General features: G+C 71.5%; 196 protein-coding genes, 1 tRNA gene and 1 pseudogene (1 of these 198 only partly in view). 125 read left to right on the top strand and 73 right to left on the bottom strand.

Features of this window, described 5'->3' with window-relative positions; translation table 11 throughout:
- A protein-coding gene (locus FHS22_RS15315) for an ABC-F family ATP-binding cassette domain-containing protein (RefSeq protein ID WP_184942224.1) crosses the window boundary here: on the bottom strand, positions 1-128 show its beginning. Its footprint begins 1,555 nt before the window's first position; 128 of the gene's 1,683 nt are visible here — the first part of the coding sequence; the start codon lies at positions 126-128; its stop codon lies beyond the left edge, outside the window.
- A 98-nt stretch (positions 129-226) separates the two neighbouring features.
- Here FHS22_RS15315 and FHS22_RS15320 point away from each other — a divergent pair, with 98 nt between their 5' ends.
- From FHS22_RS15320 to FHS22_RS15330, 3 genes are all read left to right on the top strand, one after another.
- Positions 227-979 (top strand): TetR/AcrR family transcriptional regulator, encoded by a 753-nt coding sequence (locus FHS22_RS15320; protein WP_184942226.1) that lies wholly within the window; start codon positions 227-229, stop codon positions 977-979.
- A gap of 307 nt (positions 980-1,286) precedes the next feature.
- On the top strand, positions 1,287-3,626 hold the full coding sequence (locus FHS22_RS15325; RefSeq protein ID WP_184942228.1) for a rhamnogalacturonan lyase family protein: 2,340 nt from the start codon (positions 1,287-1,289) through the stop codon (positions 3,624-3,626).
- A 186-nt stretch (positions 3,627-3,812) separates the two neighbouring features.
- Positions 3,813-4,958, top strand: a complete 1,146-nt coding sequence (locus tag FHS22_RS15330) for an acetyl-CoA C-acetyltransferase (RefSeq protein ID WP_184942230.1) — start codon at positions 3,813-3,815, stop codon at positions 4,956-4,958.
- Positions 4,959-5,150: 192 nt separating this feature from the next.
- Here FHS22_RS15330 and FHS22_RS15335 read toward each other — a convergent pair whose 3' ends face one another.
- The 6 genes from FHS22_RS15335 to FHS22_RS15360 all read right to left on the bottom strand — a co-directional run bounded on the left by FHS22_RS15335 (position 5,151) and on the right by FHS22_RS15360 (position 11,131).
- Positions 5,151-5,324, bottom strand: a complete 174-nt coding sequence (locus tag FHS22_RS15335; protein ID WP_184942232.1) for a hypothetical protein — start codon at positions 5,322-5,324, stop codon at positions 5,151-5,153.
- 314 nt (positions 5,325-5,638) lie between these two features.
- On the bottom strand, positions 5,639-7,513 hold the full coding sequence (locus FHS22_RS15340; protein ID WP_184942234.1) for an acyl-CoA dehydrogenase family protein: 1,875 nt from the start codon (positions 7,511-7,513) through the stop codon (positions 5,639-5,641).
- Positions 7,514-7,545: 32 nt separating this feature from the next.
- The gene (locus FHS22_RS15345) at positions 7,546-8,952 is read right to left on the bottom strand and encodes a sensor histidine kinase (protein WP_184942236.1); all 1,407 of its coding nucleotides are present in this window, start codon (positions 8,950-8,952) and stop codon (positions 7,546-7,548) included.
- Positions 8,952-9,647 (bottom strand): response regulator transcription factor, encoded by a 696-nt coding sequence (locus FHS22_RS15350; protein ID WP_184942238.1) that lies wholly within the window; start codon positions 9,645-9,647, stop codon positions 8,952-8,954. Before FHS22_RS15350 ends, FHS22_RS15345 begins: the two co-directional genes overlap by 1 nt.
- Positions 9,648-9,776: 129 nt before the next feature.
- On the bottom strand, positions 9,777-10,292 hold the full coding sequence (locus FHS22_RS15355) for a hypothetical protein (protein ID WP_184942240.1): 516 nt from the start codon (positions 10,290-10,292) through the stop codon (positions 9,777-9,779).
- A 128-nt stretch (positions 10,293-10,420) separates the two neighbouring features.
- Positions 10,421-11,131, bottom strand: coding sequence for a class I SAM-dependent methyltransferase (locus tag FHS22_RS15360; protein ID WP_338047761.1), 711 nt, complete (start codon positions 11,129-11,131; stop codon positions 10,421-10,423).
- A 408-nt stretch (positions 11,132-11,539) separates the two neighbouring features.
- On the opposite strand from FHS22_RS15360, the gene FHS22_RS15365 reads away from it, so the two are divergent.
- The 3 genes from FHS22_RS15365 (at position 11,540) to FHS22_RS15375 (ending at position 13,717) form a co-directional block, all read left to right on the top strand.
- Entirely contained in the window at positions 11,540-12,163 is a 624-nt protein-coding gene (locus tag FHS22_RS15365; protein WP_184942243.1) for a hypothetical protein, read from the top strand.
- Positions 12,164-12,267: 104 nt separating this feature from the next.
- Complete coding sequence (locus tag FHS22_RS15370) at positions 12,268-12,855, top strand: RNA polymerase sigma factor (RefSeq protein ID WP_184942245.1); 588 nt, start codon at positions 12,268-12,270, stop codon at positions 12,853-12,855.
- Positions 12,842-13,717, top strand: coding sequence for a hypothetical protein (locus FHS22_RS15375; RefSeq protein ID WP_184942247.1), 876 nt, complete (start codon positions 12,842-12,844; stop codon positions 13,715-13,717). The genes FHS22_RS15370 and FHS22_RS15375 overlap by 14 nt, the downstream gene beginning before the upstream one ends.
- A 61-nt stretch (positions 13,718-13,778) precedes the next feature.
- Here the strand turns inward: FHS22_RS15375 and FHS22_RS15380 are convergent, their stop codons facing one another.
- Positions 13,779-14,798, bottom strand: a complete 1,020-nt coding sequence (locus FHS22_RS15380; RefSeq protein ID WP_184942249.1) for an adenosine deaminase — start codon at positions 14,796-14,798, stop codon at positions 13,779-13,781.
- Positions 14,799-14,896: 98 nt separating this feature from the next.
- On the opposite strand from FHS22_RS15380, the gene FHS22_RS15385 reads away from it, so the two are divergent.
- Both FHS22_RS15385 and FHS22_RS15390 read left to right on the top strand, forming a co-directional pair.
- Entirely contained in the window at positions 14,897-15,148 is a 252-nt protein-coding gene (locus FHS22_RS15385) for a sigma factor (RefSeq protein WP_184942251.1), read from the top strand.
- 203 nt (positions 15,149-15,351) lie between these two features.
- Positions 15,352-17,295, top strand: a complete 1,944-nt coding sequence (locus FHS22_RS15390; RefSeq protein ID WP_184942253.1) for an ATP-binding protein — start codon at positions 15,352-15,354, stop codon at positions 17,293-17,295.
- A 102-nt stretch (positions 17,296-17,397) separates the two neighbouring features.
- Here FHS22_RS15390 and FHS22_RS15395 read toward each other — a convergent pair whose 3' ends face one another.
- On the bottom strand, positions 17,398-18,603 hold the full coding sequence (locus FHS22_RS15395) for a pyridoxal phosphate-dependent aminotransferase (RefSeq protein WP_184942254.1): 1,206 nt from the start codon (positions 18,601-18,603) through the stop codon (positions 17,398-17,400).
- Between the two features lie 254 nt (positions 18,604-18,857).
- On the opposite strand from FHS22_RS15395, the gene FHS22_RS15400 reads away from it, so the two are divergent.
- The 51 genes from FHS22_RS15400 (at position 18,858) to FHS22_RS15650 (ending at position 58,479) form a co-directional block, all read left to right on the top strand.
- Positions 18,858-18,930, top strand: a tRNA-Trp gene (locus FHS22_RS15400).
- Between the two features lie 75 nt (positions 18,931-19,005).
- A complete protein-coding gene (gene secE / locus FHS22_RS15405; protein ID WP_184942256.1) occupies positions 19,006-19,260 on the top strand; it encodes a preprotein translocase subunit SecE in 255 nt (84 codons plus the stop codon).
- A gap of 86 nt (positions 19,261-19,346) precedes the next feature.
- A complete protein-coding gene (gene nusG / locus FHS22_RS38070) occupies positions 19,347-20,180 on the top strand; it encodes a transcription termination/antitermination protein NusG (RefSeq protein ID WP_184942258.1) in 834 nt (277 codons plus the stop codon).
- A 114-nt stretch (positions 20,181-20,294) separates the two neighbouring features.
- Complete coding sequence (gene rplK, locus FHS22_RS15415; protein ID WP_184942260.1) at positions 20,295-20,726, top strand: 50S ribosomal protein L11; 432 nt, start codon at positions 20,295-20,297, stop codon at positions 20,724-20,726.
- Positions 20,727-20,816: 90 nt separating this feature from the next.
- Positions 20,817-21,530: a 50S ribosomal protein L1 gene (gene rplA / locus FHS22_RS15420; RefSeq protein ID WP_184942262.1), complete on the top strand. Its 714-nt coding sequence runs from the start codon at positions 20,817-20,819 to the stop codon at positions 21,528-21,530.
- 153 nt (positions 21,531-21,683) lie between these two features.
- Positions 21,684-22,505, top strand: a complete 822-nt coding sequence (locus FHS22_RS15425) for an SCO4651 family lipoprotein (RefSeq protein WP_260407969.1) — start codon at positions 21,684-21,686, stop codon at positions 22,503-22,505.
- Between the two features lie 310 nt (positions 22,506-22,815).
- On the top strand, positions 22,816-23,340 hold the full coding sequence (gene rplJ, locus FHS22_RS15430; RefSeq protein ID WP_184942266.1) for a 50S ribosomal protein L10: 525 nt from the start codon (positions 22,816-22,818) through the stop codon (positions 23,338-23,340).
- Positions 23,341-23,423: 83 nt separating this feature from the next.
- Positions 23,424-23,816: a 50S ribosomal protein L7/L12 gene (gene rplL / locus FHS22_RS15435; protein ID WP_184942268.1), complete on the top strand. Its 393-nt coding sequence runs from the start codon at positions 23,424-23,426 to the stop codon at positions 23,814-23,816.
- Positions 23,817-23,999: 183 nt separating this feature from the next.
- Positions 24,000-25,001 carry an ABC transporter ATP-binding protein gene (locus tag FHS22_RS15440; RefSeq protein ID WP_184942269.1) on the top strand — a complete coding sequence of 334 codons (1,002 nt, stop codon included), beginning with the start codon at positions 24,000-24,002 and terminating at the stop codon, positions 24,999-25,001.
- Between the two features lie 92 nt (positions 25,002-25,093).
- The gene (locus FHS22_RS15445) at positions 25,094-25,576 is read left to right on the top strand and encodes a hypothetical protein (protein ID WP_338047762.1); all 483 of its coding nucleotides are present in this window, start codon (positions 25,094-25,096) and stop codon (positions 25,574-25,576) included.
- A complete protein-coding gene (locus FHS22_RS15450) occupies positions 25,573-26,088 on the top strand; it encodes a hypothetical protein (RefSeq protein ID WP_184942271.1) in 516 nt (171 codons plus the stop codon). Before FHS22_RS15445 ends, FHS22_RS15450 begins: the two co-directional genes overlap by 4 nt.
- Positions 26,089-26,635: 547 nt before the next feature.
- Positions 26,636-30,106, top strand: a complete 3,471-nt coding sequence (gene rpoB, locus FHS22_RS15455) for a DNA-directed RNA polymerase subunit beta (RefSeq protein WP_184942273.1) — start codon at positions 26,636-26,638, stop codon at positions 30,104-30,106.
- Between the two features lie 26 nt (positions 30,107-30,132).
- On the top strand, positions 30,133-34,017 hold the full coding sequence (locus tag FHS22_RS15460) for a DNA-directed RNA polymerase subunit beta' (RefSeq protein WP_184942275.1): 3,885 nt from the start codon (positions 30,133-30,135) through the stop codon (positions 34,015-34,017).
- Positions 34,018-34,609: 592 nt separating this feature from the next.
- Positions 34,610-34,981 carry a 30S ribosomal protein S12 gene (gene rpsL, locus FHS22_RS15465; protein ID WP_012887826.1) on the top strand — a complete coding sequence of 124 codons (372 nt, stop codon included), beginning with the start codon at positions 34,610-34,612 and terminating at the stop codon, positions 34,979-34,981.
- 2 nt (positions 34,982-34,983) lie between these two features.
- Positions 34,984-35,454, top strand: a complete 471-nt coding sequence (gene rpsG, locus FHS22_RS15470) for a 30S ribosomal protein S7 (RefSeq protein WP_068896530.1) — start codon at positions 34,984-34,986, stop codon at positions 35,452-35,454.
- A 36-nt stretch (positions 35,455-35,490) separates the two neighbouring features.
- Entirely contained in the window at positions 35,491-37,584 is a 2,094-nt protein-coding gene (gene fusA, locus FHS22_RS15475) for an elongation factor G (RefSeq protein WP_338047763.1), read from the top strand.
- 89 nt (positions 37,585-37,673) lie between these two features.
- Entirely contained in the window at positions 37,674-38,867 is a 1,194-nt protein-coding gene (gene tuf, locus FHS22_RS15480) for an elongation factor Tu (protein WP_184942276.1), read from the top strand.
- 326 nt (positions 38,868-39,193) lie between these two features.
- Positions 39,194-39,502: a 30S ribosomal protein S10 gene (gene rpsJ, locus FHS22_RS15485; RefSeq protein ID WP_012887830.1), complete on the top strand. Its 309-nt coding sequence runs from the start codon at positions 39,194-39,196 to the stop codon at positions 39,500-39,502.
- A 14-nt stretch (positions 39,503-39,516) separates the two neighbouring features.
- Positions 39,517-40,170, top strand: a complete 654-nt coding sequence (gene rplC, locus FHS22_RS15490) for a 50S ribosomal protein L3 (protein ID WP_184942278.1) — start codon at positions 39,517-39,519, stop codon at positions 40,168-40,170.
- The gene (gene rplD, locus FHS22_RS15495; protein WP_184942280.1) at positions 40,167-40,814 is read left to right on the top strand and encodes a 50S ribosomal protein L4; all 648 of its coding nucleotides are present in this window, start codon (positions 40,167-40,169) and stop codon (positions 40,812-40,814) included. The genes rplC and rplD overlap by 4 nt, the downstream gene beginning before the upstream one ends.
- A complete protein-coding gene (gene rplW, locus FHS22_RS15500; protein WP_184942281.1) occupies positions 40,814-41,113 on the top strand; it encodes a 50S ribosomal protein L23 in 300 nt (99 codons plus the stop codon). Before rplD ends, rplW begins: the two co-directional genes overlap by 1 nt.
- Before the next feature lie 93 nt (positions 41,114-41,206).
- Entirely contained in the window at positions 41,207-42,043 is an 837-nt protein-coding gene (rplB, locus tag FHS22_RS15505; RefSeq protein ID WP_184942283.1) for a 50S ribosomal protein L2, read from the top strand.
- An 11-nt stretch (positions 42,044-42,054) separates the two neighbouring features.
- On the top strand, positions 42,055-42,333 hold the full coding sequence (gene rpsS / locus FHS22_RS15510; protein ID WP_184942284.1) for a 30S ribosomal protein S19: 279 nt from the start codon (positions 42,055-42,057) through the stop codon (positions 42,331-42,333).
- Positions 42,334-42,372: 39 nt separating this feature from the next.
- Complete coding sequence (gene rplV / locus FHS22_RS15515) at positions 42,373-42,726, top strand: 50S ribosomal protein L22 (RefSeq protein WP_184942285.1); 354 nt, start codon at positions 42,373-42,375, stop codon at positions 42,724-42,726.
- On the top strand, positions 42,726-43,577 hold the full coding sequence (rpsC, locus tag FHS22_RS15520; protein ID WP_184942287.1) for a 30S ribosomal protein S3: 852 nt from the start codon (positions 42,726-42,728) through the stop codon (positions 43,575-43,577). Before rplV ends, rpsC begins: the two co-directional genes overlap by 1 nt.
- Positions 43,578-43,579: 2 nt before the next feature.
- Positions 43,580-43,999: a 50S ribosomal protein L16 gene (rplP, locus tag FHS22_RS15525; RefSeq protein WP_184942289.1), complete on the top strand. Its 420-nt coding sequence runs from the start codon at positions 43,580-43,582 to the stop codon at positions 43,997-43,999.
- On the top strand, positions 43,999-44,235 hold the full coding sequence (rpmC, locus tag FHS22_RS15530) for a 50S ribosomal protein L29 (RefSeq protein ID WP_068928352.1): 237 nt from the start codon (positions 43,999-44,001) through the stop codon (positions 44,233-44,235). Before rplP ends, rpmC begins: the two co-directional genes overlap by 1 nt.
- Complete coding sequence (rpsQ, locus tag FHS22_RS15535) at positions 44,228-44,509, top strand: 30S ribosomal protein S17 (RefSeq protein WP_184942291.1); 282 nt, start codon at positions 44,228-44,230, stop codon at positions 44,507-44,509. The genes rpmC and rpsQ overlap by 8 nt, the downstream gene beginning before the upstream one ends.
- Before the next feature lie 204 nt (positions 44,510-44,713).
- Entirely contained in the window at positions 44,714-45,082 is a 369-nt protein-coding gene (gene rplN, locus FHS22_RS15540) for a 50S ribosomal protein L14 (protein WP_068896541.1), read from the top strand.
- Between the two features lie 9 nt (positions 45,083-45,091).
- Positions 45,092-45,382, top strand: a complete 291-nt coding sequence (rplX, locus tag FHS22_RS15545) for a 50S ribosomal protein L24 (RefSeq protein WP_221473706.1) — start codon at positions 45,092-45,094, stop codon at positions 45,380-45,382.
- Positions 45,382-45,951 carry a 50S ribosomal protein L5 gene (gene rplE, locus FHS22_RS15550; protein WP_184942295.1) on the top strand — a complete coding sequence of 190 codons (570 nt, stop codon included), beginning with the start codon at positions 45,382-45,384 and terminating at the stop codon, positions 45,949-45,951. Before rplX ends, rplE begins: the two co-directional genes overlap by 1 nt.
- Positions 45,952-45,953: 2 nt before the next feature.
- Positions 45,954-46,139 (top strand): type Z 30S ribosomal protein S14, encoded by a 186-nt coding sequence (locus FHS22_RS15555; RefSeq protein ID WP_012887844.1) that lies wholly within the window; start codon positions 45,954-45,956, stop codon positions 46,137-46,139.
- Between the two features lie 140 nt (positions 46,140-46,279).
- Complete coding sequence (rpsH, locus tag FHS22_RS15560; RefSeq protein ID WP_184942297.1) at positions 46,280-46,678, top strand: 30S ribosomal protein S8; 399 nt, start codon at positions 46,280-46,282, stop codon at positions 46,676-46,678.
- A gap of 18 nt (positions 46,679-46,696) precedes the next feature.
- Complete coding sequence (rplF, locus tag FHS22_RS15565) at positions 46,697-47,239, top strand: 50S ribosomal protein L6 (protein WP_184942299.1); 543 nt, start codon at positions 46,697-46,699, stop codon at positions 47,237-47,239.
- A gap of 2 nt (positions 47,240-47,241) precedes the next feature.
- Positions 47,242-47,625: a 50S ribosomal protein L18 gene (gene rplR, locus FHS22_RS15570; RefSeq protein WP_184942300.1), complete on the top strand. Its 384-nt coding sequence runs from the start codon at positions 47,242-47,244 to the stop codon at positions 47,623-47,625.
- Positions 47,626-47,659: 34 nt separating this feature from the next.
- Positions 47,660-48,292: a 30S ribosomal protein S5 gene (gene rpsE, locus FHS22_RS15575; RefSeq protein WP_184942302.1), complete on the top strand. Its 633-nt coding sequence runs from the start codon at positions 47,660-47,662 to the stop codon at positions 48,290-48,292.
- A 3-nt stretch (positions 48,293-48,295) separates the two neighbouring features.
- Positions 48,296-48,478: a 50S ribosomal protein L30 gene (gene rpmD / locus FHS22_RS15580; protein ID WP_068896549.1), complete on the top strand. Its 183-nt coding sequence runs from the start codon at positions 48,296-48,298 to the stop codon at positions 48,476-48,478.
- Between the two features lie 2 nt (positions 48,479-48,480).
- Positions 48,481-48,936 carry a 50S ribosomal protein L15 gene (rplO, locus tag FHS22_RS15585; RefSeq protein WP_184942304.1) on the top strand — a complete coding sequence of 152 codons (456 nt, stop codon included), beginning with the start codon at positions 48,481-48,483 and terminating at the stop codon, positions 48,934-48,936.
- 174 nt (positions 48,937-49,110) lie between these two features.
- Positions 49,111-50,427, top strand: a complete 1,317-nt coding sequence (secY, locus tag FHS22_RS15590) for a preprotein translocase subunit SecY (RefSeq protein ID WP_184942306.1) — start codon at positions 49,111-49,113, stop codon at positions 50,425-50,427.
- Positions 50,427-51,077 carry an adenylate kinase gene (locus tag FHS22_RS15595; RefSeq protein ID WP_184942308.1) on the top strand — a complete coding sequence of 217 codons (651 nt, stop codon included), beginning with the start codon at positions 50,427-50,429 and terminating at the stop codon, positions 51,075-51,077. Before secY ends, FHS22_RS15595 begins: the two co-directional genes overlap by 1 nt.
- Before the next feature lie 129 nt (positions 51,078-51,206).
- Positions 51,207-52,034 (top strand): type I methionyl aminopeptidase, encoded by an 828-nt coding sequence (gene map, locus FHS22_RS15600; RefSeq protein ID WP_184942310.1) that lies wholly within the window; start codon positions 51,207-51,209, stop codon positions 52,032-52,034.
- A 32-nt stretch (positions 52,035-52,066) separates the two neighbouring features.
- On the top strand, positions 52,067-52,504 hold the full coding sequence (locus FHS22_RS15605; RefSeq protein WP_184942311.1) for a DUF1707 SHOCT-like domain-containing protein: 438 nt from the start codon (positions 52,067-52,069) through the stop codon (positions 52,502-52,504).
- Between the two features lie 110 nt (positions 52,505-52,614).
- Positions 52,615-53,085, top strand: coding sequence for a hypothetical protein (locus FHS22_RS15610; protein ID WP_184942313.1), 471 nt, complete (start codon positions 52,615-52,617; stop codon positions 53,083-53,085).
- Between the two features lie 324 nt (positions 53,086-53,409).
- Positions 53,410-53,631 carry a translation initiation factor IF-1 gene (infA, locus tag FHS22_RS15615; RefSeq protein ID WP_012887858.1) on the top strand — a complete coding sequence of 74 codons (222 nt, stop codon included), beginning with the start codon at positions 53,410-53,412 and terminating at the stop codon, positions 53,629-53,631.
- A 24-nt stretch (positions 53,632-53,655) separates the two neighbouring features.
- Complete coding sequence (gene rpmJ / locus FHS22_RS15620; RefSeq protein ID WP_003956441.1) at positions 53,656-53,769, top strand: 50S ribosomal protein L36; 114 nt, start codon at positions 53,656-53,658, stop codon at positions 53,767-53,769.
- Positions 53,770-54,034: 265 nt separating this feature from the next.
- Positions 54,035-54,415, top strand: a complete 381-nt coding sequence (gene rpsM, locus FHS22_RS15625; protein ID WP_184942315.1) for a 30S ribosomal protein S13 — start codon at positions 54,035-54,037, stop codon at positions 54,413-54,415.
- Positions 54,416-54,463: 48 nt separating this feature from the next.
- A complete protein-coding gene (gene rpsK / locus FHS22_RS15630; RefSeq protein WP_020542285.1) occupies positions 54,464-54,868 on the top strand; it encodes a 30S ribosomal protein S11 in 405 nt (134 codons plus the stop codon).
- Positions 54,869-54,888: 20 nt separating this feature from the next.
- Positions 54,889-55,515 (top strand): 30S ribosomal protein S4, encoded by a 627-nt coding sequence (gene rpsD, locus FHS22_RS15635; protein WP_184942317.1) that lies wholly within the window; start codon positions 54,889-54,891, stop codon positions 55,513-55,515.
- A 101-nt stretch (positions 55,516-55,616) separates the two neighbouring features.
- Positions 55,617-56,630 carry a DNA-directed RNA polymerase subunit alpha gene (locus tag FHS22_RS15640; protein ID WP_184942318.1) on the top strand — a complete coding sequence of 338 codons (1,014 nt, stop codon included), beginning with the start codon at positions 55,617-55,619 and terminating at the stop codon, positions 56,628-56,630.
- A 144-nt stretch (positions 56,631-56,774) separates the two neighbouring features.
- A complete protein-coding gene (gene rplQ, locus FHS22_RS15645; protein WP_184942320.1) occupies positions 56,775-57,311 on the top strand; it encodes a 50S ribosomal protein L17 in 537 nt (178 codons plus the stop codon).
- A gap of 79 nt (positions 57,312-57,390) precedes the next feature.
- Positions 57,391-58,479, top strand: a complete 1,089-nt coding sequence (locus tag FHS22_RS15650; protein ID WP_184942322.1) for a tRNA pseudouridine synthase A — start codon at positions 57,391-57,393, stop codon at positions 58,477-58,479.
- On the opposite strand, the gene FHS22_RS15655 is transcribed toward FHS22_RS15650, so the two are convergent.
- The 3 genes from FHS22_RS15655 to FHS22_RS15665 form a co-directional block, all read right to left on the bottom strand.
- The gene (locus FHS22_RS15655; protein ID WP_184942323.1) at positions 58,469-60,550 is read right to left on the bottom strand and encodes a hypothetical protein; all 2,082 of its coding nucleotides are present in this window, start codon (positions 60,548-60,550) and stop codon (positions 58,469-58,471) included. The two genes, FHS22_RS15650 and FHS22_RS15655, sit on opposite strands and share 11 nt — an antisense overlap.
- A 103-nt stretch (positions 60,551-60,653) precedes the next feature.
- Complete coding sequence (locus FHS22_RS15660; protein ID WP_184942324.1) at positions 60,654-61,709, bottom strand: hypothetical protein; 1,056 nt, start codon at positions 61,707-61,709, stop codon at positions 60,654-60,656.
- 35 nt (positions 61,710-61,744) lie between these two features.
- Positions 61,745-62,470, bottom strand: coding sequence for a CAP domain-containing protein (locus FHS22_RS15665; RefSeq protein ID WP_184942325.1), 726 nt, complete (start codon positions 62,468-62,470; stop codon positions 61,745-61,747).
- 424 nt (positions 62,471-62,894) lie between these two features.
- Between FHS22_RS15665 and rplM the strand changes: the two genes are divergently transcribed.
- The 3 genes from rplM (at position 62,895) to glmM (ending at position 65,299) form a co-directional block, all read left to right on the top strand.
- Positions 62,895-63,338 (top strand): 50S ribosomal protein L13, encoded by a 444-nt coding sequence (gene rplM / locus FHS22_RS15670; protein WP_184942326.1) that lies wholly within the window; start codon positions 62,895-62,897, stop codon positions 63,336-63,338.
- A gap of 70 nt (positions 63,339-63,408) precedes the next feature.
- Entirely contained in the window at positions 63,409-63,930 is a 522-nt protein-coding gene (gene rpsI, locus FHS22_RS15675; protein WP_184942327.1) for a 30S ribosomal protein S9, read from the top strand.
- Between the two features lies 1 nt (position 63,931).
- Entirely contained in the window at positions 63,932-65,299 is a 1,368-nt protein-coding gene (gene glmM, locus FHS22_RS15680; RefSeq protein ID WP_184942328.1) for a phosphoglucosamine mutase, read from the top strand.
- A gap of 226 nt (positions 65,300-65,525) precedes the next feature.
- Here glmM and FHS22_RS15685 read toward each other — a convergent pair whose 3' ends face one another.
- From FHS22_RS15685 to coaA, 6 genes are all read right to left on the bottom strand, one after another.
- The gene (locus FHS22_RS15685) at positions 65,526-65,954 is read right to left on the bottom strand and encodes a PAS domain S-box protein (protein ID WP_184942330.1); all 429 of its coding nucleotides are present in this window, start codon (positions 65,952-65,954) and stop codon (positions 65,526-65,528) included.
- A gap of 72 nt (positions 65,955-66,026) precedes the next feature.
- The gene (locus FHS22_RS15690) at positions 66,027-66,743 is read right to left on the bottom strand and encodes an ABC transporter permease subunit (protein WP_184942332.1); all 717 of its coding nucleotides are present in this window, start codon (positions 66,741-66,743) and stop codon (positions 66,027-66,029) included.
- 2 nt (positions 66,744-66,745) lie between these two features.
- Positions 66,746-67,660 (bottom strand): ABC transporter ATP-binding protein, encoded by a 915-nt coding sequence (locus tag FHS22_RS15695; protein ID WP_184942334.1) that lies wholly within the window; start codon positions 67,658-67,660, stop codon positions 66,746-66,748.
- A complete protein-coding gene (locus FHS22_RS15700) occupies positions 67,657-68,619 on the bottom strand; it encodes an ABC transporter permease (RefSeq protein ID WP_260407970.1) in 963 nt (320 codons plus the stop codon). The genes FHS22_RS15695 and FHS22_RS15700 overlap by 4 nt, the downstream gene beginning before the upstream one ends.
- On the bottom strand, positions 68,612-69,517 hold the full coding sequence (locus FHS22_RS15705; protein ID WP_184942336.1) for an ABC transporter ATP-binding protein: 906 nt from the start codon (positions 69,515-69,517) through the stop codon (positions 68,612-68,614). The genes FHS22_RS15700 and FHS22_RS15705 overlap by 8 nt, the downstream gene beginning before the upstream one ends.
- 148 nt (positions 69,518-69,665) lie before the next feature.
- Positions 69,666-70,601: a type I pantothenate kinase gene (gene coaA / locus FHS22_RS15710; RefSeq protein WP_184942338.1), complete on the bottom strand. Its 936-nt coding sequence runs from the start codon at positions 70,599-70,601 to the stop codon at positions 69,666-69,668.
- Positions 70,602-70,812: 211 nt separating this feature from the next.
- Between coaA and FHS22_RS15715 the strand changes: the two genes are divergently transcribed.
- On the top strand, positions 70,813-72,228 hold the full coding sequence (locus FHS22_RS15715; protein WP_184942340.1) for a PhoX family protein: 1,416 nt from the start codon (positions 70,813-70,815) through the stop codon (positions 72,226-72,228).
- A gap of 112 nt (positions 72,229-72,340) precedes the next feature.
- On the opposite strand, the gene FHS22_RS37345 is transcribed toward FHS22_RS15715, so the two are convergent.
- Entirely contained in the window at positions 72,341-72,517 is a 177-nt protein-coding gene (locus FHS22_RS37345) for a hypothetical protein (protein ID WP_221473687.1), read from the bottom strand.
- Positions 72,518-72,748: 231 nt separating this feature from the next.
- On the opposite strand from FHS22_RS37345, the gene FHS22_RS15725 reads away from it, so the two are divergent.
- Entirely contained in the window at positions 72,749-73,621 is an 873-nt protein-coding gene (locus FHS22_RS15725; protein WP_184942342.1) for an NmrA/HSCARG family protein, read from the top strand.
- 234 nt (positions 73,622-73,855) lie between these two features.
- Positions 73,856-74,665, top strand: a complete 810-nt coding sequence (locus FHS22_RS15730) for a PHP domain-containing protein (protein WP_184942343.1) — start codon at positions 73,856-73,858, stop codon at positions 74,663-74,665.
- A 225-nt stretch (positions 74,666-74,890) separates the two neighbouring features.
- On the opposite strand, the gene FHS22_RS15735 is transcribed toward FHS22_RS15730, so the two are convergent.
- The gene (locus FHS22_RS15735; RefSeq protein WP_184942345.1) at positions 74,891-75,484 is read right to left on the bottom strand and encodes a superoxide dismutase family protein; all 594 of its coding nucleotides are present in this window, start codon (positions 75,482-75,484) and stop codon (positions 74,891-74,893) included.
- A 241-nt stretch (positions 75,485-75,725) separates the two neighbouring features.
- Between FHS22_RS15735 and FHS22_RS15740 the strand changes: the two genes are divergently transcribed.
- The 11 genes from FHS22_RS15740 (at position 75,726) to tsaD (ending at position 84,599) form a co-directional block, all read left to right on the top strand.
- Entirely contained in the window at positions 75,726-76,172 is a 447-nt protein-coding gene (locus tag FHS22_RS15740; RefSeq protein WP_184942347.1) for a hemerythrin domain-containing protein, read from the top strand.
- A gap of 104 nt (positions 76,173-76,276) precedes the next feature.
- Entirely contained in the window at positions 76,277-76,627 is a 351-nt protein-coding gene (locus FHS22_RS15745) for a holo-ACP synthase (RefSeq protein ID WP_184942349.1), read from the top strand.
- A gap of 71 nt (positions 76,628-76,698) precedes the next feature.
- Positions 76,699-78,243 carry an NAD(P)H-hydrate dehydratase gene (locus FHS22_RS15750; RefSeq protein ID WP_184942351.1) on the top strand — a complete coding sequence of 515 codons (1,545 nt, stop codon included), beginning with the start codon at positions 76,699-76,701 and terminating at the stop codon, positions 78,241-78,243.
- The gene (alr, locus tag FHS22_RS15755; RefSeq protein WP_260407972.1) at positions 78,240-79,367 is read left to right on the top strand and encodes an alanine racemase; all 1,128 of its coding nucleotides are present in this window, start codon (positions 78,240-78,242) and stop codon (positions 79,365-79,367) included. Before FHS22_RS15750 ends, alr begins: the two co-directional genes overlap by 4 nt.
- Positions 79,368-79,389: 22 nt before the next feature.
- Positions 79,390-80,448, top strand: coding sequence for an alpha/beta fold hydrolase (locus FHS22_RS15760; RefSeq protein ID WP_184942353.1), 1,059 nt, complete (start codon positions 79,390-79,392; stop codon positions 80,446-80,448).
- 34 nt (positions 80,449-80,482) lie between these two features.
- The gene (tsaE, locus tag FHS22_RS15765) at positions 80,483-80,896 is read left to right on the top strand and encodes a tRNA (adenosine(37)-N6)-threonylcarbamoyltransferase complex ATPase subunit type 1 TsaE (protein WP_184942539.1); all 414 of its coding nucleotides are present in this window, start codon (positions 80,483-80,485) and stop codon (positions 80,894-80,896) included.
- Positions 80,897-81,122: 226 nt separating this feature from the next.
- A complete protein-coding gene (locus tag FHS22_RS15770; RefSeq protein ID WP_184942355.1) occupies positions 81,123-81,782 on the top strand; it encodes a hypothetical protein in 660 nt (219 codons plus the stop codon).
- Between the two features lie 6 nt (positions 81,783-81,788).
- Complete coding sequence (locus FHS22_RS15775; RefSeq protein WP_184942357.1) at positions 81,789-82,352, top strand: class F sortase; 564 nt, start codon at positions 81,789-81,791, stop codon at positions 82,350-82,352.
- A 54-nt stretch (positions 82,353-82,406) separates the two neighbouring features.
- A complete protein-coding gene (gene tsaB, locus FHS22_RS15780; protein ID WP_184942541.1) occupies positions 82,407-83,099 on the top strand; it encodes a tRNA (adenosine(37)-N6)-threonylcarbamoyltransferase complex dimerization subunit type 1 TsaB in 693 nt (230 codons plus the stop codon).
- A 44-nt stretch (positions 83,100-83,143) separates the two neighbouring features.
- Positions 83,144-83,575 carry a ribosomal protein S18-alanine N-acetyltransferase gene (rimI, locus tag FHS22_RS15785; protein WP_184942542.1) on the top strand — a complete coding sequence of 144 codons (432 nt, stop codon included), beginning with the start codon at positions 83,144-83,146 and terminating at the stop codon, positions 83,573-83,575.
- Positions 83,568-84,599: a tRNA (adenosine(37)-N6)-threonylcarbamoyltransferase complex transferase subunit TsaD gene (tsaD, locus tag FHS22_RS15790; protein WP_184942358.1), complete on the top strand. Its 1,032-nt coding sequence runs from the start codon at positions 83,568-83,570 to the stop codon at positions 84,597-84,599. Before rimI ends, tsaD begins: the two co-directional genes overlap by 8 nt.
- A gap of 21 nt (positions 84,600-84,620) precedes the next feature.
- Here the strand turns inward: tsaD and FHS22_RS15795 are convergent, their stop codons facing one another.
- Entirely contained in the window at positions 84,621-85,691 is a 1,071-nt protein-coding gene (locus tag FHS22_RS15795) for an alkene reductase (protein WP_184942361.1), read from the bottom strand.
- 108 nt (positions 85,692-85,799) lie between these two features.
- Here FHS22_RS15795 and FHS22_RS15800 point away from each other — a divergent pair, with 108 nt between their 5' ends.
- Positions 85,800-86,294 (top strand): MarR family winged helix-turn-helix transcriptional regulator, encoded by a 495-nt coding sequence (locus FHS22_RS15800; protein ID WP_184942362.1) that lies wholly within the window; start codon positions 85,800-85,802, stop codon positions 86,292-86,294.
- A 121-nt stretch (positions 86,295-86,415) separates the two neighbouring features.
- Entirely contained in the window at positions 86,416-86,670 is a 255-nt protein-coding gene (locus FHS22_RS15805; protein WP_184942364.1) for a hypothetical protein, read from the top strand.
- Positions 86,671-86,725: 55 nt separating this feature from the next.
- Here the strand turns inward: FHS22_RS15805 and FHS22_RS15810 are convergent, their stop codons facing one another.
- The 3 genes from FHS22_RS15810 to FHS22_RS15820 form a co-directional block, all read right to left on the bottom strand.
- A complete protein-coding gene (locus FHS22_RS15810) occupies positions 86,726-88,177 on the bottom strand; it encodes a coiled-coil domain-containing protein (RefSeq protein ID WP_184942365.1) in 1,452 nt (483 codons plus the stop codon).
- Positions 88,178-88,354: 177 nt separating this feature from the next.
- A complete protein-coding gene (locus tag FHS22_RS15815) occupies positions 88,355-89,530 on the bottom strand; it encodes a class I SAM-dependent methyltransferase (RefSeq protein ID WP_184942367.1) in 1,176 nt (391 codons plus the stop codon).
- Between the two features lie 25 nt (positions 89,531-89,555).
- Positions 89,556-90,047, bottom strand: coding sequence for a MarR family winged helix-turn-helix transcriptional regulator (locus FHS22_RS15820; RefSeq protein ID WP_184942369.1), 492 nt, complete (start codon positions 90,045-90,047; stop codon positions 89,556-89,558).
- A gap of 109 nt (positions 90,048-90,156) precedes the next feature.
- On the opposite strand from FHS22_RS15820, the gene FHS22_RS15825 reads away from it, so the two are divergent.
- Entirely contained in the window at positions 90,157-91,011 is an 855-nt protein-coding gene (locus tag FHS22_RS15825) for an NAD-dependent epimerase/dehydratase family protein (protein WP_184942371.1), read from the top strand.
- Positions 91,012-91,062: 51 nt separating this feature from the next.
- Here FHS22_RS15825 and FHS22_RS15830 read toward each other — a convergent pair whose 3' ends face one another.
- Positions 91,063-91,758 (bottom strand): Uma2 family endonuclease, encoded by a 696-nt coding sequence (locus FHS22_RS15830; RefSeq protein WP_184942372.1) that lies wholly within the window; start codon positions 91,756-91,758, stop codon positions 91,063-91,065.
- 367 nt (positions 91,759-92,125) lie between these two features.
- Between FHS22_RS15830 and groES the strand changes: the two genes are divergently transcribed.
- From groES to FHS22_RS15850, 4 genes are all read left to right on the top strand, one after another.
- On the top strand, positions 92,126-92,437 hold the full coding sequence (groES, locus tag FHS22_RS15835) for a co-chaperone GroES (RefSeq protein WP_184942374.1): 312 nt from the start codon (positions 92,126-92,128) through the stop codon (positions 92,435-92,437).
- Between the two features lie 94 nt (positions 92,438-92,531).
- Positions 92,532-94,148, top strand: a complete 1,617-nt coding sequence (gene groL, locus FHS22_RS15840; protein ID WP_184942375.1) for a chaperonin GroEL — start codon at positions 92,532-92,534, stop codon at positions 94,146-94,148.
- 319 nt (positions 94,149-94,467) lie between these two features.
- Positions 94,468-95,106 (top strand): sigma-70 family RNA polymerase sigma factor, encoded by a 639-nt coding sequence (locus tag FHS22_RS15845; RefSeq protein ID WP_184942377.1) that lies wholly within the window; start codon positions 94,468-94,470, stop codon positions 95,104-95,106.
- Positions 95,107-95,162: 56 nt separating this feature from the next.
- The gene (locus FHS22_RS15850) at positions 95,163-95,306 is read left to right on the top strand and encodes a hypothetical protein (RefSeq protein ID WP_184942379.1); all 144 of its coding nucleotides are present in this window, start codon (positions 95,163-95,165) and stop codon (positions 95,304-95,306) included.
- Here FHS22_RS15850 and FHS22_RS15855 read toward each other — a convergent pair.
- Together FHS22_RS15855 and FHS22_RS15860 are read right to left on the bottom strand one after the other, a co-directional pair.
- On the bottom strand, positions 95,267-95,644 hold the full coding sequence (locus FHS22_RS15855) for a DUF5319 domain-containing protein (RefSeq protein WP_184942380.1): 378 nt from the start codon (positions 95,642-95,644) through the stop codon (positions 95,267-95,269). The two genes, FHS22_RS15850 and FHS22_RS15855, sit on opposite strands and share 40 nt — an antisense overlap.
- 62 nt (positions 95,645-95,706) lie before the next feature.
- Positions 95,707-96,732 (bottom strand): helix-turn-helix transcriptional regulator, encoded by a 1,026-nt coding sequence (locus tag FHS22_RS15860; protein ID WP_184942382.1) that lies wholly within the window; start codon positions 96,730-96,732, stop codon positions 95,707-95,709.
- A gap of 553 nt (positions 96,733-97,285) precedes the next feature.
- Here FHS22_RS15860 and guaB point away from each other — a divergent pair.
- Positions 97,286-98,767, top strand: a complete 1,482-nt coding sequence (guaB, locus tag FHS22_RS15865; RefSeq protein WP_184942384.1) for an IMP dehydrogenase — start codon at positions 97,286-97,288, stop codon at positions 98,765-98,767.
- A 68-nt stretch (positions 98,768-98,835) separates the two neighbouring features.
- Positions 98,836-99,954, top strand: coding sequence for a GuaB3 family IMP dehydrogenase-related protein (locus FHS22_RS15870; protein WP_184942386.1), 1,119 nt, complete (start codon positions 98,836-98,838; stop codon positions 99,952-99,954).
- Positions 99,955-100,041: 87 nt separating this feature from the next.
- On the opposite strand, the gene FHS22_RS15875 is transcribed toward FHS22_RS15870, so the two are convergent.
- The 4 genes from FHS22_RS15875 to FHS22_RS15890 form a co-directional block, all read right to left on the bottom strand.
- A complete protein-coding gene (locus tag FHS22_RS15875; protein WP_184942388.1) occupies positions 100,042-100,866 on the bottom strand; it encodes a class II fructose-bisphosphate aldolase in 825 nt (274 codons plus the stop codon).
- A gap of 86 nt (positions 100,867-100,952) precedes the next feature.
- The gene (locus FHS22_RS15880) at positions 100,953-101,984 is read right to left on the bottom strand and encodes a 1-phosphofructokinase family hexose kinase (RefSeq protein ID WP_184942390.1); all 1,032 of its coding nucleotides are present in this window, start codon (positions 101,982-101,984) and stop codon (positions 100,953-100,955) included.
- Positions 101,985-102,040: 56 nt separating this feature from the next.
- Positions 102,041-103,183 (bottom strand): N-acetylglucosamine-6-phosphate deacetylase, encoded by a 1,143-nt coding sequence (gene nagA / locus FHS22_RS15885; RefSeq protein ID WP_184942392.1) that lies wholly within the window; start codon positions 103,181-103,183, stop codon positions 102,041-102,043.
- Positions 103,180-104,085 (bottom strand): SIS domain-containing protein, encoded by a 906-nt coding sequence (locus tag FHS22_RS15890; protein WP_184942394.1) that lies wholly within the window; start codon positions 104,083-104,085, stop codon positions 103,180-103,182. The genes nagA and FHS22_RS15890 overlap by 4 nt, the downstream gene beginning before the upstream one ends.
- A 102-nt stretch (positions 104,086-104,187) precedes the next feature.
- Between FHS22_RS15890 and FHS22_RS15895 the strand changes: the two genes are divergently transcribed.
- Together FHS22_RS15895 and FHS22_RS15900 are read left to right on the top strand one after the other, a co-directional pair.
- Complete coding sequence (locus tag FHS22_RS15895) at positions 104,188-104,958, top strand: DeoR family transcriptional regulator (RefSeq protein ID WP_184942395.1); 771 nt, start codon at positions 104,188-104,190, stop codon at positions 104,956-104,958.
- A 189-nt stretch (positions 104,959-105,147) separates the two neighbouring features.
- Positions 105,148-106,884 carry a glycerol-3-phosphate dehydrogenase/oxidase gene (locus tag FHS22_RS15900; protein ID WP_184942397.1) on the top strand — a complete coding sequence of 579 codons (1,737 nt, stop codon included), beginning with the start codon at positions 105,148-105,150 and terminating at the stop codon, positions 106,882-106,884.
- A gap of 140 nt (positions 106,885-107,024) precedes the next feature.
- Here FHS22_RS15900 and FHS22_RS15905 read toward each other — a convergent pair whose 3' ends face one another.
- From FHS22_RS15905 to FHS22_RS15940, 8 genes are all read right to left on the bottom strand, one after another.
- The gene (locus FHS22_RS15905) at positions 107,025-109,958 is read right to left on the bottom strand and encodes a M36 family metallopeptidase (RefSeq protein ID WP_338047765.1); all 2,934 of its coding nucleotides are present in this window, start codon (positions 109,956-109,958) and stop codon (positions 107,025-107,027) included.
- A gap of 174 nt (positions 109,959-110,132) precedes the next feature.
- A complete protein-coding gene (locus tag FHS22_RS15910) occupies positions 110,133-111,341 on the bottom strand; it encodes a TIGR04500 family putative peptide maturation system protein (RefSeq protein WP_184942399.1) in 1,209 nt (402 codons plus the stop codon).
- Entirely contained in the window at positions 111,338-112,330 is a 993-nt protein-coding gene (locus tag FHS22_RS15915; RefSeq protein ID WP_184942401.1) for an MvdC/MvdD family ATP grasp protein, read from the bottom strand. The genes FHS22_RS15910 and FHS22_RS15915 overlap by 4 nt, the downstream gene beginning before the upstream one ends.
- 271 nt (positions 112,331-112,601) lie before the next feature.
- Entirely contained in the window at positions 112,602-112,754 is a 153-nt protein-coding gene (locus FHS22_RS15920) for a hypothetical protein (RefSeq protein WP_184942403.1), read from the bottom strand.
- Between the two features lie 51 nt (positions 112,755-112,805).
- Entirely contained in the window at positions 112,806-112,949 is a 144-nt protein-coding gene (locus tag FHS22_RS15925; RefSeq protein ID WP_184942405.1) for a hypothetical protein, read from the bottom strand.
- A gap of 46 nt (positions 112,950-112,995) precedes the next feature.
- Positions 112,996-113,145, bottom strand: a complete 150-nt coding sequence (locus FHS22_RS15930) for a hypothetical protein (RefSeq protein ID WP_184942407.1) — start codon at positions 113,143-113,145, stop codon at positions 112,996-112,998.
- Between the two features lie 43 nt (positions 113,146-113,188).
- On the bottom strand, positions 113,189-115,462 hold the full coding sequence (locus tag FHS22_RS15935) for a peptidase domain-containing ABC transporter (protein ID WP_184942409.1): 2,274 nt from the start codon (positions 115,460-115,462) through the stop codon (positions 113,189-113,191).
- Between the two features lie 146 nt (positions 115,463-115,608).
- Positions 115,609-117,792 carry a beta-propeller domain-containing protein gene (locus FHS22_RS15940; RefSeq protein ID WP_184942410.1) on the bottom strand — a complete coding sequence of 728 codons (2,184 nt, stop codon included), beginning with the start codon at positions 117,790-117,792 and terminating at the stop codon, positions 115,609-115,611.
- Positions 117,793-117,877: 85 nt separating this feature from the next.
- On the opposite strand from FHS22_RS15940, the gene FHS22_RS15945 reads away from it, so the two are divergent.
- Positions 117,878-119,443 carry a succinic semialdehyde dehydrogenase gene (locus FHS22_RS15945; RefSeq protein WP_184942413.1) on the top strand — a complete coding sequence of 522 codons (1,566 nt, stop codon included), beginning with the start codon at positions 117,878-117,880 and terminating at the stop codon, positions 119,441-119,443.
- 55 nt (positions 119,444-119,498) lie between these two features.
- Complete coding sequence (locus FHS22_RS15950) at positions 119,499-121,196, top strand: GMC oxidoreductase (protein ID WP_184942415.1); 1,698 nt, start codon at positions 119,499-119,501, stop codon at positions 121,194-121,196.
- A gap of 36 nt (positions 121,197-121,232) precedes the next feature.
- Here FHS22_RS15950 and FHS22_RS15955 read toward each other — a convergent pair whose 3' ends face one another.
- From FHS22_RS15955 to FHS22_RS15970, 4 genes are all read right to left on the bottom strand, one after another.
- A complete protein-coding gene (locus FHS22_RS15955) occupies positions 121,233-121,529 on the bottom strand; it encodes a type II toxin-antitoxin system RelE family toxin (RefSeq protein ID WP_221473691.1) in 297 nt (98 codons plus the stop codon).
- The gene (locus FHS22_RS15960) at positions 121,526-121,828 is read right to left on the bottom strand and encodes a type II toxin-antitoxin system prevent-host-death family antitoxin (RefSeq protein ID WP_184942417.1); all 303 of its coding nucleotides are present in this window, start codon (positions 121,826-121,828) and stop codon (positions 121,526-121,528) included. Before FHS22_RS15960 ends, FHS22_RS15955 begins: the two co-directional genes overlap by 4 nt.
- A gap of 305 nt (positions 121,829-122,133) precedes the next feature.
- Entirely contained in the window at positions 122,134-122,838 is a 705-nt protein-coding gene (locus tag FHS22_RS15965) for an alpha/beta fold hydrolase (protein ID WP_184942419.1), read from the bottom strand.
- 35 nt (positions 122,839-122,873) lie between these two features.
- Positions 122,874-124,127, bottom strand: coding sequence for an MFS transporter (locus tag FHS22_RS15970; RefSeq protein WP_184942421.1), 1,254 nt, complete (start codon positions 124,125-124,127; stop codon positions 122,874-122,876).
- 200 nt (positions 124,128-124,327) lie between these two features.
- On the opposite strand from FHS22_RS15970, the gene FHS22_RS15975 reads away from it, so the two are divergent.
- Positions 124,328-125,323: a LacI family DNA-binding transcriptional regulator gene (locus FHS22_RS15975; protein ID WP_184942423.1), complete on the top strand. Its 996-nt coding sequence runs from the start codon at positions 124,328-124,330 to the stop codon at positions 125,321-125,323.
- 217 nt (positions 125,324-125,540) lie between these two features.
- Here the strand turns inward: FHS22_RS15975 and FHS22_RS15980 are convergent, their stop codons facing one another.
- From FHS22_RS15980 to FHS22_RS16010, 7 genes are all read right to left on the bottom strand, one after another.
- Positions 125,541-126,173 carry a DNA alkylation repair protein gene (locus FHS22_RS15980; RefSeq protein WP_184942547.1) on the bottom strand — a complete coding sequence of 211 codons (633 nt, stop codon included), beginning with the start codon at positions 126,171-126,173 and terminating at the stop codon, positions 125,541-125,543.
- Between the two features lie 265 nt (positions 126,174-126,438).
- On the bottom strand, positions 126,439-127,017 hold the full coding sequence (locus FHS22_RS15985) for a hypothetical protein (protein WP_184942425.1): 579 nt from the start codon (positions 127,015-127,017) through the stop codon (positions 126,439-126,441).
- A complete protein-coding gene (locus FHS22_RS15990) occupies positions 127,005-127,508 on the bottom strand; it encodes a hypothetical protein (RefSeq protein ID WP_184942427.1) in 504 nt (167 codons plus the stop codon). The genes FHS22_RS15985 and FHS22_RS15990 overlap by 13 nt, the downstream gene beginning before the upstream one ends.
- A 104-nt stretch (positions 127,509-127,612) precedes the next feature.
- A complete protein-coding gene (locus FHS22_RS15995; RefSeq protein ID WP_260407973.1) occupies positions 127,613-127,840 on the bottom strand; it encodes a hypothetical protein in 228 nt (75 codons plus the stop codon).
- Between the two features lie 101 nt (positions 127,841-127,941).
- The gene (locus FHS22_RS16000) at positions 127,942-128,355 is read right to left on the bottom strand and encodes a type II toxin-antitoxin system VapC family toxin (RefSeq protein WP_184942429.1); all 414 of its coding nucleotides are present in this window, start codon (positions 128,353-128,355) and stop codon (positions 127,942-127,944) included.
- Positions 128,356-128,592 (bottom strand): type II toxin-antitoxin system Phd/YefM family antitoxin, encoded by a 237-nt coding sequence (locus tag FHS22_RS16005; RefSeq protein ID WP_184942430.1) that lies wholly within the window; start codon positions 128,590-128,592, stop codon positions 128,356-128,358.
- A gap of 187 nt (positions 128,593-128,779) precedes the next feature.
- Positions 128,780-129,526, bottom strand: coding sequence for an SDR family NAD(P)-dependent oxidoreductase (locus FHS22_RS16010; protein ID WP_184942432.1), 747 nt, complete (start codon positions 129,524-129,526; stop codon positions 128,780-128,782).
- 81 nt (positions 129,527-129,607) lie between these two features.
- Between FHS22_RS16010 and FHS22_RS16015 the strand changes: the two genes are divergently transcribed.
- The 3 genes from FHS22_RS16015 to FHS22_RS16025 all read left to right on the top strand — a co-directional run bounded on the left by FHS22_RS16015 (position 129,608) and on the right by FHS22_RS16025 (position 133,480).
- Positions 129,608-130,450, top strand: a complete 843-nt coding sequence (locus FHS22_RS16015) for an SDR family NAD(P)-dependent oxidoreductase (protein ID WP_184942434.1) — start codon at positions 129,608-129,610, stop codon at positions 130,448-130,450.
- A gap of 73 nt (positions 130,451-130,523) precedes the next feature.
- Positions 130,524-132,098, top strand: a complete 1,575-nt coding sequence (gene guaA / locus FHS22_RS16020; RefSeq protein ID WP_184942436.1) for a glutamine-hydrolyzing GMP synthase — start codon at positions 130,524-130,526, stop codon at positions 132,096-132,098.
- A 146-nt stretch (positions 132,099-132,244) separates the two neighbouring features.
- A complete protein-coding gene (locus FHS22_RS16025; RefSeq protein WP_184942438.1) occupies positions 132,245-133,480 on the top strand; it encodes an acyltransferase family protein in 1,236 nt (411 codons plus the stop codon).
- On the opposite strand, the gene FHS22_RS16030 is transcribed toward FHS22_RS16025, so the two are convergent.
- Complete coding sequence (locus FHS22_RS16030; protein ID WP_184942440.1) at positions 133,460-134,302, bottom strand: polysaccharide deacetylase family protein; 843 nt, start codon at positions 134,300-134,302, stop codon at positions 133,460-133,462. The two genes, FHS22_RS16025 and FHS22_RS16030, sit on opposite strands and share 21 nt — an antisense overlap.
- A gap of 288 nt (positions 134,303-134,590) precedes the next feature.
- On the opposite strand from FHS22_RS16030, the gene FHS22_RS16035 reads away from it, so the two are divergent.
- From FHS22_RS16035 to FHS22_RS16055, 5 genes are all read left to right on the top strand, one after another.
- Positions 134,591-135,289, top strand: coding sequence for a class I SAM-dependent methyltransferase (locus FHS22_RS16035; RefSeq protein WP_184942441.1), 699 nt, complete (start codon positions 134,591-134,593; stop codon positions 135,287-135,289).
- Positions 135,290-135,574: 285 nt separating this feature from the next.
- A complete protein-coding gene (locus FHS22_RS16040) occupies positions 135,575-137,824 on the top strand; it encodes a hypothetical protein (RefSeq protein ID WP_184942442.1) in 2,250 nt (749 codons plus the stop codon).
- 78 nt (positions 137,825-137,902) lie between these two features.
- Entirely contained in the window at positions 137,903-140,230 is a 2,328-nt protein-coding gene (locus tag FHS22_RS16045; RefSeq protein WP_184942443.1) for a hypothetical protein, read from the top strand.
- Positions 140,231-140,345: 115 nt separating this feature from the next.
- Positions 140,346-141,500 carry a dTDP-4-amino-4,6-dideoxygalactose transaminase gene (rffA, locus tag FHS22_RS16050; RefSeq protein ID WP_345096918.1) on the top strand — a complete coding sequence of 385 codons (1,155 nt, stop codon included), beginning with the start codon at positions 140,346-140,348 and terminating at the stop codon, positions 141,498-141,500.
- Between the two features lie 83 nt (positions 141,501-141,583).
- Positions 141,584-142,348 carry a formyltransferase family protein gene (locus FHS22_RS16055; RefSeq protein ID WP_184942445.1) on the top strand — a complete coding sequence of 255 codons (765 nt, stop codon included), beginning with the start codon at positions 141,584-141,586 and terminating at the stop codon, positions 142,346-142,348.
- A 72-nt stretch (positions 142,349-142,420) separates the two neighbouring features.
- Here the strand turns inward: FHS22_RS16055 and FHS22_RS16060 are convergent, their stop codons facing one another.
- Positions 142,421-143,386, bottom strand: a complete 966-nt coding sequence (locus FHS22_RS16060; RefSeq protein WP_184942446.1) for a glycosyltransferase family 2 protein — start codon at positions 143,384-143,386, stop codon at positions 142,421-142,423.
- 98 nt (positions 143,387-143,484) lie between these two features.
- Between FHS22_RS16060 and FHS22_RS16065 the strand changes: the two genes are divergently transcribed.
- From FHS22_RS16065 to FHS22_RS16125, 13 genes are all read left to right on the top strand, one after another.
- The gene (locus FHS22_RS16065) at positions 143,485-144,021 is read left to right on the top strand and encodes a GtrA family protein (RefSeq protein WP_184942447.1); all 537 of its coding nucleotides are present in this window, start codon (positions 143,485-143,487) and stop codon (positions 144,019-144,021) included.
- A 52-nt stretch (positions 144,022-144,073) separates the two neighbouring features.
- Positions 144,074-145,141 (top strand): glucose-1-phosphate thymidylyltransferase, encoded by a 1,068-nt coding sequence (locus FHS22_RS16070; protein ID WP_184942449.1) that lies wholly within the window; start codon positions 144,074-144,076, stop codon positions 145,139-145,141.
- A complete protein-coding gene (rfbB, locus tag FHS22_RS16075) occupies positions 145,138-146,115 on the top strand; it encodes a dTDP-glucose 4,6-dehydratase (RefSeq protein WP_184942450.1) in 978 nt (325 codons plus the stop codon). The genes FHS22_RS16070 and rfbB overlap by 4 nt, the downstream gene beginning before the upstream one ends.
- Complete coding sequence (locus FHS22_RS16080; protein WP_184942452.1) at positions 146,112-147,635, top strand: hypothetical protein; 1,524 nt, start codon at positions 146,112-146,114, stop codon at positions 147,633-147,635. Before rfbB ends, FHS22_RS16080 begins: the two co-directional genes overlap by 4 nt.
- Before the next feature lie 207 nt (positions 147,636-147,842).
- A complete protein-coding gene (locus FHS22_RS16085) occupies positions 147,843-149,333 on the top strand; it encodes a hypothetical protein (RefSeq protein ID WP_184942454.1) in 1,491 nt (496 codons plus the stop codon).
- A 235-nt stretch (positions 149,334-149,568) separates the two neighbouring features.
- Positions 149,569-151,518 carry a glycosyltransferase family 2 protein gene (locus tag FHS22_RS16090; RefSeq protein WP_184942456.1) on the top strand — a complete coding sequence of 650 codons (1,950 nt, stop codon included), beginning with the start codon at positions 149,569-149,571 and terminating at the stop codon, positions 151,516-151,518.
- Positions 151,518-153,182 carry a glycosyltransferase family 2 protein gene (locus tag FHS22_RS16095; RefSeq protein ID WP_184942457.1) on the top strand — a complete coding sequence of 555 codons (1,665 nt, stop codon included), beginning with the start codon at positions 151,518-151,520 and terminating at the stop codon, positions 153,180-153,182. Before FHS22_RS16090 ends, FHS22_RS16095 begins: the two co-directional genes overlap by 1 nt.
- Before the next feature lie 4 nt (positions 153,183-153,186).
- Positions 153,187-156,621 (top strand): bifunctional glycosyltransferase/CDP-glycerol:glycerophosphate glycerophosphotransferase, encoded by a 3,435-nt coding sequence (locus tag FHS22_RS16100; protein ID WP_184942459.1) that lies wholly within the window; start codon positions 153,187-153,189, stop codon positions 156,619-156,621.
- Between the two features lie 295 nt (positions 156,622-156,916).
- Complete coding sequence (locus FHS22_RS16105; protein WP_260407974.1) at positions 156,917-157,879, top strand: CDP-alcohol phosphatidyltransferase family protein; 963 nt, start codon at positions 156,917-156,919, stop codon at positions 157,877-157,879.
- 142 nt (positions 157,880-158,021) lie between these two features.
- Positions 158,022-159,068, top strand: coding sequence for a sulfotransferase family protein (locus FHS22_RS16110; protein ID WP_184942463.1), 1,047 nt, complete (start codon positions 158,022-158,024; stop codon positions 159,066-159,068).
- A gap of 116 nt (positions 159,069-159,184) precedes the next feature.
- Complete coding sequence (locus tag FHS22_RS16115; protein ID WP_260407975.1) at positions 159,185-160,057, top strand: CDP-alcohol phosphatidyltransferase family protein; 873 nt, start codon at positions 159,185-159,187, stop codon at positions 160,055-160,057.
- 71 nt (positions 160,058-160,128) lie between these two features.
- Complete coding sequence (locus FHS22_RS16120) at positions 160,129-161,139, top strand: sulfotransferase family protein (protein ID WP_184942467.1); 1,011 nt, start codon at positions 160,129-160,131, stop codon at positions 161,137-161,139.
- A 2-nt stretch (positions 161,140-161,141) separates the two neighbouring features.
- Positions 161,142-162,188 (top strand): sulfotransferase family protein, encoded by a 1,047-nt coding sequence (locus tag FHS22_RS16125; protein ID WP_184942468.1) that lies wholly within the window; start codon positions 161,142-161,144, stop codon positions 162,186-162,188.
- On the opposite strand, the gene FHS22_RS16130 is transcribed toward FHS22_RS16125, so the two are convergent.
- Complete coding sequence (locus FHS22_RS16130) at positions 162,178-163,329, bottom strand: glycosyltransferase (protein WP_184942470.1); 1,152 nt, start codon at positions 163,327-163,329, stop codon at positions 162,178-162,180. The genes FHS22_RS16125 and FHS22_RS16130 overlap by 11 nt on opposite strands.
- A gap of 230 nt (positions 163,330-163,559) precedes the next feature.
- Complete coding sequence (locus FHS22_RS39260) at positions 163,560-166,340, bottom strand: CDP-glycerol glycerophosphotransferase family protein (protein ID WP_184942471.1); 2,781 nt, start codon at positions 166,338-166,340, stop codon at positions 163,560-163,562.
- Positions 166,341-166,528: 188 nt separating this feature from the next.
- On the opposite strand from FHS22_RS39260, the gene FHS22_RS16140 reads away from it, so the two are divergent.
- Positions 166,529-168,220: an ATP-binding protein gene (locus FHS22_RS16140; RefSeq protein WP_184942473.1), complete on the top strand. Its 1,692-nt coding sequence runs from the start codon at positions 166,529-166,531 to the stop codon at positions 168,218-168,220.
- A 73-nt stretch (positions 168,221-168,293) separates the two neighbouring features.
- Here FHS22_RS16140 and FHS22_RS16145 read toward each other — a convergent pair whose 3' ends face one another.
- The 8 genes from FHS22_RS16145 to FHS22_RS16180 all read right to left on the bottom strand — a co-directional run bounded on the left by FHS22_RS16145 (position 168,294) and on the right by FHS22_RS16180 (position 176,660).
- Positions 168,294-169,091 carry an SRPBCC family protein gene (locus FHS22_RS16145; protein ID WP_338047766.1) on the bottom strand — a complete coding sequence of 266 codons (798 nt, stop codon included), beginning with the start codon at positions 169,089-169,091 and terminating at the stop codon, positions 168,294-168,296.
- A 183-nt stretch (positions 169,092-169,274) separates the two neighbouring features.
- Positions 169,275-170,159 (bottom strand): FAD binding domain-containing protein, encoded by an 885-nt coding sequence (locus FHS22_RS16150; RefSeq protein ID WP_184942477.1) that lies wholly within the window; start codon positions 170,157-170,159, stop codon positions 169,275-169,277.
- Positions 170,156-172,615, bottom strand: coding sequence for a xanthine dehydrogenase family protein molybdopterin-binding subunit (locus tag FHS22_RS16155; protein ID WP_184942479.1), 2,460 nt, complete (start codon positions 172,613-172,615; stop codon positions 170,156-170,158). The genes FHS22_RS16150 and FHS22_RS16155 overlap by 4 nt, the downstream gene beginning before the upstream one ends.
- Positions 172,612-173,097, bottom strand: a complete 486-nt coding sequence (locus tag FHS22_RS16160; protein WP_184942481.1) for a (2Fe-2S)-binding protein — start codon at positions 173,095-173,097, stop codon at positions 172,612-172,614. Before FHS22_RS16160 ends, FHS22_RS16155 begins: the two co-directional genes overlap by 4 nt.
- Positions 173,098-173,192: 95 nt before the next feature.
- Positions 173,193-174,272 (bottom strand): pyridoxamine 5'-phosphate oxidase family protein, encoded by a 1,080-nt coding sequence (locus FHS22_RS16165; RefSeq protein WP_184942482.1) that lies wholly within the window; start codon positions 174,270-174,272, stop codon positions 173,193-173,195.
- A 26-nt stretch (positions 174,273-174,298) separates the two neighbouring features.
- The gene (locus FHS22_RS16170; RefSeq protein WP_184942484.1) at positions 174,299-174,742 is read right to left on the bottom strand and encodes a VOC family protein; all 444 of its coding nucleotides are present in this window, start codon (positions 174,740-174,742) and stop codon (positions 174,299-174,301) included.
- Between the two features lie 273 nt (positions 174,743-175,015).
- On the bottom strand, positions 175,016-175,582 hold the full coding sequence (locus FHS22_RS16175) for a hypothetical protein (protein ID WP_184942486.1): 567 nt from the start codon (positions 175,580-175,582) through the stop codon (positions 175,016-175,018).
- Positions 175,583-176,087: 505 nt separating this feature from the next.
- Entirely contained in the window at positions 176,088-176,660 is a 573-nt protein-coding gene (locus FHS22_RS16180) for a DUF6461 domain-containing protein (protein WP_184942487.1), read from the bottom strand.
- Between the two features lie 122 nt (positions 176,661-176,782).
- On the opposite strand from FHS22_RS16180, the gene FHS22_RS16185 reads away from it, so the two are divergent.
- Positions 176,783-177,469 carry a class I SAM-dependent methyltransferase gene (locus FHS22_RS16185; protein ID WP_338047767.1) on the top strand — a complete coding sequence of 229 codons (687 nt, stop codon included), beginning with the start codon at positions 176,783-176,785 and terminating at the stop codon, positions 177,467-177,469.
- Positions 177,470-177,577: 108 nt separating this feature from the next.
- On the opposite strand, the gene FHS22_RS16190 is transcribed toward FHS22_RS16185, so the two are convergent.
- The gene (locus FHS22_RS16190; protein WP_184942491.1) at positions 177,578-178,243 is read right to left on the bottom strand and encodes a type 1 glutamine amidotransferase domain-containing protein; all 666 of its coding nucleotides are present in this window, start codon (positions 178,241-178,243) and stop codon (positions 177,578-177,580) included.
- Positions 178,244-178,313: 70 nt separating this feature from the next.
- Here FHS22_RS16190 and FHS22_RS39265 point away from each other — a divergent pair, with 70 nt between their 5' ends.
- Positions 178,314-178,676 carry a LysR family transcriptional regulator gene (locus FHS22_RS39265; RefSeq protein WP_338047768.1) on the top strand — a complete coding sequence of 121 codons (363 nt, stop codon included), beginning with the start codon at positions 178,314-178,316 and terminating at the stop codon, positions 178,674-178,676.
- On the top strand, positions 178,595-179,338 hold the full coding sequence (locus tag FHS22_RS16195; protein WP_338047769.1) for a substrate-binding domain-containing protein: 744 nt from the start codon (positions 178,595-178,597) through the stop codon (positions 179,336-179,338). Before FHS22_RS39265 ends, FHS22_RS16195 begins: the two co-directional genes overlap by 82 nt.
- A 92-nt stretch (positions 179,339-179,430) precedes the next feature.
- Here the strand turns inward: FHS22_RS16195 and FHS22_RS16200 are convergent, their stop codons facing one another.
- Genes FHS22_RS16200 through FHS22_RS16210 form a run of 3 tightly spaced genes read right to left on the bottom strand, consistent with a single transcriptional unit; the run spans position 179,431 to position 181,995 of the window.
- Positions 179,431-180,006: a CGNR zinc finger domain-containing protein gene (locus FHS22_RS16200; protein ID WP_184942493.1), complete on the bottom strand. Its 576-nt coding sequence runs from the start codon at positions 180,004-180,006 to the stop codon at positions 179,431-179,433.
- Between the two features lie 35 nt (positions 180,007-180,041).
- Complete coding sequence (locus FHS22_RS16205) at positions 180,042-180,260, bottom strand: hypothetical protein (RefSeq protein ID WP_184942555.1); 219 nt, start codon at positions 180,258-180,260, stop codon at positions 180,042-180,044.
- A complete protein-coding gene (locus FHS22_RS16210) occupies positions 180,250-181,995 on the bottom strand; it encodes a PspC domain-containing protein (protein ID WP_184942495.1) in 1,746 nt (581 codons plus the stop codon). Before FHS22_RS16210 ends, FHS22_RS16205 begins: the two co-directional genes overlap by 11 nt.
- Before the next feature lie 142 nt (positions 181,996-182,137).
- On the opposite strand from FHS22_RS16210, the gene FHS22_RS16215 reads away from it, so the two are divergent.
- The 6 genes from FHS22_RS16215 (at position 182,138) to FHS22_RS16240 (ending at position 187,662) form a co-directional block, all read left to right on the top strand.
- The gene (locus tag FHS22_RS16215; protein ID WP_184942496.1) at positions 182,138-183,382 is read left to right on the top strand and encodes an ATP-binding protein; all 1,245 of its coding nucleotides are present in this window, start codon (positions 182,138-182,140) and stop codon (positions 183,380-183,382) included.
- A gap of 130 nt (positions 183,383-183,512) precedes the next feature.
- Complete coding sequence (locus tag FHS22_RS16220) at positions 183,513-184,151, top strand: response regulator (protein ID WP_184942548.1); 639 nt, start codon at positions 183,513-183,515, stop codon at positions 184,149-184,151.
- 40 nt (positions 184,152-184,191) lie between these two features.
- Positions 184,192-185,658, top strand: a complete 1,467-nt coding sequence (locus FHS22_RS16225) for a glutamate-cysteine ligase family protein (protein WP_184942498.1) — start codon at positions 184,192-184,194, stop codon at positions 185,656-185,658.
- Positions 185,659-185,862: 204 nt separating this feature from the next.
- Complete coding sequence (locus tag FHS22_RS16230; RefSeq protein ID WP_184942500.1) at positions 185,863-186,126, top strand: WhiB family transcriptional regulator; 264 nt, start codon at positions 185,863-185,865, stop codon at positions 186,124-186,126.
- Positions 186,127-186,133: 7 nt separating this feature from the next.
- Complete coding sequence (locus FHS22_RS16235) at positions 186,134-186,889, top strand: CPBP family intramembrane glutamic endopeptidase (protein WP_184942502.1); 756 nt, start codon at positions 186,134-186,136, stop codon at positions 186,887-186,889.
- Positions 186,890-187,203: 314 nt separating this feature from the next.
- Complete coding sequence (locus FHS22_RS16240) at positions 187,204-187,662, top strand: hypothetical protein (RefSeq protein WP_184942504.1); 459 nt, start codon at positions 187,204-187,206, stop codon at positions 187,660-187,662.
- A 126-nt stretch (positions 187,663-187,788) separates the two neighbouring features.
- Here the strand turns inward: FHS22_RS16240 and FHS22_RS16245 are convergent, their stop codons facing one another.
- Positions 187,789-188,538, bottom strand: a complete 750-nt coding sequence (locus FHS22_RS16245; RefSeq protein WP_184942505.1) for an ABC transporter permease — start codon at positions 188,536-188,538, stop codon at positions 187,789-187,791.
- A 51-nt stretch (positions 188,539-188,589) separates the two neighbouring features.
- Positions 188,590-189,309, bottom strand: coding sequence for a PIG-L deacetylase family protein (locus tag FHS22_RS16250; RefSeq protein ID WP_184942507.1), 720 nt, complete (start codon positions 189,307-189,309; stop codon positions 188,590-188,592).
- Between the two features lie 123 nt (positions 189,310-189,432).
- Between FHS22_RS16250 and pcrA the strand changes: the two genes are divergently transcribed.
- Positions 189,433-191,679 (top strand): DNA helicase PcrA, encoded by a 2,247-nt coding sequence (gene pcrA, locus FHS22_RS16255; protein WP_377296525.1) that lies wholly within the window; start codon positions 189,433-189,435, stop codon positions 191,677-191,679.
- A gap of 42 nt (positions 191,680-191,721) precedes the next feature.
- Here pcrA and FHS22_RS16260 read toward each other — a convergent pair whose 3' ends face one another.
- The 5 genes from FHS22_RS16260 to FHS22_RS16280 all read right to left on the bottom strand — a co-directional run bounded on the left by FHS22_RS16260 (position 191,722) and on the right by FHS22_RS16280 (position 196,913).
- Positions 191,722-192,678 (bottom strand): oxidoreductase, encoded by a 957-nt coding sequence (locus FHS22_RS16260; protein WP_184942508.1) that lies wholly within the window; start codon positions 192,676-192,678, stop codon positions 191,722-191,724.
- Between the two features lie 118 nt (positions 192,679-192,796).
- Complete coding sequence (locus FHS22_RS16265) at positions 192,797-193,717, bottom strand: hypothetical protein (protein ID WP_184942509.1); 921 nt, start codon at positions 193,715-193,717, stop codon at positions 192,797-192,799.
- A gap of 111 nt (positions 193,718-193,828) precedes the next feature.
- Positions 193,829-194,650 (bottom strand): hypothetical protein, encoded by an 822-nt coding sequence (locus tag FHS22_RS16270; protein WP_184942510.1) that lies wholly within the window; start codon positions 194,648-194,650, stop codon positions 193,829-193,831.
- A 286-nt stretch (positions 194,651-194,936) separates the two neighbouring features.
- On the bottom strand, positions 194,937-195,806 hold the full coding sequence (locus FHS22_RS16275; protein WP_184942512.1) for a hypothetical protein: 870 nt from the start codon (positions 195,804-195,806) through the stop codon (positions 194,937-194,939).
- A 252-nt stretch (positions 195,807-196,058) separates the two neighbouring features.
- Complete coding sequence (locus FHS22_RS16280) at positions 196,059-196,913, bottom strand: hypothetical protein (protein ID WP_184942514.1); 855 nt, start codon at positions 196,911-196,913, stop codon at positions 196,059-196,061.
- Between the two features lie 421 nt (positions 196,914-197,334).
- On the opposite strand from FHS22_RS16280, the gene FHS22_RS16285 reads away from it, so the two are divergent.
- From FHS22_RS16285 to FHS22_RS38085, 3 genes and pseudogenes are all read left to right on the top strand, one after another.
- The gene (locus tag FHS22_RS16285; protein ID WP_184942552.1) at positions 197,335-197,742 is read left to right on the top strand and encodes a coenzyme B12-dependent isobutyryl CoA mutase small subunit; all 408 of its coding nucleotides are present in this window, start codon (positions 197,335-197,337) and stop codon (positions 197,740-197,742) included.
- A 175-nt stretch (positions 197,743-197,917) separates the two neighbouring features.
- Positions 197,918-199,099, top strand: a complete 1,182-nt coding sequence (gene sucC, locus FHS22_RS16290; RefSeq protein WP_184942516.1) for an ADP-forming succinate--CoA ligase subunit beta — start codon at positions 197,918-197,920, stop codon at positions 199,097-199,099.
- Positions 199,099-199,199 (top strand): annotated as a pseudogene (locus FHS22_RS38085) (succinate--CoA ligase subunit alpha); the annotation flags it as partial. The gene sucC and the pseudogene FHS22_RS38085, both read left to right, overlap by 1 nt.

The raw sequence follows: 199,199 nt of genomic DNA on the forward strand, positions 1-199,199 counted from the left end.
CCCGCGCCGTTCGGCCCCACCAGCCCGGCCTTGACCCCGTCTCCGACGCGGAACGACACCTCGTGCAGGAGCAGCCGCCCGTCCGGCAGCACGTAGGTCAGCCGGTCCGCCTCCACATGTCCCGCCACGGCCGTCGCACCTCTTCCCGGAACCTGGGTCACCGGATCGATGTTCCGGTGACCGGACCAACGATCCGGTACTCGACCAGGATACTAGACTGGCCTCCGTGGACACCGACGGGACGGAACAGGACCGGGGACCGCGCACCGGGGCGGGGGGCGTGTGGCTCCGGCCGGCCGGGCGGGCGCGGCGCGAGGCTCCCCCGCTCAGCCGGGACCGGATCGTCGAGGAGGCCGTCGCGATCCTGGACGAGGAGGGCGCCGGCGGGCTGACCATGCGGCGGCTCGCCGAGCGGCTCGGCACCGGCTCCACCACCCTGTACTGGCACGTGAGGACCAAGGACGACGTCCTCGACCTCGCGCTCGACGCGATCTTCGCGGAGGTCCCCATCCCGCGGGGGGAGTCCCGCGGCTGGCGCGCGGACGTCACCGCGCTGATCAACGAGTGGCGCGCCACCCTTCTGAGGCACCCCTGGTCGGCGGCGCTCCTGGGCCGCCCGATGCTGGGTCCCAACGTGCTCGCCCGCAGCGAGTTCCTGTACGCCGCCCTGCTGGGAGCCGGGATCACCGGCCCGCACCTCACCGCCGCGGCGTACGGGCTGTCCAACTACGTCATCGGCTCGGCGCTGATGCAGGCGACCTGGCCGGCCGACACGGAGCAGGCGGTACGGCGGGCCGCCGGGGAGCGGCTCCGCGCCGACCGCGAGCGTTACCCGGTGCTCGCCGAGCACGGTCCCCTCGTCGCGGACGACGACCGGGACGGCGGCTTCGCCCTCGGCCTCGCCTGGCTGCTCGACGGGATCGAAGCAGGCGCCGGGAGCGGAGGCGGACCTCGGCGGCCGGGCGTCCCCGCGATGTAAGTTTCAGCCTCCGTATCCGGGCGCGGAGGCTCCGACCTGGTCTTTCTCCCTGCGGTAAGCGCTATCCACGCAAACGGGCCGCCGCGGCCGGCCGGTCTCCGCATATTCTCGTCCGGACGTGCCCGGGGGCGGCCCGCAGGGGGGCGGACCCGGCCGCGAACGGGCCCGGTGCCGCTTCCCCGTCCCCCGCCGCCGGGCGCGGACGGCTCCGTACGGGATCGAAATCCGGAGGGCTTTGCCCTAGAGTGTGGCGCACATTTCGGACATATGGAAAATAGTTAACAATCCTTCACAAAGAGGAGGAAAGATGGCGTTATCTGGCTTTATACGCCGAACATCCATCGCCACGCTGGCCCTGGCGACCCTCGGCGGCGCCCTGGCGGTGGGAACCGCGGCGGCGGCGTCGGCTCCCGCGGCCGGGCCGTACACGCTTGTGAACGCTAACAGCGGCCTGTGTCTGGACGTCAACGCCAAGAGCACCGCCGACGGCACGCAGCTCGTGCAGTACCCCTGCAACGGCGGGAGCAACCAGACCTGGGCCCTGTCCGACACCTCCGGCGGCAGGCGCCTGACCGCCGCGCACAGCGGCAAGTGTGCCGCGATCAAGGACGACAGCACCTCCGCGGGCAAGGCCGTCATTCAGCGGACCTGCGTGGAAAGCGCCTTCCAAAGCTGGAGGCTCGAAGCGGTGAGCGACTCGGCCTACCGCGTCGTCAACACCGGCAGCGCCAAATGCCTGAACGTCAAGGACGGCTCCACCGCGACCGGCGCCGCCGTCCAGCAGAACTCCTGCGACAGCGCCGCCAGTAAGCGCTGGACGCTGAAGGCCGCCGGAACCGGCCCCACCCCCACCCCGACACCCACCGCGACACCCACGGTGACGCCCACCGCGCCCCCGCCCGCCGAAGCCAGGCAGGTCGAGAACCTGGACCGCGGCCTGATCAGCGTGCGATCCGGTTCGGGGAACCTGGTGTCGTGGCGGCTGCTGGGCACCGAGGCCGCCTCGACGGGCTTCAACCTCTACCGCGGCGGCACGAAGGTCAACTCCTCGCCGATCACCGGCTCCACCAACCACCTGGACGCCGGCGCCGCCGCCGACGCGGTCTACACCGTGCGGGCCGTGACCGGCGGCGCCGAGCAGGCGGACTCCGCGCCGTCGCTGCGCTTCGCCGACGGCTACCTGGACGTCCCCATCCAGGCGCCCTCCGGGGGCACCACCCCGGACGGGGTCGCCTACACCTACGCCGCCAACGACGCGAGCGTCGGCGACCTGGACGGTGACGGCCGGTACGAGTTCGTGCTGAAGTGGGACCCGTCCAACGCCAAGGACAACTCCCAGTCCGGCTACACCGGAAACGTCTACGTGGACGCCTACCGGCTCGACGGCACCCGGATGTGGCGCATCGACCTGGGCCGCAACATCCGCGCCGGGGCGCACTACACCCAGTTCCAGGTCTACGACTACGACGGCGACGGCCGCGCCGAGGTGGCCATGAAGACCGCCGACGGCACCAGGGACGGCACCGGCAAGGTGATCGGCTCCTCCTCGGCCGACCACCGCAACTCCTCCGGCTACATCCTGGCCGGGCCGGAGTACCTGACCATGTTCAACGGCCGGACCGGCGCCGCGATGTCCACGGTGAACTACGACCCGCCGCGCGGGACCGTCTCGTCCTGGGGCGACTCCTACGGCAACCGGGTGGACCGGTTCCTGGCCGGGACGGCCTACCTGGACGGGCGGCGCCCCTCGCTGATCATGTCGCGCGGCTACTACACCCGCGCCGTGATCGCCGCCTGGGACTTCCGCAACGGCGCCCTGGCCAAGCGCTGGACCTTCGACTCCAACTCCGACACGGCCTACGCCGGGCAGGGCAACCACAGCCTCACGGTCGGCGACGTGGACGCCGACGGCCGGGACGAGATCGTCTTCGGCGCCGCCGTCGTCGACGACGACGGCTCGCCGCTGTGGAACACCCGCAACGGCCACGGCGACGCGGCGCACCTGGGCGACCTGAACCCCTTCCGGCCCGGCCTGGAGTACTTCAAGGTCAGCGAGGACTCCTCCAAGCCCGGCTCGTGGTTCGCCGACGCCCGCACCGGCCAGGTGCTGTGGTCCACCGCCTCCGGCGGCGACAACGGCCGCGGCGTCTCGGCCGACGTCTGGGCCGGGAGCCCGGGGGCGGAGTCGTGGTCGGCGATGGACACCACGCTGCGCAGCGCCACCGGCGCGTCCCTGGGCCGCGAGCCCTCCTCGATCAACTTCCTGGCCTGGTGGGACGGCGACCCGGTGCGGGAGCTGGTGGACGCCACCCGCGTCGACAAGTACGGCACCGGCGGGGAGACCCGGCTGCTGACCGCCTCCGGCGTGCACTCCAACAACGGCACCAAGTCCACCCCGTCGCTCTCCGGCGACCTGTTCGGCGACTGGCGCGAGGAGGTCGTCTGGCCGACGAGCGGCAACACGGCCCTGCGCGTCCACAGCACGACCCACCAGACCGACCGGCGCATCCACACGCTGATGCACGACACCCAGTACCGCGTCGCCGTCGCCTGGCAGAACACGGCCTACAACCAGCCGCCGCACCCGAGCTTCTTCATCGGGTCCGGCATGGCCGCCCCGCCGCAGCCCGAGGTCTACGTGCGCTGACGGATCCGCACGAGGTCCGCGCCCTCCCCGGCCCCGGCTCCCGGCGGGATCGTGAGTGTTACGGCAATCACAATCATCCTCCCCGGGGAGGGCGTAGACGGATGTTCTGTTGTAACCTCCTACTGACCGAATGTTGCTCGGTTTCTATCGTCCGAGCTGATTCAGGGACGGAACCCAGGAGGCACTGTGGCAGAGGCGTACATCGTCGGGGCGGTCCGTACCCCGGTCGGAAAGAAGAAGGGCGGCCTGTCCACCGTCCACCCCACCGATCTGGCCGCGCACACCCTCAAGGCGCTCATCGACCGGACCGGCGTCGACCCGGCCGCGGTCGAGGACGTCATCATGGGCTGCGTCATGCAGTTCGGCCCGCAGAGCATGGACATCGCGCGCAACGCCTGGCTCTCGGCGGGCCTGCCGGAGAGCGTCGCCGGCGTGACCATCGACCGCCAGTGCGGCTCCTCCCAGCAGTCGATCCACTTCGCCGCCCAGGGCGTCATGTCCGGCACCCAGGACCTCGTGGTGGCCGCGGGCGTGGAGTCCATGAGCATCGTCCCCATGGGGTCGAGCATCACCGCCGCCCTGGAGAAGGGCATGCCCTTCCCCTTCGGCGACAAGTGGGTCGAGCGGTACGGCAAGCAGGAGATCTCCCAGTTCCGCGGCGCGGAGCTCATGTGCGAGAAGTGGGACCTCAAGCGCGAGGAACTGGAGCGCTTCGCCTACGAGAGCCACCAGCGGGCGGCCAAGGCGATCGCCAACGGCTACTTCAAGGACCAGATCGCCCCGATCAACGGCGTCGAGGACGACGAGGGCCCGCGCCCCGACACCACGCTGGAGAAGATGGCGGAGCTGAAGACCCTGCGCGAGGGCGGCCAGATCACCGCGGCCACCTCCTCGCAGATCTCCGACGGCTCCGGCGCGCTGCTGATCGCCTCCGAGCAGGCGGTCCGCGACCACGGCCTGACCCCGCGCGCCCGCATCGTCACCCTCGCGCTCACCGGCGACGACCCGGTCTACATGCTGACCGCGCCGATCCCGGCGACGCAGAAGGCGCTGAAGAAGGCCGGCCTGTCGATCGACGACATCGACGTCACCGAGATCAACGAGGCGTTCGCCCCGGTCCCGATGGCGTGGCTGAAGGAGCTCGGCGCCGACCCGGCGAAGACCAACCCCAACGGCGGCGCGATCGCCCTGGGCCACCCCCTCGGCGGCACCGGCGCGATCCTGATGACCAAGCTCCTGCACGAGCTGGAGCGCACCGGCGGCCGGTACGGCCTGCAGACGATGTGCGAGGGCGGCGGCCAGGCCAACGTCACCATCATCGAGCGGCTGTAGGACGCGCTCCGCGGCCCCGGCGGCGGGGCCGGAGCGCCTGGAACGACGGGCGGTGCCGGGGCTGGCGGGCCCTCGGTGCCGCCCGTTGCACGTCCGGGGGAGGCCGCCGCGTGCGCATGGAACCGCCGCGTGCGCGGCGGGCAGGCGGACGCCGCGTCCCGCGTAGTGGGCGCGGGACGCGGCGTCCCCTCTTCAGCGGCCGCCCTTGCCGGGAATCCGGCGCGGCTGCTGGGTCGGCCTCACCGGCAGGTGCGGTCTGGGCACCTGCCGGGGCACTGGCGGCATCGACCGCTCGGGGAGCGGGAGATCGTGGCTCTTGCCGGGCTTGCTCTTCCCGGCGCGCTTGTTACCTGAGCGGATTCGCATAGGGGACTCCTTGAAGATCTGTGACGACGCGGCGCCGCGCAGGGCCGTGCCGGAGAAACTCAGCTGCCGCGTCAGACGAACGGGGCCGGAGGGCTGAGTGCGGGCGGACCAGCGAGGGCTGATCGACGCCGGCTTCTAGGAGTTAATCCACATGGCGTCGACGGTACGGCGCAGGGCCGAGCCGTGCAAGCCATTTGATTTCCCGTCCTGCTCCGGCGATCCGGAGGCAGACGATCCGGGCGCGTCGCGGACGGGCCGGGGTGCGAGCGGGTGCGGGTACGGCGGGGCGCAGGCCGTACCCGCACGTTCCGGAGTCAGCGGATCGGCCGGTGCACGTTCTCCGCGGCCGACGGACCCGGCTCGGCCGCGGCGATCCACGGCCCCTCCACGGAGGCGTCGAGGATCCCCTCCTCCAGGAAGCCGTAGCGGCCCTGGAGCAGGTAGCCCGCCAGCCGTACGTCCCGGTCGTCGGTGTTGTCCCAGAGCCGGTCGAACAGCGCGTCGGCGCGCAGCCGCGCCTGGTGGCAGAAGGTGTCGGCCGGCTCGGCGGCCTTGTGCCCCAGCTCGGCCGCGTCCTCGCGGGCCCGCACGCACGTGGCGGTGATCGCGAACAGCTCGGCCCCGATGTCCACGATCCGGCCCAGGAAGCCCTGCCGGTGCTCCAGCCGCCCCTGCCAGCGGGACATGCCGTAGAACGTGGACCGGGCGAGCTTGCGGCTGGTCCGCTCCACGTAGCGCAGGTGCCGGGCGAGCGGGCCGAACTCGGCGTAGGCGCCGGGCCGGTTGCCCGTCCCCGCCACCAGCGTGGGCAGCCAGCGGGCGTAGAACCCGCCGGCCCGGGCGGCGGCGCGGGCCCTGTCGCGGCCCTTCACCGAGGGGTCGATGACGTCCCCGGCCGCCGCCAGGTGCGCGTCCACCGCCTCGCGCGCGATCAGCAGGTGCATGATCTCGGTGGAGCCCTCGAAGATCCGGTTGATCCGGACGTCCCGCAGGAGCTGCTCGGCGGGCACGCCGCGCTCGCCCCGCGCGGCCAGCGACTCGGCGGTCTCGTAACCGCGCCCGCCCCGGATCTGGACCAGCTCGTCGGCGACCTTCCAGGCCATCTCCGAGGCGTACAGCTTGGCCAGGGCGGCCTCGATCCTGATGTCGTTGCTCTCGTCGTCGGCCAGGCGGCAGGACAGGTCCATCACCGCCTCCAGGGCGTAGGCCGTGCCGGCGATGAAGGCGAGCTTGCGGGCCACGGCCTCGTGCTCGCCGATCGCGCGGCCCCACTGCACCCGCTCCACCGCCCACTCGCGGGCGATCTTCAGGGCCCACTTGGCGTTCCCGGCGCAGGAGGCGGGCAGCGAGAGCCGCCCGGTGTTCAGCGTCGTCAGCGCGATCTTCAGTCCCTGGCCCTCACGGCCGATCATGTTGGCGGCCGGGACCCGGACCCCGTGGAACCGGGTCACCCCGTTCTCGATGCCGCGCAGGCCCATGAACGCGTTGCGCCGCTCGACGGTGATGCCGGGGCTGTCGGCCTCGACGACGAACGCGGAGATGCCCCGGCCCGTCCGGGCCATCACCACCAGCAGGCCCGCCACGACCCCGTTGGTCGTCCAGAGCTTCACGCCGTCGAGCACGTAGTCGTCGCCGTCGCGCACGGCCGTGGTCGCCAGACGCGCGGGGTCGGAGCCGACGTCGGGCTCGGTCAGCAGGAAGGCGGAGATCTCGCCCTTCGCGCACCGGGGCAGGAAGGCGCGCTTCTGCTCCTCGGTGCCGAACAGCTTCAGCGGCTGCGGCACGCCGATCGACTGGTGCGCCGAGAGCAGGGTGCTGATCGCCGGGCAGTACGAGCCGGCGAGCATGAGCGCCCGGCCGTAGTAGAGGTGGCTGAGCCCCAGCCCGCCGTACTCCTCCTCGATGGTGATCCCGAACGCGCCGAGCCCGGCGAGCCCCTTGACGACCTCGTCCGGGATCTGCGCGGTCCGCTCGATCAGCGCCGGGTCCACCCGGGAGTCCAGGAAGCGCCGCAGGGCGCGCAGGAACTCCTCGCCCTTCTTGGTCTCGGAGTCCGCCAGGGCGGGGGCGGGATGGACCAGGTCCAGGCGGAAGTCGCCGAGGAACAGCTGCCTGCCGAAGCTGGGCCTGGCCCACTCCTTCTCCCGGGCCTGCTCGGCGACCTCGCGTGCCTTGGCGTAATCGGTCATCGTGACCTCCTCGGGCGCGGATGACTCCGACGTTACGCCTGGGGGACGGGTCCGAGAAGGCGCGGGCGGGCGGGAAGCACCACGTGCACGCAGGTGCCCTCGCCGGGGGCCGAGGTGATCCAGCAGCGGCCGCCGTGCGCGTCGGTGATGGCCTTGACGATCGACAGACCGAGGCCCGCGCCGTCCGGGACCCGCTCCTCTCCCCGGTGGAAGCGGTCGAACGCCCTGGCCGCCTGCTCGCGGGACATGCCCGGGCCGTCGTCCCCGACCTCGATGAGCACGCCGTCGCCGGGCGCGTGGGCGAGCCGTACGGTGGCCGTGGTCCCCCCGGGCGTGTGCGCCCGCACGTTGGCCAGGAGGTTGACCAGGATCTGGCGGATCCGCGCCTCGTCGACGACGGCCGGCAGCGAGGCGGGGGCGTCGACGATGATCGGCGTGTCCAGGTCGATCGCCGCGTGGTCCGCGCTCACGTCGCGCACGACCGCGGCCAGGTCGGTCTCGGCCGGCTGGAGCGCCGCGCTCCGGTCCAGGCGGGCCAGCTCCAGCATCTGGCCGACGAGCTCGCCCATCCGGATCGCCTCGTTCTCGATCCTGCCCATGACCCGGGGAAGGTCCCCGGCGCCGAGCGCGCCGGTCCGGTAGAGCTCGGCGTACCCCTGGATCGCCGCCAGGGGGGTCCGCAGCTCGTGCGAGGCGTCGGCGGCGAAGCGCCGTACCCGCTCCTCCGACTCCCACCGGTCCCTGAAGGCGCCGGCGATCCGTTCGAGGAGCAGGTTGACCGCGGCGCCGAGCCGCCCGACCTCCGAGGGCCCCTCGGGCATGCGGACGGACAGGTCGCCGTGGCTGGCCATGCCGTAGGCCGTGCCGGCGATCCGCGCCAGCGGGGCCAGGCCCCGGGTGATCAGCGAGCGGCCGGCGAGGGCGAGCAGCAGGATGAGCAGGCCGCCGGTGAGGAGCTCGGTGACGACGAGGCGGCGGATCGGCGCGTCGACCGACTCCAGCGGGACGGCCACGATCACCAGCCGGTTCCCCTGCCGGCCCTCGGCCGCCCGCGCGATCAGGCGATACTCGCCCGCCGGGTCGAGGGCGAAGCGCTCCTGCGCCGCCGCGTAGTCCTTCAGCCGGTCGCGGCCCAGCCGCTCCACCAGGTGGGGGACGACGGTGGCCTCCGGGGCGTCGCCGTTGACGAGCCGGGCGCGGCCCGTGGCGAGGTTCAGCGTCGCCACCGCGTAGGTGGAACCGGTCAGCGTCTGCGAGAGCGCCCCTCCGGGAGAGGCCGCGATCCGCTTGGCGGCGGCCGCGGTGGCCGCGCGGAGCTGCCCGTCGACCCGCTGGAGCAGGTGCTCGTGCAGGACGAGCACGCTCACCCCGGACAGGGCGAGCAGCAGGACGGCGCTCACCGCCAGCAGGCCCGCCAGGAGGCGGGCGCGCAGGGACATCAGGAGACCTGGGGCGGGCGCAGGGTGTAGCCGACCCCGCGCTGGGTGTGGATCAGCGGCGGGCCCAGCGGGTCCAGCTTGCGGCGCAGGTAGGAGATGTAGGTCTCGACCACCTGGGAGGGGCCGCCGTAGCCCCAGACGCGTTCGAGGAGCTGGCGCTTGGTCAGGACCAGGCCGCAGTTCTCCATCAGGACCGCGAGCAGCCGGAACTCGGTGGGGGAGAGGTCCACCACCGCGCCGGCCCGCCGTACCTCCCACCGTGACTCGTCCAGTTCCAGGTCCGCCACCCGGAGCACGTCGCCGGCGGGCTCCGCCCCCGCGGGGACCGCCGCCCGGCGCAGGACCGCCCGGACGCGGGCGACGAGGGCCTCCACGGAGAAGGGCTTGGTGATGTAGTCGTCGCCGCCGAGCGTGAGGCCCTGCACGGTGTCGGACGTGGTGTCCCTGGCGGTCAGGAAGATCACGGGGGTGTGCCGCCCCCGGGCGCGGATCGTGCGGCACACCTCGAACCCGTCGAGGTCGGGCAGCATCACGTCCAGCACGATCAGGTCGGGCGGGTCGCGGTCCACCTCGGCCAGCGCGTCCCTGCCGGTGGTCACGCCGCGCACGCGGAACCCGTGGAAGCCCAGGGCGACCTCGACGATGTCGCGGATGTTGGGGTCGTCTTCGACGACAAGAATGGCCATCTCACTCATGGGGGGTTAATTCTCGTCCATCCATGCCCTTGGGAGCATATCCATCGAAAAAGGGAACGGCTCGCTCCTTCCGCGGCATGCGAAGCGGTGGGGACCCGGCGCATCCCGCGGGCCCCCACCGCCCCCCGATCAGCTGCCCGGCGCGGGCGGCGGGGCCGGCTGGTCCAGGATGGCGCGGTTGCGCGGCACGAACACCGCGGCGGCGGTGGGGTCGCCCGCGGTCGGGACGCCGATCACGAAGACCCCGTCCCCGACGACCAGCTTGGAGAGGTCGGCGCGCGCGCCGAGCCTGCGGATCCTGGTCGTCGGGTCGAGGTTCCAGTTCCAGAGGACCCCGTCCTTGCTCTTGATCGTCAAGCGGCCGTCGGCCTTGGCCGCGATGACGCCGCGCTGCCAGGTGTAGTTGATGAACACCGACTTCTTGTCACGGACCGTGGCCTGTCCGTGGATGCCCACCACCCAGAGGTTGTAGTGGTTGCGCAGACCGGGCCCGCGCAGCGTGGAGTCGGCCTTCAGCAGCTGGTCGGCGATCGCGGTCACCCCGGCCGGCACGGGCTCGGCGCTCTCGGTGGCCCAGGCGCCGGAGGTGGTCAGCATGATCGACGCGGTGATCGCGGCGGCGCCGAGTGCCAGTCTTCTCTTCATGGTGCTCCTTGTGAGGGTGCCTCGTTGCGGGAGGTGCGATCAGGCAACCGCCCGGCGCTGGGACCATCGGAGGAGAACCCTGGGAGTTCCATGAGAGGCGGGCGCCCGCTGCCGGACGCCCGCGTGCGTCAGTGCGGGACGCGGGCCACGCAGAAGACCGTCTGGCCGAAGGGCGGCCGGACGAAGCGCTCGATGAAGCGGGTGGCCGGGACGACCGTGCGGTCGTAGATCTTGACCAGGCGGGGGTCGGGGTAGCCGACGCCGCCGCGGCGGACGGCCGCCCACCAGGCGATGCCGCCGAGGAAGTTGATCGGCTTGAGCACGTCGATGTCGAGGCCGGCCTTCGAGACCGTGCTGCGCAGGGTGGCCGGGGTGTAGCGGGTGACGTGGCCGACCTTGCGGTCGAAGTCGCCGTAGAGCTGCATGTAGCCGGGGACCCAGATGACGATCCGGCCGCCGGGGAGGGTGACCGCGGCGAGCGAGCGCAGCGCCTCGACGTCCTCCTCGATGTGCTCCAGGACGTTCATGAGGACGACGGTGTCGACCTTCTCCCCGATGGGGATCTCGGTCGGCAGGCCGAACTGCAGCACGTCGACGTCGTCGTGGCCGGCGAAGCGCTTGTTGAGCTGCTCCACGCAGTAGGGGTCGAAGTCGCTGACCACCAGCCGGTCCAGGCGGGGCCGGAACTGCTCGGCGAAGTGGCCCAGACCCGAGCCGATCTCGAGCAGGGAGCGGCCCACGTGCGGGGCGACCATGTCGAACTCGTACTGCCGGTAGTTCTTGGCCTCGTCGCCACCGAGGTGGTTCTCCAGGGCCTCGTCGCCGGCCGCGGGTTGCACTACGCGGTCATACCCAGACATGCGGTTCCGTCCAGCTCGCAGAAAACCGTGGCGCGGCGGCCACGGTTACGGACAGGGCGAGTCTAGTAGTCCTTCCCCCCGGGCGATCCCGTGAACCCTTTTCCGATCTTCGGAGGGACCGCCGGAGGGCGGTGATCGGCCAGGTCCGGTGAGGCGCTCGGCGGCGGACCGTAAGGTCGCCATTTTCCGGATCCATTGTCGTTTTAGCTGTATAGGGCGATAAATACGTTTGATTGTGATCTCCGCGGCGCACGGGGGAAGTTCGGCCTCATTACGAGATGAGATTTCCTCTCCGGGAGGAAGAATCCACACCCGAAAACGGCCCTCCGGCCCGGCCGTGATCCTGACCAGGTGTTATGGCTCTCAGAAGAAGGAGGGTGGACACCAATGACCGTCAGCGAGCCGCTCGCCCTGGTGACCGTGGCGATGGCGGCCACCTGCCAGGGTGATTTCGCCAAGGCCGTCACCCTGCTGGAGGAGACGCAGCGCCGCTGCACCCACGGCGAACCGGCCGATCACGGCGAGCGCCGCTGCGCCGACCAGGGCGAATGCCCGCGTGCCGACCAGGGTGAGTGCCGCTGCGCCGACCACGACGGATGCCTCTGCGCCGACCGCGGCGAGCTCTGGGCCCGCGCCTACGGCGACTACGTGCTCTCCATCGCCCACCTCGGCCTCGGCCGGGTCGAGGACGCCGAACGGGCCGCCAGACGGTCGCTGGAGGCCGGGTGGCGGCTCCGCGAGTCCGCCGGGACGGCACTGGCGCTCGACCAGCTCGCGGTGATCGCCGCGGTCCGGGGCGACGGGCACCGTACGGCCCGGCTCCAGGGAGCGGCCATGCGGCTGTGGACCACGAGCGGGGTGCGGGGACCCTGCCCGGAGGGCATGTCGGAGCCGAGGACCGTGGCCGAGCGCACCGCCCGGCAACTGCTCGGCGACGGGGCCTACGACGCGTCCTTCGCCACGGGCCGCGACGAGGACCTCGACGACACGGTGGCCCACGCCCTCGCCTGACCGCGCGGACGCGGCGGACGTCTCCCGGCGTTCCCCGGCGCCTCCCGGCGAGGACCGGCGTACGGCCGGCCGGTCCCGGGTCTTCCGCCGGGGGCCGCGATGCGGTGGAATCTGTCGGGACATCCGAAGGAGTCCCGACGGACGACGACGAGGCCATCGCCCGCTCCCTGGCCGGCGACCTGACCGCCTACGAGGCGCTGGTCGCCCGCTACAGCGTGCTCGCGCACCGCACCGCGGCCATGCTCGGCGCCGGGGACGAGGCCGAGGACGTGGTCCAGGAGGCCTTCGTCAAGGCCTACCGCCACCTGGCCTCCTTCCGCCGCGACGCGCCCTTCCGGCCCTGGCTGCTGCGGATCGTCGCCAACGAGACCCACAACCTCACCCGCTCCCGGGGCCGCCGCGCCGAGCTCGCGGTGAAACTCACCGGTCTCGTCCCGGCGGGTGCGGACGGCGCAGGAGACCCCGGGGACCCCGAGAACGCCGCCGTCGCCACCGACCGGCGCACCCGCCTCCTCGACGCGGTGCGTAGGCTTCCCGAGCGGGAACGCCACACCGTCGTCTGCCGGTACTTCCTACAGCTGTCGGAGGCCGAGACCGCCCAGGTGCTCGACCTTCCGCTCGGCACCGTCAAGTCGCGGACCTCCCGCGGCCTGGCCCGGCTGCGCGAGGAGGTGGACCGTGACCTCACCTGACGAGCCCGGCGACACCGGGTCCCGGCCCCCTTCCGGCGAGCCGGAGTCCCGGCCCTCTTCCGATGAGCTGGAGTCCCGGCTCCTCGCGCTCGGCGACTCCGTCGAGGTGCCCTGCCCGCCCCCCGCCGACGTGGCGCGGGCCGTACGGGCGCGCCTCGAAGCGCTCCCCGCCCGCTCCCCGCAGGAGGAGGCGCCCGGTGCGGACCCGGCCGGTCCCGCACGCCGGTCCCGCCGCCCGCGGGCGCTCCTCCCCGCGCCGCCGGGACGGGCACGGCCCGCCGCGAGCAGGAGGCGGCGCGCCGCGGCCGCGGTGGTCGTCGTCCTCACCGCGCTGTTCTTCGGCGCCACCCCCGCCGGGCGGGCGGCCGTGGTCCAGATCCTCAGACTCGCCGGCGTCGAGCTCCGCATCGGAGACCCCGGCCCGCTCCCGTCCGGAATGCCGGCCCCGCTCCCCGGCGAGGAGCGGACCACCCTGGAGGAGGCCCGCGAGCGGGCCGCGTTCCCGATCGCCGTCCCCGCGGAGCTCGGCGAGCCCGGTGACGTCAGGGTCGGCGACGGGGGCAGGGTCGTCTCGCTGCTGTGGCCCGGCGTCCGGCTCGACCAGTACGACGGCACGCTCGAAGTCGTCTACCGCAAGGATCTGGGCCCGCCCTGGCCCGAGGAGGCCGACGTGGACGGCTCCCAGGGAACGTGGATCCCGGCGCACCACGGACTGTCCTACCTGCCCCGCGAGGGAGGAGCACCGGTCGCCGCCCGGATCGCCGGGCCCACCCTCGTCTGGCAGCGGCGTCTGGTCGGCCTGCGCCTGGAGGGCGTCACGGACCGGGCACGGGCCGTGCAGATCGCCCGGTCGCTCCGCTGACCTCCCGGCGGCCCCGGCCCGGCCCGCCGTACCGGACCCGCGGGCTCGTGGGCGGGCCCGGTCAGGCCGGCGAGGCCAGCCAGTCGTCGATCCCCCGCAGCATGTCCTTGCGCGCCGTCTCCGGAGCCGCCGACCCCCGGACCGACTGCCGCGCCAGCTCGGCCACCTCCGCGTCGCCGAACCCGTACACCCGGCGGGCCAGCTCGTACTGGGCCAGCAGCCGCGAGCCGAACAGCAGCGGGTCGTCGGCGCCCAGCGCGATCGGCACCCCCGCCTCGAACAACCGCCGCAGCGGCACGTCCTCGGCCCGCTCGGCCACCCCGAGCCCGACGTTCGACATCGGGCAGACCTCGCACGTGATCCCCCGCTCGGCCAGCAGCTCCATCAGCCGCGGCGACTCCGCCGCCCGTATCCCGTGCCCCACCCGGTTCGCGCCCAGGTCCTCGACGCACTCGGCCACGCTCGCCGCGCCCAGCAGCTCCCCGCCGTGCGGCACCGCCAGCAGCCCCGCGCCCCTGGCGATCCGGAACGCCCGGTCGAACTCGCGGGCCCGGCCCCGCCGCTCGTCGTTGGAGAGTCCGAACCCGACCACGCCCCGGTCCATGTACTGCACCGCGAGCCGGGCCAGCGTCCTGGCGTCCAGCGGGTGCCGGGTCCGGTTGGCGGCCACCACCACGGCGATCCCGATCCCCGCGTGCTCGGCCGCCTCGTCCACGGCGTCCAGCATCAGCTCCATCGTGGCCGTGAGCCCGCCGAACCGCTGGGCGTACCCCGAGGGGTCCACCTGGATCTCCAGCCAGGCCGACCCCTCGGCCGCCTCGTCCTCGGCGGTCTCGCGCACCAGCCGGTAGATGTCCTCCGGGCGGCGCAGCACCGACCGCGCGATGTCGTACAGCCGCTGGAAGCGGAACCAGCCCCGCTCGTCGGTGGCGCGCAACCTGGGCGGCCAGTCCTGCTCCAGCGCGTCCGGCAGGTGCAGGCCGTGCTCGCGGGCCAGCTCCACCAGGGTGGTGTGCCGCATGGAGCCGGTGAAGTGCAGGTGCAGGTGGGCCTTGGGCAGCTCACTGAGCGGACGTGGCATCTCCATATGGTGCCGTACCCGCACCGCCCCGCGGCGGTCATCGCTCTCAACCCGGCGGCGTCCCCGCGCGTTGGGGAGGGGCGAAAGGGGATCCTCGCATGACGGAAGAAGACGAGGCGGCCTTCGACGAGTTCCTGGCCGCACGGAGTACGGCGCTGCTGCGCACCGCGATCCTGGTCTGCGGCGCGTCGCAGCACGACGCGGAGGACCTGGGGCAGCACGCGCTGGAGAAGGTCTACCGGCACTGGGACCGGATCCGGCACGACAACCCCGAGGCCTACGCCCGCAGGGTCGTGGTCAACGCCGCGATTTCACCGCGCTCACCGGGGACCGGGCGGGGAAGGAGCTGAGGAAGATCGTCGAGGGGGTCGTGCCCACGGGCCGACCCTCCGGCGCCGGGACCCCGGAGGAGGGCGCGGGAGGCGCTCCCGCGGACGGGACGATGTCCGCAAAGCGGTCAAGAGTCGGGGGAAATCGGCCGACGGGGTTCCGCGCGCACGTGCATTCGTGCGACGGTGAGTACACCAACAGTTATGACGACGCCGGGGCTGCTATGGGAGCGGACGTCTTCGTCGGCAGGCAGACGGAGCTGGCCGATATCTGCGGACTGCTCGGAAGGGCACGCCATGTCACCCTGACCGGCCCCGCCGGGGCGGGCAAGAGCCGTCTCGCGCTGCGCCTGGCCGAGACCCTCGAACGGGACTCGCCCGGATACGTCCACATCGTGGACCTGTCCGAGGCCCCCGACGACCTGCGCTCCCTGACCCGGATGATCGCCGACGCGGTCGGCGTCCGCGGGCGGCCGGGCATACCCGTGATGACCTCCCTGATCGCCGAGCTCGCCGCCGGCCGGGGACTGCTCGTCCTGGACGGCTGCGACCGGGTCGCCGCCGCCGCGGGCATCCTCGTCGACCGGCTCCTGTGGTCGGTCGACGGCCTGCGCGTCCTGGTCACCGGCAGGCAGCGGCTCGGCTTCCCGCGCGAGCAGGCCTACCCGATCGGGCCCCTGCCGGTGGCCGACGCCGTCGACCTGCTCGTCACGCTCGCCGGGGACGGGCTCGGCGGAGCCGATCCCGCGGAGGTCTGCCGCCGGCTCGACAACCTGCCGCTGGCGATCGAGCTCGCGGCGGCCGACCCGGCCGGCCTCTCGGCGGACCCGGACGGGCTGCACGGCTCGTTCGCCGTGAGCCACGAGCTGTGCGACCACGCCGAACGCCTCGTGTGGGCACGGATGTCGGTCTTCTCCGAGGGCTTCGACGCCGAGGCGGCCCAGTACGTCTGCGCGGGCGGCGAGCTCACCGGGCCCCAGGTGCTGGACGCCCTGCTCGCCCTGACCGACAGGTCCGTCCTCGACCAGGAGAAGGACGGCCCGGGCGTCCGCTACCGCCTGCTCGGCACCGTCCGCCGGTTCGGCGCCGCCCGGCTCGACGAGCTCGGCGAGAGCCTCGCGACCCGCCACCGCCACCGCGACTTCTTCCTCGGCCTGTCCGCCCGCGCGGCCGAGGGCTGGCGGAGCGACCCCCTCGGCTGGTACCGCAGGCTCGTCCCCGACCTCGACAACCTGTACCAGGCGATCGAGCACTGCTACGCCCGCCCCGGAGACCGCCGCAAGGGCCTGGAGCTGGTCGCCCACCTGTGGTACCTGTGGGTCTGCTGCGGCCGCTACGCCATCGGGGACGACCTGCTCCGGCGCGGGCTGGAGGGGGAGACCGAACCCGGCCCCGAGCGGCTCAAGGCGCTGTGGCTGCACGCCTGGATGTCGATCCAGCGCGGCGACCTCGACCACGCCGAGCACACCCTCGCCGCGTGCACGACCGCCACCGGAGACTGGGACGCCACCGCCTACCTCAGCCACTTCCGGGCGCACATCGCCGTGGCCAGGGGCGAGGTGGGCGAGGCCATGCGGCTCATCAAGGAGGCCCGGAGCGGCCACCGCTCGTCCGGCGACATCTTCCCCGGCTTCCTGCCGACCTACATCGTCGTGGCCAACGTCCTGATGCTCGCCGAGCGGCACGAGGAGGCCGTCTCCGTCCTGCACGAGGGCCGTGAGCTCTGCGGCTCCTGCGGCGACTACTGGACCCGCGCCCGCCTCGACCTGCTCCTCGCCCAGGCCGAGCACCTGCTCGGCAACGTCGCCGCCGCCACCGCCTCCGCCCGGGAGGCGCTGCGCGGGGCCCGGCTGTTCGACGACGGCATCTCCCTCACGGAGGGGATCGAGACCTTCGCGGTGATCGCCGAGAACGACGGGGACGACGCGCTGGCCACGGTCCTGCTGGCCGCCGCGGCCGCCGGCCGCAGGGCGGGGACGCTCGTCAGCCGCTCGCCCCTGCTGGCGGACCTGCTGGAGCGGTCCGAGGCGAGGCTGCGGGGCCGCACCGACGAGAAGGAGTACGAACGGCTCGTCGAGCTGGGGCAGGCGGCCTGCCTGGGGACCGCGGTGGAGTACGCGCTCCAGGGCGTCGTCGAGAGTCCCGGCGGTCCGGAGCCCGAAGACTGAAACCGCGCGGGCGCGCGGCAGGCGGGCCGTACGCACGCAACAGGCCCGGACCGGGGATCCGGGCCTGCCGCGGCGCTCACGGCGGCGCGCGCCGCGGTACGGCTAGCGCGCTCCGGACAGGAACTTGGCGACCCGGCCGACGCCCTCGGCGAGGTCGTCGTCGCCCAGGGCGTAGGACAGGCGGAAGTAGCCCGGGGTGCCGAAGGCCTCGCCGGGGACGAGGGCGACCTCGGCCTCCTCCAGGATGAGCTCGGCGAGCTCGGCGGACATCTGCGGGCGGCGGCCGCCGAAGTCCTTGCCCAGGAGCTCCTTGACCGAGGGGTAGGCGTAGAACGCGCCCTTCGGCTCGGGGCAGAGCACGCCCGGGATCTCGTTGAGCATGCGGACCATGGTCTGGCGGCGGCGGTCGAAGGCCTCGCGCATCCGGGCCACGGCCGACAGGTCGCCGGTGACGGCGGCGAGCGCGGCGGCCTGGGCGACGTTGGAGACGTTGGAGGTGGCGTGCGACTGCAGGTTGGTCGCGGCCTTGACGACGTCCGCCGGGCCGATCAGCCAGCCCACCCGCCAGCCGGTCATCGCGTAGGTCTTGGCGACGCCGTTCAGGACGACGACCCGGTCGCCCAGCTCGGGGACCGCGGTGGCGATGCTGGCGAAGCTCGCGTCGCCGTAGGTGAGGTGCTCGTAGATCTCGTCGGTGACGACCCACAGACCGTGCCCGGCGGCCCAGCGGCCGATCGCCTCGACCTGCTCCGGGCTGTAGACCGCGCCGGTCGGGTTGGACGGGGAGACGAACAGCAGGACCTTCGTGCGCTCGGTCCGGGCGGCCTCCAGCTGCTCGACGGTCGCGAGGTAGCCGGTGGTCTCGTCGGTCACGACGTCGACCTGGACGCCCCCGGCCAGCTTGATCGCCTCGGGGTAGGTCGTCCAGTAGGGGGCGACGACCAGGACCTCGTCACCCGGGTCCAGCAGCGTGGCGAACGCCTGGTAGACCGCCTGCTTGCCGCCGTTGGTGACCAGCACCCGGGCCGCGTCGACCCGGTATCCGGAGTCGCGGAGCGTCTTGTCGGCGATGGCCTGCTTGAGCTCGGGAAGGCCGCCGGCCGGCGTGTACTTGTGGAACCTGGGGTTCCGGCAGGCCTCGACGGCGGCCTCGACGATGTAGTCCGGGGTCGGGAAGTCCGGCTCGCCGGCGCCGAAGCCGATGACCGGGCGGCCCGCCGCCTTCATCGCCTTGGCCTTGGCGTCCACGGCGAGCGTGGCGGACTCGGAGATCGCGGAGATGCGCGCGGAGATGCGAGGACGGGTCATGCCTCCATGGTTACAGACCCGTCCCGCCGTTCCGGTGCTTATCCGCCATCCGGACGGGGCGTGTACGGCTCGCGGGCCCCGCCGTACGGGCGGCCGGGAAGGACTTGACCTGCATGATCGGCTTCCGGTTCGACGTGGCGGCCATTCGTGCGTAGACTCCGGCATGGCCTCGCCGCCGAGTGCGTGATCGGCGGTCAAGGCTGATGAGCCACGGACAAACTTCGGGCCAACCGAGGTATGGTGGTTCATGTCTTAGGGCACTAGCGCAATTGGTAGCGCACCGGTCTCCAAAACCGGCGGTTGGGGGTTCGAGTCCCTCGTGCCCTGCGAGGAGCGGTCCGCGCATCAGGGCGTCTAGCGCGCCGCAGATATGCGTTGGATACGACGGATCGGGTGAGGACTGTGGCGATCGACACGCGCGGCGAAACCGCAGACAAGCCGAGCGGTGAGAAGAAGACGAAGCGCACTTCTCCCGCCCTTTTCTATCGGCAGATTGTCGCCGAACTGCACAAGGTCATCTGGCCGACGCGCAAGGAACTCATCTCTTACACGATCGTCGTCCTGGTCTTCGTTCTGATCATGGTCGGGATCGTGGCTGGGCTCGACGCGCTGTTCACCGAGGGCGTGCTGAGGATCTTCGGCGGATCCGGGTCCTGAGCAGGCGTCCGGCGGGTGCTCCCGCCGCGTGGCCCCTCCCCTCCGCAAAACCAGTCAGCCCATCGACGAAAAGAGAAAGAGTCACCGTGTCCGAGTCTTCGCAGCCGGCCGGCGAGTCCCGCGACGAGTGGGAGGGCGAGCCGGAAGAGGCCATCGACGCCGCGGGGGATTCGCTCGACGAGTCCGATGAGACGGACGCCGAGGTCGCGGAGGATTCGTTCGACGAGTCCGACGAGGCGGACGCCGAGGCCGAGGATGAGACCGACGCCGGGGACGAGGCCGAGGAGGCCCCGGCCGGCGTCGTCGACGAGGACGGTGACGTCCTGCCGGACGTCGACCCGGTCGAGGAGTTCAAGCGCCAGCTGCGCGGCCAGTACGGCGAGTGGTACGTCATCCACTCCTACGCCGGTTACGAGAACCGCGTGAAGGCCAACATCGAGACCCGCACGCAGTCCCTCAACATGGAGGACTTCATCTTCCAGGTCGAGGTGCCCACGCACCACGTGACCGAGGTGAAGAGCGGCAAGCGCCAGCTCGTCAAGGAGCGGGTGCTCCCCGGCTACGTGCTGGTCCGCATGGAGCTGACCGACGAGTCCTGGTCCGCGGTGCGCAACACGCCCGGCGTGACCGGCTTCGTCGGCCTGTCGAACAAGCCGAGCCCGCTGAGCATCGACGAGGTCGCCAAGCTGCTGGCCCCCGAGCCCAGCGAGGAGACCAAGAAGACGACCGCCAAGGCCTCGGCCGCGACCGTCGACTTCGAGGTCGGCGAGTCCGTCACGGTCATGGACGGCCCCTTCGCCACGCTGCCCGCGACGGTCAGCGAGATCAGCGCCGAGTCGCAGAAGCTCAAGGTGCTGGTGTCGATCTTCGGTCGCGAGACCCCGGTCGAGCTCTCGTTCAACCAGGTCTCGAAGATCTGACGCTGTCGCCTAAACTAAGACGTTCGGTGGCCGTGCCTCGCGAAGCACGGCCTTCCGACATGCTTCCCGTGTCTGCGGGGAGCCGCATCATCCGATGAGGACCCGGAGAGAATCATGCCTCCTAAGAAGAAGATCGCGGCACTGGTCAAGGTCCAGCTCCCCGCTGGCCAGGCCACGCCCGCCCCGCCGGTCGGTACCGCCCTCGGTCCGCACGGCGTCAACATCATGGACTTCGTGAAGCAGTACAACGCTGCCACCGAGGCCCAGCGCGGCAACATCATCCCCGTTGAGATCACCATCTTCGAGGACCGCAGCTTCACCTTCATCACGAAGACGCCCCCGGCGCCCGAGCTGATCAAGAAGGCCGCCGGTGTGGCGAAGGGCTCGCCCGTCCCGCAGAAGGACAAGGTCGGCAAGCTCACCCGCGAGCAGCTGCGCCAGATCGCCGAGACCAAGATGCAGGACCTCAACGCCAACGACATCGAGGCGGCGGAGAAGATCATCGCCGGCACCGCCCGGTCGATGGGCATCACCATCGCCGACTAGCCGTCCACGGCGCTCGGCAGCACAGACCTCGAACCGAGTGGAAGGGCCGGCGCGGCCCGCACCACGAACACTCAGATCAGGAGTGAGCAAGTGAAGCGCAGCAAAGCACACCGCGACGCCGCGGTGAAGGTGAACCGCGAGAACCTCTACAGCCCGGTCCAGGCGGCCAAGCTGGCCAAGGAGACGAGCGTCACCAAGTTCGACGCCACCGTGGAGGTCGCCCTGCGACTGGGCGTCGACCCGCGCAAGGCGGACCAGATGGTCCGCGGCACCGTCAACCTCCCGCACGGCACCGGTAAGACCGCCCGGGTCCTGGTCTTCGCGACCGGTGACCGTGCCGAGGAGGCCCGTGCAGCGGGCGCCGACATCGTCGGCGCCGACGAGCTGATCGACGAGGTCGCCAAGGGCCGCCTCGACTTCGACGCCGTCGTCGCCACCCCGGACCTCATGGGCAAGGTCGGCCGCCTGGGCCGCGTGCTCGGTCCGCGTGGTCTGATGCCGAACCCCAAGACCGGCACGGTGACCCCGGCGGTCGGCAAGGCCGTCACCGACATCAAGGGCGGCAAGATCGAGTTCCGTGTCGACCGGCACGCGAACCTGCACTTCATCATCGGCAAGGTCTCGTTCGACGACCGTCAGCTGGTCGAGAACTACGCCGCCGCCCTGGACGAGGTGCTGCGTCTCAAGCCGTCGGCGGCCAAGGGCCGTTACCTGAAGAAGATCACCTTCTCCACGTCGATGGGCCCCGGCATCCCGGTCGACCCGAACGTGACGCGGGCGATGACCGCGGAGCTCGAGGGCTGACCCCTCAGACGTCCGTTGCGGGAAGGCCTCGACCGAATGGCCATTCGGTCGAGGCCTTTCTCGTTCCTTCGGACGACGCGGCCCGTTTTCCCGGCGCATAGTCTCTAAGAGAAGGTTGACCGGGGATATGAGAGGGTGAGACGGATGCGCCGAATGGCTCCCGCGCTGGTACTGGGGGCGGCCGCGCTGGTCGCGGTCACGGGATGCGGCGCGCAGAGCGCCGCGCCCCTCGGGAACGTGAAGCTGGTGGCGGCCGAGGCGGTCCAGGAGAGCGCGCAGAAGGCCGAGGAGGTCACCTCCTACTCCGCGGACGTGGTGTTCGACGTCGCCGGCGGCCGGGAGGAGACCGGGAAGGTCCAGGGCCGGGTGGTCTACCAGGGCAAGCCGGAGCTGGCGACCGACATCACGCTGGACACGCTCTCCTTCGGCGCGCGGAACGTGCCCGGCGGGGTGCGGGCGATCCTGGTGGGCGAGACGGTCTACGTGAAGTCCGAGCTGCTCACCCAGCTGGCCGGCGCGACCAAGCCGTGGGTCAAGGTGTCGGTCGGCGACCTCGACTCCGGTGGCCAGGGGGAGGTCAGGGAGCTCATGGCCCAGGCCCAGCAGTTCGACCTGGCCGACACGGTGAAGCTGCTGACCGCGTCGGACGACGTCAAGGCGGTCGGCACCGAGACGGTCGGCGGCGTGGACACCACCCACTACAGCGGCACCTTCCCGGTGGCCGAGGCGGTCCAGGCGCTCGACCCCGCCGAGCGCGAGCGGGTGGAGAAGCAGTTCGCGAGCGCCAAGGACGTGAAGTTCGACCTGTGGGCGGACGGGCAGAGCCTGCCCCGCAAGGTCACGCTGAGCGGCTCCGAGCAGGGGACCACGTTCTCGATGGCCGTGCACTTCCAGGACTTCAACGAGCCCGTGTCGATCGTGGCTCCCCCCGCGGACCAGGTGGGCGACCTGCCGGAGCGGCAGGGCGGCAACTGAGGCCCGGTACGGCCCGCGCCCCGGGGCTGTCCGGCCGGGGCGCGGGCCGTACCGTGAGAGTGCGGCGCCGCCGGGAGCACAGCGATTTGGCATGTGCGGCGGCGGCGCGTAAGCTGTCAGCGCCGAAGACCGCCGGTCGTCGTCCCGCCTCATGGTTGGACGGCCCAAGGATCCACTCAGTGGACGGCCCGCGTAGGTGTGATGTGAGTTTCCATCTGGACTGCCGTCCTCATGTGAGCCCCGTGCGCCTGCGCCGGGGCTTGTTCTCTTTTCAGGAGCCTTTGCCGGCGGCACATCTGGAAGGAGGCCCATGGCGAAGGCGGAAAAGGCAACGGCTGTAGCCGAGCTGAAGAGCAGCTTCGAAGGCTCCAACGCTGCCGTTCTGACCGAGTACCGCGGTCTCACCGTCGCTCAGCTCAAGCAGCTGCGCGTCTCTCTCGGTGAGAATGCGAAGTTCGCCGTGGTGAAGAACACGCTGACCAAGATCGCGGCCAACGAGGCCGGGATCAACCAGCTCGACGACCTGCTCGCGGGTCCGTCGGCGATCGCGTTCGTCAACGGCGACGTGGTCGAGGCTGCCAAGAGTCTGCGTGACTTCGCCAAGGCCAATCCCCTCCTGGTCATCAAGGGCGGTGTCGTCGACGGTAAGGCGATGACCCCGGCCGAGATCAGCAAGCTTGCCGACCTTGAGTCGCGTGAGGTCCTCCTCGCGAAGCTGGCCGGTGCCATGAAGGCGAAGCAGGGCCACGCGGCCGCCGTCTTCAACGCGCTGCCCACCAACATGGCTCAGCTCGCCGAGGCTCTGCGCGCCAAGCGTGCGGAGGCCGGCGAGTAGGTCCGCGCAGGCGGTCCCAGGGGATTAGCGCATACGTACCGCGGTCCCAGTTCTTAGTTAGTTAGATTCATACGGAGGAAATCATGGCGAAGCTCAGCACCGACGAGCTGCTCGACGCTTTCAAGGAGATGACCCTCCTCGAGCTGTCCGACTTCGTGAAGCTCTTCGAGGACACCTTCGACGTCAAGGCTGCCGCCCCGGTCGCCGTTGCCGCCGCCCCCGCCGCCGGTGGCGCCGCCCCCGCTGAGGAGGCCGAGGAGCAGGACGAGTTCGACGTCGTGCTCGAGGCCGCCGGCGACAAGAAGATCCAGGTCATCAAGGAGATCCGCGCCCTGACGAGCCTGGGCCTCAAGGAGGCCAAGGACCTGGTCGACGGCGCTCCGAAGCCGGTCTTCGACGGCAAGGTCAACAAGGAGCAGGCGGAGAAGGCCAAGGCCGCCCTCGAGGCCGCCGGCGCCACCGTCAGCGTCAAGTAGTTCGTCTCGCCGAGAAGAGCGGGTCCACCAGGTGCCGGTGGCCCGCTCTTCTCGTGTTCCCGCCCTCTTTTGTTGGACGGTTGGTCTTATAACCGTGTCGTAACGATCGCCCGATCGTATTGGAACCCCCTCCGATCCAGGCGATCGTCGCTACGTCGGGTGAACCGGTCTTCTGGAGGGCGCGTGGGCGTCGAAGTCGTGGTCGAGGGACTGACCAAGTCGTTTGGCAAGCAGGTCATCTGGGAGGACGTCACCCTGACGCTGCCCGCCGGGGAGATCTCCGTCCTGCTCGGCCCGTCCGGCACCGGTAAGTCGGTCTTCCTCAAGTCCCTGGTGGGCCTGCTGCGGCCCGAGCGCGGCCACATCTGGATCGACGGCCACGACCTGGCCAACTGCCGCGAGGACAAGCTGTACGAGCTGCGCAGGCTGTTCGGCGTGCTCTTCCAGGACGGGGCCCTGTTCGGCTCGCTCAACCTCTTCGACAACATCGCCTTCCCGCTGCGCGAGCACACCCGCAAGAGCGAGACCGAGATCCGCCGGATCGTGATGGAGAAGATGGACCTCGTCGGCCTGGGCGGGGCGGAGGGCAAACTGCCCGGGGAGATCTCCGGCGGCATGCGCAAGCGGGCGGGCCTGGCCAGGGCGCTGGTCCTCGACCCCGAGATCATCCTGTTCGACGAGCCGGACTCCGGTCTGGACCCGGTCCGCACGGCCTACCTGAACCAGTTGATCGTGGACATCAACGCGGACATCGAGGCGACGTTCCTGATCGTCACGCACGACATCAACACGGCGCGGACGGTCCCGGACAGCATCGGCCTGCTGTTCCGGCGCGAGCTGGTCATGTTCGGGCCGCGCGAGATGCTGCTGTCCAGCGACGAGCCGGTGGTGCGGCAGTTCCTCAACGCCCGCCGGCACGGCCCGATCGGCATGTCGGAGGAGAAGGACGTCTCCGAGCTGGAGGCCGAGGCGCAGCTGGGGCACGACCCGGGAGGGCTGCCGCCGATCCCGCCGCAGCTCATGCCGAGCGCGAACCGGCTCCGCCGTACCCAGCGCCCGCCGGGCGAGTGGCTGGCCGCGAACGGGGTCATCCCGCCGCCGAACTCCTTCGTGGACGAGCGGGGCCGGAACTGGCTGGAGGAGTATCCCCGGCTCGTCGCGGCCCATCTCAACGGCGTGCGATGAGTTCGATGTTCCATCGGTGCTGATCGGTGCGCGTTCGCTATGGTTGATGGCGATCGACCGTGACGGTGACAGCCGAGCTGGGAGATCGAACCGTGCTGAGGAGACTCCTGCCCTGGCTGCTGGGCCTGCTGATCGCCGCTCTGGCGGCCACCGCCTTCTGGGTGGGCGGGCAGCTGCGTGACGCCCAGACGGCGGCCGACGACCGCGAGGCGGCGCTGCGGGCGGCGGGGGCGCACGCGGTCAGCCTGCTCTCGGTCGGCCACCGGACGGTCGACGCCGACATCGAGCGGATCCTGGACACCTCCACCGGTGAGGCGAGGGCCGAGTACGCCCGCAACGCCGCGGCGCTGAAGGAGACCACCACCGCCGGCCGGATCCTGCAGACGGGGGCGCTGCGGGCCGTGGGGCTGGTCTCGCTGGAGGGGGCCACGGCGCGGGTCCTGGTGGCCGGGGACGCGGTGGTCCGGCGGGACGGGAGCGGGGACGCTCCGCAGGAGCGGTTCTACCGGTGGAGCATGCACGTCACCAGGGTCGGGGCGGCCTGGCTGGTGTCGAAGGCGGAGCTGGTCCCGTGAGGCGGCGGTCCCTGCTCGTCACCGGGGTGCCCGCGGCGGTGGCGCTGCTGCTCGCCGCGGCGGTCGCCGTCATGCTCACCGATCTGGGCCGGTTGCGCTCCCACGAGACCGCGGGGCGGGAGGCCCTGGCGGTCGCCAGGTCGGTCGCGCCGGACATGCTCTCCTACGACCACCGCACGATCGAGGAGGACTTCGCCAGGGCCGGGGGATACACCACCGGGGAGCTCACCGGGCACTACAGGCTGCTGCTGACGACCCTGGGGCCCCGGGCCAGGCAGCAGCGCGCGGTGCAGTCGGCGACGGTCACCGGGGCGGCGGTGGAGTCGGCCCGGCCGGACCGGGTGGAGGTCCTGCTGTTCGTGAACATGAGCACGGTGAAGGCCGTTCCGGGGGAGGAGAAGCCCCGGCGGCAGGTCAGCCAGGGCCGGGCCCGGTTCGTGATGGCGAGGCAGGACTCCCGCTGGCTGGTCGCCGGGCTGTCCACGCTCCTGGGGGACGCCCCTCCGCTCTGACCGTGCCGCCGGCGCGGCCCGGAGGGCCGGTGACCGGGGCCTTTCCCGTCGCCCGCCGGCCCCGCCCTCCGGCCCGGAGGCCGCAGACTCCTCGGGTCTCTCCCGGGGCGTGGCGCGTTATCTAATTGTTAGCAAAGTCTATGTTTGAAGCAGGTTTTGCCGCGGGTAGATCGACCATGGCAGCGTCGATCGTCGGCCGGTTGTCGGCCAGCGCTCGAACCGCCGGATGGTCGGTGTGTCAGTCGTTCCAGGTCGGGGTAGTGTCCTGGAGCCGGTGGTGGCACGGGTCAACCGGCGGGAAAACTCGCAGCTTCAGGGCTGTTCTTCGACTGAAATGTCGGCTTCCGGGCTTGACGTTTCGCCGCCGACGGGCGATGCTGCGACCAACGTGGAGCATGCAGCGAGACTGAGGTGGACAGGCGTGTGCCGTTCGGCTACACTGCCCCTTTGCGCTGCCCTTTGACGACCCGCTTCTTTTGGTGCTCTGATGCATGGTCGTCTGGCGTGCGTGTAGTCAGTCCGCCGCGAGCCCTCGGAAGGACATCTGTTGGCAGCCTCGCGCAACGCCTCCGCCGTACCCGCTGGTCCCCGTCGTGTCTCTTTTGCACGTATTCAGGAGCCGCTCGAAGTTCCTGACCTTCTCGCCCTGCAGACCGAGTCGTTCGACTGGCTGCTCGGAAACGAGAAGTGGAAGGGGCGGGTCGAGGCGGCTCGCCAGGCCGGGCGCAAGGACGTTCCGGCCCAGTCGGGTCTCGAAGAGATCTTCGAAGAGATCAGTCCCATCGAGGACTTCTCCGGAACCATGTCCCTGTCGTTCCGGGACCACCGGTTCGAGCCGCCAAAGTACTCAGTCGATGAGTGCAAAGACAAGGACATGACCTACTCCGCCCCGATGTTCGTCACGGCGGAGTTCATCAATAACACCACTGGTGAGATCAAGAGCCAGACCGTGTTCATGGGCGACTTCCCGCTCATGACCGGCAAGGGCACGTTCATCATCAACGGCACCGAGCGTGTCGTGGTCTCCCAGCTGGTCCGGTCCCCGGGCGTCTACTTCGATCGCAGCATCGACAAGACCTCCGACAAGGACCTCTACGGCTGCAAGGTGATCCCCTCCCGGGGGGCCTGGCTCGAGTTCGAGATCGACAAGCGCGACAGCGTGGGCGTGCGCATCGACCGCAAGCGCAAGCAGGCCGTCACGGTCCTGCTCAAGGCGCTCGGCTGGACGAACGAGCAGATCCTCGAGCGTTTCGGTCAGTACGAGTCGATGCGCGCGACCCTGGAGAAGGACCACACGGCCGGCCAGGACGACGCCCTTCTCGACATCTACCGCAAGCTGCGTCCGGGCGAGCCCCCGACCAGGGAGTCGGCGCAGACCCTGCTCGAGAACCTGTACTTCAACCCCAAGCGCTACGACCTCGCCAAGGTCGGCCGCTACAAGATCAACAAGAAGCTCGGCGTCGACGCCGAGATCACGCAGGGCACGCTGACCGAAGAGGACATCGTCGCCACCATCGAGTACATCGTCAGGCTGCACGCGGGCGAGGTCTCGATGCCGGGCGCCGAGGGCCGTGAGGTCGTCGTCGAGACCGACGACATCGACCACTTCGGCAACCGCCGCCTGCGCACGGTCGGCGAGCTCATCCAGAACCAGGTCCGCCTGGGCCTGGCCCGCATGGAGCGCGTCGTCCGCGAGCGGATGACCACCCAGGACGTCGAGGCGATCACGCCGCAGACCCTGATCAACATCCGCCCGGTCGTGGCGTCGATCAAGGAGTTCTTCGGCACCTCCCAGCTCTCGCAGTTCATGGACCAGACCAACCCCCTGGCCGGCCTGACGCACAAGCGTCGTCTGTCCGCGCTGGGCCCCGGCGGTCTCTCCCGTGAGCGGGCCGGCTTCGAGGTCCGTGACGTGCACCCCTCGCACTACGGCCGCATGTGCCCGATCGAGACGCCGGAAGGCCCGAACATCGGCCTGATCGGCTCGCTGGCCTCCTTCGGCCGGGTCAACTCCTTCGGTTTCGTGGAGACCCCGTACCGGAAGGTCGTCGACGGCCGGGTCACCGACCAGGTCGACTACCTCACCGCCGACGAGGAGGACCGCTTCGTCATCGCGCAGGCGAACACGCCGATCAGCGCTGACGGCACCTTCCTGGAGGACCGCGTGCTCGTCCGCCGGAAGGGCGGCGAGTTCGAGTCCCTGCGGGCCACCGAGGTCGACTACATGGACGTCTCGGCGCGCCAGATGGTCTCCGTCGCGACCGCGATGATCCCGTTCCTGGAGCACGACGACGCCAACCGCGCGCTCATGGGCTCCAACATGCAGCGCCAGTCCGTGCCGCTGCTCAAGAGCGAGGCCCCGCTGGTCGGCACCGGCATGGAGTACCGCGCCGCCACCGACGCCGGTGACGTCATCACCGCGGACAAGGCCGGCGTGGTCGAGGAGGTCTCCGCCGACTACGTCACGGTCATGAACGACGACGGCACCAGGACCACCTACCGCGTCGCCAAGTTCAAGCGTTCCAACCAGGGCACCTGCTTCAACCAGAAGCCGATCGTGGCCGAGGGCGACCGGATCGAGGTCAACCAGGTCATCGCCGACGGTCCCTGCACCGACAACGGCGAGATGGCGCTCGGCAAGAACCTCCTGGTGGCGTTCATGCCGTGGGAGGGCCACAACTACGAAGACGCGATCATCCTGTCCCAGCGCCTGGTCCAGGACGACGTCCTGTCCTCGATCCACATCGAGGAGCACGAGGTCGACGCCCGCGACACCAAGCTGGGCCCCGAGGAGATCACCCGGGACATCCCGAACGTCTCCGAGGAGGTCCTCGCCGACCTCGACGAGCGCGGCATCATCCGGATCGGCGCCGAGGTCGTCCCGGGCGACATCCTGGTCGGCAAGGTCACCCCGAAGGGCGAGACCGAGCTGACCCCGGAGGAGCGCCTGCTCCGCGCGATCTTCGGTGAGAAGGCCCGCGAGGTCCGCGACACCTCCCTGAAGGTGCCCCACGGCGAGCAGGGCAAGGTCATCGGCGTCCGCGTGTTCAGCCGGGAGGAGGGCGACGAGCTCCCCCCCGGTGTCAACGAGCTGGTCCGCGTCTACGTGGCCCAGAAGCGCAAGATCACCGACGGTGACAAGCTCGCCGGCCGCCACGGCAACAAGGGCGTCATCTCCAAGATCCTGCCGGTCGAGGACATGCCGTTCCTGGAGGACGGGACCCCGGTCGACATCATCCTCAACCCGCTCGGCGTGCCCGGCCGTATGAACGTCGGGCAGGTCCTGGAGACTCATCTGGGATGGATCGCCGCACGGGGCTGGGACATCTCCGGCATCGAGGAGGCGTGGGCCGAGCGCCTGCGCGACAAGGGCTTCGGCGAGGTCGAGGCGCGCACCAACGTCGCCACCCCGGTGTTCGACGGCGCCCACGAGGAGGAGATCATCGGTCTCCTCGACAACACCCTGGTCAACCGGGACGGCGGCCGCATGGTCGGCCCGAACGGCAAGGCCCGGCTGTTCGACGGCCGCTCCGGCGAGCCGTTCCCGCACCCGATCTCGGTCGGCTACATCTACATCCTGAAGCTGCTCCACCTGGTCGACGACAAGATCCACGCTCGCTCGACCGGCCCCTACTCCATGATCACGCAGCAGCCGCTGGGCGGTAAGGCCCAGTTCGGCGGCCAGCGCTTCGGTGAGATGGAGGTGTGGGCGCTGGAGGCGTACGGCGCCGCCTACGCCCTCCAGGAGCTGCTGACGATCAAGTCCGACGACGTCCTCGGCCGCGTGAAGGTCTACGAGGCGATCGTCAAGGGCGAGAACATCCCCGAACCGGGCATTCCCGAGTCGTTCAAGGTCCTCATCAAGGAAATGCAGTCGCTGTGCCTGAACGTCGAGGTGCTCTCCAGCGACGGCATGTCCATCGAGATGCGCGACACCGACGAGGACGTCTTCCGCGCCGCGGAAGAGCTCGGCATCGACCTGTCCCGGCGCGAGCCGAGCAGTGTCGAAGAGGTCTGATCTAGAAGCTGAGGAGGGGAAAACACATGCTGGACGTCAACTTCTTCGACGAGCTTCGGATCGGCCTCGCGACCGCTGACGATATCCGCCAGTGGTCGCACGGCGAGGTCAAGAAGCCCGAGACCATCAACTACCGCACCCTCAAGCCCGAGAAGGACGGACTCTTCTGCGAGAAGATCTTCGGTCCGACCCGGGACTGGGAGTGCTACTGCGGCAAGTACAAGCGCGTGCGCTTCAAGGGCATCATCTGTGAGCGCTGCGGCGTCGAGGTGACCCGCGCCAAGGTGCGCCGTGAGCGGATGGGCCACATCGAGCTGGCCGCGCCCGTCACGCACATCTGGTACTTCAAGGGCGTCCCGTCCCGGCTGGGCTACCTGCTCGACCTGGCCCCGAAGGACCTCGAGAAGGTCATCTACTTCGCGGCCTACATGATCACGCATGTCGACAAGGACCTGCGTGAGCGCGACCTGCCGTCGCTCGAGGCGAAGATCTCCGTCGAGCGCCAGCACGTCGAGCAGCGCCGCGACGCCGACGTCGAGGCCCGGCAGAAGAAGCTGGAGACGGACCTGGCGGAGCTCGAGGCCGCCGGTGCCAAGGGCGACCAGCGCCGGAAGGTCCGCGAGGGCGCCGAGCGCGAGATGCGCCAGCTCCGCGACCGGGCCCAGCGCGAGCTGGACCGGCTGGACGAGGTCTGGAGCCGCTTCAAGAACCTCAAGGTCCAGGACCTGGAGGGCGACGAACTGCTCTACCGCGAGATGCGCGACCGCTTCGGCCGCTACTTCCGCGGCGGCATGGGCGCCCAGGCCATCCAGGAGCGCCTGTCCAACTTCGACCTCGACGCCGAGGCCGAGAACCTGCGCGAGACGATCCGCAGCGGCAAGGGCCAGAAGAAGGCCCGCGCGCTCAAGCGCCTCAAGGTCGTCTCCGCGTTCCTGAACACCCGCAACTCGCCCAACGGCATGGTCCTGGACTGCATCCCGGTCATCCCGCCGGACCTGCGCCCGATGGTGCAGCTCGACGGTGGCCGGTTCGCGACCTCGGACCTGAACGACCTGTACCGCCGGGTGATCAACCGCAACAACCGCCTCAAGCGTCTGCTCGACCTCGGCGCACCCGAGATCATCGTGAACAACGAGAAGCGGATGCTCCAGGAGGCCGTGGACGCGCTGTTCGACAACGGCCGTCGCGGCCGCCCGGTCACCGGTCCCGGCAACCGCCCGCTGAAGTCCCTCAGCGACATGCTCAAGGGCAAGCAGGGCCGCTTCCGGCAGAACCTGCTGGGCAAGCGAGTCGACTACTCCGGCCGTTCGGTCATCGTCGTCGGCCCGCAGCTGAAGCTGCACCAGTGCGGCCTGCCCAAGCAGATGGCGCTGGAGCTGTTCAAGCCGTTCGTGATGAAGCGCCTGGTCGACCTGAACCACGCGCAGAACATCAAGTCGGCCAAGCGCATGGTGGAGCGTGCCCGCCCGGTCGTGTGGGACGTCCTCGAAGAGGTCATCACCGAGCACCCGGTGCTGCTCAACCGTGCGCCCACCCTGCACCGCCTGGGCATCCAGGCCTTCGAGCCGCAGCTGGTCGAGGGCAAGGCCATCCAGATCCACCCGCTCGTCTGCACCGCGTTCAACGCGGACTTCGACGGTGACCAGATGGCCGTGCACCTGCCGCTCTCGGCCGAGGCGCAGGCCGAGGCCCGCATCCTGATGCTGTCGACCAACAACATCCTGAAGCCGGCCGACGGCAAGCCGGTGACCATGCCCACCCAGGACATGATCATCGGTCTCTACTCGCTGACCACGATCAAGGACGACGGCGAGGGCGTCGGAGAGGGACGGGTCTTCGGCTCGGTCTCCGAGGCGCTCATGGCCTTCGACCGGCGCGAGCTGGACATCCAGGCCAAGATCCAGATCAGGATGAAGGGCGACGTCCCGCCGCCCCGCGGCTGGTCGGCCCCCGAGAGCTGGGAGCCGGGCGACTCCTACCGCCTGGAGACCACGCTGGGCCGGTGCCTGTTCAACCAGACGCTGCCCGCGAACTACCCGTACGTGAACTCGCAGGTCGGCAAGAAGCAGCTCTCGGTCATCGTGAACGAGCTGGCGGAGAAGTACCCCAAGGTCGAGGTCGCGACCGCGCTGGACGCGCTCAAGGACGCCGGCTTCTACTGGGCCACCCGCGCCGGTGTCACGATCTCGATCGAGGACGTCGTCGCGCCGCCGAACAAGGCCGAGATCATGGAGTCGTACGAGCGCCGGGCCGACAAGGTCCAGCGGGAGTACGAGCGGGGTCTCATCACGGACGAGGAGCGCCGTCAGGAGCTCATCGAGATCTGGACGCACGCGACCAGTGACGTGACCGAGGACATGCAGAAGGCGTTCCCGAAGACCAACCCGGTCTGGATGATGGTCCAGTCGGGCGCCCGAGGAAACCTGATGCAGGTCCGCCAGATCTCCGGCATCCGCGGCCTGGTCTCCAACACCAAGGGTGAGACGATCCCGCGTCCGATCAAGGCCTCGTTCCGCGAGGGCCTGTCGGTGCTGGAGTACTTCATCTCCACCCACGGCCAGCGGAAGGGTCTGGCGGACACCGCCCTGCGGACCGCCGACTCGGGTTACCTGACCCGTCGTCTGGTGGACGTCGCGCAGGACGTCATCGTCCGCGAGATCGACTGCGGCACCGACCGCGCCGTCCCGCTGCACGTCGGCGAGCGTGACCCGCAGGGCAACCTGGTCAAGGCGGAGAACGCCGAGAGCAACGTGCACGGCCGCATCCTGGCCGAGGACGTCGAGGTGGACGGCAAGGTCATCGCGAGCGCGGGCGTCGACATCAACGACACCCACGTGACCGCGCTGGTCGAGGCCGGCGTGGAGACCGTCAGGACCCGCAGCGCCCTCGTCTGCGAGGCCAAGATCGGTGTCTGCGCCACCTGCTACGGCCGCTCGCTCGCGACCGGCAAGCTGGTGGACGTCGGCGAGGCGGTCGGCATCATCGCCGCCCAGTCGATCGGCGAGCCGGGCACCCAGCTGACGATGCGCACCTTCCACACCGGTGGTGTGGCGGGTGCGGACATCACCCACGGTCTGCCCCGTGTCCAGGAGCTCTTCGAGGCGCGCATCCCCAAGGGCGTCGCTCCGATCAGCGAGGCCGAGGGCCGGGTCCGCATCGACGAGACCGACAAGACCCGCAAGATCGTGATCACGCCGGACGACGGTTCCGACGAGATCGCGTACCCGGTGTCGATGCGGTCGCGCCTGCTGGTCTCCGAGGGGCAGCGGGTCTCGGTCGGCCAGCAGCTGATCGCCGGTGCGGTCAACCCCAACGAGGTGCTGCGCATCCTCGGCCCCCGGGCCGTGCAGCTGCACCTGGTGGCCGAGGTGCAGCAGGTCTACCGCTCGCAGGGTGTGTCGATCCACGACAAGCACATCGAGATCATCGTGCGCCAGATGCTCAAGCGCGTGAACGTCCTCGAGTCGGGTGACACCGACATGCTTCCCGGCGAGCTGGTCGAGCGGCCGCGCTTCGAGCGGATGAACCGCGAGTGCGTGGCGGAGCAGGGCACGCCGGCCTCCGGCCGCCCGGTGCTCATGGGCATCACCAAGGCCTCGCTCGCGACCGAGTCGTGGCTGTCGGCGGCGTCCTTCCAGGAGACGACCAGGGTGCTCACCGACGCGGCGATCCACGCCAAGTCGGACTCGCTGCTCGGTCTCAAGGAGAACGTCATCATCGGAAAGCTCATCCCGGCCGGTACCGGCATGCCGCAGTACCGCAACATCCGGGTCGAGCCCACCGAGGAGGCCAAGGCCGCGATGTACACGGTCGGCGGCTACGACGGCTCCGCGGCCGACTACACCTTCGGCTCGGGCTCCGGTGAGGCCGTGCCGCTGGAGGAGTACGACTTCGGCCAGTACAACCGCTAGCCGGCGCTGTCACCGGGGTCGCGCGCCATCGCGGCGCGACCCCGCCGGTCCCCGCCGGCCGGGGGCCGGTGTTGACACCGCTTGACGGGTTCCCGACGGCACCCGGATCCTCCCCGGGATCCGGGTGCCGTTTCCGTTGCGCGGTTTGGGCGGGTCTTTGCGGCGCAGGCCGTACGTTATGAGAGAACGGCCGGAAAAGCCGGCCGCAGAAGGTAAACTTGTTCCGGGCCCAGCAGCGGCCGGTCGCCGACCGGTCGCGGGAGCCGTGACACGGATCGGACGCTTGTGACAGCGCCCGGCAGGCGCAGCCGTTTTGACGAGTTGCGATGCCTCGCGTAGTCTCTTCCTTCGTGCCCATGGCTTCGTGGGCTCTCATGCGTGCGCGTCGACAGGTTTCCCGTTGGGGAGTCGGCAGGGGCGCCGCGTGGCCTCCTCCGCAGGGCCGGCTCACCGGGGAAGTGGCGCGACAAGAGCGCGACACGCCCGACCGCGTGGGTCGGAGCGGGTGGAGAAACAGCAGGTCATGACACCGGCAGTACCTGCGAAATGCACAACCTCATTCGAACTACCGGCAAGCACGAACGGAGACGCGGTGCCTACGATTCAGCAGCTGGTCCGCAAGGGCCGCCAGGACAAGGTCACCAAGACCAAGACCCCGGCGCTCAAGGCCAGCCCCCAGCGACGCGGCACCTGCATGCGCGTTTACACCACGACCCCCAAGAAGCCGAACTCCGCGCTCCGCAAGGTCGCGCGTGTCCGGCTCACCAACGGCATCGAGGTCACGGCCTACATCCCGGGTGTCGGCCACAACCTCCAGGAGCACAGCATCGTGCTCGTCCGCGGTGGTCGTGTGAAGGACCTGCCGGGTGTTCGCTACAAGATCATCCGCGGCTCGCTCGACACCCAGGGTGTCCGCAACCGCAAGCAGGCCCGTAGCCGTTACGGCGCGAAGAAGGAGAAGTAAGAATGCCTCGCAAGGGTTCTCCTGGCCGTCGTCAGCTCATGGCTGACCCGGTCCACAACTCGCCGCTGGTCACCGCGCTCATCAACAAGGTGCTCCTGGACGGCAAGCGCTCCATCGCGCAGTCGATCGTCTACGGCGCCCTTGAGGGCTGCAAGGAGAAGACCGGCAACGACCCGGTCGTCACCCTGAAGCGCGCGCTGGACAACGTCAAGCCCACCCTTGAGGTCCGCAGCCGCCGCGTCGGTGGCGCGACCTACCAGGTCCCGGTCGAGGTGCGCGCCGCGCGCAGCACCACCCTGGCCCTGCGCTGGCTGGTGCAGTACTCCCGCGCCCGCCGCGAGAAGACCATGACCGAGCGCCTGATGAACGAGCTGCTCGACGCCAGCAACGGCCTCGGCGCCTCTGTCAAGAAGCGCGAGGACACCCACAAGATGGCCGAGTCCAACAAGGCCTTCGCCCACTACCGCTGGTAACAGCGGGTTCGACGAGACGACGAGGACGCGAGAGAAGTGGCCACCACGCTTGACCTGGCCAAGGTCCGAAACATCGGCATCATGGCCCACATCGACGCGGGCAAGACCACGACGACCGAGCGCATCCTGTTCTACACCGGCATCACCTACAAGATCGGTGAGGTCCACGAGGGCGCAGCCACGATGGACTGGATGGAGCAGGAGCAGGAGCGTGGTATCACCATCACCTCCGCCGCTACCACCTGCGAGTGGCTCGGCCACACGATCAACATCATCGACACGCCGGGTCACGTGGACTTCACCATCGAGGTGGAGCGCTCGCTGCGCGTCCTCGACGGCGCCGTCGCCGTGTTCGACGGTGTGGCGGGTGTCGAGCCGCAGTCCGAGACGGTGTGGCGTCAGGCCGACCGTTACGGCGTGCCCCGCATCTGCTTCGTCAACAAGATGGACCGGGTCGGCGCGGAGTTCCACCGCTGCGTCGACATGATGGTCAGCCGCCTGAACGCCACCCCGGCCGTCATCCAGCTTCCCTGGGGCGTCGAGGCCGGCTTCAAGGGCGTCATCGACCTGGTCAAGATGAAGGGCCTGCTCTGGAGCGCCGAGGCGGCCAAGGGCGAGATGTACGAGACCGTGGAGATCCCGGCGGACCACGCCGAGATCGCCCGCGAGTGGCGTGACAAGCTCGTCGAGACCGTCGCCGAGAACGACGACGAGCTGATGGAGCTCTTCCTGGAGGGCGTCGAGCCCACCGAGGAGCAGCTGGTGGCGGCCATCCGCCGCGCCACGCTGGCCAGCTCCATCAACCCGGTCCTGACCGGCACCGCGTTCAAGAACAAGGGCGTGCAGCCCCTGCTCGACGCGATCGTGGCCTACCTCCCCGCCCCGACCGACATCCCGGCCTTCAAGGGCCACGCGGTCGGCAAGGAGGAGGAGGTCATCGAGCGTCACGCGGACGTGAACGAGCCCTTCTCCGCGCTGGCTTTCAAGATCATGAGTGACCCGCACCTGGGCCGCCTCACCTACATCCGCATCTACTCGGGCACGCTCGAGACCGGCACCGCGGTCGTCAACGCGGTGAAGGGCAAGAAGGAGCGGATCGGCAAGATCTACCAGATGCACGCGAACAAGCGCGAGGAGCGCCCGTCCGCGCACGCCGGTCAGATCGTCGCCGTGATGGGCCTGAAGGACACCACCACCGGTGACACCCTCGCCGACATCGCGAACCCGGTCGTCCTGGAGTCGATGAACTTCCCCGCTCCGGTCATCAACGTGGCCATCGAGCCCAAGACCAAGAGCGACCAGGAGAAGCTGAGCACCGCGATCCAGCGCCTGGCCGAGGAGGACCCCTCCTTCCAGGTCCGCCGGGACGAGGAGACCGGTCAGACGGTCATCTGGGGCATGGGCGAACTCCACCTGGAGATCCTCGTCGACCGGATGCGCCGCGAGTTCAAGGTCGAGGCCAACGTCGGCCGGCCGCAGGTGGCGTACCGCGAGACCATCCGCCGCAAGGTGGAGAAGGTCGACTACGTCCACAAGAAGCAGACCGGTGGTTCCGGCCAGTTCGCCAAGGTCATCATCGACATTGAGCCGCTGGGCGAGGGCAACGACGGGTACGAGTTCGAGAACAAGGTCTCCGGTGGCCGTATCCCGCGGGAGTACATCCCCTCGGTCGACGCGGGCGCCCAGGAGGCCGCCGAGTTCGGTGTTCTCGCCGGTTACCCCATGGTCGGGGTGAAGGTCACCCTGCAGGACGGCGCCTACCACGAGGTGGACTCGTCCGAAATGGCCTTCAAGATCGCTGGATCGATGGCCTTCAAGGAGGCCGCGCGCAAGGCGGACGCCGTAATCCTGGAGCCGGTGATGGCCGTCGAGGTCACCACCCCCGAGGACTACATGGGTGACGTCATCGGTGACCTCAACGGTCGCCGCGGGCAGATCCGGGCGATGGACGAGCGCGCAGGCGCCCGTGTCATCCAGGCCTCCGTCCCGCTCTCTGAGATGTTCGGCTACGTGGGTGACCTGCGTAGCAAGACGCAGGGACGCGCGAGCTTCAGCATGCAGTTCGACTCCTACGCGGAAGTGCCCCAGCACATCGCCAAGGAGATCGTCGCGAAGGTTCGGGGCGAGTAGTTCCCGCCGGCCGGCCCCGACGGGGCCGGCCTTCCGAGCCCGAGTGAAAAAGACGCAAGTCAAGTCAGAATCTCTAAGGAGACAGACCAGTGGCCAAGGCCAAGTTCGAGCGGACCAAGCCGCACGTAAACATCGGCACCATTGGGCACATCGACCACGGCAAGACCACTCTGACCGCGGCGATCACCAAGGTGCTCCACGAGCGTTACCCTGAGCTCAACGAGGCGACTCCGTTCGACAAGATCGACAAGGCGCCCGAGGAGAAGGCTCGTGGTATCACGATCTCCATCGCGCACGTCGAGTACCAGACCGAGAAGCGCCACTACGCCCACGTGGACTGCCCCGGTCACGCCGACTACGTGAAGAACATGATCACCGGTGCGGCTCAGATGGACGGCGCGATCCTCGTGGTCGCCGCCACCGACGGCCCGATGCCGCAGACGAAGGAGCACGTCCTCCTGGCCCGCCAGGTCGGCGTCCCCTACATCGTCGTCGCCCTCAACAAGTCCGACATGGTGGACGACGAGGAGATCCTGGAGCTCGTCGAGCTCGAGGTCCGCGAGCTGCTCTCGGCTCAGGAGTTCCCCGGCGACGACCTGCCGGTCGTGCGCGTCTCCGCTCTGAAGGCCCTCGAGGGCGACCAGAAGTGGGGCGACAGCATCATCGAGCTGATGACCGCCGTCGACGAGAACGTGCCCGAGCCGACCCGTGACGTCGACAAGCCGTTCCTCATGCCGATCGAGGACGTCTTCTCGATCACCGGTCGCGGCACCGTCGTCACCGGCCGTATCGAGCGCGGCATCGTCAAGGTCAACGAGACCGTCGACATCATCGGCATCAAGACGGAGAAGACCACCACCACGGTCACCGGCGTCGAGATGTTCCGCAAGCTGCTCGACGAGGGCCAGGCCGGCGACAACGTCGGTCTGCTCCTCCGCGGCATCAAGCGCGAGGACGTCGAGCGCGGCCAGTGCATCATCAAGCCGGGCACGACCACCCCGCACACCGAGTTCGAGGCCCAGGTCTACATCCTGGCCAAGGACGAGGGCGGCCGTCACACGCCGTTCTTCAACAACTACCGTCCGCAGTTCTACTTCCGTACGACTGACGTGACCGGTGTCGTGAACCTGCCCGAGGGCACCGAGATGGTCATGCCCGGTGACAACACCGAGATGACCGTCCAGCTCATCCAGCCGATCGCGATGGAGGAAGGCCTCAAGTTCGCGATCCGTGAGGGTGGCCGGACCGTCGGCGCCGGTAACGTCACCAAGATCCTCAAGTAGTTCGACCGCGGAGTGGCGGCCTGCCCTCGTCGCAGGGCCGGCCGCCACACCACGAGGGGCTCCGCGGAGCCCCTCCGCTCGACCCACGAACCGTGATCTCGCAGTTGGTCCGGTCGCGAAAGTGACCGAAGTAACTGCCAGATCACGGAAGAAAGTGCAGGCCACAAGCGTCTGCTACGTGGGAGACGGGGCGGGGAAGCCGAGCCGGGCGCGGCCGGGACGTCGAGAAGACGGGCCGGTGCGAGGCGGGTGGACCCGGCCCTGACACAGCGGCCACCGGCCGCACGTAACTTTTTCAGACGACAGCGAAGGACACCGAGGCCATTATGGCGGGACAGAAGATCCGCATCCGGCTCAAGGCCTATGACCACGAGGTCATCGACAGCTCGGCCAAGAAGATCGTCGAGACGGTGACGCGGACTGGCGCTAAGGTCGCGGGCCCGGTTCCGCTGCCGACCGAGAAGAACGTGTACTGCGTCATCCGCTCGCCGCACAAGTACAAGGACAGCCGCGAGCACTTCGAGATGCGCACGCACAAGCGGCTGATTGACATCATCGACCCGACGCCGAAGACGGTCGACTCGCTCATGCGACTCGACCTCCCCGCCGGCGTTGACATCTCGATCAAGCTCTGAGGGAACGCACTGACATGGCTAAGCAGATCAAGGGCGTCCTGGGCAAGAAGCTCGGCATGACCCAGGTCTTCGACGCGGACAACCGGATGGTCCCGGTGACCGTCGTCGAAGCTGGTCCGTGCGTCGTGACCCGCGTCCGCACCCCGGAAAAGGACGGCTACTCCGCCGTTCAGCTCGGCTTCGGGCAGATCGACCCGCGGAAGGTCAACAAGCCGCTCGGCGACTACCTGCGCAAGCACGAGATCACCCCGCGCCGTTACTTCACGGAGATCCGTACCGACGACGCGAGCGAGTACACCCTCGGTCAGGAGCTCCTGGCCGACACCTTCGAGGCCGGCCAGTTCGTCGACGTGACGGGCAAGAGCAAGGGCAAGGGCTTCGCGGGTGTCATGAAGCGGCACGGCTTCGGCGGTCTGGGCGCCTCGCACGGTACCCAGCGCAAGCACCGCTCGCCGGGTTCCATCGGCGGCTGCGCCACCCCGGGCCGCGTCTTCAAGGGCCTGCGCATGGCCGGTCGGATGGGCAACGTCCGCACCACCGTGCAGAGCCTGAAGGTCCACGCCGTGGACGTCGAGAAGAACCTCATCCTCATCAAGGGTGCGGTTCCCGGCGCCAACGGCAGCCTGGTCCTCATCCGCACCGCTGCCAAGAAGGGGGCTGCCAAGTGAGCACCATTGACGTCCTCGACGTGAGCGGCGCGAAGACCGGCACCGTCGACCTGCCCGAGGACATCTTCGGCGCCAAGGTCAACATCCCGCTGATCCACCAGGTGGTCGTGGCCCAGCTCGCCGCTCGCCGGCAGGGCACCCACAAGGCCAAGACCCGCGGCGAGGTCAGCGGTGGCGGCAAGAAGCCGTACCGCCAGAAGGGCACCGGCCGCGCCCGCCAGGGTTCGACCCGCGCCCCGCAGTTCACCGGCGGTGGCACCGTCCACGGCCCGGTCCCGCGGGACTACTCGCAGAAGACCCCCAAGAAGATGAAGGCGGCCGCCCTGCGCGGCGCCCTCTCCGACCGGGCGAACGGCGGCCGCGTGCACGTGGTCAGCACTCTGGTCACCGGCGAGACCCCCAAGACCAAGGCGGCCCTCGAGTCGCTGCGGAAGGTCACGCAGGCTCGCAGCGTCCTGGTCGTCGTCGACGAGGGTGACGAGCTCACCTGGATGAGCCTGCGCAACGCTCCCGAGGTCCACCTGCTGGACGCCGGGCAGCTGAACACCTACGACGTGCTCTGCTACGACGATGTCGTCTTCACGCAGGAGGCGTACGACCAGGTCGTCGCGCGTCTGAGCAAGAGCGGGAAGGAAGACGCCTGATGCAGAAGATCGCCGACCCGCGCGACATCATCATCAAGCCGGTTGTCTCCGAGAAGAGCTACGGCCTGATCGACGAGCACAACAAGTACACGTTCCTGGTGCGGAAGACGGCCAACAAGACGCAGGTGAAGATCGCCATCGAGCAGATCTTCGGCGTCAAGGTGGCCAGCGTCAACACCATCAACCGCCAGGGCAAGCGCAAGCGGACCAAGTTCGGTTACGGCCAGCGCCCGAGCACCAAGCGCGCGATCGTGAGCCTGGTCGAGGGCGACCGGATCGACATCTTCGGTCAGGGCTGAACCCGCTCGCTCAGTAAGTGACGCGCCGGACGCCCCTCGCCGGGAGGCGGGGGGCATTCGGCCGGATTAACCGACGAAGGATGAACGAAAAAGATGGGCATCCGTAAATACAAGCCGACGACCCCGGGTCGCCGCGGCTCGAGTGTCTCGGACTTCTCCGAGATCACCCGCAGCACGCCCGAGAAGTCGCTGCTTGCTCCCCTGCACAGCAAGGGCGGCCGCAACGTCCACGGCCGGGTCACCACCCGCCACCAGGGCGGCGGTCACAAGCGCGCCTACCGGATCATCGACTTCCGGCGCCACGACAAGGACGGGATCCCGGCCAAGGTCGCTCACATCGAGTACGACCCGAACCGCACCTCCCGGATCGCGCTGCTGCACTACGCGGACGGGGAGAAGCGCTACATCCTCTGCCCGACCGGCCTCAAGCAGGGCGACAAGATCGAGAACGGCCCCACGGCCGACATCAAGCCGGGTAACTGCCTCCCGCTGCGCAACATCCCGACCGGTACCTTCATCCACGCGGTGGAGCTCCGTCCGGGCGGCGGCGCCAAGCTGGGCCGGTCCGCCGGCGCGCAGATCCAGCTCCTCGCCAAGGAGGGCCAGTACGCCACGCTGCGTATGCCGTCCGGTGAGATGCGCCAGGTCGACGTCCGCTGCCGGGCGTCCATCGGCCAGGTCGGCAACGCCGAGCAGAGCAACATCAACTGGGGTAAGGCCGGCCGTATGCGGTGGAAGGGCAAGCGCCCCACCGTCCGCGGTGTCGCGATGAACCCGGTCGACCACCCGCACGGTGGTGGTGAGGGCAAGACCTCCGGCGGTCGCCACCCGGTCAACCCCAAGGGCAAGCCCGAGGGCCGGACCCGTGCGGCGAACAAGGCCAGTGACCGCCTGATCATCCGTCGTCGGACCAAGCGGAAGAAGCGGTAGGAGTAGCCGAAATGCCACGTAGTCTTAAGAAGGGTCCCTTCGTGGACGACCACCTTCAGAAGAAGGTGGACGCTCAGAACGAGAAGGGCACCAAGAACGTCATCAAGACGTGGTCGCGGCGCTCCATGATCGTGCCCGACATGATCGGTCACACGATCGCCGTTCACGACGGCCGCAAGCACGTCCCGGTGTTCGTCACCGATGCGATGATCGGCCACAAGCTCGGCGAGTTCGCGCCCACGCGGACGTTCCGCAGCCACGTCAAGGAAGACCGCCGCAGCCGGCGGTAAGCGCCTTAAAGCGAAGCAGAAGGTTAAGAGGAGTAAGCGATGGAAGCCAGGGCTCAGGTGCGGTTCGCGCGCCACACGCCCATGAAGGCCCGCCGCGTGGTGGACCTCATTCGCGGGCTGCCCGCTTCGGAGGCGCAGGCCGTGCTGCAGTTCGCTCCCCAGTCGGCGAGCGAGACCGTGTACAAGGTGCTGTCGAGTGCCATTGCCAACGCGGAGCACAACTTCAACCTCGACCGCGACACGCTCTTCGTGAGCCGTGCCTGGGTCGACGAGGGCCCGACGCTGAAGCGGTTCCGTCCGCGTGCCCAGGGTCGTGCCTATCGGATCAACAAGCGGACGAGCCACATCACCGTGATCGTGGAGTCCCGCGAGCCGAAGGGGAGGACCCGCTAGTGGGTCAGAAGGTCAACCCGCACGGGTTCCGCCTCGGCATCACGACCGACTTCAAGAGCCGGTGGTATGCCGACAAGCTCTACAAGTCGTACGTCGCCGAGGACGTGGCGATCCGCCGCATGCTGAAGAAGGGCATGGAGCGGGCCGGCATTTCCAAGGTCGAGATCGAGCGGACCACCGACCGGGTTCAGGTCGACATCCACACCGCCCGTCCGGGCATCGTCATCGGCCGCCGCGGCGCCGAGGCGGACCGGATCCGCGGTGACCTCGAGAAGCTGACCAAGAAGCAGGTCCAGCTGAACATCCTCGAGGTCAAGAACCCTGAGATCGACGCTCAGCTCGTCGCCCAGGGCGTGGCCGAGCAGCTGTCCAGCCGTGTCTCGTTCCGCCGGGCCATGCGCAAGGCGATGCAGTCGGCGATGAAGAGCGGCGCCAAGGGCATCCGGGTGCAGTGCTCCGGCCGTCTGGGCGGCGCCGAGATGTCCCGCTCGGAGTTCTACCGCGAGGGCCGCGTGCCCCTGCACACGCTCCGCGCGGACATCGACTACGGCCTGTACGAGGCCCGTACCACCTTCGGCCGCATCGGCGTGAAGGTGTGGATCTACAAGGGCGAGGCTCCGACCAGCCGCGCCGAGCGCGAGGCGGCTGCCGCCGGCGCCCGTGCGGGCCAGCGTCGTGAGCGTGACGACCGTCGTGGTGGCGGCGCCGACCGCCCGCGTCGTGGTGGCGGCGCCGGTGGCGACCGTCCCCGTCGCGGTGGCCGCGGCGACCGCGCCCCCAGGACCGAGGCGGCCTCGCAGGCTGCCCCCGAGACCGGCCCGGCTGCGCAGCCGGGTGCTGAAGGGAGCTGACCATGCTGATCCCGCGCAGGGTCAAGCACCGCAAGCAGCACCGGCCCGACCGCAGTGGCGCCGCCAAGGGCGGCACCCGCGTCGTGTTCGGCGAGTTCGGCATTCAGGCGATTGAGCACTCCTATGTGACCAACCGCCAGATCGAGTCGGCTCGTATCGCCATGACTCGGCACATCCGCCGTGGCGGCAAGGTGTGGATCAACATCTACCCGGACCGTCCGCTCACCAAGAAGCCGGCCGAGACCCGCATGGGTTCCGGTAAGGGTTCGCCGGAGTGGTGGATCGCCAACGTCAAGCCCGGCCGCGTCATGTTCGAGCTCTCGGGTGTCGCCGAGCCCGTGGCCCGCGAGGCCATGCGCCGTGCGATGCACAAGCTCCCGATGAAGTGCCGGTTCGTCAAGCGTGAAGTGGGTGAGGCGTGATGGCTAAGGGCCTGACCGCCGGTGAGCTGCGGGCTGAGGACCAGGACACCCTGGTCCAGAAGCTGAAGGAAGCCAAGGAGGAGCTGTTCAACCTCCGCTTCCAGGCCGCGACCGGTCAGTTGGAGAGCCACGGGCGGCTGCGCGCCGTCCGCCGCGAGATCGCCCGTATCTACACCGTGATGCGCGAGCGGGAGCTCGGCATCGTGACGGTTGAGAAGGAGTCGATCGATGGCTGAGACCACGGAGAGCACGACCGAGACGCGGAACTACCGCAAGACCCGCGAGGGTCTGGTCGTCAGTGACAAGATGGACAAGACCGTCGTCGTCGCTGTCGAGGACCGCGTCAAGCACCCCCTGTACGGCAAGGTCATCCGCAGGACGACCAAGTACAAGGCGCACGACGAGGCCAACAGCTGCGGCGTGGGCGACCGCGTCCTGCTGATGGAGACCCGGCCCATGTCGGCGAGCAAGCGCTGGCGGGTCGTCGAGATCCTCGAGAAGGCGAAGTAGCGAACGCGCCTCGTGGGGGGTGGCCGGAAGGCCTGCCCCCCACGACGGTGTCCAAGGGCGCGGAGGTTCCCCTGCGGGGAGCCCCCGCGCCGCCCGCGGCGGCGGTCCGGTCCAGGCCGGGGCTGACGCCGGGGGAAAAAGACCACAGTAGGTTCCGCAAGGCTCACCCGAGGGTGAGAACCAGCGAGACAAACAGGAGTACACGTGATCCAGCAGGAGTCGCGACTCAAGGTCGCCGACAACACGGGTGCGAAGGAAGTCCTCTGCATCCGCGTTCTCGGTGGCTCGGGTCGGCGCTACGCGGGTATCGGCGACATCATCGTCGCCACGGTGAAGGACGCCATTCCCGGCGGCACCGTCAAGAAGGGTGACGTCGTCAAGGCTGTCGTCGTGCGCACCGTCAAGGAGCGTCGCCGGCCCGACGGCTCCTACATCCGCTTCGACGAGAACGCGGCGGTCATCATCAAGGACAGCGGTGACCCTCGTGGCACGCGCATCTTCGGTCCCGTCGGCCGCGAGCTGCGTGACAAGAAGTTCATGCGCATCATCTCGCTCGCGCCGGAGGTGTTGTAAATGCCGAAGCTGCATGTGAAGAAGGGCGACCTGGTCCAGGTCATCGCCGGCAAGGACAAGGGTGCCAAGGGTCGTGTGATCGCCGCCCTCCCGCGCGAGGACCGCGTGGTGGTCGAAGGCGTCAACATGATCAAGAAGCACGCGAAGGAGACCCACCAGGGCCCGCGCGGCGCCAAGACCGGCGGCGTGCAGACCATGGAGGCCCCCATCCACGTGAGCAACGTCAAGAAGCTCAAGGATGACGAGAAGCCCGCCAAGAAGGCCGAGAAGAAGGCCGACGAGACGGGTGAGGACAACTGATGACTGCGACTTCCGAAGAGCGCACGCTCCCCCGCCTCAAGCAGCGTTACCGCGAGGAGATCATCGCGAAGCTGCACGAGGAGTTCGGGTTCGAGAACATCATGCTGGTCCCCACGATCACCAAGATCAAGGTGAACATGGGTGTCGGCGAGGCCGCCCGCGACTCGAAGCTGATCGAGGGCGCCGTCCGCGACCTCACGGTCATCACCGGCCAGAAGCCGGCCGTCGTCCGGGCCCGCAAGTCCATCGCCCAGTTCAAGCTGCGCGAGGGCATGCCGATCGGCGCGCACGTCACGCTCCGCGGCGACCGCATGTGGGAGTTCCTGGACCGGCTGCTCTCCCTGGCGCTGCCGCGTATCCGTGACTTCCGGGGCCTGTCGCCCAAGCAGTTCGACGGCAACGGCAACTACACCTTCGGTCTCACCGAGCAGGTCATGTTCCACGAGATCGACCAGGACAAGGTCGACCGGCAGCGTGGCATGGACATCACGGTCGTGACCACCGCCAAGACCGACGACCAGGGCCGGGCGCTGCTGAAGCACCTCGGCTTCCCCTTCAAGGAGGCCTGATCATGGCGAAGACGTCGCTCAAGGTCAAGGCTGCTCGCAAGGCCAAGTTCGAGGTCCGGGCCTACACCCGGTGCTCGCGCTGTGGTCGTCCCCGCGCCGTCTACCGGAAGTTCGGCCTGTGCCGCATCTGCTTCCGCGAGATGGCGCACCGGGGCGAGCTGCCCGGCATCACCAAGTCGAGCTGGTAGCCTCCCGCGCGGGCCGATGACCATCAGCCCGCGCGGCGCCGGCCGTACAAGATAGTCGTATTCACCGGGCGCTGCCTCGCAGAGCCCATGACCACACCGTAGGTCCCTTGCGGAAACCGCGGTGAGGAAGGCCACCGGCCATGACGATGACCGACCCGATCGCAGACATGCTGACGCGTCTGCGAAACGCGAACTCGGCTTACCACGACACCGTGGCCATGCCGTACTCGAAGATCAAGGCGCACATCGCCGAGATCCTCCAGCAGGAGGGTTACATCCAGGCCTGGAGCGTCGAGGACGCCAAGGTCGGAAAGAACCTCGTGGTGGAGCTCAAGTTCGGGCCGAGCCGTGAGCGGTCGCTCGCGGGCCTGCGCCGGGTTTCCAAGCCCGGCCTGCGGGTCTATGCAAAGAAGGACAACCTGCCCCGGGTCCTGGGCGGGCTGGGCGTCGCGATCATCTCGACGTCCGCCGGTCTCATGACCGACAAGCAGGCCGGCAAGCGTGGAGTGGGCGGGGAAGTCCTCGCCTACGTCTGGTAACGAGGGGAGGAACACAGCATGTCGAGAATCGGACGGCTGCCCATCCCCGTACCGGGCGGTGTGGATGTCACCATCGACGGCCGGGATGTCACGGTCAAGGGCCCGAAGGGCACGCTCTCTCACACGGTCGCTGAGCCGATCGAGGTCGCCAAGGGCGAGGACGGTGTCGTCACCGTCACCCGTCCCAGCGACGAGAACAAGGTCCGTGCGCTGCACGGGCTCTCCCGCACTCTGATCGCCAACATGGTGACGGGTGTGACCCAGGGGTACACCAAGACCCTGGAGATCGTGGGTGTCGGTTACCGCGTGCAGGCCAAGGGCCCGACTCAGCTCGAGTTCGCCCTGGGCTTCAGCCACCCGGTGATCGTGGACGCCCCCGAGGGCGTCACCTTCCGCGTCGAGAAGCCGACCCTGTTCCACGTGGACGGCATCGACAAGCAGAAGGTCGGCGAGATCGCCGCGAACATCCGCAAGCTGCGCAAGCCCGACCCGTACAAGGGCAAGGGCGTGCGCTACCAGGGCGAAGTTATCCGCCGCAAGGTCGGAAAGGCTGGTAAGTAGGCATGGCTGGCAAGACTGCGTTCGGCAAGCACACGGCCGCCCGCGCCGTCTCGCGGGCCCGCCGCCACGGCCGCGTCCGCAAGAAGGTGGTCGGTACGGCCGCGCGTCCGCGCATGGTCGTCAACCGTTCCACGCGGCATCTCTTCGTCCAGATCGTCGACGACAGCCAGGGCCACACGCTGGTGAGCGCCTCCACCATGGAGAGCTCGCTGCGCACGGCGGACGGCGTCAAGACGGACAAGGCGAAGCAGGTCGGCGAGCTTCTCGCTCAGCGGGCCAAGGCTGCCGGGATCACCGCCGTCGTCTTCGACCGCGGTGGCAACCGCTACGCGGGCCGCATCGCGGCCCTGGCGGACAGCGCCCGCGAAGGTGGGCTGGAGTTCTGATGGCCCGTCTTACGAATGAGAAGAGGAACCACTGATGGCTGGAGCTCCGCGTCGCGGTGGCGCCGCCGGTGGCGAGCGGCGTGACGGTCGTCGTGACGACCGCCGCGGTGGCAGCGCTGACAAGGGCGTCTCGTACATCGAGCGCGTCGTCAAGATCAACCGAGTGGCCAAGGTCGTGAAGGGTGGTCGTCGCTTCAGCTTCACCGCCCTGGTTATCGTCGGTGACGGTAACGGCCTGGTCGGCGTCGGCTACGGCAAGGCCAAGGAAGTCCCCGCGGCCATCGCCAAGGGTGTCGAAGAGGCGAAGAAGCACTTCTTCAAGGTGCCCCGCATCCAGGGCACCATCCCGCACATCGTGCAGGGTGAAGAGGCCGCGGGCGTCGTCTTCCTCCGTCCGGCCTCGCCCGGTACCGGCGTCATCGCCGGTGGCCCGGTGCGCGCCGTCCTGGAGTGCGCCGGCATCCACGACGTTCTGTCCAAGTCGCTCGGCTCGGACAACCCGATCAACATCGTGCACGCCACGGTGGCCGCTCTGAAGGGCCTCAGCCGCCCCGAGGAGATCGCGGCCCGCCGCGGCCTGCCGATCGAGGACGTCGCCCCCAAGGCGATGCTCAAGGCTCGTGCCGAGGGCCTCGCCGAGGCCGCGGCGGCGAAGGCGGTGAGCTAGTCGATGGCACGTCTGAAGATCACCCAGGTCCGCTCGAAGATCGGTGGCAAGCAGAACCAGCGTGACTCGCTGCGCTCGCTCGGTCTGAAGCGAATCGGTGACGTCGTCGTCAAGGAGGACCGCCCGGAGATCCGCGGCATGGTCTCCGTGGTGACGCACCTCGTCACCGTGGAAGAGGTCGACTAGTCATGGCAGAGAACACTCCGCTCCGCATCCACCACCTGCGGCCGGCTCCCGGCGCCAACAAGGCCAAGACCCGCAAGGGCCGCGGCGAGGCGTCCAAGGGCAAGACCGCAGGCCGCGGCACCAAGGGCACGACGGCCCGGAACACGGTTCCCCTCGGCTTCGAGGGTGGCCAGGTTCCGCTCCAGCGCCGCCTGCCCAAGTACAAGGGCTTCAGCAACGCCCTGTTCAAGACGACCTACCAGGTCGTCAACCTGGACAAGCTCGGCGAGCTGTTCCCCGAGGGTGGCGACGTCACCGTCGAGACGATGGTCGCCAAGGGCGCGGTCCGCAAGAACCAGCTCGTGAAGGTTCTCGGAACCGGCGAGATCTCCGTGGCGTTGAACGTGCAGGCGCACGCCTTCTCCGCCAGTGCCAAGGAGAAGATCGCCGCTGCCGGGGGCTCCGTCTCCGAGCTGTAGGCATGAAACGAGGCGCGGGGGCTCGCAATGGGCCCCCGCGCCCGTAGTGCGTTAGAGTTCGCTGGACATGAGTGTCAACTCGTTTACACGGGCTCGTTGACTTGAGATAGCAAAGATGGACCACCCCCGCACCATCGCTGACCGACCTCGCCTTTCAGGCGCGCAGGAGGGACCGTGCTGACCGCGTTTACCCGAGCGTTCCGTACGCCGGACCTGCGTAAGAAGCTGCTCTTCACACTGGGCATCATCGCGCTGTTCCGTCTCGGCTCGGTTCTTCCGACTCCGGGTGTTCACACTGAGAACATCGCCCTGTGCCTGAAAGAGGCGCAGGCAGGCGATGCGAACAACATCTATGGCATGGTGCAGCTCTTCAGCGGTGGGGCACTGCTGAAGCTGTCGGTGTTCGCGCTCGGCATCATGCCGTACATCACCGCGAGCATCATCCTGCAACTGCTGGTCGTGGTCATTCCCCGCCTGGAAGCCCTCAAGAAGGAGGGCCAGGCCGGCCAGAGCAAGATCACGCAGTACACGCGCTACCTGACGATCGGCCTGGCGATCCTCCAGTCGACCGCCTTCATCGCCCTCGCGCGCAGCGGGCAGCTCTTCCCCGGCTGCCAGCAGGAGATCCTGCTGGACAAGGACGACGTCTTCGGCATCATCACGATGGTGCTGGTGATGACCGCCGGCACCGGCGTCATCATGTGGCTGGGCGAGCTCGTCACCGACCGCGGCGTCGGCAACGGCATGTCGATCCTGATCTTCGCCCAGGTCATCGCGGTCTTCCCGGCCGAGCTGCTCCGCATCGGCCAGCAGAAGGGCGCCTTCGTCTTCGCCGTCGTCATGGCGGTCGGCATCGCGATGATCGCCCTGGTCGTCATGGTCGAGCAGGCCCAGCGCCGGATCCCGGTGCAGTACGCCAAGCGCATGGTCGGCCGCCGCATGTACGGCGGGACCTCGACCTACATCCCGCTGAAGGTGAACCAGGCCGGCATCATCCCGGTCATCTTCGCCTCCTCGCTGCTCTACCTCCCGCAGCTGGTCACGAGCCTGTTCAGCAACACCCAGGAAGAGCCGAACGCGGTCATCCAGTGGATCAACCAGAACCTGGTGACGGGCGACACCCCCGCCTACATGATCACGTTCTTCCTGCTGATCGTCTTCTTCACCTACTTCTACGTGTCCATCACCTTCAACCCCGTTGAAGTCGCCGACAACATGAAGAAGTACGGTGGTTTCATCCCGGGCATCCGCCCGGGGCGCCCCACGGCCGAGTACCTCAGCTACGTGCTCTCGCGGCTCACGGCTCCCGGATCGCTCTATCTGGGCCTGATCTCCATGGTGCCGATCGTCGCGCTGGCGCTCGTCGGGGCGAGCCAGAACTTCCCGTTCGGAGGCACGAGCATTCTGATCATGGTGGGTGTCGGTCTTGACACCGTGAAGCAGATCGAGAGCCAGCTCCAGCAGCGCAACTACGAAGGTTTCCTGAAGTAGTGCGTCTCGTCCTGGTGGGGCCCCCCGGAGCGGGTAAGGGGACGCAGGCCCAGTTCATCGCATCGAACCTGTCCATCCCGAAGATCTCGACAGGTGACATCTTCCGTGCCAACGTCTCGGGCGGCACGGAGCTCGGCAAGCTTGCCAAGGAATACATGGACCGCGGTGACCTCGTGCCCGACGAGGTCACCATCGCGATGGTCCGCGACCGCCTCTCGGAGGACGACGCGCAGGAGGGTTTCCTGCTCGACGGCTTCCCCAGGAACGTGCCCCAGGCCGAGATCCTGAAGAAGATGCTCGCCGAGTTCGGCGTCGCGCTGGACATCGTGCTGGAGCTCGTGGTCGACGAGGACGAGGTCGTCCGCCGGCTGGCCGGCCGCCGTACCTGCAGCCAGTGCGGCCGTATCTGGCACGTCGACTTCGACGACAAGAAGGACGACATCTGCGACGCCTGCGGCGGCAGCCTCTACCAGCGTGACGACGACAAGGAGGAGACCGTCCGGCGCCGGCTGGAGGTCTACCAGGAGCAGACCGCTCCGCTCGTGTCGTACTACGCCGAGGAGGAGCTCCTGGTCGGGGTGGACGCGGCGGGCCCGGTGGAAGAGGTCACCCGGCGCGCGATGGAGGCCCTGGCGCCCCACGCGGACTAGCGATTCTCATCCGGCACGCCATCCACGGGTCGCCCGTGGGTGGCGTGCTGTCGTTAGGAGAGCTCCTAGGGCACAATCGGGGGAATTGAGCTCCCGACTTGCCCGTTTAATCACCCCGGGGGTGTACACGTGTTCAAGAAGAACAAGCACGGGATCCAGATCAAGACGCCCGAGCAACTGGAGAAGATGCGGGCCGCGGGCCTGGTGGTCGGCCGGACGCTGCAGTTGCTCAGGGAGAGCGTACGGCCCGGCCTGACGCCGCTGGACCTCGACGCGATCGCGGAGAAGGCCATCCGGGACGAGGGCGCGATCCCCTCCTTCAAGGGCTACCAGGGCTTCCCCGCGACGATCTGCGCCTCCGTCAACGACGAGGTCGTCCACGGCATCCCGGGCGGCAAGCGGGTGCTCCAGGAGGGCGACGTCATCTCCATCGACTGCGGCGCGATCCTGGACGGCTGGCACGGAGACTCGGCGATCACGGTACCGGTCGGCGAGGTGGCCCCCGAGCTCACCGAGCTGATGCGGGTCACCGAGGAGGCCATGTGGCGCGGGATCGCCGCGCTGACGGTGGGCCGCCACCTGTCCGACATCGGCTACGAGGTGGAGCGGTACGTCCGCTCCCAGGGCCGCTACGGCATCCCCAAGGAGTACGGCGGGCACGGGATCGGCACCGAGATGCACATGGACCCGTGGGTGGCCAACCACGGCAGGCCGGGAAAGGGCCCGAAGTTCGAGCCGGGCATGTGCTTCGCGGTCGAGCCGATGGTCAACCTGGGCACCGACCGCACCAAGGTGCTGGCCGACGACTGGACGGTCGTCACGATCGACGGCAAGGCCTCGGCGCACTTCGAGCACAGCGTCGCCGTGACACATAATGGTCCTTGGGTACTGACCGCCCTGGACGGGGGGAAAGAGCGGCTTGCCGACCTGTTGGGAGACGACGCGGGCCGGGTGTGAGCGGCCCGCCGCGGTGAGCGGATGTGGTGACGATGGCGGCTGACCCCAAGATGCGGGCCTCGGACGACGACAGGGACAGGGTCGCCTCGGCGCTGCGGGAGCACTACGCGCAGGGCCGCCTCACCGTCGAGGAGTTCGACGAGCGGCTGGAGCAGTTGTACGCGAGCAAGACGTACGGCGAGCTCGCCGTCCTCACCTCCGACCTTCCCGGTGTCGACCTGCGCAAGCTGCCGGAGCCCGCGGCGCGCACGCCCAAGCGGCGGGAGGGCGAGGACCTGAGCCCGCTGGCCGCCATGTGGGCGCCCTGGGCGATAGCCGGCGGGGTCAACTGGGTCATCTGGTTCATCATCGGCGCGGCGAACGACCTCGACTTCCCCTACCCCTGGCCGCTGTGGGTGATGGGCCCCTGGGGGGCGCTCCTGCTGGTCGGCACCGTCATCATGAAGCTGAGCAAGGACGGAAAGCCGTAATAGTGCACGCTCGGTGTCGAGTGTGCATTCCTCCGCAGAAAGGCGGATCGAATCTTCCTAACGTAAGCGGTGTCCGAACAGCGAGGACCCCTCACAGGAGGAAGAAAGAAATGAGCAAGATCCGCACTCTTCTCGTCGGCACCGTTCTGGCCGGCTCCCTGGCCGCCGGTCTGGCCGCCGCTCCGGCGCAGGCCGCGACCGCGGGCACCGCCACCGCCGCCTCCGCTTCCGAGCAGGGGCCGAAGAAGCACTTCTTCGGCCCCTACTACTCGAAGTTCGGCGGCGGCGAGAGCTTCGGCAAGCGCTCCTACTTCAAGGGCTACTGGTACAAGGACGACGGCCGCTACTGGTTCTTCGGCGACCTGTCCGACCGCGACCGCGACCGCGAGTACAGCTACGTCTGGTTCAAGTGGCACGACCGGTTCGGCCACCACACCAAGTACTACAAGACCTTCGGTGGCAAGCACTTCCACAAGTTCGGCGGCTTCAAGGGCAGCAACGGCTTCGACGACTTCAAGATCCGCGTCTGCGAGGGCGACAACCGCTTCGACGACTGCGGCAGCTGGGGCGACGCCTTCTGAGTCGGCCCGACCCGGCCAGGGGGGAAGCCCGGTCCGGGGGGACGATCTAGGGGGAAGCCGACTTCGCCGAGCCCGCCGGTGACCTGGTCACCGGCGGGCTCTTCGCACGTTCACCCTGCACAGGGGGTATGCTGGTTAGCGGTTGTGTCGAGGCACCGGCCGTCTGTTTCGCATTTCCTCGCCCGGTGCCGTACACTCCTTTTTCGGTTCACTATGACCATTGCGCGTCGGCGGTGTCGCTACCGCCGCTCTCATCGAAGCGCGTGGTCGCGGCTGCTTAGTGTTCCGAAGCCTCAGACGACCGATCAGTGAAACGCGAGGGACATGGCCAAGAAAGACGGCGCCATCGAGATCGAGGGCACTGTGGTTGAGTCGCTCCCGAACGCGATGTTCCGGGTGCAGCTCGACAACGGCCATAAGGTCCTGGCCCACATCAGCGGGCGGATGCGCATGCACTACATCCGCATCCTCCCCGACGACCGGGTCGTCGTGGAGCTGAGCCCCTACGACCTCAGTCGTGGGCGGATCGTCTACCGATACAAGTAAGCGTCTGAGGGACGAATAAGGACTATGAAGGTCAAGCCGAGCGTCAAGAAGATCTGCGACAAGTGCAAGGTGATCCGCCGGCACGGTCGCGTCATGGTGATCTGCGACAACCTGCGCCACAAGCAGCGCCAGGGTTAGTCGCAGAGACAGGTCTTGCAAGAGTCCGCTCCACGAGGCGGGCTCGTTCCATGTGAGGCCACCGGAAGGGGAAACCGCCCGTCTCCGCACGGAGCGGCGGATCCGGCCGGTCGAACGGTAATCGCGTTTCACACCTGCGCAGGCGGTCCGACAGGGCCGTACCCCGCAGGAGACCCCCGGTCGGAGGCCGGGGCCCTCACCCCGGGCATTGGGGAGGGGCGGTGAAGCGTAGGACCTCCGCCACAACGAAGGAGAATGCCCGACCATGGCTCGCCTGGTTGGCGTCGACCTCCCCCGCGACAAGCGGCTGGAGATCGCTCTCACCTACATTTTCGGAATCGGCCGCACCCGCGCCCTCGAGACCCTGAAGGCCACCGGCATCAGCGGTGACCTCCGGGTCCACCAGCTCACGGACGAAGAGCTCGTGCCGCTGCGTGACTACATCGAGGCCAACTTCAAGATCGAGGGTGACCTCCGCCGCGAGGTCCAGGCCGACATCCGCCGCAAGATCGAGATTCAGTGCTACCAGGGCATCCGGCACCGCCGAGGCCTCCCCGTGCACGGTCAGCGCACGCAGACCAACGCGCGCACCCGCAAGGGCAAGAAGAAGACCGTGGCCGGCAAGAAGAAGCCCGGCAAGAAGTAGTAGTCCGCGCAGCCGCAGGACCGAAGACCTCAGGAGTGAAGGCAAAACATGCCTCCTAAGAGCCGCCAGGGTGCCCCGAAGAAGGTGCGCCGCAAGGAAAAGAAGAACGTCGCTCACGGGCACGCCCACATCAAGAGCACGTTCAACAACACGATCGTTTCGATCACCGACCCGAACGGGAACGTGATCTCCTGGGCCAGCGCCGGCCACGTCGGGTTCAAGGGCTCCCGCAAGTCCACCCCGTTCGCCGCGCAGATGGCCGCCGAGAACGCCGCCCGCCGCGCCATGGAGCACGGCATGCGCAAGGTCGACGTCTTCGTCAAGGGCCCCGGCTCCGGCCGTGAGACCGCGATCCGTTCGCTGCAGGCGACCGGTCTCGAGGTGGGCTCCATCCAGGACGTCACCCCCGTGCCGCACAACGGCTGCCGCCCGCCCAAGCGCCGCCGCGTCTGAGCTCCAGGAGATAGAGAGAAATGGCTCGTTACACGGGTGCGGACTGCAAGCTCTGCCGCCGGGAGAAGGTCAAGCTTTTCCTCAAGGGCAAGAAGTGCGAGTCCGCGAAGTGCCCCATCGAGATCCGTCCTTACCCGCCGGGTGAGCACGGCCGCGGCCGTCCGAAGGAGTCTGAGTACCAGCTCCAGCTTCGTGAGAAGCAGAAGACCCGCCGCATCTACGGCGTCCTCGAGAAGCAGTTCCGCAACTACTACGAGGAAGCCAACCGCAAGGGCGGCAAGACCGGCGAGAACCTCCTCCAGATCCTGGAGAGCCGTCTCGACAACGTGGTCTACCGCGCCGGTTTCGCCGAGTCCCGCGACGCCGCCCGCCAGCAGGTGCGCCACGGCCACATCCTGGTGAACGGCAAGAAGGTCGACATCCCGTCGTACCGCGTCCGCGAGCACGACATCGTCGAGGTCCGCGAGCGCTCGCGCAACCTGCTGCCCTACGAGGTGGCGCGCGCGACCTCCGGGGACAAGACGTTCCCGGCCTGGCTGGGCGTCGCTCCGGACTCCATGCGCATCCTGGTCCACCAGCTGCCGGTCCGTCAGCAGATCGACACGCAGGTCCAGGAGCAGCTGATCGTCGAGCTCTACTCCAAGTAGCGGCTCCCGTAGGTGCCGTACGGCCTGGCCGTACGGCACCTATGCTGTTGTTATCGAGCGGCGTCAAATAGCGGGCGCCGCGCGTCAAGGGGAGAACCCACATGCTGATCGCTCAGCGCCCGACCCTCCTCGAGGAGAACCTCGGGGACATCCGCTCCCGGTTCATCATCGAGCCGCTGGAGCCGGGCTTCGGTTACACCATCGGCAACTCGCTGCGGCGCACGCTGCTGTCGTCCATCCCGGGCGCGGCGGTGACCAGCATCCGCATCGAGGGCGTGCTGCACGAGTTCTCGACCGTGCCGGGCGTCAAGGAGGATGTCACCGACATCATCCTGAACCTCAAGGACCTGGTCGTCTCCTCCGAGCACGACGAGCCCGTGGTCATGTACCTGCGCAAGCAGGGCCCCGGTGACGTCACCGCCGCCGACATCGCGCCCCCGGCCGGGGTCGAGGTGCACAACCCCGAGCTGCGCATCGCCACGCTGAACGGCAAGGCGAAGCTGGAGATGGAGCTGACCGTCGAGCGCGGTCGCGGCTACGTCTCCGCCGCGCAGAACAAGCAGCCGGGCCAGGAGATCGGCCGGATCCCGATCGACTCCATCTACTCCCCGGTGCTCAAGGTCACCTACAAGGTCGAGGCGACCCGTGTCGAGCAGCGCACCGACTTCGACCGCCTGATCCTGGACGTCGAGACCAAGCCGTCGATGAAGCCCCGCGACGCGGTGGCCTCCGCCGGCAAGACCCTGGTCGAGCTGTTCGGTCTCGCCCGCGAGCTGAACGTCGAGGCCGAGGGCATCGACATCGGCCCGTCGCCGACGGACGCGGCCCTCGCCGCGGACCTGGCGCTGCCGATCGAGGAGCTGAACCTCACGGTCCGCTCCTACAACTGCCTCAAGCGCGAGGGCATCCACACCGTGGGTGAGCTCGTCGCCCGCAGTGAGCAGGACCTGCTGGACATCCGCAACTTCGGTGCGAAGTCCATCGAGGAGGTCAAGCAGAAGCTGCACGAGATGACGCTCGCGCTCAAGGACTCCCCGCCCGGGTTCGACCCGACCGCGGTGGCCGGCAGCTACGACGACGACGACAGCGCGTACGTCGAGACCGAGCAGTACTGACTCTGCGGGGGCTCAGCCCCCGCGACCTCCCGGAGGGCGCCGCCCCTTCGGGACTGTTCGCCACGTGGGAACCGCTCGCGGTTCCCACGGCCCGACCCCGGTACCTGACACGGCCGGGGCGGGTTGACTCTCAAGGAGAACGAAATGCCCAGGCCCACCAAGGGTGCCCGTCTCGGCGGCAGCCCGGCCCACGAGAAGCTGATCCTGGCGAACCTCGCCACCCAGCTCTTCCAGCACGGCCGGATCAAGACCACCGAGGCGAAGGCCAAGCGCCTGCGCCCGCTGGCGGAGAAGCTGATCACGAAGGCGAAGAAGGGCGACATGCACAACCGTCGCCAGGTGCTGACGGTCGTCCGCGACAAGAGCGTCGTCCACCACCTCTTCACCGAGATCGCGCCGACCTTCGCCGAGCGCCCCGGTGGCTACACCCGGATCACCAAGGTCGGCGTCCGCAAGGGCGACGCCGCCCCCATGGCCGTCATCGAGCTGGTGTCCGAGCCGCTGAACCAGGTCCGCGTCGCCAAGACCCCGGTCGCCGAGGCCGCTCCGGCTCCGGCTCCCGCCGCGGCCGAGGCCGTCGAGGAGACGACCGAGGAGGTCACCGAGGCTCCGGCCGAGGAGACCGCCGAGGCCACCGAGGCTCCCGCCGAGGAGACCGAGGACAAGAAGGACAACGCCTGATCTCTCAGGCAAGGTGAACGGGTCCGGCATCCCCGCGTGAGGGGCGCCGGGCCCGTTCCCGTTCTCCGGGAGGAACATCGTGGTACGGCTGCGCCTGGATCTCGCCTACGACGGCACCGACTTCTCCGGCTGGGCCCGGCAGCCCGGCAGGCGGACGGTGCAGGGGGAGATCGAGGAGGCGCTCGGCAAGGTCCTGCGGCTTCCCGAGCCGCCCGCGCTGACCGTGGCCGGCCGGACCGACGCCGGGGTGCACGCCCGCGGGCAGGTGGCCCACGTGGACGTGGAGCCCGAGGCGCTGGCGGTGCTGGAGAGCCGCCGCAGGACGGGCGCGCCCGCGCAGCCCGGCCGCGCCGGGCAGGGAGGACCGGAGGCCGCGGCGCCGGGACCCGGGAGACCGGCCGGAGGCGCGGCACCGGGGGCGGAGCCGCTGGACGGTCCCGCCGCATCCGGACCGGAGCCGCTGGGCGACATCGCTGAGCGGCTCTCTGTGCTCCGCAGGAGGCTGGCCGGCATCCTCGACCTCGATGTGAGGGTTCATCGCGTCACGGTGGCTCCTGAGGGCTTCGACGCCCGCTTCTCCGCGACGTCCAGGCGGTACGCCTACCGGGTCTGCGACGCCCCCGGGGGCGTGGACCCGCTCCGCCGCCGCGAGGTCGTCTGGTACGCCCGCCCGCTCGACCTGGGCCGGCTCAACGCGGCCGCGGCGCACCTGCTCGGGGAGCACGACTTCGCGGCCTTCTGCAAGAAGCGGGAAGGTGCCACGACCATCCGCGAGCTGCAGCGGCTCGACTGGATCCGGGAGGACGGCGGCCTGCTCGTCGCGACCGTGGTCGCCGACGCGTTCTGCCACTCGATGGTGCGGGCGCTGGTGGGCTCGCTGCTCGCGGTGGGGGAGGGCCGGCTGCCGGTGGAGTGGCCCGGGCAGGTGCTGGCGCGGGCCGTACGGGACTCCGGGGTGCACGTCGCACCCGCGCACGGGCTCTGCCTGGAGGAGGTGCGCTATCCCGAGGCCGCGGAGCTGGCCCGGCGGGCCGCGGCGACCCGCCGGGTGCGTACGCTCGGTGCCGCCGGTGCCGCCGGTGCCGCCGGTGCCGCCGGTGCCGCCGGTGCCGCCGGTGCCGCCGGTGCCGCCGGTGCCGCCGGTGCCGCCGACGGTGTCATCCGGTGACGCGGCGCTCGACGGCCTTGGCGGTCTGGTCGCGGAACGCGCCGCTCACCTTGCCGAGGCCCTTCTCCTTGGCGGTCGGGGTGTGCCCGTCGGCGAAGGTCGCGTAGCTGAACACGATGTAGCGGCCCCACACCAGCCCCGCCGCGTAGCCGCCCGCGATGTGCACCCGCTCGGCCCCGGTGCCGGCGGTACCGGGCAGCCCGCGGAACCACAGGTTCTTCTCCAGGTTCTTGGCCTGGTCGGCCGTGACGGCCGACTCGCGGGTGGGCAGCACGGCCACGCCCGTGGTCACGGCGTACCGCTTCTTGCTGTCCACGTAGGTGGCCCGCAGCACGCGGCGGCAGTCGCCGGTGCGCAGCGCGGTGGCGAACGCGCCCGCCGCGGCCTTGTCGCACTCCTGGGTGAGGTGGGTCTTGACCCGGGTGAACCTGGTCCCGCCGATGGTCACCTTCTTGCTGAAGGCGTCGGCCACGGTCATCCTGCCCGGGTCGGTCAGCTCGGAGTCGAGCATCGCGGTGTCGGCCAGAGCGGGTTCCTCGGGCTCGTCCACCGGGCTCTCGGTGGGTTCGGGGACCGAGGTGACGGCCGCGCCGGGCGCCGGTCCGGAGTCGGCCGACGGGTAGGCGAGGAAGGCGCCGACGCCGATGCCGCCCACCACGATCGCCACGGCGGCCGCGATCAGCGCGGTCCTGCCCCGGTTCCGGGCGGGAGAGGCGGGGGAGGGCTTGGCCGGTGCGGTGGGCCCGGCGTCGAGAGCCGAGACCGGCTGGAACGGCCCGCGCTCCCTGACCGGCTCACCGGCCGGGGGGACCGGCGGGCCGCCGGGGAACGCGGCCGGAGGGCGGGCGCCCGCGGACGGGAGCGGGGCGGACCGGTGACCGCCGGGGACGGCCGGCGGGAACGGGCCGGCCGCCCGGTCGCCCGGCGCGGCGGGAGGGATCAGAGCCGAGGGGGAGACCACGGGGATGCCGCCCGGCGGGGTCGGGTGGTCGGCCGCACCCGGCCCGTGGAAGGGCGCGGACGGGTCCGGCCCCGCGGCCGGCGGCACGGCGGGGGCGGTCTCCCGGGGAGGCGCGGGAGGCGCGGGAGGTGCGGACCACGACTCCACGGGGGTCGCGGACCACGGCTCGGCGGGAGGTGCGGGCCACGGCTCGGCGGGGGTCGCGGACGTCACCGCGCCGGAAGCGGGCGGCGCGTCGTGCGGCGCCGCATCGGGAACGGGCCGCTCACCGGAGACCGGGCCGTCGGGCTGCGGAGCCGCGGCGGAGGACGGCGCACCGGGCGCGGGCTCCGCGGCCTGCGCGACCGGGCCGCTCTCCTGCGCGACCGGGCCGGTCTCCTGCGGGGGCAGGCCGGTCCACGGGGCGGGGTCGGGCCCGGAGGGCGGCGGCGGGGCCGGCTCCCGGTGATCGGGGGCGGGGACGCGGACCTTGACCGTGTCGTCGCCGGGTTCCTCCGCGAGGAGGTCCGGCGGCCAGACGGGCACGTCACCGGGCTCGCCGGGGCGGGCGCGGTCCTCCAGGTCCGGCCAGGAGGTCTCCCCCACCGGTTCGCCCGTGGCCGCGGGCCACGGCGGGTCGCCCGGGACGCCCGAGGCGGGGGACGGCCACACGTGCATGCCCGCGGCCGCGGCGGTGAACGCCGGCGGCGGCTGCCACGAGGGCGTCCCCGGTGAGACCGGCGCGCCGGGCAGCGGCGGGTTGTCCAGCGGGACGGGCGCCGGAGGCCCGTCGCCCAGCGGGTGGCTCACCCACGGCCCGTCGGGCGGTCCGGCCGCGGCACCGGGAGGGGAGGGCGCGAGGTCGCCCGGGACCGGCGGGGCGCCGCCGGGCTCGGGGTCGGCCAGCCAGTCGTAGGGCGTCCCGTCGTCGACGGGAACCGTCCAGGGCTGGTCCGCCAGCGGAGGCTTCGGCTCCGGCCATGCCGGAGGGAGGTGGGGCTGCTCGTCGGCTGCGGGGTCGGTCTGCGGCACGGACGGCGAAGGCCGCCCGAAGCTCGGCGGCGGCGTCGCCGGTGCGGCCGAACCGTCGGTTTCGTGCTCGGACTCGGACCCGGTTTCCTGGCCACGCATACACGGAAGAGTAGCGACCGCTGAAGATCGCCATGCGGGTATGGGCGTTCCTGGCCGTATCGCCCGCCGGTTTTACGGAGGAAAACGCACGAAAAAATCTTCGTCAGGGACGCTTGCCGGTCAGCGAGCGGGACTCCAGAGCGGGCGTGACGGTCGCGTCGGCGACCCCGAACGCGGCCGTGTTGAGCTTCTTGGCCTCGCTCTTGGTCGGCAGGTGGCCGTCCTTGTACTGGAACCAGACCAGGACGGCGTAGTGCCCGTGCCGCCAGCCGCCGGCGAACGCCTCCCCCTTGCCGAGGAACTTGGTGGCGGAGTCCTTGCCGGGCAGCACCTTGAGGTACTCCTCCAGCTTCTTGCCGCTGACGGCCTTGACGACCTTGGCGGCGGCGGAGGAGGTTTTCAGGTTGGCCACCCCCACGGTGCCGATGATCTTCCCTGAGGCGTCCCGGAAGCTGGCGCGCATGAGCTGGGTGCACTTGCCCGCGGTGAGAGCCTTCTGCAGCCCGGCGCCGACCACGGCGTCCTTGCACTTCTTGTCGGCCCTGCGCGCGGTCAGCTGGTAGGTCTGGCTCCCGCCCCGAACCTTCCTGCCCCCGAACAGTTCGCCGAGGGTCAGGGCGTGCGGGTCGGTGGCGCGGGACTCGGCGAACCCGAACTCGCCGCCGGGCTTGACGGGGAACACGGGGCCCGTCGCCGTCGGGGAGGGGGAACCGGCGGTGGCCGGGGAGGCGTCCCCCGAGCCGACGAACAGGGCCAGGCCGATGCCCGCGGCGACCAGCACCACGACCACGCCGATCGCCACGAAGGTGGGCAGGAAGGAGCGCATCCCCTCCTCGTAGGGGCTCCACGCCTCCCGCTTCGGCCGCCCGGCGGACCGCGGCCCGGTCGGCGGTTCCGCGTCCGGGCGGCGCGCCTGCGGCTCCGTGTCCGAGTGGTGCGCCTGCGGCTCCGTGTCCGGGCGGCGCGCCTGCGGCTCCGCGCCCTGGCCGTACGGCGGGGACCCCGGGCCCCGGCCGTACGGCGCGGGCTGCCGGCCCTGGCCGTGGGCGGGCGAGGCGAACCAGTTCTCGCCCTGCGCGTCACCCCGGCCGGGCGGCGGCTGCGGCGCGTCGGGCCGGCCGTACGGCGGGCGGCGCGGCGAATCCCCAGGAAAACCCATGCGCTGAGACTAGCTCCGTATCGAGGCCGATCCGCTCACGAATACCCGAAATCCTGAGTCCACCAGGGCCCGCCGGGGCCGTACGCGACCCCGACGCCCGTGGCGGTGAGCGCGCAGTTGAGGATGTTGCCCCGGTGCCTGCTGCTCGCCATCCAGCTCCGCACCGCCTCCTCGGCGGAGGTGGAGCCCCTGCCGATGTTCTCCGCGCCCCCGTCGTAGTACCCGGCGTCCTCCATCCGGTCCCAGGGGGAGGCCCCGCCCGGGGAGTCGTGCGTGAACAGGCCGCTGGAGGCCATCTCGGCCGAGTGGACCCGGGCCGACCGGACCAGCCGGGCGTCGACCTTGAACGGGGCGCATCCGGCCTTCCTGCGGGCGGCGTCGGTGAGCCGGACGACCTCGCTCTCCAGCGCGCTCAGCGGCGGCTCGCCGGTCTCCTCCTGCTGGCCGCGGATGACGTAGCGGGAGCCGTCGTCCTCCCCGGCGGAACCGTCGATCGCGTTGCGGGGGCTGCTGGAGGCGCGCGGGGTGAGCCGGTCGTCCCCCTCGGGGACCGCGGTGGGCCGGGAGACCCGGCCCAGCGGGGCCCGCCGGGCGGTGACCCGCCGGCCGGTGGCCCGGTCCGCCCGCACCTCCCTGGTCGGCGAGGGCGCCGCCTGGGCGTCGTTCAGGTAGACCTGGTCGGCGACCTCCTCGCCGCGGCTCTCCCTGCCGATGACGAACCCGAGCATCAGCACCGCCGCCAGGCAGGCGAATATCCCCATACGGCGCAATCGGGCACGCTGGGTAAGCCTGAGGTAAGGGGACTGCCACATACCGCTATCAAAGATAGAGACGTTGAGATAGTTGAAGAAGGGAATGCGGAGAACGAGATGTAACCGTTCGCTGGGGAGCCGCATACCCGGCACCGGCGCTCCGATCCCCGGCCACTCCCCGCCCGCCGGTACACTGGCGGGGGACACAGGCGGGGAGTCGCGTGTTTTGACCCGCTCTCTTTGCGGCCTGTATCCTGCTACTTCGTTGTGTGCGAGTCGGTCTCTCATCGCAAGACCGATGCGCGGCGCGTCCGGCGTCATCTCCTTCGACTAGGGAGACGGGAGGTCCGGGCTGTCGTGTGCCCGCACCTACCGACCAAGCCGCTGCCGCTCCCGGCAGTCCCGAAGACGCGAGCAAAGAAGGCATACGACCGTGCGCACGTACACACCCAAGCCTGCTGAAGTCGAGCGTCAGTGGTATGTCATCGACGCCACCGACATCGTGCTCGGCCGGCTGGCCAGCCACGTCGCGACGCTGCTTCGCGGTAAGCACAAGCCGATCTTCGCGAACCACGTCGACACCGGTGACTTCGTCATCATCATCAACGCCGACAAGATCGCACTGACCGGCAACAAGCTCGAGCAGAAGAAGGCTTACCGCCACTCGGGCTACCCGGGCGGTCTGCGTTCCGTGACCTACGCCGAGCTCATGGACAAGCGTCCCGACCGCGCCGTCGAGAAGGCGGTGAAGGGCATGCTGCCGAAGAACGCCCTCGGCCGGAAGATGATCAAGAAGCTCAAGGTCTACTCCGGTTCCGAGCACCCGCACCAGGCGCAGCAGCCGGTGCCCTTCGAGATCACCCAGATCGCCCAGTAGTCGCACAAGCCGCTGTCGCCGGCAGCGTCGGCCGACGGCCGGCGCCGAGTAGGAAAGTTTGAGGAGAACCGTGGCTGAGCCCACCGGTGTCGAGACGCCCATTGAGGGCGAGCTGGACGACTACAACGCGGAGGAGTTCCCCTCCGAGTACACCAGCGAGTCCTCCGCCGTCGGCGGCGAGGCCGTGCGCAAGCCCATCACCCTGGGCAACTCGTACGGCACCGGCCGCCGCAAGGAGGCCGTCGCCCGCGTGCGCATCGTGCCGGGCACCGGCAAGTGGACGATCAACGGTCGCCCGCTTGACGTCTACTTCCCGAACAAGGTCCACCAGCAGATCGTCAACGAGCCCTTCGTGACGCTCGGCGCCGAGGACCAGTTCGACGTCATCGCCCGCATCGACGGCGGCGGCGTCACCGGCCAGGCCGGTGCGCTGCGCATGGGCCTGTCCCGCGCCCTGGCGATCCTGGACGTCGAGGTCAACCGCCCGCCGCTGAAGAAGGCCGGCTTCCTGACCCGTGACGCCCGCGCCACCGAGCGCAAGAAGTACGGCCTCAAGAAGGCCCGTAAGGCTCCGCAGTACAGCAAGCGTTAAGTTGGGGCGCCTCTTCGGCACCGACGGGGTACGTGGGGTCGCTGGTCGCGACCTCACGGCCGAGCTCGCCATGGACCTGTCCGTGGCCGCGGCTCATGTCCTCGGCGATGCCGGGGCGTTCACTGCCGACGACGGGCGGTCCGGCTCCGCGCCGCACCGCCCGATCGCAGTCGTAGGCCGGGACCCCCGGGCTTCAGGAGAATTCCTGGAGGCCGCGGTGGTCGCCGGCCTGGCGTCGTCCGGCATGGACGTTCTCCGGCTCGGCGTGCTGCCCACCCCGGCGGTCGCTTACCTGACCACGGCTCTCGGAGCCGACATGGGCGTGATGCTCTCCGCCTCCCACAACCCCGCCCCGGACAACGGGATCAAGTTCCTCAACCGGGACGGCTACAAGCTGCCCGACGCGGTGGAGAACGAGATCGAGCAGCGGCTCGGCGAGAAGTGGGACCGCCCGGTCGGCGGTGCGGTCGGCCGCGTGCGCGACGCGTACGGCGAGGCCGACCGCTACGTCTCCCATCTCCTGTCCACCATGTCCGGCCGGCTCGACGGCCTCAACGTCGTCGTCGACTGCGCGCACGGCGCCGCCCACATCGTGGCGCCCGAGGCGCTGATGCGGGCCGGCGCGAAGGTCGAGACCATCGGCGCGCGCCCGGACGGCCTGAACATCAACGCCGGGGTCGGCTCCACGCACCTGGACAAGCTCCAGCAGATCGTGGTCTCCCGCGGCGCCGACGTCGGGATCGCCTACGACGGGGACGCCGACCGCTGCCTGGCGGTCGCGCACACCGGCGAGGTGATCGACGGCGACCAGATCATGGCCGTGCTGGCCATGGCCATGCGCGCCGACGGGAGGCTCGCCGGAGAGACCGTCGTCGCGACGGTCATGTCCAACCTGGGCTTCAAGCTGGCGCTGAAGAACGCCGGGATCGACGTGATCGAGACCGCCGTCGGGGACCGCTACGTCCTGGAGGCCATGCGGGCGGGCGGCTACAACTTCGGCGGCGAGCAGTCGGGGCACGTCCTGATGCTCGACCACGCGACCACCGGCGACGGCCTGCTGACCTCGCTGCACCTGCTGTCGGTCGTGGCCCGCGAGGGCCGGCCGCTGGCGGAGCTGGCCGCGGTGATGACCCGGCTCCCGCAGGTCCTGGTCAACGTCAAGGGCGTGGACCGGGCGAAGGCCTCGGTGCCCGAGCTCGCCGAGGCCGTCGCGGCGGCCGAGGCCGAGCTCGGCGAGAGCGGCCGGGTGCTGATCCGGCCGAGCGGCACCGAGCCGATGATCCGCGTCATGGTCGAGGCCGCCTCGGCGGAGCAGGCCCAGCAGCTGGCCGACCGCCTGGCGGACGTCGTCCGTACCGCCTGCGTCTGACCCGTCGGCCCCGGTTCCGGTTCCGAGAGGACCCGGAACCGGGGCTTTCCGGTTTTCCGGCGCGGCTCCGTCTTTGGCATTCGCCTCATCTTGCGCGCGGGTCTGTTGCCGTGAGGGAACCAGTGTTTCCAAAATCGGTGTGACATCCCCCGCACGAAAGTCTGGTGAAGTGTCATGCGCACATGGTTGTCCAGGTTGTGCGTCACCCTCGCGGCCCTGCTCCTGATCACGGCGACCCCGGCGGACGCCCCGGCCGCCACCAGGCGCAGCACCTCGCTCTGCAGCCGGCCCAGCGCCGGGGCCTCGGGGCGACCTCGTCCAGCACGGCCACCGCCCGCCAGGGCAGCCCGTTGCGGCGGGGCTCGACCGAGGCGCTCACCCGGGCGACGATGACGGTCCCGTCCCCGCTGACCAGCCGCGTCCACGCGCGGTAGGCGTCCAGCCGCCCGGTCGCGAGCAGGCGCCAGTGGGGCCACTGCGCCTCCCGCTCGCCGGGGGCGAGCAGTTCCTCGGCCGGGTGGCCGCGCAGTTCGGCGGCGCTCCGGCCGAGCGCCGCGTGGAAGGCCGGATTGCTCTCCCTTATCCGGCCCAGCCCGTCAACGGAGACGATCGGCACCCGGGCGCGTTCGAAGTAGACCTGGTAAGGGCCCTTCACCGCTTGAACGGTAGGCCATCGGCCGGGATCCGGCCAGAGGCGTTCCCGCTCCTGCCGGGTGGCCGCGGGAGGTCACTCGTCGCCGGTGAGGGAGAAGCTCCGCAGGCGCTGCCCGGCCCAGACGACCCCGCCGGCGGTCACGACCGCCAGCGCGGTCGCGGCGAAGCCCAGGCCGATCTCGGTCGTCAGGAAGGACGAGGTCGAGATCTGGTCGGCCACGGTCTGGGCCCACTGCTGGACGGAGAACCGGCGGGCGCCGGGGACGAGGTTGCCGACCAGGCCCTCCCAGATCACCGCGTAGGCGATGCCGATGGTGACCGCGTGCCGGGTGACCACGCCCAGCAGCATGAACAGCGCCGCGTACGCCACGCCGCCGATGAGCGCGCCCAGGGTGAAGCCGGCGGCGACCCCGGACTCCAGGCCGACCAGCAGGTAGGCCGCGAGGAAGGTCGGCACGGCGGCGAAGACGGCCACGACCGAGGCGGCGACCAGGAACTTGGTCTGCGCGATCACCGGGCGGGGGATCGGCTTGGACAGCAGGTGGACGATCGTCCCGTCGTCGATCTCGGGGGCGATCACGCCGGTCCCCGCGATCAGGCCGAGCAGCGGCAGCATGATGCCGATGGCGAAGGTCTTCAGCAGTTCGACCGTGGCCCGCTCGCCGTCGGCGCCGACCGTGCGCAGCAGCACGGCCAGGGCGAGCAGTACCGCCGGGAGCAGGACGAGCAGCCAGATCCGGCGGCGCCCGAGCAGCGCCCGGTAGGAGATTCCGGCGATGACACCGTTCATGGTCAGCGGCTCCTGTTGATCAGGTAGGAGAAGACGCTCTCCAGGTCTTCGTCGGCCGGGGAGATCTGCAGGACCCGGACTCCGGCGTCCCTGGCCAGGCGGGGGAGCAGCCAGGTGAAGCGCCGGAAGTCCACCGCCCGCACCTCCAGCCCCGCCTCGGTGAGGGAGACCGCCCCGGCGGAGGCGTCGGCGATCAGGGCCGAGGCCAGCCGGCGGTCGTCGCTGGAGCGCACCCGGAACAGGTGCGGCCGGTCGGTCATCCGGCGGCGGATCTCGCGGAAGTCGCCGGAGGCGGCGTGCCGGCCGGCGACCAGGACCTCGATCTGCTGGGCGACGCGCTCGACCTCCTCCAGGATGTGCGAGCTGAACAGGATGGTCTTGCCCGCCGTCCCCATGGACCGGATCAGGTCCATCAGGTGCATGCGCTGGCGCGGGTCCATGCCGTTGAACGGCTCGTCCAGCAGGAGCACCTGCGGGTCGTGCACCAGCGCGGCGGCGACCTTCACCCGCTGGCGCATGCCCTTGGAGTAGGTCTCGATCCTGCGGTCGGCCGCGCCCTCCATCTCGACCGTGGCCAGCGCCTTGCGGGCGGCGTCCTCGGCGTCGGGCAGCTTGTGCAGGAGTGCGCTGGAGAGCACGAACTGCCGGCCGGTGAGGAAGCCGTAGACGGCCTCGCGCTCGGGGACCAGGCCGATCGAGCGGTAGATCTCGTGGTTGCGCCAGATCCGGGTGCCGTCGAGGGTGACGGTCCCGCCGGAGGGGGCGAGGAACCCGGCCATCATGTGCAGCAGAGTCGACTTGCCCGCGCCGTTGGGGCCGAGCAGGCCGGTGACGCCGGGACCGATGGTCATGGTGACGTCGTTGACGGCCACCACGTTCCCGTACCAGCGGGAGACCTGGGCCAGTTCGAGGTTCATCGCGAGGCCGCCTTCCGGTAACGCATGATCAGGGCGGCCACCGAGAGCACGGTCAGCCCGAGCACGGCCGCGATGGCGGCCGCCACGCCGATCCCGCCCGGGTAGGCGCCGGGCGCGGCGGGCTCCGTGCCGAAGATCCCCACCTGGACGGCCGCGTCCACCAGGAAGAACGGGTTGACCAGCCAGGCCCAGCCGGCGGCGGTGTAGTCGTTGACCGACTCCATCACCGCGGCCAGGACGGTCGAGACACCCGAGGAGAGCAGGTAGAGCGCGATGATCGAGGCCACGCCCAGCCCGCGCCGGGGAGTGAAGGAGGCGATCGCCACCCCCAGCGCGGCCAGCAGCACCGCGTACGCGACCGCCCCGGCCATGCTCGCCAGGTAGTCGGAGGTGAGCGGCGCCCCGGGCATGTCGATGAGGAGCTCGCCGACGAACAGCACGGTCAGCGGTACGGCCAGCAGCAGGAAGAGCGCGGCGGTCATCGCCGCGAGTTTCGCCCCCACGTAGTCCCAGAGCGTCACCGGACGCGACAGGTAGAGCGGGAGCACCCGGAAGCGCAGGTCCGGCGCGACGGCGTACGGCGACTGCGAGGCGAGGAAGATCGCGATGATCGGCTGCAGGGCGACCGCGTACCCGGGATAGGCCATCCCCCGCTGCTGGGCCAGAGCCATGATCGCGATGGAGACCACGGCCGGGAGCATCATGATCCCGAAGAGCCCGAAGGGGATGATCTTCGCGCGGGCCGGGCGGCCGAGCCCGAAGATCCCGCGCAGGCTGTGCACGGTCAGCGCCGCGGTCGCGTGGCCGCGGCCGAGCCGGGCCCCGTCGTAGTGCCGGTAGCCGATGTCGTGGATGACGCCCACGGGGGCGGCGGGGCCCGGAGGCAGGCCCGGGGCGGAGGGGCCTGCGGGCGGCGAGCCGCCCTCCGGCGCGTTCGGGACGGGGGAACGGTCAGACATCGGCGGGCTCCTTGAAGACGTCCTCGATGCGCTGGCGGCCCTGCTCGACCCGGACGAGGCAGAGGTCGAGGTCGCAGACGGCGTCGCGCAGGACGTCGTAGGTCTCCGGGGCGCGCACCTGCAGCAGGAGCGCACGCCCGGCGGCGGTGACGGTCTCGCCCAGTTCGGCCAGGCGGGCGGCCAGCAGCTCCTGGCCCTCCTCGACCTCGACCGTCACGCTCTGGGTGGTCTGGGTGAACTCGCCGATGGCCGAGGAGCGCAGCAGCCGGCCGCCGTCGATCACGATGACGTGGTCGCAGATGCGCTCCAGCTCGCCGAGGAGATGGGAGGTGACCAGCACGCTGATCCCGAACTCGGCGCCGATCCGGCGGATCAGCGCCAGCATCTCGTCGCGGCCCTGCGGGTCGAGGCCGTTGGTGGGCTCGTCCAGGAAGACCAGCCGGGGGTCGTGCACCAGCGCCTGGGCCAGCTTGACCCGCTGCTTCATGCCGGTGGAGTAGCCGCCCATCGGGCGGTAGCGCTCCTCGTACAGGCCCACGTGGCGCAGCACGTCGGCGGCGCGCTCGCGGGCGGCGGTGCGCGGCAGGCCGGACATGCGGGCCATGTGCACGGTGAACTCGGTGGCGGACAGGTCGGGCGGGAGGCAGTCGTGCTCGGGCATGTAGCCGACGACCCGGCGGATCTCGGCGCCCTGGACCGTCACGTCCATGCCGAGCACCTGCGCGCTCCCGGCGGAGGGGGGCAGCAGGCCCAGCAGGATCTTGATCAGCGTGGACTTGCCCGCGCCGTTGGCGCCGACCAGGCCGGTCACGCCCGGGCCCACGGTGACGGTGAGCCGGTCGAGGGCCGTCACCCGGGGGAAGCTCCTGGTGAGCCCCTCGGTGGCGAGGATAGTCATGATCGGAGGCTATCGACCGGAGGCCGTGATCGCCTCGGTCATACGAACGACTCACCCCTCATCCGCAAGGAGAGGGCGCGCCTCGCCGGGTCTCGGCCTTTCGGCCGGGTACCGCGGCGGGGAGGGGTCCGGCGCGTCCTGGGCGAGGTCAGATGCGGCGCAGCCGTACGCGCTTGATGGAGTGGTCGGGGCCCTTGAGCAGCACCAGGCCGGCGCGGCCCCGGGTGGGGGCGATGTTCTCCAGGAGGTTGCGCTCGTTGATGTCGCGCCAGACGTTCTTGGCGAACTCGGTGGCCTCCTCGCCGGACATCTCGGCCAGGTGCCGGAAATAGGACTTGGGGTCCTCGAAGGCGGTACGGCGGAGCTTGTGGAAGCGGTCGACGTACCACTCGCGGACGTGCTCGACCTTGGCGTCCACGTAGATCGAGAAGTCGAAGTAGTCGTTGACGGCCAGCGCGGCGGGCGGAGCGGGCTGCAGGACGTTGAGCCCTTCGACGATGAGGATGTCGGGGCGGTGCACGCTCTGCACGGCGCCGGGCACGATGTCGTACTCCAGGTGGCTGTAGACGGGGGCGCTCACCTCGGGCAGCCCGGCCTTGACGTCGGCCACGAACCTGACCAGGGCCCGCCGGTCGTAGCTCTCCGGGAAGCCCTTGCGGTGCATGATGTCCCGCTCGGCGAGGACCCTGTTCGGGTACAGGAAGCTGTCGGTGGTGATCAGCTCCACCCGGGGGTGCTCGGGCCAGCGGGCCAGCAGCGTGTGCAGGAGCCGGGCCGTGGTGGACTTGCCGACCGCGACGCTCCCGGCGATGCCCAGGATGTACGGCGCCGGCTCCCGGCCGGTGCCGAGGAAGGTGCTGACCGCGGCGTTGCGCTGCCTGGCCCCGGTGAAGTGCAGGTTGAGCAGGCGGGTGAGCGGCAGGTAGACCTCGGTGACCTCGGTCAGGTCGATCGGGTCGTCGACGCCGCGCAGTTCCTCCAGCTCGTCCTCGGTGAGCGTGAGCGGCGTGTTCTTGCGCAGCTCGCTCCACTGCGCCCTGCTCAGCTCGACGTACGGCGTCGCCGCGTCCCACCCGTTGGCCATAGCCCGCAAGCCTACTGACCGGTCACCGGCGGCCCGGCCCTGGGCTCCCCGCGATCTCCGGGCTCCCGTTCCCCGCCAGGTGGAGGAGGGCGCGGCGGCCCGGACGGGCGGGAAGTCCGCCCCATTCGAGGGAATTGGCGATTTATGCCATACAGCGAATCGATGAACGCGGATTAACGTGGCGTGAATCACTGATTCAAGGAGTGTCATCATGGATCGTCGTCGTTTCCTCGCCGGAACCACAACGCTGGCGGCCGCGGGAGTGGCAGGGCCGTTCGCCGGAGTCGCCCGGGCGGGGCGCGACGGGGAGATTCGGCGGGGCGGCGGCTACGGGCCGCTGGTCCCGGTCCCCGACGAGCGGGACGGGGCGGTCCGGCTCCACCTGCCGGAAGGCTTCCGGTACCGCTCGTTCAACCCCGCGGGCGAGGCGTTCACCGACGGCACGGTCACCCCCGGCAAGCACGACGGCATGGCCGCGTTCCGGGGACCGCGCGGCACCACGGTCCTGGTCCGCAACCACGAGATCAACGGCCCCGTCGGCGCGTTCGGCGACCCGGCCAGGGCCTACGACCCCGCGGCCGGCGGCGGCACGGCCACGCTGCAGGTCACCCGCGACGGCCGGGTGCTGAAGTCCGGGCCCAGCCTGACCGGCACCCAGATGAACTGCTCCGGCGGGCCGATGCCCTGGGGCGCCTGGGTGACGTGCGAGGAGACCGTCAACGGACCGGACACCGGCAACGACTTCACCGGCCAGGACAACAGCAAGCTCCAGCAGAAGCACGGCTACATCTTCGAGGTCCCGCTGAACGGCGCGCCGGGCGGGCCGATCAGGAGCGCGGGCCGCTTCGCCCACGAGTCGGCCGCGTTCGACCCGCTGACCGGGGCGATCTACCTGACCGAGGACAACTTCGCCTTCGCCTCGGGCTTCTACCGCTACCTGCCGCCGAAGAACCCGCTGCACGCGGGACGCATCCTGGACGGCGGCCGGCTCCAGATGCTGGCCGTACGGGACGAGCCGGGCAAGGACCTCTCGCTCGGCCAGCCCGCCGGGGCCTCCTACCGGACGACCTGGGTGGACATCGACGACCCGGACCCGGCCTTCACCGGCAGGCCGAGCTACGAAATCGCGATCCAGGCCGTCGGCAACCAGGGCCGGGCCAAGGGCGCGGCCCTGTTCTCCCGCCTCGAAGGCGCGATCCGGCACCACGGCACGATCTACTTCGTCTCCACCCAGGGCGGTGCGACCGCCCCCGGCGACACCCCGCCCGACGGGTTCGGCAAGGGACGCGGCCAGGTGTGGGCGTACGAGCCGTGGAGCGGAAAGCTGAAGCTGGTCTACGAGTCGCCGGGCGCGGTCACCCTCGACCTGCCCGACAACATCACCACCAGCCCCCGGGGCACCCTGGTGCTGTGCGAGGACGGCGGCAGCGACAACTACCTGCGCGGTCTCACCCGGAGCGGCGAGATCTTCGACTTCTCCCGCCTGGTCCCGGTCTCCGGCGACTCCGGCGCGGAGTTCGCCGGATCCACCTTCGGCCCCGGCGGCCACACCCTCTACGTCAACGTGCAGTCCTCCCAGGGCGTCAGCTTCGCCATCTGGGGCCCCTGGCACCGCGGCGGCTTCTGACCCCGCCCCTCGACCGTAAGATCGTTTTCCGGGAAGCGCACGTCCCCGAGGCCGGAGAAGCGTGCACCTCCCGGAAAACGATCACTTTCCCGTGTGTCCGGTGAGTGAGTGATCAGCCCGTCCGGAGATCCCCGGGCCGCCGGTCGGCGCAGCCGTCCACGTCCAGCCGCTCCAGCCGCTCCAGCCGCTCCAGCTGCTTCAGCTGCTTCAGCCGGTCGTAGGCGGTCAGCCGGCGGCACGAGGCGGCGTCGTAGAACCCGTGCCGGACCAGGTGCACGAAGCTCTGCACCGTGCAGGGCGCCTTGGCCGGGTCCGATGAGGCCGGCGTTATGGATCAAAGAACGTTGAGCGCATCGGGAGAACGGCGCCCGCTTCCGGGGGACGGCCGTCCGGCGCTTGACCTCAACTGTGGTTGAGATCCCAGAATCGCCGGCAGCGGGTGGTGCGGCCGGATGGGCCGGTCGGAGCGCGCCCGCATGTCCTGGACCGAACCCCGTCCCAAACCAGGGAGATGCCTGCCATGAGCAAAGTCGTCGTCATCGGTGCCACCGGCAAGCAGGGCGGTGCGGTCGCCGACCTGCTCCTGCAGCGCGGCCACGAGGTCGTGGCGTACGTGCGCTCGGAGGGGTCGCCGGCCGCGAAGGCGCTGTCGGCCCGGGGCGCGCGGCTCGCCGTCGGCGACCTCGCCGATTCCGGTGCGCTCCAGCGGGCCTGCACGGGCGCGGACGCGGTCTTCGGCCTGTCGGTGCCGTTCGGCGAGGGCGGTAAGGACGAGGAGGTCGCGCAGGGTCGGCTGCTCGTCGACACCGCCTCCCGCCTCGACGTCCACCTGGTGTACTCCTCCGTGCGGGGCGGCGACCGGCAGGTGGCCACCGGCGTCGACCACGCCGACAGCAAGCAGCTCATCGAGGCGTATCTGCGCGAGCGGCCGGTGCGCGCGACGGTGCTCGGCCCGGTGTACTTCATGGAGAACACGCTCAACCTCGGCTTCAGCCGGCTCGGCGACGGTGTCCTCGCCAACCCCTTGACTCCGGGCAAGCCACTCGACCAGGTGAGCGTCCTGGACATCGCCGGCATGGCCGTACACGCCGTCGAGAACCCCGGCGAGCTCGTCGGCGAGCGGATCGACATCGCGTCCGATCGCGTCACCGGGCAGGAGGCGGCCCGAATCCTGAGCGAGGTGCTCGGCCGGGAGATCCCCTACCAGCAGATGCCGCTGGACATGGTGCGGCAGTGGGCCGGCGAGGAGGTGGCCACGATGTTCGAGAACTTCGAGAACACCACCGACTTTCTCGACATCGAGACTCTGCACGCCAGCTACCCCGCCGTGCGCTGGCACAGCTACGCCGAGTGGGCCGAGACGGTGGACTGGGACAGAGTCCTCGCAGGCTAGACGAGCCCGCACCGGGGACGGACGGGCGCGGCTTCGGACAGCCGGGCCGGAGGCCGCTTCGCGCTCGGTACCCGGCCTCCGGCGGGCCGGTCAGGCGGAAGGGGCGCGGATCCGGGCGGACCGTGGCAGGATCGCCCCGAGAGACATTTGATCTTGTTGGTGTCCTGCCCCCGGACCGAGGCGGCCTCATTGAGTGCATCGGGAGAAACGGGTCCGCTCCCGGCGGACGGTCATGTGCACAGCGAATGGTCGTGGGACGCCGTGGCCGGTTCCATGGAGCGGACGTGCGAGCGGGCCGTCGAGATCGGCCTGCCGTCCCTGGCCTTCACCGAGCACGCGGACTTCACCCCGTGGACCCTGCGGGAGGGTGTCACGATTCCCGGCGCCTGGCGGACCCTGGTGAGCGGAAACGTGCTCACCCCTCCGGCGATCGACCTCGACGGTTACCTGGAGTGCCTGCGGCGGTGCCGTGACCGCTTCCCGGGACTGCGCATCCTGTCAGGTGTCGAACTGGGCGAACCGCACCGGCACGGTCACCGGGTCGGCGGCCTCCTCGCATCCGGGGAGTTCGACCGGGTGCTCGCCTCCGTGCACTCCGTGCCGGTGGACGGCGAGTCCGTCGACGTCTCCGACCTCTACCGCGACCGCCCGGCCGTCGAGGCGGTGCGCGTCTACCTCGCCGAGGTCCTGCGCATGATCGAGCGGTTCGACGGCTTCGAGGTCCTGGCACACGTCGACTACGCCGTGCGGTACTGGCCGGCCGGCGCCGGGCCGTACGACCCCGCCGGGTTCGAGGACGAGCACCGCGCGGTCCTGAGGGCCCTCGCCCGCTCCGGCAAGGCACTGGAGATCAACACCAAGGTGCCCCTGCCCCCCGTGATCGTGCGCTGGTGGCACCAGGAGGGCGGCCGGGCCGTCACCTTCGCCAGCGACGCGCACGACCCCGCCACCCTGGCCCGGGGCCTCCCCGAGGCGAGCGCGCTGGCCGAGTCCTGCGGATTCCGGCCCGGCGCGCACCCGGCCGACTTCTGGACACGCCGCTGACCAAGGTCGTTCGGTCAGGCGAACCTGTGATCGTTCGGTGAGAAGCCGACGTCTCCAGCCGCGTCCCGACGCCGACTTCTCACCGAACGACCTTCGTGCGCGGCGGGGCAGTCCCGGTGACACCGGATCAGAAGTCGAACTCGCCCTTCTTCGCGCCTCCGCTCTCCGCGCCCCCGTGGGAGAGCGTCCGCCGGGGGTTCTCCCACGATCAGTGGAGGGTTCGGCTCACCTGATAACGCCGCAGGCCACCCGCCCGCCGGCGTCGCCGGTCTTCAGGGTCGCCTCGTCGGGACCGGCCGGGCTGTACCGCTCGGGGATGTGGGCCAGGTTGTCGGGGAGCGCGTGGACGATGACGGCGCTGCCGTCGCCGTCGGTGAGGTGGCTCACCCGGAACCTGTCGGTGACGACGGAGGCCGTGCCGGTGCCGTCCCCGCCCGCGAGCAGCGGCGGCAGGTCGCCGGAGTGGCCGCCGTGGGAGCCCTTGCCGAGGTCGAAGTGGCCGCCCGCGGTGAAGAACGGGGTGACCTTCCCGGTCGCGGGGTCGACGGCCGCCGGGTCGCACACGCCGGTGGTGTGGATGTGGAAGCCGTGGAAGCCCGGGGCCAGGCCCTTCACCGTGACGGACACCCTGGCCTTGCCGTATCCCGCGTGGCTGATGGTGAGCCGCCCCACGGCCGTGCCTCCGGTGTCGCGGATGACGGCCGTGGCGTGGTGCCCGCCGCGCTCCGGCGCGGCCTCGGCGGCGGCGGAGACGCCGACGCCCGCGACACCTGCGGCGAGCACGGCGGCGACGGCCAGATGAGTCCTGCGCTGGATCATGGGCCTGACCTTCCATCGGGGGTTCCGCTCCTCCGCAAGACGGGAGCGGCACGTCCATCAGACCGGGTCTCCGGATGAATATCCACATACCGAATCACCGTGAGCCCCCGGTTATGGGACCGGAGACCTGGTCCCGAACGCAGGGACCAAAGACCCTGTCCCCGGGAGGCCGTCTCCCCTATCGGGTGCGAGGCTCCGGCGGGCATCCTGGAGTCACACGCCGGCATCGAGGGGTCACACCATGTGCAATTACTGCGGCTGCCGGGACTTCCCGCTGATCGGACGGCTCTCCGAGGAGCACTGGCGGATCGGGGAGAGCGCCGGGGAGCTGCGCCGGGCCATCGGCGAGGGCCGGTACGGCGACGCGGTCCCCCTCCTCGACGAACTGCTCGCGCAACTCGTCCCGCACACCGCCGCGGAGGAGAACGGCCTGTTCGCCGAGCTGCGCGCCGAGGGATCGCTGGCGGATGCGGTCGACCGGCTCTGCGCCGAGCACGACGAGATCCACGGGGTGTTCGGCGCGATCGACCGCGCGGCGCCGGACTGGCCCGCCGTACTGGAGGCGATCCGGAAGCTGCACCGGCACATCGACGGCGAGGAGCACGGCCTGTTCCCCGCCGCGGTGATCATGCTGCCGATATCCGCCTGGGACCGCATCACCCCGGAACGGCCGGCGGTCGGAGGGTGAGCGGGGCCGGCGTCGGCCCCGCCGCTCCGCCGGAGGGGACGCGCGAGGTCCCCGGCGCCCCGGCCCGCCGCCCGCGGCCCGGGACGTCCCACTACCCTGGGCGGGTGATCGTGGGAATCGGCGTGGACGTGGTGGACGTGGCCAGGTTCGAGGAGACGCTGGCCCGCACGCCCGGGCTGCGGGCGCGGCTGTTCACCGAGGGGGAGCGGGGCCTGCGGGCGGAGTCCCTGGCCGCTCGGTTCGCGGCCAAGGAGGCCGTGGCCAAGGCCCTGGGCGCCCCGCCCGGCCTGCTGCACGTCGAGGCCGAGGTGGTGACCGCCGAGCACGGCCGTCCCGAGCTGCGGGTGACGGGCCGGGCCGCCGAGGTGGCCGCGGCGCTGGGGGTGACCCGCTGGCACGTCTCGCTGACCCACGACGGAGGCGTCGCCGTCGCCTACGTGGTGGCAGAGGGATAGCCCCTCGGCGGCGCGCCGCCCGGACGGCCCCGCTACGAGGGGATCCGCGCGGCAGGACCTAGATTCGGGGTATGCGGATCGCGTACACCTCCGACCAGATCAGGGCGGCCGAGACGGCGCTGATGGCGGCCCTGCCCGAGGGGACCCTCATGCAGCGGGCCGCCGCCGGGCTCGCGACGGCCTGCGCCGGGATGCTCGCCGGCACGGCGGGCAGGGTGTACGGCTCCCGCGTCGCGCTCCTGGTCGGCAGCGGCGACAACGGCGGTGACGCCCTCTACGCCGGGGCGAGGCTCGCGGCCCGGGGGGCCCGGGTGCACGCGGTCCTCGCCGGGTCGCGGGTCCACGAGGCCGGGCTGGCGGCCCTGCGCCGGGCCGGCGGCCGGGTCGTGGACATCCGCGGTGGCGTGCCGGAGGAGGCCCGGCCGGTGATCGGCGCCGCCGACCTGGTCGTGGACGGGCTGGTCGGGATCGGCGGGGCGGGGGCGCTGCGGGAGCCGTACGCGGCGCTGGCCGGGATCACCCGCGACGTCCCCGGCTGGGTCGTCGCGGTGGACGTGCCGAGCGGGGTGGACGCGAGCAGCGGGCGGGTCGACGGGACGGCGGTCCGGGCGGACCTCACGGTGACGTTCGGGGCGCTCAAGACCGGGCTGCTGGTCGACCCGGGCGCGGAGCGCGCCGGCCGGGTGGAGCTCGTCGACATCGGGCTGGGACCGTACCTGCCGGACCCGGACGCGGTGGCGCTGACCGGGGAGGACGTCGCCTCTCTGCTGCCCAGGCCGGACGCCCGCTCCGACAAGTACCGCCGGGGCGTCGTCGGGATCGCCGCCGGGAGCCGCCGCTACACCGGCGCGGCGGTGCTGGCCGTGGCGGGCGCGGTCCGGGCCGGTGCGGGCATGGTGCGCTACGCGGGAGCGGCCGAGCCCGCGGCCCAGGTGCGCGCCCGCCGGCCGGAGGCCGTGGTCACCGAGCTGGCCCCGGACGGGGAGGCCGCGGGCACCGGTCCCGGGGAGGGGATCGCGGCGGCCGGCCGGGTGCAGGCGTGGGTGCTGGGTCCCGGCCTGGGCACCGGCGCCTGGGCGCACGACGTGGCCCGCGCCGTCCTGGCGAGCGACGTCCCCGTGCTGGTGGACGCCGACGGCCTGACGCTGCTGGCCGCCGACCGGTCGCTGCTGCGCCGCCGTACCGGGGCGCCCGTGCTGATCACCCCGCACGCCGGCGAGCTCTCCCGGCTGCTGGGCGTGCCCAGGGCGCGGATCGAGGCCCGGCGGCTGGAGCACGTACGGCGGGCCGCCGCGGACCTGGGCGTGACCGTGCTGCTGAAGGGCTCGACCACGCTGGTCGCCGAGGAGGGCAGGCCGGTCAGGGCCAACCCCACCGGCAGTCCCTGGCTGGCCACCGGCGGCACCGGCGACGTGCTGGCCGGGCTGGCGGGCACGCTGCTCGCCGCCGGGCTGGACTGCTACGACGCCGCCTCCTGCGCCGCGTACCTGCACGGAACGGCCGGCCGGGAAGGCCCGCTGGCCGCGGGAGACGTCGCCGAGGCGCTCCCCGCGGTCATGAGGTCGGTCACGAATCGGCCTCGGCAGCGGGAAGGAGCTGCCAAACTGGAAGGATGAGTTTCCCGATGACTCCTGCCGAGGCGCGGGTGGACCTCTCGGCGATCCGGGAGAACGTCGCGCTGCTGCGGAGCCATGCCCCCGGGGCTCTCACCATGGTCGCGGTCAAGGCCGACGCCTACGGGCACGGGCTCGTCGCCGGCGGGCGGGCCTGCCTGGAGGGCGGCGCCGAGCGGCTCGGCACGGCCTACGTCCGGGAGGCCCTGGAGCTGCGGGCCGCGGGGATCACCGCGCCGATCCTGTCGTGGATCATCCCGCCGGGCGAGCCGCTGGACGAGGCCGTCGAGCAGGACGTGGAGCTCTCGGCCGCCGCGCCGTGGCTGGTCGACGCCATCGCCGAGGCGGCGGGCCGTACCGGCCGGACGGCGCGGGTGCACCTGAAGGCCGACACCGGCAGCGGCCGCGGCGGCGCGCCGCTCGCCGACTGGCCGGCGCTGGTGGACCGGGCGCTGGCCCGGCGGGCGGAGGGCACGATCGAGATCGCCGGTCTCTGGTCGCACTTCGCCTGCGCCGACATCCCGGGGCACACGTCCGTCGAGGCCCAGCTCGGCGCGTTCGACGAGGCGCTGGCCCTGGCGGAGAAGGCCGGCGCGGGCGGGTCCCACGTGATCCGCCACATCGCCAACTCGGCGGCGAACCTGACGATCCCCCGGGCCCGCTACGACATGGTCCGGCCGGGCATCGCGGCCTACGGGCTGAGCCCGATCCCGGAGATGGGGGATTTCGGCCTCCGCCCGGCGATGACGCTGACCGCGCGGATCGCGCTGGTCAAACGGGTCCCGGCCGATTCCGGAGTGTCCTATGGGCACCTTTATGTCACAGATCGCGAAACAACGCTTGGCCTGGTACCGCTCGGGTATGCGGACGGCATCCTGCGGCACGCCACCAACCGGGCGGAGGTGCTCGCGGGCGGCCGCCGGCGGCGGATCGCCGGACGGGTCTGCATGGACCAGTTCGTGATCGACACGGGAGACGACCCGCTGACCGAGGGAGACGAGGTGATCCTGTTCGGTGACGGTTCGCACGGGGAGCCGACCGCGCAGGAATGGGCGGATTCCCTCGGCACGATCACTCATGAGATCGTGACCAGGATCGGTGCGCGCGTGCCACGCGTTTACCGGTGAGGGTCGGTAGTAGGGGGTCTGAATGACTACGACACGACGCAGGGTCGGTATCGCGGGCGCGGTCGTCGGTGCGGCGTCCGCCGGAGTGGCCGCCGCCGCGCTCGCCAAACGGTACGCCGTGGGCCGCATCCGGCTCCGCCCCGACCCCGAGGCGAGCGAGCCCCTGGGCGAGCTGCGCGGGCGCCAGGTCACGGTCACCACCTCCGACGGCGTCTCCCTGCACGCCGAGGTCGACGGCCCCGACGACTCCCCGCTGACCGTGGTGCTCTGCCACGGCTACACCCTCAACCTGGACTCCTGGCACTACCAGCGGCGCGACCTGCGCGACGTGCACCGGCTGGTGCTGTGGGACCAGCGCTCCCACGGGCGCTCGGCGCGCACCTCGGCCGAGGACTCGACGATCGACCGGCTCGGCGAGGACCTGTTCGAGGTCGTCACCGAGCTGGTGCCCGGGCCGTGCGTGCTCGTCGGCCACTCCATGGGCGGCATGACGATCATGGCGCTGGCCGACCGGCATCCGGAGCTGTTCGGCGAGAAGGTCAAGGGCGTCGCGCTCATCTCGACCTCCGCCGGGAAGCTGGCCGAGGTCTCGCTCGGCATGCCCGCGCTGCTGTCCAAGGCCGTGCACAAGGTCACGCCGGGGACGGTCTCGCTGCTGGGCCGCCGGGGCGCGCTGGTGGACAAGGGCCGCCACGCGGCCAACGACGTCTTCTTCCTGGTCCTGCGCCATCTGGGGTTCGGCGACTCCAAGAGCGTCAGCCCCACCGTGGTGGACTTCGTCGAGTCGATGATCCGGTCCACCCCCTTCGAGGTGATCGCGAACTTCTACCCGGCGCTGATGTCGCACGACAAGCTGAGCGCGCTGGGCGTGCTGGACGACGTGCCCACCTCCATCGTGGTCGGCGACCGCGACTGGCTGACGCCGGTCGACCACAGCAAGGCGATCGCCGCCGCGCTGCCGCGCGCCCGGTTCACCGAGGTGCCCGACAGCTCGCACCTGGTCCAGCTGGAGCGGCCGGGAGCGGTCAACGACGCACTGCGCGACCTGCTGAAGCGGGTCGCGGCCGACCTACAGGAGTGAGTGAACGGTGAGAGTCGTGGCGACCGCCGAGGAGATGCGGGCGCTGGGCGCGGAGCTGGCCGCGCTGCTGGGCCCGGGGGACCTGGCGGTGCTCTCCGGCCCGCTGGGGGCGGGGAAGACGACCCTGGTGCAGGGCATCGCCGAGGGGCTGAAGGTGCGCGGGCCGATCACCTCGCCGACCTTCGTGATCGCCCGGGTGCACCCCTCGCTGGCCGGCGGCCCGCCCCTGGTGCACGTCGACGCCTACCGGCTCGGCGGGAACCTGGAGGTCGACGACCTGGACCTGGACGCCTCGCTGGAGGAGTCGGTGACGCTGGTCGAGTGGGGCGAGGGCCTGGTCGAGGGGCTCGCCGAGGACCGGCTGGAGATCTCCATCGACCGGGGCGAGAACGACGAGCGCACGGTACGGCTCCGCGGCGTCGGTCCCCGCTGGCGGGGCGTCGTCTGATCGGGACGGGGGCCCCGCCCCCGGGAACCCCGGGCCGCCCGGAACGGGGTCGCCTGATTCGCCCGCGTAGGGAGCGGAATCCTGGCACTCTGACATTACGCCCCACTTGGTCTAGATCATTGCGGCTGATGATCGACTCTTACGGGTTTGCCCATGTTTAATGGGGACAGGTGGGAAGTCGTGCCGGGCGAGGGTCGTCGGCCGGAGTGCGAAGTGGAGTGCGACGGTGCCAAGGGTCAAGCGTGTCGCGGTTCTCGGGACCCTCGGGGTCGCCGCTCTGGTCGGGACGGCAGGGTGCACGGCCGAGGCCTCGGGAGGCAGCCCCACGGGCACGCCCTCGCCCACCGTCTCGGCGACGGGCGCGGGCCGCGCGGACATCGAGGTCCAGCTCCAGCCCGCCAGCGTGAAGGCGGGCGGGAAGGTCTGGGTGCTGGCCAACTGCCCGATCCCCCAGGGCGGTCCCCAGCACCGGGGCATCGCCTCCTCGGAGGTCTTCGGAACCGCCGTCACGCTCGACCCCATCCTGGTGACCCCCACACCCGCGCCCTCGGGCACCGCCACGCCCACGCCCCGGCCGTGGGTGCGCGGCCAGGCCGCGGTCTCCGAGGACGCCGAGGCCGGTGAGCACGTCATCAACGCCAGGTGCGAGGGGACCAACGACACCGGCACGGCCACCCTGCGGATCCTGCCGGACAGCACGCCGACGGCCCGGCCGACCACCACCCGCACCCCCATCAGCACCCGCGGCCCGGGCACCGGCGGCGGCGGCACCGCCGCCGGCGGCCCCGACGACGCGGGCATGCCGCTGGGGCTGACCGGCGCGCTGCTGGCGGCGGCCCTCGCGGGCGGCGTGGGTCTCGCGGTCGTACGGCGGCGCCGCCCGTAGCGTCCGATGGCCGAGTCCCGCTGGTCACGGATCGTCGTGGCCGGAATCATCACCGGCGCCGTCATGGTCGCCGTCAGCGACCGCGGCGGAGAGGACGCCCCGCCCGCGCGGGCGCAGGTCGTGCCCAGCCGCATCGACATCCCGTCGCTGGGCATCAAGGCGCCGTTGATGAAGCTCGGCGTCACCGACGGGGAGGTCGAGCTGCCGCCGTACGAGAAACCGGAGGTCGCGGGCTGGGTGAAGGACACCGCGGTCCCCGGCGACCGGGGCGCCGCGGTCATCCTCGGGCACGTCGACACCAAGTCCGACCCGGCCGTCTTCTACGAGCTCAGGAAGATGCGGGCGGGGCAGGCCATCGAGGTCGTGCGGAGCGACGGCAGGGTCGCCCAGTACCGGGTGGACTCCATCGAGCAGGTCGACAAGGACTCCTTCCCCGCCGACAGGGTCTACCTGGAGGACGGCCTGCGGCTGATCACCTGCGGCGGGAAGTTCGACTGGGACAGGAACGAGTACGACGACAACGTGATCGTCTACGCCACCCTGGTGGAGCCGGCCGACTCCCGGGCCTGACGGCCCGGCCGTTCCGTGCGGTTCGCACCGCCCGACGGGCTAGGCTTGACGACCGTGCTGGTCCTGGCCTTTGACACCGCCACCCCCGCCGTCACCGCAGCGCTGCACGACGGTGAGAGGGTCCTCGCCGAGTCGACCACGGTCGACGCGCGCCGCCACGGCGAACTGCTCGTGCCCACGATCGAGCGCGTCCTGGCGGAGGCCGGAGCGGCGCTCGCCGACGTCACCACAGTCGTCGCGGGCTCCGGCCCGGGGCCCTACACGGGCCTGCGGGTCGGCCTGGTGACGGCCCAGGCCCTCGCCGCCTCCCTGGGCGTCCCGGTGTACGGCGTGTGCACGCTCGACGCCCTCGCCTACGGCACCGGGCTCTCCGAACCGTTCCTGGTCGCCACCGACGCGCGGCGCAAGGAGGTCTTCTGGGGCCGCTACGCCGACGCGCGCACCCGGCTGTCCGGCCCCGCGGTGGACAAACCGCAGGACCTCCCCGCCGACCTGCCGCTGGCCGGCGCGGGCGCGCGGATGTACGCCGAGGTCGTCGGCGCCGCCCGCCTGCTGGACGTGCCGGAGTTCCCGTTCGCGGGGGCGCTGGCCGCGCTGGCCGCGGAGCAGCTCGCCGGGAGCGGCGCCGCCGACGTCGCGGAGGTCGTGGCGAGCGGCACCCACCCGGTGCTGAGCGCGCCCCGCCCGGTCTACCTGCGCCGCCCCGATGCCCAGGAGCCCGCGGCCCCCAAGAAGGTCTCCCGGTGAGCGGGCCGCCGGAGACCCGTACGGCCGGCGTGACGCTGCGCCGGATGACGAAGGACGACCTGCCCGCGGTCATGGCGATCGAGCGGGAGACCTTCCCCGACGACGCGTGGAGCGCCGACATGCTCCGCGGCGAGCTGGACGACCAGCCCCGGACCCGGCACTACGTCGTCGCCCTGGCCGGCGGGGAGATCGTGGGCTACGCCGGACTCGCCGCGGCGGGCGACCAGGCCGACGTGCAGACCATCGCCGTGACGGCCGGGCACCGGCGGGCCGGGATCGGCGCGGCCCTGCTGACCGAGCTGCTGGCGGAGGCCGTACGGCGGGGGGCCCGGGAGGCCTTCCTGGAGGTCCGCGCGGACAACCCGTCCGCCCACGCGATGTACGACCGGTTCGGGTTCGAGGACATCGGCGTGCGGCGGCGCTACTACAAGGGCGGCATCGACGCCATCATCATGAAGAAGGACCTCCATGCGTGACGAACCTCTGGTCCTGGGGATCGAGACCTCCTGCGACGAGACCGGCGTGGGCATCGTCCGGGGCCACACCCTGCTGGCCAACACGATCGCGTCCAGCGTCGAGGAGCACGCCCGCTTCGGCGGGGTCGTGCCCGAGGTGGCCTCCCGGGCGCACCTGGAGGCGATGACCCCGACCATCGAGCGCGCCCTGGAGCAGGCGGACCTGCGCCTGTCCGACATCGACGCCGTCGCGGTGACGGCCGGACCCGGCCTGGCCGGGGCGCTGCTGGTCGGCGTGGCCGCGGCCAAGGCCTACGCGCTCGGCCTGGGCGTGCCGCTGTACGGCGTCAACCACCTGGCCGCGCACGTCGCGGTGGACCAGCTCGAACACGGGGCGCTGCCCAAGCCGTGCATCGCCCTGCTGGTCTCGGGCGGGCACTCGTCGCTGCTGCTGGTCCCGGACGTGGCCAGGGAGGTCGTCTCGCTCGGCTCCACGGTCGACGACGCGGCGGGCGAGGCGTTCGACAAGGTGGCCCGGGTCCTCGGCCTGCCCTTCCCCGGCGGGCCGTACATCGACAGGGCCGCGCGCGACGGCTCCGGCACCGCCGTCGCCTTCCCCCGCGGCAAGCTGGACGACGGGACCCTCGACTTCTCCTTCTCCGGCCTGAAGACGGCCGTGGCGCGGTGGGTGGAGGCCCGGGAGATGGCCGGCGAGACGATCCACGTGCCCGACGTGGCCGCCTCGTTCCAGGAGGCCGTGGTCGACGTGCTGACCCGCAAGGCCCTGGAGGCGTGCCGGCGCTACGGGGTCTCCGACCTGCTGATCGGCGGCGGGGTGGCGGCCAACTCCCGGCTGCGGGCGCTGGCCCAGGAGCGCTGCGACGCGGCCGGGGTACGGCTGCGCGTGCCCCGGCCCGGCCTCTGCACCGACAACGGCGCCATGGTGGCAGCCCTCGGCTCCGACCTCGTCGCGGCCGGGGTGACCCCCTCGCTGCTGGACATCCCGGCCGACTCCTCCCTTCCCATCACCACCGTGCACGTCTGACCCCCGCGTCGGGTCCCCGTGTCAGGCCGGCTCCCCGGCCGGGTGCAGGGCGAGCGCCGGGTAGTCGGTGTAGCCGCGGTGGTCGCCGCCGAAGGCCGTGGAGAGGTCCGGTTCGTTGAGCGGCGCGCCCAGCCGGAGGCGGAGCGGCAGGTCGGGATTGGCCAGGAAGTACTTGCCCACCGCGACCAGGTCGGCGCCCCGGGGGAGCCAGCGGCCGACCGCCTCTGACGGGTGGGCCGCCGCCGGGTCGTTGACGATGAGCGCGTTCGGCCACAGCTCGCGGATCCGCGCGTTGAGCTCGTCCGAGGGGCCCGCCAGCAGGTGCAGGTAGGCCAGGTCGAGCTCGGCGAGGGCGGAGACGAGCGCCGGGTAGACCTCGTGCGCGTCCTCCTCCACCAGGTCCTGGACGCCGGTGGCGGGGGAGATGCGGATGCCGGTCCGGGAGGCGCCGATCGCCTCCGCGACGGCCCGGGCGGTCTCCACCGCGAACCGGATCCTGCCTTCGACGGACCCGCCGAAGCGGTCGTCGCGCAGGTTGGCGTTCTGCGAGAGGAACTGGTGGATGAGGTAGCCGTTCGCGCCGTGCAGCTCGACGCCGTCGAACCCGGCCTCGACGGCCCTTCTCGCGGCGTCGGCGAAGTCCCGGACGGTCGCCTCGACCTCGCCGGTGGACAGCTCGACGGGGACGGGGACGTCCTGCATGCCGTTGGGCGTGAATATCTGCGCCGCGGGCCGTACGGCCGAGGGCGCGAGGGGGAGGTGCCCGGTGTTGTCGGGGTGGCCGATCCTGCCCGCGTGCATGAGCTGGGCGAAGATCCGGCCGCCGGCCGCGTGCACGGCGTCGGTGACCTCGCGCCAGCCCGCCACCTGCTCGTCGGTGTGCAGGCCCGGCGTGTCCATGTACCCCTTGCCGGCGTGGCTCGGCTGGACGCCCTCGGTGATGATCAGGCCGGCTGAGGCGCGCTGGGCGTAGTAGAGAGCGGTCAGCGAGGAGGGGATCCCGTCCACGTAAGACCGCGAACGCGTCATGGGCGCCATGGCGAGGCGGTTGGGAAGTCGCAGGCCGCTGAGGTCGAACGGGGTGAACGGCATGGCTCTCATCCTTTCTTGGTTGGCCAACTTGGCCGACCAATGATTAGTTGTACTACGTGGCCGGCCAACATGCAAAGGTAGGCTGGTCCCCGGGAAGGGAGGCCTGACATGGCGGAGCCTGCGACGCTCAAGGAGGCGGTGGCCTGGACGGACGCGTGCGGGGACGACGACACCGGCCTGAGCTGCCTGATGGCCCAGGCGGCCCGGGGGCACCGGGTGCTGCTGGCCGGCCTGCTGGCGGAGATCGGCCTCTACCCGGGCCAGGACCGCGCGCTGTTCGCGCTGTGGGAGAACGGCCCGCAGTCGCAGAACGCGCTGGCCAGGATCATCGGCATCGACGTGTCCACGATGACCAAGATGCTGCAGCGCCTCGAGCGCAGCGGGTTCGTCAGCCGGAGCCCGTCTCCGTCGAACGGCCGCATCAGCATCGTGAGCACCACCCCGAAGGGGGACGCCCTCCGTCCGGAGGTCGAGCGCGTCGCGGCGGAGGTCCACCGGCGGATGACCCGGGGGCTGACCCCGGAGCAGGTGGAGGCGCTCTCCTCGCTGCTGGGCGTGGTCCGGGCCAACGTCTGCCGCGAGGCCGGCGCCTGCGCCGTCTGACTCTCCGGATCCGCCGACCGCGGCCGCGCCGGAAAAATCTCGGAAGGCCGCTGTAACAAACCCCGCCGATCGCGTCTCTTATCTGACGTACCCACAGCGAACAGATACGGGGAGCACGCAGATGAGCGACTTCGACGTCACCACCACCGACTACTACGACACCGACGGCGACGGCGGCACCGACGCCCAGCTCATCGACACCGACGGCGACTACGTGGCCGACGAGGAGCGCTACGACACCGACGGCGACGGCGTCACCGACGTCGTCTACCTCGACCACGACGGCGACGGCTACACCGACGAGGTCCGCGTCGACCTCAACGGCGACGGCGTCTCCGACTACACCGAGTACACCGGCCCCTTCCCCACCGCCTGACCCCCACCGGGGGATCGTGTCCCCCGGTGAACGCCGGAGCGCCGCAGGGCCGTACTCAGTCCTTGGTGCGCGTGGGGCGCAGCAGGGCCTCGGCCAGGGCGAGCATGGTCTCCTCCAGGGCGGCGAGACGGCGGGTCAGATCGGTGCGGGCGGGCTCGACGATCTCACCGAGGGCCTCGGTGAGCTGCTCGCGGTCGGGCTGGGCGCGGAGCATGTCGGCCAGGGGGGAGAGGGCGGCCTCGGCCTGGGCGAGGCGGTCCTCCAGGGTGTCGAAGCGCTTGGCCTGGTCACCGGTCTGGGCGGAGATGAGCTCGCTGATCTGCTTGTGGACGTCGCCGATGTTGAGGGTGGCGGGGAGCTGGCTGATCCGCTGGCTCACGGCCTCGACGTGGTCGTCGACGGCCTCGAGCTGCTCGCCGGCCTTCTCGGCGCGGCAGTCCAGCGCGGTCAGGCGGGAGTCGACGATGTCGACGCGGCTCGTGACGCGGCCCTCGATGTCGTCGAGGCGCTCGTCCAGGGTGTCGAAGCGGCCGTCGTGGCGGGTGGCCGCGCTGTCCACGCGGGTGCCCACCGTGCCGAGCTGGTCGTCGACGGAGCCGAGGCGGCCGTCGACGGAGCCGAGCCGGTCGTCCATGGTGCCGAGCCGGTCGTCGACGGTGCCGAGGCGGGTGTCGACGGAGCCGAGGCGGGTGTCGACGGAGCCGAGGTGGGAGGACACCGTGCCGAGCCGGGTGTCCACGCCGCCCAGGTGGTTCTCGACACCGCTCATCCGGGTGTCGATGTCGGCCAGGCAGGCGTCGGCGGTCTCGATGCGGCCGTCCACCGAGGTCAGGCGGGCGTCGATGCCGAGCAGGTGGCCGTCCACGCGGTCGACGCGGCTCTCGACGCCGTCGACCCGGTCGTCCATCCGGACCACCATGTGGTCGATCTTGTCGTTCACCCGCTCGACCGCGGAGAGAAGGCGCTCGCCGGCGGTCTCGACGGTTCCCTGAATGCTCACGGCCAGATCGAGCAGGCCGTTCTCCATGGACACGGCGCGTTCGGACAGGTCGGCCAGTGACTTGTCCAGGCGGGTGAAGCGGCCGGCCGCGGCCTCCATGCTCGCGTGGAGCTGGCCGAGACGCCTGTCGAAGCCGTCCAGCCGGCCCCCGACGCCCTGGCCCACCGAGCCGACGTGCTCGCCGACCGTGTCGACGCGGTCGCGGACGACCTCGACGTGCTGGGCGAGGCTCTCGGCCCAGGAGGGGGGACGGACCGCGATGTCGTCCAGGCGGCCGTGGACGGACTCCAGTGTGCCGTTCAGCGCGCCGAGCTCGCGCTCCCTGACCTCCCGCAGCAGCCACTCCATGCCTTCGAGCCGCTGGCGGATCTCGTCCAGCACGGCGCCCTGCGTGCGCTGCTCGTAGATGTGGTCCCGGGAGGCGCGGGCGAGGATCTCGCGCATCCGGTCGGGGATCATGGTCTGGTCGCCTGCCTGAAGCAGGGCGGTGTGGTTGGAGTGATCCACCGAAAGCTCCTTCTCGCCGACGGTCAGCCCCGCGGTGGGATTGGTCCGGTCTGCTGATGAACGCGGTCAAAGCGCAGGCGGGAGGAATTCCCGCCCGGCAACCCTAGCTTCTGGATCATGCTTGTCCGGGGACGAATTTAAAAGATCGTGATTGTGCGGATTGGCGTTCTTTACCGTTCAAAACGCCTGGTGAGAAGAGCAGATGAGCGCGAACGGCCGGTCGCCTATCCGGGTAAGGACGACTGTGAGGGATTTGTCCCCGGAAAGCCGGAGGTCTTTGCGGAGCCGTTCGACGTCCACCGCGGATCCGCGTTTTTTGATCGTCACGTTTCCCGCGCCGCGTTCCCGGAGCGCCGCGCGCAGCCGCTTCAGCGAGAACGGCAGCACCTCGTGGACCTCGTAGCGGGAGGCCCAGGGGGTCTCCACGGGCGCGTCGCCGGTGATGTAGGCGATCTGCGGGTCGAGCAGGCGCCCGCCGACCAGCGCGGCGACCTCCGCGACCAGGTGCGCCCGGATCGCCGCGCCGTCCGGCTCGTAGAGGTAGCGGCCCACCGGGCCGGTCCCGGCCCGGCCGAGTTCCGGGTCGGGGGTGAGCGTCGTGCCCGCCGGCAGCATCGTGGCCCGCCGCTCCACGGGGCCGGCGAGCGCGCCGGACCAGATCACGGCCTCCTTGACCTCTCCCCGGTAGGAGACCCACTCGGCCTCGGCCCCGGCGGGGATGAACTCGTACGGGATGCCGGGGGCGACCTTCAGGCAGGCCGACTCCGCCCCGGCCACCATGCGGAGGATCTCGGGCCAGGCGGGGGAGTAGGCCATGGGGTCGAAGGTCCGGCCCCGGGCGCTGCGCCGGGCGGGATCGGCGAACAGCACGTCGAAGGCGGCGGGATCGACCGTGGCGGCGTCGGCCGTGCGGACCGAGACGCGGTCGCCGAAGCCGAGGGCGTCCGCGTTGGCCCGGGCGACCGCTGCGGTGAGCGGGTCGGCGTCCACGGCCTCCACGGTGCATCCGGCCCTGACCAGGGCCAGCAGGTCCCCGCCGATGCCGCAGCAGGCGTCGGCGACCCGGGAGCCGGGGGCGATCCGCCGGGCCCGGTGGTCGGCCACCTCGCGGCGGGTGGCCTGTTCCAGGCCGTCCGGCGTGAAGTACATCAGGGCGGCGTCGGCGCCGAACTTCTCGCGTGCGCGGTGCCTGAGCGCGGCCTGGGTGAGCGCCGCGGAGGTGAGGCCGGCGTCGAAGGTCTTCCTGAGCCGGGTCACCGCCGCCACCGGATCGCCCCCGACGGTCTCCGCCGCGGCCTCCAGTGCCCTGCGGCCGTCCGGGGTCAGCAGCCGGCGGAATGCGTCGAGGTCCACGTCGTCCGACGTTACCGCGCCCGGCTCAGAGCTCGGTGTCACCGAGGGAGCACAGGAGCTTGCAGAGCAGGGCGGCCAGCCGGTCCCGTTCGGCGGGGGTGAGGCCGTCGAGCAGGCGCTGCTCGGTGGCGACGTGGCCGTCGAGCAGGCCGGTGACCAGGCGGTGGCCCTCGCCGGTGAGGGTGACCAGGACGAGGCGGCGGTTGTCCTCGGCGGTGGCCCGGCTGACCAGGCCCTTGGCGACGAGGCGGTCGATGCGGTTGGTGAGCGCGGCGGAGCTGACCATGGCGGCTCCGGCCAGCTCGCTCATGCACAGGGTGCGGTCGGCGCGCAGCAGGGTCGCCAGCACGTCGAACTCCCACGCTTCGAGGCCGTGCTCCTCGAAGTAGGCCTTGACGCCGCGCTCCAGCAGGCGGGAGGCACGGGAGATCCGGCCGACCACGCCCATGGCGGAGACGTCCAGGCCGGGCCGGACCCCGGCCCACTGGTCGAGGATCTTGTCCACCGCGTCGTTCACGCCACCAGGATAGCAAGCTTCGACATCGAAGTGTTTGACATTGATCCGATCTCCGGTTTAACGTTTCGCCGTCCCAAGTTTCGACATCGAAGTATTTGAGGTGAAGACGATGAAGGTCCTCGTGCTGGGTGCGACCGGCTACATCGGCTCGGCGGTGACCGGACGGCTCGCGGAGCGCGGCCACCAGGTGGTCGCCCTGGTCCGGCCCAAGAACGATGAGACCAGGACCGTGCCCGGAGCCGCCGAAGTGCGGCACGGCGACGTGACCGACCCCGCCTCCCTCGCCGCGGGCGACGTGGACGTGATCGTGCACGCCGCCGCTCCGACCGGCGACGAGGCGGTGGAGCTGGCGGCGGTCGACGCCCTGCTGGCGGGCGGGGCCAAGGTCGTCTACACGAGCGGGATCTGGGTGCTGGGAGCCGGGACCGCCGACGAGGACGGCCCGCTGAACCCCGTCCCGCTGGTCCGCTTCCGGGCCGGCGTGGAGCGGCGGGTGCTCGGCGCGGGCGGCGTCGTGGTCCGGCCCGGCATCGTGTACGGCGAGGGCAAGGGCATCCCTGCCCTGCTGGTCGCCAAGGCCGCCGGGCACGGCCGGGGCCGCTACGTCTCCGCGGGCGGCCAGGAGCCCACCTGGCCCACGGTCCACATCGACGACCTGGCCGACCTGTACGTCGCCGCCGTGGAGAAGGGGGAGCCCGGCACGGTCTACCACGGGGTGGGCGAGGAGGCCGTACCGCTGCCGGAGATCGCCGGGGCCGCGGCGCGGGCGGCGGGCCTCGGGGACGCGGGAGCCTCGGGGGTGGAGCCCTGGCCGGTGGAAGAGGCGGCGGGTGACTTCGGCGCGGCCTTCGCCGAGGCGCTCGCCCTCGGCCAGACCGTGAGCGCGGCCCGGACCCGCAAGGCGCTCGACTGGACCCCGTCCCGCCCCGGCCTCGTCGCCGACCTCGCCGGCGGCTCCTACTGACGGGCTATCCGGGGTCTCGCGTATCTCCGGTACAGGATTCGGCGTCGCCGGTCATCCGGCGGCGCCCCGGCTCGGCAGGTCGTTCAGATCAACCTTGACAGGGAACGGTACGTCGAGGGAGAGCTCGCCGCGGTGGATGCCGCTGGGGACATAGGTCTGGGAGGTGGGGTCGAGCTGGTACACGTATACGACCGGTTTTCCGCCCTCATCCTCGATCCGCCAGAAATGCGTGATCCCTGCTGACGCGTAACGTGCGGGTTTGACTTGACGGTCGCGGAATTTCGACTCGGGTGACACCACCTCGACGACCAGGTGGACCTCGACCGGGGTATAGGAGGTCCGGTCGTTGTCGTCCGCCACCTCGGAGTCGATGATCAATATGTCGGGGCAGGGGCGCTGAAACTCATCGATCTTGATGTCCATCTGACTGACGGCGGCGAACTCCTCCGGCGCCTGTGCGTCGAGGTAGTTCGTGAGCTCTCGGATCAACCGCTCGTGGAAACGCCGCTGGGGGGACATGAAGATGAGCGCTCCATCGAGGAGTTCGACGTGTTTGAAGAAATCCAGCTCGCCGTTGGGGCCGTCGAGGGGGAGTGAATCCAGGTCGTCGGCCGTCCAGCCACCGGGTGGTGGGTAGGGCCAGTTGGCGAGAGGGTTGCGGGCATGGCGCCTTGAGGTCACTCTCTCGCTCATCGCGCTCGTCACATCGTTCACCGTAGCGCCTTCTTCGTTACCCTGGGTGGTCATTCGATCACATTCCCGTCGAAGCTCGCTCGTCCCTTCGTATGTTCCCCGGAATCGGGTCAGGCGTCGCCGATGCGGCCCTCGCTCGCACCTTTATGCGAGTGGGCCGGGACGGTGGCCCAAGGTCAGGGGGTCCCGGGGCCGCCTGCCTCGCAGGGTCTCCTCCGCGGCGCGCCGGAGGACGATCGGGCGTTCGCCGGGAGCGCAGCGGGGCGGTTCGTGTTGACTGTCAAGGCCTCCTTGCATACTGTGCCATTGGCACTCTCCCGGTGAGAGTGCCAATACATGCGACGAGGCAGGTCTGACACCCGCGACGGCAGACCGCTGGTCGCCTCTTCTAGATCATTCAAATCTGAAGGGGAGGTCCGACGTGACGACCGCCACCAAGGTTCCCGTTAAGCCGCTCGGCGACCGCATCGTGGTCCAGCCGCTGGAGGCAGAGCAGACCACCGCTTCCGGTCTGGTCATCCCGGACACCGCCAAGGAGAAGCCGCAGGAGGGCAAGGTCCTCGCGGTGGGCCCCGGCAACTGGGACGAGAACGGCACCAAGCGCGTTCCGCTCGACGTCAACGAGGGCGACGTCGTCCTCTACAGCAAGTACGGCGGCACCGAGGTGAAGTACGGCGGCGAGGAGTACCTCGTGCTCTCCGCCCGCGACGTGCTCGCCGTCATCGAGAAGTAATCCACGCTTCACCTGGATGACGCATCGAGCCCCGGGCCGCTGTAACCGGCGCCCGGGGCTTTGATACGCCGACGTACTTTAAGGGAGGATTGTCATGCCGAAGATCCTGTCGTTCGAGGAGGACGCGCGCCGTTCCCTCGAGCGCGGTGTGAACGCGCTCGCGGACGCCGTCAAGGTGACCCTCGGCCCGCGGGGCCGCAACGTCGTCATCGACAAGAAGTTCGGTGCGCCGACCATCACCAACGACGGCGTCACCATCGCGCGCGAGGTCGAGCTGGAGGCTCCGTACGAGAACCTCGGCGCCCAGCTCGCCAAGGAAGTCGCGACCAAGACCAACGACATCGCCGGTGACGGCACGACCACCGCGACCGTCCTCGCCCAGGCGATGGTCCGCGAGGGTCTGCGCAACGTCGCCGCCGGCGCCCAGCCGCTCTCCCTCAAGCGCGGCATCGACCTCGCGGCCAAGGCCGTCAGCGACAAGCTGATCGAGTCCGCCCGCCCGGTCGCGGACAAGAAGGAGATCGCGAACGTCGCGACCATCTCCGCGCAGGACGCCAAGATCGGCGACCTGATCGCCGAGGCCTTCGACAAGGTGGGCAAGGACGGTGTCATCACCGTCGAGGAGTCCAACTCCATGGGCCTGGAGCTGGAGTTCACCGAGGGCCTGCAGTTCGACAAGGGCTACCTCTCGCCCTACATGGTGACCGACCAGGAGCGGATGGAGGCGGTCCTGGAGGACCCCTACATCCTGATCACCCAGGGCAAGATCTCCTCCGTCGCGGACTTCCTGCCGCTGCTGGAGAAGGTCGCCCAGACCAAGAAGGCGCTGTTCGTCATCGCCGAGGACGTCGAGGGCGAGGCCCTGGCCGTCCTGGTCACCAACAAGATCCGCGGCACCTTCACCTCCGTCGCGGTCAAGGCGCCGGGCTTCGGTGACCGCCGCAAGGCCATGCTGCAGGACATCGCCATCCTCACCGGCGGCCAGGTCGTCAGCGAGGAGGTCGGCCTCAAGCTGGAGCACGTGGGCACCGAGGTGCTCGGCACGGCCCGCCGCGTCGTGATCACCAAGGACGCCACCACGGTCGTGGACGGCGCCGGCGACGCCCAGGCGATCGCGGACCGCGTCAAGGAGATCAAGATTGCCATCGAGCAGTCCGACTCCGACTGGGACCGCGAGAAGCTCCAGGAGCGCCTGGCCAAGCTCTCCGGCGGCGTCTGCGTGCTGAAGGTCGGCGCGGCCACCGAGGTGGAGCTCAAGGAGAAGAAGCACCGCCTCGAGGACGCCATCTCCGCCACCCGCGCCGCGATCGAGGAGGGCATCGTCTCCGGCGGCGGCTCCGCGCTCGTGCACGTCGCCAAGGTCCTGGACGACCTGGGTCTGTCCGGCGACGAGGCCACCGGTGTCGCGGTGGTGCGCAAGGCGCTCGTCGAGCCGGCCCGCTGGATCGCCGAGAACGCCGGCCTGGAGGGCTACGTCGTGACCGCCAAGGTCACCGAGCTGCCCGTCGGCCACGGTCTCAACGCCGCCTCCGGCGAGTACGGCGACCTGATCGCGCAGGGCGTCATCGACCCGGTCAAGGTCACCCGCTCGGCCGTCCAGAACGCGGCCTCCATCGCCGGCATGCTGCTGACGACCGAGGCCCTCGTCGTGGACAAGCCCGAGGAGGAGGCCCCGGCCGCCGGCGGCCACGGCCACGGCCACGGCCACTGATCCACCGAAGGACCGCGCGGAGCGTCCGGGTCCCGGACGCTCCGCGGGCTCCGGCCCGGCACGGCCCGCACCTCGAAGAGAGGTGCGGGCCGTGTTTGTTTTCCGGTAAACCAAAAGACGTTGCGAAGCGTCATCGCCCGTCACGCGGAAGCGCGAACCCGCTTATAACAAATAGTCGACATATATGGCGTTCGGATGAAATATCGGGGCATATTAAAAACCCCAGTGTTGTCGCTCGGTCACACTCCGCTATCTCCGCCTCAATGTGACCAATCCGTAGCCGTTCGCTATGACGACAGGCCGGACCAGTGTGGGCATCATGCCTAACGTGACCGAGGGATGCGTCGCCGACGCCAAAACTGGGGTAAGGCTTGCGACGAGATCTGACGGGGCCTCCTACGGGGACGACCTCAGAGATCTGACAAGCCTCGCCGTTCAGGGGGATCGCACCGCGATCGAATCCCTGCTGACGCAGTTGCGCCCGATGGTGGTGCGCTATTGCCGTGCCCGTCTCGGCCGGGTTTCCGGCCAATATCACATCGCGGATGACGTGGCCCAGGAAGTGTGCATCGCGGTGCTCTCCGCGCTGCCCCGCTACCGCGACATGGGGCGTCCCTTCGCCTCCTTCGTCTTCGGCATCGCCTCCCACAAGGTGGCGGACGCGCTGCGCAGCTCCGTGCGCTCCGCCGTGCCCACCCAGGACCTTCCGGACGGCCCGGACGAGGGCCCCGGGCCGGAGGAGACCGTCGTCCGCTACATCGAGGCCGAGCACGCGCGGCGGCTGCTCTCCAGACTCCCCGACAACCAGCGTGAACTGCTGATGCTCCGGGTGGTGTCAGGACTGTCCGCGGAGGAGACGGGTAATGTACTCGGCATGTCACCAGGTGCGGTTCGCGTTGCCCAGCACCGGGCCCTCGCCCGGCTCCGAGCGATGGCGGAGCTGGAGTCGATAGCTTGACATCGGTTCATCCACGACGTCCGGCCCGGAGGTACGGGCCGGAAGAGGATCCGGCCGTGGCCGAGACCGAGGCGATCCTCCGGGCCCTGTCCCGCAGGGAGCCCGTCGCCGTGACCGACGAGGCCGTCCGCCTGCTCGCGGCGCTGATCGACGACGTCGATCAGCGCTGCTCCTCGGTGTCGATCACGCCGTCGGCGTAGCCCTGGGCGTAGTCCCAGCTCACGTAGTCGGTCGGGTCGGGCTGGTAGGCGGGCTCGTGCACCTGCGGCTGACCGTTGTCGATCATCTGGCGAAGGTTGCCGCGGAGCAGGTCCCAGTCGAAGTAGTGCTGCTCGCCGCACTCGGGGCAGTCGAGGACCAGGCCTGAGATCCCCTGGGGCTCCAGCAGGGAGCGGAAGATCTCCACGTCGGCGAGGTCGGTGACGGCCTCGTCGCGCTCGGCAGGCGTCAGCGGCTCGGGATCGTCGGGCTCGCCCAGCGCCGCGGCGGGGTCGTCGGGGTCGTTCGCGAACGGGTCGCGAGGGCCGTCTTCCAGCACGATCCCACTTTATGGCCTCGATGCGTCCCTCATACCCCGAACCCCCGGGACGCCCGGACGCCCTACGTCAGCCACCCCCGCCGGGCCGCCTCCGCCCCGGCCTGGAACCGGGACTGCGCACCCAGCTCGGCCATGGCGTCGGCGAAGCGGGCGCGGACCGTCCGGACGGAGATCCCCAGCTGCCGGGCGATCACCTCGTCGCTGACCCCCTGCGCCGCCAGCCGGAGCACCTGCACCGCGCCGTCGGCGGGACGCGACCGCACCGCGCCGCCGGGACGCGACCACGGCAGCGGCGCCGCGCGGGCCCACAGCTCCCCGAACAGCGTGCGCAGCGATGCCACCACGACCCCGGCGCGGACCAGGTGGAAGTTGTAGGCGTTCTCGGCCAGGGCCCCGCCCCACTGGGCGGGCATGCCCGCGGTGCCGGTCCCGGCGACCAGGAACCAGCTCGGCACCGATGCCAGGGTCCGGATGCGCGCGCCCGCCTCCTCGAACCGCACGAGCTTCTCCCGCAGCCCGGGCATCGCCAGCGTGCCCACCGGGATGACCGTCCGGCAGGAGAGCAGCCCGCCGCGCTGGGCGGAGATCCACTGGTCGGCGTAGCGGTGGTTGAAGTCGCTCATCGTCCTCAGGTCGGGAACCGCGGAGAGCAGCTCCAGCGGCGGCGCCTGGACCGCCATGCCGATGACGCTCTCGTACAGCTCGTCGGCCCCGCCGACCAGCTCGACCGGGAACTGCCCGCTCTGGTAGTCGCGCCCGGCGTCGTACTGGTGGATGAGGCCGCGGATCGAGCCGAGCACGGTGTCGATCCTGCGGCTCTCCTCGGCCAGGTGGTCCAGCCGGTCGGCGATCAGGTGGCCGAGGGCGGCCGCGGGGTGCCGGGCGAGGTACTCGCCGGCCTGCTCGTCGACCACGCCCAGCCGTACCAGGGTGCCCAGCTCGCGGCCGAGCAGCTCCGGGGCGCCGCCGGTGGCCTCGACCAGATCGGCGCAGGTGGCGCGGTGCAGGCGCAGCACCGCGTTGTACAGGGCGGTCTGGGCCGGGGTGAGACCCAGCGCGGTCAGGGAGTCGGTGCTGTCGGCGCGCATCGGTGGGGGAACTCCTGAAGTGACACGACTGCCGCGAGGATAACCCGGTGGGCCTCCGCTGTCCGGACCTTGCGCCGACTTGTGGGGCCGAGGTGCAACTTCGTGCAATTGCACCTTTGACCATTGTGCGCCAACGGAAGGTAACGCACTCTTGACACAGCGTCGGCGCCAGAGAGCCGGTGACGTCGCCGCCCGGACGCGGAGGGGGGTCCGGCGGCAGGGACGTCCCGTGATGGCGCCGGTGACCGGAGGACCGAGCGGCTCACCGACCGCTCGGTCCTCCGATTCTTCCGCTCCGCACCCCTGCCGTTCGGCACGGCCGGAGGCAGACCCTAAACTGTGGCGAGGGGCCGGTGCTTCGCGCCCACCCAGCTCCCCGCCGGAGCGCGTCGCGGCCGGGGGGCAGTGTGACTCCTCCACTCCCCGGAAGGGGGCGGCTTCCCGCTCCCGGGAGAGGCGGGCGACGCCGGGTCCCGACCGTTCGAGCACAGGAACCATGAGGGAAACGATTCCCCTGCCGGGTGAACCCGGCAGTCCCCTCGCGAGGAGAATGATGGCCAAGTTCACCGAGCAGGGGCTCACGTTCGACGACGTGCTCCTGGTGCCCGCCTACTCGGATCTGCAGCCGGGCGAGGCCGACACCGCCAGCCGGCTCTCCCGCGGCATCACCCTGAGGATCCCGCTCGTCTCCGCGGCGATGGACACGGTCACCGAGGCGCGGATGGCGGTGGCCATGGCCCGCCAGGGCGGCATCGGCATCCTGCACCGCAACCTCTCGATCGAGGACCAGGCCCAGCAGGCCGACCTGGTCAAGCGCTCCGAGGCCGGGATGGTGACCAACCCGGTCACCTGCTCGCCGGACGACACGCTCGCCGACGTCGAGCGCCTGTGCGCGACCTACCGGATCTCCGGCGTCCCGGTGACCGACTCCCGCGGGGTGCTCGTGGGCATCGTCACCAACCGCGACATGCGCTTCGAGAGCGACCACGGCCGCCCCGTGCGCGAGGTCATGACCGCGATGCCGCTGGTCACCGCGCCGGTCGGGGTGTCCAGGGACGACGCGTTCGACCTGCTCAGGAAGAACAAGATCGAGAAGCTCCCGCTGGTCGACGCGGACGGGCGGCTCCGCGGTCTGATCACCGTCAAGGACTTCACCAAGAGCGAGCAGTACCCGCTCGCCACCAAGGACGCCGACGGCCGGCTCGTCGTGGGGGCGGCCGTCGGCGTCGGCGGCGACGCCGAGCAGCGGGCGATGGCGCTGATCGAGGCCGGGGTGGACGCGATCATCGTGGACGTGGCGCACGGCCACTCCAAGGGCCTCGCCGACATGATCGCGAAGATCAAGGCCAACAGCCGGGTCGAGGTGATCGGCGGGAACGTCGCCACCCGGGCGGGCGCCCAGATGCTGGTCGAGGCCGGCGCCGACGCGGTCAAGGTCGGCGTGGGCCCCGGTTCCATCTGCACCACCCGCGTGGTCGCCGGTGTCGGAGCCCCGCAGGTGACGGCGATCCACGAGGCCTCGCTGGCGTGCGGCCCCGCCGGGGTGCCGGTGATCGGCGACGGCGGCCTGCAGTACTCCGGCGACATCGTCAAGGCCATCGCGGCCGGCGCCGACACGGTGATGCTCGGCTCGCTCCTGGCGGGCTGCGAGGAGTCCCCGGGTGAGCTGATCTTCATCAACGGCAAGCAGTTCAAGTCCTACCGCGGCATGGGATCGCTCGGCGCGGTCCGCAACCGCGAGCGCGGCGGCGCCTCCTTCAGCAAGGACCGCTACGCCCAGGCCGACGTCGGCGGTGAGGACAAGTACATCCCCGAGGGCATCGAGGGCCAGGTCCCCTACCGCGGCCCGGTCGCCGCGGTCGCCCACCAGCTCGTCGGCGGTCTGCGCCAGGGCATGTGGTACGCCGGCTGCCGTACGGTCCCGGAGATGCACGAGCGGTGCGAGCTGATGCCGATCACGGCCGCGGGTCTCAAGGAGAGCCACCCGCACGACATCCAGATGACGGTCGAGGCCCCGAACTACCACCGTCGCTAGGTTTCCTCGTACGGCTTCCGCCTCGGACGGCGGGAGCCGTACTCGCATGAAATGGGAAAGACAGACATATGACTCAGGTGGAGATCGGCCGCGGCAAGAACGGCCGCCGGGCCTACGCGCTCGACGAGATCGGCATCGTCCCGTCCCGGCGGACCCGAGACCCGGAGGAGGTCTCGATCGCCTGGCAGATCGACGCCTACCGGTTCGACCTGCCCCTCGTGGTGAGCCCCATGGACAGCGTGGTCTCCCCGAAGACCGCGATCGAGGTCGGCCGGCTCGGAGGCCTGGCCGTGCTCGACCTGGAGGGGCTGTGGACCCGCTACGAGGACCCGGAGCCGCTCCTGGCCGAGGTGGCCGAGCTCAAGGGTGAGGCCGCGACCAGGCGCCTGCAGGAGATCTACAACGCGCCGATCAAGGACGAGCTGATCGGCCGCCGGATCGAGGAGGTCCGCGCGGCCGGGGTGACCACGGCCGCGCGCCTGTCCCCGCAGCGCACGGTCCAGCACCACAAGGCCGTCATCGACGCGGGCGTGGACATCTTCGTGATCCGCGGCACCACGGTCTCGGCCGAGCACGTCTCCGGCCGGGCCGAGCCGCTCAACCTCAAGCAGTTCATCTACGAGCTCGACGTCCCGGTGATCGTCGGCGGCTGCGCCACCTACACCGCCGCGCTGCACCTGATGCGGACCGGCGCGGCCGGCGTGCTCGTCGGCTTCGGCGGCGGCGCCTCGCACACCACCCGCACCGTGCTCGGCGTGGTGGTGCCGATGGCCACCGCGGTCTCCGACGTGGCCGCGGCCCGCCGCGACTACATGGACGAGTCCGGCGGCCGGTACGTCCACGTCATCGCCGACGGCGGCATGGGCACCTCCGGCGACATCGCCAAGGCCATCGCCTGCGGGGCCGACGCGGTCATGGTCGGCTCGCCGCTGGCCCGCGCGACCGAGGCGCCCGGCCGGGGCTTCCACTGGGGCTCGGAGGCGCAGCACCCCGAGCTGCCGCGCGGCAAGCGGGTCGAGTTCGGCACGGTCGGCACGCTGGAGCAGATCCTGCACGGCCCGTCCTCGGCCGCCGACGGCTCGATGAACCTGATGGGCGCGCTGCGCCGCACGATGGCCACCGCGGGATACTCCGACCTGAAGGAGTTCCAGCGGGTCGAGGTCGTCGTCGCCCCGCAGCAGCGCTGACCCGCCGCCTCGGAGGGGACGTCCGGCCTCGCGGTCCGGGCGTCCCCTCCGGCGTCCCGCCCGGCAGGACGCCGTGGCCGGGACGGGTCAGCCCGCGAGCACGCCGAGGAGGCGGGCGACCTCGGCGGCGACGGCCGTGCGGGCCGCCTTCATGTACGTGCGGGAGTCGACAGCCTTCTCGTCGGCGGCCAGGTGCTCGCGGATCGCCCCGGTGAAGGCCCGGTTCAGGTGCGTGGCGATGTTGATCTTCTTCATGCCGTGCCGTACGGCGGCGCGCAGGGTCTCGTCCGGCACACCCGAGGAGCCGTGCAGGACCAGGGGGACCGGGACGGCGGCGTGCAGCTCGGCGATCAGCGCGAGGTCGAGGACGGCGTCGCGGGTGGTCATGGCGTGGGAGCTGCCGACGGCTACGGCGAGGGCGTCGACGCCGGTGCGCGCCACGTAGTCCACGGCCTCGTGCGGCCTGGTCCGCGCCCCGGGCGCGTGCACGCCGTCCTTGCCGCCGATCTCGCCGAGCTCGGCCTCCACCCAGACGCCCCGGGCGTGGCACCAGGCGGCGACCTCGGCGGTGAGCGCGGCGTTCTCCTCGTCGGGCAGCGCGGAGGCGTCGAACATGACCGAGCCGAGCCCCAGTTCCACCGCCTCCTCGACGAGCGCCCGGTCGGTCGCGTGGTCGAGGTGGACGGCCACGGCGGTCGAGGAGGCGCGGGCCACGGCGAGCGAGGCGGCCGCCACGGGCGCGAGGGCGCCGTGGTAGCGCACGCAGTTCTCGCTGATCTGCAGGACGACCGGGGCGCCCGCGGCCTCCGCCCCGGCGACGATCGCCTCGGCGTGCTCCAACTGGACGACGTTGAACGCGCCGACGCCCGCCGGGGCGCCGCTGACGATTTCACCGATGCCGACAACAGGCATGACGGGCCTTTCACTCATGGTTCGGCTGGAACGCGGGACCGGGGCCGGGGACGGCTTCCGCCGCCGTCCCCGGCCCCGGAGGTCTGTCACGGATCCACGGCGTCGACCCTCGTCTCGGGGAGGACCGCCCGGAACACCTCCCGGTCGATCTCCCCGGCGACCGGGGCGGCCACCGCCGCCGCGCCCAGGGCGGCGGCCCGGCGCAGCCGGTCGGGCCAGGGCGCGCCCTCCACCAGGCCCAGCGCCAGCCCCGCGACCAGCGCGTCCCCGGCCCCGGTGGGATTCCCCTCGACCCGGTACGGCAGGGCGGCCCGCCAGGTCCCCCCGGGAGTGACGGCCAGCAGCCCGTCCGCCCCGAGGGAGACGACGACCGCCCCCGCCCCGGCCTCCCGGAGCGCCTCGGCGCCGTGCAGCACCTCCCGCGGGGTGAGCGGCCCGGCCCGGTGGGGCGCCTCCGCCGGCGCCAGGGCGCGGGCCAGCTCCTCGGCGTTGGGCTTGACGATCGCGGGCCGCCCGGCGGGCGCGTGCCGGAGCGCCTCCCCGTCGGCGTCCACGATCGCCGGGACGCCGTGCTCGCGGGCGCGGCGGGCGAGGGCCGCGTAGAAGTCCGCGGGGACCCCGCGCGGCATGCTCCCCGAGAGCACCACCGCCGCGATCCCGCCGGCGCGGAGCCGTGCCTCGAAGCCGTCGAGGAACCCGCCCAGTTCCTCGGCGGAGACGACGGGCCCCGGCTCGTTGAACAGGGCCGTCCGCTGCGGACGGCGCGCCGCGCCGCCGGGCCCGGAGCCGAGGCCGGAGCCGAGGTCGGAGACGGCGAGGGTGGTGCGGGACTCTCCGTCCACGGGGGTGAGGGCGGCGGGCAGGCCCGCCGCGGCGAGGTCGGCCCGTACGGCGTGCCCGGTGGGGCCGCCCGCCAGGCCGGCGACCAGGACGTCGTGGCCGAGGGCGGCGAGCACGCGGGCGACGTTGACGCCTTTGCCGCCCGCCCTCCGGTGCACGGACCGCACCCGGTTGACGCCGTCCCAGTCGACCTCTCCGGTCACGTAGGTGACGTCGAGGGCCAGGTTCAGCGTGACGGTGAGGACCGTGGCGGGGCGGGCGGGCGGCGAGGAGGTCATCGGGGGGCCGCAGTCCAGGTGTCGCGCATGGTGTCCGGTGCTCCGCGTTCCGTGTGTCAGGGTTCGGTGATCCAGGCCCCGCGCCGCATGACCCCGGCGACCCGCAGGTCCTCGGTGAGGACCACCAGGTCGGCCTGGCGGCCGGTGGAGACGGAGCCGAGGCGGTCGGCGAGGCCGAGCACCCGGGCGGGGGTGAGCGAGGTGACCTCGGCGGCCTCGGGCAGGGAGAGGCCGAGCTCGTGCACGGCGCGCCGGAAGGCGGCGTCCATGGTCAGGGTGGAGCCCGCGATGGAGCCGGCCCCGGGGCCGTCCGCCAGCCGGGCGACGCCGTCCACCACGTCCACCCTCAGCGGGCCGAGGCCGTAGGAGCCGTCGCCGACCCCGGCCGCCGCCATCGCGTCGGTGATGAGCGCCGTACGGCCCGGCCCCGCGGCCCGGTAGGCGAGGCGGAGCATCGCCGGGTGGACGTGCACGCCGTCGTTGACCAGTTCGACCGTGACCCGCCCGTCCTCCAGCAGTGCGGCGATCGGGCCGGGGTCGCGGTGCCCGAGCTGGGGCATCGCGTTGTACAGGTGGGTCGCGACCCGGGCGCCCGCCTCGATGCCCGCGATGGTCTGCTCGTAGCCGGCGTCGCTGTGCCCGAGGGCGGCGATCACGTCGTTCGCGGCCGCCTCCCGGATGGTGTCCAGCGCGCCCGGCAGCTCGGCGGCGATGGTGATCATCCGCACGTGGCCGCGCCCGGCCTTCAGCAGCCCGGTGAACTCCGGGACCGAGGGCTCGCGCAGCAGGGCGGGGTCGTGCGCGCCGCAGCGGGCCTTGGAGATGTAGGGGCCCTCGAAGTGGATCCCGGCCAGCACGCCGTCCTCGCACAGGTCGGCGAGGGCGGAGGTGGCCCTGGACAGGCTGTCGAGGGTGGCGGTGACCAGGCTGGCGACGAGGGTGGTGGTGCCGTGCCGGGCGTGCATCGCGGCGATCCGGCCCGCCTCGTCCGGGTCGCCCGTCGGGAAGGAGCCACCGGCTCCGCCGTGGTTGTGGATGTCGACGAAGCCCGGGACGACGTACCGGCCGCCGAGACCGTGACCCGGCCCCGGGGCGGCTCCCCGGCCGACGTGGGTGATGCGGCCGTCTTCGATGGTCAGCCAGCCGTCGTGCACGCCTTCGGGGGTCACGACGCGGGCGTCGGCGAGTGTGGTGGTCATGGCACCATCCTCTCCTGCCCGGGGGATCCGGAGGAGGAGAGGATCACCGATCGGGACAGGTGGAGCGGTTCGTCCGGGTCGAGCCCGCGGGCCAGCGCCCGGGCCACGGCCAGCCGCTGGACCTTCACCAGCTCGGCCATCGGGTCCAGCCCGCTCTCCAGGAACGCGCCCCCGGTGGCCTCGACCTCGCCGCGCAGCCCGGAGGGGGCCTCGCCGAGCATCCAGGTGATCCGGCCGGGCCCGGCGATGCTGATCGGGCCGTGCCGGTACTCCATCGCGGGGTAGGCCTCGGTCCAGGCCCGGCAGGCCTCGCGCATCTTCAGCCCCGCCTCCAGGGCCAGGCCGTACGACCAGCCGCGGCCCAGGAAGGTGAACTGCTCGGCGGCGAGCAGGTCCGGGGAGAGCGGTTCGGCGAGCGCGCGCTCGGCGTCGGCGACCGCGCCGGTGAGGTCCTCGCCGAGGTGGGCGCGGAGCAGGGCGAGCTGGGTGGTCGCGAACCGGGTCTGCACGACCGACTTCTCGTCGGCGAAGTCGAGGACGACGACCTCGTCGGCGAGGGTCGTCACCGGGGTGTCCGGGTCGGCGGTGATCGCGGTGGTGCGGGTGCGGGTGCTCCTCAGCAGCTCCAGCACCTCGGTGGTGGTGCCGGACCGGGTCAGCGCGAGGATCCGGTCGTAGGGGCGGCCGACGGGGGCCTCGGAGGCGGCGAACGCGTCGGTCTCGCCGTGCCCCGCGCGCTCGCGGAGCGCGGCGTAGGCCTGGGCGACGAACCAGGAGGTGCCGCAGCCGACCACGGCCACGCGCTCGCCTGGCCGGGGGAGGGCGCCGGACGGGACCGCTCCGGCGGCGCGGCGCCAGCAGTCGGGCTGGGACGCGATCTCTGCTCCGGTGTGCGTGGTCACGGCGAACCTCCCAAAAATGGTTGTTTCTGAGTGATTTATAGCAGAATTAAGCATGATTGTGCACCAATAGGTTTTGATCGCTCGTTGTGCCACCCTGGTGCGGTGAGCCGATACGAGCGCTGGAACTCGATCCTCGAACTTCTCTCCCAGGAGGGCCGCCTGACGGTCGAGCAGGCCGCCGAGTCGCTGGACGTCTCCACCGCGACGATCCGGCGCGACTTCGACCAGCTCGCCCAGCAGCAGATGCTCATGCGCACGCGCGGCGGGGCGGTCGCGCAGAGCGTCAGCTACGACCTGCCCCTGCGCTACAAGACCGCGCGGCACGCGGGGGAGAAGCAGCGCATCGCCGAGGCCGCCGCCGCGCTGGTGGCGCCCGGCGCGATCGTCGGCATGAACGGCGGCACGACCACCTCGGAGGTCGCGCGGGCGCTGGCGGTCCGGGCGGACCCGGAGATCGGCTTCACCATCGTCACCAACGCGCTGAACATCGCCGCCGAGCTGACCGTCCGCCAGCACGTGAAGATCGTGCTGACCGGCGGGGTCGCCCGGCCGCAGTCCTACGAGCTGATCGGCCCGCTGGCCGCCCCGGTGCTGGAACAGGTCGCGCTGGACGTCGCCTTCCTGGGCGTGGACGCGATCGACGCCGAGGCGGGGGCGTCCGCGCACCACGAGGGCGAGGCGAGCGTCAACAACCTGCTGATCAGCCGGGCCGCCGAGGTCGTCGTGGTCGCCGACGCCTCCAAGGTCGGCCGCCGCGCCTTCGCCCGCATCTGCCCGCTCGGCGAGATCGGCACCCTGGTCACCGACGAGGGCCTCTCCGACGAGGCCGCCGCCCGCTTCGCCGACGCGGGCGTCAAGGTCGTCCGCACCTGACGGACGCCGTTCGCGCAGCTCACGACGGTCGGGGGCGGGTCCGGGCCGAGGTGTGGCGCCAATCTCCCCGCCGGGCATTACCGGCGAGTAGTGCCGCCCGGCATGAAAGGGTAGATACCTCAGAGCCCGCTCCCGAGACCCGGGAACGGGCCCGGAACAGGACGACCCGCGCACCTCGGGGAGATCAGCATGACGGCGCGAATGGGCACCGCACGGCTCGGCCCTGCAGAGCGGTCCGCCGCACTGGAGCAGATGGGCTCCGCCGAGCTCGACGTGGTGGTGATCGGCGGCGGGATCGTCGGCGCGGGGGTCGCGCTCGACGCGGCGACCCGCGGGTTGAGCGTCGGGCTGCTGGAGGCGCGCGACTTCGCCTCGGGCACCTCCTCCCGCTCGTCCAAACTGATCCACGGCGGGCTGCGCTACCTGGAGCAGCTCAACTTCGACCTGGTCAGGGAGGCGCTGCAGGAGCGCGCCCTGCTGCTGCAGCGGATCGCCCCGCACCTGGTGCGGCCGGTGCCGTTCCTGTTCCCGCTGACCCACCTGGGCTGGGAGCGGCCGTACGTCGGCGCCGGGCTGGTGATGTACGACTCGCTCGGCTTCTCCTTCGGCTTCACCCGCGGGGTGCCCGGCCACCGGCACCTGTCGCGCCGGCGGGCGCTCCGGCTCGCCCCCGCGCTGCGCCGTACCGCCTTCTCCGGGGCGGTGCAGTACTGGGACGCCCAGGTCGACGACGCCCGCTACGTGATGACCGTGCTGCGCACCGCCGCCACCTACGGGGCGCAGGTCGCGTCGCGGGCGCAGGTGGTGGGCTTCCTGCGGGAGGGGGAACGGGTCACCGGGGTCAGGGTCCGCGACCTGGAGGCCGGGGCCGAGCTGGAGGTCCGGGCGCGGCAGGTGGTCAACGCCACCGGCGTGTGGACCGACGACATCCAGGAACTGGTCGGCGGGCGGGGCCAGATCCACGTGCGCGCCTCCAAGGGCGTCCACCTGGTGGTGCCGCGCGACCGGATCCACTCGCTCACCGGGATCATCCTGCGCACCGAGAAGTCGGTGCTGTTCGTGATCCCCTGGGGCCGGCACTGGATCATCGGGACCACCGACACCCGCTGGGACCTGGACCGGGCCCATCCGGCGGCCTCCCGCGCCGACATCGACTACGTCCTGGAGCACGTCAACGCGGTGCTCTCCGTCCCGCTCACCCGCGACGACGTCGAGGGCGTCTACGCCGGGCTCCGGCCGCTGCTCTCCGGCGAGTCGGAGGAGACCTCCAAGCTCTCCCGCGAGCACGTGGTCGCCCACCCGGTGCCCGGACTGGTCATGATCGCCGGAGGGAAGTACACCACCTACCGGGTCATGGCGCGCGACGCGGTGGACGCCGTGGCGCACGGCCTGGACCAGCGGGTCCCGCCCTCGTGCACCGACCGGGTCCCGCTCGCCGGGGCCGAGGGCTACCAGGCGCTGTGGAACTCCCGGCACCGCATGGCCCAGTCGTCGGGCCTGCACGTGGCCCGGATCGAGCACCTCCTCCAGCGGTACGGTTCCATGATCGACGAGGTGCTGGTGCTCATCGAGCGGGACCCGTCGCTGGCCCGCCCGCTGACCGGGGCCGACGACCATCTGCGCGCCGAGATCGTCTACGCCGTCACCCACGAGGGCGCCCGGCACCTCAACGACGTGCTGACCCGGCGCACCCACGTCTCCATCGAGACCTTCCACCGGGGCCTGGCCGTGGCCGAGGAGGCCGCCGAGCTGATGGCCGGACCGCTGGGGTGGGACGGCGAGCAGATCAAGCGCGAGGTGGAGTACTACACCAAGCGCGTCGAGGCCGAGCGCCTCTCCCAGGAGCAGGACACCGACCACGAGGCCGACGCCATCCGCCTCGGCGCCCCCGAGATCGTCCCCGTCGCCACCCCCGACCCGGTCTGACGGCCCGCCGCCGGACCTCGCGGATCCACGAGGCGGCCGCCCCGTCGCCCACCGCGGTCCGCCGGCCGCCGGCGCGGGTGGCGGAGGAGACCGTACGGCTCCCGCCCCGGAAGGGGGCGCGAGCCGTACGGCAGGGGCTCCTACCGGGTGAACGCCTGGAACTCGGCGGCGCGGACGTGCTCGCGGGCCGGGCTGGCGGTGGCGCAGTCGGTGGCGGAGTTGGGGTCGTTGTCCTGCTCGCCGGCGTAGAGCGGGTTGCCGGTGCACTGGGTGGAGACGGCGCGCAGGGCCAGGTGGGTGGCGGTGGTGGTCGGGATCCTGAAGGACTTGACGATCAGGTCGGCGCCGCGCGGGCGCGGCAGGCGGGTGTCGAAGGCGTCGGCCGGGCTGGTGTAGACGACCGAGAAGTTCGCCGGGGAGGAGCAGTCCTTCCTGCCGGCGTCGCAGGCCAGGACCTCGAAGGCGCGCAGGGCGCTGAAGCGGTTCTGGCCGCCGGGGTCGGCGGTGTCGCCGGTGTTGGGCCGGAGCATGGCGCTGACCTGGACCCGGCGGACCTTGACCGGGCCGGTCCCGGCCAGGTCCACGGTGACCGTCTTCCCGGCGGGCGCGCCGGTGAGCGAGGCCCAGTTCGTCGCCTCGGTCTCGTCGATCAGCCGGGCGTGGTTGACGCCGTCGCCCGTCGCCGTCGCGCCGAGCGCGGTGGAGGCGAGGTTCTTCGGCAGCGCCAGCGGGAGCGGGAGCGTCACGCCGGGCAGCACCGCGAACTTCACCCGCGTGTGGCCGTAGCCCTCGCCGACGACCAGGAAGTCGTACAGGCCCGGGGTCATCTCCACGGTGTCGCCGAGCCCGGTGTCCGGGTCGGTGTCGGCGACCGGTACGGCGCGGCCCTCGTAGTGGCCGACGTAGAGCCGGAGTGCGGCGCCGGAGGCGTCGGCGAGCGGCCTGAGCCGGAGCCTGCCGTTCTTCCCGGCGGGGTCGACGAAGCTCGGGGTCGGGTCGGGGTCGTTCTGGTTCAGGCTGGCCGCGCCCTCGCCGAGGCCGTGCTCGGCGAACGCCCGCCACATGATGTCCTGATTTTTACCGCCAAAGCGGATGGCGTCGGCGGCGAGCAGCGCGTCCCGGTGGTCGACGTAGCTGACCGCGCCGGAGGCCATCAGCAGCAGCGCGTCGAAGGACAGTTGCGCCCAGCGCCGGTTGCCCGGGCACTTCTCCACCGGGATCTTCCCGTCCGCGCAGGCCCGCTGGACGGCCGGGGTGCCCTTGCCGTACCGCCTGACGAACGCCTCGCGCACGTCGAACTGGGTGGCCGACCAGATCTCGCCGTCCGCGTGGACCTGCTGGCCGACGAGGTCGTAGGCGATGTCGCTGTAGTTCAGCGGGGACTTCGACATGTCGTAGTTGCGGATGCCCGCCTTCTTGTCGCCGGTGACGTAGCCGCCGGTCACGTACGGCGTGTCGCCCGCGGGGCGGAAGCCGTACTCGGCCAGGTACTCCATGGCGAACAGGTCGGAGGTGCTCTCGTTCATGGCGCCCGGCTGGGCCCCGCTCCACCCGGCGTTCGGGCCGGCGATCATGCGGCCGGAGATCGCGTGGGTGTACTCGTGGCCGATCACCGACATGTCGTAGTCGCCGTCCACGCAGGGCGAGTAGAACGCCCCCGCGACCGGCTGCCAGAGGTACATGTTGGTGATCGGCGCGACCCCGTCCGGGCCGGTGATCTGGTTGGCGTTGTCGCGGACGCTCGGCACCCGCGCCCCCGCCTGGGCGTTGCCCTGCTCGGGGTCGTCGCCGAGGCCGCCGCGGTCGCCGTTCTCGTCCTGCATGTTCCAGGCCGTCTCGGTGAAGCCGAGCCGGTAGGACCAGTCGTGCATGCGGTTGTGCATGGCGTGCAGGTTGGCGATGGCGGCTTCCAGGTCGGCCTCGCCCGGCTGGTCGAAGACGGCCGGGTCGCACTTGGACGTGTACCACCGGTTGGTCCACGGGTAGGCGTAGTTCCGGCTCGGCGTGGCCGCGTTGCTGCGGGTGCCGACCGTGAACGGGTCGCCGCTGGCCCGGTTCTCGAACGTCCGGGCCGCGTTGCCGACGCTGGTGTTCGTCGGCGCGTCCGTGGCGTGGTCGACGTCCCAGGCCTTGCCGGTCGCCGGGTCTCCGCCGACGACGTAGTCGCAGCCGGGACCGGGCAGGTAGCACCAGCGGGCGCGGGTGTCGGCGGAGGAGTAGTCGGCCGGCGGGTTGGCCGGGAAGGCCTCCCACTGCGGGTTGTCCGGCTCGGCCCGGCGGTCCGCGTGGTGGTCCACCAGGTTCTCGCGGGTCAGGATCGCGCCGCTGACCGCGTCCACGTGGGTGGTGTAGGCGGCCGGGTCGCCGTCGCCGCCGCCGATCAGGACCACCTGGTAGGCGCTGTGCGTGCCGTCGGGCGCGGGCACCGCCACCGGAGTGGCCTGCTTGACGGTCGCCGCGGCCAGGTCGATCCCGCCGTCGCGGGCGGCGGCCTCCAGCGCCTGCTGCGCGGTGAGCGCCGCGGCCGGGGGCGCGGCGGTGGAGCGGGAGAGCGTCGAGGTGACGTGGAGGACCGCACCGTCCCGCACGCCGAGCACCACCTGCCCGTCCACGCCCGCGGGCAGGTCGCCGAACTTCTGCCGGAGCAGTACGGCGTGGCCGCCCCCGACGGGGTTGGCCGCGACCTTCTCCAGCGCGTCCACGGCCGCCGCGTCGAGACCGAAGAGGTTCTCGTTGGCCTTGAGGTAGGCCCGGGCGGCCTGCTCGGGGTCGGCGCCGAGCCCTTCGGCCAGCGGGGCGGAGCCGGTGACGACGGCCGGGGTGCCCAGGGCGTTCCACCGGACCGTGGCGGCGCCCGCGGCCTTGGCGAGCGCGGAGGCCGGGGGCGCGACGGAGCCGCGCCGGTTGTCCACGTCCGGCCTGCCGTGCTGCTCGGCCTGGAAGTCGTGGACGTCGGGAGCCTGCCCGGGACCGCTCAGCGCGGCGCCGGGCAGGGGGAGTGCGAGAGCGGGGAGCGCGAGGGACGCCGTCGCGGCGGCGACGACGGTGATGCGTAACCAGGACTTGCTCGGCACCGTGCCTCCTGCGGGGGATGGCCGTCGTTGGCCGGGGCGCGTGTGGATCACGCCCGCTGCGCAAGAAGTAACACCGGTTCGATGTCATGACAAGATCTTGTAAAGGTTGATATGTCGGTGTAATAGGAACCGTGGTCGGCCCCGACCCGGCCTCGGCGCCCGCCGGTCGCAGGGTCAGGCCTCCAGGGCGGCGTCGATCGCGTCGGTGCGGGCCGTACTCCCCCAGAACCACTGCACGTGAGCACGTCTGCGCTGCTCGCGCAGCCAGTCGTCGAAGATCCGCCGCTCGGCGATCTTCCTTGTCGCGGGGTTCGGCGCGGCCGGCTCCACGGCGAGCACGACGGTGACGCCGAATCCTCCGTCGCCGGTCGGGTGGGGCCCGAGGACCGCCCCGGCCCGCGCGTCGCGCGCGTCCGCGCCGTGCAGGGCGGCGAGGTCCTCCCGCGGGTTCCCCTCGATCCGGCAGGTGCCCAGACCGGCGAGCGCGGCCTCCGTCGCCAGCCCGGTCGCCAGCGCACCCACCTCCGCCACGGCGGCGTCCCGGGACCGCTCCCGGAGCCGGGCCGCCGCGGCCTCGGCGTCGGCGCGGGCGCCGTAGCGCAGCCGGACCACGCGCAGCACGTCCAGCCCGGCGCCGTGCTCGGCGAAGAAGTCCTCGACCCGTCCGCCGGTCACCCGGCGGCGCAGCCGCGCCACCTTCGCCTCGACGGTGACGATCTCCTCCAGCCGCGCCTGGCCGAGGCCGCGCTCGGCCATCCACTCCTCGGTCGCGCGGGCGGTGAGGAGGCCCCGGGCGCGGCGGAAGGCGTCCATGGCGGCCTGCAGTTCCCCGTCCGCCAGGTCGGCGGCGGAGGCGGCCACCTCCTGCTCGACCAGGCAGGCGTTGACCAGGCGGACGGCGAGGCCGGCGTCCTCCCACAGCACGTCGAGCAGGGAGACGACCTGCTCGATCTGCACGTCGACGCCGTTGACGCGGAGGACGACCTGCTCGCCGGAGCGCTGGCTGCCCCGCAGCGGCCAGGGGATCGCCCGATCCGGAGCGAAGGCCAGGGACACGGTGCCGCCGGTGGACGGCAGGAGCAGGTCGTAGTGGTAGTCGCCGGTGGCGGCCTCGCGCTGCCACACCAGCCGCATGTCCGCGCCGGGATGCCGGTCCCGCAACCCGCCGAGCCGCCCGCGCGCCTCCTCGGGCCCGACCCCGTCCAGCCCGCGCAGCCAGTGCAGCGCGTCACCGAGAAGACCGGAGGTCACGGCCTCGGGAGCACCCGGCGGCGTCGTGCTCTCCGGCGGCGTCGCGGTCCCGGGAGGGGGCGGGGCGTCCGGGGGCGGCGTGCTGCCCGGGGGCGTCGCGGTCTCCGGGGGCGTCGCGGTCTCCGGGCTCATGCGTGGGGTCCTTCCAGTAACAGGTCGCAGACGGCCTGGCTGATCGGCAGGCCGGTCAGCTCCTCGATCCACAGCCACTGGCCGTTGGGGTTGATCTCCATGAACACGTACTCGTCCTCGGGCGTGAGGATCAGGTCGAAGGCGCCGTACAGCAGGCCGAGGCGGTCCACCATGGCCAGGCAGCGCCGGCCGACCTCGTCGGGGAGCCGGTGGACGCGGTGCGGGGTGACGTCGGTGTTGTAGCGGCGCCAGTCCAGCCGGGACCGGTTGGACGCCTGCGAGTGGATCTCGGCGGCGAAGATCCGGCCGCCCACGACGGTGACCCGCAGCTCCAGGCGCTTGGGCACGTACCGCTGCACGATGACCGGGCAGAACCGCAGCGCGTCCGCGTAGGCCAGGTCGCGCGGGGAGACGGGCTCGCAGAAGCGGGAGACCGTGTCGCCGCTGCGGAGGTTCTCCGCCCACGGCCTGCCGAACGGCTTGGTGACGATCTGGCCGTCGTGGCGGTCGTGGAAGTCCCACAGCTCCCGGGCCTGCGTGGTGATCAAGGTGTCCGGCACGGTGAAGCCCAGCTCGGCCGCGATGATCAGCTGGGAGGACTTCCGCCTGGCCCGCTGCAGCACCGACTCGGCCGCGGGCACCTTGCGGCAGGGCAGGTGCTCCCACAGGTCCGAGATCAGGCTCGCGCTCTCCCCCGCGGCGTACGCCGCGATGGCGGGGTCGGTCAGCCCGGGATGCGCCTCCGGCGGCGTCGGGCGCCGCCACCACAGGGCGGTCAGCTCGTCCAGGTCCACGGTGCCGGTCCCGGTGCGCAGCAGGCGCCGGGTGAGGCCCCGGCCGGTGTAGGCCAGCTCGACGTGCGCCTCCGCCGGGTAGAGCCGGTGGTCGAAGACCGTGACGCGGGCACCGCGTCCGGTCAGCAGGCCGGCGACCCGGGCGGCGTGGGGGTCCTCGTCACCGGTGAGGACGAGGACGTGCGGGGTGGACACGGGGTTCCTCCGTCAGAGGCGGGGATACGGGGCCGGGCGGGGGCGGCGACATTGAACGGCGACACCGAGCGGCGACACCGAGCGGGGCGGGCCGGGGAGGTCGCGGGGAGGTCTGGCGGGCCATGGTGGTCCCTCCCCGCGACGGTGCCTCTCAGGCCGGGACGCGGTGCGGCCGGTCTCCCTCGGCGGAAGCCGTGACACACCGTCGCCCTTCACGCAGGGCGCCCGGCCTCTTCTGCGCGGTCAGTCCTGGAAGCGGACGTCCGGCAGGTCAGTCCTCGACGCAGACGCCCGGGGGGTCGATCTGGGTGCCCCCTACCTCGATGACGAGGATTCGCGGGCGGCCGCCGCTGATGCCGTGCAGGGCGCTCTCGTCGAGCTCGTCGCCGACGGGGGCGAGGTCGTTCAGTTCGGTCCGGTTCATGGCGTTGTTCCTCCTGCTCTTCGTGGAAAGGCCGTACGGCGGTGCGGCCGGTCAGTCGTCGCTGAGGCAGATGCCCGGAGGGTTGACGTAGGTCCCCAAGGGCTCCCGCGGACGGCCGCCGCTGATGCCGTGCAGGGCGCTCTCGTCGAGCTCGTCGCCGACGGGGGCGAGGTCGTTCAGTTCGGTCCGGTTCATGGCCTTGCTCCTGTCTCCGGAAGGGGTGGCTCTCTCGACCGCGGACTCAGTCCATCGCGCAGTAGCCCGGCGGGTCGACCTGGGTCATCGCGATGAGCCTGGGCGCACCGCCGCTGATGCCGTGCAGTGCGCTCTCGTCGAGTTCGTCGCCAAGCGGCGTGATGTCCTCGATCCGGCTTCGTGCGCTGTCGTTCACGAGCGCCTCCCTCCACTTCGGGATTTCCTTGATCGAGAGGCTGTCAGGGCCGTCTTGGAAGCGACTTGTGAAGGAGTGCAAGACCGCCGGCCTGCCTCCCGGCGAGCCGCGCGTAGTGGCCGCCCAGCCGGAGGAGCTCCTCGTGGGTGCCGGTCTCGGCGATCCGGCCGCCGTCGAGCACGACGATCAGGTCCGCGTCGCGGACGGTGCTCAGCCGGTGGGCGATCACGATGCGGGTCTGGGTGAGCGTCGCGAGGTTCGCGTCGATGACCGCCTCGCTGTCGGCGTCGAGATGACTGGTGGCCTCGTCCAGGAGCAGGATGTCCGGGCGGGTGAGCAGGGCCCTGGCCAGGGCGATGCGCTGCCGCTGCCCGCCGGACACGCCGCCCCCCTCCGTCAGGTGGGTGTGGTAGCCCATGGGCATGGCGCCGATGTCGTCGTGGACGTGGGCGAGCCGCGCCGCCTCGTGCACCCGGGTGAGGGGCGCGTCCGGGTCCCCCAGGGTGATGTTGTCCAGGATCGTCCCGGTGAACAGGGCCGGTTCCTGCGTCACCACCCCGAACCGGCGGCGCAGCCGGCCCGCCTCCGCCTCGGACAGGGGGATCCCGCCGTAGCGGATCTCGCCCTCGGCCGGTCCGAGCAGCCCGAGCAGCACCCTGGCCAGGGTGCTCTTGCCGGAGCCCGACCGGCCGACCAGGGCGATCTTCCGGCCGGGAGGGATCCTCAGGTCGATGCCGCGCAGGATCCAGGGGCTCTCGGGCGTGTACCGGAACCCGACTCCGCGCAGCTCGATCTCCATCGGGCCGGTGCGGCCGGGAGCGCCGGGCCCCTTCCGGGGGACGGCCCCGGAGCCGGTGGCCGCGGCGGTTTCTCCGGGACCGGCCACGGGACCGGCGGGGCGGTCGGGGGAGGGCCCGGACAGGCCGTCCCGGGCGTCGGACTCCGGCCGGGTGTTCCACAGGTCGGCCAGCCGTTCACCGTGCACCCGGGCGAGCTGCGCGCTGCGCAGGCCCCCGGTCAGCGCCGCCAGCGGGGCCAGGGCCGCCGCGGCCAGGGCCAGCAGGCCGAGCATGGCGCCCAGGCTGAGCTGATGGGTCGTGACCTGCCAGGCTCCCGCCCAGAGCAGGGCCAGGGGGGTGCCGAACCGCAACGCCGCCAGAGCGGAGTCCTGCAGGCCCTGAGCCATCCCGTTGCGCCGCGCCCGCCGCATCTGCGTCCGGAGCAGCCGCGACCAGCGGCCGAGGACGCGTTCCTCGGCTCCCACCGCCTTGATCGTCTCGATGCCGCGGACGCTCTCGATCAGCTGTCCCTGGGCCTCGTTGCGCGCCTCCATCTCCCGGTGGGTCAGGTCGGCGAGCCGGCGGTGGGTCGTGGTCAGCAGGATGATCTGCGCCGCCGCGAAGGCCAGCAGGATCGCGCCCAGCAGCGGCGACCGCACGGTGACCGCGAGGAGGTAGCCGGCGGCGAGCGGCCCGTCCAGCAGGGCGGTCAGCGCCTGGCCGGTGAGGATCTCGCGCAGCAGGGTCACCCCGGAGATCCGGGAGACCAGGTCGGCGGAGCCCCGGTGGGCGAAGAAGCGGAAGGGCACCGAGAGCAGGCGCCGGGCCAGCTCGTCCAGGAGGGCGGTGTCCGCGCGGGTCCGCAGCGCGACCAGCGCCCAGGACCGCGCCGCGCCGACGGCGAACTGGGCGGCGGCCGCCACCGCCGTGCCCAGCCCGAGCAGGGTCAGCAGGTCCGTCTCGCCCGCGGTGAGCACCCGGTCCACGACCGTCTCGGTCACGGCGGGCAGCACCAGGCCCAGGGCCTGCAGGGCCAGGCTGAGCAGGATCAGCAGCGCCAGCAGGCCGCGGTGGCGGCTCACGATCACCCGGAGGTACCGGGACCACCAGCTCGTCCGGTCGCCGACGCGGCCCGTGCGGAAGTCCGCTCCGGGACTGAAGGTGAACGCCACCCCGCTGTAGCTCTCGGCGAAGTCCCGGGGGGTGAGGCCCACGCGTCCCAGCCCGGGATCGATGATCCCGATCCGGCCGGGGGAGACCCGCTCGACCACGACGAAGTGGCTGTGCCGCCAGTGCACCACCGCCGGCAGCGGAAGCTCGGCGACCTGCGCCGCGGGCACGGACGCGGCCCGGGTGGCCAGGCCGTGCGCCTGGGCGGTGCGGACCAGGGTCAGCGCGCTGACCCCGTCCCGGCCGATGCCCATCTCCTCGGAGAGGGTGTAGACCGGGACGCGCCGCCCGTGCGCGGCGAGGACCATCGCCAGGCACGCCGCGCCGCATTCCACCATGCTGTGCTGGAGTATGACCGGAACCTTCATGGACCGGCAGTCTCCGGCACCCGCCTTGGATCCGGCTTGGGACCGGCTCGATCACCGCGAGCGCCCGGTCGTGCGGCCGCCCCGGGCGCGGCGGGCGCTCCGGGGCGGCGGCGGGACACGGTACGGCTCGGCCGTACGGGATCGGATCAGTCGAACGGGATCCAGGCCCGGTCGGCCAGGTCGCCCATGGCGCTGACCCTCAGGCCCAGGTCGGAGACCGTCCAGAGGCTGTCGCCGATCACGACCGAGCGGCGGATGCCCGGGTCGTACGGGGCGAAGCGCGTGTCGTCCACCGGCTTGGGCTTGGGGTGGACGACGGAGCCCGTCTTGGTGATGGCGGAGTCGCCGATCTGCAGGACCAGGGCGGCGCCGCTGGTCTGCTCGGTGCCGGTCCAGGTGCTCAGCGGCAGCACGGCCGTGCCGGTCTTGGCCCAGTAGAGGAAGGCGTGCGGGTCCCACTCGGCCTCCGAGCCGGAGTCCTTCTGGAACAGCTGCGACAGGCGGCGCGGGGCGGCCGGGTCGCTGACGTCGAAGAGCGAGACCTGGGTGCCGAGCGTGCGGCCCTTCTCGTCGGCCTCCTGGCCGATGCCGATCAGCCGTCCGTCGCCCGCCGGGTGCAGGTAGGCGGAGTAGCCGGTGATCTTCAGCTCCCCGGTCTTCCGCGGCGCCGCGGGGTCGCGCAGGTCGAGCACGTAGAGCGGGTCCACCTGCCGGAACGTCACCACGTAGCCGACCGGGCCGATGAACCGGACCGAGTAGATCCGCTCGCCCTCGCCCAGGCCGCCGACCTCGCCGACCTCGCCGAGCGTGTCGGCCTTGAGCATGTAGACCGTGCTGGAGCTGCTCTTGCCGGTGTCGAGGGTGGTGGCGACCCGCAGGTGCCCCTCGTGCTCGGAGAGCGAGTACTGGTTGAGCAGCCTGCCGGGGACCTTGCCCGAGGCGACGTAGCGGGGCGCGCCGGGCGCGCTGACGTCGAACCGGTGCACCTCGGTCTCCTCCGGCGGCTCCACCGGGGTCGGCGCGGGCGTGGGCGTCTCCTGGCCGGGGGACGGGTCCGGGACGCCGGTGTTGAGCTGCGAGTCCGGGTTCGGGACCGGGGTGACGGTCCCCTCCGCGGGGGTCGGCTCGACCTTCGGCGGGACGGTCCCCTCGGCCGGGTCGGGCTCGGCCTCCGGAGCGGCCCCTCCGGAACCGGAGTCCGACGGGGAGGCGGCCTCCTCCTCCAGGATGAAGGGCTCGACCGGCCGCGGCCACCACCAGCGCGGGTTGCTGGTCACGTACAGGCTGGAGCCGGTGCCGTACACCGTGTCCCCGTCGGCGGCCACGCTGATCGGCTCGCTCTGCGAGAGCGCCGCGGCCCCCCGCCCCAGGTCGAGGGTGTGCACGGTCAGCATCGAGGTGCCGGTGTACTCCTCCGGGTGGCTGACCCGCTCGCACGCGACGGTGTTCCGCACCGTGGCCCCGGCGGCGTCGGCCACCTCGAACCTCGGCAGCCACGCCTCGATCGGCGCCCTGGTGACGGCCTCGGTGTTCCTGCGCGTCCGCTCGTTGTCCGTGGCGTCGGGGCCCGCGTCGGGGAACTCGATCCGCGGCTGGCTGCGGACCACGAGCCGGACCGTCGAGCCGACCATCCTGGCGTCCACGTGCGAGCCGTCCGGGGTGATCGAGCCGAGCACCTTCGGCTCCCCGGACAGGTCGACGAGCACGTAGCGCGGGCCCGGGCTCGGGGCGATCTTGGCCGTGGCGCCGAAGGGGATGATCCCGCCGCCGGAGAACAGCACCAGCGCCCGGTCACCGCTGACCAGCAGGTCCGCCGGGGCCCACGCCTGCTCGGCGTCGACCAGCTTCAGCGTGCCGGTCACCTTCTTCGTCGCGGTGTCCACCACGCGCAGCACGCCCCGGTTCACGGTGATCACCCGGTTGCCGTCCGTCTTCACCAGGTCCGGCTCGTCCACCCCGGCCTCATGGGTGTTCGTGGTGGAGTGCTCGGGCGCCCCGGCCTGCTTCCCGCTGGCCGCGTCGGCGTTGGGGGCGCTCTCCATGGCGCTGCGGTACATGAGATCGGGCCTGCCCAGCCCCCACGGCCCGACCTGCTTGGCCGTCGCCGCCCGCAGCCCGGCCAGCATGTCGTCGCAACCGCTGTAGGCGACCAGTTTCACGTTCAGCCGCACCGGTGCGGCCGTACGGCCCGCGCCCTGGTCCGTCCCGGCGGAGGTGCACGCCGTGGCGAGCAGGCCGGTGGCGAGGGCTGCGGCAAGGGCGGCGGTGCCTCCCCGGAGGGCGCCCACGCGGGCTCCGGCGCCGGTCACCGTACGAATAGATGTCCTCATGCCCTCATGACGGATCGCTCCGCGGTCCGGTTCAAACGGCTACCGGCCAGTAGCCACACCGCTCGTCGCCGAATATTCTTCCGGCATGGCTGCGACTCTTGGTGCGACCCGTACGCTCGACCCGGGCATGATCGAACGCGTCGTCCGGCAGGTGACCTCCAGCGGGAAGACCCAGGAGATCACCGCGCCGTTCACCGGCGAGCCCCTCGCCGAGCTGCCCGTCTCCACCGCCGACGACGTCCGCGCCGCCCACGCCGCGGCGCGCGAGGCGCAGCGGGCCTGGGCCGCGCTGCCGGTGCGCGAGCGCGTCAGGCCCTTCCTCCGGCTGCACGACGCCCTCCTCGACCGCCGCGAGGAGATCCTCGACGTGGTCCAGTGGGAGACCGGCAAGGCGCGCAGGCACGCCTTCGAGGAGGTCCTCGACGTCGCCGGCTGCACGCTCTACTATGCGCGGCGGGCGCCCGGCCTGCTGGAGCCCCGGCGGCGCTCCGGCATCTTCCCCCTCGCCACCAGGGTCGTCGAGACCCGCCACCCCAAGGGGGTCGTGGCGCTGATCTCCCCCTGGAACTACCCGCTCTCCCTCGGCGTGACCGACGTGGTCCCGGCCCTGCTCGCGGGCAACGCCGTGGTGCACAAGCCCGACACCCAGACCGCCCTCTCCACGCTGTGGACGATCGACCTGCTGGCCGCCCTCGGCATGCCCCGCGAGATCTGGCAGGTCGTGCTCGGCGACCCCGCCGAGGTCGGCGACCCGCTGCTCGACGACGCCGACTACGTGGCGTTCACCGGCTCCACCCGGGGCGGCAGGAAGATCGCCGAGGAGGCCGCCAAGCGGCTGATCGGCTGCTCGCTGGAGCTCGGCGGGAAGAACCCCATGATCGTGCTGGACGACGCCGACCTGGACATGGCCGCCCAGGGCGCGCTGCGGGCCTGCTTCACCAACGCCGGCCAGCTGTGCATCTCCATCGAGCGCCTGTACGTGCACGAGGCCGTGCACGACGCGTTCACGGAGAAGTTCGTCAAGCAGGCGAGGAACATGAGGCTCGGCTCCGGCCTCGACTGGAACGTCCAGATGGGCTCCCTCACCTCGCGGCGCCAGCTCGACGCGGTCAGCGCGCACGTGGACGACGCCGTGGCCAAGGGCGCCCGCGTGCTCGCCGGGGGGAAGGCCCGCCCCGACGTCGGCCCGCTGTTCTACGAGCCCACCGTCCTGGCCGACGTGGACGAGACCATGGACCTGTGCCGCGAGGAGACCTTCGGGCCCGTCGTCTCGATCTACCGGTTCGCCACCGAGGACGAGGCCGTCGAGAAGGCCAACGACACCGTCTACGGCCTCAACGCCTCCGTCTGGACCGGCGACGTCGCGCGCGGCCGCGCGCTGGCGGCCCGGATCAAGGCCGGGACCGTCAACGTCAACGAGGGGTACGGCTCCGCCTACGCCTCCTACGACGCGCCCATGGGCGGCATGAAGTCCTCCGGCCTGGGCCGCCGCCACGGGGCCGAGGGCCTGCTGAAGTACACCGAGGCGCAGAACATCGCCTCCCAGGCCTCCTGGCTGGGCTTCGAGCCGGTCCTCGGCATGACCTACGACAAGTACGCCGACACCCTCGCCGGCCTGCTCAAGACCATGAAGAAGCTCCACCTGAAGTGACCCGGGGCCGGGTGCGGGCGGGGTCCGGGAGGATCCCGCGAAGGGAGGCCGTGACGTGTTCGACTACGACGTGCTGGTGATCGGGTCGGGGTTCGGGGGGAGCGTCACGGCGCTCCGGCTGACGGAGAAGGGCTACCGGGTCGGCGTGCTGGAGGCCGGGAGGCGCTTCGACGAGAGCACGCTGCCCAGGACCTCCTGGCGGGCCCGGGACTTCCTGTGGGCGCCGGGCCTCGGGCTCAAGGGCATCCAGCGCATCCACGTGCTGCGCGGGAAGAAGGGCGCCGGCGTCATGGTCCTGGCCGGCGCCGGGGTCGGCGGCGGCTCGCTCGTCTACGCCAACACCCTCTACGAGCCCCTCGACCCGTTCTTCGCCGACGCCCAGTGGTCGGGCATCACCGACTGGAAGGCCGAGCTGGCGCCGTACTACGACCAGGCCAAGCGCATGCTCGGCGTGGTGCTCAACCCGACGGTCACCCGCGCCGACGAGGTCATGCAGAAGGTCGCCGAGCGCATGGGCGTGGGCGGCACCTTCCACCGCGCCCCGGTCGGCGTCTTCTTCGGCACGCCCGGCGTCGAGGTCGACGACCCCTACTTCGGCGGGGCCGGGCCGCGCCGGAGCGGCTGCACCGAGTGCGGCGAGTGCATGACCGGCTGCCGGCACGGCGCCAAGAACATGCTGATCAAGAACTACCTCTACCTCGCCGAGAAGGCCGGGGCCCGGGTCCACCCGGAGACCACGGTCACGTCCGTCCGCCCCGCCGCCGGCGGCGGTTACACCGTCGAGGTGCGCAGGACCGGCTCGCCCTGGCTGCGCCGTACGCTCACCGCCGGGCAGGTGGTCTTCGCGGCCGGCACGTACGGCACGCAGCGCCTGCTGCACCGCCTGAAGGCCTCCGGCGCGCTGCCCCGGCTCTCCGACCGGCTCGGGACGCTGACCAGGACCAACTCCGAGGCGCTGCTCGGCTTCGAGCGGCTGGGCGTCAAGGGGGAGAAGCTCAACCGCGGCGTGGCGATCACCTCCTCCATCCACCCCGACGCGCACACGCACATCGAGCCCGTGCGCTACGGCGACGGCTCCAACGCGATGGGCCTGCTCCGCAGCCTGCTGATCGACGGCGGCGGGGGCGTGCCGCGCTGGCTGAAGTTCCTCGGCGAGGCCGCCAGGCGCCCGCACCTGGTCCCGCGCCTGTTCGACCACCGCAGGTGGTCCGAGCGCACGATCATCGCCCTGGTCATGCAGGCCAAGGACAACTCGATCACCCTCTCGGCCCGCAGGGGGCTGTTCGGCTGGAAGCTGCGCTCCCGGCCCGGCCACGGCGAGCCCAACCCCACCTGGATCCCGGCCGGGCACACCTTCGTCCGGCACGCCGCCGAGGAGATCGGCGGCATGCCCGGCGGCTCCTGGCTCGACCTGTTCGACATCCCGGCCACCGCGCACTTCCTGGGCGGCTGCGCCATCGGCGACTCGCCCTCCACCGGCGTGATCGACCCCTACCACCGGGTCCACGGCCACGAGGGCCTGCACGTCGTGGACGGCTCGGCGATCTCCGCCAACCCGGGCGTCAACCCCTCGCTGACCATCACCGCCCAGGCCGAGCGCGCCATGGCCCTGTGGCCCAACCGGGACGAGCCGGACACCCGCCCCGCCCCGGGCGCGGACTACGTACGGCTGGCGCCCGTCGCTCCCAAGAACCCCGCCGTCCCCGCCGCAGCCCCGGGAGCCCTCCGCCTGCCCATCGTCGACATCACCTGACACCGTACGGCGCGAGCACCCGGACCAGAGAAATGATCAACGACGCTGGTAGGCGTCCGCGCGGTGGCGGATATCGAGGATGTGAACCTCTCGTGGTTCCTGCTCGTCGTGAATCTCGTACAAGATGCGCCAGTCCCGCATCAGCCGGGCGCTGTGCACGCCTGTGAGCGGCTCGTGGAGCTCCTTGCCGACCCGATACGGGTTCTCCAGCAGTGCGCTCGTGATGAACTCGACCGCTCCCACCGCGATATCGGCCGGAAGCTTGTCGGAGATCGCACGTCTTGCCGCCGCGCCCACGACCAGCTCGAAAGGCGCGCGCTCGTACTCGCTCACCGACGCTGATCGAGCAGTGCTCGAACCGCTTCCACACCTCGCACGCCTTCACCGGCCGCGATGGACGTCCGTGACTCCACGATCGCCTGGACGGCCTCGGTGTCAGAGAGCACGTCGATGGTCTCCTGCAGACGCTCCACCAGGTCGAGCTGCTCGGCAGGCACGACGGCGGCCAGCCGCTTCCCTCGGCCGGTGAGGGTGATCACCTTGCCTTGTACGGCGGATTCGACCGCCTCACCCCAGCGCTCAGGGTGTGCGTGCAGATCCTCCAGGGGAATCTCGTACGCCGCTTCGCTCATGACAACAGCGTACGTGTCGAACGGTTGTTCCGGGGAGGACATCGGGGATCAACCGGCAGACCACGGTCCGGTCGTCGCCATGCTGGGAGCTCCGCGCCTGCCCACTGGGGGCATCACCCCGGTGCGTTGCTCGCGCAAATGCAACCGGAACCCAGGGAAATGCAACTGGATCCCGCTGAAATGTAACTGGAAGAGGGTGAAATGTAACTGGGGCCCGGCCAAATGTAACCGGGCCCTGGTTACATTTGGTTACGCGGCCGAGAGCCCAGGAGATCCGCATGCAAGCCGTACGGCGGGTCGGATCGTCAGAGCCAGTCGTCGACCGAGGCCATGAAGTCGTCGTACAGGTGCCGGTGGATGGTGTGCCCGGCGCCGGTGACGGTCCTGACCTCGAAGCCCTTCTCCTTCAGCTCGGTGGCGAAGTCCGGCGGGACGAGGAAGCTGGGGTCGGCGAGCTGGACCATGGACGGGACCACCGGCCCGGGGGTGAGGTCCAGGCCGCAGGACGGGCCCAGCGCGAGCGCGGTGCCGGTGTCCCAGCCCTTGAGCATCTCCAGCTCGACCTCGACCTCGTCGGCCGGCCAGCCGGGCTGCATGGCCGCGATCTGCTCGCGGGTGGCGTTCTTGCCCTGGACGAACAGGTCGGTCATCGGCGTGCCGTTGATCGCCGGCAGCCGGAAGGCCGGGTCGGAGTAGATCGCCCGGCCGGGCCGCAGCCGCTCCACCGCGAGGCCGAGCACCAGACCGCCGAGCGAGTGGCCGACCGCCAGCTCCGGCGCGGCGGGCACCGACTCCAGCACCGAGGCGGCGAGCGCCTCGGGGGTGTAGTCCGCCGGGTCCGCGCTGCGCGGGCTGTCACCGTGCCCGGGCAGGTCCACCGCGACGACCCGGTAGCCCCGCTCCGCCAGCACGGGTCCCACCCGCCACCAGCACAGGGAGCTGGCCATGATGCCGTGGATCAGCACGGCGACCCGGTCGCCGGATCCCCACTCACGCGTGTTCAGCTTCATCCGGGATCTCTCTTCTCTTACGGTTTGAACTGTTTCTACCGGACCGATCTGATGGGGAGGACGGCGACCGCTCCCGCCAGCGAGATGGCGATCGCGGCGACCCAGAGCGCGCTGTAGCCGCCGAAGGCGGTCACGATCGACCCCGCGATGAACGGCGCGATCATCTGCGGGCCGGCGTTGGCGATGTTGAGGATCCCCATGTCGCGGGCGGCGTCGCCCTTGCTGGGCAGCACCAGGGTGACGATGGCCATGTCCACCGCGCCGTAGGCGCCGAACGCGGCACCGTGGATGACCGCGTAGACGAGCATCGAGGTCATCGTCGGCCAGAGCAGCGGGAGCAGCATCGAGACGGCGGTGACCAGGCCCGAGACGGTGACGAAGAGCTTGCGCCGGTTCAGCCGGTCCGAGAGCGGCCCGCAGACGACCGCCGCGACCATCGCGGCCAGGGTGGAGACGACGGTGACCGTCGCGACGGCCTGGGGAGCGTCCTCCTTGGGCAGCCCGATGTAGTCCTGGAAGATGAACAGCGCGAACAGCAGCACCATGAAGTAGCCGAGGATGATCAGGGCGCGGCCGAGGAAGACCCACATGAAGTCGCGGTGCGCGAGTGCCGAGAGGAAGTCCCGGACGGAGGTGGCCAGGGAGACCCGGGGCCGCTCCGCGACCTCGTACTCGCCCGGGCGGGGGTCGTGGGTGGTGGAGACGACCAGGAGCGCGCCGAGCACCACGGCCGAGCCGAAGACCAGGTAGCCGAGGGAGATGTCGGCCACGAAGAACGCCGCGGCCTGGGTGCCGGCCATGATGCCGACAGAGGTGGCCACGGCGATGACCGCCGAGGCGGTGCCCCGCCGCTCCTCCGGCACCCGGTCGGGGACGATCGCGGTCAGCGCGGCCTGGTAGAGGTTCATCATCGCCTGGGCCAGCGACCAGCCGAGCAGGATCATCGGGATGGTCGAGACCTGGCTCATCAGCAGCATGGTGGCCAGCGCGGCGAGGGCCCCGCCGAGGATCCACGGGTTGCGCCGCCCCCACCGGGAGCGGGTCCGGTCCGAGAGCATGCCGCCCACGGGATTGAAGACCGTGGCGAAGACGGCGCTGACCCCGGCGACCAGGGCGACGTTGGCGACCTTGTTCTCCGGGTCGATCTCGGCGATCTGGGTCTGCACGAGCAGGCCGCCGACGCCCAGGTAGAGCGCGAACATGACGGCGTTGGAGACGCCCAGGACGGTCAGGAGCTTGGGCAGGCCGTCCCTGCCGGCCTCGGTGGGGGGAGTCTTGACGGTGCTCATGTGCGGCTCGTCGGCATGGGGGGTTCCTTTCGCGCTGTTCACAGGGGGGTGACGCGATGGTTATACGTATAAGCAGTTGATAGCATCCGGTGAACCGAGGCGACAAGAGCAAAATTCTGTAACGGTGCCGTGCGGCATCGCGGCAGGCGGATGCGCGGCCGTGGCGGGCGCGCGGCGCGCACCGGCCAGAATGGGAGTCGATGAACGCCAAGCCCCCCACCAGTCTCGACGTCGCCCGGCTGGCCGGGGTGTCCCAGGCCACCGTCTCCTACGTCCTCACCGACCGGCCGGGCACGAGGATCAGCGACGAGACCCGGGCCCGCGTGCGCGAGGCCGCCGACCGGCTCGGATACGTGCCGCACGCCGGTGCGCGCACGCTGCGCACCGGGCGGAGCGGGCTGGTCCTGATGTCCATGGAGGACCTCCCGTACGGCCCGCTGGCCGTCGGCGCCCTGGAAGGGCTCGACCGGGAGCTCTCCCGCCGCGGCTACACCCTGGTCCAGTACGGCGCCCGCCGGCTGAGGGGCGTGCCGGCCGCCCGCGCCTGGGCCGAGCTGCGGCCGGTCGCGGTGGTGGCCGGGGCGGGGAAGCTCAGCCGCCAGGCCGTGGACGTGCTGCGCTCGGCCGGGGTCAGGGCGGTCGTCGCCATCGGGAACCGGCCCTCGGCCGTGGTCCCGAGCGTCGTGCTCGACCACGCGGGGGTGGGGGCCCTCGCGGCGGGCCATCTGATCGACCGCGGCTGCCGCCGGCTCGCCGCGGTCGTCCCCACCGAGACCGGCCTGCGGGAGATGGGCGAGCACCGGCTGGCCGGGGCCCTGCAGGCCGCGCAGGCCAGGGGGGTCCCGGTGACCAGGGCCGACCTCCCCTTCCGCGAGGACGGCGCCGCGGCCCTGCTCGACCTGTGGCGGAGCGTGGACGGCGTGTTCGCCTACAACGACGACTACGCCATGCTGCTGATGGCGGTGCTGCGCGACGCGGGGGTGGCGGTCCCCGGCGACCTGAGGGTCGTCGGCTGCGACGACCTGCCGCTGGCGGCCCTGCTGCGCCCGAGGCTGACCACGGTCAGACTGGACGTCTCCATGGCCCCTTCGCTGATCGTCCAGCGGCTGGAGGAGCTCATGGAGGCGGGTGACTCCGCCGCGCCGGACCGGATCGACCCGTGGACCGCCACCCTGGTCGTCCGGGAGTCGTCCTGACCCGGAGGCCCGGGGCGTTCGCGGCTCAGGCCGGCCGGTGCCGTACCCGGACGTTTGGACTCCACGTGGACGGCGTGGCCCTGCTCCAGGTCGCAGCGGCCCGGGACGAGCGCCTTCGGCACCTCGACCGGCCCGCTCGCGTCGAACGGCGGACCGGTCCGCTTCCGCCGCCCTCGTCTGCCCGCCGGCCCGCCGGACGGGCCACCGTCCCGCCGTGCTACCGGCGCACCATCTCGGTGATCCAGACGGGCGCGAACGGGGACGTGCAGCCGGGGGAGGTCGGGTAGTCCTTGAGCACCTCCAGGCGCTCACCGATGCCGATCGCACGGGCGCGGTGCTCGGCGTGCTCGATCCCGATCTGGGCCAGGCAGTGGTTCATCGCCCACTGCAGGCGATCCGGGGCGTCTTTCATCTCCGCCTCGATGACGTCGAGCAGCCCTGCGAGGTCGAGGCCCTCGGGCTTCTTCGCCACGCGCTCGGTGGTCAGCGCCCAGCCCGCACTCGCGACCACCGGATCCGGATCGGCGAACCAGGCCAGGCGCAGTTCTTCGGCGTGCGGGCTCTTCTTCACCACGTAGTTCACGAGCCAGTCGTGCACCTTGGGCGTGCGCGCCTCGCGCAGCATGGCGTCCAGCTCGCCGCGCTCGAACGCCTTCGGACGGCAGACCAGGATCGCCAGCAGTCTCGCTGCGGTGTCACCCGTCTCCCAGAGCCGGCGCGCGAGCTCCTGCTGCGTCTTCAGCCGCTTGGCGAGCGCGCGCAGCCTGCCGAGGTTCACACCGTGATCGTCACCGTGCCTCTCGTTCACCGCGCGTGCCCTGGGGTCCTCGAGCCCGGCCAGCTCGGTCATCACTGCGGCCACCGTCGTCCCGGCCACCGTCGTCCCGGTCGGCGTCGTCTCGGCCACCTCGGTCTCCTGTCCGTCAGGTACGGGATTCAGACTACGGCGGGAGCCGGGCTCCCGCCGTACACGCCGCTTCGGAGGCTGTGATCCCCCGCCACCAGGGGCGTCATCGGCATTCCTGCCCGGCAGGCCGTGACCCCTCGGAGGGGGGCGGCCCTCATCGAATCTCCTTTGAGCGTGGAGACCCCCGCCTTCAGGCGTGGGGAGGAAGTCAAGCCTGCGTCAGGGCGAAGGGGGCGCTCGCACGGACCGCGCCGTTGACGATGATCTCCAGGACGCGGGGGCCCGGCGGCTCGGTCCTGGTGGTCACCGGGCGGAACGAGTGCGACTTCGCCACCGTGAGGACCTGGCCCGGGGTCTCTGCGCGGCGTTCGCCGAGATGGAAGACGCGCCGCGATCCCTCGCGCCGGACGGCGTACTTGAGCACGAGCGGGCCGGGGGAGCCGGCGCGGACCGTGACCGTGAACCGGAGGCGGTCGCCGATCGCGACCAGGTCGGCCTCCAGCGCCAGCGTCTCGACCGACCCGCCGCCCGGGGCGGCGCCGACCAGCTCCAGACCGCCGGGGTGCCCGGTGCGCAGCAGGCCGCGCACCGCGTGGCGCAGCACCTTCTCGACGTGGGAGCCGCCCTCGGAGCGCCAGCGGGCGAGCAGCCCGACCGCGACCTCCGGGTGGTCCTTGGCGAGGTCGTTGACGTGGTTGGCGACCGAGCGCCGGACGTACTCGCTGGGATCGTCGCGGAGCCGGTCGAGGATCGGCAGGGTGGGTCCGGGCTCCATCAGCCAGCGCACCCGCGCCCCCACGGCAGCCGGGGCCGCGAGCCCTCCGAGGCCAGCCGCCGCACGTGCTCGTCGTCCGACTCCGCCCAGCCGTACATGATCTTCAGCGCGTCGTCCCGGTGGCGGTCCAGGTAGGGGCGGACCGCGAACTCCCCCGTGGCGTACGGAGTGAGCGCGGCGAGCGTCGCCATCGCCTCGTCGAGGTGGCCGAGCCCGCGCAGGCCGACGTACTCGGTGGCGGGCCAGCCGCTCCACATGTCCAGCCGGGTGCGGGCCGCGGCGTCCCGCAGGACCTCGGCGGCGCGGGGGAACGGCAGCGCCAGCGCGGCGTCGAGCGCCCGCGCGGCGTGCCGGACGCGGTCCTTCAGCTCCAGCCCCTCCAGCCCGGCTGCGGCCTCCGAGACGAACCGGTCGCGGGGGAACGGCGCCCAGGCCGCGGCCACGCCGTCGGCGAGCACGCCCACGGAGGCGGCATTGATCATCTCTTTGAGGGGTTGGGCCATGGCCGTACGGTGCCAGACGCCACTGACATTTCCCGGACGTGCGGCCGGGGCCGGCCGCACTGGACCGCGGACCGCTCCCCGACTGCCCCTACGCGGAGGCCTCCTCAATCGCGGTGCAGCAGCCGTACATGACGGTGAGCGATGCCCTGCGCCCTACCCTGACGGGTGGTGATGTTGAAATATCCGGAGGTGCGGACCGCGACCCGCCCGGTGTACACCCCGGCCTTCTTACCGGCCGGGACAACTGCGCGGACCAGGTCGCCGGTGGCGAACCCGTGCACCTGCTTGGTCCGGGGCAGTCGCAGCCGGGGAAAACCGTGGCGGTCTGGCACGGTGCGGGCGTAGCCACCCCGTCCCCTCAAGCGCTTCCACACCGTCTGAGTCTCCTCGGCCACACCCTTAAAAGGGGGTGTGCGGTGCCGGTCGAGCCGGGTTAGTCGGACTGGATGACCAGGGGGACGCCCGCTGTCTTCGCGGCTGAGACGAGAGCGGCGTCCAGTGTGGCGAGTTCCAGCCCCTCCCGTTCGGCGAGCAGGAGATAAGCGGCGTCGTAGGAGGTCAGGCCGTGGCGACGCCCCGCGGAGAGGATGGACCTGATATCCGACGGCCCCGGGTCGACCGTGATCGGGAGCTGTCCCAGCAGCGTGACGAACCTCGCCGCCTGGAACTCGCTCAGCCGTCCCCGTTTCTCGGCGCCCAGCAGCACGTTGGCCATCTCGAGCTCCCAGATCGGCGGGACGACCGCTGTCTCCCTGCCGACCAGGTCGAGGACGGACTCCGTCTCGGATGTCGCCTTGTCCTCGAAACACCAGGCGAGCGCGACGGACGCGTCGACTACCACCGGCATTCAGCGCCGCCCTTCCTGGATCAGCTCCCTGATCGTGGTGTCGCCGAGGGTGACACCACGCCGGGCGTGCCTGAGGGCGCTGATCACATCCTCGGAGCGAGGCACCTCGCCCTGTGCGGGGGTCAACCGGGCGACTGGGGTCCCATGCTTAGTGATCATGATGGTCTTTCCGGCGGCCACCTCGTCGAGCAGTCGAGGCAGATGCGTCTTGGCGTCGTACGCTCCTACTGACTCCATAGCAATAGTCTAGTCTAAGACTAGTCTGAATTTTAAGCGATTATCGCTGTCCGTGCAGTGTTAATCACGAATAGTAGCGGCGCTTGCCTGTCGTGGTTCTTGGCGTCTTCGGCCGGTCACGGCGCAGAACACAATGACCCCGCTCGCGGGCTCTCTTTCCGACGGGCCGCGTCTCGCCGGATGGCGGTCAGCGGTCGATCGCGGTGGCGCCGCCGTCCACGACCAGATGGGCGCCGGTGATGAAGGACGCCTCGTCGCCCATCAGGAACCGCACGGCCGCCGCGACCTCCTCGGGGCGGCCCAGGCGGCCGGAGACCGCCTTCTTCTTGAACGCCTCCATGAAGCCGGGGTCGGCGCCGGTGGCGGCGGCGAGCATCGGGGTGTCGATGTAGCCGGGGCAGACCGCGTTGACCCGGATCGGGGCCAGCTCGTGGGCCATGGACCGGGTCAGGCCGAGCAGGCCCGCCTTGGAGGAGCAGTAGGCGGGGACGAACGCCTGGCCGACCAGCCCCTCGATCGAGGAGACGCCCACGATCGCCGAGCCCTCGTGCTGCCGCAGGTCGCCCAGGAGCGCCCTGGTCAGCAGGGCGTGGGCGCGCAGGTTGACGTCGAGCACCGCGTCCCAGGCGTCCTCGTCGAGCTCGCCGATCGTCCGGGGCCCGGCGATCCCGGCCGCGTGCACCAGGCCGCCGATCGAGCCGAGGGCGTCGCGGGTGGCGGCGACCGCGGCGGGGAAGGACGGGGAGTCGGTGACGTCGACCGCCACGCCGACGGCGGCCGCGCCGCTCGCCGCGGCGAGGGAGGCCGTCTCCTCCGCGCCCGCCCCGTCGAGGTCCCAGACGGCGACCGGCCGCCCGGCCGCGGCGAGCGCCAGCGCGCAGGCCCGCCCGATCCCCGACGCGCCACCGGTGACGACGACCCCGGTCGTGGGCATGATGACCTCCTCGACGTGTGGTGGTCCTCACGCTAGCTTGGGGTACCAACCTAGCGCTAGGTGAAAATGACGGAGGCCGGGATGCGGGAACTGTCGGGCAAGGTCGCGGTCGTCACCGGAGCGGGCAGCGGCATCGGCCGGGCGCTCGCCGCACGGCTGGCCGCGGAGGGCATGTCCCTCATGCTCGCCGACGTGGACCCGGGCGGCCTGGCCGAGACCGCCTCCGAGCTGGAGTCCTCCACCGGCGCGGCGGTCCTCACGCAGATCACCGACGTCTCGGACGCGGCGGCCGTACGGCACCTGGCCGACCGGGCCTTCGGCGAACTCGGCGCGGTCCACGTCCTCTGCAACAACGCCGGGGTGTTCCAGGGCGGCCAGATGTGGACCCGCGAGCCGGAGGACTTCACCTGGCTGCTCGGCGTGAACCTGTGGGGCACGCTCCACGGCATCCAGTCCTTCGTGCCCCGCATGATCGCCCAGGAGGGCGAGGGGCACATCGTGAACACGGTCTCGGTGGCCGGGCTGTTCGCCGCGCCGCTCGCCGGGGGCTACTCGGTCTCCAAGTACGCCGCCTTCGCCGCCTCCCAGTCCCTGGCCCAGGACCTGCTCATGTCCGGATCCAGGATCCGGGTGACGGCGCTCTGCCCCGGCGGGGTGCGTACGGGGATCAACCGGTCGGAGCGGGTCCGGCCGGAGAACCTGCTCGTCGCCGGGCGGACCGAGGACGAGGCGGCCTCGGTCGGCGTGATCGACGGCCTGGTGGAGCGGGGCATCGACCCCGCCGAGGTGGCCGCGGCCGCGGTGGACGCCATCCGCGAGGAGCGCTTCCTGGTCCTCACCCACCCCCGCTACGCCGACGGCCTGCGCGCGCAGACCGAAGCCCTGCTCGCGGGCGCGCTGCCCGAACTGCCCGTCTACGAGTGAGGCGGGCGGCATCCGGCCACGAGCGACTCCCTGAACGGGCGCCGATAGACTGAGACCACCGCTGCGCTTTCCTATGGGGGTCTTGGTGTCAGAGTTCGACCCGTTGTTCGACACGGTCCTGGTTGTGGACTTCGGCGCGCAGTACGCGCAGCTGATCGCGCGACGGGTGCGCGAATGCCACGTCTACTCCGAGATCGTCCCCTCGACGATGCCGGTGGCGGAGATGATGGCCAAGAAGCCCAAGGCCATCATCCTGTCCGGCGGCCCCTCGTCGGTCTACGCCGAAGGCGCCCCGGCGGTGCCCGACGGCCTGTTCGAGACCGGGGTGCCGACCTTCGGCATCTGCTACGGCTTCCAGGCCATGGCCCAGGCGCTCGGCGGCCGGGTGGCCCAGACCGGCGTCGCCGAGTACGGCGGCACGCGGCTCGACGTCTCCCAGGAGGGCGTCCTCTTCGCCGGCCTCCCCGCCCGGCAGTCGGTCTGGATGTCCCACGGCGACAGCGTCGCCGCCGCCCCCGAGGGCTTCGACGTCACCGCCTTCACCGCCGACACCCCGGTCGCCGCCTTCGAGCACCCGGTCAAGGGCCTGTACGGCGTGCAGTTCCACCCCGAGGTGCTGCACTCCGAGCACGGCCAGGCCGTGCTCAAGCACTTCCTCGACGCCGCGGGCTGCCGGCCCTCCTGGACGATGCTCAACATCGTCGAGGACGCGGTGGAGGCGGTCCGCGCCCAGATCGGCCCGGAGGGCCGCGCCATCTGCGGCCTGTCCGGCGGCGTGGACTCCGCGGTCGCCGCCGCCATCGTGCAGCGCGCCATCGGCGACCGCCTGACCTGCGTCTTCGTCGACCACGGCCTGCTGCGCAAGGGCGAGGCCGAGCAGGTCGAGCGCGACTTCGTCGCCGCCACCAGCGTCAAGCTCCGCGTGGTGGACGCCCAGGAGCGCTTCCTCAAGGCGCTCGACGGCGTCACCGACCCCGAGGAGAAGCGCAAGATCATCGGTCGCGAGTTCATCCGGGTCTTCGAGGACGAGCAGCGCGCCATCATCGCCGACGGCCCGGTCGACTTCCTGGTCCAGGGCACCCTCTACCCCGACGTGGTCGAGTCCGGCGGCGGCACCGGCACCGCCAACATCAAGTCCCACCACAACGTCGGCGGCCTCCCCGACGACCTGCAGTTCCAGCTGGTCGAGCCGCTCCGCGCACTGTTCAAGGACGAGGTCCGCCGGGCGGGCGAGGAGCTCGGCCTGCCCGCCGCCATGGTCTGGCGCCAGCCGTTCCCCGGCCCGGGCCTCGGCATCCGCATCGTCGGCGCGGTCAGCCGCGAGCGCCTGGAGATCCTCCGCGAGGCCGACGCCATCGCCCGCGAGGAGCTCTCCCGGGCCGGCCTCGACCGGGAGATCTGGCAGTGCCCGGTCGTGCTGCTCGCCGACGTGCGCTCGGTGGGCGTGCAGGGCGACGGCCGCACCTACGGCCACCCGATCGTGCTGCGCCCCGTCTCCAGCGAGGACGCGATGACCGCCGACTGGTCGCGCGTGCCGTACGACGTGCTCGCCCGCATCTCCACCCGGATCACCAACGAGGTCCGCGAGGTCAACCGGGTGGTGCTCGACGTGACGAGCAAGCCGCCGGGCACCATCGAGTGGGAGTAGGGGCGGCGGAGGGCGCGGCTCTCCCCGGGCCGCGCCGCTGCCCCCGCGGCGGCGCGCACCACTGACCCGTCCTCTCTTGGGCCGTATCCAGTACGGAATGGGTGTTAGTCCCGTTTCATGGAGTGGGTCCAGGTAAGTTAGGCCGGGTGTCAACGACCGCCGCACCCGCCCGGCCCGCACGATCCGCGGGTGCCACCCGCCTGGCCTGGCTGGACGCGCTCCGCGGCGTCGGCGCCGTCGCGGTCCTGCTGGAGCACCTGCTGCCCTGGTTCATGCCCCAGCTCCGGCCGTACTGGTTCAACCTCGGCATGTACGGCGTCCTGGTGTTCTTCCTGGTCAGCGGGTACATCATCCCCGTCTCGCTGGAGGGGCGCGGAGACGTGCGGGCATTCTGGATCAGCCGGATCTTCCGGCTGTACCCGATCTACCTGCTGGTCGCCGCCGGGGTCCTGGTGATGGCGCTCTGGCTGCCGGTCCGCCAGGAGGTGCCGCGTGACCTCGCCTCGGTCTCGGCGCACCTGACGATGCTGCTGGACGTGGTCCACCTGGGCGGCCTGGCCGACACCATGTGGACCCTCTCCTACGAGATGGTCTTCTACCTGCTGGTCACCGCGCTGTTCGTGCGCGGCCTGCACCTGCGCAGCGGGACCCTCGCGGTCGGGGCCGGCGCGGTGGCGGTCGGGGCCGGGCTGGTGCTCACCGGGCCGCTGCTCACGGGGTTCCAGCCCGCGTACGTGTCGGGCGCCGTGTTCGTCGCGGGCATGGTCTGCCTGCTCACCGGGCGGTTCCGTACGGCGGCCGCCGTCGTGCTGGGACTGATGGCCGTGGTGCTGCTGCTCCTCGGCGGCTTCGTGCCCTGGCTCGGGGCGGCGATCCTGGCGGTGATGTTCACCGGGACCGCGATCCGCCGCTGGGAGCAGGGCACCGGGAGTCTGCGGCCGGTGGCCGCCGCGACCGCGCTGGTGGCGCTGGCCCCGGTCTGGTCGGACCAGGCGGGCTGGTGGTGGGTCCAGCCCGGCGTGTGGACCACCACGATGGCGCTGGCCGGGGCGACCTTCGCGGGCGCGATGGCCCTGCGCCGGCGCCGCTTCCCCCGGTTCCTGGTCTGGCTCGGGCTGATCAGCTACTCGGTCTACCTGCTGCACCACCCGCTGCTGCGGGCGGCGCACGCCGTACTCGGGGACGTGCGGAGCATGGGGACGGCGGCGCAGCTGGGACTGACGGCGGGATTCGTGGCGCTGGTCCTGGGGCTGAGCTGGATCACCTACCGCTGCGTCGAGCTGCCGATGCAGAACCTGGGGCGGCGGATCGCCCGGAGAGCGCGGGCGGGTGCCGGCGGTCCGGAGACCGCCGGCGACCGCTCAGCTGCCGTCGGAGGGTGACTCCGCAGAGGCGTTCTGGTCCGCGGTGGGAGAGTCCGTGGAGAGGTCCCCGTCCTTCTCGGAACCGGCGGGGTAGACCTCGCCGGGCTTCAGGCTCTTCGTGCCGGGGAGGGAGGAGACCGCGACGACGTGGTAGCCCCGCTTCTTCAGCTCGGTCAGGAGCTTCGGCATCACCGTGACGGTCTGTGCGACCCAGTCGTGCATGAGGATGACGCCGTCACGCCTGGCGTTCTTGAGCACCTCGTCGTAGATGGCCTTCTCGTTCCTGGTCGCCCAGTCGCGTGAGCCGCCGTTCCACAGGACGATCGGCATCTTCATCTCGGTCGCGATGACCCTGGTGTCGTCGTCGAGCAGGCCGTACGGCGGGCGGATCGTCGTCGGGTACTTGCCGGTGGCCTGCTTGACGACGTCCTGCGTCTTCTGGAGCTCCTCGCGGATCTTCTCCGCGGAGGTCTCGGTGAACTTCGGGTGGGTGTAGCTGTGGTTGCCGATGTCGTGGCCCTCGACGACCATGCGCTTGGCGAAGGCGGGGCGCGCCTTCACGTACTGGCCCTCAAGGAAGAACGTGGCCTTGGCGTCGTGCTTCTTGAGGGTGTCGAGCAGCTTGTCGGCGTACTTGCCGGGACCGTCGTCGAAGGTGAGCGCGATGCACTTGACCTTCGTGCAGTCGACGGACTTGGCCTTGGCGGAGGGCTTCGCCGCGGGCTTGGGGGTGGTCGTGGCCGCCGGCCTGGGCTGCTCCGCGCTCCAGGCGGCGGTCGGCGCTGACAGCAGGCCGAGGGCGCAGCCGGTCGCGAGGATCATTCGGGCGGGGGACTTCATGAGGGTGAACTCCGGGTCGTATCGACGTCGGTCGAGTGGGCATCCTATCGAGGCACCTGTCGTTTTCTGAGGCGGGAGCGTCACGATGTCCTGTGAAAGTCCCGGTGAGAGGGGTTCCGTCCCGAATGGGAGGCTCTCTGGCGGCGGCCGGTAAAGGATGCGTCACGGCACCGTACGCGGATCCCGATCCACCTGAGTCGGTTCTCCTCCGGCGTGAGCATTGTGCGCGAGTCGCGGGGGCTTCCCGCTCTCACATGGCCGCGTGTGCTGAACAGACAGGCGAATCCCATGCACGACATCGACATCTCCCGGCTGGTCGAGCTCGAAGACCGCCACTGGTGGTTCCGTGAGCGCCGGGCGATCCTGCGCCGGGAACTGCGGGGCCTTCCTCCCCGGGGTAGGGCGCTGGACATCGGTGCGGCGGGGGGAGGCAACACCCGCGTGCTGGCCCGCCACGGCTACGACGCCCTGGTCGTCGACTACTCCGAAGCGGCGGTGGCGGCGGCCGTCCAACGCGGGCTGAACGCCATGCACGCCGATGCCCGCGACCTTCCGCTGCAGACCGGGGACTTCGAGGTCGTCACCGCTTTCGACGTCCTGGAGCACATCGTGGAGGACCACCTCGCGGCGGAGGAGATCGCCCGTGTCCTCAAGCCCGGAGGCACGGCCCTGATCGCCGTGCCGTGCGACATGGCCCTGTGGTCCGCACACGACGACGCGGTGGGACACGTGCGCCGCTACACCCGGGAAGAACTCGTCGGGCTCATCGAGAAGTCCGGGCTGGTGGTCGACCGGGTCTGGAGCTGGAACGTGCTCCTGCGGCCCGTCGTCGCCCTTCGCAGGCGGAACAGCGAGGGCAACGACCTGACCGAGCTGCCGTGGATCGTCAACAAGGCCCTGGCCGGGGTCATCATGCTGGAGCGGTACCTCCCGGTGAGATCCATGCGCGGGGTCTCCCTGTTCCTCCGCGCGCACAAGCCCGCCTGAAGCCCGCCCGAAGCCCGCCTGAACCCGCCGGGCGGTGCCGGGCGGGCTCCGCCGTCCCGCGGACCGGACGGCCGCCCGCCGCGGGCAACGGGGACGTAAAGGCATCGCCAAGCATGGGCATCCGCGCCCGGCCGGGGCGGGCGCCTCACCAGACTTGCGCGCATGGACACAGCCTTGCCTGTCGGCGATCCCGCGTCGGAACCGCTGCGGCCCGCGGAGAGGAATCCGGCGGACGCCGGCCCGGAGCACGGGGGGCCGCTCCGCGGGAGATCGCCGGTTGCGCAGGTGTGGCGATGGCTCCCGGCGGTGTCCCTGGCGGCGTTCCTCGCGGTCGTGCTGGAGGTCTACGGGGTCGCCCCCTCCGATACGGCGGCGTTCGCCGGGTATCTGGTGGTGGGGGTGACGGTTCCCGGGGTGCTGGTCCTGCGGGCGCTGCTCGGCGGGCGCAGGACGCTGGCGGAGGAGCTGGCGGCGGGGACGGCGCTGGGGTACGCCGTGGAGGTCTTCGTCTACATCGGGGGCCGGGCGGCCGGGGTGCCGTTGCTGGTGGTGGCGTGGCCGGTGGTGACGTACGGGGTCTTCCTGGCCGTTCCGCGGTTGCGCGGGCACTGGAGGGGGCGCGGTGCGTGTCCCCGCCCGCCGGTGTGGTGGTCGTGGTCCGTCGCCGCGGTCATGGCCTACCTGACCCTCCTGAGCGCGACGTCGTTCTTCCGCTCCTACACCGTCACGCAGCCGGGAGTCTGGGCCGGTGCCTCGGACATGCTGTACCACCTGTCGCTGGTCGGTGAGCTGCGGCATCACATGCCTCCGACGGTTCCGGCGGTGGCCGGTGAGCCGCTGCTCTACCACTGGTTCGTGTACGCGCATCTGGCCGCGGCGAGCTGGGTGACCGGGATCGAGCCGATGGTGCTGCTGCTGCGGCTGGGCATGGTGCCGATGCTGGCCGGGTTGCTGGTGCTGGTGGGGGTGACCGGGCGGCGGCTCACCGGGTCGTGGCTGGGCGGGGTGCTGACCGTGGTCGGCACGGTCTTCCTGAAGCCGCCGAACCTGCACCAGGGCCCCAACTGGACGTTCACCTACGGCGGTATCCAGGACGTCACCTGGACGAGTCCTACGCAGACGTTCGGGGCGTTGCTGTTCGCGCCGGTGGTGCTGCTTCTGCTGGATCTGCTCGGGCGGGGGCGGGGCGGGTGGGGCCGGTGGGTGCTGCTGGGGGTCTTCCTGGTGGCGGTGATGGGGGCCAAGTCGGTCTACCTGCCGTTGCTGGGTGCCGGGCTGGTGGCGGTGGTCGCGGTCGAGGTGGTCCGGCGGCGGCGGGTTCCCCGGGTGGCGGTGGCGGTGCTGGGGGCGACGGCGGTGTGCCTGGCGTTCGCGCAGCTCGTGCTGTTCGGCGGCGCGCGGCTCGGGATGCACGTCGATCCGCTCTCGCTCATGCAGTGGGTCTGGGTGAAACTGGTCGACCCGGCAGGCGGGGCGGCTCTCCCGCCGGGGCTGGAACCCGCGTTCGCGGGGCTGTACCTGATGTGCTGGGCGGTCGCGTGGGCGGGGGTGTTCGGCCTGCTGAGCCGGCCGCGGCTGCCGGCCCGCCCCGGCGTGCCCCTCATGCTCGGCATCGGCGCCGCCGGCCTCGGGGTGGCGCTGCTGTTCGGCCACCCCGGGCTGAGCCAGCTCTTCTTCCTGATGGCGGCGCTGCCGTACCTGTCGGCCGTCGCCGCCTGCGGGCTCATCGCGGTGGTACGGCAGGCCGGGACATCGGCCCGGGCGACGGTGCTGGCCGCCGCCGCCGGCGCCGCCGCGGCCTTCGTGGTCCCCGCCCTCTTCGGAGCGGAGGTCCCCATCGATCCCGATCATGCGGTCCCCGCCCTCTTCCGGCCGTACATCGTCCTGGGGATCGCGGTCGTCGCGCTGACCGCCGTCCTGGCCGCCGCCGTGGGGGGACTGCGGGCCTGCGCGCTCACGGCCGTCGCGCTGACCGCCCTCAGCCTGCCCGGCAACGTGAACGAGCGGGTCCTCGTCATGGCCGACCGCATCGCCAAGACCGGTTTCCAGCAGAACTCCCGGCCGGTGGAGGACCAGGTGATGCCGCCGAAGGCGCTGAACGCCCTGCGGTGGCTGCGCATGCACTCACGGCCGGACGAGCTGGTCGCCACGAACGTCCACTGCGCCTGGGACCTTCCCGACCCGTGCCCCCCCAAGCGCTTCTGGGTCTCCGCCTTCGCCGAGAGGCGGGTCCTGTTCGAGGGGTGGGCCTACACCGCGGCCAATCTGAGGCAGTGGCGGCCGGGCGGCCCGAACAGCTACCCGTTCTGGGACCATGACCGGTTCCTCGCGAACAAGCGGGTGTTCACCCAGCCCTCACCCGGCACGGTGGGGGACCTGCGGGAGCGCTACGGGGTGCGCTGGCTCTTCGTCGACGAGAGCCGGATGGGACCGGGCCGGGGGCTGGAGACGGCCGCGCGGCTCCGGTTCCGGTCGGGTGACTACTCCCTCTACAGGGTGCCGGACGCCGACGTGCCCGGGCAGCGGGAGCCTTAGGGAAGGCGCCGGTAAAGCGTCCGTCAAGCATGGGCATCCGTCCCTGGCCGAGACGGGCGCGTCACCAGACTTGCGCACATGGACGCAGCCCCTCCCGCCGCCGGTTCGACGGCGAGCCTGCCGGAATCCGTGACGGTCCACCGGGCGGACCCCGCTCCGAGAACCGCGAGGCACTCCGCCCGGGACCGGAGGCGGCGCCGGCTCCGGGTGGGGGCGTGGCTGCCGGCGGGGCTCGTCACGGTCCTGATCGGGGCGGCTCTGGTCTCCCACGACGTCTCCGTCCGGGACCTGGCCTCCTTCGCCGGGTATCTGGTGGTGGGGGTGACGGTTCCCGGGGTGCTGGTCCTGCGGGCGCTGCTCGGCGGGCGCAGGACGCTGGCGGAGGAGCTGGCGGCGGGGACGGCGCTGGGGTACGCCGTGGAGGTCTTCGTCTACATCGGGGGCCGGGCGGCCGGGGTGCCGTTGCTGGTGGTGGCGTGGCCGGTGGTGACGTACGGGGTCTTCCTGGCCGTTCCGCGGTTGCGCGGGCACTGGAGGGGGCGCGGTGCGTGTCCCCGCCCGCCGGTGTGGTGGTCGTGGTCCGTCGCCGCGGTCATGGCCTACCTGATCGCCGGACCCGCCCTGAACGTCTTCGTCCGGTACGACATCACGCAGCCGGGCCTCTGGGCCAACGGCGCAGACATGCCCTACCACCTGTCGCTGGTCGGTGAGCTGCGGCATCACATGCCTCCGACGGTTCCGGCGGTGGCCGGTGAGCCGCTGCTCTACCACTGGTTCGTGTACGCGCATCTGGCCGCGGCGAGCTGGGTGACCGGGATCGAGCCGATGGTGCTGCTGTTCCGGTTGGGCATGGTGCCGATGCTGGCCGGGTTGCTGGTGCTGGTGGGGGTGACCGGGCGGCGGCTCACCGGGTCGTGGCTGGGCGGGGTGCTGACCGTGGTCGGCACGGTCTTCCTGAAGCCGCCGAACCTGCACCAGGGCCCCAACTGGCTGCTCACCTACGGCGGTATCCAGGACATCGGCTGGACGAGTCCTACGCAGACGTTCGGGGCGTTGCTGTTCGCGCCGGTGGTGCTGCTTCTGCTGGATCTGCTCGGGCGGGGGCGGGGCGGGTGGGGCCGGTGGGTGCTGCTGGGGGTCTTCCTGGTGGCGGTGATGGGGGCCAAGTCGGTCTACCTGCCGTTGCTGGGTGCCGGGCTGGTGGCGGTGGTCGCGGTCGAGGTGGTCCGGCGGCGGCGGGTTCCCCGGGTGGCGGTGGCGGTGCTGGGGGCGACGGCGGTGTGCCTGGCGTTCGCGCAGCTCGTGCTGTTCGGCGGGGGGAAGCTGGGGATGGCCCTCGACCCGTTCTCCCTCATGCGCATGGGCTGGAACCGGATAGGCGGCATGGGCGCGCCCGCGGAGACCACGGTGCTCGGCCTGGCGGGGCTGTACCTGATGTGCTGGGCGGTCGCGTGGGCGGGGGTGTTCGGCCTGCTGAGCCGGCCGCGGCTGCCGGCCCGCCCCGGCGTGCCCCTCATGCTCGGCATCGGCGCCGCCGGCCTCGGGGTGGCGCTGCTGTTCGGCCACCCCGGGTTCAGTCAGCTCTTCTTCCTGATGGCGGCGCTGCCGTACCTGTCGGCCGTCGCCGCCTGCGGGCTCATCGCGGTGGTACGGCAGGCCGGGACATCGGCCCGGGCGACGGTGCTGGCCGCCGCCGCCGGCGCCGCCGCGGCCTTGGCGGTCCCCGCCCTCTTCGGGATCGCGCTCCCGCTGGGGCCGGGCCGGTCGGACGCCGTCCTGTACCCGCCGTACATCGCCTTCACGATCGCGGTCGTCGCGCTGACCGCCGTCCTGGCCGCCGCCGTGGGGGGACTGCGGGCCTGCGCGCTCACGGCCGTCGCGCTGACCGCGTTCAGCCTGCCCGGCAACGTACGGGACCGCCTCGTCTACAACCGGACCGGCCCGCTGGTGAACGCGTGGGCGCTCCAGGACGCCATGGCGGTTCTGCGGTGGCTGCGGGCGCACTCGGAGACGGACGAGCTGGTCGCCACGAACGCGCACTGCCGCTGGGGCGAGCGGGAGGAGTGCAGGCATGTCCACTTCTGGGTGACCGCCTTCAGCGAGCGGCGCGTGCTGCTCGAAGGGTGGACGTACACACCGACGAACCTGCGGAGCTGGCAGCCGGGTGAGCCCGTGAAGAGGCCGTTCTGGGACCGACGGCTCTTCGAAGCGAACAAGCGGACCTTCGAAGAGCCGTCCCCGCTCAGTGTGGGCCGCCTCCAGCAGCGTTACGGGGTGCGCTGGCTCTTCGTCGACGAGAGCCAGATGAAGCCGAAATACCAGATGGCGGACTTCGCGAAGCTGATGACCCGCCGGGGGAGCTACTCCCTCTACCTGATACCGGAACGCGCCGGCCCGGCTCTCTGACCGCTTTCCCTCCGGGGCCGCGGAACGCCTGGGGCGAGGGCAACGGATCGGCAGCGGAAGGTCAAAGAAGCACAGATCTCCAGCGGTTCCCCGGGTCCGGCTGTTCAATTCACGCGTGAGAGCAAAAGATTTAGCGACGATCCCTTTCAATCGTCCTTATTCTTCACAAAACGAGATGGGATATCTCGCTGAGGCGCTGAGCCAGGGGTTCACCTCGGGGGACGGTCCGTTCACGCGCAGGGCGAGCGGAATCCTGCGGGAGATGCTCGGCGCGGGCACGGCCCTGCTGACGACCTCCTGCACCCACGCCCTCGAGATGACGGCCATTCTGCTCGACCTCCAGCCGGGGGACGAAGTGATCATGCCGTCGTTCACCTTCGTCTCCACGGCGAACGCCTTCGCCCTGCGGGGTGCGGTGCCGGTGTTCGCCGACTGCAGGCCCGACACCCTGAACGTGGACGAGAGACTGATCGAAGCCGAGATCACGCCGCGGACCAAGGCGATCGTGGTCGTCCACTACGCCGGCGTCTCCTGCCGGATGGACGCGATCACGGAGATAGCCGGTCGGCACGGCGTCGCGGTCGTCGAGGACAACGCCCACGGCCTGGGCGGATCGTACCGGGGCAGACCGCTCGGGTCGTTCGGGCGGATGGCCACCCAGAGTTTCCACGCGACGAAGAACGTGCAGTGCGGCGAGGGCGGCGCGCTGGTCCTGAACGATCCCGACCTCGCCGCGCGAGCGGAGATCATCCGGGAGAAGGGCACCAACCGCAGCCAGTTCTTCCGGGGGCAGACGGACAAGTACCGATGGCTCGACATCGGGTCGAGCTATCTGCCGTCGGACATACTGGCCGCCCAGCTGACCGCCCAGCTGGAGGAGTTCGACACCATCCAGCTCCGGCGCCACGCGGTGTGGAACGCGTACCACAAAGGGCTGGCGGACTGGGCGGCTTCGAACGAGGTCTCCCAGCCGGTGGTCCCGGACGACTGCGCGCACCCCGCGCACCTGTACTACCTGCTCCTTCCCGACCTGCGGAACCAGCAGGCCCTGATCGCCCACCTGGCGGAGCACGGCGTCCAGGCGACGTTCCACTACCAGCCGCTGCACACGGCCCCGGCCGGGCTCCGGTACGGGCGTCCGGCGGCGGCAGGCTGCCCGACCACGGAGAAGGTCGCCGACCGCCTGGTGCGCCTGCCGCTGTTCGCCGGGCTGAGCGAGACCGACACGGCACGTGTGATCGAGGCGGTCCTGTCATACGAGGTGATCTGAGACCCGGACCCGGCGGAGACCCGAAGGGCCGGAACCGGGCGGCCCTGCCCGCGGGGCCCGCCAGAAGTCAAGAAGGAGTTAGCATGCGCGTCGTCCTCTTCTGCAACGACCGGAGCGGTCTGGAGATCGCCGCCTGGCTCCGCGGCCGGCCCGACGCCGACATCGCCGCGGTCGTGCTCAACGCCCCCACCCGCCGGCCCCGCCGGGCGGATGAGATCAGGAGCCTGTTCCCCGACCTGGACAGGCGGGGCCTGGTGTTCACCGGCGACACCCTCAGGAGTGAGGAGACGCTGGAACGACTTGAGGGAATCGGCGCCGAACTGGGGATATCCCTGTTCTTCGCGCACATCTTCACCGCCGACCTGATGAAGGCCTTCCCCCGGGGGATCGTCAACCTCCACCCGTCGCTGCTGCCGTACAACAGAGGACGACAGCCGGCCGTCTGGTCCATCATCGACGGCACGCCCGCGGGTGTGACCTTCCACATGATCGACGAGGGGATCGACACCGGCGCGGTCCTCGCGCAGCAGGAGGTGGCGGTCCGCCCGCACGACACCGGCAGCTCGCTCTACCGGAGGCTGGAGGACGCCGCCGTCGAGCTTTTCCAGCGCTCGTGGCCGGCGTTGTGCGAGAACACGCTCGTGCCGGTGGAACAGGACCACGACAGGGCGACCGGCCACGCGATCACCGAGTTCGAGGAGCTCGCCCACCTGGATCCGGATCGGACGATGACGGTGGGACAGATGATCGACATCATCCGCGCCCGCTGTTTCAACCGGGACGACTGCGTACGGCTCCGCACACCCGGTGGAACCGTGCGCCTCTTCCTCGAACTGATCCCGGAGTGATCGACGGGACCGGACGGCGGAACTCCCGGCAGGCGGGTCCTCGCGGACGCGGCCTGCCGGGAGTTCCGTCGTTCAGCGGGATCCGTTCGGCCGGACCGGGACGTCTCTGGCGGCCGACAGGCCCACCCGCTCCCGGACGACGTAGGTCGGCCGTCCCAGCCCTCCTCCGTGGATGCGGCCGATGTACTCGCCGAGCACCCCGATGGATATCAGCTGGGCGGACGAGAAGATCGCGACCATCGAGGTGATCGTGGTGAACCCGGCGACCGTGGTGTCGCCCGAGGCGAAGCGCCACAGGACCACGCCGCCCAGGAAGAGCCCGATGATCCCGGTGAGGAAGCCCAGGTAGCTCGCCACCCGCAGGGGGGCCGTGCTGTATCCCAGGAGCAGGTTCGCCGCGTGCCGTACCAGCATGCGCAGGTTGTAGTTGGACTCCCCGAACTCGCGGTCGTTCATGTGCACCCCGACCGAGCCGATCTGGGTGGTGCCCCAGGAGAGGGCGACGTCGACGGAGGCGTGGGGTCCGGACAGGCTCTCGAACCCGTCGCGCAGGCAGGTGCGGAAGGCGCGGAAGGCGCCGATCTTCTGTGCGTTGCGGATGCCCAGCGCACGGGACATCCCCGTTTTCACCGATCGTGACGCGAGACTGCGCAGGAACCCGTGTTCCTCGCTGTGCGGCACGCCGTAGACGAGATCCAGCCGGTCGCCCTCAAGGGCGGCCAGCAGCAGCGGGATCTGCTCGGGAGGGTGCTGCAGGTCGTCGTCCATCGTGACGACCACGTCGAACCGCGCCTCCCTGATGCCGGCGACCAGCGCGTTGTGCTGGCCGTAGTTGCGGGACAGGCGGATGGCGCGGACGGCGTCGAACTGGCGGGCGAGGGACTCGGCCACGTCCCAGGTGCGGTCCGGGCTCCCGTCGACGACGAGGATCACCTCATGCCGGACGGCCAGGTCGCACAGCACCGAGACGAGCCTGGAGACCAGCGGTGGAAGAGTTATCTCCGAGCGGTAACACGGGATGACCACCGAAACGGACACATTATTCTCCCGACTATCGACTGTGAATCTTCATGTGGTCCTGTACGATCCTTCAGAATTCCTGGCGGCAATTATCGAGAATTCGGAGGTGCCAGCGGATGACTGAGCTGGATGTACGGGTCGCCCCCCACGTCGGATCGGATATCCGGGCTCGTTCCTCGACGTCGGCCCTTCGTGGACAGCGCACCACATATTTGCTGGGGGGAGGCATGACGGTCGTCGCCTATTTCAGTCTTCTTGCCCTCGCTTTGCTGCTTCTTGAACGGGTGGTTCCCTACCTTTTCCTGGTGGCGGGAAGCCATCTCCTCGCCGTCATGCTCGTCTACCCGTGGTACCGGCTGGTGGTGTTCCGCGTCTCGACCGGTTCGTGGATCACCGGGTTCGCCCGGTTCTATCTGGTCGGACTGAGCTTTCTCGCCACCTCTGCGGTCGTTCTCCCGGTCCTGGTGGAGATCGTGGGGCTCCCCGTCCTGGCGGCGCAGGTGTTCGTGGTCCCGGCGAGCACCGTCCTCGCTTACCTGGTCAACCGGTCCTGGGCCTTCCGTGAAAAAACCGGAAGCAAAGCATCGGTAATGCCCGGGGTGCCGGAACGCAAAGCGGAGAGTGGTCCGGGCCTGTTCTCTCCCAGAATCTGAGAACAGCGGCCACCGCGGTCGGCTGCAGACGGAGAACAGGGAGTCCACAAGGGTGAAAGCGCTTGTTCTGGCGGGCGGCAGGGGAACGAGGCTGCGGCCGCTGACGCACACTTCCGCCAAGCAGCTGGTTCCGGTGGCGAACAAGCCGGTGCTCTACTACGGGCTCGAGGCGATACGCGATGCGGGCATCACCTGCGTCGGAATCATCACCGGCGACACGGGCGCCGAGGTACGGGAGGCCGTCGGGGACGGCTCGAAGTTCGGACTCGACGTCACCTACATCCCCCAGGAAGCCCCTCTCGGCCTGGCGCACTGCGTCCTGATCGCGCAGGAGTTCCTCGCAGGCGATCCGTTCGTCATGTATCTCGGCGACAACTTCCTCCTCGGCGGGATATCCGACCTCGTCGACGCGTTCTGCCACGGCGGATACGACGCCCAGGTCCTCCTCACGAGGGTCACCGAGCCCCAGTTCTACGGAGTCGCCGAACTGGGACCCACCGGTGAGATCATCGGGCTGCAGGAGAAGCCGGTCCATCCGCGCAGTGACATGGCCATCGTGGGGGTGTACTCGTTCTCGCCGGCCATCCACGAGGCGGTCCGGGCGATCGCGCCGTCCGCGCGCGGCGAGCTGGAGATCACCGACGCCATCCAGTGGCTCATCGGGAACGGCTACTCGGTCCACTCCCACATGGTGAGCGGCTACTGGAAGGACACCGGCCGGCTGCAGGATCTGCTGGAGTGCAACCGCATGATCCTGGAAACGATCGCACCGGACAACAGGGGCACGGTCGACGGGCTGAGCGAGATCACCGGACGGGTCGTCATCGAGCCGGGGGCCGTGGTGGAGAACTCGGTGCTCCGCGGTCCGATCGTGGTGGGAGCCGACGCGAAGATCCAGTCCTCGTACGTCGGGCCCTTCACCTCGATCGGGCCGCGCTGTGTCGTGCAGGACGCCGAGGTCGAGTACTCGATCGTGCTCGACGACTCCTCCGTGCACGGGGTCTCCCGGCTGGCCCACTCCCTCATCGGACGCAACGTCGAGGTGAGCCGCGCGGAGGGCGCCCCGAACACGTACGGCCTCATGGTCGGCGACCACAGCAGGATCCAGGTGCGCGCATGAGAGTCCTGGTCACAGGAGGCGCCGGATTCATCGGCTCCCACTACGTGAGGTCGCTGCTGCGGGGTGCGTACCCGGGGTTCGAGGACGCCCGCGTCACGGTCCTCGACAAACTGACCTACGCCGGCAATCTCGCCAACCTCGCCGCCGTGGCCGAGCACCGCGACTACCGCTTCGTCCGCGGGGACATCGCCGACGCGCGCCTGCTCGCGGACATCGTCCCCGGCCACGACGTCGTCGTGAACTTCGCGGCGGAGTCGCACGTCGACCGGTCCATCACCGGGGCCGGCGACTTCGCGACGACCAATGTGCTGGGCACGCAGCGGCTGCTCCAGGCGGCGCTGGACGGCGGGGTCGGCACGTTCGTCCAGGTCTCCACCGACGAGGTGTACGGGTCGATCGCCGAGGGCTCGTGGGACGAGTCGCAGCCCCTGCTGCCCAACTCGCCCTACTCGGCGGCCAAGGCCTCCGCCGACCTTTTCTGCCGCGCGTACGCCAGGACACACGGCCTCGACGTCCGCATCACCCGCTGCTCCAACAACTACGGCCCCCACCAGTACCCGGAGAAGGTCATCCCGCTCTTCGTCACCAACCTGGCCGACGGCCGCCGGGTCCCTCTCTACGGGGACGGCCGCAACGTCCGGGAGTGGCTGCACGTCGACGACCACTGCCGGGGAATCCAGCTCGTGCTGGAGAAGGGGTCCCCGGGTGAGATCTACAACATCGGCGGCGGTGTCGAGCTCACCAACCTGGAGCTGACCGAGCGGCTGCTGGCCGCCTTCGGCGCGGGCTGGGACATGGTCGTGCGCGTTCCCGACCGGCTCGGGCACGATCTGCGCTACTCGGTGGACAGCGGCAAGGCCCGGGCGATCGGGTACGAGCCCCGGGTCGACTTCGCCGAAGGACTGGCCGAGACCGTGGCGTGGTACCGCGGCAACGAGAACTGGTGGCGCCCCCTGAAAGGGGCCACTCGTTGACCGTCCTGGTGCCGGGCCGGCGGCGGGTCAGCCCCGGGCTCCTGCTGTCGATCGTCGCCCTGTGCTACGCCGCCGTCCAGTTCTCCCTGGTCACCACGGCATTCGGCATCGAGTGGGACGAGGCGGTGTACATCAGCCAGTTCTCCGGGAAAGGAGCGCCCATCGCGTTCCACGCCTCCCGCGGCTGGGGGACACCGCTCGTGGTCGCTCCCGTGGTCGTGTTCACGGACTCGATAGCGGTTCTGCGCGCTTATCTGATGGTTCTGTCCTCACTGCTGCTGTTCGGCGCGTTCCGCATCTGGCTCCCGATCCGGCCGGGGTACACCGTCCCCATGGCCGCCGCCCTTTTCGCCGCCTGCTGGCCGACGGTGTTCTACGGCAGCGAGGCCATGCCGAACATCTTCACCGCACTCGGCGCCGTCGCGCTCACCGGCCTGGTCCTGAGAGCGGTCATCCCGGGCGTCCCTTCCGGCCGGGCGGCCCTCGCGGTGACGGCGGGCCTGGTGGTCCTCGTCTCGTTGTTCCGCCCGACCGACACGACGGTCATCGTCCTGATCCTGGCAGGGGTGACGGCCTGCACCCTGCTCTCCCCGGGGCACCGGCGCCGCGCCGTCGGTGTGATCGCCGCGCTCGGCGCCGGCCTGCTGGCGGCCTGGGGTCTGTGGACCGCGGACGCGGTGCGCAGGTACGGCGGCGTCGCCGAGCGCATGGAACTGGCGACCGAGTACTTCGGCCCCTACCGGTGGCTCGCCGAGCACTACCTGCGCGCACTGGACGGACCGGTGGTCTGCTCGACACCGGATACCTGCGGCCCGGTCAGCGCCGGTGGCGTCGCATGGGCGACGGCTCTCCTGCTGCTCTCGGCGATCGGTTCGGTGACGCTCTGGAAACGGGGGCACCGGCTCGTGTCCGCCGCGCCCGCCGCCGTCGCCCTGGGGATCGCCGGCGCCTACCTGTACCACCCCCTCCTCCCGCATCCGCGCTACCTGCTGCCCGCCTACGGGCTCCTGTCGATCGCCGCGGCGGACGGCGTCCTCGTCGTGGGAGCCGCCCTGCGACAGCGGACCCGGGCCGCGTACGCGGTGGCGTTCTGCGGTCTTCTCGCCGTGGGGCACCTGGGCTCACAGGCCGTCTACCTGCTCGACAACGTCGGGCGGCTCACGCCGGGACGCGCTCAGGACGTCGTGGTGGCGGCGAAGGTGAAGAAGATCGGCTACCGCCGCCCCTGCCTGGTGTACGGCTGGCACGCTCCCCAGATCGGTCACCACCTGGGCTGCGAGGCCGCCGGCGCGTCCGGGGGCAAGGCGCTGCCCGCCACTCCGAGACATGTGCCGCTCAAGGCGGCGAACGGATACTCCGTCATCGTGGTCTACCGCGGTGACGCCGACAGGGCCGCGTCAGACCTGGCCGCATGGCCGAGGCACCGGCTGACCTCCAACGACTGGTACGCCCGGATCAGCGACGGAGCGGCCGGCCCTGCCGCCCCTCCGGGTCCGGTGGGATACGAACCCGGCCTCTGAAGACACCGCGGTCACCGTCGCCCGGCCCGGCGGGCGGACCTGCGGCGCGTGCCGAAAGCCGTTCCGGGCATCGCATCCATTTCTCAGAGAGGCTTCCAGCCGATGCAGGATCCGAACCAGAGGGAAGCTCGGACGCCCACCCGCCTCCTCGACCGGGCGCGCCCCGGGAGGAAGGAGGGGCCGGCGTCCCGGAGAGGCCGGACCAGGATGGGGCCGGAATCGCTGCTGGCGATCGTGGCGATCGGCTACGCGGTCGCCCAGCTCTTCCTGATCGCTCCGGGGATGGGGCTCGGATACGACGAGGCGGTGTACGCCAGTCAGTTCTCCCGCCACGGAAACCCGGCCGCCTACCACGCATCCCGCGGCTGGGGGACGCCGCTCCTCGTCGCTCCCGTGGTCATGCTCACGGATTCGGTCGAGGCCCTGCGAATCTACCTGACGCTGGTCTCCTCTCTGCTGCTGTTCCTCTCCTTCCGCGTCTGGCTGGCGGTACGGCCCGGCTACGCGGTCCCGCTGGCGGCGGCGCTGTTCGCCGGCTGCTGGACGACGGTGTTCTACGGCAACGAGGTCATGCCCAACCTCTACACCGCGTTCGGCACCGTGGCGCTCACCGGGCTGGTTCTGCGGGCCGCTGCCGCGCGGGAACCGGTCGGACGGACGACTCTGGCCGCGGTGGCCGTCGTCGCGGCGGTCCTGCCGCTGTTCCGCCCGTCGGACGCCATGGCCGTCGTCGTGTCCATCGCCGGGGTGACGGCGGTCATGATGCTGTCCCGGCGGTGGCGGCGGACGGCGGCGCTCGCGATGGGGGCGCTGGCCGCGGGCTCCGCGGTGGGGTTCGGGCAGTGGGTGCTGGAGTCGGTGCTGAAGTACGGGGGGGTCGTCCCCCGGCTCGAACTGGCCACCTACAGTTTCGGAACCACCAAGTGGCTCGTCGACAATCACGTGAGAGCGCTGGACGGGCCGATGTTCTGCGCCACTCCGGCCGCATGCGGCCCCGTTCCCCCGAGCGCGCTCGGATGGCTGGCGGGCGCCGCGCTGCTGGCGGCGATCGGCCTGGTGGCGGCCTGGAAGCGGGGGGACTGGCTCACCGCCGTCGCCCCGGCCGTCGTCGGGGCGGGCATCGCGGGCGCCTACCTGTACCATCCGGGCTTCACCGCCCCCCGGTACCTGCTGCCCGCCTACGGACTGTGGGCGCTCGTCGTCGCGGAGGGAGTGCTGCGGTCCGCTGCGGCCGTCCGGCCGCGGACCCGGGTCGCCTCCGCGGTGGCGTGCTGCGCCCTCGTCCTGGCGGCTCACGTGTACGTGCAGCACCGGTACCTGATGGCGAATCTCGTCCCGACGGAGAGCAGCCGCGAACGCAGCACACTCCTGGCGGAGGACCTCAGGGCGATCGGCTACGGGCGACCCTGCCTCGTGTACGGGCTGAACGCACCGCAGATCGCGCACAGCCTGGGCTGCGAATCGATAGGGGTGTCCGGGGAGAAACTTCTCCGTGCGTCTTCGTACTACATCGAGGACAAAGTCAAGAGCGGTTATTCCGTAATGGTGGTCTACCAGGGAACGACGGACCGGAACGCCTCCTACCTGTCGGGCTGGCCGAAATACAGCCTGTCCTCACGGGACTGGTACGTCCGGGTGAACAACGGTGACAGGCGCCCCGAGGCCCCCGGAGTCCTGTCGGAGGGCGGGCGGGGATGAACCGGCGGCGCATTTCGCGCCGCCGGCGGGCCCGAAGGGTTCCCGGCCGCACGTCCGCCCGGCGACCGGCAAACTCGGAGTAAAACCACGGCCGGTCCCGCGAGGTCATGGATAGCTTCATTTCGCCACCGGTCGACAGGGCCGCTTCCCGTCCCGGTCGCGGACATACATTTCTTCACCTCCGCCCGCCGGAAGTCGGTCGCCGAACCGGAAACGCGGAGCATTTTCATGGGGGATGCACGTGCGGAGTTTCCTGAAGGCCACGCCCGCCGTCCGAGGGTGCCATATCGGGTTCGAGGGGTACCCCGGCCTGCTGACCCGGATGTGCGACGGCGACGGCACGGCCTGGACGGACCTGGACGGCGCGTCCACGGACCGGCCGCTCACGGAGGAGAAGGTGGCCCGCTTCCTCCTCGCGGCCAGGACGACCGCCGATCTGAGGCGCGCGGTCCCCCTCGCCGGCCTCATGCCGAAGGCGCGCGAGATCACCGTGATCATCGCCGGTTCTCCCGACTGGCGGCCGGTGCCCGTCCCGGTCACCGGCGGCGCGCCGCACTGGGACCGGCTGCTCGACCTCCGCGTCTCCCGCCGCCAGGACGGCTCGTGGCGGATCGACACGAGTTTCACCGCGCGGACGCCGGCCGGAGAGGTCCTGAAGGCACTGGCCCGCGGGCTGACCGGCGGCCTGCCGCGGGAGGCGCCGAACGCGCCGGTGGTGGCCCTGGCGGGGGTGGGCTCCTGCCACTGGCGGCCGGGAGACCCCAACGTCGTGCTCGCCCCCGTGTCCGGACCGGTCCCCGCCCGGCGGGGGGCGCCGGGATGCGACGTGCCGTTGCGGACGACGGGGGCCCAGGCGCCGCCGTGGCCGGAGGACGACGCGCGGCCGGTCGACCGGGCCGAGCCCCTCACCGGCGGCGGTCCCGGTCCGGCGGGCTCCCCCCTCGACATCCCGCCGGTCGACGAGCTGTCGGTCTGCCCGGTCGGGTTCCTCCCCACGGTGGACGGTCCGGTCGGCGAGCTCCGGGACGAGCGGGGGGTGTACGAGGTCGCCCGGCAGGGGGAGGTCGTCACGCGGATCCCGCTGTCGGGGGCGCTCACCGAGGTGGACGTCGCCCGGGTGCGGGGGCTCGCGGGCGTGTCGGTGGACCTCGCCGGGGAGTGGCTCGACCCGGCGGGGGTCGCGCGTGCCGTCTGCGGCCTGGCGGCGGCGGGGGTCCCCGTCGTGGCCCGGCCGGGCGCCCGCTGGAGCGGGGTCCTCGGCACGGAGCTGGCGGCGCTCCTGGACGGGTTCGACCCGGAGGACCTCGCCGACCCGATGGCCCGCGAGCAGTACAGCATCCGGTTGCGGCGCTCGGCGCTGGCGGCGCACGGGGTGGCGGCCCGCTGGCGGCAGATCGCGGAGCAGAGGGGCGTCCGGCCGCCGGACCCGCCGACCGTCTCCGTCCTGCTGTGCACCCGGCGGCCGGAGCTGGTGAGGGCGGCACTGGGCCAGGTGGCCCGGCAGCGCGGGGTGGAGGCGGAGGTGGTCCTCACCCTGCACGGGATCCCCGCGGGCCTTCCGGAGGTGGCGGAGGCGGTGGCCGCCCATCCGGGTGAGATCACCGTGCTGGAGGAGGACGCGGACCGCGTGTTCGGCGAGGTGCTCAACGGGGCGGCCCGCCGCGCGTCCGGCGCGTATCTCACCAAGATGGACGACGACGACTGGTACGGCCCGGACCACCTGTCGGACCTGCTGCTCGCCCAGAGGTACTCCTGCGCCGACCTGGTGGGCGCCGCGGGGGAGTTCTACTACCTGGAGCCCCTCGACGTCACCGTCCGCCGCTGCGTCGACTCGGAGATCTACACCGGACACGTCGCCGGCAGCTCCATCCTGGTCTCGCGGGCCGTCTTCGACGGGGTGGGAGGGTTCCGGCCCATCCCCCGGACGGTGGACGGCCAGTTGCTGGAGGCCGTCGCCGCGGGGGGCGGCCGCATCTACCGCACGCACGGTTTCAACTACCTCATCGGCCGGCGGCGCGTGTCAGGGCACACCTGGCAGGAACCGCTCAACTCCTTCCTGTCGAACTACCGCCGGCAGTGGCGGGGTTTCCATCCGAACGCGCTGATGGAAACGGAGGTGCGTCCGCCGCAGGGAGCGCCGCACGCCGTGAACGGCCAGGCCATCGCAAGCAAAGGACAGCAGTGATGCACACGTGTACCGCGGACCCGGATGCGGCCGAGACTTCCGGACCGCTGATCCGGGGGAACGACTTCGGCTGCCTGACCCCTCCGGCGCTGGGCGGCTGGACCCCCAGGCGCACCGTGAGCGTCGTCATCCCGGCGTACCGGTGTGCGGACACCCTGCCCCTCACTCTCGCGAGCCTCGCCGCCCAGAGCTATCCGAGCGACCTGATGGAGGTCGTGGTCGTCGACGACGGGGAGGAGGCGTCGCTCCGCCTCCCCGACCTGGTGCCGGAGAACACCCGGATCATCCGGCCCCTGCCCGACGGCTGGGGCATCGCCAACGCCTACCACAGCGGGGTGCTGGCCGCGCAGGGCGAGGTCGTGCACCGGATCGACTCGGACCTGGTGCTGTCCAGGGAGCACGTCGAGGCGCAGATGCGCTGGCACCACCTGGCCGACTACCTCGTGATCCTGGGCCACCTGCGGTTCAACGAGTGGGAGCCGGGGAGCCTGAGCGCGCGGGAGGTGCACGCCGCCGTCGCCGCGGGGGCCGTGGGCGGGCTCTTCGGCGGCGACGAGGGCACGGCCCAGTGGACCGAGGCGGTGTGGGACGGGACCGGCGACCTCCGGCGGGCGGGCCCGGACGTCTTCCGGCTCCACGTCGGCGCCACGGCGTCCCTGCCCCGGGAGATGTACCTGCGCGCGGGAGGGATGGACACCTCGCTGCCGCGCGGCTCGGACACCGAGATCGGCTACCGCCTGGCGCAGGCCGGTGCCGTCTTCGTCGCCGACCGGGAGTCGTCCTGCCGCCACCTCGGCGTCTCCACGGTGATGCGCCGCCAGGACGAGGTCCAGCGCTACACCAAGCCGTTCATGGCGGAGCGGGTCCCCCACCGCCAGTACCGGTCGTCCAGGGGGCCGGGCCGGCAGTACCTCGTGCCCAGGGTGGAGACCGTGGTGGGGGCGGAGGGCCGCTCCCTGGAGGCCGTGCGGGCCACGGTCGACGGCCTGCTGGGGAGCTGGATGTCGGACCTCTCCGTCACGCTCGTCGGCCCCTGGGGCCTGCTCACCGACGAGCGCCGCTCCCCGCTGGACGACCCGCTGCTGGACCTCCGGCTGGTCCGGGAGTCGTACCGGGGGGAGTCCCGCGTCAGGTTCGTGGAGGAGGCCGCCGGGACGGCGTTCCCGGCGCCCTTCCGGTTCGAGTGCCCGGCCGGGTGGGTCCCCGAGCCGGAGACGCTGGGCCGGCTCGTGAAGTTCGCCGACGAGCGGACCCTCGGCCTGGTGGCCGTGATCCTGGACGAACGCGGGGAACTGGTGACGGCCCGGCTGGAGCGGACCGCCGCCGTCTCCCGCGCCCGGCTGCTCACCGGGCCGGGCGCGGACCTGGACGAGGCCGTCCACCAGATCTCCGGCATGGTCTGGGAGGACGGCCGCAGCTGGGGGATCCTGCCCGCCGGCGACGAATGCTCCACGGCGGGGACCGCGCTGGCGGTCCAGGCGGAGCAGTGGCGGCGCAGGGCGGAGAAATGGGAGCGCAGGGCGCAGCGGTGGAAGGAGAGGGCCCGCGGCCGGCACCTGGAGCGGCTCGACCCGGTCCCCGCCCGGAGCCTGCGCCGCGCCGTCGGCAAGGGGCTGCGCATGGTCGGGATGACCGGGACCCGCCGCCAGCGATCCGGAGGGTGAACCCATGCCGCTGATCAGCGTCATCGTGCCGATCTACAACGTCGAGCCCTACCTCCGGGCGTGCCTGGAGTCCCTCGCGAGCCAGACCTGGAGCGACATCGAGGTCGTCATGGTCGACGACGGCTCGCCCGACGGCAGCGCCGGCATCGCCCGGGAGTACGCGGCGGACGACCCCCGCTTCCTGCTCGTCCGCCAGCCCAACCGCGGCCTGGGCGCGGCACGCAACGCCGGGCTGCGCCGGGCCTCGGGCGAGTTCGTCGCCTTCCTCGACAGCGACGACATGCTGCCGCTGCACGCCCTGGAGACCATGGCGGGCAGCCTCCTGGAGACCGGCTCCGACCTGGTCGCGGGGAACGTGCAGCGGTTCGGCGCGCGGGGCGTACGGCAGGCGCCGATGTACCGGGAGATCGCGGCCCACCCGCTCCGGCGCACCCACGTCACCGAGCACGACCTCCTGCTCAGGGACCGGCTGGTCACCAACAAGCTCTGGCGCCGCGCGTTCTGGGACGAGCACGCGATGAGCTTCCCCGAGGGCGTGCTGTACGAGGACATCGCGGTCGCCCTCCCGGCGCACTTCCGCGCCAAGTCGGTGGACGTGCTGTCCGCGCCCGTCTACCTGTGGCGCGAGCGGGAGGGCGAGCGGCTCTCCATCACCCAGGACCGCGCGCAGGTCAGAGGCATCGAGGACCGCTTCACCGCCGTGCGGTCGGTCCGGGACTTCCTCCTCGGCGGAGGCTTCGCCGAGCACGTCCCCGCCTGGGACCGCACCGTCCTCGACCACGACCTCCCCGTCTTCTTCGCGGCCCTCCAGCACGGCGACGACGCCTTCCGGCGGCGGTTCGCCGACCTCGCCGCGGCCTACCTCGACGAGGTCGGACCCGGCGTCCTGCCCGCCGTCTCCGCCAGGCGCCGCATCCTGTGGCACCTGGTACGGCACGGCAGGATGGCCGACGCGCTGGAGCACCTCGCCTGGGAGCAGGCCGCCGAGCCGCAGGCCGTGCGCAGGGGGACCCGCTACCACCTCGACACGCCGGTAGGCGACCTGCCCGCGGAGGCGACGCGCCTGCGCGGCGACCTCACCCTGCGGCAGCGGGTGGACGAGGTGCGCTGGGAGGGCGACCGCCTGGTGGTCGAAGGGCGGGCCACCCTCCGCTACCTCCGCCCGTCCCAGCGGGTGCACCAGCAGGTCTTCGCCTCGCTGGTGCAGTCCGGCACCGGGCGGCAGATCCGCCTCCCGGTCACCGCCGTGCAGGCGGGATCGATCGGATACTCCCGCACCAGCCGCAAACGCCGCGACTGGGGAGGCTTCCGCATCGTCGTCGACCCGGCGAAGCTCGGCGCCGGGAAGGCGTCGGCCTGGCACGTCGAGCTGATGGTGATCCACCGCGGCATGGTGCGGCGCGAGCGGCTGCGCGCGGGCGGCGCCGAGAGCGCCCGCGAGGTACGGCCGGGCCTGCGCCTGGTCACCGGGCGGGACGGCGGCGACTTCGTCCTGCGGGCGGAGCCCGGGCGGCTGCGGCTCACCGGCCGGGCGGTGGCGGACGGGCGGCTCCTGCTGACCGGGGACGCCCCGGCCGGCCCGGCCTCGCCGGTCCTCCAGCTGGTCCGCGAGCCCGACGGATCCGTGCTGTCCTATCCGGTCAGCGGCCGGAACGGCTCCTTCCGCGCCGAGATCGATCTCCGGGACGTGCTGCCCCGGCGGGTTCCCCGGCTCGACCCCGCCGGACCGGAGGCCTCGGCCCTGGACACCGGGACGGAGTGGCGGATCCGCCTCGCCGCCGGCGACGAGGCGGTGCCGATCGCCGACGGCCTCCCGGCGCTCCGCCACACGGAGGGCGACCGCGAGGTCATCGTGACCGCGTCACCGGCCGGGGAGCCGGTGGTGCGGGTGCGGCCCCCGGCGGCCGCGCTGGAGCGCGCGGAGTGGTCGCAGGACGGGCGGCTGCTGCTCGCCGGAGGGTTCACCGGCCCCGGCTCAGGCCCGGATCCCGGCTCCGGCGCGGTGCTCCTCGTCGCGTCCGCCACCGACCGCCGTGACGAGCGGTCGTTCCCCGTCCGCTGCGACGGCGCCCGCTTCGAGGCCGTCCTCACCCCCGGCGCGATCCCCTCCCTGGCCGGGACGCTTCCGCTGCCCGCGGGGGAGTACAGGCTGACGCTCCGGACCCCCGCCCGGGACCTCCCCCTGGAGGGCTGCGAGGCCGTACGGCACGGCACCGCCGCGCGGTCGTTCGTGCTGGAGGCGGACGGGACGGGGAACGCCCTGCTCACGGTGGGCGACGATCTGACGGACGAGGAGCGCGGCGCCGCCGGCCAGCAGGAGCTGCGGACGGTCCGCTACCCCGCGTGGCGGGCGGAGCCGCTCCGGCAGGCCGTGCTGTTCGACAGCTACTCCGGCAGGCGGTTCTCCGACGGCCCCCGGGCCGTCTACGAGGAACTGCGGCGCAGGGACTCCGCCCTGGAGTTCCTGTGGGTCGTCAGGGACGGGCAGGTGGAACTGCCTCCCGGCGTTCTCCCGGTCCGCTTCCACGGCAGGGAGCACTACGAGGCGCTCGCGCGCTGCCGGTACGTCGTCGCCAACACCCACCTGCCGTCCTGGTTCGAGCGCAGGCAGGGGCAGACGGTCCTGCAGACCTGGCACGGCTCCGGGGTGAAACGGATCGGGTTCGGCACCGAGGCGGTCTCGCTCGCCGCGCCGGAGGTCCGCAGGCGGCTGGAGAAGAGGGCCGCGCAGTGGGACTACCTGGTCTCGCCCGGCCCCTGGTGCACGGCGATCCTCAAAGACGCCCTCCGGTTCGCCGGGACGGTGCTGGAGACCGGGCAGCCGGGCAACGACGTGCTGGTACGGCAGGGCCGGGAGGAGCTGGCCGAGCGGGTCAGGCGGCGGATCGGCCTGCCGTACGGGAGGAAGGCGGTGCTGTACGCCCCGACCTCGCGCGAGGACGTGGTCGACGGCAGGGGGCGCCCCCGGCTCGACCTCCGGCTGGACGTGGAGCGGATGCGCGAGCGACTCGGATCCGACCACGTGCTGCTGGTCCGCCGGCATCCCGACATGGTGGACGCGGTGCCCCGGGCCGACGGGGAGTTCGTCTTCGACGTGTCGGCCTATCCGGACGTCCAGGAGCTGTACCTGGTCGCCGACGTCCTCGTCACCGACTACTCCTCGGCGATGGCCGACTTCGCGCTGACCGGCCGCCCGATCCTCCTGTACGCCTACGACCTGGAGCGCTACCGGAGGGAGGGCCGGGCCCTCCACCTCGACCTGGAGACGGAGGCGCCCGGCCCGGTGCTGCGCGGCACCGACGAGGTCGTCGAGGCGCTCAGGTCGCTCGACGCGGTCGCCGCGGAGTACGCGGAGCGCTATGCCGCCTTCGCCGCCAGGCACCGCCCCCTCGACGACGGAGGCGCCGCGGCCAGGGTCGTCGACCGGGTCTTCACCTGAACGACCCGTCCCCGCCGCCGTCCGGACGACAGCCCGGAGCCCGACAGGGCTCCGGGCTGTCGTCGTCGTGCCCCGCGCCGGATCACCGGAACGGGTCCGCCCGGATCCGCGCGGAGAGGGCGTGGATCCACCGGACGGGCTTCCCGGAAAAGGGCAGGAGCCCTCCCGGTGAATCCGTCCCGTTGACAAAGTCGGCGGCCTCACCGGCCCGGATTGGTCAAGAACTGGAAAGGAGACCTCCCGGTAGTTACAGAGCGTCATTGCCGACGACTCCGTCGTGGCCATGCTGGCAGCTATGAGGCCCTACTCGTTGGACGACGTCCGTGCCACGTGCAAACCCAAGGACTCCTGGTGGACCGTTTTCCTGGTCGATCCGGTGGCGTGCCGGCTCACGTTGCTCGTCGCCAACCACACGGCCGTCACACCCAACGGGCTCTCCCGTTTCTCGCTCATCCTCGGTACGGCCGCCGCGGTCTGCTTCGCGGCGGGGCGGCTCGCGGCGGGGGCCGCGCTGTTCTACCTGAGCTTCATGGTCGACTGCATGGACGGCAAGATCGCCCGGCTCAAGGGGACCGGGACCGTCTTCGGTCTCTGGGTCGACTACGTGGGCGACCGGATCCGGGTGGTCTGCTGCGCGATCGGGCTGGCGTCCGGGCAGTACGCGGCGACCGGGGAGCTCGCCTACATCCTGCTCGGCACGGGGGTCGCGGTGCTGGACCTGTTCCGCTACGTGAACGCCCCGCAGATGAAGCGGGTGCGCGACGCGGTCAGGGAGAACTGGCCCGTCCCCGGCGCGGTGGAGGCCCACGGCGAGGAGCACGGCGGGGTCTCCGGCGAGGTCTCCGTGACGCGGGCGGAGGTCTCCGCGGTGCTGCAGGAGGCGGCCTCGCTGATCGAGGCCTCGGCGGGCCCGGAGGGCTCCTCGACGGCCGGTCCGCGGAGGGGCCGCCGGCCGTCACCGGCTCGGCGCGTCCGGCGGATGCTGGGAACCTACCGCCTGATCGGCCCCTTCCTCGCCCGCTACCGGATCCGCACCCACCTGGTGAGCGGCATCGAGTTCCACGCCGCGGTGTTCGTGGTCGCGCCGCTGCTCGGCGCCGGGGCGCTGCTGCCCGTCGTGACCGGGGCGGGCGCGCTGCTCCTGCTGAACGAGGTCTACCTGGTCTTCCGGCTCTGGCGGTTCACCCGGATGCCGGCGCCCGTCCTGCCCGAGTCCGCCGCGCCGGTTCCGCACGGCGCGCAGCGCGTGCCCGCCTGATCCGTGCGGCGCGTGCCCGCCTGATCCGCGCGGCGGCGCGTGCCCGCCCGCCCCGATCCGGCCCGTTCCGCACGGCGCGCGGCGCACGCGCCCACCCGATCCGTACTTCTGCCCGACCGATTCTCCACGGGGGTTCGTTGTGATGCAGTCCGACCGGCCGATCTTCGTCATCGGCTGCCCGCGCTCCGGCACCACCATGCTGCAGCTGATGCTGCACGCGCATCCGCGCATCGCCATCCCGCCGGAGACCCGGTTCATGATGGCGGCCTACCAGCGGCGGCTGCGCTTCGGCGACCTGACCAGCCCGGCCCGCCGCGAGCAGTTCGCCGACTGGATCGTCAACCGCAGGCAGAACCGCTTCGAGGACCTCGGGCTGGACGCCGCCGAGGTGACCGAGCAGATCGTCACCGGTCCGCCGACGCTCGGCTCCGCGCTGGGCATCGTGCTGCGCGCCTACGCGGCCCGGTTCGGCAAGCCGCGCTGGGGCGACAAGCGGCCGTCGTACTTCAAGAGCGTGGACGTCCTGCTCCGGCTCTTCCCCGACGCCCAGTTCGTGCACCTCATCAGGGACGGCCGGGACTGCGTGGCCTCGCTCAAGGAGATGCCCTGGTACAACAAGGAGATCTACCACGCGATCTCCGTCTGGGCCGAGGCGATCGACTTCGCCCGCCGCCGCGCCCCCAAGCTCCCGGCGGGCAGCTACCACGAGCTGCGCTACGAGAACCTCACGGCCCACCCGGAGGCGGAGCTCGCCCGGCTGTGCGCCTTCCTCGGCGAGGAGTACGACCCGGCGATGTGCGAGCCGAGCCGGGTGGCGGGCGTCGCCGTACCGGAGCACAAGACCTGGCACGTCAACACCCACCGCGAGGTGACGACCGCCCGCTCCGGCTCGTGGAAGGCACGGCTGGAACCGTGGGAGGCCTCGCTGTGCGAGACCGTGCTCGCCGGCCGCCTGGAGTCCCTCGGCTACGAGCTCGGCGGGACCCCGAAGGCCGAGCGGTCGCACGTCCTGGCCTACGAGCACACCGCGGCCAGGCGGAAGCTGTCCCGGACCAAGCGGGCCACCCTCGACCGGCTGGTACGGCTCCGCGAGCCGAACCCCCCGGCCGCCAGGCTCACCACCGAGGAGCTGCGACTGGCCGGGATCCCGGTCCGCCGGGACGAGTCCGTCCTCGCCGGAACACGCTGACATCCCCGGAGCGGTCTCGGAGTACCAGCCCGGGTGGGTCAAGAACTGGCATGGAGACCTTCCGTTAGTTACAGAAAGTCAATGTCGATGAACTCGGTGTCGCCATGCTGACCTGCATGAGGGCCTACTCGTTGGACGACGTTCACGCGGCGCGCAAGCAGCGGGACTCGTGGTGGACCGTTTTCCTGGTCGACCCGGTGGCGTGCCGGCTCACGGTGTTCGTCGCCAACCACACGGCCGTCACGCCCAACGGCCTCACCTGCCTCTCGCTGGCGCTCGGCCTGGGGGCGGCGGTCTGGTTCGCGGCGGGGCAGCTCGCGGCGGGGGCCGCGCTGTTCTACCTGAGCTTCATGGTCGACTGCATGGACGGCAAGATCGCCCGGCTCAAGGGGACCGGGACCGCGTTCGGCCTCTGGGTCGACTTCGTGGGCGACCGGATCCGGGAGATCTGCTGCGCGGCCGGGCTGGCGTTCGGGCAGTACGCGGCGACCGGTGAGGTCGCCTACATCCTGCTCGGCGCAGGAGTGACCGTGCTGGACCTGTTCCGCTACGTGAACGCCCCGCAGATGAAGCGGGTGCGCGAGGTGGTCAGGGAGAACCGGGCCCCGCGCGACGGGCGGAACGCCGCCGCACCGGACGGGGCGCCGGCGCAGGCGCCGCCGGACGACTCCATCGAGGTGCCGGCCGGGGACCCCTCCGTCCAGCCGCCCTGGGGCGTCCGCCGGGTGCTGCGGAGATACCGCCGGCTCGGCCGGGTCCTCGGCCGCCACCGGGTCCGGCCCCACCTGATGAGCGGCATCGAGTTCCACGCCGCGGTGTTCGTGGTCGCGCCGCTGCTCGGCGCCGGGGCGCTGCTGCCCGTCTCGATCGCGGCGGGCGCGCTGCTCCTGCTGAACGAGGCCTTCCTGATCTACCTGCTCTGGCTGTTCACCCGGACGGCGGCGCCCGCCGCGCCGGTCCCGGCCGGCGCCCGGCACCTGCCCGCCTGACCGGCGCCCGGCCGAGCGGCCCGCCCGACCGGCACACCTGTCCGACCGACTCTCCACGGGGGTTCGTTGTAATGCAGTCCGACCGGCCGATCTTCGTCATCGGCTGCCCGCGCTCCGGCACCACCATGCTGCAGCTGATGCTGCACTCGCACCCGCGGATCGCGGTGGCCCCGGAGACCCGCTTCCTGGTCCCCGGCTACTACCGCAGGTTCGGTTTCGGGGACCTGCGCGAGGAGGCCAACCGGCGCCGGCTGGGCCAGTGGATCGCGAGCGACAAGGACACCAAGTTCAAGGAGCTCAAGCTCGACGGCGACCGGTTCGTCGAGGAGGTCGTGGCCGGGCCGCCCACGCTCGGCTCGGCGATCGGCATCGCCTTCAGGTCCTACGCCGAGCGGTACGGCAAGGCCCGATGGGGTGACAAGCGGCCGAGCTACTACCACTACGTGGACCTGATCCTGCGCCTGTTCCCCGACGCCCAGTTCGTGCACCTGATCAGGGACGGCCGGGACTGCGTGGCCTCGCTCAAGGAGATGCCCTGGTACGGCAAGGACGTCTTCCACGCGGTGAACAACTGGGCCGAGGCCATCGACTTCGGCCGCCGCCACGCCCGCAGGCTCCCGGCCGACAGCTACTACGAGCTGCGTTACGAGGACCTCACCGCCTCCCCGGAGACCGAGCTCACTACGTTGTGCGCGTTCCTCGGCGAGGAGTACGACCCGGCGATGAGCGAGCCGTGCCACGCGGCGCGGGAGGCGATCCCGCAGCACAAGATCTGGCACAGCAACACCCACGGCGAGGTGACGACCGCCCGCTCCGGCTCGTGGAAGGCGCGGCTGAAGCCGTGGGAGGTCTCCCTCTGCGAGACCGTGCTGGCCGAGCGGCTGACCGCCAACGGCTACGAGCTGACCGGCGCGCCCGCGGCGGAGAAGGGCCAGGTGGCGGAGGTGTCCAGGGTCGCGGCCAAGCGGCGGGCGGCCCGCCGGCGCAAGGACCTCAGGGACCGGATCAACCGGCTGCGCGAGCCCGGCCCGGTGGCGGCGCAGCTCACCACCCGGCAGCTGGGCGAGCTGGTGAAGGCCTGACCATGCAGTCCGACCGGCCGATCTTCATCGTGGGCTGCCCCCGCTCGGGGACGACGATGCTCCAGCTCATGACGCACGCCCATCCCCGCATCGCCATCCCGCCGGAGACCCGGTTCATGATGGCGGCCTACCAGCGGCGGCTGCGCTTCGGCGACCTGGCCGACCCGATCTGCCGGCGCGAGCTCGCCGAGTGGGTCGTCGGCCGGCGGCAGCACCGCTTCCACGACCTGGGACTGGACGCCGCCGAGGTGGCCAGGGAGATCGCCACCGGCCCGCCGACGCTCGGTTCGGCCCTGGGCGCCGTGCTGCGCGCCTACGCGGCCCGGTTCGGCAAGCCGCGCTGGGGCGACAAGCGGCCGGGCTACTTCCAGAGCGTGGACGCCCTGCTCCGGCTCTTCCCCGACGCCCAGTTCGTGCACCTCATCAGGGACGGCCGCGACTGCGTGGCCTCGCTCAAGGAGATGCCCTGGCACCGGGGAGGCATCCACAGCGCCGTCTCCGTCTGGGCCGAGGCGATCGACTTCGCCCGGTACGGCGCGCCCAGGCTCCCCGAGGGCAGCTACCACCAGCTCCGTTACGAGGACCTGACCCGCGACCCCGAGGCCGAGCTGCGCGGGCTGTGCGCGTTCCTCGGCGAGGAGTACGACCCGGCGATGAGCGAGCCGGACCGGATGGCGCGCATCGCCGTACCCGCCCGCAAGACCTGGCACGAGCGCACCCACGGCAAGGTGACGACCGCCCGGTCCGGCTCGTGGAAGGAGCGGCTCACCCCGCAGGAGGTCTCGCTGTGCGAGACCGTGCTCGCCGACCGCCTGGAGGAGTGCGGCTACGAGCTCAGCGGGGCTCCGAAGGCCGAGCGGTCGCACGTCCTCGCCTACGAGCACACCGCGGCCAAGCGGAGGCTGGCCCGGGCCAAGCGCATCGCCTTCGACCGGCTGGTACGGCTCCGCGAGCCGAACCCGCTGGCCGCCAGGCTCACCACCGAGGAGCGCAGGCTGGCCGGGATCCCGGTCCCCCGCCGCGAGCCGTGGGTCCCCGTCAGCGGGTGACGTGCTCGAAGAGCTCCTCCCAGCGGTCCAGGACCCGATCCAGCCGGAACTGCCCGACGTGCGCGCGGGCGGCGGCGCCCAGCCGCCGCCGCTCGTCCGCCGAGCCCGCCAGCCGGACCAGCGCCGCCGCGAACGCGTCCACGTCGGCCGGCGGGACCAGCAGCCCGGTCTCCGCGTCGAGGACCAGCGAGCGCACCCCGCCCGACACGTCGAACGCCACCGACGGCACGCCGTACGAGGCGGCCTCCCCGACCACCAGCGGGAGCCCCTCGTGCTCGCTGGACAGGCCCAGCACCGCCCCGCCGAGATATTCGAGCCCCATGTCCGCCGCGGGCACCGCCCCCCGGAACACCACCCGGTCGGCCACCCCGCACGCCAGCGCGTGCGCGTGCAGCCGCTCCCGCTCGGCGCCCTCGCCGATCAGATGCAGCTCCCAGCCGTCCATCGCGGCCCGGCCGTCCACCGCGCCCGGGCCGCCGGCCGCGGCCCGCCGCTCCGGGGAGCCCGCCGCACCCCGGCAGGCCAGGGCGAAGGCCGAGATCAGCCGGTCGAAGCGTTTGACGCCCTCCAGCCTGCCCACCCCGAGCACCCGGCGGCCGGTCAGCCCGGAGGCCCGAGACGGCCAGGCGGGCAGCGGGTTCGGCAGGGACCAGGTGTTGGGCAGCAGCGCGTGCTCGGAGAACAGCCACGCGTCGTCCTCGCTGACGAACACCGCCTTCTCCAGCCCGCCGTAGTGCCCGCGGACCGACCTCAGATGCCAGGAGCCCCGGGCGTGCTGGTAGGAGCCGTGGTACTGGCCGATCGGGAGCAGGTGCCCCGGGAGCAGGCTCTTGAGCCGGGTCACCACGCCCGGCGAGGTCATCACCGCGAAGCCCGGGGCCAGCCGGCCGAACAACCCGGCGAGCCGCCGGTGCTCGCGCCGCACGGCCGCCCGGGAGACCTTCCCCACGAGCGTGCCGTGGATCACGTGGTGGTGGTAGGCGGGCCGCTCCACGTAGCGGAACGGGCGCTCCGCCCGGTGCAGCCCGACCACGTGCACCTCGTGCCCCCGCCCGGCCAGGCCCTGGGCCACGGTGTGCGTGACCCGCTGGATCCCGCCCAGGGTGTCGGCGTCCATACAGGCGAACAGGACCGTGTTCATGGGTCGCTCACCACTCCTCACTCACTTCGCGGAAGGCCTCGTCCCTCGGCCTGCCGCTGTGTTCGCTGCGTCGGGTTCGCTCCGGTTCATGGGTCGCTCACCACTCCTCACTCACTTCGCGGAAGGCCTCGTCCCTCGGCCTGCCGCTGTGTTCGCTGCGTCGGGTTCGCTCCGGTTCATGGGTCGCTCACCACTCCTCACTCACTTCGCGGAAGGCCTCGCCCTCCGGCTCACCGCAACCAGCCCGGTACGGCCAGCCGGGCCGCGCGTGCGACCGCGGGCAGGTCGTGCCGCTCCGGGACCCGCGCCCGCGCCGGTCCGAAGAAGGCGTCCACCACCCGGGCGCTCGCGTGCCCCTGCTCGTCGGCGCACCACATCTCCCGGAACGCCGCGTACGTGGCGGCGAACGACGAGGCCAGGCCGTCGAGGTCGCGCAGCGCGTAGATCAGCTCCTCGGTGGTGGTCAGGCAGGGGCCCGGGGCGATCGCGGGCAGGTCGTGGTAGACGCCCCGCTCCACGCGGCGGTACTCGTCCCAGTCGTCGATCAGGAAGAGCATCGGCTTGCCGGTGACCGCGTAGTCGCACATCACCGACGAGTAGTCGGTCAGCAGCGCGTCCGAGACGAGCATCAGGTCGTTGATCTCCGGATACGACCCGGCCGGGCGGACGAAGTGGCGCAGGTGCTGGGGCACCCGGTAGCGCTCGACCGGGTGCGGGCGCAGCACGACCACCCACTCCCCGGCGAGGGCCCCCGCCATCAGCTCCAGGTCGGCGCGGACGGACCGGCCGGAGGACTTGGCCTGGTCCCGGTAGGTCGGCGCGTAGAGCAGCACCCTGCGGTCCGGCGGGATCTCCAGGCGGTCCCTCGCCCGCGCGACGGCGGCCGGGTCGCCGTGGACGAGCACGTCGCACCGGGGCGAGCCGTACCGGAGCACCGGGCCGGCGTACTCGTTCGACGGGACGAAGATCCGCTCGAACTCGGCGCTCGGCGCGACCAGCGCGTCCCAGCGCGCCACCGCCGCCCGCCACTGCGCCCGCGGGCCGGAGAAGTCGGCGCGCAGGTCGGGCGAGTTGAAGCCGATCGACTTGATGCCCTGACCGTGCCAGGTCTGCAGGTAGCGGGTTCCGCGCGGCTTGGGGTAGTCCAGCGGCAGCCCGTGGCTGTCCACCCAGTAGCCCGCCCGGGCCATCGTCCAGATGTACCGCCAGCTCATCCGGCGCACGAGCGGGGCGTCGGCGGGGAAGTTCCGGCGCCTCCTCGCGACCGACCAGACCATGCGGAGCGGGGCGCCGCGCCGCTTCAGCTCCTCGTAGATGTAGCGGGGGCTGCCGGTGTACCCGGCGCCGACGTCGGACTCGAACAGGGCGAGGTCCCGGCGGGGCGGCACGACCTTGATCAATCCCTTGTAGACGCGGAGCTTCAGCTCGGCGGTGCTCAGCTTCCTGACGAGCTTCGTCCGGGTCCGCGCCAGCCGGGACGCCCTGCGGAGCAGGCCCTCCCGCCGCCAGCACACCCGCAGGACCGCGGCCGTGCCCTCGGCCCGCACCGTGACGGTGTGCCAGGGGACGGCCGCGGTGACCGGCGCGGCGGCCGGGTCCACCAGGACCAGGTCGGAGGTGGCCCGGCCGTCGGGGCGGACGATCACGATCTTCGGGTCGTAGCGGCCGTCGAAGCCGAGGCGGCCGTGCCTGAGCCCGGCGAGGTCGACCACGGCCTCGCTGAGCAGGCTGCCGTCGGGCTGCTCGCGGGGCGCCAGCCGTACCCGGTGGGACCAGAGCTGCAGGAACGCGGTCCAGCCCGGGTGGGCGGCGAGGACCCCGAACGGGTCGTAGGTCCTGATCGACAGGGCGAGCCGCGTCCCGTCGCCGGTGAAGGCGGCCTCGTGCCGGAGCCTGGTCGCGGTGTAGGGCAGCTCGGCCAGGCGGAGCGAGGTGATCTCCATCCTCCGGTCCGGGACGGTGCCCCAGTAGGTCCGCCCGCCGTCCCGTACGGCGGAGCGCGGCGCGGCCCGCGGCCCGTTGAGGGAGCGGGCGGCGACGATCAGGTCGTCGATCCGGCCGTCGAGGATCAGCGTGCAGCAGACCCGGGCGACGGGGTCGATCCGCTCGAAGACGGCCGGGTCGATCCCGGCCAGGTACGGCCGGACGACGGAGGCGAACTCCGCGGCCCAGGCCCGGTCCCGGGAGGGCAGCGGGTTGAGGTAGACCCGCAGGTCCTGGCGGAGGAACCGGTGCTGGCGCTCGGGCACCAGGTGGCCGCAGCCGCGTTCCCGCAGGATCTCGTCGCTCAGGAGGGCCGCCCTGACGCGCTGCCGGGCGTTGCCCATCTCACGGAAGCGGAGCGAGATCGACAGGTGGCCGTCGCCCGTGTCGCGGGCCCGGTGCCAGACGTAGACGGTCCACGGGACCACCGCGAACCGGCGGGCGGCGCAGTACAGCTCGGTGGTGAAGACGTGGTCCTCGAAGTGCATGTCCTCCCGGAACGGGATCCGGCGCAGCAGGCCGGTCCGGTAGAGCTTGTTGGTGGCGAAGGAGTCGAGGAACATCCGGGGATCGTCGGCGATCCCCTCGACCGTCCTGCGCCGGGCGAACAGCTCGGGGTAGTAGCGGTTGCTCTTGCGGCTCGTCTCGTAGAACCGGATGATCTGGCCGGTGACGAAGTCGGCGCCGGTCCGCTCGATCTCGCCGATCATGCTCTTGCACGCGTGCTTGGCGAGCCGGTCGTCGCTGTCGAGGAACATGGCGTACGGCGCGCGGGCGGCGGCGACCCCGGCGTTGCGCGGTGCCCCGCAGCCGCCGCTGTTGCTCTCCCTGCGCAGGTAGCGGACCCGGGGGTCGCCCTCCTGGAGCGCGCGGACCACCCGCTCGGTGCCGTCGCTGCTCGCGTCGTCCACGACGATCACTTCGAGGTTCCGCAGCGACTGGTCCAGCACCGACCGCACGGCCCTGGCCACACGGGAGGCGTCGTTGTACGTAATGACGATCACGCTGCATTCGGGTGCATTGATCACGATCTGCACTGTTCCCGTGATTAAGTGGAGAATTGTCCGCTTTATTAATCAGTGCACCACTATTTACTTTCGCGGTCGGGCGGCGATCCTCCCTTCACTCGTGCTCTCCGCTCATCTCCGGTCGCTGTCTGTAATATTCATCTCGCCGGCCGGACTCCGGGCGGCGAGCTCCGGGAGGGGGAGGGCGGATGCCGCGAACGGAGCGGGAGGCGGCGCTGGTGTCGCTGCTCGACAGCATCACGCCGGTGATGAGCGCCGCCGACGAGCTCGAACCGGCGGCCCGGGTGATCCTGGCTGCGGTCTGCGAGCTGACCGGCTGGTCGCTGGGCCACCTGTACGTGGCGGACGACACCGGTGAGGGCTTCGTCTCCTCCGGGCTGTGGGTGGGCGCGGTCGAGGAGTTCCCGGTGCTGCGCGAGGTGACCGCCCGCTCGCGGTTCACGCCCGGAGTGGGCACCATCGGCCAGGTCGCGGCCACCGGCGAGCCGGTGTGGTCCTACGACGTCACCCGCGACCCGGCTTTCGTCCGGACCGGCGGGGGCGCCGAGCTCGGGGTGGGAGCCGCGTTCGCCTTCCCGGTCGTCGCCGTCGACGGGGTGGTGGCGGTGCTGGAGTTCTTCGCCCACCAGGTGATACCGCGGGACAGACCGCTGATGCGGGTGATGGCGAATCTCGGTCACCAGCTCGGCCAGGTGGTCGACCGGCAGCGGGCCCGGCAGGCCGCCGACGCGGAGCGGCACCGGCTGGAGCAGATGATCGAGACGTCGATGGAGGCGTTCGTGGCGATGGACGCCACCGGGCGCATCGCCGACTGGAACGCCGCGGCCGAGCGCATGTTCCGCCTCCCGCGCGAGCAGGCGCTCGGCCGGCTGCTGGCCGACACGATCGTGCCGCCCCGCCACCGGGAGGCCCACCTGCGGGGCCTGGCCCGGTTCCTGGACACCGGGCGGCCGAAGGTGCTCAACCAGCGGTTCGAGATCACCGCCTGGCGGCTCGACGAGGGCGAGGAGTTCCCGGTCGAGCTGGTGATCTGGGCCGTGCGCGACGCGGGCACGTGGCTGTTCAACAGCTTCCTGCACGACATCACCGACCGCCGCCGCGCCGAGGACGCGCTGCGCGTCGCCTACGAGCAGGAACAGGCCACCGTCGCCCGGCTCAGGGAGCTCGACGAGGCCAAGGGCGACTTCGTCGCCACCGTCTCGCACGAGCTGCGCACCCCGCTGACCACCATCATCGGCTACCTGGAGATGCTCACCGACGAGGAGGGCCCGCTCCCCGGTCGCTACGAGCGGATGCTGCACGTGATGGCGGACAACGCCGCCCGGCTGCAGCACCTGGTCGACGACCTGCTCACCGTCAACGCCATGAACACCGGCGACCTGACCGTCGACTCCGCCCCGGTCGCGGTGCGGGAGATCGTCGACCGGGCCGTCCGGAGCGTCGGTGAGGAGGCCCGCGCCCGCGGCTCCGCCGTCGAGGTGAGCGTCGATCCCGACGGGCAGCGCGTCGAGGCCGACCTCGACCACCTGGTGCGGGCGCTGAGCGCCCTGCTCTCCAACGCGATCAAGTTCTCCCCGCCCGGCGCGCCGGTCACCGTGCGCGCCTCCGGCGCCGCCGAGACGGTGACGATCGAGGTCACCGACACCGGCGCCGGCATCCCCGCCGACGAGCTGCCCCACGTCTTCGAGCACTTCTACCGCACCCGCTCGGCCACCGACCAGGCCGTCCAGGGCATCGGCCTGGGCCTGACCATCGCCAGGTCCATCGCCGAAGCCCACGGCGGCGCCCTCACCGCCGCCAGCACCCCCGGCCACGGCTCCACCTTCACCCTCACCCTCCCCGTGGCCGGGACGCGGAGGACGGCCCGGGAGGAAACGTGACCGGGAGCTCCGGGGTCCGGCGGTTCCCGGCCTGCGGGAGGGGCGCGGCTCCCCGCAGGCCGCGAGGACTCCGTCAGCGGCGCAGGGCGCGGCGGAGCAGCCAGGCGAGCAGGACGAGGCCCAGCACCGCGGCGGCCGGCAGGGCGGCCCGCCTGAGCAGCGGGACGCCCGCCACCTCCAGGAGGTCGAGGGCCTCCTCGTCGGGGGTGCGGGAGGTGCGGGCGGTGCCGGCCGGGTGGGCGTCCTGGCCGCGGATCTCCTCGACCGAGGCGACCTCGCGGGGCGGGGGGACCACGGTGAGGGAGGCCGGGGAGGTGGGCTCCGCCGAGACGCCCGGGGCGCCCGAGGAGGGCTCCACGGGTTCGGCGGGCTCCACCGCCGTCCCGGCGCCGGCCGCGGGAGGGGAGGTCTCGGCCGCCGTGCCGGGGCCCTCCGCCAGCAGGCCGGAGAGGTTGGCGGCGAACCTGTCGATCAGCCTCGCGCCGACCTCCGCCATCACGCCCCGGCCGAACTGCGCGGGGCGGCCGGTCACCTTGAAGGAGGTGTCGACGGTGACCCGGGTGCCGTCGCCCTCCGGGTGGAGGCGGGCGGTGACCGTGGCGCCGGCCGTGCCGGAGCCCCGGGCCTCCTTGCCGGAGGCCTTGATGGTCAGGGTGTGCGCGTCCTTGTCCACGTCCTCGAACCTGGCGTCGCCCCGGTAGGTGACCGTGATCGGGCCGACCTTCACCTTCATCCGGCCGGTGAAGGAGTCGCCGTCGACGGTGTCGAGCGCGGCCCCCGGCAGGCAGGGCGCGACCCGCTCCACGTCGAGGAGCACCGCCCAGGCCTGCTCGACCGGCACCGGAACCGTGAACTCGTGCTCGAACCGCATCGCCATCATTCTCCTAGCGAAGGGAGCGGAGGAGTCACTGGTCCGCTCCTTGTCGGTTGGTCGGACAGCAGGCCGTTCCTGCGTCACCCCGATAGTTGTGACACTACGACTACGGACGGCGGCATCGCCAGAGCGAGGACCCGCACCGGCCGGGGGACGGAACCCCGGCCGGTGCGGCCGCTCTCAGGCGCTCGCCGCCCGTACCGCCCGGTAGGTCAGCACCCGGGCCAGGTGGCGGCGGTAATCCTGCCCCGCGTGCAGGTCCGCCGGCGGGGCGGTGCCCTCGGCGGCCTCGCCGCAGGCGTCCCTGAGCGGGTCGCGGGAGCCGCCTGCGCCGCCGTTCCCGCCGGGCGCGGGCGCCACCCCGCGCAGCGCCGTCTCCACCGCCCGGGCCCGCACCGGCGCCGGGCCCATGTTGGTCAGGCCGATCCGGGCCTCCTCGAGGCTCCCGCCCTCGACCCGTACGGCGGCCGCCACCCCGACCACCGCCCACGCCTGCGCGGTCCGGTGGAACTTCTCGTAGTGGAAGCCCCAGCCCGCGCCGAGCTTGGGCACCCGGACGCCGAGCAGTACCTCGCCCGGGTGCAGCGCCGGCTCCAGGTAGTCGACGAAGAACTCGGCCGCCGGGATCTCCCGCTCGCCCTCGCCCGACCGGGCGACGAACACGCAGTCCAGGGCGAGGGCGACGGCGGGCAGGTCCCCGGCCGGGTCGGCGTGGGCGAGGGAGCCGCCGAAGGTGCCGCGGTGCCGCACCGCGGGGTCGGCGACCGTGGCGGTGGCCAGCGCGACCAGCGGGACGTGCTCGCGGACCACCGCCGAGCGCAGCACCTCGTCGTGCGTGGTGAGCGCGCCGATGAACACGTGGTCGCCGCGGTCCTCCACGCCGCGCAGCCCGGGCACCCGCCCGAGGTCCACGAGTGCCGCCGGGTAGGCCAGCCGGAGCCGGAGCAGCGGCAGCAGGGACTGGCCGCCGGCCAGGATCTTGGCCTCGTCCCCGGCGTCGCCGAGCACGCGGCAGGCCTCGTCCAGGGAGGCGGGCCGGATGTAGTCGAACGCCGCGGGGATCACCGTGCGCCTCCTTCGGACTCGGTCGGGCCCGCCCATCCCGTCGCGCTCCCGCCGGTCCCGCCTCCGCCGCCGAGCACCCGCCAGATCCGTTCGGGCGTGCAGGGCATCGGGACGTCGTGCACGCCGTACGGGCGCAGCGCGTCGACGACCGCGTTGACCACGGCCGGGGTGGAGGCGATCGTCCCGGCCTCGCCGACGCCCTTGACGCCGAGCGGGTTGCTGGTCGCGGGGGTCTCGGTCCGGTCGGTGACGAACTCCGGCAGGTCGGCCGCGGACGGGATCAGGTAGTCGGCCATCGTCGTGGTGAGCAGGTTGCCCTCGGAGTCGTAGACCGCCTCCTCGAACAGGGCCTGGGCGATGCCCTGCGCGATGCCGCCGTGCACCTGGCCCTCGACGATCAGCGGGTTCACCACGGAGCCCACGTCGTCCACGGCCACGTAGGAGCGGATCTTCGCGGTGCCCGTCTCGGTGTCCACCTCGACCGCGCACAGGTGGGTGCCGTGCGGGAAGGAGAAGTTCTCCGGATCGAAGGTGGCGTCGGCGTCCAGCCGGGGCTCGAAGCCGTCCGGGAGGTCGTGCGCGGCGAAGGCGGCCAGCGCGAGCTCCTGGATGGTCCTCCCCTCGGAGGTGCCCCGGACCCTGAACTCCCCGGCGGTGAACTCGACGTCGCCGGGTGCGGCCTCCAGCAGGTGCGCGGCCAGGTCCCTGGCCTTGTCCTTCACCTTCTCGCAGGCCCGCAGCACCGCGACGCCGCCCACGACGAGCGAGCGCGAGCCGTAGGTGTCCATGCCCCGGGGCGCGACCGCGGTGTCGCCGTGCAGGACGGAGACGTCGTCGAAGGGCACGCCCAGCGCGTCGGCCACGATCTGGCTCCACGCGGTCTCGTGCCCCTGGCCGTGCGGGGAGGTGCCGGTGACGACCTCGACCTTGCCGGTGGGGAGCAGGCGGACCGCGGCGTGCTCCCAGCCGCCCGCCCCGTAGCTGAGCGAGCCGAGCACCCGGGACGGGGCCAGGCCGCACATCTCGGTGTAGGTCGAGACGCCGATGCCGAGCTGGACCGGATCGCGCCGGTCGCGCCGGTCGGCCTGCTCGGCGCGGAGCTTGTCGTAGCCGAACAGGGCCAGCGCCCGGTCGGTGGCGGCCTCGTAGTTGCCGGAGTCGTAGGTCAGCCCGGCGATCGTGGTGTAGGGGAACTCCTGGTGGGTGATCCAGTTGCGGCGCCGTACCTCGATCGGGTCGAGGCCCAGTTCGTGCGCGAGCTCGTCGACGGCGCGCTCGATGGCGAACGTGGCCTCGGGGCGCCCCGCGCCCCGGTAGGCGTCGGTCGGCATCTTGGTGGTGAAGACGCCCGTGCAGGTGAAGTCGTAGGCGTCCATCTTGTAGATGCCGTTGTACATGAACGCGCCGAGCAGCGGCACGCCCGGTGTGACCAGCATCAGGTAGGCGCCCATGTCGGCGAGCAGGTCCACCCGCACGCCCCGGATCCGGCCGTCCCGCTCGGCGGCGACGGAGATCCGCTGGAGCTGGTCGCGGCCGTGGTGCACGGTCAGGTTGCCCTCGGAGCGGGACTCGGTCCACTTCACCGGCTTGCCGAGGCGGCGGGTCAGCAGCAGGCAGAGCACCTCCTCGGCGGTGACCTGGAGCTTCGATCCGAAGCCGCCGCCCACGTCGGGGGCGACCACGCGGAGCCTGTGCTCGGGGATGCCGGTGGTCAGCGCCAGCATGACGCGCAGCACGTGCGGGATCTGCGTCGCGGAGTAGAGGGTGAAGGCGTCGCCGTCGGTGGTGGCCACGACCGCGCGCGGCTCCATCGCGGTGGGGATGAGCCGCTGCTGGACGTAGGTCCGGTCGATCACCACGGGGGCGTCGCGGAACGCCGCCTCGATGTCGCCGCCGGCGAACTTCCAGGTGAAGGCCTGGTTGCCCGCCTCGTGGACTCTCGGGCCGCCCTCGGCGAGGGCCTCGGTCATGTCGAGTACGGCCTCCAGCGGCTCGTAGTCGACCTCGATCGCCTCCAGCGCGTCGGCGGCCTTGTAGCGGTCGGTGGCGACCACGCAGGCCACGGCCTCGCCGACGTAGCGGACGGTGTCCACCGCCATGGGCGGGTGGTCGGGGATGACGACGTCCTCGCTGACCGGCCAGGCGCACGGGAGCGAGCCCTGCTCGTCGGCGAGGTCCTGCCCGGCGTAGGCGGCGACCACGCCGGGCTGCACGCGCGCGGCGGAGACGTCGACCCGGGTGATCCGGGCGTGCGCCATCGGGCTGCGCAGGAACGCGACGTACAGCATGCCCGGGAGCTGGATGTTGTCGGTCCACATGGTCCGGCCGGTGACCAGGCGGGCGTCCTCCTTGCGCCTGCGCGCCCGGCCGACCTCGCGGACGCCGGAGGGGTCGCTGAGCTGGTCGCTCTCGGCGATCTGCCGGGCGACCAGGCCGGCGTCGAGCTGCTCGGTCATGACGTCCGCACCTCCTCGCCGGACATCTCCCGGGCGCCGCGCCGTACCGCGCGGACGATGTTGCAGTAGCCGGTGCACCGGCAGAGGTTGCCTTCGAGTCCCGCCCTGATGGCCTCGTCCGAGGGGTCGGGGTCGTCGCGCAGCAGGTCGATCGCGGCCATGATCATGCCGGGGGTGCAGTACCCGCACTGCAGCGCGTGCTCGGTGTGGAAGGCCTTCTGCATGGGGTGCAGCTCGGCGGCCCGGCCCAGGCCCTCGATCGTGACGACGTCGCACTCGTCGGCCTGCACGGCCAGCACCGAGCAGCTCTTGGCGCTGCGGCCGTCGAGCATGACGGTGCAGGCGCCGCAGTTGCCGGTGTCGCAGCCGACCGGGGTGCCGGTCTTGCCCAGCCGGTCTCGCAGCAGGTGGACGAGGAGGAGGCGGGGCTCGACCTCCTCCTCGTATCGGACTCCGTCGACGGTGACGGTGATTCGGGGCATACGTCCTCCAGGTGCACCCGTGGGGGATTACGGGGGGATTGAGGAGAAGTGGGAGCCGGCTGATAAATGCGAACGTACGCCCCTGTTGACGCCGGTCAAGCCCCCATCGCGGGAAGGCTGGTCACCCCCTCGACCGGTGGGTTGTGGCGGGAATAGTCCCCGAAGGTCCAGCGGAACGGGATCGCGGCGGCGGCGTGGACGACCCGGTCGACGTCGAACTCGACCAGCCGCTCCGCCCCCGGGACGCCGCGGGGGTCCTCGTCCACCCGGGCCCGGCCGGTCAGGTGGAGCGCGTCACCGCTGTCCCAGTCGAGGAAGAGCAGGCCGCAGCGCTCGTCCAGCTCCAGGTTGCCGAGCGTCATGTACATCATGTTCCCGGCGTACTCCGGCCAGGCCAGCCGCCGCCCGCCGAGCACCCTGACGAATCCGGGGCCGCCGCCCCGGTGGGACACGTCGGCGCCGAGGCCGGTGACGCGGGTGGCGACGAAGAACGTGTCCGCGCGCCCGATCCATGCGCGCTGCGCCCCCGTGAGCGCCCCCGTGAGCGTCTCCGCGGGCGTCCCTGCGGGCGCCGCCGCCGGGATCCCGGCGGCCCGCCGGGCGGTGTCCGGGTTCCCGCTCTCCGGGCTCCTGCCCCGCACGCCTCCGGGATGCGGGGCCGGGCCGTCGGCGATCGTCCTGGCCTGGATGTACTTGGGGCAGTTGGCGTAGACCTGCTCGGTGCGGATCACCAGGCGCTCCCCGTCCCGGCGCACCCGGCCGTTGAGCCGCATCCGCCGCCGGGTGGCCGGCTCGATGGCGAGCGTCCCGATGTCGTGCCCGTCCCCGCCGGTCCCGTGGGCGGCGTCGGGGCGGTCCGCGCCGCCGCTCCCGCCCGCCCCGCCGCCGAGCACCGCCGCCAGCGGGTCGTGCGCGCCGGGCAGCGCGTCGACCACGACGGCCCGCTCGCCGTACGGCCGGGCGAACCCGGCGGGGCCGGTCAGCGCGCTCGCCCAGACCCGGCCGGAGGCGTCGGCGGCCCCGATGACGAGCATCCGCTGCGCGCGGAGGAACTCGCCCGCCACCTCGGGGATCTCCGGCCGGGTCCGCACCGATCCCAGCTCTCCGGCCCGCCGCACCCCGGCCCGCCGCTGGACCGCGGCCTCCCCCGGGTGGACCTTTCCCTCCTGGATCATGACTCCTCCGTCCGGGGTCTGCCGGTCTAGAAGAACCCGCAGGTGGGAGCGGTCGCGGAGGGGGCGGGGAGCTCTCCGGCGCCGGTGGGCGCGTAGATCTCCAGCCGGATGCCGTCCGGGTCCTCGAAGAACACGCCCCCGGAGGAGGCCCCCTCGCCGTGCGCGACGGCGCCGTCGTGGTGGAGTGTCGCGCCGAGCTCCCGGACGACCTGCTCCGCCCGCCGTACCGTCTCGATGTCCGGGACCTCGAAGGACAGGTGGTGCAGGCCGGGCAGGCCGGTGGCGAACCGTCCTTCACTCTGCTGCCAGAGGGTCAGCACGAGCGTGCCGCCGAGGCCGAGGAAGGCGTAGCGGCGGCCATCCTCGCCCGACTCGCCCATGACCTCGAAGCCGAAGACCTTCCGGTAGAAGTCCTTGGACGCGTCGAGGTCGGAGACGTTGAGCCCGATGTGGCCGGTCTTGAAGGTCATCCGCGTACTCCCATCATCGTTTCTAACGGCTGGATCCGTTAGTGACGTGAGAACAATCTAATGGATTTATCGCTAATTTTCCGTTAGAAAACTGTGATGTGCGTCACTGTTGATGTGTGGGCGCCGCATTGACCCAGAGCGACACCGGGTCGCCTCCGCCCCGGTGCCGCAGTGGACGGTCTCCGGCGTGGGCGATGACCCCGAACGACGTCGCCGGTCGAACGCGGATGGCACTCCCTGGTATCCAGCCGCTGCTCCGACGTGGGCCCGAGGTCAGCAGTTGAGGGCGGCGGTGGTCAGGGGCCGGCCTGAGGCGGGGTCCAGGGCTATGGGGAACGTCCGCCCGTCGACCACCCGGATCTCGACCGAACCCGGCCCCGTCCACGTGACCGAGTCGAGGGCGTCGTCGGGGACGTCGTCGTTGAAGCAGCCGAGATCCCACTCCCTGCTGAGCAACCCGGCGTCCCTGCGGACGCTGAGCCACATCACCGTGTCCGGCCCGAGTCCCGCCAGCGACCGCTGGAGCCGGATCCGGTACGGATCCGGTCCGTCGACGAAGCCGACCTCCGCGGTCGAGGAGAACGCGAGGGCCATCCACCCCCCGAACAGCGCGACGCTCATGCCCAGCCCGGAAAGGAGGACGATCACGACACGCAGCCACATCCACCGGAGCCCGGCGGCGGCCAGCGCCATCAGGAGGCAGGCCAGCGCACCGAGCGCGAACGGATGGTTCAGATGCTCCCTCAGGAGCACCAGGTCGGAGTCGTGGAAGTACACCAGGACCGCGAGGCCGCCCGCACAGAGCGAGGCGGCCGACAGCACGAGTGAGCGGGGAGGCATCGCGGATCCCATCGGTGAGGCGCCACCGAGATCATGACAGCACCGCGGCGCCGTGATCGCGGAGTGCACAGGATCTCCACGAAACGTGCACAGCCTCCGGAAGACACCCGGCCACGGGAAAGGCGCGGCCCCGGAGGGGGCGGCGGCGGCGGGTACGGCCGGCGCCGTGGTGCCGACGGCGACCTTCTCGGCGGTGTGCCCACCCGCCATCAGCCGCAGGACGAGGCATGCGGGACCGATCCCATCCGGCACCGTACGCGGGCCAGGCCCAGTCGATTACGTTGACAGACCGGAGGTACACCGTGGCGTCCCATCCCCCTCTGCCCGGCATCGCGAAGAAACTCGCCGGATTGGTCTCAACGGTGATCGGTGAGATCCGCCCTCGGCTGACGGATGGCCGAGGGGACCGGACCGACCGGCTACTGACGGCGGTAGCCGAGCGGCCGGCGGTGGAGAAACCGCGCAGGGCCGTCGCGCGCACGGCCGTATGCGTTGTTGGCCGACGTCACGACGTGGCCGGTTCTGGGACGACGCCCCACATCAACGTGGAGCCCTTCAGCAGCTGCTCCGTCGGCCTGATCCCGGTCAGGTGCTCGACGAGCAGGAAAGCCGGCCCTTCATAGAAGTGGGGAGACGATGGATAGAGCCTGTTGATCTCCGCCATCGTGTCCACGAGTTCGTCCGGGGTCTCCGCCAGATGTTCGTCATCGACTCCCCAGGCGAATCTGATCTCGCCGTCCTCGCACCAGTGGAAGTAGTCCAGGCCCTTGATGGCCAGTGCGGCCTGGGAGACGAGGCGGGTGCCCGCGGAGAGCGCAGTGATCACGTCTTCGCTGGTGCCGAGCCAGTCAGGGTCGAAAACGAACGTCCAGTCGCCGATGGAGGTGACGCCGAGAGGCTCCCCAGGGCCTGGGTGGTCATCCGGGTCGTCGGGGAAGGGGCCCGGCGTGAAGTCCTCCCATCGACCGCCGAGGCGGGCGACCACCTGTTCAGGCGTGGCACGGACGTAGATGAAGCTGTAGCACTCCTCGGCGTATTCGCCGCAGAGCCAAGAGATGTCGAGGGGCTGCATGGTCATGTCGTCATGCTGCCAGCCGCCGCCGACAGGCACAGAACCCGGTCGTCACGGGATGACGGGGCTGGACGTGATACGGCACTCTCCCTCGCTTCGACTGCCCACCGCGCCCCAGAATGGGAAGTGTGACCTCACCGCGGATCTATCACGGCACGGGTCCGGGACCGATCACTCCGGACGGCTGCGCGGTCGACTACTACGCCACCCTCACCGCGAACGGCGAACCCGAACGCGTCCACGCCGCGGTCCCGCCCGGGGCGAGCATCCTCGAACTCGGCGCCGGCACCGGACGCGTCACCCGCCCCCTGCTGGAGCTCGGCCACGAGGTCGTCGCCGTCGACGAATCCCCCGAGATGCTCGCCCACATCACCGGAGCCGAGACCGTCTGCTCCCCGATCCAGACCCTGGCCCTGCCCCGGACCTTCGATCTGGTGCTGCTGATGTCGTTCGTCGTCGAGACCGCCGACGACGACCTGCGTGCCGCGTTCCTGCGCACCTGCCGCCGTCACGTCGTCCCCGACGGCTGCGTGATCCTGCAGCGCAAGCCCCCCGAGTGGTACGACACCGTCCAGCCGTCCGAGCACGATGCCGGCGACGGCCGTACCGTCCGCATGACGGACATCAGCCGCCCCGGACCCGGCCTGCTGAAGGCCACCATGGAGTACGTCATCGGCGAGCGGCGCTGGACCCACACCTTCCTCAGCCGCCGTCTCGACGACGACCGCCTCGGCCGCGAGCTCGGCCGGGCCGGACTGACGCTCTCCGGATTCCTCGACGACGACCGCGGATGGGTGTGCGCCGTACCCCGCTGAACCGCGGCTTTCCCGCGCGGCCGGGAATCAGGTCACCGCACGGGGTGCCGCTTCAGACGTGCGATCGCTCGTTCCGGTGCGTCGTGCCGCCGGGAGGCGCGGCGTGCCTCAGCTCAGGGCGGCGACGACCTCCTTTGCCGCTGTGGCGGCGCTCGCCGGGTTCTGGCCGGTCACCAGCCGCCCGTCGCGCACGACGTGCTCGGTGAAGTCGGGTGCCCCGGAGTGCAGGGCGCCGCGCTCGGCGAGGGTGCTCGCCAGCAGGAACGGCACCTCCCCGGCCAGGCCGACCGCCGCCTCCTCGGAGTCGGTGAAGGCGGCGACCCGCTTGCCCGCGACCAGGTGGGAGCCGTCGGAGAGGGTGACGTTCACCAGCGCCGACGGGCCGTGGCAGACCGCGGCCACCACCCCGCCGTTCTCGTAGACGGAGCGGGCCAGCTCCGCGATGCCCTCGCCGCCGGGGAAGTCCCACATGGTGCCGTGGCCCCCGGCGAAGAAGACCGCGTCGTACCGGGCCGGGTCGACGTCCGCGACGCGCGGGGTGGAGCGCAGCCGCTCGCCGTACTCCTGGAGGAACTTCGCCTGGACGGGGTCTTCGGGGTCGTAGCCGTCCTGGGGCGGCCGGCCGCCCGCGACGCTCGCGAGATCCATCTCGAATCCGGCGGCGTGGAAGACCTCCCAGGGGTGGGCGGCCTCGGAGACGTAGAAGCCGGTCGTGCGGCCGGTCTCGCCGAGCCGGTCGTGGCTGGTCAGGACAGTGAGGATGCGTTTCGTCATGGATCGAGCATCACCTGTGGCATGCCATCGAAACAAATAACCGAGCCTGTCGGCAGATATCAGGAAACTGATGGGAAAATCAGGAATGGCCATCTCGCTGGACCTGTTCCGCACCTTCCTCGCCGTGCACAGGACGGGCTCCGTCACGGCCGCCGCGCACACTCTCGGACTCTCCCAGCCCGCGGTGAGCGCGCAGGTGAGAGCGCTGGAAACGGCGTTGGAGCGCAGGCTGTTCGACCGGCTCCCGCGCGGGGTCGCCCCCACGCCCGCCGCCGACGAGCTGGCCCGGAGGCTCGCGGCGCCGCTCGACGCGTTGGAGGAGGCGGTCGGCGCCGGGCCGGGACCGGAGGCGTGGTGCACCTGGGCGGTCCCGCCGAGCTGCTCTCCACCCGCGTCGTGCGCGCGCTCGTCCCGCTGCTCGCCCGGGGCCTGAAGCTCCGCGTCGAACTCGGCCTCGCCGACGACCTGCTCGACAGGCTCGCCGCCGGCACCCTCGACCTCGTCGTCTCCTCGGTACGGCCCCGGCGGCGCGGCGTGCACGCGACGCCCCTGCTGGATGAGGAGTTCGTCCTGGTGGCGGCACCGGAACGGGCGGAGCGCGCCGGGATCCGCCCGCCCGGCGACTCGTCCGGCGGTCCGGTGGGAGAGCCGGTGGACGAGCCGCCGGGCCCGGGACCGGACACGGCGCCGGGCGGGGGAGCGGGCGCCGGGACGGTCGCCCCGTGGCTCCCGGATCCGGCCCGGCTGACCGGGATCCCGGTGCTTGCCTACGCCGAGGACCTCCCGGTCATCCGGCGGTACTGGCGGACCGTGTTCGGGGCCCGGCCCGTCATGTCGGCCGCACTCGTCATGCCCGACCTGCGCGGGGTGCTCGGCGCCGTCGCGGCGGGCGCGGGGATGTCGGTGCTCCCGCGTTACCTGTGCGAGGAGGAGCTGGCCGCGGGGACGCTCGTCCCGCTCGCCGAGCCGGAGCTGCCGCCGATCAACACGCTGTTCCTCGCCGTCCGGGAGGGTGCGATGACCCGGCGGGCCGTCGCCGCCGTCCACGACCACCTGCTCCGCTGGGGACGGGAGTCCCCCGACCGCAGAACGTGAGGCGGCGGGAGCTGCGGTCACGGGGCCACGAGAGCCGAGGCTCCCGAGATCACGAGGTCTGCTGCGAGGCCGCGGGCTGCGGGACGGGCGGGTCAGCGGGCCTTGTGCTGGCGGTAGTGGCGGGCGGCGCGGGCGCGGTTGCCGCATCCGGTCGAGCACCACTCCTGGCGGGCGTGCTCCTTCACGAAATAGAGCACGCAGCGCGGGGCCGGGCAGGCCCGGAGCAGCTCGCGCTCCGCCCCGGCCAGCAGGGCGATCGCCGAGGAGGCGAGCACGGCGCGGATCCGGGCGGACTCGTCCGCGCCGCCCGCCGGGACGCTCCTCGCCGCGGGCGGGCCGCCGTCGGGCCACTCCAGCCGGGAGGCCGTGGGCACGGCCAGCGCCGCGGCGTTGACCAGGTCGAGGGAGCCGGCGAACCCGGGCAGGCGGTGAGCGTCGGCGGCGCTCGCCGGGCCGGGCGCCACCGCCCGGGCGAACAGCGCCCGTACGGCCTGCCGCAGCTCGACCACCTCGCGCCGCAGCTCCTCGGTGGCGGTGAAGCCGTCGCCGAGAGCCAGCCCGCCGGCGTTCTCCCGGGCCCACGCGGTCATCCCCGCGACGTCCGCGAGCGCGTCCACCGGCCCGCTCCGGGTGGCGCGGACGGTGCTGACGAACTCCAGGGCTAGCATCCCCCGATTCTAACGCCTACAGCCGTGAGAACGGGTTAGCGGCGGATGGAGCGGGCGATGATGGCGACGAAGCCGGCGAAGGCCAGGCCGCCCAGGACGATCGGGAGCATGATGGCCGGGCCCAGCTCCGGAACGGTGATGAACAGGATCCCGGCGGTGACGAAGAGCGCGCCGCTGAGCAGGGCCATCCAGTCCGTGCGGTGCCAGCGGCTCCGCACCGCCGGGCTGCTCTCGTGCCGCGGGTCAGGCCGCACGGCGCACCTCCACGTCCCCGACGCCGGCCTTGACGGTCAGCACGACGGTCGCGACCTCGCCCTCCGGGGTCACCTCGGGCTCCAGGACCTTCTCGTACCGGATGTCGGCACCTCCCTGCACCGAATGGTCGATCTGGACATCACCGAACTTCGCGTGCCCGGTGACCTCGGCCCGGACGGTCGGCGGCAGGATCACGGTGATCTCGCCGACCGAGACGGACGCCTCGACGACGGTCCGCGAACCCGGTGCGAACGTCAGGTCGCTCAGGTCCAGGGTGCCCTCGCCGACCCCCACCGCGTAGTTCCCGGAGAGCTCGGAGAGCGAGGCTGGGACCCAGTCGTAGCTGCCGAACCGCTTGGGCATGTCACTCAGGGCGGACCCCGTGACCAGGGCGAGCGCGACGACGGTGCCGGCGGCCACCAGGGCGGCTCCCCGGCCGAACCAGGCGGCGACCAGGAGCCCGCCGCCGATGGTGATGAGCGCCGCACTCCCGACGACCGTCATGTTCACCGATCCCGAAGCGGACTGGACCGCCATGATGATCCCTCCAACGATCAGGGCCATGAGTATCGTGATCGACCCGACGAACGACCGGGGCGCCCTCGGCCGGGGCGCCGGCTGCGCCCGCGCGCCGTATGCGGCGAGGTCGTAGGGAGACTGCGAGACCGGACCCCTGCGCGGGTCCAGCGGCCGGTAGGGGCCGTAGGGGGCGAAGGGCTCGCCGGAGGAGTCGAACGAGGGCGCCGTCCTGGCGTAGGGGCCCGGCGTCCCGTGGGGGGCGTAGGGCGGCCGGGACGGACCAGGCCCCCACGGGGCGGCCCCCTCGCGCGAGGTGCCCTCGGACGGGGGCGCGTCCGTCCCGGAGGCCGTCTCGCCGGTCAGGCGGGCGCGGGTCGCGGCCATCCGGGCGTGCGCCGCGGCGATCGCCTCCTCGACGATGCGGGTCCGCTCGGCGGGATCCTGGACGGGCCCGGCCGCGGCTGCGGGTGCGGGCTCGGCCGTGGGTGCGGTGGCGGCTGCGGCTGCGGGTGCGGCCGTGGGTGCGGTGGCAGGGGTGCCGGCCGGAGGGTACGGCTCGGCGGAGACGGGCACCGGCGGGTACGGCTCGGCCGGAGGACGGGTCCCGGCATACGGGTCCGCGACGGCCGAGGGGACGCCGGAGGGGACGGGCGGCGAGGCGGGCGGGGCGAACGCGCCGGGCCGGTGCTCCGGCCCGGGAGCGGCCTTCGGGCCGGCGCGGCGCCCGCTCCGGAGCCGCTCGGGCAGCGTCCGGGCCAGCGCCAGGATGTCGACGCCGCGCGCGTGCGCGGCGAGCAGGGCGACGGCGAACGTGGTGCCCACCACGATGCTGGCGGCCCCGATGCCGCCGGAGCTCACGTTGATGGCCAGGCCGAAGCCGAAGACGCCGGTCAGCAGGGCCATGACGGTCTCGCCGTCGAAGTCGCGCCGGGTCCACTGCTCGATGTGGCCCGGGGCGCCGTTCGTCTCCCGCATCAGCAGGAACGCCGCGATGTAGAGCATGACGCCGACACCCGAGGCGAGCACCAGCATCGCGAAGCCGACCCGGAACAGCACCGGGTCGATCCCGGTGTGACGGCCCAGGCCGGCGCAGACCCCGGTCAGCATGCGGCCCTCGTCGCTGCGGCGGAGCCTGCGCGGCTCACCGGCGGCGGTGGCGGGCGGCGAGTCGGGCAGGGGGCTCGCCGGGTCCTGGGCGTTCCCGGTGTCGTTCATGGTCCCATCGTGGCCCCTGCCGCGGCCCCGGCGCATCGGGGACACCCCTGAGCCGTCCCGGAGGAGGGGGCGCCTTCTCAGGGACGGGCCAGGGGAAGTCCCGATGCGCCCGGTCCCGCCGCCGTGTGACGATGACATGGCTATGACTGATCGACAGACGTCGCGCGGACCCGCCGCCGCGGACACGACACCTCACGACGCGGCGCCCGCGGCCGTCGGCGAGGCGGGCTTCCCCCGCCTCCTGCGGCTGGTGGAGGGACGGCTGGTGGCGGGGGTCGCCCAGGGCGTCGCGGCCCAGCTCCGGCTCGACCCGGTCGTGCTGCGGCTGGCCTTCGTGCTGCTCACCGTGCTGGACGGGATCGGCGCCGTGGTCTACGCGGCGCTGTGGATGTTCACCCCGCGCGCGCCGTACGAGGGCCGGGATCCCGGGCGGGACTGGAGCCAGGTCGCCGCCTACGGCGCGATCGGCCTGGCGCTGCTCGCCCTGCGCTGGCTCACCGGCGCCTCGACGGGCGGGATCGGGGCGTGGCCGATCGCGATCGGCGGGATCGGCTCGCTGATCCTCTGGCAGCAGGCCGACCCGGACCGGCGGCAGCGCTGGATGGACTCCACCGTCGGGCAGGCGCGCAAGAGCAGGGTCCGCACGTTCGCCGGCCTGGTGCTCGTGGTCGTCGGCGCGATCGGGTTCCTCGCCGCCAACGACGAGCTGGACCAGGCCCGCCCCGGCATCGTGTTCACGCTCGTGGTCGTGGGCGGCGTCGCGCTCATCGCCGCCCCCTGGCTGGCGGGCCTGTGGAAGGAGCTGCAGCGCGAGCGGCGCGAGCGCATCCGGCAGGAGGAGCGGGCCGAGTTCGCCGCGCACGTGCACGACTCCGTGCTGCACACGCTGACGCTGATCCAGCGCAACGCGCACGACTCCCGCGAGGTGATGCGGCTCGCCCGCTCCCAGGAGCGCGAGCTCCGCAACTGGCTCTACCAGCCGAAGCAGGACGCCGACGCCTCGGTCGCCGCGGCCGTGCGGCGGGCCGCGGCCGAGGAGGAGGACGCCCACGGGGTGCCCATCGAGGTGGTCTGCGTGGGAGACTGCCCGCTGACGCCCGAACTGTCCGCCATGATGCAGGCCGCGCGTCAGGCCATGGTCAACGCCGCGAAGTACTCCGAGTCGCCGGTCGTCTCCGTCTACGCGGAGGTGGAGCCGGGCGAGGTCACCGTCTTCGTCCGGGACCGGGGTGTCGGCTTCGACATGAGCGAGGTGCCCGAGGACCGGATGGGCATCCGCCAGTCGATCATCGGCAGGATGGAGCGGAACGGCGGCAGCGCCCGGGTGCGGACCGAGCTCGGCGAGGGTACGGAAGTGATGTTGACCATGAAGCTGGAGAGCTCGTGATCCGGGACCCGGCGCGGTGCCGCGCGTGCGGGCCGTACGGGCGGGGTGCCGGACGGGTGCGCGGGCCGCAGGACGGTCGGCGGGGCGGCGGGGCCGCCGGGGGAACGAACGAGGATCGGTGAGGAAGCGCATGGGCAACATCAGGGTTCTGATCGTCGACGACCACCGGCTGTTCCGCTCGGGGGTCCGCGCCGAGCTGGGCGACTCCATCGAGGTGATCGGCGAGGCCGAGGACGTGGAGTCCGCGGTGCGGACGATCGCCGAGCTCCAGCCCGACGTCGTCCTGCTCGACGTGCACATGCCCGGCGGCGGCGGGCAGGAGGTGCTCCGCCGGGTCCTGGGGGCCGGCTCGCAGGTGCGTTTCCTCGCCCTGTCGGTCTCCGACGCGGCCGAGGACGTCATCGGCGTGATCCGCGGCGGCGCCCGGGGCTACGTCACCAAGACGATCAGCGGCCGGGAGCTCACCGACGCGATCCGCCGGGTGGCCGAGGGCGACGCGGTCTTCTCCCCGAGGCTGGCCGGGTTCGTGCTGGACGCCTTCGCCTCCACCGAGGCCCCGCCGATCGACCCCGAGCTCGACTCGCTGACCCAGCGCGAGCGCGAGGTGCTGCGCCTGATCGCCCGGGGCTACGCCTACAAGGAGATCGCCAAGGAGCTGTTCATCTCGGTCAAGACGGTCGAGACGCACGTCTCGTCCGTGCTGCGCAAGCTCCAGCTCTCCAACCGCCACGAGCTCTCCCGCTGGGCCACCGCCCGCCGTCTGGTCTAGGTTCTGTACGGCTTGCGCCTTCTGTGCGACTCTGCGAGATATGGGTCGCGACGTTCCCGCCATGGTGTTCAGCCGGGAGGACCGGCGACGGTACCGGGACAAGATCCGCAGGTGTCTGGACGTCCTCGCCCAGATGCTGTGCGACTCCCGGTTCGACTTCGACCAGCCCAAGGCCGGGCTGGAGATCGAGCTCAACCTCGTGGACGAGCGCGGCGGGCCTGCGATGCGCAACGCCGAGGTGCTGGCGGCCATCGCCGAGCCCGACTGGGCCACCGAACTGGGGCAGTTCAACGTCGAGATCAACGTCATGCCCGAGTCCCTCGCGGGGGACGGCGCCGTGCGGCTGGAGAACGGGGTCAGGGACCGGCTCAACCACGCGGAGGAGCGGGCGCGCACGGTCGGCGGGCGCACCCTGCTGATCGGCGTCCTGCCCACGCTGCGGGAGGAGGACCTCAACGAGGGCACGCTCTCGGCCAACCCCCGCTACCGGCTGCTCAACGAGCAGATCTTCGCGGCCCTGGGCGAGGACCTGCACCTGCTCATCGAGGGGGACGAGGTCCTCGACACCTACGCCGACAGCATCGCCCCCGCCTCCTGCACCAGCACCCAGCTCCACCTCCAGGTCGGTCCCGAGGAGTTCGCCGCGCACTGGAACGCGGCGCAGGCCGTCGCGGGCGTGCAGGTGGCGGTGGCGGCCAACTCGCCGTTCGTGTTCGGCCGGCGGCTCTGGCAGGAGACCAGGATCCCGCTGTTCCAGCAGGCCGTCGACACCCGCACCGCCGAGCTGAAGGCCCAGGGCGTGCGGCCGAGGGTGTGGTTCGGCGAGCAGTGGATCACCTCGGTCTTCGACCTGTTCGAGGAGAACGTACGGTACTTCTCCGCACTGCTGCCGCTGTGCGAGGAGGCAGACCCGGCCGAGGAACTCGCCCGCGGGGCGACCCCGGGACTGGACGAGCTCACCCTGCACAACGGGACCGTCTACCGGTGGAACCGGCCGGTCTACGCGACCGTGGAGGGCGTCCCGCACCTGCGGGTGGAGAACCGGGTGCTCCCCGCGGGCCCGACGGTCGCCGACATCGCGGCCAACGCCGCCTTCTACTACGGGCTCATGCGCGTGCTGCCGCACGCCGAGCGCCCGGTGTGGACGCGCATGACCTTCGGGACGGCCGGGGAGAACCTGACCACCGCCGCCCGCCGCGGGATGGAGGCCCGCCTCTACTGGCCGGGGCTGGGCGAGGTGCCCGCCGCCGAGCTGGTCCTGCGCCACCTGCTCCCGCTCGCCTACGAGGGGCTGGACCTGTGGGGGGTCGATCCCGGCCCCAGGGACCGGCTGCTCGGCATCATCGAGCGGCGGTGCGTGACCGGGATGACCGGGGCACGCTGGCAGACCGAGGCGGTGGAGGCGCTGGGGAACCTCGACCGGCACGAGGCGCTGCGCCGCATGACCCTGCTCTACATGGAGCACATGCACGGCAACGAGCCCGTCCACACCTGGCCGGCGCCCTGAACCCGGGCGGCGCGGACGCCTCCCCGCGGCGCCCGGGCCCGGTGCTCGCGGTGCTGCCACCGGGTCCGGTGGCCGCGCTGCCGTCACCTGTCGCGAACTGGGGGTACGCCGCTGGGTGATTCGGGAATCCGCCGGAAGGCTGATGCCGCGGCGTTGCGGCCCGCCTAGTCTGAGGGCCGGTGATCCATCAGGGGGTGATGTCTCATGCGGAGGACGGTCCGTGAGATCGGCTGGGCCGTACGGGGAGCCTGCCGTGGCAGCGACCCCGAGCTGTTCTTCCCGCCGGCGCCGTCGGTCGAGCAGGAGTCGCGGGCCAAGGCGGTCTGCGCCGGCTGCCCCGTGCTGGACGACTGCCGGGCCTATGCCGTACGGGCGGCGGAGCCGGAGGGGATCTGGGGCGGGCTCACGGTGAAGGAGCGCCGCGGCCTGCGCTTCCCGGCGGGGTGGCGGCAGCGGGCCGCGGGATGATCGTCCTATGAAGGGAAACGGACCGGCCCGCCCGCGTACGGCGCCGGCGACGCTCGCCGGCGCGGTGGCCGTGCTGGCGGCGGCCAACGTGATCAACAACCGCCTCGCGCCCCGCCTGGCCCCGCTGACCTCGGCCGCGGCCACCGGCGCCCTGGTCGCGCTGGCCCGCGGGGACGGTCTCTCCTGGTCGGAGCTGGGATTGCGGGACGGCCCGCGCGGTCTGCGCATCGGCGGGGCGCTCGCCGCGGCGGTCGCCGCGGCCTACGGCGCGGGCATCGCGATCCCCGCCACCCGCCGGTTCTTCCGCGACGAGCGGGCGCTCTCCCTCTCGCGCGCCCGCGTGCTGGAGGAGGCGCTGCTCCAGGTGCCGGTCGGCACGGTCCTGCTGGAGGAGGCCGGTTTCCGCGGCGCGCTGTACGGCCTGCTCGCCCGCTCGCACGGGGAGGCCGCGGCCACCGTCGTCTCCTCGGCCCTGTTCGGCCTCTGGCACGTCCTGCCGGCGATCGACATGGCCGCCGCCAACCCCGCGCTGAGCGCCCTCGCCGCGGGGGAGGCCCCGGAGGACGGCCCGCCGGCCGGGCCGTCCCCGGCGGAGACGGCCCGGGTGGTGGCCGGGTCGGTGCTCTCCACCGGGCTGGCCGGGGTGCTCTTCTGCGTGCTGCGCCGTCACGGCGGCCTGGCCGCCCCCGCCCTCCTGCACACCGCCACCAACTCCCTCGGCTACCTGTTCGCCCGCCTCGCCCCGGCGGAGCCCCCCGCCTGAGGGGCGGCCGCCTCTCCTGCGAGACGACGCCGGTGCGCGGCGGGAGACCGGACCGCGGCGGAGGCCGGTCCGTCAGGGGCTCCCGGAGTCTTCACCGGTTGCGCGGCGCATTTCGCCGGTATCCGGTCTCCGCTGGAATGCCCAGGTCGGTGAGCACATCTGCGCCCCTGACCCGTTCGGGGCGCCTCAACACTATTGAGTCAGCAAGGTCAACTGTTGTAAGTTCGGGCACGCGATCTTACCGGTCCCCGATCTCCGCAGGTCAAGTCCTGTGCGGCCATGATCGGGGTGCCGTCCCCCGTGGAAGGAAGACCATGCGCTCTCGCTCGACCGTCATCACCGGAACCGTGATGACCCTGGCCTTCGGCGTGCTCTCGCCGGTGCCGATGAATGCGGCCGCCGCCGCCACCGGCACCGCCGTCACCGACGCCGCCGGCACCTCGGCGGCGCCCCTGTCCAGGATCCACAACCGGACCAACATCGCGATCACGGCCAGGAAGGACTGGACGTGCAGCACGGGCACCACCGGCAGCTCCAGCACCGGATGCGTCGGCGGGGCGAGCAGGACCGTCGCCGCCTACGACAAGACCCCTCTCACCGAGGACTGGGACGTCGTCCAGGTCGACGCCGGCTGGTGCTACAAGATCAAGTTCGTCATCCCGTTCAAGGAGTGGACGCTCACCTTCAACCAGGTCGGGCAGGGCAACCGGTACGTCAAGGTCGAAGACCACGCCGACGCGTACGTCACCAGCCAGAAGGCGGGCTCCTGCTGAGCCGGCCCGCGACGGCGCCCGAGGGCGCCTGAGGTCCTTCGCGGCCGCCCGGCGCGGCACCGCACGATCCGCGCGTGCGGCGCCGGGCGGCCGGAAGGCGGGGCCCTCCGGCCGGAGGGCCCGACGTCACGAGGGGCGGGCGGCCTGCTTCAGGTGGCCGCGGGCGACCAGTTCGACCGTGAGGAGGACGGCGATCGCCTCGGCCGCCAGCAGCGCGACCAGCACGACGAGCTGCACCACGCCCGCGTGGACCGGGTCGGCGCCGCCCAGGAGCATGCCCACGAACGCCCCCGGCAGGGTGACCAGGCCCACGGTCCGCGTCTGGTCCAGTGCGGGCACCAGCGCCTGGGCCGCCGCCGGGCGGCAGATCTCCAGGGCCGCGTCCCGGCCGGAGAAGCCCAGCGCGAGCGCGGCCTCGACCTCGCCGCGCCGCTGGGCCAGCTCGTCCAGTGCCCGCCGTCCCGCGAGCGCCGTGGCCGTCAGGCAGCCGCCGAGCAGGATGCCGGCGACCGGGATCAGGGTGATGCCCTGCGGGGGGACGGTCCCGGTCCCAGCCAGGACCAGGAAGATCGGCCACGTGCCCGCGCCGACGGGGACGGCGGCCCACCAGGCGGCCCGGCCCGAGGCGATCCTTCGGCCCGCGGTCAGACTCGCCACGCCGTACATGACCAGCACGAACGCCGCCGCCGCGAATGCCCGCTCGACGGCCCAGACGATGATCAGCGAGACCGCGCCGAGCTGGACGGCGGCGCGCAGGCAGGCGGTGAGGACGGCGCGGGCGTGCCCGAGGCGGCCGAGCAGGGAGACGGCGGCCCCCGCGAGGGCGAGGAGGACGACGACGGCGGCGGTGACGGGAGAGACGGCGATGGTGCTCACGGGACAAGAGCATGTCCTACGCCCCGGGGTGCCGCGCGGAGGCCGCACGCGTCAGACGGTGGGGACCCGCCTGAAGGCCTCGGCGTAGCGGCCCTCGCCGAGGCCGCCGTTCTTCGCCAGGAAGGCGAAGCGCTCCCGGATGAAGTCCTCGAACCCCTCGATGTGGCTCGTCTGGCTCACGTGGGCGCGCAGCGCGGCGAGCTTGCGGTCGAAGGTGCCGGTGACGTCCACGTGGTGGTTCGGGCTCTCGTCTCCGTTCAGCCAGACCTCGGGGACCGCCCACGCCTCCAGGCCCTCGTCCGCCAGCAGTTCGGGGAAGGCGTAGGGGTTGCGGGCGTCGGGGTAGACGGCGTCGAGGGCCGCGCCGCCGACCGCGCGGTGGTCGGGGTGGCTGGGCGCGATGAAGGTGTAGTTGCGCTCGGGGGTGTGGGTGATCACCAGGTCGGGGCGGACCTGGCGGACGACCCGGGCGATGTCGCGCCGCAGGCCCAGGCCCGGCTCCACGCTCCCGTCCCGGTAGCCGAGGAAGCGCAGGTCGTGCACGCCCACGACCTTGGCCGCGGCCGTCTGCTCGGCGCGGCGGAGCTCGGCCATCCCGCCGCCGTCCAGCGCGCGGTCGAAGCCGCCGGCGTCGCCGTCGGTGACGACGCAGTAGACCACCTCGGCGCCCCGGTCGGTGAGGCGGGCGACGGTCCCCGCGGCGGCGAATTCGGCGTCGTCCGGGTGCGCGGTCACCACGAGCACCCGGTTGATCTCGTTCTCGGACAGCATGCGAGGCCCTTCCGGTCTTTCCACACCTGATCACCGGGTGCAACCGCCGGAAAGTCCGTCCGCATTCCTTCCCGCGCCTGGACCCGGTTGTCGGTGACCCGCCCTAACCTAGGGGGCGTGTCGATCCCAGCCGATTCCCTGACCCACCCGTTGCTCGACGGGCTCAACCCCCAGCAGCGCGAGGCCGTCGTGCACCACGGCAGCCCCCTGCTCATCGTGGCGGGAGCGGGGTCGGGCAAGACGAGGGTGCTGACCCACCGCATCGCCTACCTGCTGGCCGAGCGGGACGTGCGGCCGCAGGAGATCCTGGCGATCACCTTCACCAACAAGGCCGCCAAGGAGATGAAGGAGCGGGTCGACAAGCTCATCGGGCCGCGCTCGGCGGCGATGTGGGTGATGACGTTCCACAGCGCGTGCGTGCGGATCCTGCGCCGCGAGGCCGCGCGGCTGGGCTTCCCGTCGGGCTTCTCCATCTACGACCAGGCCGACTCCCAGCGCCTGATGGCCATGGTCTGCCGGGAGATGGACCTCGACCCCAAGCGCTACCCGCCCCGCTCCTTCTCCGCGCAGGTCAGCAACTTCAAGAACGAGCTGGTCGACTACGAGACGGCCGCCGACCGGGCGTCCACGCACATGGAGCGCACGCTCGCCGAGGCCTACAAGAACTACCAGCGGCGGCTGACCGAGGCCGGCGCGATGGACTTCGACGACCTCATCATGCTCACGGTCACGCTGCTGCAGATCTTCCCCGACGTGGCCGAGCACTACCGCCGCCGCTGGCGGCACGTCATGGTCGACGAGTACCAGGACACCAACCACGCCCAGTACACCCTGATCCGGGAGCTCGTCGGCACCCCCGAGCTGCGCACCGCCGACGGCGACCTGGTCCGGGAGGGCTCGTCCGGGATCGCCCCGGCGGAGCTGTGCGTGGTGGGTGACGCCGACCAGTCGATCTACGCCTTCCGCGGTGCGACGATCCGCAACATCCTGGAGTTCGAGCGCGACTACCCGGACGCGCGGACGATCCTGCTGGAGCAGAACTACCGCTCGACCCAGACCATCCTGTCGGCCGCCAACGCGGTGATCTCCCGCAACGAGAGCCGCAAGCCCAAGAACCTCTGGTCGGACCAGGGCGCCGGGCCGAAGATCGTGGGCTACGTCGCCGACGACGAGCACGACGAGGCCATGTTCGTCGCCCAGGAGGTCGACAAGCTCGCCGACGACGAGGGCGTGGTCCCCGGCCAGGTGGCGGTGTTCTACCGGACCAACGCGGCGTCGCGGGTGTTCGAGGAGACCTTCATCCGCACCGGCCTGCCGTACAAGGTCGTGGGCGGGGTGCGCTTCTACGAGCGCAAGGAGGTCCGCGACCTGCTGGCCTACCTGCGGGTGCTGGCCAACCCCAACGACGTGGTCTCGCTGCGCCGCATCCTCAACGTGCCCAAGCGGGGCATCGGCGACCGGGCCGAGGCGATGGTGGAGGCGTTCGCGGCCCGGGAGCGCGTCCCGTTCGCCGAGGGGCTGCGCCGGGCCGGCGAGGCGCCGGGCATGGCCACCCGATCGGTCAACGCGATCAAGGAGTTCGTCGCGCTCCTGGACGAGCTGACGCTCAAGGCCGAGAGCATGTCCCCGTCGGAGCTGGCCCAGGAGGTGCTGGTCAGCACCGGCTACCGGGCCGAGCTGGCGGGCTCCGGGGACCCGCAGGACGAGAGCCGCCTGGAGAACCTGGACGAGATGGTCTCGGTGGCCTCCGAGTTCGAGGAGGCCAACCCCGAGGGCACGCTCGTGGAGTTCCTGGAGCAGGTCTCGCTGGTGGCCGACGCCGACCAGATCCCGGTGGGCGACGGCGGGCAGGGCGTCGTCACGCTGATGACCCTGCACACGGCCAAGGGGCTGGAGTTCCCGGTGGTCTTCCTCACCGGCATGGAGGACGGCGTCTTCCCGCACATGCGCTCCATGGGCGAGCCGAAGGAGCTGGAGGAGGAGCGCCGCCTGGCCTACGTGGGCATCACCCGCGCCGAGCGCCGCCTGTACGTCTCCCGGGCGGCGGTGCGCAGCTCGTGGGGCTCGCCGTCGTTCAACCCCGCCTCCCGCTTCGTCGCCGAGATCCCCTCCGACCTGGTCGACTGGCGCAGCGACCCGAAGAAGAACGCCTGGACCGCCGCCACCCGCCGCGAGCCCTCCCGTACGGCTCCCGCGGGCAGGAAGGGGGGCCGCCAGATCCCCAGCCTGAAGCCCGGCGACCGGGTCACCCACGACCAGTACGGCCTGGGCACGGTCGTCTCGTGCGACGGCGACAAGGCGAAGGTCGACTTCGGCAGCGGCGGGGAGAAGACCCTGGTGCTGGCCTACGCCCCGCTGGAGAAGCTCTGACCCCGGCAGCCTCCGGTCCCGGGGAGGGGAGTCCGGCCTCCGTCAGGAGGCCGGCGGCAGGCCGTACCGGACGCCGGTCAGCTCCTCGGAGAGCCCCCACAGCCGGCGCGCGTCGGCGGGGTCGGTCGCCGGCCTGACCGGCCGCACGACCGTCGGGTGGCCCCGGTTCTCGGCCCAGCCGTCCGGGCCGATGAACTCGCCGCCGCGGGCCCCGGGGTCGGTCGCGGCGTAGAGCTGGCTGAGCGCGCCGACGTCGGCGTGCTGGGCGTAGAACCGGTTGCCGATGCGCATGATCGACCTCATCAGCCCGGTCGGGCCGGTGGTCTGCAGATTGGTGTCGGAGTAGCCGGGGTGCGCCAGCAGGCTGCGCACCGGTGAGCCGGCGGCCTTCAGCCTGCGGTCCAGCTCCAGCCCGAAGAGCACGTTGGCGAACTTCGACTGCGCGTAGAAGGAGATCGGCGAGTAGGAACGCGCCCCGGTCAGGTCGTCGTAGCGGATCCTGCCCTGCCTGTGCAGGGTCGAGCTGACCGTGACCACCCGGGGGTCCCGGCCCGCGGCGATCACGTCGAGCAGCAGGCCGGTGAGCGCGAAATGGCCGAGGTGGTTGGCGGCGAACTGGCTCTCGTGCCCCTGGGGGCTCAGCGACCGGGGCGGCATCATGATCCCGGCGTTGTTGACCAGCACGTCGACGTCCGTCCCGTCGGCGAGGAGTCCTTCGGCGAACCTCCTGACGGAGTCGAGGTCGGCGAGGTCCACCCGGCGCAGTTCGAGGCTGACGGGGCGGCCGGCGCCCGCCTGGATCTCCTCCAGCGCCCTGCGGCCCTTCGCCTCGTCGCGCACCGCCATCACCACGTGCGCGCCGCGCCGGGCCAGCTCGCGCGTCGTCGCGTAGCCGAGGCCGCTGTTGGCCCCGGTCACGATGAACGTCCTGCCGGTCTGGTCCGGGATGAGGTCGGCGGTCCACCGTTTCGCGCCCTGGGCCGGGTTCGTCGTGTTCATGGACACATGATGTTCTTCGTGGCGCTTGGTGTCATGTGTCCGGCGGCCGGAAGGGCCCGGGGACCATGCTCCGGTCCCGCGGGCCCTTCCTCCCGCCGTGCGGGGCCCCGTGGATCGATCAGCCCGCGGTCTCGATGATGCGGGTGAAGGGGTCCTCCGCCTTCCCCTCCAGGTCCAGTTCCTCGAACTCGGCCACCTGGGCGGCGGGCGGGGCCTTGATGGCGGACTTCACGCCCCAGCCGGTGTAGCGGCTGTCGTTGAGGTAGGTGAGGTCCACACTGGTCAGGCCGCGCATGGACTGGGTCCAGGACGAGACGGCGCGCCGTACGAGCTGGTCGGGGCCGATGTAGAGCTGCCAGCTCACCCGCAGGGGCGCGGACTTGGCCGAGGGCTCGGCCCCCAGCAGCCCGCGGACGGTGGGGGAGACCCGGTAGAGCTCGCCCAGGGTGATCGTGCCGGAGTGCACGACCGTCCGGGCGCCGTCCCAGGTCCCGCCGGGGCGTCTGGACGTCGTGTGCGCCAGGGCCGCCTTCAGGGTGGCGGGTTCGAGGGGGTTGACCAGCTGCTGGGCGGGATTGCCGGGGGAGACCGGCTGGGCCGGGGTGCGCAGCCACTTCTTGCCCTCGGGCATGGCGCCGGCGTAGAACGCGCTGGAGGTGTAGGAGACGCCCTTCACCGTGATCGTGCGGGAGGGGGCGAACATGTCCTTGAACTCCTCGACGAGCTCCTTGTTCGCGCCGGGCAGGCTGAAGGTGCTGGTCAGGTCGGAGGCGGTCACCCCCTTGCGGCCGAACTCCAGCACGCCGCCGCGCCGGCCGAAGATGACCCGCTGGGTCCTGCCCTCGCCGATGAGCTTGGCCTGCTCGGTGAGCTTCACGCCGCGGCCCGGTCTGAACTGCTTTCTCAGCGCGGACACCGGATCCGCCGGTGCGGCCTGCGCGCCCGCCGGGGCGGTGCTCGCCGGAGCGGCGTTCGCCGGGGCCACCAGCGCGGGAACGGCCAGCGCCGCCGCGGCGGCACCGGTCAGAGTGGCGATCATCCGCCTCATCGAGGGGGTCCTCCCATGGAAGGTCTGCGATCTCCGCGCCGTCGCGGAGAAGTGAGGAGATTCTTCCTCAATTCCTGATGGTTCACGGGAAAACGCCCGGCGCTACTCGCCGCCGTTCTCCAGCTCGTCGGGACGGGCGACCTGGTCGGCCGGGGGCGCCTTCACCGTGACCTTGGAACCCCACCCGGTGTAGCGGGTGTCCATCGTGACGGTCGAGCCCTTCGTGGTGCCCTCGGTCCCCCGGTAGGCGGCGGTCAGCCGGGCCGGGAGCCGCCCGGCGCCCAGGGCCAGCTTCCAGGTGATCACGGTCTTGGCCTCCTTCGCGGTCGGCTTCCCTCCGAAGGAGGCCCGGAACCAGGGGGAGACCTTGTACAGCTCGCTGAAGGTGATCTTCCCGGAGTAGGCGGACGGGTGCTTGACCGTGGCACGGGCGAGGAGCGCCTTGAGCGTCGCCGGTTCGGCGGCGTTGACCGAATGGCTGGACACCCCGACGATGCCGAACGCCATGCCGGGCGTCCGGAGCCATTTCTTGCCCTCGGGCAGGACTTCGCCGAAAAGTCCCCCGGAGACGTAGGAGATGTTCTTGACCCAGATGACCCGCTCGGGCCTGTCCAGCTTCCCGAGGCCCGGCAACACCTCCTTGTCCTTCTCGGGTACGTGCAGCCGCCCGGTCATGTCGGCGGAGGCGATTCCGGAACGGCTGAACCCCAGCGAGCCCTTGAGGCGGGAGAAGACCCGGCTCTTGCCGCCGCTCGTGGTCTTCGTGACGTCGCTGAAGGCGACGCCCCGGCCGGTGGCGAGCTGCCCCTTCAGGGCGGCGAGCGGGTCGGGGGCCTGGACGTGCGCCGCCGAGGCGGACGCGGGGGCCGCCAGGACCGCGGTGGCGGACACGGCGCAGGTCAGACCGGCGATGAGTCGCTTCATGGGGATCCTCCCGAGTGACGCCCTCCACCCCGTGTGAGAGGGGCCCGGGAATTCTCGTGATCGAAGATCACGACTGAATATCGGAAACAGGGATTTGCCGGGAATCAATGGGGAGGCACGTCATTTCACGAGGTGATCACGGTCATCGGTGGTGTACGGGCGGTCCCGGCGAGGTTCCCCGCCGGGACCGGACGGCGGTGGTGCAGTGTCCACCACCGTCGTCCGCCCCCACCGTCGTCCGCCACCACCGTCACGGTTTTCCGGCCGCAGCGGTGGCGGTGGGCGCTCAGTTGATCTGGGTCGGCAGTTCGGTGGCGGTCTCCTCGTCGAGCCCTTCGAGCTCGTCGATGGTGGCGGTCTCCCCGGCGGCAGGTGCCTTCACCGTGACCTTCGAGCCCCAGCCGGTGTAGCGGGTCTCGACGGTGACGACCATCTTGTCGCTTCCGGACCTCTCCGTGTAGGAGGTCGTCAGCCGGGTGGCGAGTTGGTCGGAACCGAGGGACAGCTTCCAGGTCACCACGGTCTTCGCCTCCTTGGCGGACGGCCTGTCCATCACCGACGCCCGGAACCAGGGCGAGACCTTGTACAGCTCGCCGAAGGTCGTCTTGCCGGTGTAGCCGCCCGCCTGCTTGGTGGCGCGTGCGAGCAGCGCCTTGAGCGTCGTGGGCTCGGCGACGTTCACCAGCTGGCTCATCGAGCCGGTGACGCCGTTGGTGGCCTCGGGGAAGCGGAGCCAGGTCTTGTCCGCGGGCAGGAACTCGCCGAAGGCGCCACCGGAGAGGTAGTAGGCGTTGTTCACCCGGACGACCCGCTCGGGCCTGGAGAGCCCGCGCAGCATCTTGGCGAGCACGCTCTCCGAGTCCTCGGTGAGTGCCTCGACGTCGCTCCGCTTGATCCGCGTCTTCGCGGTGTGGTCGTAGGCGGTGATCCCGGAGCGGCCGAACTGCAGGACGCCTGTCCGGCTGGCCGTGACCCGGCGCTCGCCGTCCAAGGCCGCCTTGGTCGTTTCGGAGAAGCTCACGCCCCGGCCGGTGCCGAACTGGCTCTTCAGCGCGGTGAGGGGATCAGCGGCCTGGGCGTGGGCCGCGGAGGTGAGGGCAGGGACGGCCAGGGCTGCGGCTGAGACGCAGGCCAGGCCGAGGATGAGTCGCTTCATGCGGATTCTCCCGAGTCGTTTCATGTACCCCGTGCGGGAGGGCCCGCGTATTCTCATCTTCCAAGATCACAATAAAGTCTCGTGAAAGGTCGTAAATCGCGAATTAGTTGTGGACATCCTGTGCACAACTGTTCTCTGCGGCCTGGGGGAACCCGCCGACGGCCATGGGAGAGCCGGACACGGGAGTCCCTCCATGACAAAGCCGCCCAGTGACCTCCGTGGTCACCGGGCGGTGGGCGTACGGCAGGCGGGTCAGCCGATCGGCAGCGTCGCGGGCGGGGAGAAGTCGCCGCCGACCCGGCCGGCGTCGGCGGTGTCCTCCGGCGGAGGCGGCGTGAGGGTGACGTCGGAGCCCCAGGCGGTGTAACGGGTGTCGGCGACCGTGGTGGTGGGGGTCTTGCCTGCGGGCTGCCGCCAGGTGGTGGTCAGGCGCCTGACCAGGTTCGAGCGGTCCAGCCAGAGGCGGAAGCCGACCGGGATCTTCGCGCTCCGGCCCTTGGGCGGCCCGGCCAGCCGGTCGCGGAACGAGGGGGAGACCTTGTAGAGGGTGCGCAGCGTGACGGCGCCCTGCAGGTAGGTCCCCGAGCCGAGCCTGCGCTTCACCGAGGCGTGGGAGAGCAGCGTGCCGAGGGTGGCGGGCTCGAAGACGTTCACGATCTGCGGGAACGTCTCGGTCTGCTTGATGTTCTCCGGGCCGATCAGGCCGAGCCAGTGCTTGCCCTCGGGCAGCCACGTCTCGTAGCCGGGGCCGGACAGGTACGCCTCGTTCGGGAAGCAGATCACCCGGGTCGAGCCGGCGTTCAGCCCGGTCAGGTTCTCGAACTCCTTGACCGCCCCGCGCCCCGCCTCGGTGCGCCCGGTGGTGTCGGTGGCGTACACCCCGGAGGCGTCGAACTCCACCCGGCCCTTGCGCCAGATGGTGACGACCGCCTTGCCGTCCTTGAAGACCCGGCCGAGGTCGGAGATGCGCAGCCCCTTGTGCTCGGCGAACTGCTGCCTCAGCTTCGTCACGGGGGACGGCGGCGCCTGCGCCGCCTGCGCCGCCCCCACCGGCAGCACCGAACCGACCAGCGCCGCCGCCGCGACCAGAGTGGCCCACCGTCTCATGGGGTTCTCCCTCACCAGGGGTCAAGATCAGCCAACCTAGGCCACCCCGGCCCGCGGGACTACGCCGCGGGCCAACAAGTCCGAGCCCCGCTTTGCGCGTGCGTGAGCCGGTACGGCCGGGCGAGCGGGCCGGGAGGCGGATGGGGACGTCCGGCCACCGGATCTTCCTTGTGGGGGATTTCCCGGTGACCGGTGGCCTGGAACCGGCCGAAGGCGGCTACGCTGCGGGAACCGCCGCTTTGCAGTGGCCGTGGCCGAGGAGGTCCGCAGGTGATGTCTCCGCTCCGTGGAAGGAGTGGTCCTCGTCTCCTTCGGAGCGAGGTGGACCACGGCCGAACCCTGACCGTTTCGAACAGAAGAACTGTGACAGGGAAGCGATTCCCCTGCTGGCGACCCCAGCAGTCCCCTCGCTAGGAGAATGATGGATGCCGTGTCGAGAATCCGCGTCGTCATCGCCAAGCCCGGGCTGGACGGGCACGACCGGGGTGTGAAGATCGTGGCGAGGGCGCTGCGGGACGCCGGGATGGAGGTCGTCTACACCGGCCTGCACCAGACCCCCGAGCAGATCGTGCGCACCGCCATCCAGGAGGACGCCGCCGCGATCGGCCTCTCGATCCTGTCGGGGGCGCACATGACGCTCTTCGCCAAGGTGATCGAGCTGCTGAAGGAGAACGACGCGGACGACATCACGGTGTTCGGCGGCGGGATCATCCCGGAGGCCGACATGCCGGAGCTGGAGGCGATGGGCGTCGCCCGCGTGTTCACACCGGGGGCGACCACGCAGGAGATCGTCGAGTGGGTGCGGAGCGCCGTTCCCGCGCGGGTGTAGATCTTCCCCGCTCGCGCGAAACCCGTTCCCGCCTGTGCGACCTGGCCCCCGGTGACCCCCTTCGCTCGTCCGGGAGGCTAGGCTTCATTGGCGCAAAAATCCGGGCTCCCGCGGAGATCGTGGAGCCGGTCCGCCGACATCTGTACACCAGCCGGACAAGCAAGGACGGACCCTCGTGGACCTGTTCGAACATCAGGCGAAGGAGCTCTTCGCGGAGTACGGCATCCCGGTGCCGCGCGGCGTCGTCGCGCACACCGTGGAGGAGGCACGGGCGGCAGCCGAGGAGCTGACCGGCCGTGTCGTCGTCAAGGCCCAGGTCAAGACCGGTGGCCGTGGCAAGGCGGGTGGCGTGAAGGTCGCCGACGACGCCGCCGACGCCGAGCGCAAGGCCACCGACATCCTCGGCATGGACATCAAGGGCCACACGGTCCACAAGGTCCTGATCGAGGAGGCCAGCGCGATCGCGGAGGAGTACTACTTCTCCTTCCTGCTCGACCGTGCGAACCGTACGTTCCTCGCGATCTGCTCCGCCGCGGGCGGCATGGACATCGAAGAGGTCGCGCACAGCACCCCGGAGAAGGTCGCCAAGGTCCCCGTCTCGCCGCTCACCGGCGTCGACCGCGCCAAAGCCCGTGAGATCGCCGAGGCCGGCGGCCTGCCGGAGCGGTCGCTGGACGGCGCCGCCGAGCTCATCGAGAAGCTCTGGGCCGCCTTCGTCGACGAGGACGCCTCCCTGGTCGAGGTCAACCCGATGATCCTGTCCGCCGACGGCCAGGTGAAGGCCCTCGACGGCAAGGTCACCCTCGACGACAACGCCTCCTTCCGCCAGCCCGAGCACGAGGCCTACGCGGACAAGGCGGCCGAGGACCCGCTGGAGGCCGCCGCCAAGGCCAAGGACCTCAACTACGTCAAGCTCGACGGCAACGTCGGCATCATCGGCAACGGCGCGGGCCTGGTCATGTCCACCCTCGACGTCGTCGCCTACGCGGGCGAGGCCTTCCCCGGGCAGCCCAAGCCCGCCAACTTCCTCGACATCGGCGGCGGCGCCTCGGCCGAGGTCATGGCGGCCGGCCTGGAGATCATCCTGTCCGACCCCTCGGTGAAGTCGATCTTCGTCAACGTCTTCGGCGGCATCACCGCCTGCGACGCGGTGGCCAACGGCATCGTCTCGGCCTTCCAGCTCCTGGAGAGCCGCGGCGAGGCGATCACCCGTCCGCTCGTCGTCCGGCTGGACGGCAACAACGCCCAGCTCGGGCGGCAGATCCTGGCCGACGCCAAGCTCCCCGGCGTCGAGCTGGTCGACACGATGGACGATGCGGCCAAGCGCGCCGCCGAGCTCGCTGCGGTAGGTGTGTAATGGCTATCTGGCTGACCGAGAACAGCAAGATCATTGTGCAGGGCATGACCGGCGGGGAGGGCACCAAGCACACCCGCCGCATGCTGGCCTCCGGCGCGAA

It is taken from the genome of Thiemannella venezuelensis, from assembly GCF_014203605.1.
GTDB lineage: Bacteria > Actinomycetota > Actinomycetes > Streptosporangiales > Streptosporangiaceae > Planomonospora_A > Planomonospora_A venezuelensis.

What these genes read in the sequence shown, in the direction of transcription:
- FHS22_RS16170 (WP_184942484.1), bottom strand. Translation starts at nt 174,742, where the DNA reads ATGACCTTCAAGACCGGCCACATCGGGCTCAACGTCTCCGACCTCGAC.
- FHS22_RS15975 (WP_184942423.1), top strand. Translation starts at nt 124,328, where the DNA reads ATGAACGCCAAGCCCCCCACCAGTCTCGACGTCGCCCGGCTGGCCGGG.
- FHS22_RS16090 (WP_184942456.1), top strand. Translation starts at nt 149,569, where the DNA reads ATGCACGTGCGGAGTTTCCTGAAGGCCACGCCCGCCGTCCGAGGGTGC.
- infA (WP_012887858.1), top strand. Translation starts at nt 53,410, where the DNA reads ATGGCCAAGAAAGACGGCGCCATCGAGATCGAGGGCACTGTGGTTGAG.
- FHS22_RS16250 (WP_184942507.1), bottom strand. Translation starts at nt 189,309, where the DNA reads ATGCTGTCCGAGAACGAGATCAACCGGGTGCTCGTGGTGACCGCGCAC.
- FHS22_RS15425 (WP_260407969.1), top strand. Translation starts at nt 21,684, where the DNA reads ATGGCTCCCGCGCTGGTACTGGGGGCGGCCGCGCTGGTCGCGGTCACG.
- FHS22_RS16230 (WP_184942500.1), top strand. Translation starts at nt 185,863, where the DNA reads ATGCGGAGGACGGTCCGTGAGATCGGCTGGGCCGTACGGGGAGCCTGC.
- FHS22_RS16095 (WP_184942457.1), top strand. Translation starts at nt 151,518, where the DNA reads ATGCACACGTGTACCGCGGACCCGGATGCGGCCGAGACTTCCGGACCG.
- FHS22_RS15870 (WP_184942386.1), top strand. Translation starts at nt 98,836, where the DNA reads ATGACTCAGGTGGAGATCGGCCGCGGCAAGAACGGCCGCCGGGCCTAC.
- FHS22_RS15555 (WP_012887844.1), top strand. Translation starts at nt 45,954, where the DNA reads ATGGCGAAGACGTCGCTCAAGGTCAAGGCTGCTCGCAAGGCCAAGTTC.
- FHS22_RS15880 (WP_184942390.1), bottom strand. Translation starts at nt 101,984, where the DNA reads ATGACCTCCTCGCCGCCCGCCCGCCCCGCCACGGTCCTCACCGTCACG.
- FHS22_RS15695 (WP_184942334.1), bottom strand. Translation starts at nt 67,660, where the DNA reads ATGAACCTCGAACTGGCCCAGGTCTCCCGCTGGTACGGGAACGTGGTG.
- FHS22_RS15350 (WP_184942238.1), bottom strand. Translation starts at nt 9,647, where the DNA reads ATGAGTGAGATGGCCATTCTTGTCGTCGAAGACGACCCCAACATCCGC.
- FHS22_RS16275 (WP_184942512.1), bottom strand. Translation starts at nt 195,806, where the DNA reads ATGAAGCGACTCATCCTCGGCCTGGCCTGCGTCTCAGCCGCAGCCCTG.
- FHS22_RS15795 (WP_184942361.1), bottom strand. Translation starts at nt 85,691, where the DNA reads ATGCCGTTCACCCCGTTCGACCTCAGCGGCCTGCGACTTCCCAACCGC.
- FHS22_RS16120 (WP_184942467.1), top strand. Translation starts at nt 160,129, where the DNA reads ATGCAGTCCGACCGGCCGATCTTCGTCATCGGCTGCCCGCGCTCCGGC.
- rplR (WP_184942300.1), top strand. Translation starts at nt 47,242, where the DNA reads ATGGCTGGCAAGACTGCGTTCGGCAAGCACACGGCCGCCCGCGCCGTC.
- FHS22_RS16065 (WP_184942447.1), top strand. Translation starts at nt 143,485, where the DNA reads ATGACTGAGCTGGATGTACGGGTCGCCCCCCACGTCGGATCGGATATC.
- FHS22_RS16165 (WP_184942482.1), bottom strand. Translation starts at nt 174,272, where the DNA reads ATGATCCAGGAGGGAAAGGTCCACCCGGGGGAGGCCGCGGTCCAGCGG.
- FHS22_RS16235 (WP_184942502.1), top strand. Translation starts at nt 186,134, where the DNA reads ATGAAGGGAAACGGACCGGCCCGCCCGCGTACGGCGCCGGCGACGCTC.
- rplO (WP_184942304.1), top strand. Translation starts at nt 48,481, where the DNA reads ATGGCAGAGAACACTCCGCTCCGCATCCACCACCTGCGGCCGGCTCCC.
- FHS22_RS15845 (WP_184942377.1), top strand. Translation starts at nt 94,468, where the DNA reads ATGCCTAACGTGACCGAGGGATGCGTCGCCGACGCCAAAACTGGGGTA.
- rplB (WP_184942283.1), top strand. Translation starts at nt 41,207, where the DNA reads ATGGGCATCCGTAAATACAAGCCGACGACCCCGGGTCGCCGCGGCTCG.
- FHS22_RS16215 (WP_184942496.1), top strand. Translation starts at nt 182,138, where the DNA reads ATGACTGATCGACAGACGTCGCGCGGACCCGCCGCCGCGGACACGACA.
- rplE (WP_184942295.1), top strand. Translation starts at nt 45,382, where the DNA reads ATGACTGCGACTTCCGAAGAGCGCACGCTCCCCCGCCTCAAGCAGCGT.
- FHS22_RS39265 (WP_338047768.1), top strand. Translation starts at nt 178,314, where the DNA reads ATGGGAAAATCAGGAATGGCCATCTCGCTGGACCTGTTCCGCACCTTC.
- FHS22_RS15980 (WP_184942547.1), bottom strand. Translation starts at nt 126,173, where the DNA reads ATGACCGAGCTGGCCGGGCTCGAGGACCCCAGGGCACGCGCGGTGAAC.
- FHS22_RS16035 (WP_184942441.1), top strand. Translation starts at nt 134,591, where the DNA reads ATGCACGACATCGACATCTCCCGGCTGGTCGAGCTCGAAGACCGCCAC.
- rpsM (WP_184942315.1), top strand. Translation starts at nt 54,035, where the DNA reads ATGGCTCGCCTGGTTGGCGTCGACCTCCCCCGCGACAAGCGGCTGGAG.
- FHS22_RS16145 (WP_338047766.1), bottom strand. Translation starts at nt 169,091, where the DNA reads ATGCGGTTCGAGCACGAGTTCACGGTTCCGGTGCCGGTCGAGCAGGCC.
- guaB (WP_184942384.1), top strand. Translation starts at nt 97,286, where the DNA reads ATGGCCAAGTTCACCGAGCAGGGGCTCACGTTCGACGACGTGCTCCTG.
- groL (WP_184942375.1), top strand. Translation starts at nt 92,532, where the DNA reads ATGCCGAAGATCCTGTCGTTCGAGGAGGACGCGCGCCGTTCCCTCGAG.
- rplQ (WP_184942320.1), top strand. Translation starts at nt 56,775, where the DNA reads ATGCCCAGGCCCACCAAGGGTGCCCGTCTCGGCGGCAGCCCGGCCCAC.
- FHS22_RS16100 (WP_184942459.1), top strand. Translation starts at nt 153,187, where the DNA reads ATGCCGCTGATCAGCGTCATCGTGCCGATCTACAACGTCGAGCCCTAC.
- FHS22_RS15610 (WP_184942313.1), top strand. Translation starts at nt 52,615, where the DNA reads ATGAGCAAGATCCGCACTCTTCTCGTCGGCACCGTTCTGGCCGGCTCC.
- alr (WP_260407972.1), top strand. Translation starts at nt 78,240, where the DNA reads ATGAGTTTCCCGATGACTCCTGCCGAGGCGCGGGTGGACCTCTCGGCG.
- FHS22_RS16210 (WP_184942495.1), bottom strand. Translation starts at nt 181,995, where the DNA reads ATGAACGACACCGGGAACGCCCAGGACCCGGCGAGCCCCCTGCCCGAC.
- FHS22_RS16270 (WP_184942510.1), bottom strand. Translation starts at nt 194,650, where the DNA reads ATGAAGCGACTCATCGCCGGTCTGACCTGCGCCGTGTCCGCCACCGCG.
- FHS22_RS16030 (WP_184942440.1), bottom strand. Translation starts at nt 134,302, where the DNA reads ATGAAGTCCCCCGCCCGAATGATCCTCGCGACCGGCTGCGCCCTCGGC.
- coaA (WP_184942338.1), bottom strand. Translation starts at nt 70,601, where the DNA reads ATGGCCAACGGGTGGGACGCGGCGACGCCGTACGTCGAGCTGAGCAGG.
- rfbB (WP_184942450.1), top strand. Translation starts at nt 145,138, where the DNA reads ATGAGAGTCCTGGTCACAGGAGGCGCCGGATTCATCGGCTCCCACTAC.
- FHS22_RS15990 (WP_184942427.1), bottom strand. Translation starts at nt 127,508, where the DNA reads ATGGCCCAACCCCTCAAAGAGATGATCAATGCCGCCTCCGTGGGCGTG.
- FHS22_RS15325 (WP_184942228.1), top strand. Translation starts at nt 1,287, where the DNA reads ATGGCGTTATCTGGCTTTATACGCCGAACATCCATCGCCACGCTGGCC.
- tsaE (WP_184942539.1), top strand. Translation starts at nt 80,483, where the DNA reads ATGCGGGCGCTGGGCGCGGAGCTGGCCGCGCTGCTGGGCCCGGGGGAC.
- FHS22_RS15775 (WP_184942357.1), top strand. Translation starts at nt 81,789, where the DNA reads ATGGCCGAGTCCCGCTGGTCACGGATCGTCGTGGCCGGAATCATCACC.
- FHS22_RS15920 (WP_184942403.1), bottom strand. Translation starts at nt 112,754, where the DNA reads ATGAACCGGACCGAACTGAACGACCTCGCCCCCGTCGGCGACGAGCTC.
- rplP (WP_184942289.1), top strand. Translation starts at nt 43,580, where the DNA reads ATGCTGATCCCGCGCAGGGTCAAGCACCGCAAGCAGCACCGGCCCGAC.
- FHS22_RS15605 (WP_184942311.1), top strand. Translation starts at nt 52,067, where the DNA reads ATGGCGGCTGACCCCAAGATGCGGGCCTCGGACGACGACAGGGACAGG.
- FHS22_RS16280 (WP_184942514.1), bottom strand. Translation starts at nt 196,913, where the DNA reads ATGAGACGGTGGGCCACTCTGGTCGCGGCGGCGGCGCTGGTCGGTTCG.
- FHS22_RS16285 (WP_184942552.1), top strand. Translation starts at nt 197,335, where the DNA reads ATGGATGCCGTGTCGAGAATCCGCGTCGTCATCGCCAAGCCCGGGCTG.
- rplV (WP_184942285.1), top strand. Translation starts at nt 42,373, where the DNA reads ATGGAAGCCAGGGCTCAGGTGCGGTTCGCGCGCCACACGCCCATGAAG.
- FHS22_RS15825 (WP_184942371.1), top strand. Translation starts at nt 90,157, where the DNA reads ATGAAGGTCCTCGTGCTGGGTGCGACCGGCTACATCGGCTCGGCGGTG.
- FHS22_RS15860 (WP_184942382.1), bottom strand. Translation starts at nt 96,732, where the DNA reads ATGCGCGCCGACAGCACCGACTCCCTGACCGCGCTGGGTCTCACCCCG.
- FHS22_RS15735 (WP_184942345.1), bottom strand. Translation starts at nt 75,484, where the DNA reads ATGATCCAGCGCAGGACTCATCTGGCCGTCGCCGCCGTGCTCGCCGCA.
- rimI (WP_184942542.1), top strand. Translation starts at nt 83,144, where the DNA reads ATGACGAAGGACGACCTGCCCGCGGTCATGGCGATCGAGCGGGAGACC.
- rpsH (WP_184942297.1), top strand. Translation starts at nt 46,280, where the DNA reads ATGACGATGACCGACCCGATCGCAGACATGCTGACGCGTCTGCGAAAC.
- FHS22_RS15365 (WP_184942243.1), top strand. Translation starts at nt 11,540, where the DNA reads ATGACCGTCAGCGAGCCGCTCGCCCTGGTGACCGTGGCGATGGCGGCC.
- FHS22_RS15805 (WP_184942364.1), top strand. Translation starts at nt 86,416, where the DNA reads ATGAGCGACTTCGACGTCACCACCACCGACTACTACGACACCGACGGC.
- FHS22_RS16265 (WP_184942509.1), bottom strand. Translation starts at nt 193,717, where the DNA reads ATGATCGCCACTCTGACCGGTGCCGCCGCGGCGGCGCTGGCCGTTCCC.
- FHS22_RS15965 (WP_184942419.1), bottom strand. Translation starts at nt 122,838, where the DNA reads ATGAAGCTGAACACGCGTGAGTGGGGATCCGGCGACCGGGTCGCCGTG.
- FHS22_RS15705 (WP_184942336.1), bottom strand. Translation starts at nt 69,517, where the DNA reads ATGACTATCCTCGCCACCGAGGGGCTCACCAGGAGCTTCCCCCGGGTG.
- rpsQ (WP_184942291.1), top strand. Translation starts at nt 44,228, where the DNA reads ATGGCTGAGACCACGGAGAGCACGACCGAGACGCGGAACTACCGCAAG.
- FHS22_RS16140 (WP_184942473.1), top strand. Translation starts at nt 166,529, where the DNA reads ATGCCGCGAACGGAGCGGGAGGCGGCGCTGGTGTCGCTGCTCGACAGC.
- FHS22_RS15345 (WP_184942236.1), bottom strand. Translation starts at nt 8,952, where the DNA reads ATGTCCCTGCGCGCCCGCCTCCTGGCGGGCCTGCTGGCGGTGAGCGCC.
- FHS22_RS16010 (WP_184942432.1), bottom strand. Translation starts at nt 129,526, where the DNA reads ATGCCCACGACCGGGGTCGTCGTCACCGGTGGCGCGTCGGGGATCGGG.
- FHS22_RS16085 (WP_184942454.1), top strand. Translation starts at nt 147,843, where the DNA reads ATGGGGCCGGAATCGCTGCTGGCGATCGTGGCGATCGGCTACGCGGTC.
- FHS22_RS16240 (WP_184942504.1), top strand. Translation starts at nt 187,204, where the DNA reads ATGCGCTCTCGCTCGACCGTCATCACCGGAACCGTGATGACCCTGGCC.
- FHS22_RS15740 (WP_184942347.1), top strand. Translation starts at nt 75,726, where the DNA reads ATGTGCAATTACTGCGGCTGCCGGGACTTCCCGCTGATCGGACGGCTC.
- rplW (WP_184942281.1), top strand. Translation starts at nt 40,814, where the DNA reads ATGCAGAAGATCGCCGACCCGCGCGACATCATCATCAAGCCGGTTGTC.
- FHS22_RS16225 (WP_184942498.1), top strand. Translation starts at nt 184,192, where the DNA reads ATGGGTCGCGACGTTCCCGCCATGGTGTTCAGCCGGGAGGACCGGCGA.
- FHS22_RS16260 (WP_184942508.1), bottom strand. Translation starts at nt 192,678, where the DNA reads ATGAACACGACGAACCCGGCCCAGGGCGCGAAACGGTGGACCGCCGAC.
- FHS22_RS16055 (WP_184942445.1), top strand. Translation starts at nt 141,584, where the DNA reads ATGCGCGTCGTCCTCTTCTGCAACGACCGGAGCGGTCTGGAGATCGCC.
- FHS22_RS16175 (WP_184942486.1), bottom strand. Translation starts at nt 175,582, where the DNA reads ATGCCTCCCCGCTCACTCGTGCTGTCGGCCGCCTCGCTCTGTGCGGGC.
- FHS22_RS16005 (WP_184942430.1), bottom strand. Translation starts at nt 128,592, where the DNA reads ATGGAGTCAGTAGGAGCGTACGACGCCAAGACGCATCTGCCTCGACTG.
- FHS22_RS16190 (WP_184942491.1), bottom strand. Translation starts at nt 178,243, where the DNA reads ATGACGAAACGCATCCTCACTGTCCTGACCAGCCACGACCGGCTCGGC.
- FHS22_RS15700 (WP_260407970.1), bottom strand. Translation starts at nt 68,619, where the DNA reads ATGTCTGACCGTTCCCCCGTCCCGAACGCGCCGGAGGGCGGCTCGCCG.
- FHS22_RS15395 (WP_184942254.1), bottom strand. Translation starts at nt 18,603, where the DNA reads ATGACCCGTCCTCGCATCTCCGCGCGCATCTCCGCGATCTCCGAGTCC.
- FHS22_RS16130 (WP_184942470.1), bottom strand. Translation starts at nt 163,329, where the DNA reads ATGAACACGGTCCTGTTCGCCTGTATGGACGCCGACACCCTGGGCGGG.
- rpsD (WP_184942317.1), top strand. Translation starts at nt 54,889, where the DNA reads ATGGCTCGTTACACGGGTGCGGACTGCAAGCTCTGCCGCCGGGAGAAG.
- rpsK (WP_020542285.1), top strand. Translation starts at nt 54,464, where the DNA reads ATGCCTCCTAAGAGCCGCCAGGGTGCCCCGAAGAAGGTGCGCCGCAAG.
- FHS22_RS15940 (WP_184942410.1), bottom strand. Translation starts at nt 117,792, where the DNA reads ATGAGGACATCTATTCGTACGGTGACCGGCGCCGGAGCCCGCGTGGGC.
- FHS22_RS16015 (WP_184942434.1), top strand. Translation starts at nt 129,608, where the DNA reads ATGCGGGAACTGTCGGGCAAGGTCGCGGTCGTCACCGGAGCGGGCAGC.
- FHS22_RS15665 (WP_184942325.1), bottom strand. Translation starts at nt 62,470, where the DNA reads ATGGGGATATTCGCCTGCCTGGCGGCGGTGCTGATGCTCGGGTTCGTC.
- FHS22_RS15750 (WP_184942351.1), top strand. Translation starts at nt 76,699, where the DNA reads ATGCGGATCGCGTACACCTCCGACCAGATCAGGGCGGCCGAGACGGCG.
- FHS22_RS16180 (WP_184942487.1), bottom strand. Translation starts at nt 176,660, where the DNA reads ATGACCATGCAGCCCCTCGACATCTCTTGGCTCTGCGGCGAATACGCC.
- FHS22_RS16115 (WP_260407975.1), top strand. Translation starts at nt 159,185, where the DNA reads ATGAGGGCCTACTCGTTGGACGACGTTCACGCGGCGCGCAAGCAGCGG.
- FHS22_RS15875 (WP_184942388.1), bottom strand. Translation starts at nt 100,866, where the DNA reads ATGCCTGTTGTCGGCATCGGTGAAATCGTCAGCGGCGCCCCGGCGGGC.
- FHS22_RS15945 (WP_184942413.1), top strand. Translation starts at nt 117,878, where the DNA reads ATGGCTGCGACTCTTGGTGCGACCCGTACGCTCGACCCGGGCATGATC.
- rpsE (WP_184942302.1), top strand. Translation starts at nt 47,660, where the DNA reads ATGGCTGGAGCTCCGCGTCGCGGTGGCGCCGCCGGTGGCGAGCGGCGT.
- rpmC (WP_068928352.1), top strand. Translation starts at nt 43,999, where the DNA reads ATGGCTAAGGGCCTGACCGCCGGTGAGCTGCGGGCTGAGGACCAGGAC.
- FHS22_RS15385 (WP_184942251.1), top strand. Translation starts at nt 14,897, where the DNA reads ATGACGGAAGAAGACGAGGCGGCCTTCGACGAGTTCCTGGCCGCACGG.
- FHS22_RS15340 (WP_184942234.1), bottom strand. Translation starts at nt 7,513, where the DNA reads ATGACCGATTACGCCAAGGCACGCGAGGTCGCCGAGCAGGCCCGGGAG.
- FHS22_RS15830 (WP_184942372.1), bottom strand. Translation starts at nt 91,758, where the DNA reads ATGACCACCCAGGGTAACGAAGAAGGCGCTACGGTGAACGATGTGACG.
- FHS22_RS15355 (WP_184942240.1), bottom strand. Translation starts at nt 10,292, where the DNA reads ATGAAGAGAAGACTGGCACTCGGCGCCGCCGCGATCACCGCGTCGATC.
- rpsG (WP_068896530.1), top strand. Translation starts at nt 34,984, where the DNA reads ATGCCTCGCAAGGGTTCTCCTGGCCGTCGTCAGCTCATGGCTGACCCG.
- FHS22_RS15935 (WP_184942409.1), bottom strand. Translation starts at nt 115,462, where the DNA reads ATGAAGGTTCCGGTCATACTCCAGCACAGCATGGTGGAATGCGGCGCG.
- FHS22_RS15960 (WP_184942417.1), bottom strand. Translation starts at nt 121,828, where the DNA reads ATGAGCGAAGCGGCGTACGAGATTCCCCTGGAGGATCTGCACGCACAC.
- FHS22_RS16045 (WP_184942443.1), top strand. Translation starts at nt 137,903, where the DNA reads ATGGACGCAGCCCCTCCCGCCGCCGGTTCGACGGCGAGCCTGCCGGAA.
- FHS22_RS15800 (WP_184942362.1), top strand. Translation starts at nt 85,800, where the DNA reads ATGGCGGAGCCTGCGACGCTCAAGGAGGCGGTGGCCTGGACGGACGCG.
- FHS22_RS15390 (WP_184942253.1), top strand. Translation starts at nt 15,352, where the DNA reads ATGGGAGCGGACGTCTTCGTCGGCAGGCAGACGGAGCTGGCCGATATC.
- rplC (WP_184942278.1), top strand. Translation starts at nt 39,517, where the DNA reads ATGGCTAAGCAGATCAAGGGCGTCCTGGGCAAGAAGCTCGGCATGACC.
- rpmD (WP_068896549.1), top strand. Translation starts at nt 48,296, where the DNA reads ATGGCACGTCTGAAGATCACCCAGGTCCGCTCGAAGATCGGTGGCAAG.
- FHS22_RS16160 (WP_184942481.1), bottom strand. Translation starts at nt 173,097, where the DNA reads ATGCCCCGAATCACCGTCACCGTCGACGGAGTCCGATACGAGGAGGAG.
- rplL (WP_184942268.1), top strand. Translation starts at nt 23,424, where the DNA reads ATGGCGAAGCTCAGCACCGACGAGCTGCTCGACGCTTTCAAGGAGATG.
- FHS22_RS16200 (WP_184942493.1), bottom strand. Translation starts at nt 180,006, where the DNA reads ATGCTAGCCCTGGAGTTCGTCAGCACCGTCCGCGCCACCCGGAGCGGG.
- FHS22_RS16155 (WP_184942479.1), bottom strand. Translation starts at nt 172,615, where the DNA reads ATGACCGAGCAGCTCGACGCCGGCCTGGTCGCCCGGCAGATCGCCGAG.
- FHS22_RS16220 (WP_184942548.1), top strand. Translation starts at nt 183,513, where the DNA reads ATGGGCAACATCAGGGTTCTGATCGTCGACGACCACCGGCTGTTCCGC.
- guaA (WP_184942436.1), top strand. Translation starts at nt 130,524, where the DNA reads ATGGGGGTCTTGGTGTCAGAGTTCGACCCGTTGTTCGACACGGTCCTG.
- FHS22_RS16000 (WP_184942429.1), bottom strand. Translation starts at nt 128,355, where the DNA reads ATGCCGGTGGTAGTCGACGCGTCCGTCGCGCTCGCCTGGTGTTTCGAG.
- FHS22_RS15380 (WP_184942249.1), bottom strand. Translation starts at nt 14,798, where the DNA reads ATGCCACGTCCGCTCAGTGAGCTGCCCAAGGCCCACCTGCACCTGCAC.
- FHS22_RS15335 (WP_184942232.1), bottom strand. Translation starts at nt 5,324, where the DNA reads ATGCGAATCCGCTCAGGTAACAAGCGCGCCGGGAAGAGCAAGCCCGGC.
- FHS22_RS16105 (WP_260407974.1), top strand. Translation starts at nt 156,917, where the DNA reads ATGAGGCCCTACTCGTTGGACGACGTCCGTGCCACGTGCAAACCCAAG.
- FHS22_RS15970 (WP_184942421.1), bottom strand. Translation starts at nt 124,127, where the DNA reads ATGAGCACCGTCAAGACTCCCCCCACCGAGGCCGGCAGGGACGGCCTG.
- rplK (WP_184942260.1), top strand. Translation starts at nt 20,295, where the DNA reads ATGCCTCCTAAGAAGAAGATCGCGGCACTGGTCAAGGTCCAGCTCCCC.
- FHS22_RS15725 (WP_184942342.1), top strand. Translation starts at nt 72,749, where the DNA reads ATGAGCAAAGTCGTCGTCATCGGTGCCACCGGCAAGCAGGGCGGTGCG.
- FHS22_RS15900 (WP_184942397.1), top strand. Translation starts at nt 105,148, where the DNA reads ATGACGGCGCGAATGGGCACCGCACGGCTCGGCCCTGCAGAGCGGTCC.
- FHS22_RS15655 (WP_184942323.1), bottom strand. Translation starts at nt 60,550, where the DNA reads ATGCGTGGCCAGGAAACCGGGTCCGAGTCCGAGCACGAAACCGACGGT.
- FHS22_RS15690 (WP_184942332.1), bottom strand. Translation starts at nt 66,743, where the DNA reads ATGAACGGTGTCATCGCCGGAATCTCCTACCGGGCGCTGCTCGGGCGC.
- FHS22_RS15760 (WP_184942353.1), top strand. Translation starts at nt 79,390, where the DNA reads ATGACTACGACACGACGCAGGGTCGGTATCGCGGGCGCGGTCGTCGGT.
- FHS22_RS15640 (WP_184942318.1), top strand. Translation starts at nt 55,617, where the DNA reads ATGCTGATCGCTCAGCGCCCGACCCTCCTCGAGGAGAACCTCGGGGAC.
- FHS22_RS15910 (WP_184942399.1), bottom strand. Translation starts at nt 111,341, where the DNA reads ATGAGCCCGGAGACCGCGACGCCCCCGGAGACCGCGACGCCCCCGGGC.
- rplF (WP_184942299.1), top strand. Translation starts at nt 46,697, where the DNA reads ATGTCGAGAATCGGACGGCTGCCCATCCCCGTACCGGGCGGTGTGGAT.
- rpsJ (WP_012887830.1), top strand. Translation starts at nt 39,194, where the DNA reads ATGGCGGGACAGAAGATCCGCATCCGGCTCAAGGCCTATGACCACGAG.
- FHS22_RS15460 (WP_184942275.1), top strand. Translation starts at nt 30,133, where the DNA reads ATGCTGGACGTCAACTTCTTCGACGAGCTTCGGATCGGCCTCGCGACC.
- rplJ (WP_184942266.1), top strand. Translation starts at nt 22,816, where the DNA reads ATGGCGAAGGCGGAAAAGGCAACGGCTGTAGCCGAGCTGAAGAGCAGC.
- FHS22_RS15715 (WP_184942340.1), top strand. Translation starts at nt 70,813, where the DNA reads ATGGATCGTCGTCGTTTCCTCGCCGGAACCACAACGCTGGCGGCCGCG.
- FHS22_RS15660 (WP_184942324.1), bottom strand. Translation starts at nt 61,709, where the DNA reads ATGGGTTTTCCTGGGGATTCGCCGCGCCGCCCGCCGTACGGCCGGCCC.
- FHS22_RS15925 (WP_184942405.1), bottom strand. Translation starts at nt 112,949, where the DNA reads ATGAACCGGACCGAACTGAACGACCTCGCCCCCGTCGGCGACGAGCTC.
- tsaD (WP_184942358.1), top strand. Translation starts at nt 83,568, where the DNA reads ATGCGTGACGAACCTCTGGTCCTGGGGATCGAGACCTCCTGCGACGAG.
- FHS22_RS16125 (WP_184942468.1), top strand. Translation starts at nt 161,142, where the DNA reads ATGCAGTCCGACCGGCCGATCTTCATCGTGGGCTGCCCCCGCTCGGGG.
- rpmJ (WP_003956441.1), top strand. Translation starts at nt 53,656, where the DNA reads ATGAAGGTCAAGCCGAGCGTCAAGAAGATCTGCGACAAGTGCAAGGTG.
- rpsS (WP_184942284.1), top strand. Translation starts at nt 42,055, where the DNA reads ATGCCACGTAGTCTTAAGAAGGGTCCCTTCGTGGACGACCACCTTCAG.
- FHS22_RS16110 (WP_184942463.1), top strand. Translation starts at nt 158,022, where the DNA reads ATGCAGTCCGACCGGCCGATCTTCGTCATCGGCTGCCCGCGCTCCGGC.
- nagA (WP_184942392.1), bottom strand. Translation starts at nt 103,183, where the DNA reads ATGACCACCACACTCGCCGACGCCCGCGTCGTGACCCCCGAAGGCGTG.